Origin of the sequence: Singulisphaera chitinilytica (assembly GCF_049331405.1) — a bacterium.
Classification (GTDB): domain Bacteria; phylum Planctomycetota; class Planctomycetia; order Isosphaerales; family Isosphaeraceae; genus PoT.
Map to the genome: position 1 here is coordinate 5,399,087 of NZ_CP186274.1, position 230,686 is coordinate 5,629,772.

Consider the following 230,686-nt stretch of genomic DNA (forward strand, 5'->3'; position numbering starts at 1 on the left):
TCGTCGCCGTGGGGGCCGATGCGTCCGCCGGGTTCGCTACGTCGGGCGCAGTCTCCGGGGCCGGCCGGCGCAGGCCTGACCAGGCCAGGATCCCCATCAGGACGACCGTCAGGGCTCCCGCCGCGAGCCGCTTCCTCCTCGCGATGTCTCCGCCGGGGGTCGTCGATTTCAAGGGCGACCTCCCTGGGTCGACTCCACTTTATTGGAATCTGCCGATGTCTCGGTGTTTTCATCGGAGAGGAGGCCCACGTCAACCTCCTGCCCGGGGGCGACGACGACTTTCCTCGAGAACCGGGGCAGCAGCACGGCGAGGGCCTCGAGATAGAGCCTGCGCCGGGTCGCTGCGAGGTCCCTGCGCGACTCCTTGAGGACCTTCGAGAACCGATCGGCCTCACCTTTCGCGAGTTGCACCGAGCGCTCGTGCCGCGCGGCCGCTCTGTCGGCGATCTCGCGCGATTGGCCCCGGGAGTCTGCCGCGGCCTGCTCGGCGTATTCCTCGGCCTTCGTCACGACCTGGCGGAGGTCGCTCCGGGCCCTCGACGCATCGGCGAACGCCGGGGCCACGGGCACGGGCGGGGCCACGCGGCCCAGCCGGACCGCCCGGATCGAGACGCCGAGGCCGAGCAGGTCGGCACGGGCCTGGAGGGCGTGGAGCATCCCGTCGGCGACCTCCGCTCGACCCGTCGTCAGCACGTCGTCGATCGTCCGCCCGGACAGGCCCCGCGTCAGGGCCAACTCGGCAGCGGCCACCAGGGCCTTATCCACGTCCTGAGACGCGAACAGATATTTGACCGAGTCCGACACCCGGTATTGCACGATCACCTGCGCCGAGACGAGGTTGAGGTCCCCGGTGAGGAAGTCGTCCCCCTCGGGATTCGGGGCGTTCGACAGAGGTGCCGCCTGGGCGTCGCGTGCCCCGACGGTCAAGGTGCGCGTCTGCCCCGCCTTGACCCGGTCGAGCCGGTCGAGGCCCCAGGGGAGCCCCCAGTGCAGGCCGGGCTCCCAGGGCTCGGCCTGCACCGCGCCGAAGCGGCGGACCACCCCCACCTCATCCTGCTGGATCACGGCCAGGCCCGTCGCGAGGTAGGCTGACAGGCCAAGCATCAGGGTGATGACGACCCAACGCCTCATGGCTTGTTCGCCTCCTTCGACCCGGGCGTCCTGGCCGTGCGTTCTTCGCGTGCGGCGTGCTCGGCGGGGGCTGCGGGCGCGGGGGTCTCGGCGCTCCCCTGGGTCAGGAGCCGCAGGAACGGGCTATCGGCCGAGAGCACCAGCGTCGTCTTGCCGTCTAGGGCCGAGCGATAGGTCTCGAGCGTCTTGAGGAACTGGTAGAAGGCCGGGTCGGCGGAGTGGGCCGCGTTGGCGATCCGAGTCGCCTCGGCCTCCCCTTCGCCGACCACGCGAGCCGCCTCGGCCTCGGCCTCGGCGACGGTCGTGGCGCGTTCGAGGTCGGCCGTGCTCCGGATCACGCGGGCCTTGCTCTCCCCCTCCGCCCTCGTCTTGGCGGCGACCTTCCTCCGCTCGCTCCGGATCTGCTCGAAGACCGCCGCGCGGACCTCCTCGGGATAATTCAGGCGACGCAATCTGACGTCGACGACCTTGAGGCCGTATTCCCGCGAGGCCTGCTCGGCGACCCGCGCCGTCACGTCCGTCATCAGGGCGTCGAGGGCCGAGCCTTCGCCGACCCGCACGAGCGAGGCGAGTTCGTGCCCGCCAAGCCTCGCCGCCAGGACCGAGGCCGCCATGTCCTCGAGCCGGGCCGAGGCATCCGGCATCGTCCGCACCGAGCGCAGGAACTTCTCGATGTCGACGATCCGCCAGTTCACGTACCAGGCCACCTCGAGGTTCTTCTTGTCTTGCGTCAGCATCTCGCGAGGCGGCGGCGCATCGAGTTGGAGCCGCTTATCGAAGCCTCGACGGCTCTGGTGCGGCCATTTCCAGTGCAGCCCCGGCGCGTCGATCAGCCGCACCGATCGGCCGAACTCGGTGACGTACACCGCCTCCGCCTGATCCACGATCACCACGGATCGGGCCAACGCCACGGCCGCCGCGACGGCGAAAACGATCGCGATCAAGGTCGACCGACGCACGAGCGGCCCTTGCCTGTTCGATTCATGATGATGGTGCATTCGGGACGCCCTCGGAGCCGGCCTGTAGCAAAAACTCTTCGCAGAATAAGGAATTGCACTATTTCACGGAAAACATCTCAGCATTCAATCCAACGTCATATCTCAATCCTCGGGGACGGAGATGATCCGCTGGGGCGGCGGCGTCGAGAGGGCCCGGCCCAATCCGAGGCGTTCCGGATCGGCGAGCCAGACCTGGCGACGGCCGCGGACCCTAGGATCGAGGACCAGCTTGGAGCGGCCGGCGAATGCCGAGGCCAGAGTCTCCCAGAGGAGGCGGAACTCGGTCAGTTGCGGCTGCGAGGCGTGGGCCGACTGCCGGGCAACGAAGGCCCGTCGCTCCCCCTCGGCGCGCCCCTTGAGCTGAGCGGCCCGGATCGCGGCCGAATCCTTGAGGGCCTTCGCCTCGCCCAGCGCAATCCAGTGCTGCTCGGCCGCATAGCCCTCGGCATCGTTACGGAACCGGTCGACGTCGGAAGCCGCCGTCGCGGTGTCGCGATAGGCCGGCACGACCTCCCGAGGCGGATGAGCATCGACGACCCGCACGCGGTCGATCGTGACCTTCGGCCCGGAGGACGCCAGGCGTTCGCGCAGGCGACGGGCGATCTCCCCCTCGAAATCGAGGCGGTTCGCCACCAGGATCTCCTCCAACTTCGTATGCCCGGCGGCCTCCCGGAAAGCCCCCTCCGACGCCGCCGCCACGCTCGGCTCGATCTCGGCGACGTTGAAGACGAGGGCGGCCACCGACTCGCGGGTGTAGCGATATTCGACCACACCGGCCAGTTCGACGAGGTTCTCATCCCCCGTGAGGAAGAGCGCCGAATCATCACGCCGCGTCCCGTGCGAGGCATTCCAGGCCAGCGAGTTCGCCCCCCTCGACGAGGCAGGAGCCACCGAGCCGATCCGCGCCACTCGCACGGTCTCAGGCTCGACCTTCTGCACCGACTCGAACGGAGCCGGCCATCGCACGTGCAGGCCCGGCTCCAACAGCGGTTCCCGATACCGGCCCCATCGCTTCAGGACGCCCGCCTGCTCGGGCCCGACCGTCGTGATCCCCGAGCCCAGGTACGCCAGCAATCCCGCCACGATCCCCGCCCGCGCCAGGAACCGTCGATGATCCCAGACCAGCCCCGCCAGGGCCGAAGGGCGGCAAGCCCTGCACGCCAGGACAACTCGATCCGCGACCCGGTCGATCCCCCTGCCCCGCGTCCAGCCGAAGCCGAGCAGCCTGAGCGCGTTCAGCAGGACGAGTAGCGACCCGATCTGGTGGAAGATCGCCGCGCCGACCGGGCCCAGGAGCCGAAGGCCGGCCAGGACGACCGCCACGGCATTGACGCCGAATGCGAAGATGAGGATGTTTTGACGGACGATCCGCATGGCTCGGCGGGCGACGTCGAAGGTTTCGGCCAGCGGCGAGAGCGGGTCGCCCATAAGGATGACGGAGCCGGCCTCGGCCGCGATGTCGCCGCCGATACCGCCGAGCGCGAGCCCGGCGTCGGCCATCGCGAGCGCCGGGGCGTCGTTGATGCCGTCGCCGATCATCGCCACGACGCGGCCTTCCTGCTGCCGGCGGCGGATCCAGTCGGCCTTCGCCAGCGGGGTCAGTTCGGCCTCGACCGATGAGACGCGGACGGCCCTCGCCACCGCGAGCGCGGGGGCCCGGCGATCCCCCGTCAGGATCGTGAGGTCGCCGAGCCCGACCTGCTCCAGGTCGGCGATCGCGTCGAGCCGCCTCGGGCCGCACGCGGTCGCGTGCCCCGATCGTGCCGGCGACCTGGCCGTCGACCGCGACGAGCAAGGCCGTCTGACCGGCCTGGTCGAGGCTCCGGAGCGCGGCCTCAACTTGCTCCGACAGGACGATCCCCCGCTCGCGGAAGAGGCGGACGTTGCCGACCAGGACATTCCAGTGCTTCCGCTCGTCCCGGATCCGCGCCGAAACCCCGGCGCCGGGATGAGCCTCGAAGTCCTCAACGCTCGGGACATCCAGCCCGCGTCGATTCGCCTCGGCGACGACCAGGCGAGCCAAAGGATGCTCACTCGGCCCCTCGACCGCGGCGGCGATCCGGAGCAAATCTTCCTCGTCCCAGGGATCCCAGGCGACGAGGCTGCCGACCTCGGGCCGCCCCTCGGTGAGCGTCCCCGTCTTGTCGAACGCCAGCGCATCAACCTTCGCGAGCCTCTCGAGTGCCTCGCCCCCCTTCACCAGGACGCCGCGACGGGCCAGGCGTGCCGTCGCCGCCAGCACCGTCGCCGGGGTCGCCAGCACGAGGGCGCAGGGGCAGGCGACGACCAGGACGGCCAGAGCGGGCATCAGGTCCAGCTTCGGGGATACCCCCTCGCGAGCCCAGCGCCCGAAGGGCCCGAGGTTGGTGCCGAGGAAGACGAGCGTCGCCGCGAGGAGGACGGCCGGCAGGAAGCGCCGGGCATAACGGTCGGCCGTCCGCTCCAGCGGCGAGCGCCTGGTCTGGGCATCATCAAGGAGGCGGATCACCTGCCCGAGCGTCGTCTCGGCCCCCACCTTCTCGGCGCGGACCTCGAGCCGCCCGAACTGGTTGAAAGTGCCGGTGAAGACGGGGTCCCCTTCCCCCTTGTCGACGGGGAGCCCTTCCCCCGTGAGCACGGCCTGATCCACGGCCGAGCGTCCCGCCATGACCGTCCCATCGACCGCGATCCGCTCGCCGGGGCGCACCACGACGACGTCGCCAACCGCCAGGGCCTCGGCCAGGATCTCGACCTCCCGGCCATCGCGCAAAACGCGAGCCTGGCGAGGCCGATATTCCAGCAGCGTCTCGATCGCCCGCCGCGCCCGTTCGAATGTGAACGCCTCGAGGCATTCTCCGAAGAGCGCGATGAAGACGACCTCGGCCGCGACGAAGTATTCGCCAAGCACCCCGGCCGCCACGCAAGCGATCGCCAACGCGATGTCAGCGCCGATTTTCCCATCGAACAGTGACGCCAGGGCGAGATAGACCACTCGTCCGCCGCCGATCAGCGCGGCGATGAGCGAGAGTGAGACGCCGAGAGGCCGCCGCCAATCGCTGCCCCAGGCCCCCAGGAGCAGGTCGAGCCCCAGCAGCAGGCCCACGAGCGCCGTCGTGCCCACCAGCCGGCGGAGCTCCGCCTCGTGGTCGTGGTGGTCGTGAGCATGGTCGTGGTCGTGACGGTGTTCCGCCTGCCCGATCGACATCCTGGACGGTTGGAACTCGCGATGCACGTTCGATCCTAACTTCGCTACGAGACCTTGATGCCACCTTCGGAGGAGACCCGCCCGACATCGACCCCGATTGTTATCCGCCGGCCGCCCGGTGTCCACTCCGTCGATGTATCGGGGCCGAACTTAGAAGTGCCTGCTTCAAGGGTTAATTCCGCGTACATCTTTTCTACACAAAAAGCGGCATGCTTCTGCCTGTTACGCATTAGCGATCAGGCCATACACAGGCAAATGCCTACGCACCGATCAACACCTGCAAATCCCGATGAATTCACTCGCGATCGTTGCGGCGAGCACAAATTATTCAATTCGATCAAGCTAGTCAAGTATCAAGTTGACGATGAATCCGGGTTTTAGCCAATGCAAAAATGTCACCGACGAAGTGTGAACGCGACATTCCAAGGACGGAGATGAATCGAACACCACCCACTCTCATGCAATACATGATAATTTTCACAAGTGACTTTTTCTTAAATCTAAAATAGAAGCCGGACGCGGAAACGAACACGTTTACATGCGTTCGTTTCCGCGTCCGGCTCTTTTGGCAGGGTCAATTCAGAGGAGACGGATTGGTAAGTCGGGATAATCCCACCCGCCTGGAGCGTCCGTCAGCGCGTGGGCGCGGCGACGGGCGGTGCGCTGCCGGAACCAACGGCTCGAGCCGGTTTTCCGCTGCGGAATCGGTTGCAGCCGGAATTGCCCGAGACGCGGAGGTTGAAGGGTTGCAGCTTCTCCTCAATGCAGAGGCCCAAGGAGAGGTTCTCCACCGAGTCCTCGGGTTCGAGTTGCCACCACTTACAATCCTTGCAAAGGCCCCATTCGCCGCTCGACATGATCGGTTCTCCCTATTCGGATTCGACCGAAGCGAATCCTCGACGGGTTCGTGAGCCGGGCGACCTGCGAGAGGCCGCCTTACATGTTTCTTGATGGGATATCCATAGTGCAATTGCCGCGCCAGATGTGCCCTCTGGCTGAGAATGCCCCCTCAAGGCCAGCGGTACAACCGGATGATTCCGTGGGAAGGTTCAGACGCCCCGGCCCGAAAATCTCGGGGCATGGCATTAGCGGCTGCGGGTCATGACTCCGGTCGATCGCCAGGGTGAACGAAGGAGAGGTGATGGGCGCAATGGAGGCAATGGAAACGGGTCCATTCCTCTTTATTCAATGATCCGAGGACTGGGTGGGCGGCGAGCGGGCCGGTCGTCGCGAGGAAGCGTTCGAGGTGCGTGCGGAGCGCCGCGGCCTCGGCCGGGGCATCGGCGCCGGCGGGGGGAACATGCTCGGGAGCGGAGGGGTCGCATTCTCGGGGAAGCGCTGCGAGCGGAAGAAGCGGCGACGGAGGACCGACTCGGATCGCGTGGGCTCGGCGGATCCGGGCGGCCCGTCGAGGCTCAGGCGCACGGCCATCGCCAGGTGATGCAGTATCTGGCCCAGGGTCCAGTTCCCGACGGTCGCGTGCCCCGCCAGGAGGGGATCCACGTCGGGCATGATCTCATCAAGGCTCGCAAATTGGAGCATCCGTCGCTCGCCCAAGGGTCGCCTCCGCTCGTCACGATCGCAAACGGTCATTCCACACTCAGTACGCGTCGTTCGAGATCACCTCGCCGAGATCCTTGGTGATGAGCGATCTCAGCGTGTTGACGTTGATCGTCTCCTTCACGAAGCGGACCGATCCGTCGAGGAGGAGCATGTTGAAACCGCCGGGGAAGTGGCCACCGAGCTGGCTCACGGGCCTGGACGCGATGAAGTTGTTCACATTCTCGGCATCGACTTCCAGTTCGGCGTCGGGCTTGGTCCAGGGCACGGCATCGCGGGCCTCGACGACGGCGACGGTGCCGCTGGTCCCGTCGGTCACCTGCGCGATCGTCGTGCCGGTCCCGGACGAGGGGTCGAAGACGCTGTGCGAGCCGGCGAACGTGCGATAGAAGGTCATGCCGGCCTGGGCCCTGGCCCCGGGCAGTTCATACGTCTTGGGCATCCTCTGCAGGAGCGGCTTGTTGTGGGGGCTATCCCAGGGCTCGTCGAGGTGGAACTGGTTGTAGAGCTCCGCCTGCTCGAGATAGGGGAGGATCGCCACGCGCCAGCTCAGGAGGGGCTTGCCGTCCTTGTCCCGGGTGGCGGACGCCGGGAAGGCCTCTGTGGCGGCGTGGAAGTTGTGGAAGGCCAGGCCGATGCGTTTCAGATTCGTGACCGACTGGGTCCGATAGGTCTCCGCCCTCGAAGCATGCCGGGCCGGCAAGACCACGGCCAGGGCGATCGGCCAGACGGTCGCCGGGTTGAACGCGGGGAAGGCCTCGCGCGAGAGGAACTCAACCCCCTTGTCGTCCACGCTCAGGGCATACCAGGACGGGAAGAGGAAGGGCCGCAGGTCGTCGGGCGAGGGGATCAACCTGGGGTCGACCGAGACGTTCGTCGACCGATCGGGGGTCAACGGCCGGCGCCTGACGGCCACACGTCCTCCCATCATCATCTGAAAAGGTGCGTTGGGTGCGAAGGCCCCGGTGAATCGTCGGAGGTCGACCCATTGCGAGGCCACCGGCAGGTTCGCGACCATTTCCGCCAGGCTCGACGTGCGATCGTCGCGGACCCCGAGCATCGTCAGCGACTTGAGCCGGGCCCCGAAGTCGCGGGCCAGCGGGCTCTCCGCCGGCAATCCAGCAGGCTGCTCCTCGAACTTCAAGGCGGCCTTCGCCACCTCGGGGCTGGCGGCGATCACCAGCGAATTCTTGCCGAACGCGAGGGTCGGCCGCACGCCCGCCGGGAGAGGCACGAGCGACGCGGCCACCGAGGCCACATATCCCTTCACGTCCCCCGCGAGCGGCTCGATCCGGACCTTCGGCCAGTCGCCTTCGGGCGCGTCGGCGGGGAGGCGGAAGGCCTCATTCACGCCCTTGACGACATCCTCAAGGATCCTGGCATACGCCGATGGATCCTTCAGCTCGATCAGCAAGGTCGCCCTGGGGACGCTCGTCACCCCCATCAACAACCCCGAGAACGCATTCGTCGGCGCACCGACTTTCGAGGGCAACACGCCGAACACGAACTTCGGCCCCAAGGGCGCCAGGATCTCTTCCTTGAGCTTGTGGCCAGTGATCTTCCGGACGGCTTCCGAGATCGAGACGATCGGGTTCGCTGCGTTGGGATTGGCGTTGAGGGATTCGACCTGCTCCCCGAGGATGTCCAGCATCTTCGCGGGCGACAGCGAGGCGACCGCGAAGCCGTCGAGGCCTCGAACCAAGGGGGGGAGCCCCTTGAGGTCGAAGCCCGGCTGATCGAAGAGGGCCAGCGCCCCGACCCTGGGCGCGGGGGCGACGATCCTGAACCGGGACATCAGGGCCTCTCCGTCGAACCCCCAGGACGATTCCACGCGCCGGATCGTATCGAGGCCGAGCGACGTCGCCTTGGGCGACCACGTCGGGACGGACGTGACGTCGAAGAAGGACCAGCCGATCGGCACGAACCGGGCCTGGTCGGCTGCCAGGGCCGTCCGCACCGGATGGTCGACGGCGCTCGGCCGCTTGCCGATGAGCGCGTCGATCATGTCGTCAGCCCCCTGGGGGCTGAGGATGCTGAAGACCATGTCCTCGCCCTCGATCCACCAGGCGTGCCCCATGCCGTCCCGGTCGCTGACCTGCATGACCTGGCGCGGTCCCGGCTTCTCGACCTTCTGCGGGACGACGGCATAGGCTCCGTTCGCCGAGTCGATCATGCGTTCCAGGATCGGACGGACCGCGGCCCTGGCGCCATTCCTCGCGACGAAGCCGACGCAGGCGGGCCGCGACGAACCCGCCCTGCCACTGAAGCCGAACGCGAAGCCGTTGCGGAAGGCATGCTCGACGAACGCGAGGACTTCCGCCCCGTTGAGCGACTTGCTCCGCGATGGCCCCGCCAGCCGGTCGATGCTCCGGACGGCCAGGCTCCGCAGCATCGGCCCCGTCGTCGTCTCGTTCAGGATCTTGTAGACCGAGGTCTTCCGCCAGGCGTCCGCATGGGCGTCGAGCCCTTCGAACTCGAGGTAGGCGACGAGGTCGGCCTTGGGGAAATACCGGGCGAGCGAGGCCGAGCCGGGCGCCTTCTTCGGGATGTCATCGCCGAGCGCCGGCAACGCCCCTGCCCAGGTCAGGAGCCAATAAAACGCGACGGCCGAGGCCACTCGAGAACCCGAGGTCGAGACGACTCGTCGCATGGCGCAGACCTTTCGTCGAGTGAGTTCGAAAAACCGCCGCTCCGGGGACGAAGTCCTGGCATCGCCCCGAGTTGGGCATGGGAGGGGCACTGACCCTACCTCTCGAAGCAGGCCTCACCCCGACGACGACACCAGGGCCCGCGACGAAGCGACGGCCATCCCCTCAGCCCTCGGACCCGCCCTGCCAGACCTCAGAACGATGTGGATCCGAATGAGATCGTAGGCGAGTCGTCGAGGGGGTCGCAAGAGAAAAGGCCCCCTCGAATTCCGGGCGGAGGGTCAAGGCGTCGCAGGGGCCTTCCAGCCGGGGAGCGGGTGCGGGGTCGGGTCGCCTTCTTGCAGGAGGTGGCCGGTGTCGGCCGCGAGGTTCTCGTAGAGATCGACGCGACCGGAGGGCCATTTGACCTCGACCTTGTCGACCTTCGTGCTATCCCCCAGGCCGAAGTGGAGGCGAGGATCGCTGGCCGACTGGTAGCTGCCGCCGCCGATCCGCTGGATCAATCGCGGGCGGCCGGCCGAGGTCAGGGTCACGCGGGCGCCGACGGCATCCTTGTTCGACTCGCGGCCGAGGAGGCGGAGGGTGACGTGGTGCCCGGACGTCTGCCCAGGCTGGGGTCGGTTGTGAAAATACGCGACCGGCTCGTTCTGCGAGAGGACGAGGGCATCGACCCGGCCGTCGTTGTCGAGGTCCCCCACGGCGAGGCCCCTGCCCAGCCTCAGGACCTTGAAGGGATCCCCGGCCGCCTGGGTTACGTCCGTCAGGCGCCCCTGCGCGTTCCCGAGCAGGAGCTGGGCGGGCATCGTGTAGGGGAACTGCGGACGACCGTCGTGCACGTGGCCATTGACGGTCATGAGGTCGAGGAAGCCGTCCGCGTTGGCATCGAGAAAGGAGACGCCGAAGCCGAGCAGGAACCGGCTCGGGGCCGCGAGCCCCACGGCCGCGGTGGCGTCGGAGAAGAACCCGCCGCCGAGGTTGCGGAAGAAGGTCGTCGACTCGTTGTAGAAGTTGGTGACGGCGAGGTCCGGCAGCCCATCGCCGTTGAGGTCGCCGGAGGCCACACCCATCCCGGCCTGGAAGCCCCCCCCGGCGTTGGCCGCGACTCCCGAGGCGAGCCCGACCTCCTCGAACCGGAACCCGCCGAGGTTGCGGAAGAGGTAATTCGCCGAGGTGTCATTCGCTACAAACAGTTCAACCCTGCCGTCGTCGTCGAGGTCGGCTGCGAGCACGCCAAGGCCCCGTCCGTCGGGGTCGACGAAGCCCGCCTCCGACGTCACGTCAACGAACTTGCCGCCGTCGTTGCGGAAGACGTGATCGGGGAGCGCGGGGAAGTCGCGAGGGTTGCAGTGGTAGACGGCCGGCGACTTGGGATCGATGCAGGCTCGCGTGTCATTCTCATCCCAGCGCAGGTAGTGGCAGACGTAGAGGTCGAGGTCGCCGTCGTTGTCGAGGTCGGCGAAGGCCGAGGACGTCGGCCAGTCGCGATCCCCGCCGAAGCCGACGGATTCCGTCACATCCTCGAACGTGCCGTCCCCCCGGTTGCGGTAGAGCGAATACGTCCGCCAGCGCGTGACGAAGAGGTCGGGGCGGCCGTCGTTGTCGTAGTCGCCCACGCTGACGCCGTGGCCATAACCCCGGTCTCCCCCGAGTTTGGCCGCGTCGGTGACATCCTCGAAGCTGCCGTCCCCCCGGTTCCGATAGAGGCGATCCCCCACGCCGGCCGGGTCGGGCCGCGGCGGGTAAGTCCCCCCCTGGACGCAGTAGACATCGAGCCAGCCGTCGCCGTCGTAGTCGAGCAGGCCGACGCCCCCCGAGAACGTGACGGGGGGGATCATCAGGCCGCCGGGATCGCCATTGCTGTGGACGAACTTCAGGCCCTTGGCTTCGGCGTCGTCGACGAAGGTGACAGAGGCCGAAGTTGGAGGTGCCGCGGGCGTCGCCTTGGTCGCGGCGACGGCGCTCAAAATCGGCAGCAGATCCGCGAGCACTCCCGGTTCTGGCTTGGGCGGCCTCGGGTGCGAAGAGGGCTGCCCAGAAGCAACGGCCTTCCAGCAGTCGGCTTCGAACTTCCAGCCGAGGGCCGCCGAGATGCGGGCGAGGTCGCCTGCTTTGGATGCCGCCTCGCTGGACGCGAGGATATTCTCATATTTGTATAAATTTCGATCCCGCTCATCCTTGCGGGTGCGGTATCTGACCGCATCCTCGGGATGCCCGGCGAGGACGGATAACTCGGCGAGCCTCGTCAGCGCGGTGGGGAGGCTCGGGTCGAGTTGGATCAACTCTTCGAGCGCCTTGCGTTCGTCATCGAGGTCGCGACGATGGGCGGCGAACCAGGCGCGGAGTTCCAGGGCTCGGGCGCGATCGGCCGGCACATGGGGGAGGCAGGCGAGGGCCACATCGGGGCGGCCGGCGGCCTTGGCCCATTCGAGCCGGGCACTCCAGACGGCCGGATCGTCGGGCCTCCGCTTCAGGCATGCCTCGATCCAGCGCGAGGCCTCATCGAGCCGACCGAGCCGGGTCTCCAGGTGGGCCCGGCCGAGCCAGACCCGATCATCCTCGGGAGCCTGTCTCGCGGCCTTATCCAGATACAGGCGGATCCCCTCGGAGGCGAAGGGCTCGACGTCAAGCCGATGCAACCTACGGAGGAAGGAGACGAGTTCGGGGGCCTCATCCATCCCGTCGAGGTAATGGCGTCGCGCCTCGGCGAAGCGCCCTTCGGAGCGGAGGAGGCGGACGAGGGCGTCGCGTGCGTCGATGAGGCCGACGTTGGTCGCCCCGAGTGCTTGTAGAAGTAATGTTTCGGCGACTTCGAATCGGCCGCGGAGGATCTCGACCTGCGCCTGGCAGGTGGCGGCGGAGGGGAAGTCGGGCGAGGAGGCAGGGATCTGCTCCCAGGCGTACATGGCCGCGGCTAGTCGGCCGCGGTCGGCCTCGGCTAGCCCCAGTTCGAGGAGGACGTCGCTCCGGCCAGAGCGCTCGGCCTCGATGGGGGCCAGCAAGCGAGCGGCGGCAGTCGCGCGGCCGGCCTTCCTGTCGGCACGAGCCTTCTCGATCGCGGCCCGAATCCGCTGGTCCTCGGCCCGGCGTTTCTGCCAGACCACGGCGATCGTCGCGCCGAGGGCCAAGAGCACCGCGACGGTCACCAGCAGGAGTCGCATCCGGCGCGCCCTGGAAACGCGTCGGCCATCTGATGAAATACCCTCGGCCGCCGGGGTCGGCGGCCGAGGGTTCGGGTCGGGCATCGTCATATTAAGACAATCCGCTCAAATCCAACTCAGTACTGGTCGGAGCTGATGACTTCGCCACCGTTGCGGGTGGAGAGGGACTGATAGACGCCCTGCTGGGGGACGTTGTTGTAGGGGGTCGTGCGGCCCGTGTACTGGATCACGAGCGGATTCCACGAGTTGATCGAGTTCTTGATGAACCGGACCGAGCCGTCGCAGAACAGGAAGTTGCAACCGCCGGCGTGGAGGCTGCTGAAGGTGTCGGTGTAGTTGTTGCCATCCGGGAAGTACGCCGGGAGCGCCTGAGCGGCGTTATAGCTCTTGAAGAAGTTCGGCGGGAACAGGGTCGAGGCCGTCGTGTCGCCGATCAGGCCCGAGGTCCACCAGTTGGGACCGAACGGATTCGTCGACTTGGCCACTTCGCCGTAAGCATGGTCGCCGGCGAGGAACGTGTTGCTCGTGCCGTCCGTGATGCCGGCGAGATTCACCGGGGCGATGCTCGTCCCGAGGGGGTGACCAACGTGGTAGACAACGCCCTTGTTCTGGCCAAGCAAGGGGAAGTTCATGTCGCCCTTCGGGTAGTAGAAGAGCGGGCCGAGGTTGGTCGCGTAACTGCTGAACGTCATCGGGATCGGAGCGTTATCCCATCCGTCGCCGCTGGCACCGGGATACCGCAGGCCGACGACGCTGCCGTCGCTGGGGCACCAGAGGATGCTCATGCCGATGCCGTTAACCGTGGCGTTCGGCCCCTGGTAGATCATGACGCTCGTGTTGAGCGCATTGAAGATCGTGCCAGCTTCGTAATACTGGGTGATCGCCATCCAGGGGCCGAAGTTCTGGCGAATCAGGCTGGACGGGTTGGTGACGTCGCGGCCGAAGAAGTCGCCCATCGGCAGGCAGTTGTTGCTGTCCATGTAGTTGTGCATGGCGAGGCCGAGTTGCTTGAGGTTGTTCACGCACTGGGCGCGACGGGCGGCCTCGCGGGCGGCCTGCACGGCCGGCAGCAGCAGGGCGATCAAGACAGCGATGATCGCGATCACCACCAGCAGTTCGATCAACGTGAAGCCACGTCGCAGACGTTGAAGAACGCTCACAGATTTCATCACTCGACGCTCCAAGATAGGGATGGGAAAAGACAGAGCCGATCGATCGATCGAGATTCCGATTGTATGACTCGCATGACCTCGATCTTCACCTCGTCGATCAACCAAAAAAATATTCACGCGTACACTACAACCGCGATCACACGTCGCGATATCAGTTGTCTTTGCTCATGAGACGCTTCTGACGAGGGCTCGGGCCCTCGGCCACGTCCTTCTTCGACACCTTCGGCGGCGGGGCCGGCGTGCTCGGTTTCTCGAAGTTCTGGCGGAAGTCCGCGTTCCCTTCCGTGTCGCCGCTCCCGCAACCGACCGTCAACCCGGCGATCACAAGCAAGCCCGCTCCGAGCATCCAACGCCAGTATGACGGCCCGCTTCGCCTACTCATGGGTGACTCCCTGACGGAATTGTCGGGTTATCAAGAGATCAGATGGTGGTGCGTCAGGCCGATACGGACCATCTCCGTCGAATCCGGACATGTGAAGATTGCCTTCAGATGCGAATTCGTTTACAGAGTGCGATCCGAAGCCCGGACTGAACAAACATCAACGACGGCTGACGATCGGCGGGCGCGCACCCTTCACGACAGCTGACGCACACAACAAGCGTCACATCAAGAAGATGTGAAGAAGCTATTGCCGGTCAACCGCGAGACTGGGTATCGCTCCGCCGGGAACATGGGAGACATCAACTTCGCTGTCACCCGAGGAAACCAGCCAGCAGCGCTGATCCCCTTGCTTCAATCAAAATTTGTTGATGATTACCGCAAAGAACACGGAACGAGTTCGTGAAGCCCTCGTTCCCAAATGTCGAGTGGTTAAGCGATGCCGGGATACAGAGAAACCGGAAGAGCATCGCGCCAACGTGACATTTTGAGATCTGTAAGACTACCGGCGTCGCCGGCCCATTGCAAGGATTTTCTGGATGCGAATTAAATATCCAACAAATCAATCGGCATCCCGAAATCCTGGAACATCCGACGGCGACATTGGCTCCGCAGGGCCACCGACATCGGCCTCCCTCGGAACTCGCGAATCGAGCACCCTCTCTGATGGCTTCGCGCAACACCGCGCTTCTACCACATTAGTTTACCCGATGGCCTCTTAACAGTGTAATTATCCGGTCAAGTGTCAAAAAAACGACATCCCCATATTCGCCCCTTTCAACGCCGCTTCTATGAGGCCGGAGGCGGTTCGGATGGCCCTTGCAAACGCCCGTCCGTGTCATTAGCCTTGCGGATCTCGAGATATCCTTGGCACGACGGTTGTTCACGTTACGGAAAACAACCCTTGCGGCCTGTCAAGGATTCTGGGGATGGGAGACGACCTATCGACCCATTCCATCTTTCCGTTAACTTCACATACGAACCTCTTGAACCATGGCAATCGGGATGGGGTAGGCCGGGCCTTCCGCTCGTCCTGCTCGCGCGGGGGTCATCGAAGTCGATGCACCTTGCGCTTCCAGTTCCGGGAGATCATCCAATCATGTGCCCTCAGTGTCGTGAGTGTTATCGCTCGGCCTTCCGCAACACACCGGCAGGAATTGCCGACGCCATGTCCTAGGGAGATCGGCCGATGGGGCTCCGAGATCAATAGGAGTGGGCGGTTCGAGCCCCTTTCCTTACTTATGGGAGACGCGCCGGACCTGCTCCCACCCAGGCTCTTACGCAAATGAGCCGTAGCAAGTGACACTCGCTCGTCGGACGATCGGCGTGTTGCGATCTCCTGTTGCCGGCGACCGATGACCCCGAAGATATTAGTCCGGATCGCCGGCGACCGCGCCGGGATCTCGAAGCGTCGGACGACAAGCGTGCGCCTTGTCGACGCCGCGTCGATGAAGCGAGTTTATGATGGTTGGCTTCACGCCCGGCCGACACAGCGTCGGCCACTCGGCCACGATGTCTTCGGCGTCGACGGGACGAACTTGGGCAGATTCCGCCGCCGGCCGCCGGATTCGCCCCCGCCCTCGGATCGAACCACGAACCACGAAAGAGCCAGGGTCCCGGAATTAGGGACGACACATAACCTTGGAGTTGGGATCCACCCCGCCCACCCGCTCCGACCGACGAACGCTCGGAAACTTTCGATGGCAAGGGGACGGAGAGAAAGAACCCGATGAGCACAGGCGACGCCCTCGCAACGACCCCGGCTCCGGCGCCCGGCCGGATCGCGTCGATGGACCAGTTCCGCGGCTACACGGTCATGGGCATGATCGTGGTGAACTTCGTCGGCGGGCTCGCCGCCGTCCACGATGTGCTGAAGCATCACAACGTCTATTTCAGCTATGCCGACACGATCATGCCCAGCTTCCTGATGGCGGCCGGGTTCTCCTACCGGCTGACCCTGATGCGCAGGCTGGAGCAGGTCGGGCCGTGGAAGGCTTACGGCCGGGTCGCCTGGCGAGGCTTGGCCCTGGTCCTGATCTCGCTCATGATGTACGGCTTCGGCGACAAGTTCTCGACCTGGAAGGACGTTAACCCCGACTCCGTCCGCAAATTCATCATCGGCCTCATCAAGGCCGACCTCTGGGAAGTCCTCGCCATCATCGGGGTGACGCAGATCCTGCTCATGCCCTTCATCGCCCTCGGCACGCGAGGGCGGGCGATCACGCTGCTCGCCTTCCTGGCCGTGCACCTCGGGATCTCGGACTGGTTCAACTTCAACTTCGTGCATGGGAAGCCGAACTTCCTCGACGAGTTCCTGGGCACCAACGGGAAGACGAGCTGGGACGGGGGGACCTTCGGCCTGATCGCCTGGGGGGCCATCATGCTGGGGGGCACCCTCGTCTACGACCTCGTCTCGAGCCGGCCGGCGGCGCAGTCGGGGGGCAAGCTCCTGGGCTGGGGGACCGGCCTGATGATCCTGGCCTACGCCCTCTCCTGCCTGACGACCCTCTATGACGTCGAGCCGACCCCCGAAGCCGAGGCCGGTTCCAAGAAGAAGGTCGAGGCCGTGGCCGCCTCGCCGATCCGGCCTCCGCTCGCCAAGATCTTCAAACGCTCCTGGAAGACCCTCCTGGCCGAACCGCCGTTCGTCCCCCCCCCTCCCCCGACGCTCCGCCAGCACAATTACTGGATGATGAACAAGCGGGTGGTCTCGATGCCGTTCACCCTCTTCGCCCTCGGATTCTCCACGGCGCTCTACTCACTGTTCATCTTCGCCTGCGACGTGGGGTCGGTCCGCGTGGGCGCCTTCCGCACGTTCGGCCAGAACCCCTTGGCGACGTACATCGTCCACCATTCTGTCGAGGTCTCGCTCCTGAGCCTCGTGCCCAAGGACTCGCCCCTCTGGTGGTGCTGCGTGGGGATCGCCACCTTCATGGCGATCAACTACCTCTTCATCCGATCGCTCGAGAAGAACAAGATCTTCCTGAGGCTCTGACCTCATCGCGCGATCGCTCGCTCGCGTGAACTTCTCGCGAGGGCCCCGCACCTTGTATGATCTCTGGCATCACGATCATGGGTAGCGGGGCTGTTGTCATGGCGATCGGCTCGTATTTCTCCGGGTTCCTGCTCATCTGCGCCAGCAATCTGGTGTCGATCCTGGGCCTGCTTGTGGTGCGTCGGGCCCTGCGGGAGAAGGACTTGATCTCCAGCCACGACGTCGGCGGCTACTTGCTGTCGGTGGTCGGGACCATGTACGCGGTGACGGTGGGCCTGGTCGTCGTCGACTCGATGAACCAGTTCGAGGAGGCCCGGCTGATGACCGAGCAGGAGTCGAACTGCCTGGCCGACATGATCCTGCTCTCATACCAGCTGCCGGTGCAGGACCGCCAGAAGATCCAGGACCTCACCCTGAAGTACATCGACGAAGTCATCAAGGATGAGTGGCCGGCCATGAATGCCGGGCGGCATTCGCTCAAGGCGCGTCGGGCGGCGATCTCACTGATCGGGGAGGTGAGCGGATTCGCCCCCAAGTCCGAGAAGGACATCGTCATCTACGACGCGCTTGTCGACCTGACCTGCCGCTTCTGGGATAGCCGGAGGACCCGCACCCTCGCCGCGATGCAGGGGGTCCCGACCCTCGAGTGGTTCGTCCTCATCTCCGGCGGGATCATCACGGTGGTCTTCACCTACTTCTTCAAGCTCAAGCATCTCCGGGTCCAGGCCTTCATGACCGCGCTGGTGTCCACGACCATCGCCATCAATCTCTACCTGGTCCTGATGTTCGGCTATCCCTACTCGGGACAGAACAGGATCGACTACACAAGCTTCGAGGTCATCAAGACGATCATCGAGCACCACACCGAGACGATGGACGCCTTGAGATGAGATGAGACCCGGCGACCTCGCGACGACCCCTCCATCCCGCTCCGAAAGGGCGATCCTCCATGTGCCGAATCGTACGCCGGAGCCCGGCCGTCTGGGCGTGGATCCTGCTCGCCGCGGCGGCCTCCTGCAAGGAACCGACCCCCGGCCAGATCCCCGGGAACGGGCCGAGGTCCGGTGTCTCCGAGGCCGAGCCGCTCGACCCCGCGAAGATCGCCGCGGGGCAGACCCTGTACGTGCCGGCCTACTCCCACGTCCTCACGGCCAACGACGCCCGCCCCTTCAACCTCGCCCTGACGCTGAGCATCCGGAACACCGACCGGACCCACCCGATCCTGCTCACGGGCATCAACTATTTCGACCGCGACGGCAAGCAAGTCCGCCAGTACCTCAAGAAGCCCCAGCGCCTGGCGCCCATGGCGTCGGCCGAGATCTTCGTCAAGGAGAAGGACACCAGCGCCGGCTCCTCCGCCTCGTTCCTGGTCGACTGGGTCGCCGAGCGGAAGGTGAGCGACCCGATCTCGGAAGTCGTCATGATCGGCACGGCCAGCACCCAGGGCATCTCGTTCACCTGCACCGGCCGCGTCATCGCCGACCGCTCCCGCCCCTGACGACAGCCCCGGCCTCGGCGCCTTCATGCCATCCCGCATGGGACGCCGAGGAGACATGCGCACATTTCTGTACTCACTAACATGCTTGTCGGCTGATTGCCCGCATCGCCCGATATATCGCCGATTCCCCGAGAAAACGGGCGAAACGCACCGGCCGCCCCGGCCCGCCTGGGCCTCCTCGCGAGGTTTCACTGCAAAAACATCCAAGTCACACAAGGGCCACATCGAAACCCTCTCTACTGATCCGCGCCCGGCAACGAGTCGGTTGACTCGCAGCGTCGCTCGACTCTTAAAGATTTCATTCTATAGGGCGAGCGGGATATCAAGGACGGATGCACCGGCCCGTCGGATCGGATGTCGTGCCATGGGCCCGATATCGATCGCGATTCTTTGAAGTCGGCGGCACGACTCATCCGAAAATGGCCTGCCGAGGTCGGTCGCTTGGAGGAGATTCCCCCTCGGGCCGATGCGAGGCGCCGCCGCTTTTCAAGGCAGGCCGGGGTCAACAACCCGATCTTGCCCCCGGTTTTCCGGAGAGAACTCGGGCATAGCCGCCGGGTTTCGGCCAAAATAAAGATCTCGACGAATTGCCCCGATCACCTGTTTAAATGCACCTACCGAACATAGGAGCGATTGATCCAAGAAATTCATTGAAATAGGCTTGCACTGGCTCCTTACCTTGATGCATGCTCATTGTCGTCCTGATTCCATCCAAGTTAAATCTTGATGAAGGCGATCCATGCCCCCTGGGTCCGTGGGCATGCTCGTATCTTGATCGACGCACAACCCGCAGACCGTTCCTTCCCGATTTCGTGGACTAGAGAAAGGCCGAGATCATGTCGCAGCGACGTCGCGCGTTTACATTGATCGAACTTCTTGTCGTGATCGCGATCATCGCGGTCCTGATCGCGTTGTTGTTGCCCGCCGTGCAGGCCGCGCGCGAGGCTGCGCGCCGGATTCAGTGCGTCAACAACATGAAGCAGCTCGGGTTGGCCCTCCACAACTACGTGAGCGCGAACAACACCCTGCCGCCGGGCCGCATCTGGGCCCCGTTCCCGGGCAAGACGTTCCCGTCGGTCTTCGCCGGCGCCCAGAACACGCCCTGGTTCTGCCTGATGCTCCCGCTCATCGAGCAGGGCAACCTCGCGAACTCGTTCAACTTCAGCCTCGGTTCCGAGGGCTTCCCGGGCGGCCTCAACGTCGCGGCGGGATACTTCGCCAACTCGACGGTCGCGGCCACCAAGATCAGCAGCTTCCAGTGCCCGAGCGATCGTCAGAACACGTTCCAGGTCAACTCCAGCTATAAAGGTGGAGTGCTGAGCGGCCCGATCATGACGAAGGGCAACTACGCCGCCAGCTGGGGCAACACGAGCTGGGGCCAGGACAAGGCCAGCTCGCTCGCACCGCAGTACCTCAAGTCGGCCTTCGGGCATGACGGCAACATCTCGCTGGCCTCGATCACCGACGGTACGAGCAACACCGTCTTCATCGGCGAGGTGCTTCAGGGTAGCATCAACGACATCCGTGGCGCGATGTGGTCCACCGTCCCGGGCGGCGGCTCGTTCATGACCCGCTACACACCGAACGGGACCAAGGATTACCTGAACCTGCAGACCGGCGGCGACTACCTCAACAACGATCCCGGCCTCTTCTGCACCAGCGAGCCCGTCCAGCAGCTCCCCTGCATTCCAAACGCCGGCGACAACGACGCCTTCGCGGGCTCCAGGAGCCGCCACGCGGGCGGTGTGAATGTCGGCTTCGGCGACGGCTCGGTCCGCTTCGTCAAGAACTCGATCAATCCGGTCACCTGGATCGGCCTGGCCACGATCTCGAGCGGCGAGGTCATCAGCTCCGACTCTTACTGAGCCGAGCCAGCTTGACCCGGCAACACGGCCGGGTCCAATGCCGACTCCAACACGACGTCCCAGCCGGCCTCCACCGGCTGGGACGTTTGCATTTGGAGGGTGAACTCAACCGTCGACACGTCTCTCAAATAACGGGCGACACTGGGCGAATTCATGGATGTCCGCGAGCTTTCTCCTCGCTCAACCCCCAGGGAGATCACCGACCATGCCCGGAGTGACCGAGATCGAGGTGCACGATGACGCGCTCTTCTCCTACGACAGGGCGTCGAGGGGCAAAGGCGATAGGCCATCGGGGATCACAGCGGGATTCAACGTGTCGCTGTTCGCGGTGATCTCGGTAATGGGGATCCTGGACTTCGCGGCCTCGAATCGCGCCCATGGGATCTCCATCCTGGGCCTGATCGTGACCAGCGCGATCGACGCCGTGCGATACCTGGCCGTAGTCCTGATCACGGCGGCGTTCGTCGCGTCGTTCTGGAGGCGGTTCGTCAGCACCTTGTACTCGGTCCGGCCGATCACCTTCCAGGAGGCGATGGCCATCGTCCTCATGGCCGGGCTCGTCCTCGGCCGCTGATGCGGAAGCGGTCGCATCGCCGAGGGCCGGCTGACATTGCGACGATCCTCTGGAGACAATCGACTCCTGGGATCGACGAATTGATCACGTCCTATGTCTGGCACCGTCGTTTCTTTTTCTTGGAAAACACCACTTCCGCACCATAGGGGAGTCTTGTACAGTTAGCGGTCAAGGCTCTCCGAACCCACCAAGATTCGGCACGAACCGCACCGAAGGTTCGCTGCGGGAGTGATTCATGTCGACCGCGACTTCCCCCGATGCGCTGATGGCGAGGGTGACCTGCCCCCACTGCTGGGAGGTCTTCTCGCCCGAGGAGGTCGTCTGGGTCTCGGAGCATTCCGACCTGCTGGGGGATCCGCTGCTCGGGCCGGAGCAGGCGCAGAGGTTCCTCCCCAGCCGGTTCACCATCAAGGGGGAGGCGATCGACGCCAAGGGGATGACCTGCCGGGTCCTGGCCTGCCCGAAGTGCCACCTGAGCCTTCCCCGATGCGCGCTGGAGATGCCGACGCTCTTCCTGTCGATCCTGGGGTCGCCGGCCAGCGGCAAGTCGTACTTCCTGGCGACGATGATTCACGAGCTCCGCAAGGTCCTGCCGGCCAACTTCGCGATCAACATCGCCGACGTCGACCCGATGGCGAACCGCCTGCTCAACGAGGCGGAGGAGAACCTCTTCTTCAATACCGGGCCGGATGACTACGTGCCGCTCGGCAACCTGATCCGCAAGACGGAGCTCGAAGGGGAGTTGTACGAGACCGTCGCGTACGGGAACCAGACGATCGCCTACCCCAAACCCTTCCTCTTCGACCTCCGCCCCGGCCCGGGGAACAACCGCGTGGCCGAGGCCGTGGGGATGGGGCAGCTCCTCTGCCTCTACGACAACGCGGGGGAGCACTTCCTGCCCGGCAGGGACACCACGGCCACGCCCGTCACCCGGCACCTGGCCCACTCGCGGGCCCTCATGTTCGTGCTCGACCCGATGCAGGATCAGCGGGTGCTCGCAGCGCTGAACGCCCGAAAGGGCTCCTCCGAACCGGTCTCACGCGGGCGGACGAGCCGGCAGGAGACGATCCTGCTCGAGGCCGCGGCCAGGATCCGGCGGCACTCCGGGCTCCTGCAATCGGAGAAGCACCCCCGGCCCCTGGTCATCGTCCTCACGAAACTCGACCAGTGGGAATCGCTGCTCGACAACCCGGAGGGGGACGACCATTCCGAGCCCTGGCGTTCGGTCCCCAGCCTGAACCAGAATGCGATCGACATCGAGCGGATCGAGCGGCGCTCGGCCCGGCTCCGGAAGCTGCTCCAGGCCCTCTGCCCCGAGATCGTCTCATCGGCCGAGGGGTTCGCGCAGGAGGTCTTCTACGTCGCCACGAGCGCGCTGGGGGATAAGATCGGGATCGACCCCAAGACCGGGTATGCCGGGATCCGCCCGCGCGACATCCAGCCGAGGTGGGTGACCGTCCCCCTGCTCTACATCATGGCGAAGACGCTGAGCGGGTTCGTCCCGAGGTTCCGCCGCAAGACCCAGAGCCCCCGGACCAACGACCCGACGTGATGCGCCGAGGATCGCCGCACACGTCGGGATAAGTCGTTTTGCCTCCTCATATATTAAGACGAGTCGAGTCGAAGGCTATCGCCGTCGCCGGCGAAGAGATCGAGGGAGAGCGTTCGCATGGCAACCGAGGTCCACTACACATCGGCCCCTCGAGGCGTCTTCCCAGGCACCCAGGGTTATAGCACGGTGGCCTGCTCGGCCCAGATGCCCCGCGCGCTCGTGGAGCGGATGGAGGGCCTGAGCGCCTACCGGAACGTCTTCCCGCCGCACGATCCCAAGGCGAAGCTCAACCCCGTCGCCTTCAACCACCTGCGCGTGCCGACGGCCGCCGGGCCTCGCCACGTCCTCTCCCGGATCGGCGACGCCGGGCTCGACTATAGCGACCGCACCAACAAGTACGCCCACCACGTCATCCTCGACGACTCGGAACTCGCCCGGGGCGGGCCCGCCTGGCTCATGGGCCGGCCCGGCGTGCTGAACGCCGACTGGGACGGCCATATCGGGTTCCTGCCCGAGTCGCGATCGGTGCCGCAGGGGGACCGCCCCGCGCGGGCCTGCGACCGCTGGGCCAGGGCGACCGGCGACGCCGGCTGGGCCGGGGTTTTGGCCGAGGCCTTCCTCGCCGACCCCAGGCGGGTGACGATCCTCGTGTTCGACCCGGGCACGGATCTGTTGCCCCTCTTCGAGGAGGCCCTGGCGCTGCTGCCGGCCAACCGCCGCTGGGACGTCAGCTTCAGCACTTATTTCACCGGCTTGCAGCAGGGCGTGGCCTGCTCGTGGCGCGGGGTCGTGCGTGGCTCGCCCGAGGCCGCCCAGGCCCTCGGCATGAAGAACGCCCTGGTCCTCGACCTCGGCCAACCTCTCGGCCGCGCCGAGGGGGGCTCGCTCGTCGCCCTCGCCCGCACCGGCACGGCCGCCGCGCCCCCGCCCCTCACCACCTTCGAACCGGCCGAGCCTGACTTCGCCCCCTTCCCCGACTATCCCCCCGAGCCGAGTCAGGGCTGGCGTCCTCCGGGCCCGACCGACGGCACCTACGGCATGGTCGGGGGCTCCCACGCGCCCACCGGCCCCGTGCCGCCGCCGCTCATCATGGAAGATAATGAGGAGGAGGAAGAGCCCAAGCGCCGGCGACGATTGTTGCCTATCCTCGGAGTTACGTCACTGGTGCTTGTGGTAGTGGCCTGTGCCGCGATTGTCTTTATGCAGCAAAAATCTGAGCCACGACGTAGCAAAGTACTGTCAACGAAGATCCCTGACGAACAAAACCAGCCACCACAGCAAAAGACAGAAGGAAACCATAGTGCAAAGCCAGCACAAGAGCAGGCCCAATTATCAGATAAAGGCAATCCTACCACCTTGATAAGCCCGCCAGAGACTGAGGGCATTCAATCTAACCAGGGCTTGGCTCACGACACGGATCCTCTACATAAAGATAAGCTGAAAGGCAAAAGGCCGCCCGACACATCATTGCGTGAGGAAGAGAGGAAACCAACGATCAATAGCGATAGTGGCAAGAAAGATTCGGACGCCCACAAGAAACCTGAGCTAGCAGCAAAGAGGGTCGTGCGCCAATCTGTCGATCTACTTGACTTGAACAGCACCACTTCAGATTTACAAATTCTTAAATCCGAAACAAACGAGGATTTCCTCGACTACGATTTTAATCTATTGGGAGTCAAACAAGTTGGTTTTGACGCAATAGGCCTCGAGGTGGCGGTACTTCCTAAGCCCAAGATAGGTATCGCGATTGTCGCGAAGGCTGACGAAAAAACAAAATACGCTTCCTTCGAAGTCGAAGGAAATCGCATACTGTACATAAGGACCGACACACCTATAACACTGGATATCTTAAGAGCAATTAATACGTGCATACTCGAAATCAAACACCGCAACGAATCGAACAAGACAGCTCCTCACTACAAGATTGCCCTACGCAATTCGATCGCGATGGAACCTTCCAAGTCCGCGATTTCGACCAAGACTCTCGACACGAAGCATGACATCTCAGCGGGGGAGTGGAAAAATGGCCCTCCCATGAACCGCCCGATACTCATTAGTGAATGCGTTACGAACGGGGAAGCAACTGAGCAAGTCGATCAAAGAACACCTCAGGCCAGGTTTTACAAAATCAAAAATTTCGAACACATCGCATTAAAGATCGAATCAAAAGGAATTTACCAGGCTGGACCGAATCTCGGATCCGCAAACATCCAAATTTCATCAAATATTTCATTCAAAACCGCACTAGAGCAATGCATCCAGGCCAGCGACGAATTTCTGGCCGCTCGTGGCGATTTCAGGACCAACGAGCCTTACCTCTTAGTAGCGGAAAGCGACCGCGCAAAAGCGTTGTCCACCCTCACTAGCCTCAGAGAATCTATAGACAAATGCACCGAACTAGCAAAAACCACAGAATTACAACACGGCATTGCTTTTAACAAAACATACAATACATCAAAAAATAAGTGCATTGATTTCACCAAAAAAACAAATAATATCAAAAATTCACTGGTTAATGCCATCAGACCACAAGAAGTCGAACAGCAACAGTCCGAGTCAAAGAACCAAGCTGATATAGCCAAATCGTCCGCCGTACTGGCTGCGGCGGAGAAGTTGCGAAGCATGATCGAAGCCATGGATGAAACTGTTAAACTCAAACGTGGAGATAATTTGTCTGAATTGTCTTTCCAAGTAACTCTCGCTATCAACGTTGATGGTGAGATTGTTGAGGTCGCTAAAGTCGGCCGTCCGGATACTAACGCCAAACGCCAAGGTAAGAAGTCCGCCGAGGATAAGAACCGATGATCGACTTTCACCGCACAGTCGGCGAAATCCGCTCGTTCCTCCAGTCGGCGGATCGGACCGAGGACCCGCGCCTGGCGGGGTTGGCGAAGGATTATGCGGCGGCTTGCTCCGAGGCGAACGAGCGGCTCAATCGGTGCGCCTTCTTCCTCAGGCAGGGGTTGCGGTCGGAGGCACTCCACCTCGCGAAGGCAGAGCCCGACCTACTCGACATGGCGACGGTGCTCGACTTCCCCGAGCGGCCGGAGTGGGATGACCTTGCCCTGCGGTATGGCTGGACCAAAGCCCCGGCGCTCGCCATCGACCATGCCCACGCCCTCAATGAAGCGTATGGCGAGGAAGACCCGCTGCAGGACCTGCTGAGGAAGCATCGCCGATACGCGCTCGCGCGGGCCCCGCTGCTGAAGCGTGTGGAGGTCATGCGGAAGATCGCCCAGCTCGACACGAACAACCCGATCTGGCTCGAGGACATCCGGCGGTTCGAGGTCGCCCGGCAGGATGAGATGGAGCTGGAGGTCCGCAACGCGCGGGCCGCGGTGGACGTGACCGCGCTCGAGGCGATCGTCCGGGAGTTGGAGACCGTCGCCTGGACCGCCCCGCTGGCCGAGGCCCGCGTGAACTCGGCGCGTTCGGCTCTCGCCTCCGCCCGGAAGCAACAGGCCCGCAACCAACTCGGCAAGCTCGCGGAGGACCTGCAACGAGCCCACGCCGGCGAGGACACGGCCAGGGGCCGACAGATCCGCTCCCGATGGCTCGCGCTGGCCGAGATGGCGGCGCTCAGCCCGGGCGACCCGCTCGAGGGAGAGGCGCAGGCCGGGCTCGACTGGCTCCGCCGCCAGGACCGTCGCGAGGAGGAGGAGCGGGCCTATCAGGAGGCGATGCTCGACCTCCAGGACGTGCTCGAGCACGGCGGCGACCGTCGCACCCTCAACGAGGCCGAGGAGGGGGTCATCCGCTTCGGCCGAGGCCTGCCCAAGGACATCCAGGCGGCCGTCAAGGAGCGGTATCGCGAGCTCGGCAAGTCGGAGCGGCGCAAATTCCGCACGATCGTCACCGGCATCGCCGCCGCGCTGCTCGTCTTCGCCGGCCTCATCGCCTGGTCGAGCGCCGCGGGCAACCGGCTCAGGACGATCGAGCAGACCGCCTCGAAGATCGAGGAGATGCTGGAGGCGGGGCAACTCAAGGAGGCCCGGCAAGCCCTCGAGCAGCTCGAGAAGACGTATCCGGGTGCCTCCGAGACCAAGGCCTGCGAGGCCGTCACCAACCGGCTCGCGGGGGCGGAGAAGGACGAGGACGGCCGCGTCGACCGGTTCAACAAGGCGCTCAAGGCCGCGCAGGACGCCCCGCTCGACGAGGAGGCCCCCCCCGCCCTGGCCACGGCCCGGATGGCCGCGAGGCTGCCGGGCGAGAAGGCCGCGCTCGAACGCGTCGAGGGTGATAGGAAGGCCCTCGGGGCCAAGATGCGTGGCGAGGCCGACGAGGCCTTGCAGTCCAGGCTCCGCGAGCTGAGCGAGAAGCTCGAGGCCGCCGAACGCCTCGTCGCACAGCTCCCCAAGTCCAACGAGACGCGCGAGGCCCTGGGCGGGCTCAGGATCCACGTGACGACCCTGCGCAACGAGGCCGAGAAGGCCAGCCCCGAGCCCAAGGCCCAGGCATTGGCCTGGATCGCCAGGCTCGAGAAGGCGGAGAGCGCGCTCGCCGGGAATTCGGACCGCGAGCGCATGGTCGAGCTCGTGCGGGAGAAGGCGACCGCGATGATCACCTCGGGAGACGCCGCGCCGTTCGCCGAGGCCTGCGAGGCCTACGTCGTGAAGTTCCCCGGCGACCCCCGCTCGGCGGCCTTCCGCGACATGCTGGCAGAGCGCTCGGCCTGGGAGACCCTCATCGCCTGGGCCCTCATCGCCAAGGGCTGGAAGCCGCCGTACACGAAGCTCACCCCCGCCGATGCCACCGAGCGATCGCAGCAGCTCACCGAGTTCCGGATCAAGCATCCTCGCTGGCCCGACGCCACCATGGGCGACTACCACCGCTACGTCATGGCCATGTCCCGCCGCGAGCCGAAGGGGGAGGACGACGCGACGGCCCCGCTGAGGCGCGTGCTCTCGAACCCGCTCTTCCAGAACATCTGGAAGGTCCAGGCCACGAACGGGAAGACGTACTACACGGTGTCGAAGCCGGACGTCACCGAGAACGGCTGCCTGTTCGAAGCCCTCGTCACGCTCGCCGGCCGCACCGATCGGGTCTACCTCACCAAGGAGAACGTCGAGAGCATCGCCGTCGCCCCCCAGGCCAAGATGGCCGGGCGGCTGAAGCCGATGGTCACGCAAGCCGTCAACAGCCCCGCCAACTGGGACGAGGTGATGGGGCAAATCTTCGCCGCCATCCAGTCCGAGCCGGAGGTCGACTCCATCCCCAGGATGATCGCGCTCCGGGCCGCGATGCGGACGGCGACCCTCGGCAGCGAGCTCATCAGCGAGGCCCTCAAGGAGCAGAGCCGGGCCGTACAGGACCCCGCCCTCAACCTCGACGTCGACTGGATGGCCCCGGAGCGACCCGAAGTCGAGCGGCTCCGGGATTCGTGCGAGCGGATCCTGAAGGGCCTCCCCCCGATCACCTTGATCTCAACGCTCGTGGAGAAGGCGAGGGTGAAGCTCGAGGCATCGATGGCCCAGACCTACCTGCCGGTCGACGTCCTCCTGCGGACCAGCAAGGGGGCCTGGCAGTGCGACGAGGCGGCGAAGTGCCGGCCTGGCACGAGCCTCTTCGTCAACCTCTCCGACGGCTCCTGGGAGACGATCGGCAAGGTCCTCGGCCCCGACAAGGGGGTCCTGATCGACGGCGCCGCCGCGAAGCTGCTCGAAGGCCGGCTCGTCTTCGCGCGTCGCACGAGCGAGTGATCGAGGCCTCGTCCGCCGCCCCGATTCCTCCTCCCTCCTCCAACCGAACACGACTCGCGCCAGAAGGGCTCAAGGGTACGAGGCCATGTCGCAAGAAACCTGGTATGTCCGCGACCGCAACAAGGTGACCGGACCCTTCAACGCCGAGCAGCTCTATGGCCTGCGCCGGCGCGGGCAGCTCGCGCAGTTCCACGAGGTCTCGCGGGACCGGGTCACGTGGTCGCGTGCGTCGACCCTGGACTTCCTCTTCTCGCCGCAGAGCGTCCCCCGGCAGGAGGTCTTCCCCGTCGCCGACGCGACGCCGGAGCAGCCGTCTTACGACTGGTACTACTCGTCGGGCCAGACGCCGATGGGGCCGGTCGAGACGGCGAACCTCCTCGAGATGCTGCGCCGGGGTACGATCACAGGGGAGACGCTCGTCTGGCGCGAAGGGCTCCCGAACTGGGTCCCGCTCCGCACCCTCCAGCTCGAACAGCCGCAGGCAGCTCCCGTCGCTGCGGCCCCGGCGGGCCACGGCGGTCCGCAAGGCTACGCCCCGACCCCTCAGCATACGGCGCCGGCGGCGGCTCACGCCGCAGCACCGGCACCGGCCCACGCCAGGCCGAGCGAGGCCCAGAGCCGCAACCGCCGCATCGGCCTGATCGTGGCGGTGGTCGCGATCGTCATCATGATGGGGATCGCAGCCGTCTTGCTCGCCCCGAAGGAGCGTCGCGAGGCCCTGGTCTCGGGGCTCAAGGGGGATGGGTCGGCCACGATCAACTCGGTGAACGACGCCCCCGACCTGGCCGCGGCCGTGGGACTCGTCCTCTGCGGCTGGGTCCAGACGGAGTTCGACGGCACGAGGACGGAGGTCTGCCTGTCGAGCGGGACCTGCTTCGTCGCCTCGGGCTCGGGCTATTTGATTACGAACCGGCACGTCGTCGAGTCGACCTCCAAGCTCCAGAACGCGGAGCTGATGCGGACCGAGCTGGAGGAGAAGACGAAGACCAAGATCGAGCCCAAGATCTGGGTCTTCTTCAAGCACAAGAAGTACGAGGCCACGATCGTCCACGAGAGCGACCCGTTCGACATGGCCATCCTCAAAATCAAGCCCGACGCCCCCCTGCCCCACTTCCGCCTGGCCGAGGAGGACACGACCGCGAGAGGCACGCCGGTCTACGCCCTGGGCTTCCCGGAGGCCTCGCGGACCCCGCTCTCGGGTGAGGAGGCGATTCAGCGCCTGATCCAGGAGCAGAAGAAGGGGGTGCGGGTCGAGTCCCACTTCCAGCCGTCGAACTTCGAATACGTGATCACCGACGGGATCATCAGCCTCCTCAGGCGCAACGGGGGCTCGGTGAAGATCGAGCACACGGCCAAGATCAGCCCCGGCAACTCCGGCGGCCCGCTCGTCCGCGATGACGGGACCGTCGTCGGCATCAACACGCTGATCGTCAAGGGCGAAGAAGGGGCCTCGCCCACCTTCGTCGCCCAGGGGATCGGCTCGATGCGCGACGAGCTGATGCGGCAGGCCCCGGAGATCTTCCAGCCCTGAGACGCCCCGGCCGAAAAAACAAACCCGCTCGGGAGGTGTTGGCCTCTCGAGCGGGTCCTGCTCGGCCTGGCGATCATCGAGGCGGCGACGCTCAATCGTCGTCGTCATCCTTGTCCTTGACGCCGGGGACCTCGCCTGCTCGGGCCGGGTAAGGACGCGAATCCTTGAAGAGGCTGTACCAGGTGATCCGGTTCATCCAGTAAGGATCCGGCGCGTCGACGTGGCTCCAGTCGAGCTCCATCGTGCGGGCGAGCCAGTACTTGTCGCTGTCGTTCATGGCCTTGCCCGACGGGTTACGCTCGTCGAGCGGCACGTTGTTGGGGACGGCCTTGTACGGCGTCAGGTCGGGCTCGTCGCCGAAGCAAGCGACCAACGGGTCGGAGAGGGCGTCGAACTTGTTCATCGGGTCGAGGCCGAGCATCATCTCTATCGACCGGATCATGTTCGTCGTCGTGTAGAAGGTCGAGTCCAGGAACCCCCGCCGCGTGTAGGGGCTGATCGCCATGAAGGCCGTGCGGTGGCCGTCGACGTGGTCTGGGCCCGACTGGGCGTCGTCCTCGATCACGAAGATGCACGTCTCCTTCCACTGCGGGCTCTTGGAGAGGGCCTCGACCACCCGCCCGAGCGCCAGGTCGTTGTCCGCCATCATGGCCCTGGGGGTGGGATAGCTCGGGTTGACCCCCTCGGTATGGTCGCAGGGGAGGCTCATGATCATCAGGTCGGGGACGGCGTCCTTCTTGCTGAACTCCTCGTACTCGCGGAGGAAGACGTCGACGCGATGCTGGTCGCTCTGGATCAGAGGCCAGTAATGCACTTCCTTGTTGATATAAGGCTTGAGGCTGGGGACGGTCGTCTCCGCCGTCATCTTGAACTTGTTCGTGCCGTTCTTGCGATCCTCCCAGAGCTCGAACCAGTCCTTGGGGGCGGGCTGGAAGCCGGCCTTGGTCTCGTCGCAGAACTCGCCCCAGACCCGAAGGGTCTTGTTCTTGCGGATCGCGGCGTCCCAGATCGCGCCGCCGCTCGAGATGGCCATTGGGTCTTCCCCCTCGCAGGGATAAGTCCTCGAGTAGCCGACGTAGAAGTGCTCGAGGTAGTCGTTGGCGATCGACTGGGTCGACCAGGCGTGGCCGTCGGCGCTATTCGTCCCGCTGACGTAGCCGTTGTCGAAGAGGGTGAACTCATTGGCGATCTTGCGGTGGTTGGGCATCACGCGCTCGCCCAGGCTGCAGAGCTTGGGGTCGCCGTTGCCCTTGGGCAGGTCGCCGAAGATCTCGTCGTACGTCCGGTTCTCCTTGATGATGTACAGGACGTGCTTGATCGCGCCGTTGTAGACCTTGAGGGGGGGCTTGACGAGGTTCGCATCCCAGCGATTGTTGCGCGCGACGACGCTCGTAGCCTTGGCGAGGTCGGCGTCCAGGTCGACGACGGTGACGGTCCCCTGGAAGTCGTGCGCATTGCCCGGCTTGCCGGCGAGGGTCCGGTTCACCGAGCCGTTCCCCTTGGTGTTGAGCAGCAGGGCGGACTTGCCGTCGGGGGTCAGGGCGAGGGCCGTCGGGAAGTAGCCGGCGGGTCGGAAGCCGAGGACCTTGCCCGAGGCGATGTCGACCTCGCAGAGGGCGTTGTCGCCGCCGTTGGCGATGTACAGCGTCTTGCCCCGGATCTCGAGCGCATTGGGCATGCTCCCCAGCACGCGGAGCTTCTCGCCCCAGAGGATCGGGATCGTGCGGGTCAGCTTGCCCGAGGCGATGTCGACCTCGGAGATGGAGTCGCTCATCGCGTTGGCGACGTACGCCCGCCCGCCCGAGACGGCGATGGCCGTCGGGTGGATGCCGACCTCGAGGTGCCGGGTCTTCCCCGACTCGCGGTCGATCAGGCTGACGGTCCCCGAGCCGGGCGTGCCCCGGTCGTCGGTGACGACGTCGAGATCCTGGCTCTTCGCCGTGATGTCCCCGGCTCGGGGTCTTCGGCCCCCCCAGTTGCTCACGACCAGGGTCTTCTCATCCTCGGAGAGCCTCGGCTCGAACGGCAGGTTCTCGACGGGGAACTCGCGGATCCACTCCCCATCCCCACGGGTGAGGTCGACCTCGGCGATTGCGTTGCGGTTGGCCGCCGCCACGAACAGCCGCGAGCCATCCTTGGTGATCGTCATCCCGCCCGGCACGGGGTTGTCCTTCGCGTCCTTCGGCCTGACGGCGATCTGCCCGGCCTTGACGAGCTTGTCCCCTTCATATTTGAAACTCTGGACATACCCTTGCTCGGTGCTGGCGAAGAGTCGCTTGCCGTCCGGCGACCAGACGAGCCCGCGGAACCCCGCGCTCGAGCCGAGCGGGACCTTCGTCTCCTCGCGGATCGCCTTCGTCGTCCCGAGGAAGACGCTGTTCTGGTGCAGCACGGCGAAGAAGGCCCCGCTCGGGTGGAGGGCCAGTTCGATGGGCCGACCCTGGAATGCGAGCGAGCCCCCCTCCACCCTCTGTCCGGACGAGACCATGAAGCCCCCGTCCGGCTGCTTCCCCATCCAGATCACACCCCGTTGCGCCATGCCGGCCAGGATCAAAACTAGCGCGGGCGCTCCGATCCCCAGTCCCAGAGCCCAGGCTCTTCTTCGAGTCATGATGCCTTCGTTCCGGAGGAACCCTCAGTCACAGCGATGCCAGGAAACACGAGCCGCCGATTCTACGACCTCGCCCCCTCGAAAGCATCAGCCCGACCCAGGGGATTGCAACCGGCCCCGTAGCCCTCAACATGCCGCCGGCTTCCCCAGGCGCTCTCGCTTGTCGAAGATGAATATGGACACTTCTCGCTGATCCCGACAGTCCTTGGCCCTCGCGTCACGCCACTCGCCCCCTGGGCACCGCCTTTGGTGAGCATCCATCATCTCCGCTCGGCCCCGGATCGCCATGCCACCGACTTCGTATCGCCCTCTCGCGCTTGTAGCGACGGTCCATGAGCAGGACCAGGAACCGCACGATCGTCCGACGCTCCCGCCACTTGTACCGCGCTTTCTCCTCATGCCGGAGCTGCCGGTTGACGCGCTCGACATGATTGTTCGTCCGCACCCGGCGGCACGCCGGGTCCTTCAGGAACGCGATCATCTTGGCGAACTTCTCGTCGGGGAGCATCCCCATCGCCGACGACAGCTCGGGGACCTTCTGGAAGCGGGGATTCCCCAGGAGCGCCGCATGCCGGCCCCGGGCCAGCTCCTCCGTCTGCCCCTCCTCGAATAGCATCGTGAGACGGTCCACGAAGTCCCGCAACGTCTTCAGCTCCGGCAGATAGCTCAGCATCGTCTCCAGGTCCGCCCGCTCCCCGGCGCTCATCCCCTCGCGGCGGCTTCACGATCAGCCAGCGATGCTTGAAGACGAAGGCCGATTTCTCCTTGTTCGTCGAGCGCCGCCGCGACCGGCGCCGGGGCCGGCCCGGCTTCCGCTTGCGGCCTCGGTTGCCGCGGCGGGAGAGCCCCCGCCGCATCCGACGCACCGCGTCCAGGACGCGCTGATGCAGGTCCTTCAGGACGTGGAAGACGCACAACTGATGGCGGGCCGCCGGCCAGAGTTCCGCCAGCAGGGTCGGATAGAGGTTTGAGCCGTCGGTCACCACCACCTGCGGCAACAGCCCCCACCACTTGAGGTCCTTGAGGAACCGCCGCATGTGGTCGCGATCGTCGCCGGCGACGACGGCGAAGGCCACGGGCAGGTCCTGGAGCGGGTCGGTGGCCAGCAGGAGCGTCGATCGGCCCAGGTGGAGCTCGTCGACGCAGAGCGTACCGCTGAACCGGGTCAGGATCCAGCGGCGATGCTCGGCCATGTCGAGGCCGCGGACCCTGCGGTCGAGGCAGTCGTAGACAAAGCCGTCGGAGAGGTCCAGGAGGAAGTCGCGGCGCATCGAGGCGATGACGCGCTCGACGCTCATGCCGTCGTCGAGGATCCGGTCGAGGACCGCCTCTCGGACCTTGTGGTCGTAGGCGGCCTTAGGTTCGACGCCCGGGGGGCAGGTGCGGAAGGTGCTGCAGCAGCCGCAGCGGGCGCGATACTCGCCGTAAGTGATGTCGAGGAAGACGACCTGCTTGTAGGCGAGGGTCCGGACGAGGCGCCGGAGGACCTGCTTGCGGCGCCCCGCTTGCCGCACGTGGGGCATGGAGCCTGGCTCGGGGCGCAACTCAGGGGTATGGTACGGACGTGGGGCCTTCGGGTCGCCATGACCTGCGTGCTCCTGTGGGACGGGTAATCACCCACAAGCACGCAGGCCCTATCTCCTCTTGTCAAGAGCCTCTTACGGCGACCGGACTCCTGTCGGGATCAGCGAGAAGTCTCTGAATTTGAGGTGATATTCGAGGTGTTCGATATAATCCTCGACCATGTCCCCGAGGGCGACCACGCCGCGTTTGTTGTGCGTCCCGTAACGTGCAAAAGCCTCGTCGGGCAGGTTGCGGAGAACCCGGCCGAACTGCCGCCGGCCGACCTCGAAGAGGGTCAGGGCGTCCTCGATCGACTGCTCATGGGTGGCGAGGCGTTCGACGTAGGCAGTCTCGTCGGCATAGAGCAAGGGCGGGTTGTCCTCGATCACCATGCGCTTCATGCGGTCGATGGAAATGCTGTCGCTATCCGTGAGGTGGATCACGACCTCCTGGATGGACCAAAGCCCCGGCCCCGGCCTGGCGATCAGGTCTTCCCGGCTCAGGCCCTCGACGGAATCACGCAGTTGCTGCCCACCGGCCACGTAGCGTTCGATGATCTGACGATCCATTGAGATCCCCCTCGAATTCTTCGGTGTGGATAGATAAAAACGTCAACCCAGCAACTCGCCTCTAACGACCGTGACCGCCTGCCCGCCGAGCTTGACCCGATCCCCTTCGACCCGGACCCGCACGAGGCCCCCGCGTTTCGAGGCCTGGTACGCCAGGAACTCCGCCTTCCCGAGCCGCTCGGCCCAGAACGGCCCCAGGGCACAGTGGGCGGAGCCGGTTACGGGGTCCTCGGCGATCCCGACGCCAGGAGCGAAGAACCGAGAGACGAAGTCGTACCCGGCTCCCCCCGCCCCGGCGAGGCTCGTCGCGATCACCCCCCGCGTCCTGATCGAGCGCAGGCGGGCGAAGTCGGGGGCGAGGCCCCTCAGCACCTCCTCGCTCTCGACCTCGCAAAGATAGTCCATCCCGTACGAGCCGACGAAGCGCAAGGGCACGCCGAGGCTCTCGGCCAGACCCGCCGGGGCTTCTGTGACAGGCTTCGTCTTCAAGGCCGGGAAGTCGAGTTCGATCCAGTCACCCTGCCGCTCGGCGATGAGCAGGCCGCTCCTCGTCTGGAAGCGGATGGTCCGATCTTTGGGCTCCTCCCCCGACCCCCAGAGGGCGTGGGCCGAGGCCAGGGTGGCATGGCCGCAGAGGTCGACCTCGACCTCGGGCGTGAACCAGCGGAGGCTGTATCCATCGTCCTGCCGGATCAGGAAGGCCGTCTCCGACAGGTTCATCTCGCCCGCGACGCGCTGAAGCCACTCATCAGGCCTGGGCTCGCCGAGGATGCAGACCGCGGCCGGATTCCCGCCGAAGGGACGCGACGAAAACGCATCGACGATGAATAGGGGTAAATTCATAATTTCTCCCGGGGGGTTGGCCCGTGCCTGGTCGTATGCGAGCGCAGCACGAACCGAATCGACCTTGCGATGTGCAGCAATGGACACGCCGAGGCCCCGCGACGTTCGCGCGGCCTCGGCGTGTCCCGTTCTCATTGGATGTGTGAAGCGATGAAAGCCAATTCGCTCAGGGGGCCACGCGGATCAGCCAGACCTCGGCGACCTGGTTGCCTCGCCCGCTGCCGCCGCGGCCGGGCTCCTGCAACCAGCGGAGGGTCAGGCTGCCATCGGCGGTGAGGTCGGCCGGGATGTCGAACTCGAGGGCTCGCACCGGGTCCGGCTTCGCCATCGGCCCGTGGATCTGGCGGCCGTCGGCCTGCAGCGTGAGGCGGATCGGGGTCGGGAAGCTGTCTGCCGGATGGATCACGCGGAGCCGATACCTGGCGTGAGGATCGAGCCGATCGTAGTGCATCTCGAGCGGCGCGTCGTAGAGGCTCTGGGCATAGCGGCACCAGGCGAGGGGCCAGTCGGGGCGGCTGCCGAACGTGATCCGCGGCGAGCGCCGGAAGTCGGGGTCCTTCACGAAGCCGTCGCCCAGCACGAGGTGAGGGCGTCGCGAGGGATCGCCAGGCGCGTCGTAGAACCCGCCCGGCCCCGGGTCCTCATGCCCGAGGAGTTCGGCGATCCCCTTCTGCCGATCCTGCTCGCGCCCGAGCTTCCCGATCGCGGCGAACTGCGACAGGAGCCAGTTTCGATTATTCAAGGGCGTGTCGATCGCGTCGAGGTTCGCCCCGCGCCTGACGGCCGTCGCCTTGTAGCGGACCACGCTCAACTGCATCCGCACGCTTTGATACAGGGCCTCGGCCAGTTCATGGACCCGAGCCCTGCGGTCGGCCGAGACCGGGTGCGTCACGGCCTTCGCCAGCGCCGCCTGGGCCTCGGCCATCGCGGCGAGCGAGCCGATCGTACCCGAGCGACGGAGGGCGTCATACGCCTGGTTCTCCAGGGCCGTCTCATGGATCAGGCGGTCGCGTATGTGGGCGTCGTAATAGGCGCGATAGAGGGCCTGCTGGAACCGCCAGTTGAGCAGCACTTGGGGCTCGACGCTGCGCTCGAGATCCTGGAATTGCCGCAGGGTCGTCTCGACCCCGGAGTTCGCCAGCAAGGGCCCTTGCCAGTTCCTCTCGAGGGCGAAGAGCCCCTGGGCGAATCCTTCGGCGTGGGCGTCGCCGATGAAGTACCGACTGTATTGCCTCACAAGGTCGACGACGGCCGCGTCCGGATCCCACCCCAGGCCGCTCCAGACGAACTTGTTCACATCATCATTGCATCCTTCAGAATACGTGATGAACCCGATCGCCTGGTTCTGGTCGGCGTGAAAGATCGTGGCCTGCCCCAAGGGCCGGGGATTGATCGGCTCGCGTCCCTCGGTCAGGCCGAAGGCGATGTCCCAGTCGGGCACGGGATACTGGCAGTCGAAGTTGTGTGTGATGTCGGGATAGAGACGGATCGGGTAGCGGGCGGGGACCGACTCGCGAAGCTCCTTGGCGGAGAGCCGCACCTGCGGCCCGTGGACGATGCCCGTGAGCCACTTCGGCTCGTCGCGCAGGATCTTCAAGAACTCGTCGACGCGATCCTGGCCGAACCCCTGGGGCGAGACCCACATCTGGGCCTTCGGATGCCGCTTGCGGAGCGACTCGGCCTGCTTCTCAAGCAGCTTCATCAAGGGCCCCGGCGCCGAGTTCCCCGGGTCGCCCCCAGGCACGAACACGGCGTCGATCCGGGGCAAGGCCTCGAAGATTTCGCCCCACTCGCGCAAGGCCGTCGCGAGGATCTTCGGGTCGCCATAATCGAGGTCGTCCTCGGTCGGGTACCAGACCCAGACGTCGAGCCCGTACTCGTCCGCCAGGCGCGACATCCCCACCATCATCTCGAGCTGCGGCCGTGGAAAATGCGGGCTATCCGGGTCGTCATCGGTCTTGGGTGGTAGCAGTTCGATCGCGTTCGTGCCGAAGACAGCGAGGTCGCGGATGTACTGCTCCCACTGCAGAAGATCCCACCCATCATACGAGTTCGTCTTGGGCCGATATCCGAGTTGATGCCCCCGGAGCGGGAACCTCGGCGCCGTGGCGACCTGAAATTCCTTGGCAATCTCCGCCCGATCTCGTCCCAGCCTCAGTTCGCGGAGCAACCTCCCCACACCGAACAACACACCTCTGGCATCATTCCCCGCGACCACGATGAGGCTAGTTTTAGCGTCGACGCCAACCCGATAGCCCTCGGCCCCCTTCGCGGGCTTACTGGCATCGAGCCAGGAAACGACGCGAGGGAACTTCGCCCGCAGCCCGGCCTCCTGCCCCACGACGATCAGCGGTCCCGCCGCATCCTCGGGCCACTGCGAGAGCTTCGGCCAGTGGAGCCGGCTCCGCTTGTGAACCTCGTCGATGAGCATGCCGACGGCCTTCGCCTCGACCTTTCCCGCATCGTCGGCGACCAATACCCTGGCCTTGCTCAGGTCAAGCCCTTCCGCCCGAGTCTTTGTGACTATCCCCAACGCGAGCACCACCACCGAGGCCCACATCCAACCGCTTCTTGATTCTCGCCCCACACCCATCTCCTCTGAGGGTTCCATCCGAGGGGATGCGCAGGGCCCCTGCCTCGGCGTCAAAACCTTGGCCGGGCGATGGCCGCCGCGATCGTCATCGAGACAACGCGGCACAGCCAGCCCGACCAAACTGACGCCAGACTATCGACCTAGATGCTCTGCCGCAATTCGCTCAAGGCCGAGCCAGCCCGATCCAACGCAACGACTTCAACGCTCGTTAGCATCCTCAACTTTGACGCCCTTGAGGGTGATGTCTCCAAGCGAGAGTGTCTCACCCGAAGCGACGGTGAAGTCTTTCAGCACGACGGAGTCGATATCGGGGCTTCCTTTCTCGGCCGTGATGAGGCGATATGTGGCGTTGGGAATCAGGTTGTTGAGCTTGACCTGTCCTTTCGGGCCGCTGCGAAAGGCTTCGACGACGTCTCTGCGATCGAGGTATGGAGTTGATGCGTCGGCGGCGAGGGTTTCGTCGTAGCGGTTGCCGTCGAACTCCACCTGATAGCGGCCCTTGGTGAGGAGGATTTGAAGGCCGGGGGTGTAGCCGGAAATTGGTTTGCCGGCCTCGTCGACGAGTCGCAAGGTGGCCGAACCGCAGGGGGCGAGTCGGATGGTCAGAGGGCCCGCGTCGGCTCGGTTCGCGGGGCGTTCGATGGCGGCTCCCCAGCGATGCTCGGCGTCGAGGACCACAAGGGGATAGGCGCGAGCCGGGTCGAGGCCGTGGAGGATCGCCTTGCCGTCGCGGATAGGCGTGAGTTCGCCTCCCCAGCGGAAGGCCTGGCCCGCGACGTTGAAGTTTGTCGCCAGCGTGCCCCTGGCGAGCGGTTGGCCCTCGGGATCGAGCACGCGACACTCAAGCGTGGTTCCCTTGCGGAGTTGGATCGGCACGGCGAGGGGTTCAAGGTTGCGGTCGACCTCGATCGGGATCAACGCCTGGGCATATTTGCGGAGACCTCCGGGGCTGCCGTGCTGGATGACCTGCGAGCCGTACTCCGAGAGGATGTACTCGGGGCTCGGGCCGAAGGCGAGGAGGTGCCCCTTGCCAGGGAAGACGGCCAGCGCGAACGACCCGTCGCGATTCGAAAAGGCGGGCGTCCAGACTCCCGTGACGACGTACTCTCTGGGTTCGAAGGGGACGTTCGGCAAGGGCTCGTACTGGACCTGGACCCCTTGCAATGGCTTGCCCGATTCCGCATCCTTGACGGATCCTTGCAAGAGGACGCCCCGAGGCAAAGCGAAGTCGAGCGTTAGTTGTGATGCACCGGCCGGCCAGGCAATATCCTTGGAGAGTGATAGGTAAGGCTCACCCTCGCGGGCATGGGCGAACACCGTGAAGATCTTCTCCCCGGTGTCCGTCCGGTACGCGTTGTCGGCGAACGGATTGAGCCGGAAACGGCCCTCGGCGTCGGCCTCACCGCTCATGTAGCGCCCGCCCTGGACGACGAGGCGTGCATGCCCGGCGGGCTTGCCGCTATCGGCGTAGGTGACCCGCCCCTCGATGATATGGGCGGGGATGAGCACGAACGTCCCGCGATCGCCGGACCGCGAAGGCCGCCGGGAGGCGAGGTTCCCCGCCTGGGTGCGAGTCGAGGCCTCATCCGCGAGGACCAGGTCCTGTCGCGCGAAGCGATCGTCGCGGATCTGGATCTCGACAGATCCTCCCGGCCCGGCGGCGGTCAACTGGAACCGCCCCTGGTCGTCGGATCGGATCCGCCGAGGCCAGAGAGAACCCTCGGGAACCTCGCCGTGGAAGGCGATGGAATCCACTCCCGCTCCTTCCTTCGCCTGGACGGCCGTCACCACGGCCTCGACCCCGGCTGCCGGTTGCCCTTGCAGGTCGATGAATCGACCCGAGAGCATGCGTTGCCGAGGCAGGCGGATATCGACCGCTCGTTCTCCGGAGTCGACTTCCAGGGTCTGCGAGCCGAGGCCAAACCCCTCAGCATTCGCCACGACGGAAGCGTATCGATGCGTCACCGACGTCACTCGAGGCGCCGAGAACCGGAACCGACCCTCGCGATCCGTGACGCCATCGGCCGGGATCAGGCGGGCATCCTTATCCACGCCGGCCCGAGAGGGACCTCGCGGGAAGAGGTAGAGCCCGACCCTGGCACCGGCCACGGGTTTCCCATCGGGATCGATGACTCGGCCGGCGACCGTCATCGACTTTTCTTGCGCGGGAGCTTGACTCTCGCCCGGCGCGGAGGCAACCCCGGCGGCCTTCGGAGCCGGAGGGGCGGGAGCCGTCGGAGCGGGTTCGTCCCGCTGCATCAGGAAGCAGATGCCTCCCAGGAATAAGGCGACGGCCATCGAGCCGGCCTGAACCCGGAACCAACCCCCAATCACCGCGTCGGCCAGGGTCGAGGCGGATCCGGTCGCGACACCTTGTCCCAGGGCCGAGGCGACGAGCCGCGTCGTCCGCTCGGCGAGGATCACAGGCACGGCGGCGCGAACCTCGCGGGTGAACGCCCCCGAGGCCAGCAGGAGGGCAGGCATGGCGAATCCCCGGCGCGTGAGGCGTCCCCGCAAGAGCTCTCGGGCCTTGGCCATCCGGCTCCGGATCGTGCCGACCGGGCACTGGACTCGCCTGGCGGCCTCTTCATGCGTCAGGCCCTCGATGTAGCAGAGGACGATCGGCAGGCGGAGGTTGCCCGGCAGACGGCCGATCTCCTCGTGGAGGGCCTCGGCGTCCCCGCGTTCGAGCGTCCCGACCTCTTCGGAACCCGGGCGTTCGGCCATGTTCGCCTCCGCCGATTCGCGGACGAGCCGGCGCGCACGCCTGGCCCTGGCCTTGCGGGCGGTCTGCTGCGCCACGGTGTAAAGCCAGGGGCCGAGCAGGTCCGGGTTGCGGATCGTCCGGGCCTTCCTCGCGAGGACGAGGAAGGTGGCCTGGAAGGCGTCGTCGGCGTCGTGGGGGTCCCCGAGGCCCGCGCGACAGACGCCCAAAACCATCGGCCCGTGCCGGGTCACGAGGGCCGAGAAGGCGGCCTCCCGGGCCTCGTCGCCCCCGGCCAAGAAGCGGCCCAGCAACTGGCCATCGCCCAGGCTCGCCGACGCGCCGAGGCCGAACAGGGCACGGAATGAAGGAAGCATGACGTCCAACTGCCCGCTTGCCATGGTGATCTCCCCTTCGCTTATCGAAGCCTCCTCCGAGAGAGTTCCCCGAACGTGCGGGACCGATCGCGCTTTCTTCAGAAATAACGCCGCGAGCGTGTTGATGGCCCGTCTCATCATGCCCGATGGCTCGAAGCGCAGCCACGAGTCTTACGCGGCCCCCCGATCTCGGTCAACTGTCGTAGCAAGGGGATGCGGGAGCGGAACCGACTTCGTATGCTCGAAGCTGCAATGCGTCGATGTCGGGCCCGATTCCGAATCTCCGATCTCCGAGATGCGAGGCGAGGACCGCTATGGCAGAACGCTGGGGGCTGGGTCCGGTCTTCATCTACGAGTCGATCCTGAACGCCAGGCGGCGGCAGACCTATGCCGCACGCTCGGCCTTCGTGGCGGCGTTGCTGATCGGGATCATAGGCGTCTGGCTCTCACTGGAGAGCGAGGCCAGGAACCAAACCGGTGGCGTGCAGACATTCCGGCAGATGTCCCAGGTCGGCGAGTACTTCTTCTACGCCCTGGCGGGGATCCAGATCACCCTGGTCCTCCTGGCGGCCCCTGCAGCGACGGCCGGCTCGATCTGCATGGACCGGGCGAGAGGGACGCTCCTGCATATGATGGTGACGGACCTTTCCGACGTCGAGATCGTGCTCGGCAAGCTTGCCGCCAGGCTCGGCCCGACCTTCGCCCTGATCGCCTGCGCGGTGCCGGTCACGGCCCTGTCCGCGCTCCTTGGGGGCATCGACTTCGGGGCCTTGGTGGGCCTCTTCGGCGTCTCGCTGGCGATGGCGGCCTTCGGCTGCGCGCTGGCCCTGACGATCTCAGTCTGGGCGAAGAAGACGCATGAAGTGCTGATGGCTGTCTACGTCCTGGAAGGCATCTGGCTCCTCGCGCTGCCGATCTGGTGGGGGTTCACGCGCAGCCTGGGCCTCCCCGCGCCGACGAAATGGTTCCAGTTGGCCAACCCGTTCGTCCTGGCCTTCGCGCCCTACACGGATCCCAAGCTCGTCGATGCCGTCGATTACGTGGTCTTCATCGCCATCATGCTCGCGCTCGCGACGGCCCTCACGGCGCTCTCGATCTTGAAGCTTCGGGGCGCGGCCGTCGCCCACGAAAGCCGGGTGGCGAAACGGGAGAAACGGGACTGGCCCAGGATCCGGCGATACTTCCCTGCCCTCCCCGGCCCTTCGCTCGATGGCAATCCCGTGCTATGGCGGGAATGGCATCGGAACCGCCCCTCGCGACTGAACCGGCTGGTCTGGGGACTACTCTTCCTCGGGACCTGGGGCCTGGCCATCATGGGTGGCTACGAGATCCACCGAATCGGGTTCCCGTTGGGCCCCGGCACGCTCCCGCTCGCCATGATGATTCAGGTCGCCTTCGGCTTCCTGATCCTCAGCTCCATCGCCCCGACGGCGCTCGCCGAGGAGCGGGTGCGCGGCAGCCTGGACGTCCTGCTGGCCACCCCGCTCTCGACGCGGACCATCGTCATGGCGAAGTGGTGGGGCGTGTATCGCCTGGTGCTCCTGCTCCTGCCCTTGCCGCTGCTCACCCACCTCCTGTACGCAACCACGCTGCCACCACTGCCGGCCTGGGCCACGCCGGGGACGGCCCACCCGCTTTCGCTCTGGGATCGCTGGATCGGGGCCATGCTAGGCCCCGCCGATCTCCTCGCCTCGGGGGCGCTGCTCACAAGCCTGGGGATCGCGATCGCGCTCTATGTCCGGCAGGTCGGCCGGGCCGTGCTGTCGAGCGTCCTCGTCTTCATCACGATCTCGATCGTCTGGATCGTGGTCTGGGGCTTCCTGTTCAGCACGATCCGCCGCACCATGATCAACTTTCAGGGAAACCAGCGCTGGCTCCTCACCACCATGATGTCGTTGAGCCCCATCGCCGGTCCCATCAACTCAATCGACACACTCGCATTCAACCCTTACGAAGAGCGGTCCCCGGTCTGGGTGGGCATGATCATCGTCGTCTTCCTCAAGGGTCTGGCGGGTTACCTGTTGCTCAATCTGGTTATCGCCAACTTCGACAGGCGCATGGAACGGATGCCCGAGGGCCGCTCGGGCGGGACGTATCGCGAGGTCTCCGGAACGCTCCAGAAGGCGGGCTCTTTATCGAAGGCGGAAGCCTGAGTCCCGGTTCGACCCGGAGCCGATCGTACCCCCGGCCTGTCGATCGTCGATCAACCCTCGGATTGATGGCCCACGACCGGATTGGGCCTCGGATACTCACGCATCTTCTCGGCTTCGAGCCCAATGATCGGCTGATGCTCGAGAAATTCGCGCCAGTACTCGGCGCCTTTCCTCCGCAAGCCCTCATCGGAGACCTGAGGAGCATGCCAACGAGCCGTGCCAAATCCCGCCCTGGCGAGACCCTCCTCATATGTATGCCGAGAATAGAGATAATTCTCGATCTCGAAGGCGTCCGGCCCCGACAGCAGGCAGAGTCGATAAGGTTTGCCCTCCTCGCTCGGGACGGGGCTCGCGAGGCTCCAGCCATACTTCGCGATGTCGATCGCGCTGCCCGGGGCGAAGTTGCTGATGACGGCGATGAGCCGGCCACCCGGCTTGAGGTTGGCGGCGATTTCCACGAGCATGGCGTCGAGCGCGGTTCGCGAGGTCGCGTAGTGGAGCAGGTAGACCGCCGTCACGACGTCGAACTGGCCGATGACGCCGAGGTCCTCGACCGCCCCTTGCCGGTACTCGATGCCCAGAGGCTCATTCGCATCGGCCTCCCTCGCCAGCGAGATCATCGCCTCGGACAGGTCGACCCCGACGACCTTCGCGGCCCCCTTGCGGCGGAGCTGTCGGGCGTAATGCCCCTCGCCGCAGGCCAGGTCGAGCACCGAGAGTCCCGCGGGGTCGCCGAGCATCTCGAAGACCGTGAATTCTTCCACATCGGTGCGGAAGGGCAGCTCGCGCGACTTCTTGAACTGGCGGGCGATCTTGTCGTACTCGGCTTCCATCGTCCCTTCTCCCAATCGTCGACGACCGGAATGGAAACCCACGAGGATTCTCAACTTTGGAAAACGGATGTTGCAGGATCCAGCGGATTCCCAACACCTCTTCCCGGATGATTTGTAAGCTTGAAGCCAGACCCGTTACGCGGGAAGGCTGACGATTCTCCCAAACTCCGACATAAGGCTCGACCAAGATCCTCGAAAGAGAGGTTGAACGCCACCTCGGGAGCAAGCGGACAAGGCCCGCCATGTTGCAAAAGAACCTCGCAGGCTTCCTCACAATCTTCACAGCGGGTAGGATCTCTCGAACATATAGACCTTTACCGTTGATTCGGGCGGCCACTCGAAGACGAGCGGTGACGCCAGCATGGTGTCCCTCGGGAATCGATGTCGTCCACGGGTCGGCGGGCCCGACCACCAAGGCAGACCATAGGGTTTTCGTAACGACCTTCGGCCCGAAATTTGATCCGACGAAATGGATACTCTGAATACCAGGGTCCTCGTCATCGAAGACGAAAATCAGGGCCCTGACTGCATCCAAGAGCGCCTGTGCATTCGGGATCGCGAGGGCGCCCGATGCGAACAAGCGGGCTCAACCTCAGGCGACGCCCCCCACGGCAATCCCCGCCTTGAGACGAAGGCCTCCGTCCTCCTCTCGGAGTTCGTGGTCACCCACGCTCGCACGCAGGAGGAAGCTCTGGAACGGCTCAAGGCGAAGTCCCAGGCGGGTCGCCCGTTCGCCCTGATTTGCATCCGCGGCCTTCACACAAACGAATTCTTAAATTCCGTGATTCAGATCGATTCGACTGCCGAAATCTTGATGGTCGAATCGAGGGAGACTCGGGGCGAGCCCTCGTCCATCGACCTCCCGGCGATGCCGAAGCGAGTCGATCTCGCCAATGTCCGCGAGGAAGCTTCCAGGTGCGTGCTCGGCTGGAACGAGCGGCGTCGACTTGAGGGGGCCATCGGCGCGATCGGGAGGCTCAAGGCGGATCGCGCGACGCTCACAACCTTGCTCGGCAACGTAATCGATCAGCTCGCTCACGCCCTGGAGAGCCCGTCCCTGCTGCTCGCGAAGGTCGGCCCTGCCCCCCAGGACTACACGCCCTGGCTCGCTTCGGGAGGATGGAGGGAACCTCGCCTGGCGGAAGCGATGCTCGGCTCATTCAAGGGGCGATCCTTCCCCGAGAAGCCGGTCGAGGTCGACGGCATCCCGGTCCGCGGATATCGCGCGGGGGAACTCGCCGCGTTCTGGGTCCAGCCGAGCCAGACATCTTCGCGACATGCTCGGCTCATCCCCGGACTGCTGGAAGTCGCCTCGCTTGCCCTTGATGGCGTGGAGTCCGCAAGCGCGGATCGCTCGGAAGAAACGTTCGCCGCGATCAGCCAGGCGATCGGCACGATCGTGCATGACCTGCGGTCGCCGATCGGGGCCATCCAGTCGGCGCTCGATGTCGCCATGATGTCGACGAACGAGCCCGCCGACCTCTGGGAGATGCTCGAGATCATCGGGCGCTCGGCCGACGACGCGATGGCCATCGTGGGAGACATCGTCGACTTCACGCGGAACTCGGCGATCGATCTACAGCCGTTCGAAATCGAGGAACTCTTCGACATCGTCCGCGAGAAGACGCACGACGTCATCGTCGAGAACTCGCTCAGGCTCTCGACGAAGGGCGCCGCGGGTCTCTGGGCCCGAGGGGATCGTCGCAAGCTCGAGCGTGCCCTCATCAACCTCGTGAACGCCTCGGCCAAGTTCCTCTCGCGAGGTGCCGCGAACGCGATGGACGTGCGCCTCACGGCGAGCCCGCACGAAGGGGATTTGCAGATCGCGGTGGCGGTCGACGGCCCCGAGATCCCCGCGAAGGCCCGGGCGAACCTCTTCGCCCCCTTCGCGACCCCGGGCAAGGAGCAGGCCGGCCGCCTGGCGGTGGCGATCGCCAAGCAGATCATCGAGTCGCACGGCGGCGCGATCGAATTGACCTCGGCCGGCGGCTGGACGACGTTCCTGCTGACGATCCCGGGGCCTGTGGGCTCTCAGCCTCCTCCTTCTCGTCGCGTCAGGATTTGAGGGAGGGGCTCAGCAGGCATTTGCCCTCCACGGCTAATCACAGTTAGAAGATGCCCAGCGTGGCGAAGAGATCGCTGATGCGGCTGGCATTCCTTCGCATCGCCCCGGCGATGTTGGTGCTCCCCGTCGATCGTATCAAGCCGAGGGCCAGGTTCCGTAACGCCGCAAAGACCTCGGGGCCGAAGCCTTTGCGAATCCGGCTGGCATCTTCTCCCAGGCTCACGTCTCGCACATGGTGCGAGCGGTTCTCGATGGTCCAATGGCCGCGCGACCAGCGCAGGAGTTCCTCGGCACCGGCCATCGAACGCGGCACGCTGGTGATGAAGTGGCGGGTCTCCGTGGTGCGCTTGCCGTCGCGCAGCACGACCGAGTCGATTCGGCCGACCTGGCCCACTCCGGGCCAGTCCAGATAGCCGTTCAGGACCGTCGTGGCCGTCGACGTGCGACGCTCGGTGCGGCCATGTCCTTTCTCCAAGGTGGTCGCTGTGTCGATGGCCTCAAGCCAGAGCGCCGCTGCCGGGGGAAAGAGCCTCTACGGCTCCCGGGGCGAAGGCCGCTCGGATGTCGGCCGGGAGTGCGGGCTGATTGTCCTTGACCACCCAGAGGTAATGGCCGCCGCTGTCGACGATCTGACGGCTCAGGTCGCGTTGACAGAAGATGGCATCGCCGGTGATGAGACGGCCCTCGAGGACCAACCCCGAGAGGAGCTGGAGGGCGGCCTTATGTTCATTCGTCTTGTCCTTGGCGCCGTCGGGCACCTTGGCCTGGGCCACGGTCAGCCCGGATCGGTGGGCGACCAGCGAGAGCAGATGAACGGCTTTGTTCAGGCCATCGAAGCTGCCGCGAACCGACTTACCGTCCAGGGCGAAGGGGGCAAGGAGGCCTTCGTCCTCCGCGGGGATTTGGCCGAGCAGGGCCTCGGCCCAGCGGGTCAAGGCCGCCTCCAGTGCGGCCGGCGAGAGGGCCATGAGGACCTTGCGAATGCCGCCGGACTTGGGAGGACGCCTAGTGAATCCGAGGCGATGCATGAACGCGATGTCCTGGTCGTGGGCCCATTGGCCGATGGCGGCATAACTGCGGGAGCCACACATGATGGCGCAGCAGGCCAAGGCGAGGACGGCCGATAGGGGATGCTGGCGGCCGTGTCGACTGCGAGGGTCGAGGACCTCATCGAGGAAATGGAGCAAGCCGAGATTTGAGGGTGCGTCCATGCCAAGGATCTCGAAAGGGGTCGTTCTAAGCCGAAGACGCTTCTCTAACCTCCCCACAATGAATCCGTCAATAGCCCTGATTTGCCCTCCAGGGATCTTGATGTTTGATCACACAACGCTTCGCCCCGGGGACGTCTCGAGCGCGGCCGCCATCCTCGCGAAGGCGTGCGGCCAGTGGCCGGGCTCGGCCTGGCGGAAGATCCGCATCGAGGGATACCAGGGGCTGTCTTCACGGTCGAGGAGCCATCGGCATTCGGGCACGGCGTGGAGCGCGAGCCAAACGGGGACGCCCAATCCCCCGGCGAGATGCGCGATGGCCGAGTCGGGCGTGACGACCAGGTCCAGGCTCATCATGACCTGGGCCGTCTCCAGGAAGTCGCCCCGCAGGTCCGGCCGGAACCGCTCGAGTTCGAGGACCGGGAACCGCCCGCCGAGCGCCTCGATCTGCTCGGTGCCGAAGCCTTTCTGCAGGCTGATGAGGTGGACCCCCTCGACCTTCGCCAATGGCTCGAGCTGGGCCAGCGGGAACGAGCGCTCGCGGTCGAGTCGGTGGTCGGGGTTCCCCTGCCAGGCGATGCCGACCTTCAAGCCGGTCAAACCCCGGAAGGCCTCGCGCCAGTCATCGATCCCGGGCTCCGCGTCGGCGAAGAGGTACGGGACCTCCGCCGGGATTGTCTCCAGCGTCGTCTTGAAGATCGCCGGGAGGCTCATCAAGGGGGCGTGGACGTCGAACTCGGGGAGTTGCGACCCCGCCGTGAGCAGGTCGTCGACGCCGTCGCATCGGGAGAAGAGCCGGATCAAGGGTGCGGGGCCGATGAAGAGGACCTTCGCCCCCTTCTGCTTCACGAGCGACGCATAGCGGATGAATTGCAGGCTATCGCCGAACCCTTGCTCGGCGTGGAGCAGGATCGTCTTGCCCGCGAGGTCTTCCCCCTGCCAGAGCGGTTGGCTGAACGGCGGCATCTCGCCCCCCCGGCACTTCCAGCGCCATTCGTGCTCGGGCCAGCCGCGTTCGAGATCGCCGCGGACGAGCCAGGCCATCGCGCGGTTGCGGCGAGCCTCGGGGAAGTCGGGGTGGACCCGCAGGGCCTCCTCGTAGCAGGCGAGGGCCTCGTCGAGCAGCCCTTGGCGTGCGAGCGTCATCCCCCGCACGTTGTGTGCGGCCGGGGAATTGGGGCGGAGGCGGATCGAGGCCTCGATGTGCTCGAGGGCCTCGGCGAATTCACCGCGCCCCGTCATGACGATCCCGAGGTTGAGGTGGCTCTCGGGCGAGTCCGGGCGCAAGGCCAGGGCCTGCCGGTAGGCGGCCTCGGACTCGGCGGCTCGCTTGAGTTCCCAGAGGGCGTTGCCCAGGTTGTTGAGCAGGTCCGGGTCGTCGGGGCGGAACGCGATAGCCCGACGGTAGCAGGCCTCGGCCTCGGCCAGGCGTTTCCGCTTCCAGAGGGCCGTGCCCAGGTTGTTCAGGGCCTCGGGCTCGTCGGGCTCGATCTGGAGCGCCCGACGCAGGCAGTTCTCGGCGTCCTCGGCCTGATCCAGGCGCAGGAGCGTCGCCCCGAGGGTCGAGTAAAGCGAGAACGACGGCGGGCGATTCTGGAGCATCCTCCGGACGTACGCGACGGCCTCGGCCTGTTGTCCCTGCACGGCCAGGGTCTCGGCGAGACTCGCGTGAACCTCGATGGCGTCGGGCCGAAACGAGAGCGCCTGCAAGAAATGGGTGAGGGCCTCGGCCGGCCTGCCCAGCGAGCGCAGGACGTTGCCGAGGCCGGCATGGGACTCGGCCGAGCCCGGGCGGAGCCGCAAAGCCTCCTGGAAGTGGCCGACCGCCTCTTCCCATCTCCCCAGCGCGGACAATGCCGAGCCCAGGTGGTGATGCCCGCCGGCCTCGCCGGGTCGGAGGTCCAGGGCCTTGCGGAAGGCGTCGGCGGCCCTCGCCCAACGCTTCGAGGCGGACAGGGTCAGGCCCAGGTTCAGATAGGCCTCGACGCAGTCGGCGCGGAGTTCCACGGCCCTCTCGAAGCAGGTATTCGCGTCGTCGAGCAAACCCTGGATCCGAAGCACATTCCCCAGGTCGTTCCAGGCCTCGGCCAGATCCGGTCGCAAGGCGGTGACCCGTCGGAAGGTCGATTCGGCCTCGCCCCAACGCCCCTGGCCGGCGAACGCAATGCCCAGCGTGGTCAAGATTTCGGCTCGTTCCGGCGCGAGGACGGCGGCGAACTGCAACCAGGTGAGCGCCTCGCCCGGCCTCCCCTGGCTCATGTGGGCCATCCCCTGCGCGAAGGCCGCCTCGGCGTCGATCTGAGACACGGAGACGCGCGGACGCCCATCCGTCGTCTCGGGACGAGGCTCCTTCGCCTTCGAATCCCCATATCCTTTCGACGAAACGCCTTGCATCGTGGTCATGGCGGGTCCTCCGCATCGACCCTGGCGCGACCCCGGCCGGCTCTAAGCTCCTCGGGTGAGGACACGAAACCGGCTCGAGGAGGACTTCGCCAGGCCCCCTCCGTTTGCCTTCAAGCCCACAGTAAAGCCGCAATCCGAAATTGCTCCTAGCCCAACCCGGCCGAAACCCCACGAATCGCGCACAAGCCGACTGCTTCAAATCTCCGCCTGACTCGCTCAACGAGCTCCGATCCAAACCAATGAGAGTCATCTCGCATGTGCCGGGACTCGATGACTTTCGTCTTTTGAAATTTGCAGGCTTTCAACTTCACACGACTCGACCGTGAGCACGACCGCGTTGGTGAACGGAAACATTTTCTCTTCCGAGATCGAAGAAGCTCGCGACGGAGAACGTCCTTGAGTTATTCAGTTCGTCCACGTCCACCTGCGGCGAGGAGAGCACCTCATGATCCGGCAAGGTTTCGCGGACAGGCCCCGGGCTCGGGCCTGTGTCGCCTGGAGTATCGCCATCCTCTCGGCCGGCCAGGTCTTCTTCACGGGGCGTCTCGAGGCCGGGCAGCCTCGGCGGCCCGACTCCCCGGTCGCGCGGGGACGTGCGCTCTTCCTCCGCGTCTGGACGCCCGACGACCCGAGGGCACGCGGGGGCGACGGACTCGGCCCGGTCTTCAACGAACGCTCATGCGTCGCCTGCCACAACCTCGGCGGCGTCGGGGGCGCGGGGTCGCGAAGCAAAAATGTTGATATCCTCACAATCACGAAGAATGCCCCGACGGCGCAAGGTCGTGACGTCGATAAAGCCAGGTCGGAGTCCGCGTCGGCCCTACCACCCGCCGACGATATCGAGGCGATGGCGATGATCCACTCCGGATTCGCCGCGAGCCAAAGCCTGGTGCTCCACCGCTTCGGGACGGCCCCCAATTACGAGGCCTGGCGACAGAACGTCATGGTCAGCGACCCGCCCGACCGCAACAGCCATGCCGCATCGCGCGACGACGCGAGCGAGGGAAACAGGGAGTTGCCCGAGTCGGCGAAGCGTGGGGCCTTCTCCCTGAAGCGATCCCAGCGCAACTCGACCTCCCTCTTCGGCGCGGGCCTGATCGACTCGATCCCGGACGAGGCAATCGACGTCCCGCCGCGATCGCCCGGCATCAAGGGACGACCCAACCGGCTCAAGGATGGTCGGATCGGCAAATTTGGCTGGAAGGCACAGATGGCAAGCCTGGATGAGTTCGTCACGACGGCCTGCTCCGTCGAGCTCGGCCTGGAAGTGCCTGGGCGCCATCAGGCGGGCGATCCTCTCGGCTGCGAGCGTGAGGCGAAGCAGTTCGACATGACCCGGCAGGACTGCGACGACATGGTCGCCTTCGTCCGCAGCCTCCCCACGCCGATCGTCCGGACTCCGGCGAACGCCCTGGGCCGCAAGCTCTTCGAGACGATCGGCTGCGCCGCCTGCCACGTGCCGAAGCTTGGCGAGGTCGAGGGCATCTACAGCGACCTCATGCTCCACGACCTGGGAGAGCGGCTCCAGGACACCGGCGGCTACGGGACCTTCACCCCATCGAGACCGAGCCGGGAAGACCCCCTGGGCAGCTCACTCGTCCGCGACGAGCCGAAAACCGAGGGGGCCGCCCGGACTCAACCTCGCACCTCTGCCGGCGAGCTCGAGTGGCGGACGCCGCCCCTCTGGGGCGTGCGCGACTCGGCCCCCTACATGCACGACGGCCGGGCCGCCACGCTCGAAGCCGCCATCGACCTGCACGGCGCCGAAGGCCATGAGGCCGCCGAGCGGTTCCGCCTGCTCTCGAACACCCAGCAGGGCCAGCTCATCCGGTTCCTGCAATCGCTCGCCGCCCCCCGGAAAGCGACGAGCCTGGCCTCGTCGCGTTGATGGACATCCGGGAGAGTCTTTGGAAACTCGCGAACGAAAGCCCGGCGACAGGCTTCAACGGGTTTTCTCTTCGCTCAACCAGATCTCGGCCTCCATGCGCCGATACTGGACGTCATAGATGGGGACTTGAGTTCCCCGGGCGCTCTCTTTCCTCGCCACGGCGATGGCCTCCTGCTCTTCCAGATCCTTGAGATATTTCTCGATCGCCGCAACCATCTCCGCCTTCCCGGCTCCGGTCTTGCGCAGGGCTTCCAACCTCCGCAGCTCCCAGACGGCGACCGACGGGTCGTTGACCTCCAACCTCCCATTTCGGGCCAGGCGTTGCACCGTGTCGAGGGCCTGTTCCGCGAGGACGAGTTGCTTCTTGGCGATCTCCCGGCTCGCCGCATTGTCCGGCGCGGCCTTGGCCTTCTCTTCCCCTGCGTCTGGCGCCTGGCGACCCTGGACAGAGGCGCCAATGGTCGCGAGCATCAAGACCGCGGCGACGGCAGCGAGCGACTTCATCCTGGCAATCGACAGCATCGTGATCACTCCTTCGGTGCGTTGAGGGGCTGGGGAGAACTCTCACGCCCAAAAGGGGGGAACCCGTCGACGAGTGTCACCGGGCCTTCTCTTCGTTCAACCACATCTGGGCTTCGATGCGCCGGAATTTGACGTCATTCAAGGCAGTTTTAGTGCTTCGGGCATTCTCAAACAAATCCTTGGCAAGGATTTCGTCTTCCTTAAGAGTGTCAACATATTTCTCCAAGGACGCAACGATCTCGGCCTTCCCGGCACCTGCTTTTCGAAGCATTTCCAGCTTACGGCGTCCCCAAAGCTCAAAATGCGCGTCGGCGATATTAAGTCTTTTACTCCGGACCATCCTATGGAGCATGTCCCAGGTTTCGTCGATCAGGGCGAGTTGCTCCCTGGCCAGGGCACGGTTGGCCTCCGTGACTGGCCCGACGCCTGCTTCAGCAGTCGAAGGAGTAGGAGCAGCAGCCGCCTTGGCCTGTTCTCCCGCTCCGCCGGCCGCCTGGCGACCCTGGACAGCAACACTGCCTGCCACGACGATCAGGGCCGCAGCGATAGCAGCGAGCGGCTTCAGTCTGGCGAACCATATCATCTGGATCACTCCTTCGGCGAGAGAGGTAACCGCCGTCGACAGGACGCCGGCCGCGGGAGAACCCGGCACGAACCGAGCCGAACTCTCGAGCAAGGCCGCGGGGATCGAGGCCGAGGATTCGCGGGCCACCTCGACCCAGAGGCCCACGGCGGTCGGGGCAAACCCGCGTCGCAGGAGACGATCGCGCAGGCGTTGTCTTCCGCGTGAAAGACGGCTCTCGACCGTCCCGACGGGGCAGCCGAGACGACGTGCCGCCTCCTCGTGGGGAAGGCTCTCCAGGTCGCAGAGGACGACCACCGCGCGGCAGCGTTCGGGGAGCCGACCGATCTCCTCATCGAGGATCGCGAGTCGCTCGGAGAGGCCCGAATCGGGAGCCTCGCCGGCCAACGCCTCGACCCCGCCGGTTTCCCTGGCACCCCGACGCTGGGATGTGGCCCTCGCCCTCGCTGCCACCCGGCGGCTGACGCCGTAGAGCCAGGGCGAGAGCGAGTCATCGACCCGGACCGCCGAGGCCTTGCGAGCCAGCACGAGGAACGTCGCCTGATAGGCGTCGGCCGCGTCCGAACGGTCGGGCAACATCCGGCGGCAAACACCCCAGACCATCGGTCCATGCCGCCAGAGGAGGACGTTGAACGCCTCCTCGCCCGAGCCGTCGTCGCGCAGGGCGAACCGCTCCAGCAATTGCCGGTCGGTCAGCTCGCCGAGCATGCCGACGTTGAACAGCGCCCCGATGTCGCGGAACGCACCCGAAGGATCTCCCCCGTTCATGCACCTACCTCCCGACGCCATCATGCACGGCTCTGGAGATTCCTTCCAACTTTCTCCCGGAATCCGGAAATGCCTTGATTCCCTGCGGATTGAGGCCACGAAATCATCGCGTTCCGTGGCGAATGGTCCCGGATCTCGGCTGGATGAAAATCGCCGGTGGTGGTAGGAAAAGGCACCTACGCGCCCGCAACAGGATCGACACCCGCCACGCCCGTTTCCGACGGGCTTCCCCCGGAACGACTTACGCAGCCGCTCCCGAGACGAGGTGGCATCCATGACACCGTTGCGCCCGCGGTTTCTCCAGCCAATTTCGATCATCATCCTGCTCGCCGCCCTGATCCCAACCCGGGCGGAGGCGGCGGCGGAAATCAAGTTCGACCGCGACTTCCTCTCCGGGGTCGTGGCCAAAATCCCGACGACCCCCTTCCAGGAGGAAGGGAAGATCCGGGGCGAGATCGAGGCCTTCCGGCTCGCGGGGATCGACCCCAAGACCCGGCAATTCCTGATCGCCTTCCAGGTCGTCGGCGAGTTCCGCGCGCCGGTGGTCAAGATCAGCCGCAGCAGCGACCCCGAGGCCGGCTGGAAGAACTTCCGGTTCGAGGTCAAGGCGGGCCTGAACATCGAGGCGGGCCGCGACGGGGCCCCTCGGTTCAAGGTCGAGGTCGAGGAGGTCAAGCGCAAGGAGATGGAAGGGTTCGCCGGGGCCCTGGCGAAGGTCCTGGGGAGGTCGTTCGACGCCATGGTGACGCAGATCGCCGACGGCAAGGCTTCGAAGCTGAACGAGAAACTCAACGCCGAGATCCGCAAGCGGATCGACACGTTCAAGGAATACGGCATCTTCCGCGACATCAAGTACGCGCCCGACGGCGTCGTCCTCTCGTTCGACGTCTCCCGGTTCAAGGCCGAGGGGATCGCCGGCCACGTCTTCAGCGAGGAGAAGCCTGGGACCGTGCCCTTCTATCGCTGGGTCAGGCGCGGGAGTTTCGATCACGCCTATTCGCTGGCGTCGCTCAAGAACGACCCGAGGATCTACTACAGCGAAGGGGTCTCCTGCTACGTCTTCGACCAGCCCCAGCCGGGGACCGTGGCGCTCTACGGCTGGCGGAGCCGCACCGATCACTTCCTCACCACGGCCGCCGACGGCGAGCGCGTCGCCAGGCTCGGCTTCCGCCCGCAGGGGGTCGCCTGCTACGTCTACCCCGACCCGCAGCCGGGGACCGTCCCGCTTTATCGGTTCGTGGAGCCCCGCACCGGCCAGCACTTCTACACGACCCACGAGCACGCCGAATTCGCGAAGTGAACCAGGGCGCGAGGAAAAGGCCGAGTCCCGATCGCCGGGCCCGGCCTTTGAAGTCTTCACAAACTGAATCAGTGCACACGTTCAGAAGTCGAATTGATCGATATTTTCCTTCGTGAACGTGAACGGCTTGCCGAGCATGATATTGTCCCCCTCGACGGCGATGGTGCCGAGGCGGCCGGCCTTCAGCTCCTTGTCGCCGAGGTGGAGCTGGTCGTTCCGCAGGGCGTGCGAGGCGTAGACGGTCAGGTAGCCCAGGTCCATCGTGTTCCAGAGGATCAGGCAGTCGGTGATCCCCTCGTGGATGTACCGCTTGTTGTCGTTGGGGAGCCCCAGGCCGATCACCTTGACGTCGGTGCGCCCCGCCTGCTTCACGGCCTCCGCCGCACCAGGGACGGCCGGGGTGCAGATGCCCATGATGAGCTTGACCTCGGGGTCGGCGTTAAGGATCGCGGTGGTCTCGTCGAACGCCTTCTTCTGGAGGTCGTCGCAGGGGCGGAGTGCGGCCATCTGGATGTCCGGGTACTTCTCCTTGCGGCGTGCCTCGATGGTCTTCTGCCACTCGATCATGTTCGCGGCCGTGAGCGAGGCCGTGATGATGGCGAACTTGCCCTTGCCCTTGAGCACGCGGGCGGCGTTGTCCATCAGGGCCTCGCCGATCCCCTGCGGCGTCGCCTGATTGACGAGGAAGTCGCGGGCCTCGACGCGGGCGTCGGCATCCCAGGTGATGACCTTGATGCCCCGGTCCCTCGCCTTGCGAAGGACCGACGAGATCCCTTCCCGGTTCTCGACGGCGACGGCGATCACGTCGACGCCCCGGGTGATCCAGGTGTCGACGACCTCGTTCTGCTTGGCGGGATCGGGGTCGGTGGGACCGTCCCAGATCACGGTGTCGCCCAGTTCCTTGGCGGCCTCCTCGGCCCCCTTGCGGCAGGCGATGAAGTAGGCGTTCCCCTTGCTCTTGGGCATCATGGCCACGGTGATGGGCTTGCCCTTCGCGGGGGCGTTCGACGGCGAGGCCGCGGTCGAGCCCGAAGCGGCCGTACCCCGGGTCGAGAGGTCCTCGCGGATGGTGCGGACGAGGTACACGTTGCTCGCCGCGACGATCAGGGCCGCCGCGAGGATCACGCCGCAGATGACGGCCACTTGCGCATTCTTCACGTTCATCACCTCAAGGGAAGGATCCGTTGTTGCGACGGCCGGTCCCCGCGCCGGCTTCCGATCGAGCCCGATCGCCAGGAGGAGCAGGACCCCGGTTAAGACCCCCGACAATTCGGCGGGCAGGTCCGCCAGCCTCAGCCCGTTCTGGAGCACGCAGATGGCCATGAGGCCGAGCAACGTCCCGAGCACGCTCCCCCGCCCGCCGAAGATCGAGGTCCCGCCCAGCACGACCGCCGTGATCGACAGCAGCTCATATCCGGTGCCTGCATCGGCCTTGGCCTGCCCGAGGTGCGCCACGTAAATCACCGCCGCCAGGCTCGAGACCAGGCCGGAGAGCAAGTAAACGAGCCAGACAAGCCGGCCGACCGGCAGCCCGGCGTGCCTCGCCCCTTCGGGGGCGAACCCGACGGCCACCAGCCCTCGTCCGATCGTGGAGCGATGGAGCAGGACCCAGAAGGCGATCGCGACCAGGGCGAAGATCGGCAACTGCGCCGGGATCACGCCGAAGGCATAGCCTTGCCCAAGGAAGAGGAAGCTCGCCGGGAACCTCGTGTAGTTGTCGACCCCGCCCGTCAGGCCTTCGGCCAGGCCCCGGAAGAGGGAGAACGAGCCGAGCGTCACGATCAAGGGCGGGATCCGCAGGCGAGTGATTAGGAGCCCGTTGAGGCTACCGGCCATGGCCCCCACGCAGAGCGTGAGCACGGCCGCCACGCCGATCGGCAGACCGACATCGCGCCAGAGCTCGCCGAAGAGGACGGCCGAGAGGCCCATCAGCGAGCCGACCGAGAGGTCGATGCCCCCGCTGATGATCACCGGGGTCAACGCCACGGCCAGGAGGCCGACCTCGACGCTCAGGCGCAGGACCTCCAGGCCGTTGTCGATCGACAGGAAGTTAGTGCCGATGACGGAGAAGATCGCGATCTCGGCGGCGAGGAGTAGGAGTAAGATCCGCTGCGCGGGCTCGAGCCATCGGGTACGGCCGGAGCCTGAGTCGGGAGCGGTTGCGGCCACGGTCGACATCGTCATTTCCCCTCGCGGCCGAGTGCGTCGGAGGCCACGGCCAGCAGGATGATCGTCCCCTGGATGGCCTTCTCCCACTGGGGCTGAGTACCCAGGAACACCAGCGCCGGCCCGATCGAGCCGAGCAAGGCGACGCCGACCAGGGTGCCGAAGAGTGTCCCACGACCGCCCGAGATCGCGGTCCCTCCGACCACGACGGCGGCGATCACCTGCATCTCGAGCCCCGCCCCCGAATTCGGGTCGACGTCGGCGAACCGGACGGCATTCAGAAGGGCCCCCAGGCCCGCGAGGGCTCCCATCGACACGAAGGTCAGGAAGACCACCCGCCTGGGCCGGATCCCGACCAACCGCGCGGCCTCGGGATCGGACCCGGTGGCGTAGACCGACCGCCCGGCCGCGAGGTTGCGGAGGCTCCAGAGGAAGACCAGGAAGACGACCGCCGCGACGGCGACCACGATCCACTGCCCCTCCCCCTGCCCGGCCCCGAACCACTGGAAGTTCGCCGGGATGTCGCGCACGAACGAGCCCTCGCGGACGTAGCGGAGCGACTCGCGCAAAATCACGAGCGTCGCCAATGTCACCACAATTGAGGGTAAGCCGAGCCCGGCGACAAGGGCGCCGTTGATGGCTCCCAGGCCACCTCCGACTAGGAGAGTGCCGACGCCGACGAGCGGGATCGGCATGCCGGTCTTGGCCAGCAGGCCGGCGACGACCCCGCAGATGCTGAACTGGGAGCCGACCGAAAGGTCGATCTGGCGGCAGAGGATGATCAGGGTCATGCCGATCGCCGCGACCAGCACCGACGAGTTGCCGACGACGAACGAGCGGAGCTGCTCGGGCTTGTAGAACCTCGGGGCGGCCATCGCCAGGATCAGGAGGAAGATGGCGTAGGCCAGGGCGACGGAGAGCTCTCGGCGATACTTGGCGACCGCGTTCATGCCGGCACCCCGCTCGCGGCTCGATGCCCCAGGGCGAGCTCGAGGATCGCCTCCTGCGTGGCCCCTTCGCGGTCGAGCGTGCCGGCCACGGTGCCGGCGTGCATCACGACGATGCGGTCGCTCATGCCGAGGATCTCGGGGAGTTCCGAGGATATCATGATAATCGCCAGACCTCGGGCGGCGAGGTCCCCCATGAGTCGATGGATCTCGGCCTTGGCCCCGACGTCGACCCCCTGGGTCGGCTCGTCGAGGATCAATACGATCGGGTTCGCGGCCAGCCAGCGCGCCAGGGCGACCTTCTGCTGGTTCCCCCCCGAGAGGTTGCCGACCGGCGTCTCGATCGAGGCCGTCTTAACCCCGAGCCGTCGCACGAACTCGGCGGCCACCTTGCGCTCGCCGCGGAAGTCGAGCAGCCCCGCTTTGGAGACCGCCGCCAGCGTCGCCAGGGTCGTGTTTTGCGCGACCGACATGTCGAGGATGACGCCGTGGTGCCGGCGATCCTCGGGGACGTACGCGATGCCCAGCTCGACAGCCTTCGCGGGGGAGTCGATCGTCACGGCCTCCCCCTTGAGCCGGATCTCGCCGGCATCGGCCGGGGTGAGGCCGAAGAGGACCCGCGAGACCTCGGTGCGCCCCGCGCCGACGAGCCCGGCCAGGCCCAGGATCTCGCCGGCCCTGACCTCCAGGTCGACCCCACCGACTCCCGAAACCCGGCAGCCGAGCCCCCGCACCTCGAGCACCACATCCCCGCGCTCGACCTCGACCTTGGGGAAGACGGCCGAGAGCTCGCGACCGACCATCATCCGGATCAGGTCGCCTCGGCTCACCTCGTTCATCGCCCTCGTGCCGACGAGGGCCCCGTCGCGGAGCGCCGTGACGCGATCGGCCACGCGGGGGAGTTCCTCGAGCCGGTGCGAGATGTAGATGATCCCCACCCCCTGCGCCTTGAGCTCTCGGATGACCCGGAAGAGGTTGTCGACCTCCTGGTCGCCGAGCGAGGCCGTGGGCTCGTCCATGATCAGGATCCTGGCGTCGCCCCCGAGCGACCTGGCGATCTCGACGAGCTGCTGCTCGGGCATCGTCAGGCGGCGGACCTCGGTCTCGGGGTCGATCCTGGCCCCGATCCTGGCCAGCAGGCGTTCGGCCATCGCCCTGCGCCAGCCCCAGCGGACCCGCCGCCAGGGGCCTGCCGGTTCCAACCCCAATGCGATGTTCTCTGCGACCGTGAGGTCAGGGAAAAGGGCCGGCTGCTGATAGATGGCGGCGACGCCGAGGGCCCGCGAGCGGACCGGGTCGTTGTCGAAGACGGGATCGCCCAGGATCTCGATCGTCCCCTGGTCGGGGGCATGTGCCCCGGTGATGACCTTGATGAGGGTCGACTTGCCCGCCCCGTTCTCACCGACCAGGGCGTGGACCTCCCCTTCCTCGAGTTCGAACGAGACCCCGCGGAGCGCCTGCACCCCGGCAAACGCCTTGGTGATCCCGTCCAGCCTGAGAAGCGTCGGCACCGGCGATCCTCCTCGAAACGAGGCCCGCCTGCATGCGGGCCTGCCCACCTCATCGCATCTGCAATTCAATCTTATATCAAAAAGAAACGGCGACGAACGGGGTACCCGCGTCGCGATGTTCCGCCCCTTGCGTATCGGGATCAGCCCCGGCCCGAGAGCACGTCGCGTTCGTAGGCCCGCACATCCTCGAGCCAGTCGCGGCCGACGGGGACGCCTTGCTTCAGGCAGTGGTAATCCCAGACGGCGGCGAAGGGCATGCCCTTCAGCTCCTCGAGCAGCGCAAGCCTGCCGGTGAAGTCGCCGGCGTTCTCCAGGTCGCGGAGGAGCGAGGTCGGCTCCAGCAGGGCGATGAGGAAGGCCCGCAGGGCGTTCCTGCTGCCGATGGCCCAGGCGGCGACCCGGTTGATGCTGGCGTCGAAGAAGTCGAGCCCGACGTGGACCCGGTTCAGATACCCGCCGCGGACGACCTCCTGCGCGATCGCCACGAGTTCCTCGCCCAGCGTGACGACGTGGTCGCTATCCCAGCGCACCCCTCGGCTGACGTGCAGCAGGATCTCATCGACCCAGTTCAAGACGGACGAGATCTTGTCGGAGACGACCTCGGTCGGGTGGAAGTGCCCCGAGTCGAGGCAGAGCACGGTCTTCCTCGCCATCGCGTAGCCGAGGTAGAACTCGTGCGAGCCGACGACGTACGACTCGGATCCGAGCCCGAAGAGCTTGCACTCGACCGCGTCGAGGCCGAACCTCGGGTCGATCGGCTCGGCGAAGATCGTATCGAGCGAGCGCGTCAGGCGCTCGCGAGGCCCCTTGCGGTCGATCGGCGTATCCTTGGAACCGTCGGGGATCCAGACATTGGTGATGCAGGGAGTGTCAAGGGCCTCGCCGATGGCCGCGCCAATCTTGCGACAGGCGATGCCATGTTCGATCCAGTAAGTCCGGATGGCATCGTCGGGAGACGAGAGCGTCAGGCCGTCGGCCGCCTTGGGGTGGGCGAAGAAGGTGGGGTTGAAGTCGATCCCCATCTTCTTGCGGGCCGCCCAGTCGATCCAGCCCTGGAAGTGCTTCGGCTCCAGCTCGTTGCGCTCGACGCGGGAGCCGCCTGTCTCGGCGTAGCTCGCGTGGAGGTTGAGACGATGCGTCCCGGGGATCAGGGAGAAGGCCTTGTCGAGGTCCGCCCGCAGCTCGTCGGGGGTCCTCGCCTTGCCCGGGTAGTTGCCCGTGACGGCGAGCCCGCCGCCGAGTTCGGCCCCCAGGCTCTCGAACCCGGTGACGTCGTCCCCCTGCCAGCAGTGCAGCGAGATCGCGACCTCCGAGAGCCGAGAGAGCGCCTGGTCGACTTCCACCCCCCACTCCGCGTAGCGCTCCTTCGCCAGCGCATACGCCTGCTCAACCCGCCGGTCCTCGATTGCCATGTGCCTTTGCTCTTCGCCTCGGGCTATCGTGTGGGAGCTTCGCCGACCCTTCCCGCCGAAAACGCATCATCCCCATCGTGCGCCGACCATGTGACGCAGCACTTCCCCATTGCAGAGGGAAGCGTGCGGTCGCTGACGGCGAGACCGATTCAATGCGTTTCCGTGGAACCCAGGACCCCACTTTAAAACATCAAACGCGCCGAGACGAGACCTTAGTCCAGCCTTGTTCAATAATTAGAGAATCTGCATTGGACCTAAATGAAGCTCCGCTTTACCTCCCACGATCCGCCCCGCGGCTCCCGAACGAGCCGGACCCGGGCCCGCCCCTGCTTCCTTTGAGCGAGGGCCGACCCGGGTCCTTTCGACGAATCGTTTCGTGTCGAAGAAGAGGGAGCTTACTTCGCCGGGTGCTCGGCCTTATCCGGGGGCTGGCTGGAGAGTTGCACCAGGGCCTCGATGACACGGGGGGCCTGCTCGGGCCGGAGGACGAGGTAGCGATCGCGCCCTTTGGCCGCGGGCGTGAACTTGCTGTAGCCGTCGGCCTCGACGAGGACGTTGCCGGGCTCGGAGAGGTCGAAATAGCCGCGGTCGGGATAGACGGCGTAAAGCACGCTGGTCAGGTCCCAGGTCGGCCGGTTGTGGGGCGGCGGGATGTAGAGGATGTACGCCTCGGAGAGCGGGTGGTGGGCGACGTAGGCGTAATCACGCTCGATGCTCACCGCCGGATAAGGCAGGGCGATCCCGATCTCGAAGCCGCTCCAGACCATCGGGGTCGGCCAACGCTCGGAGAGCTTGCGGCCGCTCGGGATGTCCTTGAAGACGTTGTACTCGATGTAGTGCGGGTTCCCGTCGATGGCCCGGAAGGCGCCGGCCATCAGGGAGAGTTTATTCACCTTGCGCTTGACGAGTTCCAAGCCGCCGAGCGGGGAGATGTCATCCGGGGGCGAATCGAGCAGGTTCACCAGGTTCGTCGAGAACCCGACCTGGGCGATCACCACCGAGCCATCGGCCTCGGCCGCGAGCGCCTTGCGGAGCACGGCCACGGCGCCCAGCGCGTCCTTGCCCGACTTCAGCTTGCGGGGATAGCGGAGCTGCCCGCCGTCCTTCGCGTCGACCAGGCTGAGGTACTTCCCCTCCTCCTTCACGCCCCCCTGCCCCACGACGCCGATCGGGACATTCCCACGGCCATAGAACGTGTTCACGAGGTCGACGAACGGCGCCACCTTCTCGTTGTCGACGGTCACGGTGACGGCCAGGAGCCGGCAGGCCCCGCGCGACTCCATCGAGTGGATCATCCCCAGCGCGAGCACGTCATCGCAATCTCCACAGATATCCGTGTCGAAGATCAATGGTACGGGCGCCGCCGCGAAGGCCGCCCCGCCGGTCGGGCCGATCAGCGCGATGGCCGACGCAATCGTCAGTATTGGGATCAGGGAGCGCAAAGGGGCACCTCATGGTCGTGCGTCGTTCATATCGATGCGGATACCCATGACGCCTCGTCGACGTATCCTTCGTCGAGGACTCGGGAGTGCCACGTCAGGGCCGTTCGGAGGCGGGGCGGGATTCAGGATGCGCGGAATCCTCGCGACTTGCAAGACGCTCGATCCGGGCATGAGCCCCTTACGGAAAACGCAGCCAATATCAACATTACATGTTGATAAACGTAATATTGATTCTCGAGGAGCTCATTAGCGCTCGAGCCTGGCCAGAGCTTCGCGGGCGAGGTCGAGGGCCACGGGGCTGCCGCTGCCATGCTCGACGACCTGGCGCAAGGCGGCGATCGAGGTGGATTTGTCGTTGGAGTCGATGCGGTCGAGAGTGAGGAAGGCGCGGGCCTCGGAGTCCTGCCCGGGGTTCAGCTTGGCTTCGAGCAGGCGTTCGAGGGGCGTGGCGTTGCGGAGGGCGTGGAGGATGGGGACAGGCCAGGCGGTCGAGGGGGTGTTGGCGATCCCCTCATCGAGGAAGGCCAACGCGGCCTGGTCGCGGTGGGCCCGGCGAGATGCCAGGGCTCCGAGGATCGCCATGTAGGGGGCGGACTTGTCGTGGCCTCGGCGGAGGTCAAGGTAGGCGCGGGCATCCTCGTCACCGCCATCGCGATCGGCGATCAGGCGGGTCCATCCTCGCAAGGCGTGTGCGTCGGCATCCCGAGGCTGCAATTCGAGTGATTTGTCGAGGTCGGCGAGGGCCCCTGACCAATCGCGTCGCATGCGACGGGAGTTGCCCATATCGCGATAGAGGGTAGCGGACTCGTTGGGACCGACGAGCGGCAAGGCTTTGCTATAGGCCTCAATCGCCGGTTCGTGTCGGCCAAGGGCGTCGAGCGCATGCCCGAGGCCGATCAGGGGTGAAGGAGCTTTGGGAGCAAGTTGCGCGGCCGTCTCGTAATCGGGAACGGCGTCGCCCGGGCGGCCATGCCTCGCAAGAGCCTCAGCCCGGCCGACTCGCGGGATTGCATTTTCGGGATTAAGGCGGATAGCCTCTCCGAAGTCCCGGATGGCGTCGTCGAGCTGGCCGAGGTCGGCCCGCGCGAGGCCCCGATCGGTCCAGGCTCCGACATGGCCGGGATCGAGGCGGATCGCCTCGTCGAAGGAGAGGATGGCCAGGTCGTTGGCCCCGAGCAGTCGCTGGGCAACACCCTGGTTCACGTAGGCCGAGGCCCTCGAGGGATCGAGCCGGATCGACTCGGCCAGGAACTCGAGGGCCGGTCCGGGCTTGCCCATGCGGACGAGGACGCCCCCCTTGTCCTTCAGGGTGCCGGCGTCCTTCGGGTCGACTCGCAAGATCGCGTCGAGGTCTTCGAGGGCCCGAGCGCCCTGGCCGTTCGCCGAGAGCAAGGACGCCCGCAGGCGTCGGGCTCGGGTGGAGCCGGGGTCGAGGGCAATGGCGAGGTCGAAGTCGGAGAGCGCCCGGTCTGTCTCCCCGATCCGGGAGAAGGCTTCGCCCCGGCTTGCGAAGGCCCGCGAATGGTTCGGGGCGAGCTGGATCGCCTGGTTGAAGCAGGCGAGGGCCTCGTCGACCTGCCCGAGTGAGAGAAGTGCATCCCCGCGCCCGGCAAGGGTGTTGGTGTCATTGGGGTTCAGGCGCAGGGATGCGTTGTATTGTTCGACCGCTTCGGCATCGCGCCTTGAGCGATGATAGACCTGGCCGAGCCCCGAGTAGGCGAGGGCTCGCTGGGTCCCCTTCGGATCCCAGTTGAGCGGCTCGGTGATCGTCGGCACGTTCCAGGAGCTGTCGTAGTAGGCCGACGAGGCCGGGTCGAACGTGTAGCTCGGCGAGTTGTAAAGCTGGAGTGCGTAGTTGAAGTCATTGGCGGCCGCGTCGAGCTGCCCCAGCATGATGCACGCGATCCCGCGGTCGATGTAGGCGGGAGCGAAGAACCGGTTGAACCGGATCACGCTGTTGTAGTCGGCCAGGGCGAGGTCGGCCCGATTCAGCTTGAGGTAGCTATTCCCTCGCTTGATGTGCCCCTCGATGTCGCGATGTTTCCGCTCCAGCGAGACGTTGAAATAAGAGATCGCCTCCTGATATCGCCCGGCCTCGTAGAGGCGAACCCCCTCGGCATGATAGTCGTTGGGCCGCTGGGCGAGCGCGGGGGTCGCGGCGACGCCGATCGTCACGACCGCACTCACGCAACGGGCGAACGGGCGTGTCTCCATAAATTCGAGCTCTCAGGGCGGGAGCGGTGCTTGAATCGTCTGGCCATCTCACCTCGGCAAGAGAGGTTTTCGGACGGCACGAGGCCCCGAGTCGACCGAATGCGGCGCCCCTTCGAGGCGGACTTGAGGGATCGCCGGCGCCGTCTCGTTCGCGGGTTCGACGCGGTCGTGCCTCGGGTTAGGGTCGCGAGCGAGGCGCGGATTGTCTCGGCCCCAGACACGCATCCAACAACTTAGGAATTGGACTCCGATAGGAATTCTCCGTGCAAGCCTCGAGGGGCCCGATCTAGAATGGTTTGGAGGCGTCGCTTGCCTGCCTTGCGCGGCTGGATGCGCAGGACCGGCCCTTTGCGAAGGGGATGCCGTTGCCGACAGAACCTCCCGAACGAACATCACCGGCGCACTTCCCGACCACGCGCTGGAGTCGGGTGGTCGCGGCGGGCGACATGGCCGGCTCCCGGGCCGACGAGGCGGTGGCCGGAATTTGCACGGCCTATTGGTATCCCCTCTATGCCTACATCAGGCGGAAGGGGCACGGGCCCGAGCAGGCGAAGGATCTGACGCAGGACTTCTTCGCCTACATCCTGGAGCGCGACCTCTTCGCCAAGGCCGACCGCAACCGCGGCCGGTTCCGATCCTTTTTGAGGGGGGTCTGCGGGCACTACCTCGCCGACCATCGCGATCGGGAGCAGGCGCAGAAGCGTGGTGGAGGCCGGCCCCCGCTCTCCATCGACGCCGGCGACGCCGAGGGGCGATACGCCCACGACCTCGCCCATGAACTGACCCCCGAACGGATCTTCGACCGGAGCTGGGCCCTGACCCTGTTGAGCCGCGTCCTCGACCAACTGCACCGCGAATACGACGACGCCGGGCGCTCGGCGACGTTCGAGGAGCTCCGGGTGGTCCTGACCCGAGGCCCGCAGTCGGTCCCCTACGAGACGATCGCCGCGAGGCTCGGTTCCAGCGAGGGGGCCGTCCGCGTGGCCGTGCATCGGCTCCGCAGGCGCTACGGGATGCTCCTCCGGCAGGAGATCGCCGCGACGGTTGACCACCCCGATGAGGTCGACGACGAGATCCGGGCCCTCTTCGCAGCACTCGAGGCCTGAGCGATTCGAAGGTCGCGGGTGTAACCTCCCGGCTGGTATTCCCAACCTCAGTAATAATGATGCTGTGTGTTGCGCAAGGGCTGAAACGAGGACGCCACGGCGTCCTCCAGCCCTCGAGTGAAGCAAGGCCGGTTCGACGGGGTGAGCGATGACGGTGCACGACGACACCTGTCCCGACTGCGGCGCCAAGCTCGTGGCCAATGCGCCGGCGGGCCTCTGCCCGCAGTGCCTGCTCCAACTCGGCCTGGGCGCCGACCTTTCCTATACGCACATCCGCCAGGGCCAGGGGGGCCTCTCGGCGACCCAGCCTCGCCCCAGGGATTCGGCGATCATGCACACGCTCTCCGACGTGCATGGCCCGGCCGCCCCGTCCCGGGTCCTGAACAACCTGGATGAGAGCCTCGGCCCTGCCCCTCGGGTCCTGCTCCGCGACGGCCCGGCCGACGACCCCCGGCCCGTCCGACCCGGCTCGGAGGAGATGCCCGAGTTCACCGGCGAGTCGAGCCGGTACCAGTTGCTCGGCGAGATCGCCCGCGGCGGCATCGGCGTGATCCTCAAGGGGCGCGACGTCGACCTCGGGCGCGACCTGGCGATCAAGGTCCTGCTGGAGAAGCATCGCGACCACCCGGATATGGTGCGCCGATTCATCGAGGAAGCCCAGATCGGCGGTCAGCTCCAGCACCCCGGGATCGTGCCGGTCCACGAGTTGGGGCGTTTCCCCGACGGCCGGTTCTACATCGCGATGAAGATGGTGGTGGGGCGCACGCTGGCCGCGCAACTCGAGTCTCGCAAGGATCCGGGGGAGGACCGCCCCCGCTTCGTGGCGATCTTCGAGCAGATCTGCCAGACGTTGGCCTATGCCCACTCGCGAGGCGTCATCCACCGCGACCTGAAGCCCTCCAACGTGATGGTGGGGAACTTCGGCGAGGTCCAGGTCATGGACTGGGGACTCGCCAAGGTGCTCGACCAGGGGGGCGTGGCCGACGAGGAGCGATCGCTCCGGAGCCAGGACGAGTCGCTGGCAATTCGCACGGTGCGTAGCGGTTCCGACGTCGGCGAGTCTCACGCGGGCTCGGTGCTCGGCACTCCGGCCTACATGGCGCCCGAGCAGGCCCGGGGGGCCCTCGACGTCATCGACGAGCGGGCCGACGTCTTCGGCCTGGGCTCGATCCTCTGCGAGATCCTCACCGGCCAGCCCGCCTTCACGGGGAAGACGGTCTCCGAACTCTACCGCAAGGCAGAGCGGGCCGACCTCGACGACGCCTTCGCCCGCCTCGCCTCGTGCGGGGCCGAGGCCGAGCTCGTCGACCTGGCCCGATCCTGCCTGGCGGCGGCCCCCAAAAACCGGCTCCGCGACGCGGGCGTCGTGCTGGCCGATCTCACGGCCTACATCACGGGCGTCGACGAGCGGCTCCGCGCGGCCGAGCTTGCCCAGGCGAAGGCCGAGGCGAAAGCCCACGGCGAGCGCAAGCGGCGCGTCCTGAGCGTCGCCCTGGCCGCCTCCACGCTCGCCACGGCACTGCTCGGGGGAGGTGCCTGGGCCTGGGTTGTCGGAGACCGGAACCGGAGGGTCGCCAAGACCAACGAGGTCGTGAGCCGTGCGTACGATGAGGCCCTCTCTCTCGGCGCCAAGGCGAGGCAGGACGTCGGGGGCGACCTGTCCGAATGGGAACTCGCCATCGAGGCCGCCAAGCGGGCCGAGGCCCTGCTCGTCGAGGGGGAGAGCAACCCCGAGATGCGCGGGCGGGTCGAGAACCTCCTGACGACCCTGGGCCACCAGCGCGACGAGGCGACCCTGATCGTCCGCGACCGGCACATCGTCGAGCGCTTCGCCACGATCCACAACGACCTCGGCGTCCACCTCGACCCGGAGCGGGCCAACGAGGAGTATGCCACGGCCTTCCGCGACTACGGCGTTGACGTCGAGAAGCTCGACCCGCAGGAGGCGGGGAGTCGGCTCGCCTCTAGCCCGGTCGCGACCCAGATCGCCGGCGCCCTCGACCAGTGGACCTTCCTCCGGCGCGTCAAGTTGCAGGAGCACACCGAAGCTCGCCGGCTCATCGCCATCGCCAAGTTGGCGGATCCCGACCCCTGGCGGAACCGGCTTCGCGAGGCGCTCGACTCCAAGAGCCGCCACCAGAACAACGAGGAAGTGCTGGAGACCCTGGACCGCCTCGCCGAGACCGCCGACACGGATCGGCTCCCCGAAGCCAGCGTATCCACCCTGGCATTCGCCCTCTCGGCGTTTGGGCAGAACAAGACTGCGCTGGATTTGCTCCGCAGGACGCAGCGGGTCCATCCCGACGGATTCTGGATCAACTGCCAGATCGGCCGAGAATTGATCCATTCCGGGAATTTCGCCGAGGCCGTGCGTTTCTTCTCGAACGCCGTGGCCGTGCGGCCCAGGAGCGGCTTCGCGCTTCATAACCTGGGCCTGGTGCTCCACGGCAACGGGCAGGTGGAGGAAGCCGCCGCCATCCTGCAGCGTACGATCGAGATGCAGCCCGATAACGTCTCCGCGCGGGTCAGCCTCGGCGCCGCCTGGATCGAACTGGGCCAGCCGATCAAGGCCAAGGAGATCTTCCGCGAGGCCAAGGAACTCCGGCCGCAAGAGTGCGTGGTCGCCTCGCAGATCGGCCAGGTCCTGATGTTACGCGGCGAGTGCGAGATGGCCGTCTCCGAGTTCCAGGAGGCCATCCGGATCAAACCGAAGAACCCCAAGAACCACGAGTTGCTCGGCAAGGCCCTGCTCGAGACGGGACGGACGGCCGAGGCGGCTGCCTCCTTCCGCGAGGCAATCCGGCTCGATCCGAAGCTCGGCGATGCCTACCTGAGCCTCGGGAAGGCCCTGCTCGTGGAGGGGAAGCTCGACGCCGCCCTCGACAAATTCCAGGAAATCCCCTATCGCAGCATGAGCAAGTACGCCAAGCACTTGCCCGACGTCCAGGTCCGCGAGGCCAAGCGATTCGTGGCCCTGGATGGCAAGCTGCCCGACTTCCTCTGCGGCAAGGAGAAGCCCACCAGCGCCGAGGAGTCGGCCGAACTGGCCAGGCTCTGCCGAAGCAAGAAGCTGGACGAGGCCTCGGCCAAGCTCTGGAGCGAGGCCTTCGCGTGGGAGCCCAAGCTCGCGGAAGACTGCAAGTCGGAATGTCGCTACAACGCCGCCTGCGCCGCAGCCCTCGCCGGCTGCAGCAAAGGAAAGGATGCAAACCCGGACGACAAGGGAGGTTGCAAGGAGTGGCGCCGCAAGGCCCGCGAGTGGCTCAAGGCGGAACTCGCCTCGTATGACAAGTGGCTCGACGGAGCTCCCCAGGACGACCAGGCCCTGGTCCCCAAGCGCCTGGGCCGTTGGCAGGTCGTCCCCGACCTCGCCGGCATCCGCGACGAGTCGGCCCTTGCCGCGCTCCCCGAGGCCGAACGCGAAGAATGCCGACAACTCTGGTCGCAAGTCGATGAATTGAAGAAGCGGGCCAGGAACCGCGCCCACCTGACCCTGCCCCCCTCGCGGTTCTGAACCCGTGGCGGGTCGCGTTGGAAAGCCAAGTCACGTCAACGAATTACGACTCAACGAACCTCATTGAAGAATTGTTGGAAAAATATCCACCAGAGGGTATCCTCTCCCCAACGATGCAAGGGGATCCGGGCGGGTCGGCCTTCCTGAAAACCTGGGAAGGCGGTACCGGTCGATCCCCAGCCAGGGCGAACATCCTGCGCCTCGTGGCGGGAGGTGACCGTGGGACAGCGACCGGATCGATTGCCGCATGTCGAGAGCCATCTGCGGGGGGCTTCGAGCTGGCAGCCGCCGGCTTTCGACCTCATCCGGGCGGGCTCGACCTCGCGAAGGTGGTTCCTCAGGGCAGGACTCTCGGGGATCGCCGGGCTCTCCGCCGCGCAGTTGCTCGGGCTCCAGGCCCAGGCTCGGGCCCAGACGGCATCCCCTGCCCGGCCGCCCAAGTCGGTGATCCTCTTCTGGTTATCCGGCGGGCCGAGCCACATCGATATGTGGGATCCCAAGCCGGATGCGCCTTCGGAGATCCGAGGGCCCTTCGGCACGATCGCGACGAAGGTGCCGGGAGTCCGGTTCTGCGAGCACCTGCCCAGGCAGGCCGCGATCATGGACAAGCTGACGGTCATCCGCTCGATGGACTGCTCGGCCAGCAACCATACGCCCATCACGCTCCAGGCAGGGAATCCGCTCGCCAGGCGCACGGACGACGGCCGAGACGGCGGCGGGTATCCGTCGATGGGCTCGATCGCCGCCAAATTCCGGGGGCCGAACGACCCGGGGATGCCCCCTTATGTCGGCCTGGCGGAGACGTGGGTCTCCGACGTCTGGGGTGCGGGGCACATGGGATCGGCGTTCGAACCGGTCAAGGGGAGCGAGCTCGCCGGCCGGTTTACGATGCCCAAAGGGGTGACCCTCGACCGGCTCTCGAGCCGCGACTCCCTCCGCCAGCAGTTCGACCGGCTCCGATCCGACATCGACGCCGGCGCCAACATGCAGCTCGTCGACCGCTACACCCAACAGGCGCTCGACATGGTCCGCTCGGGCAAGGCCCAGAAGGCGTTCGAGCTGGACAAGGAAGACCCCCGCCTCCGCGACGCCTACGGTCGCGACAGCCTGGGGACCAAGGCCCTGCTCGCCAGGCGATTGGTCGAGGCGGGCGTGACGTACGTCCTCGTCAGCGGCGCCTGGGGGTACTTCGACCACCACGGCGACAACGTCATCTGGAAGGGGATCGAGAAAGGGCTGAAACCCCTCCTGCCTCAGGTGGATCAGGCCCTCAGCACGTTGGTCCTCGACCTCGAGGCCCGCGGCCTCCTCGACCAGACCCTGATCATCATGATGGGAGAGTTCGGGCGCTCCCCGACGATCAACCCCGAAGCCGGCCGCGAGCACTGGGCCAACGTCATGTCGATGGTCCTCGCCGGGGGTGGCCTCCGGCATGGGCAGGTCATCGGCGCGACCGACCGCAAGGGGGACTCGGTCCTCGAGCGCAAGGTGACTCCGCAAGACCTCGCCGCGACCGTCTTCACCCACCTCGGCATCGACCCCGAAGCCCAGTGGGTCAGCGCCCAGGGACGCCCCACCCCCATCGTCGTCGAGGGCGGACGCGCCATCTCCGAACTCTTCTGATCCGCCGCGACGCAAGCGAGATCCCCCTGCGATCGCAGGCGTATGTTGGCTCGGGCCGAAGGCATGGGACGACTCCCCACGCCAGCCCGAGCCTCGTCATTTCGAATGCAAAAAGCCTCGGCGATCACCTCGACCGCTATAACCGGTCGGTCGAATATTTGAGCCCGTGGAACGAATCATATTTGTCCGACCCGCACTCCTTGCAATTTAGTTGAGCCGCGACTATTCTGACATTTGTCGAAACCCAGTCGAGCCACTCTGCGACGTTCAGTCGACTCGGAAGGAATCGCATAGGGTCACTGCGGAAAGTCGTTCGGCCGATATCCGATGATCCGCCAAGGCGTCGCCTACGTTGTGTCTGATGTCGTCGGTACGCCGACGTCCGCCTGCTTTCAGCGAAACGGGGCTTCATCGGGACGATCCTGAGAGAGACCACATCATGAAACGGTTATGTGGGACGCTATGCTGGGTGGGGCTGCTGGCAGTGATAGTACCCGTCGGATATCGGGCAACCGGCTGGTTGTTGCGGTATGAGGGGCGACCGAAAACCGATGCCCAGGCGTCGCAAGCTGGACGCGACCTCTTCCTCCACGAGTGGACGCCCGGCGATCCGCTGGCCGCCCGCGGCGACGGTCTGGGGCCTGTCTTCAATGCCTCCTCTTGCGTCGCCTGCCATAAGCAGGGGGGAGTCGGAGGGAGCGGTGGGCTGGAGCATAACGTCACAGTCTTCACCAAAGCACCGAAGGCCGGCGTGGGTGCCAGCCGCGGGGTGATCCATCACTTCGCGATCGACGCGGCCTCACAGGAAACGCTGCAGAACATCTCGCCGAAGTTCCCGAACAAGAGCCGGCCGACGCTGGCTGACATCCAGGAGCTTCTACCCAAGCCCACCAATCCGACGACCGGCGTCCAGATCGTACAGACCGCCGCCATCCCTGACACCGACATCGGCCAGCGCAACACACCGGCCCTCTTCGGTGCGAGCGTCATCGACGCGATCCCTGACGCGGCGATTCTGGCCAACGAGCGCAATCAGCGCCTTCAGGTTGGCCTGTTGGCTATCAATGGCGGAGGGAATCCCGCCGGGCGTGCCGCGAAGTTGTCCCGCAATCGCGTCGGGAAATTCGGATGGAAGGGGAACGTCGGCAGCCTATCCGAGTTCGTGAAGGTCGCATGCGCCAACGAGTTGGGACTCGGCAATCCCCTGCAGGCCCAGCCGGCATCTCTGTCGCAACCCGGGTATCGTCCGCCAGGGCTCGACCTCACCGACCTGCAATGCGAACAGATCGCGGCCTATATTGCGTCGCTGCCGCTGCCTCGAGAAGTGACCCCCTCCTCCCCGGCCGAGGCCGACCGCGCCGCCGCGGGCAAGAAACACTTCAAGCAAATCGGCTGCAACAACTGCCACACTCAGGATCTGGCCGAGGCCCAAGGGATCTACAGCGATCTACTTCTGCACGAGATGGGCGAGGGACTCGGCGGCGGCGGATTCTATGGGGAAGAGCCGTCCACGCCGGAGGAATTCGACGGTAGCTCGATGACGTCCGCCAGCGAATGGCGCACGCCGCCGCTCTGGGGCGTCGCGGATTCGGCACCCTATCTTCACGACGGCCGGGCCGCCACCCTTGCCGAGGCCATCAAGCTGCACGCCGGCCAGGCGGCGCATTCTGCGACTCGCTTCGCGGGCCTCTCCGAAGTTCAGCAGGAGGAACTGGTTGCGTTCCTCAACACGCTTCGAGCCCCGCAAGTCGGCGAGAAGGGCGAAATGATGACGCGCCGGATGCCGAACAGTTCGGCCCCTCGCGTTGCCCTGGGGAGCTCGGCCGGGCTCAACATCACGAGCATCGCCGCCAGTCTGTTCCCCATCACTCCGATTGCGAGTGACTCGGGTCGCTAATTCGGAGAGCCAGGAGGAAGATCCTCGGCCTATCGGCTGGGCGGTAGTCGCCGCGATCCTGATGGATCGGACGCTGGCGACTACCGGTCCGGTGCCGAGAGAGCTCCGTCTCTACGATGTCACGCACGTCGGGACTCTGACGGGTCAGCATTCTGATGATCTCGTGCCGGTGGATTTTGGGATTCAATCAATCGCCGGGCATGGTATCGCCGCGGCCAGGAGAACGGCTGATGGGCCAATCGAGTGGGCGAATCTCGCTCCTTGGTGAGTGGGGAGTTTCTTCTTCTGCCTTTCGTCGGCCCTGCGCATCGTTCTTATGGGCATTTGTCGTTCTTGCCTTCATGCAGGCCACGCCTCCCTCGGCTTTCGCCTCCGGCGAGGAGCGAACGACCGCCGGCGAGGATCTCTTGATTCGAACTGACTCACGCTGGGCGGGAGGCGTTGTCGGCGGATACCTTCCTGTGCGGGTGGAGGTCTCGAATCAGGCGGGCGCGCGATCGTTGTTATTCGAGGTGACTTCATCCGACCAGACGCGCGGGGCGACGGTCAGGCGTGTTGTCGCTGTGGGTGATGGCGAGACGGTCCGTTTCACGCTTTCCATCCCGCTCGCGGCGTTCCGGCAGGGAGTCCTTCGCGTCTACGATCGACGAGGCGAACTGTCATCGCACGTGCGCGTGGTCGGCGGCGCGGCGTCGTTTGGCGTGGACACGTCACCTGCCATGCTCGTGGTCTCATCCCGGCCAGAGGATTGCACGGATTACATCACAGCGGTCGGCGGCGGCCCGCGCAAATCGAATGGCTTCAGCATTCAGAATACGTCGGATGCGTCCGTCATCACTGAAGTCGTCCCGCCGGAGAGCCTGCCCGAGTCCTGGATTGATTTTAGCGGGCTCGATTTCGTCGCCATCTCGCGCGACGACCTCGCGGGCCTCAAGCCGCCGGTGCGATCGGCTCTCCTGAAATGGGTCCATAGCGGCGGAAACCTGATCGTCCACCACGCAGGCGCATCCCCCGGGGACCTCGAGACCCTCGAGCGCTTGCTCGGATTGAACAGCAAGAAGGCGGGAGGTCCGGGCTGGGCGAAAACGGGGGGGCGAGATTCGTCAGCACTCTTCGCCTCGCATGAACTCATGCTTGGATTGGTTTGCGCGTTTCCCGGTCAATGGCCCGACTCGTCCGATAGCTGGTCCCTGTTTTTGGGGAGCGTCGCCCCACCTCGCTCTTCATGGTTACAACGGTATGGCGTTGCGCCCGACGTGGGAACCGAAGAATTTTACAACTTCATGAATCCCAACATCCACGGGGTTCCCGTCTACGGCTTCATGGTCCTGATCACCGCCTTCGCGGCCCTGATCGGGCCCGTGAATTATTTCTACCTCAGGCGCAAGCGGTTGTTGTGGATGCTCCTCGTGACGGTGCCGGCCACGGCACTCGTGACGAGCGTGCTTCTCGTGAGTTATTCGGTCGCCGCGCATGGGTTCAGCATCCGGTCGCGGATCCGAAGCCTGACGGTGCTCGACCAGGAGAGCCGTTCGGCGGTCACGTTCGCGCGTCTGTCCCTCTTCGCAGGGTTGGCCCCCGCACGCGGCATGCAGTTTTCCAGGGACACGGCCGTCTATCCCGTCTTCCCACCTACGACCGCGCCGGGCATCTTCGCGGTCGACTGGACCGAGAACCAGGCCCTGACCTCGGGCTGGCTGATGTCACGGACGCGGACGCAGTTCTTGACCGTGAGCCATGCGGAGCAGAAAGCACGCGTCGACATCAAGCCGGGACCGGACGGCGGCCTCGCCATCGTCAACGGACTGCCCTGGGAGCTCGAGGCCGTGCTCGTGGCCGACGCCTCGGGCCGGCTCCTGTCGGCGCAGAATGTCCAACCCAAAGCAACCGGGCCGCTGTCCGACCTCTCTGTCAAGGATCGGTCGGCCTTCGTCCGGCTCCTGGGCCGGAACCATCCCGAGCTTCCCGACGATTTCACCCCGCCCACCTTCACCCCGCTGCTCAATCGTCGCCAGCGATTCTTCGCGGGGATGGCGGGCCTTCCCAATCCGCATTTCGATTCGAATCTGATGGAGCGGCAGATTCGAACGTGGTCCCAGGACCTTTCCGCCCAGAAGACGTGCCTCCCGCCGCGTTCCTTCCTGGCGGTCCTCCGCCAGAACCCCGGGGTCGACACGGGAGTCGGGCCGACTATCGAACAGGCGGGATATCACCTCCTGCTCGGCTCCTATTAATATAAACGACACATAGACGATCATGACGACATCAAACGGCGATGGCGGCACGCCAGCGATTGAGCTACGCAACCTGCACCGGCACTTCGGCCGGCTCCGGGCCGTCGATGGCGTCTCGCTCAAGGTCTATCCGGGCCAGGTCATGGGGTTCATCGGCCCCAACGGCGCGGGCAAGACGACCGCGATGCGGATCCTGGCCACGCTCGACATCCCGACGGAGGGAGAGGTCTTCATCCATGGCTATTCGGTCATCGACGACCCGGACAAGGTCCGCCGCATCGTCGGCTTCATGCCGGATAGCATCGGCAAGTACGCGAACATGGATGTCGTGGAATATGTTGATTTTTTCGCGAGAGCCTACGGGCTCTCGGGGGACGCCCGGCGCGACGCCGTCGAGCGCGTCCTGGTCTTCACCGAGCTGCGGAAGCTCGCGGACAAGTCGATCAAGACCCTCTCCAAAGGGATGTCGCAACGACTGGCCCTGGGGCGGACGTTGATCCATGACCCCGCGGTGCTGATACTCGACGAGCCGGCCGCCGGGCTCGACCCCCGGGCCCGCATCGAGCTGCGGGGGCTCATCCACGTCCTGGCGGTCGAGCAGCACAAGACGGTGCTCATCAGCTCGCACATCCTCACCGAGCTAGGCGAGATCTGCGACTCGGCCGCGATCATCGAGGCGGGGCGCCTCCTGGCCAGCGGCACGATGACGGAGATCATGCAGGCGCAGCATTCCTCGGAGGGGCGGGCCGACAAACCGGCAATCTCGGTCCGCGTGCTGCGCGACGCCGACAAGCTGGGGCACCTCCTGCGCCAGGAGCCTTACGTGCGGAACGTCGAGCTCGAGGATCGGGTCGCCACGTTCGAGTTCAACGGCGATGAAACCGAGCTGGCGGCGATCCTCAGGCGGCTCATCAAGGCCGATCTCGAGGTGGTCGATTTCCGGGGCCGGGTCGATAGCCTGGAGGATGCGTTCATGGCCATCACCAGGGGGATCACGCAATGAGCGCGTCCTCAACGATCATCACCCGGCTCGAGCACCTGGGCGACCGGTTCAATCCGATCGTCGTGAAGGAGGTGCGCCAGGCGCTCAAGAGCCGCCAGTTCGCCCTCACGTTCCTGATCCTGCTCCTGGCGGCGTGGTCCGCCTCGATTTTCGGCGTGTCGTTCCTGGGCGATTCGATCGACTACGGGTCTTCGGCCGTCTTGTTCTATGCGGGATTCCTGTTCGCCCTCTGCGTGGCGACGCTGGTCATCGTCCCCTTCTCGACCTTCCGCAGCATCGTCGAGGAGCGCACCGAGACGACGCTCGAACTGCTGCAAATCACGGCACTTTCGCCCGCGCAGATCGTCCGCGGCAAGACCCTGAGCGCGATAGTGCAGGTGCTGGTTTATTACTGCGCGATCGCCCCCTTCATCGCATTCACGGCGCTCCTGCCGGGCTTCGATATCGTCCACGTGACCTTCTCGCTGGTCATGCTCCTGATCACCGCGCTCTGCTTCTCCCTGATCGCCCTGGCGATCGGCACCCAGGCCCGCAATGTGACCTTCCAGACCCTCTCGTCGCTCTTCGTGATCGCGATGGCCGCCGGGGGGATGATGACCTTTTTCGGCTTCATGACCGCGGCCGGGGTCGGCAACGGCCTCCGATTCGACGAGGCGGATACGTGGTGGGGGCTCGTCCTGGTCGTCTTCCTCGGCCTTTCGACCGGATATATCTGCGAGCAGGCGGCCATCGCGCAGCTCACCTTCGATTCCGATAATCGCAGCACGGGCATCCGGTTGGCCACGGGCGCGCAGTGGCTCTTTACCTGGATCGGCTTGATCACATTCCTCGTCGTGCGCCAGCGGCCGCCCATGATTTCCAGCACGTTGACCGCCATCTTGACGACGACAGCGATGCAGATCACGGCCGTGGGGCTATTGTTCGTCGGCTCGCCCGACTCCCTCTCGCGGCGAGTGAGCCGCGGCCTGCCGCGCTCGCGCCTGCTGAGGGTGCTGTGGGCGCCCTTCCTGCCGGGTGCGGCGCGTGGGCTGCTTTATGCCCTCACATCGCTGGTACTACTCGCCATTTTTATGACGGCCCTGCTCCCCTGGTTTACGATGAGCGACCTATTGGACGATCCGCTAGCCACACGGTATGCGATCGCCCTGGCGGCCTATTCGGTGATCTATCTCGGAGCGGGCACGCTTCTCGGACGACTGCTGCGGCGCATGTCCCAGCAAACCTATTCTTATCAGGTACTTGCGCTCCTGGCCCTGGCCAATCTGCTTTTGATCGTCGTGGCCGAAGTGATCCACTTCCTGTCCCGAATGGACACCCCACAACTCTTCGATGTGGTCAATCCGGTGATGACGCTACGTTCGATCGCCGATGCCGATCTCGGCTCCGTCGATGCCGTTTCCTGCGTCGTGGTCATCGCGGTCGTCGCGATCGGGGCGAACATGGGTGCGCTCTGGCGAGGGATTCGTGACATCGTGCAGGACCCGGTCCGCGCCCAGATCGAAAGCCGGTCGAATCTTGCCGGGATCATCGATTCACCGGCGTGAACCCTCCAGTGGCTGCCACCTTTACGCCCGGGCCTCCTTGCGGTGGAGGCCATAAGGCGACTCCCCACGACTGCTCCCGATCCTCGACACTTCGAACGAAAAAAGCCTCGGCGACCACCTCTCCCAAGGTGGGCGCCGAGGCCAGAGAGCTAGGCCCGCTCCAGGAGGAGGCGAGCGAAGGAATGGTAGGCATTCCCCTGGAAATGGTCAACCGCGAAACCGGTTTCAATCGACCCCGAACCTCTCGCAGAAGCCGTCGGCCAGTTCGATGAGCTCCGCATAATCCCGGAGCCCGTCCTTCAGGTGATCCTGGAAGAATCCGAGGCCGTGCAACGCCCCGAGCATCCCGCCGACGACGCTCGCGTTGGAATCGGTGTCGCCGCCGGCGCCAACCACGCGGTAGAGGGTCTCGATCGAATAAGGATCGATGAGGAAGTGCGCGTACGCGAACGGCAAGTTGTAGTAGACGAGGAAGCCATTGCCGTCGTGGAACCTTCGGGCGACAGCTTCGCCATCCATCCCGTCGTCGAGGACGAGCCGCAGGTCCCGCAAGGGCATGGAGATATCTTTGTCGCCGATATCAAGGTGGTCGATGGCATACGCCTCTGACGAATTGCCCGCGAGTTGATCGAGTCGACTCAGCCGTGACGCCAGGTCGACGAGATCTCGCATGGGCGAGTACGCATCAGCCGATCCCAACAGATCGAAGGGCGTTCGGGAGAGGCATTCGCGCAATACCGAGGCGTGGACGACGCTCGCCCGGGCGGAGATCCGGGAATAGTGCGTCATCGCCGAGAACTCGACGATCGCCCGGTTGCTGATTCTCGATGGGTCTACGGCCATGAGGGCCGCGATCGGCGCCATCTTCATCACGACGCCATTGCCGGCCCCGCGGTTCTCCAACCCCACCTTGCCACTCTCACGCCAGGAGATCCCGACCGCGAGGCGGTCGAGCGCCTCTTTGGTGTTCCTGCCCATCCCGCCGGGCATGCCGCGGGCGGCGACGTGATATGCGGCCTGGCTGTCAATGTCGAGGCCGCCGGCCTCGATCAGTGAGCGCATCACGACCTTGGTGAAGGCCGTGTCGTCGGTCGTCGTCCCTCGAGGGGTGCCGTGCCAGAGCTTGTGCCCGTCGCCGCTCAGGTAGGTGCGTATGCCCTCGGGATGGTCCCGCCTGATCCGCTGGGCCGAGTATCCCTCGACCGGCATCCCCAGGGCGTCGCCGATGCCGACGCCCACCATCATGCCTCGCACCTTGTCTCGCGATGGGCCGATCCTGCGAGGTGCGTCCATGTGGGTCCTCCGAGCGAAGGCTAACGAGCCGAAGAGGCTGCGGTGACGTCATCCATCAGGACTACGCCACCGCGACTTCGGGTTCGCCCGCTCAGGGGCCGGCAGGGGTCACCGGGGTGGCACGACGGGCGACCTCGGCGGCGACGGCGGCGGTGAAGCTGTCGGTCGACTCCTGGCCGCCGAGATCCTTGGTCCGCGTGCCTTCGCGGAGGAGGTCCAGCGTCGCGGTCCTGACGATCCGGCCGAGGTCGGTCTCGCCGATCTGGTAGAGCAGGAGCGAGAGGGCCAGGAAGATCGCCGAGGGGTTCGCCAGGTTTTTTCCCGCGATGTCGGGCGCAGTGCCGTGCGCGGCGTCGAAGAGGGCGACCTTCACCACGGCGGCCGGGTCGAACGCGAGGTTCGCGCTCGCGCCGATGCCGAGCGACCCGGCCAGGCCGCAGGCCATGTCCGATAAGAAGTCGCCGTACTCATTGAGCACGAGCACGATCTGGAACCGCTCGGGGGCCATGATGACCTTGCCGAGGAGCGCGTCGAAGAGTTCGACGTTGTGCGGGACCTCGGGGAACTGCCCGGCGACTTCCTTGACGACCTTCTCGAAGAGGCCGTCGGTCGCCCGCTGGATCGTGTATTTCGAGGCACTCGTGACCCGCTTGTTCCCCGTCCGTCGGGCGAGGCTGAACGCATAGCGGGCGGCCTCGAGCACGGGACGCCGCTCGACGATCCGGAGGCTCACCGCGCCATCCTCGCCGATCGGACGGCCGGGGTCGTCGTACGTGCCGCCGGTGGCGATCCGGACGATGTCCAGGTCCAGCTCACGGCGGAAGTTGGTGGGGACGCCGGGAATAGTATAGACCGGGCGGTGGATCACGGAGAGGTCGAGGCGTCGCCTGAGGATGGCGTTCGGGCTCTCCTCGGCGGTGATGGTCGGGTGCTTGAGGGCCACGCGGGTCGCGGTGATGGCCTCGACGGTCTCGTCGTAGATCTTCATCCCGCGGGCGCGGCGGTTCTCGAGGGTCAGATCGACCGGGAGGAAATCGAGGTGGATCGGAAGCGCCTCGCAGAGCCTGTGCACGGCGCGCGAGAGTTCGGGGCCGATTCCATCACCCAGCAACTCGGTGACCTGATACGTCGGACGCATGGGCGAGAAAGTCCTTACGGGTTTGATCCGCCTCGGGCCCAAATCAGCTAGGCCTTCGGGATCAGACGGGGCGGGCACTTCGATTGTAGGAAGCCGGTCCAAACATCGTCAAACGCGGCACAATTCCCAGGATCGCCAAAATTCCCCAAACGACCTTGATCCATGCGCTTGGCGACTTAAGAGAACGCAGGTTATATTGAGATATCCTGCGCCGGTGCGCTGAGGGTAAAGCCCTTTCCCAACCGCGACACCAACTCGCCGACGCAGCTCGAAACGATTTAACGAATTTCCCGCATGCAGGCAGGAGAGGTTCGATGTCTACCGCCGGGAAAGTCCTCATCGTCTTGTTCCTCTTGGTCCTGCCCGTCTGGATCATCCTGGTCTCGGCCGTCGCCAACCTGAATACCGAATGGACTCAGGCCGTGGCGAAGCTCGAGAAGCAGTTCAATGACCTCGGGCCCCAGGTCGTGGCCAATCAGGCGAAGATCCAGGAACTCCAGGATCAGATCGCCCTGACCCAGATGTCGGCCCTCGACGACCAGACCTTGCTCCGATCCAAGATCGCCGAGGTCGAGCGAGGCAAGGCCGAGATGATCCAGATCCAGACCGCCGTCGCCAACCAGGTGGAGATGCTCCACTCGGCCGTCGAGGCGGCGAATAACGCCCGAGACAATCGCAAGGCCCAGAAGGACGCCGAGAGCGCCGCGAAAGATGCGGCGGTGGCCTCGGTCAAGAAACTCGACGAGGAGAACACCAAGCTCCTCAACGACCTACAGAACCTGCGCAAGGAGTTCAAACAGCTCCTCCAGCAGAACCGCGAGCTCGTCGGCGGCCCGGCCTCGGGCACCAGGCGCGTACGCCCCACGGCCCTCGCCCACTGAGATCGCCAGGGATTTGCCCCCGCCTCGCCGATAACGTGAACCTCGAGCCCTCGTCCATCGGGGGCTTTTTCTTGCGCGAAGCCCCGCGAACCACGATCCGCCAACTCCAACAATCTCAAAGATGCGCATACGCCTCTGGGTCCTCGGTCTGGCATTCCTCGGCTTCGGGGCCTGCGCTCATTTCGCCATCATGTTCGACCCCCTTCCCGGGCGGATCGAAGAGGGTGGATTCGCAATCTTCGAGATGATGGTTTATGCGGTCGGTCTCGGCCTGATCTTCATGTCGCTCCTCCACGCGACCATCGTTGGAAAGGCGAGAGTTGACGCCTGGGTCACGTGGTTAATTGCCGTGATCCTTTCCATGCTCTCCGTGCTCTTCCAACTGCCTACATAAATCCTCCTCGGTCCCTCAAATTAACAATCCGAGCGAAGCGGTCGCAGCCGGCGCCCCCGGATTGACCGTCACGCAGTCAGATGCTAGCATGCAGGTTGCTATTCACCGCACGGAGGTGGTACGACATCCCCGAGAGCAGGAGAGCGCCACGAGATGACCGAAGGCTACTGGCAAGGCTCGGGCGCGATCCCGGAAGAGAAAATCGTCTCTCACACGACCAGCACCTCGGGGAGTGGTAGCCGGACCGATCCTCAGGGCCAATGGGTGGGGATCGCGGCGAATGCCGGGTCGGGGCGAGGCAGCAGCCGCAAGCGGGTCGAGCGGCTCGTCGGAGAGCTCCAGCAACGCGGCCTGGCCTCCAAGGTGGCCTGGACCCTGGAAGAGCGCGCGACTCTCGTGGCCCAGTCGAGGCTCGGATCGAATTGCCGCTGCCTGGTCGCCGCCGGCGGCGACGGGACCGTCGCCGCGCTCGTCAACGAGCGGCCGTCCGTGCCGATCACCGTCCTGCCCTCGGGGACCGAGAATCTCTTCGCCCGGCACTTCGGACTGAGCCGAGACCCCGCGCAGCTCGCCGCCACCATCGCCGCGGGGCGTGTTTCGCGGATGGACCTCGGCGATGCCGACTCGCGACGGTTCACGCTCATGGCCGGGATCGGATTCGACGCCGACGTCGTCACGCGGCACCACCAGGGACGAGTCGGCCGGACCGGCATCCCCCGCCCGACGAACCGGAGTGCCTACGTCGAGCCGGTGCTCCGCTCGAGCTTCCAGTACCGCTTCCCGACCCTGACCCTCAACATCGCCGACCCCGGCGCCGAGGAGACCCTGGTCGGGGCCACCGCCTTCCTGTTCAACCTCCCCCGCTACGCCCTGGGGCTCCCCTTCGCCCCGACGGCGAAGGGGGACGACGGCTGGCTCGACCTCGTCGTCTTCCGAGACGCGGGGCCGCTCCGTTCCTTACGCTATCTTTGGTTGGTCGCCCGGGGGATCCACCTCCACCGCCCCGGCATCTACCATCGCAAGGTCCGCCGCGTCACGATCTCCTCGGCCGAGTCCGTCCCCGTCCAGCTCGACGGCGACCCTGGCGGCTACATCGCCTCGGACGCCACGGCCGAGGGGGACTGGACCGTCGAGGTCCTGCCGGACGCCATCGACGTCCTCGTCCCCTGCGCCTGACGGCTCGAACCTCGCGGCTTCAGGCCGGACGGAATCTTTCCCCGACCGCGAACCCCGGCACGACCTCCGTCGAGTTTGCCAAGGCGGCAGGGTCGCGGCCCGAAATGCGGCGAACCTGATTCGCCCGCCGCACGTATCGTAGAAAAATGGCCGGAGTTTTCGGCAATGGCCTCGCCGCGCCCCGCGCTTCTCCGCAAAATGGGGGAGTTGGAAACTCCGGCGACGGAATCATCCTTACCTGCATCCGTATCTCGATCACGAAATCGAATTCGCGACCCAACCGTCGGACTCGTCCAGGGTCGTGATCCAACGTCGATCCGTCCGGTCGACGTGCTCGGACCCGATTCTCCCGACGGATCTTCAGGAGTGCACCTTTGAAACGGCGCGTCCTTCCCTGGTCCATCCTCCTCGGCCTGGGCCTCGGCTCTCTCCCGATGCTGGCCGGCTGCGACTACTCATCGACCGCACCGCCGCCTCTGACGATCAACGACTCCCCTTCGGAGGCCGCGACGAACACGGAGGCCGGGAAGGATCAAGCCGCCTCCACGACGCCGCTCGCGATCGACAACGGCGACCCGGATATGAAGCCGGTGATCCTCGAGAGCGTCATCAACCTGATCCAGACCGCCGCCATCAAGCCCGGCGGCGCCAACTTCGAGCAGGCGACGACCAAGCTCAATAACTACTTCGAGGGGACGAAGCCGGACGAGTACCTGCTCAGCAAGGTCGCCCGCGAATTCGTCCTCACGCAGTTCCCGGCCGAGTCGATCAAGGTCCTCGAGCGCCCGACGTTCGAGCTGCCCGACGCCCGGCACCTCGAAGACTGCATGCTCTACCACGGGATCGCCACCAGGATCGGCGGCACGGGGGACGACCTGACCCGCGTCCGTCGGCTCTTCGACTGGATGATCCGCCAGGTGGTCCTGGTCCCGCCGCAGTCGCTGGCCGTCCCCGGGATCGGCCAGGCCCAGGCGAGGCCCTATGACGTCCTGCTCCGCGGCATGGCCACCGAGGGGGGAGGCTCCTGGTCCGAGCGAGGCTGGCTCTTCATGTCGCTCTGCCGCCAGCTCGGCATCGACGTCGGCATCCTCACCTACACGCCCGCGGAGAGCAAGGACGAGACCCCCTGGGTCAGTGCGGTTCTGATCGACCACAAGCTCTACCTGTTCGATCACCGGATCGGCCTGGCGATCCCCGGCCCCGACGGCAATGGCGTCGCCACCCTCGAAGACGCCCTCAACGACCCAAAGATCCTCGACCGCCTCGACCTCCCTGGCGAATCCCCCTACCCCGTCAATCGCAAGGTGCTGCTCGAGAGCCCCAGCAAGATCGGCGTACTACTCGACTCGAGCCCCGGCTACCTCTCACCCCGGATGCTCCTCTTGCAGAAGAGCCTGGTGGGCAAGAACCGCACCGTGCTCTTCCGCGACCCGGCCGACCAGCGCGACCAGTTCGCCAGCGCCCTCGGCACCCACGCGGGCAAGGTCTCACTCTGGAACCTGCCGGTGATGGTCGTGAATCGCCTCTTCACCGACCCCAAGTTCGTCCAGGCGACCCAGCAGGCGCTGCTCCTCTTCGACTCGAGGTTCCCGCTGCTCTACGCACGGATCAAGCAGTTGCGCGGCGACGTCCCGGATGCGATCCAGAGCTATATGACCATGCGTTATGCCGAAGGCGCCACGGTCGTCGGTGGCAAGGATCCGATCCACCCCGAAATCCAGTCGGCGATCGACCACTACTCGGCCTACTTCCTCGCCCTCGCCCACCTCGAGCGCCAGGACACGATGAACGCCGAGCGGTTCTTCACCGCGACCCTGCGGAACCTCCCGGCCCCGGGGGCCAACCAGCCGTACTTCTTCATGTTCCGATGGGGGGCGCAGACGAATCTCGCCTACCTCCTCGAGGCGAAGAAGCTGAACTCGACGGCGATCGCTTACTATACGGAGAGCAACCCCACGACGCAGTATCACGGGAACCTACTCCTGGCTCGCGAGCTGGTCTGGCGCAACCCGACCGCGGCCCCGCCGATGCCCCTGCCCCCGGCACCCAGGCCGGAGCAGGAGGCCCAGCAGGCCCCCAGCGGCTTCGCCCCGATCGACCTGAACCGCCCCTGATCGGGCCGATGTCACCTCGAACCCAACGAAACAGGCCGCCCATCCATCGGGGCGGCCTGTTCGTTTGCGTGGGGTTGGTCCAAAGCCGGTCGATCACTTGGCGGCGGCCTTCTCTTCGCCGAGCTTGTGCTCGGAGAGGGTCACGCTCTTGATCGACAGCCCGGCCTCCGTCGCCGAGGTGGTCACGTGCAGCGTGGGCAGGTCCCACGAGTCGAGGCGATGCCAGCGCTCCTGGGTCGTCTCGACGCGCTCGACCTTGCCCGAGGCCGCGTCCCAGTAATGCACGACGTAGCTCCTCGGCAGATACTGGCCGTCGCGATTCCGCTCGTTGTCCAGCACGGTGATCGTCATCTTGCGCTTACCCATCTCGCGGTTGACGACCATGATCTGCTGGTCCTTGACGCGATAGCTCGAGCTGGACTCGCCGCCATCGAAGGTCAGGAGCCGGCCCAGCGGATGCTCCTCATCGTCGTCGCCGAATCGGAGGACCGTCTGGGTGTCGGAGTCGTCGACGCTCCTGTGCATGGCGATCGAGCCGAGCTGGCTCTCGAGCCAGGGGCGGGCCACCGGGTCATCGACCTGCACCGAGACCGAGCCGTCTCCCCTGACGACGGCCTTGCCATCGAACGGTCGACCGTCGATCTCCCCCTTGACGTGAGCCGAGAACCCCGGGAAGTCCTTCCAGACGGCCCTCGCGGTGAGGGCGTCATTGAAGAGCTTGATCGCCTCGGCATCTCCCTTGGGATCCACGAGCGGCCAGGCGAAGGCGATGGTGGCGAACTCGCGGATCTCGTCATACGCCTTGCCCTCGTGCTGCCCTGGGGTCTTGCGCACGACGCCCGTGTATACCGAGTATCGCCCCGGCGCCGAGGGGATCCAGGTCGCGGTCCCGTCGGCTCCCGTCTTGATCTCGACGCCGGCGAGGTCGGAGTCGACCGTCGTCAGGGTGGCGTCCGGCAGCGGCTTGCCGTCCTGCAGGGCGAGGAAGCGGAGGTGATCCCCCTCGATCGTCGCCTGGATCTCGAGCGGGATCTCGGCCCGAGGCTTGAGGGCGGCGAGTTCCTCGGGACGCCCCGCGATCGCCTTCGGATAGTGCCGTAGCAAGAATGGGGTCTGATTGGGCCGGGCCAGGACGCCGTAGACGCACTCGCCGATCACGGACAGCGACCCCGAGGACGGGATCGAGGCCCGCAGCCGATCGACCCCCTTGCGGACCATCAGGGGCTCGAAGACGCCGGGCTTGGACTGGAGCCAGAGCTTCGTCCCCGCGATCTTGTCGACGAACTTCGGGTCGCCGGCCTCCGCCTGCTCGCTGAAGAAGACGTCGGCCGTGCGACCGGCCTCGGCCATCGGACTGATCCGAATGAACAGGAAGTGCGCACGTGTTTCATGCCCCCATCCCAGGAGCAAAAGGCCGAGCAGGATTCCAAGGCGACGATTCATCGATGCGTCCTCAAGGGGGGATCGGGATTTCCAGGGGCCCGACGAGCGGTCCATCCCTCGGTTTTATCAGCGCGAGGGCGAGAAGGCGAAGGACAACCCGGCGACCGGCCCTCCGAAGGACATGAACCGGGATCTCGGCCGCTGGCCCAACAACAAAAGAACACCAGTGGACAAATCACCAGACTCACCAAATTATGATCTACATCAGGCGAGATTTTGTACGGACTCGGATGGGTGGACTGATGTTATCGTCGATCCGAATGTGGTAGGCTGGTGGGGTAATTCGCCTTGGAATCGTCGAGCCGAGGGCGTCGCGCGGGGCCTGGCGACATCGAGCGATTTCGAGATGTTGACGCGGACGGACGATCGATCCCCGTAGGGAATGGAAGAAAACCATGCTGGATGGAGACCACGGGTCGGCTCGCGGGTCGGGCTACGACTCGGCCGTCGCCGACCGCGGGCGCCAACCCCTCAATGGGGGGTCCGATCCCGACGCGGCGGGGTGGGTGATCGAGACGGTGGTCAGCCCGTTCCACTGCCTCTACCAGGACGCGCTCCACTTCCACTCGCAGAGCCAGCTCAGGCTCCAGCGCTCCGAGAGCGAGGCCAGCCGCCTCGCCCGCGGCGCCCTGCTCCTCTACATCTCGAGCGCCGAGGCCCTCGTGCATCAGGCCGCCGTGGAGCTCGGCCGACCCGAGTTGACGGCCCTGATCGCCGACCCGACGCGGCCCCTGCCCCTCGCCGAGACCTGGCGGCTCCTCCCGGCCGCGATCGCCGACGGCACCGTCGGCTCGATCGACCCCGACACGCCCCCCTGGCCCCAGTTCGCCGAGTTGCTCTCGCTCCGGAACTCGTGGACCTACCCCGGCCCCGCCGCATCCCGACGCGCCTACTATCGCTCGCCGCGTCGCGACGGGGTCTATGAACCCCTGGAATCACGCCAGGTTCCCCCCGGCCTCTCGATCCCGCCCGAGAGCCTGCGCTACCCCAGGACCGGCCTCCCCCGCGACCCGTACGCCCTCCGGCCCCAGCACCTCGACACGGCCCGGGGCATCCTCGACGCCGCCATCGAGGCCCTCGACCGCCGCCTCGGGGGCATCTTGACCCGAGGCCAGCGCCATCGCAAGGAGCCCGTCCGCGTCATCCACCCGCCGAACCAGCGCGCCTGAATCAAGAATCAGGGGCGCGTCTTTCCCATCGACACCGCGGCGCCCCTGGTCTGATGCGGTCAGCCAATCCTCCCCGGAGTGCCGCCCGATGAGCTTTCATGAGCGCCTCCGGCCCGGATTCTCGCTACTCCTGACGCTCTTACTCGCTCTCCCCGCCTGCTCGGGCCCCGAGGAGAGTGGCCTTGCCGACGCCGCTCATGACATCGCGGCGGGAACCCTTCGATTGAAGTCCTACGGCCTGCCGGCCGCCTGGCATCCCGAATACGCACGCCTCATGAAGCAGCGTTTCGGGGTGACGGTCCAGGGCGTCGCCGGCTGCGATGTCAACGAAGGCCTCCGCAGGTCCGTCGACGCCTACAACGACCGTATGGAGCGCGAGATCATCCGGCGATTCGGCCTCCCCGCCTATCGAGCCATCGAAGCCGAGGCCCAGCAGGCTCCGGGCGGGCGATAATCCGCCTTCCGCATCTCTCCAATTCGCACATTCTTATTATTCATATTTTCGACAATATATACGACAACCTCTCTGAATGACTCAGAGCTCGGCCGACCGGCATCCGGGTCACCATGCCATGACCACGCGCCTCGCATGAGGAGCCAGGGATAACTTCATCGAAGCCTGAGACCCAGCAGGCACCACGTTCGATCTCAACCAAGTTTTCGTTCTTACATTTGCATATTAGCTAATCGCAATCGGGTTGGACGTCTAAAGAAGCTCGCCCCTTCATCTGGCCATGGTCTTCCGCTCATTGAGGGCGACCGGCGGATCACTTTACTTTCTCGCCATGGAGCGGATCTGCAAGAGTCACCGCTGTGGCCACGTCTTTTTCTTCGTCGTATTCAACACCATGAACATAGCGAGGAAACCCAAGGCAGTTCTCTCATTCCGCCAGCAACTTGCCAATAACATTAAAAGTGTTTTTGTTTATGAATTTTTATCAGTTTACCTCTTCTCGTTATTCCCCTTTTCGAATCAATCTTCCAGCGGTTTCGTCGGAACCGAACTGAAAACGAGTCAGAGAATCCCCTTGCCGAACTTCGACGAATCCCTCCCATAAATCAGCCCCACCACACATCCAATTTTCTTCATTTCTTCTGCGACCTTGTGACCAAACGACCTTCATCGTGCGAGATCTTGCCCGCGCCGATGTCTCCCCAGGCGCATCAAGTCCCACTCGTCCGCGATTATGGCGGCTCGCAGGCCAGACATTGGCGTGTGATTTGCTAAAGATGGTCGACGGCCGCGAGATCCCACGGCGCTCGCGATCGAGTACCATCCTCGCGCATCGCCGGCGGCGACCTCAACCTTATTTTCAAGCCGGTTGCCGGGTCGGATCGGATTGGGAGCGACATCGAAATTCATTCGATCGCTCATAATCTTGCGGCTTTGCATGAAGCCATGAACGACGGGACGCCCTGCCCTCGCCGCGGACGTCAGTCGACACGGTCTCGCCTTGGAGCGAGCCACTCGGGACCTTACGCAGGATCCGCGTGACTCACCGAACGTTTGGTGCCAGGCCCTGTGCCGAACTCGCATCGATTCCATAAATGAAAGCCTGGCGACAGCCTTCCGCCACGACCTGGATGGCTGACACGCGACGGCTTATCGTGGAGAATCCACAGATGAGTGGAGTGTTGGAGCAGGAACCAAAGTCAAGAAAAGAAGCAACTTACCCCGGCAAGGATAATCCATTGCCCGAAAACGCGAACCGCCCTTCCTTATCACTGGGTGCCGCCGTATTACCCGAAGGCGGGGTTCGGTTTCGAGTGTGGGCGCCTAAGTGCCAGGCTGTGGACGTCCTCATCTACGGCGGGCCGGGATCGGGCGAGCAGGGAGACGGAAACCCCGTCGCATTCCCCCTGTCCGCCGCCGAGGGAGGCTACTTCGCGGGCGAAATCGGCTCGGCGGGCCCCGGAACCCTCTACCGCTACCGACTCGACGGCCGCGACGCCTTCCCCGACCCGGTCTCGCGCTTCCAGCCCGAGGGCCCCCACGGCCCCTCCCAGGTCGTCGACCCGACGACGTTCGCCTGGACCGACGCCGAGTGGACCGGCCTCCAGCTCAAGGGGCAGGTCATTTATGAATTACACATCGGCACGTTCACGCAGGAAGGCAACTGGGACGCCGCCGCGCGTCAGCTCGCCGAGTTGAAGGAGTTCGGGATCACCTGCATCGAGGTCATGCCCGTCGCCGAGTTCGTCGGCCAGTTCGGTTGGGGCTATGACGGCGTCGACCTCTACGCCCCCTATCATGTTTATGGCTCCCCCGACGCCTTCCGCCGCTTCGTCGACGAGGCGCATCGGCTGGGCCTTGGAGTGATCCTCGACGTCGTCTACAACCACCTCGGCCCCGACGGCGCGTACCACCGCCAGTTCTCCGACAACTACTATCACCAGGTCCGCGACAAGACGGAGTGGGGCGACGCCCTCAACTTCGACGGCCCGCACTGCGAGCCCGTGCGCGAGTTCTTCGTCGCCAACGCCGGCTACTGGATCGAGGAATTCCACCTCGACGGGCTCCGCCTCGACGCCGTCCATGCCATCCACGACCACTCGGACGAGCATATCGTCGCCGCGATCTCGCGACGGACGAGGGAGTTGGCCCGGGGCCGCTCGATCCTCCTGATCGCCGAGGATGATGCCCGCGACGTGATCCGGACCAGGGAACTCGAGCGCGGCGGCCAGGGGCTCGACGCCCAGTGGAACGACGACTTCCACCATAGCGCGGTGGTGGCCCTCACCGGCCGCGCCGAGGCTTATTACTCCGACTTCCAGGGGACCCCGCAGGAGCTGATCTCCTCGATCAAGTGGGGGTTCCTCTTCCAGGGGCAGTACTCGCGATACCTCAAGCAGCCCCGGGGAACGTCGACCTTCGGCCTGCCCGCCGCCAACTTCGTCACATTCCTCGAGAACCACGACCAGGTCTCGAACTCGGCGCGCGGCGACCGCCTCCACACCCTGACCGGCCCCGCCGAGTTCAAGGCGATGACCGCGGCCTGGCTGCTCGCTCCCGGCACTCCCATGTTCTTCCAGGGGCAGGAATTCGGGGCGTCGAACCCGTTCCTCTATTTCGCCGATCACGTCGAGGAGCTGGCCGAACTGGTCCGCAAGGGCCGCCACGAGTTCCTGGCCCAGTTCCGGAGCATCACGCACCCGGACCTCGAAGCATACCTGCCCGACCCGAGAGATCCGAAGACGTTCACGTCATCCAAGTTGGATCTGTCGGAGCGTAGCTCGCACGACGGGCTCTACACGCTGCATCGCGACCTGCTCAGGCTGAGGCGTGAGGACCCGATCTTCCAGGCCCAGAACAGCGAGCGAATCCACGGCGCGGTGATCGGCCCCGAGGCCTTCGCCCTCCGCTACTTCGGGGAAGGTGACGACTGCCGGCTCGTGGTGATCAACCTCGGCCGCGACCTCTACCCGAACCCGACGCTCGAGCCGCTCCTGGCCGCCCCCCTCGGCAAGCGCTGGGAGATCCTCTGGTACTCCGAGCATCCGAGTTACGGCGGCTGCGGCGCCCCGCCGGTCGAGACCAACGACGAATGGCGGCTCCCCGGCCGCACTGCCCTCGTGCTCGCCCCTGCTCCGCTACCCGAGTGATCCGCAGCGGATACGGCTCCAGCGCAGGAGACCAGATCGCCCGGCCTACCCCCGGATCGTCCTCGCGACCTCGGGTTCGCCGGGCGATGGGCGTTAATCTTTCGGATCGTCAGGCCGCCTTCGAATCCTTCGAGGACGACGACTGGACGCTCGCCAAAAGGATGGCGATGGCCATCAGCACGGTCAGATAGAAGACAAAAAGCCCGGCCGGATCGTCGGCCTGCTCGGCGCCGGGAGAGGCGGCCGGTACGGATCCCGGAAACGGGAACGCCTGAACCGAATCGCTCGAAGGATCGACGTCGAGGACGATGGGGGCCGATGAATTCCCGAGCAGATCGTCGAGGAGGCTCGCGAGCGGGACGTCTCTTCCCGTATAAGGGCCGCGGCAGACTTCTCCCTTGAACAGGAGACGCTCAACCCGAACGGGCGGAAACGTCGCCCGCAAGCGGTCGACGGCGTGCTTGACCCGCGAATGGCCGAGTGCCTGCCCGCAGGTGGGGAAGGATGCGAACCAGTGGTCGGGGCGCTTGGCGATGAGTTGCTTGCGACAGCGCTCGGCGATGACCGCGTCCTCGGGGCCGCTCTCGGCCACGGCCAGCGTCATGAGGGCGTCACGCACCGTTCGACGGCCATCGCGTTCGGCCAACCAGGCGAGCCGCAAGAATTGCTCGGCCGACATACTCGATCTCCTCCCTGCATCCATCGACCCAACCCGATACGCCCGAGCCCCATGCCCTCGGTTCAAGCAAACCCATCAAGCCACGCCTCAACCCTTTCGGACTGAACTCGGCCAGTCACGCAACGTCACGGCTCGCACCATCGCGATCGGCGAGGGTCCTGAACTTTCCACACACGACTCGTCGTCAGGCAGGGCCGATCTCGAAAGACAACGGCGTGGAACCTCCTGCTTACCGGGAGTAGCAGCTTGATCCAGCTCTCTCATTGTCTCCCATCGGCGTTTGATGCCACGATCTTTCCTCAATCTCCCAACCCCCCAAAACCACCTGGATTCCGAGTGTTAGAAATGGGGTTTCCGATCGCCGGGAGGGACCACTATGCTTTGAGCGGCACCTTGAACCCCCGCGGAGTTTCGGTCTGATGCGAATCCTGCTGGTGACCTCGTTCCCGATCCCCGGAACCTACGACGGCACGGCGATGCTGCCGATCAAGATCATGCGGGCGTTGAAGTCCCGCGGGATCGATGTCGTGATCGCCTACCTGAAGCTCCGCCCGCCCTTCGGGGGGATCAAGCGCGAGGAGTTCGAGGGGACCCCGCTCTACACGCTGGCCCCCGGCTCGTGGGGCCGAGGCCTGCGTCAGATCGCCAAGCAGTTCCCCTTCGACCTCGTCCACGCCCAGCACTACGGCGGGGCCACGCGGAGCTTCTTCGCCTGCCACCGCAACCGCTGGCCGATGGTCTACGAGATCCACTCGCTCCTCGGCGACGAGGTGGAGCGAAGCCGACTCGGCCGCGGCCCGGTCTTCCGGATCTATATGAAGCTCGAGCGTGCCGTCTGCCGCCACGCCGCCGCGGTCATCACGCTGGGCGAGCCGGTCAAAAAGGTCGTGATCGAGGAGAAGAAGGTCCCGAGCGAGCGCGTCTCGGTGATCTACCCGGGGATTGACCTCGGCGAATTCGAGCGGCCGAGCGACCCGGTGACGATCCCCGGCGTCGGCCCCGAGCATAAAGTCATCATGTACGTCGGGAGCATCGTGCATCCCAACCAGGGAGTCCCGATCCTGATCTCGGCCCTCCCCCAGATCTTCGCCGAGTGCCCCGACGCCCGCTGCGTCCTGGTCGGTGGTCCCGCCGAGGCCGGCGGGACCTATCGCGAGGAACTCGGCATCTACGGCGACCGCCTCGTCGTGCTGACCGACCAAACCCCCGCGCAGGTCGTTGCCCTCTCCCGACGCGCCGACGTCCTGGTCCACCCCCGCCTCGCCTGCCGCGAGAATTACTCCGTCCAGAGCAAGATCGCCGTCTACCTCGCCGCCGGCCGCCCGATCGTCGCAACGGATTTCGGCGACTATACCAAGATCCTCGGCGAGACCGGCGCCGGCTACCTGACCGAGGTAGCCCCCGCCCCGCTCGCCCAGGGCATCCTGAAGGTCCTCGGCGACCCCGACCTCTCCTCCCGCCTCTCCGCCGCGACGATCCCCGTCGCCCACGAGTACTTCGGCATGGAGCGTAACATCGACCGCTACCTCGACGTCTACCACCAGGCCCTCGCCGACGGCCCCCGCTAAGCCCCACAATCCGCAACCTCGATTTTGCAGTATACCTTGACACTCCGCGGTCTCATACCTATTATAAGGCCTCTTCGCCATCGTAGCTCAATCGGCAGAGCACCGCTTTCGTAAAGCGGGGGTTGGTGGTTCAACTCCACTCGATGGCTCTTTCATCGGCTCCACGATCTTGGGATTGTCGAGTCCACATACAAACACTCCATTGACGTATACTACGGTATACGATAAAATGGGGCGACTTTGACGGAGCATGCCTTTCGCGGGGCCCCCGAGTGCAACTTTCTCAGGGTGTGAACTCGGGGGCCCTTTTGCCCGCCAGACGGTCCCACCAAATACATTCGCTCCCCAGAAATACACAGGGGGGGCGCTGACAAAACTCAAAAACGGACTTAACCCGTTGCGAGTTCTGGTGTTCCGCCAAAAACATAGCGCTGACAAAACTCAAAAAAACGCTGACAAAACTCCCCGACGAAGGGTTTTTCGGGGGCGTCTGACGCATGTCAAACGGCCCCGAAATGGAGTTTTGTCAACGTTTTTTTGAGTTTTGTCAGCGCTCGTTTTTCGAGCTAAACCTTAGCCTAATCGAGACTTAAGCTCGTTTTTTAGTTTTGTCAGCGCCCTTCCGGTAAGTCTTCTCATTCGAGGGCTTCATCAGCAGCACGCGAGGATTCACGTCGAAGGCCTCCCCCGCAGGCCTCCCCGTCGCGTTGCGCGGCGGTTCATACTCCCGAATCGCGTGCCTCGCCTCGAGCCAGGCCAGACCCCGGGAGAGCCCATTGGGATCTACGTCAAATCGCCGGTCGAGGTCCCGTTTCAGCTCGCGGAGCGTGAAACGCGGGCGACGCTTCCGGAGGATCCATTCGAGGATCGCGCGGCCATCGGCCCCCCCTTCGATGCCTCCCACCATCGCGGCGAGCACCTTGCGGAAGTGCGCCTTGAAGTATTCGCAAACCTTGATGGCACGCTGGACCGTGGCGGCGTCGATCGTCTCAACGTCGGCCTCTTTCTTCCCGCAGGCCCAATGCAGTTCGTGAAGGATGAGGATGAGCTTGGGCAGGTGCCCGCAGAACTTCGACCAGGCCGGCCGGAGTCGGGGGTTGAAGTCGCTGCGCTCGGTCTCGCCCATGTGCTCGACGATCCATTTCTCATAAGGCTTCCGGGCGGCAGCCGAGAGCTTGCGGACGTGAGGCCTTTCGAAGCCATGCTGATCAATCGCGAGGCCCCGATTCCAGAGCCGCTTGAGGGCGGTCCTCCACGTCTTCACGTTCGCGTCTTCCAGGCCACGCCAATGGAACTCGAATTTCACGGGCTCCGGGAAGGCGTACAGGAACCGATCGACGAAGCCGTCTACGACTTCCTTCCCCTGGAATTGGTCGGCCATCAGTGAGAGCTTGCCGGGCACGACGTTACCGGCGATCGCCATGAACGGATTGGGGGCGTAGCAGCGATCCTGCCCCTTGCGATCGCTGTCGAAGGGCGTCCCGTTGTAGAGGGATAGCCAATTATCTCGGTCGTTCCCGCTCCCTCCCTTATACTGGTTCATGCCGGCGATGAGGCCGGAGAGCTCATCTTGGACGTTGATGAGGCCCCGGGGGTTGTCTTGCAGGATCGGGCCGAGGGACTCGAAGGTCACGTTGCGAACCGAGATCCGCCTCGCCGGCGGTGCCTCGCCCATTTTGATGGGTTTGCCCGCAGCCGTCTTTTTATCTCCCGCCTTGACCGAAGACTTCCCGAGACGCTTCAACGTATCCGCATTGGCCTTCTCCATCTCGGCCTTCATTTTCTCCTCTAAATGCTCGATGTAGAGCTCCTTATTGATGACGGTGATCGGGTCGAGCGCCGCCTCGAGCGCGTGAGATTTCGCGGTCCCCGAGTCGGCGACGACGGCAACCCAGAGATTCGCGGGTTGAAGCCACGAGCTCTTGACCTGGAGTAGCACCGATCGCCCGATCGCGGCCCCCACGGCGACCAGTGCGGGGGCGGCGATGAAATCGGGAGGGCATGGATACGTCTTCGCGCCGTCTTTGATAAGGGCGACGAGCGAGGCCGGCAGGACGTCGAGCGGGAAAGGTACGGTCGGCTCGGCCCCCTCCAGCTCCGGCTCCTGCCAGGTCGAGTCATCGTCCAGCCCCACGAGCGAGGCGATTCGCGACTCGATCCGGCTCGACAGCTCGCGATCGGACAGCCCACGGCTCACATCCGAGACGAGGGCGCTCGCCTCGCGCTGGACATGCCGGAGCCGCGAGTTGCGGCGCAGGCCCTCGGCGACCATCCGGAACTTGACCGTGTCGACGACGCTGGCGAAGACGCTCACGATCGCGGCGAGGATCTCGGCCCGGTCCTCGGCCGACCTCCCCCGGCCCGCGTGCTCGGCCAGCTTCGAGGCCTCGACCGGATCGCCCTGCCTGCCAAGGTCGACGATCGCGGCGAACAGCTCGGGATGCCACTCTTGGCCCAGGTCGCTCCCGTCCAGGATCGAGAGGACTTCGGGAATGACCTCCGGCTTGCTCGCCATCGTGGCGAGCAATTCCCGCTCGGCCCCGACGTCGTGGGGCATGAGCGCCGGCGGCGGGAACGGGACGGATGACTTGCCCCGGGCCCGGCCGGATGGCTTGCCCATCGGAGGCAGGCCGGGCGCGTACGCCGCGATCGTGACAACGTCGGCCGGGCTCCCGGTCGAGGCCCCGAGCTCGAGCAACCCGTTCTCGCTCGCCCAGATGGTCGCCTTGGCCCGGTCGGCCCCTCGCGCCTCGGGATCGCGGAGGATCGCCGAATAGGTCTCGAAGTCGGCCCGGTCGACCCCTTCCTTCATCGCGAGCTCGATGGGCTCGAACCTCACCGCCTTTGCCTTGGCCTTCCTCATGCGCGGCCCCCTTCCTTCGCGAAGAGGGGACCGGCCGGGGGAAGCTCGGCCTCGGCCGAGATGACGACGGAATCGGTCCACGCCGGCCAGCGATTGGCGTCGACGGGCGCGGCGAACGCGACACGGCGAGTCCACGCCGGCCAGGCGTGATGGGACTCGGCCTTCAACGCGGCCTGGAATGAGAGATCCGGGAAGGCCTTGCGGACGGCATGGCGCAGCGGCGCCGGCGAGGACATTGAGTCCCCGCGAACGATCTTCGACATCTGACACTGACCTTTCGCTTTGGCGGCGAAACCGGGCGCAAACTTTCTCAGGGTGTGAGCCCGAACATCGACGCGGAACCAAGAAAGAACCGAGGGAGCAAAGAGAACCTTCGCCGGAGCGCGCTACCCATTAGCCGCCGGCGAAGGCCCATCGGCGATGCCACGCATCGCCGAAGACACTGTCGCGAGACCGATCTAAGTCGATCGAGGGTTGGATAGCACTCGGCCCATTCAAGCTATCCCGATCTCGCGTTGCCTTCAATGGCACTGATTGCTTGATGGAGGTCGATCCAGTAGACTCGCCCCCTTCGGCGTGAGCATCACCACGCGACAAACCGAACCGGGGGTAACTCCCCGATTCCCTGCGCCCTCGTCGGAGTGTGATGCCTCCGCCGAGGGCGTTTGCATTTGGACTTCGATGCCAGGCGACGTCATCCGTTCCAAGATCGCGGGAGTGACCTTCACCAACGGCGACGGGACCCGAAGGCAGGATCTGATCAGGGCCTATTGCCGGCCCGGCCTCAGGCTCGGTGTGGTGATCGAATGGGACAACCCCCATGCCACGGAGAGCGCGGCGATAGCCCTCTGTCTCGAGGACGGGAGGCAGTTGGGATACGTCCGGAACAATGACCGGCTCGTCGCCAGGCTCCTCGCGCACCTGGTGGGCGGCGGCTCCTTGGAGGTGCGCGTTCTGCAAGTCACCGGCGGCGAGGGAGACAAGGAGAACCTCGGGGTCAACATCGAGATCAGGCTGTTGTCCTCGAGCGAGAAGCCCCGTCCGGCGGGCCACGAATCCGACGACTCTTGGGAGAGGGCCTTGAGCGCGGAGACCCAGCCTGCGGGCTACGACTTCAACGCCTCGCGTAAGGCGCCGGATGGATGTCTCGCGGGCTGCCTGCCCTCGCTCTTGATCGTCCTTTCCTTGCCGATCACTCTCCCCTTCGCCGCGATCCGGCGAGCCCCGGCGGCGTACCGACGGCTCCCCGAGTGGGCACGCCCGATCGTGTGGGGACTCGGCGCGGGCCTGGCGTTCCTGCTCCTTGTGATCCTCCTTCGCTCCGGGAGGAAGTGATTTCACGCCGGGCGAAAGCTCCTTGAACCCTGGTCCCGTTGAGCCGATGATGGATTCGTCCGAACCGCTATGCACGTCACGCCGCTCGAGGAGCGTCCTCGAGCGGTTTATCATTTCGAACGCCAGGCCTTGAGCTCGACCGGCTTCCGAGCGACCACGTAGCCGAAGGCGATGAGTCGTTCGACGACCACATCCCAAGGCCCCTCGAGCTCCGTCCGCAAGCCGTTCGCGTCGAGACAGACCACCCGCATCCGTTTCGCCGGTTGAAACACCAGCTCGACGAACGGAGTGCGCCGGAAGTCGAAGCCGTATTCTTGCGGCTCGAGCGATATCGTGAGCATAGGCTTTTCCATGATGCGGCTCCATCAAAGGCCGACCTCCGTCCTGTGATCCTCGATCCAAGCGTTTGCTTTGGCGAGCTTGCTCTCGCTCGCCTTGAGGCATGCTCGGGCGTCGGCGATCTCGCGGCCGAGGACCGCGAGCCAGGCGTCGGCGGCTTCGTCATAGGTCGGATGGTAAGAGCCGAATTGGTTTCGGCGATTGACGCGTTGAGTCGTCTTGCCTTCCTTCAACTCGGCGTAGCACTTCGAGCTCGAGACGACCGTCACTCGCTCGATGCGATGCGAGAGCAGGTTGCAATAGAACCAGGTCTGTTCAGCTCCCATTCTCGGCCTTCCATTTCATGAGGACCTGATAGAGCGAGCCGGCCATGAGATGATCTCGAATCGCATCGTCCCGAAGCGGACACCAGTCGGGCGTATCCCATCGGGTATCGCCGACGCGTTTCTTGCCGCCGCATTGGGGATGCGTGCAATAGACGTCGCTCCCCGAGTCGCCTTGGACTCGGTAGCTCTCGGAAGTCTCATGCTTGCAGTTGAAGCATGAGAGGACGATGCGAACCGAAGGCCCGTTCGTCTGGCTCAACCTTCACCCCCCTCGACGCCGACCAGGTCGACGCGCATTTGAATTGAGATCCTCTCCCGGATGCACGTCTTGACCAGGTACTTCCAGCCGGGCGAGCCGTGCGACACGGAGACGGGTACGTTGCCGAGGCCGATCGCCTCGAGCAGCTTGGCATCGACCTTCCGGCGAGGCACGTACCTCGGCGGAAGGCCCCGGCGGATGGGCGGTACCAGGGCGAGCGAGAGTTGCCGGCGAGGCTCGTCGGAGAGGTCATGAGTCACACGGTCGACCTTATGACGTTTGGCCATCGCTCTCGACCTCCACCTTGAACGGCTCGACGTTGGCGAGGACATACACGATTTTGTTTTCGGGCCCGGCGTAGCGGGTCTGACGCCATGCGTCCTCGAAGTCGAAGACGCCGGCCAGGTCCTCGCTCCTCGCGTACCCCTTGCCTTCGGGCGCCCACCACAACTCATGACGTCCCGACCAGATTCGGACCTGCCTACCCTCCAAGTGACGTCGCATCGAAGGCACGAGATTGATTGAGTTGAGAGCGATCCTCACGATGAGCTCTCCTCATCGCTCGTGACTTCGCCACCGAACAACGTCGGCTGGTCGATGAGCTCGTCACACGCGTTGTCGAATTCGCGCTCGAGGCGCCTCGACAGCTCGAGGACGGCCGGCGACCTATCGCGGTAATACTTGCTCTGCGCCGCCCGCATCTTCCGGCCGAGCTTGGCCAGTTGCCTTGCACTCATCATGTTCCTGCCCCCAATCACGGATAGCTGAGTCGAAGGCCTCTTCCATACCGGGCAGGACCCTTTGTCCTGGCAGGTCTCGGGGGAGGCTCTTGCGATGTCGTTTGTTGATGGGTTTGTGGATGCCTCGCACATACAGGGCGAACGTTTGCAGCCAGACTTTGTAGTGGTAATACCGCCGCTCGCCGAACGGGTATCCCGTCGAGACGAACCTTTCGAGCTCCCGGCCCTCGAGCCCCTCGGCCTTGCCTCGCGCGAGCGATCCGATGATTTGCTGACGAGCCGGCTCGCGACTATCGCTCTCGCGCCAGTGCCTTCGACGACGCATCACCGCATCAGCTCCCGAAGGGCGGACAATCCTTCCGGCTCGCAATCGAGCTCGAGCATGGTGAGCAGGCTCGAGGCGGATCGGTCGTGGATCCGCCGGCGACGGCAGAACGTGAGGGCGATGAGGCCGATGGCCAAGGCGACCTCGCCGGCTTCATAGGTCGCTTGGATGAGGCAGTCGAACGAACGGTCGAGCGACTCCTCGCGGTTCGCGACCTCTTCCGAGGCGAGGTAGCGCTCGACGAACTCGGCCTGCTTGGGCGCGTTCAGCACATGCCGAGTCGTCGGTATTGGCTTGTCCGACATGGCTCAGTTCCTTTCCGGCTTGTGGAGCATGAGCTTCGAGGCCTGGCCGAATGAGAGGCCCGACGCTCGGAGCTTCCAAATCGCTCGGGACGTCCCCCGAACCGAGAGCTTGAGGCATCGGGTATGGACGTAGCCCGACGCCTTGAAGGGCTGGACTTTGCCTTTCTTGCCGATGAGGTCCCCGAGCTGGATCTCACGTCCGCAGAAACAGCATCTCTCGCCTTGGAAATCGATCGACATTAGCGACCCCTATTTGGAGATGAGTTGGGATTAAGTCAGGACCATTTCAGGACCGGACTTGCCCCAACTTATCCCACACGCTATAACGAGTCAAGCGGTATTGGTCCCAAGTTGGTCCTTCATGAGGTACTCTTTAGGGGGTTCTATGTCCCAAGTAGCCTTGAGGCCGAAGACGATGGCGAAGAAACGAGCGACGGGCGACGACGTCGCGAAGGGCGAAGGCGAGGATTTGACCCAGGTCAAAATCTTCCTCAACGCCGCGCAGCTCGATGAAGTGAAGGCGGCGGCGGACAAGCGAGGCTTGCCCGTCGCGTCGTTCGTCCGCATGGCGGCGGTGAAGGAAGCCGAGCGCGTCAAGCAGGGGAGGGATTGACCGATGGCCACGCGGAAGGAAATCCGGGCGGCGGCTGCGGCCGAGGGCGGCGCCCGAGAGTGGACGGCCGAGATCCTCAAGGATGGGATGACGCTCTATGCGTGGATGGCCTACAACCGGGCATACGACACGTACGCGACCGACCGTCTCGAGCATGCTCGGCTGTTCCGCTCCGAGGCCGAGGTCGACGCGTGGGCGGTGCGCCTCGGCGTGCCCAATGCCAGGCCTATCCGGGTTCGGGGCGAGGAGCCCGCGAAGCCGGCACTCTCGAGAGCGAGGACCAAATGACCCATCTCACGCACCCGACGAAGGCGAGCCTCGAGCTCGCGGCGGAACGTGCTTTGGCCTCGGCCGAAGAGGTCCTCGGCGCAGGCCTTCGCGACGACCCGGCCGAGGCGGTCGGGGCGCTCTTGCTCGGCTTGCGTTTCTATTGCCTCAAGAGGGCGGGCGGTTCCGCCTCGCTCATCGCCGAGGCTATGGGGGAGTTCACGCGGCTCGAGGACCTGGTCGAGGACCTCGACGAGCTCGAGGCCTCGAAGCCATGAAGGCTTTAAAGCAGTCGAGGCATGACGACGCGATCGCCGCTCTTAGGAAACACGGCCCGATGAGAGTGACCGACTTCGGTTGGCTCTTGTGGGGGGACACTACCGAAGTACCCGACAGGGGCGAGGGTAGCCACCGGCAGAACAAGTTTGCCCGGTCGGCCGGGAAGCTACTCCGGCAGCTCGAGCGCGACGGCCGGGTATCTAAGAGGGTTCACGGGAGCTGCCATCTGTGGAGCGTCATCGAGAAGCCGGAATGACTTCCACGTCGGCGAAATGACTTCCAACCAGGGACCGAGGCGAAGGCCTCCGGTCCCTTTTTCATGCGCGTCGGTTGCGCTCGGCGGCGAGGTCCTCGAGCTCGACCAGGTCGAGCGCTAGGCGGAAGTCGCTGCGAGCGAAATGGCGAAGGTACCGACGTACCAGCTCGCGGATGAATGCCGCGTCTTTGAGATTCCAGATGGGATCGCCGAAACGCCAATGCCACCGGCCGACGAACTCATGAGCTTTGGACAGCGCATCCCATTCGACGGTAAGGCGTCGGTCGACCTCGACGGGTAGCGTGAACCCTGCCCCTCCCGAGAGTACGCGGAGCGTCGCGCGTTGCTTCCCCGGCGGTAGAGGTTCCTCGAGAGGCCTCATCGCGAAGCCGAAGCAAACGTTGCCGATGGTAGCTTCACCGTGAATCCTGCCGTCGATGACGTCGTAATACTTGGATACGATGGCTCCAAGCGACATCGACGGGTATTCGCGCGCCCGATCGGCCCCGCAAAGCAAGAGGGTACCCAGAGGGATCGGGCACTCAACCCCTTGAATCGCGAGCTCGATGGCGTCCCCATCTCCGGCGGCGTATTCCCGCGTCATAGGTCCCTAGGCCCTCGCCACCATCGGCCGACCTGGTCGAGCAACGCGGCGAGTTTGCCAGGTTCGGCGTAGTTCGTCGGCACGCGATCGGGCCAGTGAAAGGTTCGGTAATCCCGATAGTAGCGCACCCACCGGCGATTAATCTGGTCTACCCGGTACCGCCTCGCGAGCTCCCAGGCGAACCGCAGGCCCTCGCATTGCCAGATCGGATCGACGCTCCGACCGTTGAAATCACGCTCCTCTCGATCGAGCATGAGGGTCGAGCGTTTGGCCAAGGCCTTCCAGTCGACGAAGCGACGTGCCTTGACCAGGACGTCATGGAAGGTACTCGCCTTGACGTTGCGGGCCCCGAGATAGCCCGGCAGGCGCGAGGACGGCCGGTGCTCTCGAATGACAAAGATCCTCGCGCGGATCCACCCTCGCGGCGTAGGCAGCTCTCGCGGCGTGAGGCGGTAGTGGACCGACTCATTCCCGATCTGCAACGTACCGTCATATCGAGTCCTCTCGATGATGCGGAACGGCTCATCGGAACCGAACGGAGTCGGTTCGGCATAGACGAAGGTCCGCTCGATCGCCTTGAGTTGGTCGACGGCAATGCGAGCCTTGACCCCTCTGATTTCGAGCCATGCGCTCGAGTGTCCCTCAAACATCGTTACCCCTCGAGTTGGCGGCGGCTTGATTGAAACAGAGTCGATCGACCTCATTGCAGACGCGAGAGCCGGGCTCGAGCCTCGCCTCGAATTCCCTCGCCAGGGCGATCGCGGCCCCGGCCGACAGGGTTCCGTCCTCGACCCTCAAGGCATGCTCGACGTTGCCGAGGCGGTCGAGGAGACGCACGCCGAGGACCTTGACCGAGAGCTCGGTAACGGTCCCCCCCTCGGCCGGATAGCAGCTCTCCGGCGGTCCCGATCGCCGGCCGGGATCGTACGGTTCGACCTCGCACTCGACCTCGAGCGCGAGCCATCGCCGGGCGACCGGATCCCAATGCTGGGCATTGAAAGTAATCACCGCGCCGATCGCCTCCGCGCGGCGGTGAGAGGTGCGACCCCGAGCGCCTCGGCGAGGCGGTCGGCGGTGTCGAGTTTCAGGTCACGAGTGCCGTTCATGAAACGGCGGATGACTTCCTCGGCGACCTTGCTCGGTTGGGAGAGCGAGTAGGCGGTATGTCCGCTCTCGCGGATGATCTCGCGGAGCTGGTCTCCCAGCGTCACGCGCTCCTGAGAGGCCCGGTTAGGCCCTCGCGTTGCTTTCATGGTTCATGCGACCTTCCAATTCAGGATCTTCCGGATTGCCTCGGCGCTCCATTTGGTGAGCCCCTCTTTGGTTTTAATGCCGTTCTTCTCGAGGACCTCGGCGATCATCCGGAGCGAGGCCCCGTCTTCTCTTAGCGCCTTCATCGTGGCGATCGCGGCTTGCTCCTCGACGTTCTCGACCAGGCGAGCGGCCCCGCCACGTTTGTTGACCGGCCCACCGATCTCGAGGTCATAGCCGTACCGGACGTTCCCGCAACGCTCATTGGCCCTGCGCTTGATCTTGAGTCCGTCCCTGGTGCGCTCCGAGATGGTCTCTCGCTCCCATTGAGCGATCGTGAAAATGATGTTCAACATCATCCGGCCGGTTGCGGTCGACGTGTCGACGTGGTCTTGGACCGAGTGGAGCTTGCATCCCCCCTTCTCGGAGAAGTAATCGTCGATGAGGCTCGACCAGTCTTTGAGCCGGCGTGTGAGCCGGTCGAGCTTGGCGATGAGCAGGCCCTCGGCCTGGCGGTTCCGCAGGACCTCGAGCGCCTTGGCGATCCCCGGCCGCTTGAGCGTCTTCGCCGAGGCCCCCTCGTCGGCGATGATGTCGATGAGGTTGAGCTCGTGCAGATCGGCGTATTTGCGGACCTTGGACTCCTGGTCGAGCAGGGAGAACCCCCCTCGCGCCTGTTCTTCGGTCGATACGCGGATGTAGCCGATCGCTCGAGGCATCCCGACAAGTGTCATCGTCATCGTCTCATCCCTATGGGGACCTTGCGAAACGAATAATTACCCGCCGATCGGTGGGCCACCGAAGGGTGGGTAAACCCCTCCGGACGGTGGGCACTTGAACACCTCGAGAACGATCTTGTCAACCGGCGTTCGTCGGTTGACGGATTTAAGGGGGTCCGAAGGCCTTAAGAGAGGCTCAACCGGCCCGCCTCCGACGCCGCTTCGTCCGGGCAAGGCGTGAGTCGATCTTTATGGGAAACTTGCCGAACAGCAGTATCCTCTCCCCGGTCGACTCGTCGCAGAGGTACCCCTCGGGATCGGCCGGCGCGATCAGGGCATCGGGGTTGGAGATGGAGAGCGAGCGCCAGGACGCCGGCACCCGCAGGGGTCGGAGCTGTTTCCCGATCGGCTCCCATCGGCATGTGAAACCTTTCTCGCTCGCGGGTTCGACATGCTCGACCAGCTCGACGCCGATGACCTTGGCGGCGAACGGCGTGAGCGTCCAGACATTGCCGTTGGCGGTCTTCCAACGGCAAAGTATCCCCATGTTCTCGAGGGTTCCGAGAGTCTCTAGATTGACTCCGGAGTGGAGCAAGGCGGATTTACGGGCGCATGGCTGACGTCCCTCCAATACGAGGTTGATCGCGATCCAGTGCTCTGAAGAGAGCGCGAGCATGAGCGTTCTCCCCAAGGTAAGGAGACTGTTTATGCGTGGCGTAACGGGATCGCGGCTTCGCGGTAGGAACGGCTTCGTTCGAGACTTCTAAGATAGTGAATCCGAGAGAGACGATGCAATATCGTATCGGAGCACGTTGAATTGATTGGACAATCGGGCCCGCTCGGGCCATTGAATTTGCATCAATAGCAAGTCTGAATGTAGACTAGCTTTAGGGAGCGTCGGCCGAGGTAGGGAAGCCCGAAAAGGCTCGATTTTTCCGGACACTTGGGCCCCTCCTAGTAGAGGCACTCAACGGCGAGTGGCTCGCATCCGGGAAGTACCGGGCAGAGGGTTAGGGATGATTGCGACGCAGGCAGTTGAGACGCTGGCGCCTCGATCGACGAAGCGCGGCCGACCCCGATCGGCTTCTATCCGGGCCCACCGCAAGAATCACATCAAGCTCGCCGGCCTCATGCTCCTGACCGATTTCTCGGTCAATAGGATCGCGGCCCTGTTCGGGATCTCCCGCTCGACGGCCTATGTATGGTTCGACCTTGGCATCAGCTATGACGACCCCGAGTCCGTCGAGCTCCGGCGGATCTTCGACAACTCCAACTGATTCCTTGATGCCTCTCCGAATGCACGTCCTCGACGCGATCCGGCTCACGGGCCCGATCGTCGTCGTCGTCTCGCTCGCCTTGGGCGCCTACTGGCTCACCCTCGTCCCATGAATTCCCCCTTGTCGGTCCTCTCGAGGCTCGTCCAGGCGACGGGGCTCGAGGCCTTTCTACTCTGGCTCCTCCGGGCCGTCTTCCGCCCGCCCGTACCCGACACTCCGACGCTACCCTACGGCATGCGCCACGTACCGGGCGTCGAGTCGGCTCTCGCGGCGGCGGCGGTCGCGCTCGTCGAGTTCGGATTCTGGTCGGGCGTCTTCCAAGGGTTCCTCGCCGGAGTGTTATGCACGCTGCTCGTGCGTCACTTCATCGTTCACCGATCCGGCCAGCAATCCAACACATGAAGTTTCTCCGATTCAGCATCGCGCTCGCGGTGCTACTCCAACCTACCCTCGCACTCGCGCAGGGTTCCCCAGACAATCGCGGCGAGATCGCGTTGCCGTCGCCGACCTATCGCGGCGAGACGGCTAGCGCCCCGATCCCCAAAGAGTTCCACGTCCACAACGAAGGCGGTAGCGACGGAGCCGGCTTATGCGTCATCTCCTCGATCCTCTGCAACGGGAGGTATCAGGGAGTCCCGAATCTGGGGGTCATCGACCCGAGTATCCCCATCGGCCAGGGTGGCAAAGATTCGCCCCTCTGGCGGTCGGCCAAGGCAGCCCCGGGCGGCTACAGCCCAGACAAGCTCGAGCGTCTGCTCGATCGAGTCTTGCCCGATGAGAAATGGGCGTCCTACGTCGGGACAGATACCGACGTGCTCGACCGACTGAGTCGGGCCGGGTACGCGATCGGCGCCACCATGAACACGGGCGCCTTGTATCAGTATCAGCCGATCCATCACATGATCTCGCTCGTCCACTACCGCAAGGGCGGCATGGCGTGCGTCGTCGATAACAACGACCCGGGCAAGTATCACTGGATGCCGGCCTCGGAGTTCGATCGGCGATGGATCGACGGCGGCATCGGATGGGCGTTCATCTGGACCCGCAAGCCGGAGCCGAACCCGCTCGCCATCCCCCCGCAGGTGATCGCGTTGACGGTCCTCCTGGGCCTCGGCCTTCGTCGGGCGAGGCTCGAATTCTTCAGCTTTGATTCTGATTACCACCCAGAGGAATGGCGATGAGAATCGAACCCATCCCCGGAGGTCCAACCATGAAGATCGACGTCGTCCCAGCGCTCGCGTTCATCGCCCTCATCGTGGCCACGTTCGCACTCCGAACCGCCATGTTCATCGCGCCCCGGCCGGAGGCCCTACCGCCTACCGTCACGGGGCGCAACATCACCGTTTCCTGTCCCTATTGCAGCAATCGTTTCGTCGTCTCGACGGTCGAGACGGGGGCGGTTGGAAAGGTCCAGAAATGACATATGCGTTGCTGGTCGCGCTTGCGACCCTCGGCCAAGTCGGCGGCCAGCCCCGCTATGAACCTGGCCGTCTCTATCAGGCCCCCAACGGCGTGTACCTCCTGGCGGACGCCGGCGGGACCGTCTACAGCTCCCCGGACCAGGTTTGGCTAAGGCAGTACGTCGCCCAGATGAACGCCAATCGACGGCCCCAAGCCCCGGCGGATAAGACCCCAAACTACGGCATCGACATGGGCAGCCTGAAGGCGACGGCCCCGGAGTCGATGAGGACGAACGACCAGGACTTCGGGGATTCGTTCTACGGTTCGAAGCAACATGGGGAGCAGGTCCCGCTACCGGAGAAGGGTCCGCCCGCAGCCAAGAGGGATTGGATCCAATACGGCCTACTCGCGGTGATCGTGGCATTGATTGTGTTCTATCAGCATCCGCGAAAGGCTTCGGATCAATGATCCCCGACGAGTACCTCTATCCGGCGATCGTCCTCGCCATCGCCTGGCTCGCATTCCCGCAATTCAGGGCCTGGGTCGGCCGACTCTTCACCGGCCCGGCCCCGAAGGTAAACAGCTCGTCGGCAACCGCATCGCCGACGCTCGCAAGCGTCGATGACAAGACCCTCGCGATCGCGTATGCCGTCCGGCAACGCGAGATCGCCGAACAGGTCCATCTCGCGACGGTTGCCGACGAGCTCCAAGTTCACGCGCAGGCCCGATTGACCCCGATCCCGGCGGCGATCGCCACGGCGCCCACACCGCATCCGGCGGCGGTCCTCAAGCCGGCGGAATCGCCGGCCCCAAAACCGTGAAGCGGACCTCGTCACTGGGTCCGCGCTTCATTTACTGGCCCGGTCATCACTCTTAGGATTCTTGATGCGTTATAAGTTGAGTGCCGCTACGTTTGCCTTCACCCTCGCCGCAGCCGATGCGGCCCTCGCCAAGCTCGATGCGGCCCCGGCCGAGAAGCTCGATATCGACGTCGAGGCGGTAGGTATCAGCGGCTCCGTCCTCTCGGTCCACATCCCCCCGTACGACCTCGAGGGCTATCACAAGCTCGCCGAGCTCCGGGCGTACCTGTACCCCGAGACGGACGCGCCCCCGACCGATGCCGATGGCTTCATCAACTCCGAGCTCCCGGTGAGCGCGGTCGACGTCTCGGCCATCCAGTGCGGCGGAACCGTCCCGATCGTCCTCCCCACGGTCGACGGGAACCGGCCTTACAACGGCCAGATCATCCTCGGCTTCGAGGACTCGGAACCCACCGAGCCGACCGGCTCGGAACCCACCGAAACACCCGAGGCGACCGCCCCGGGACCCCTCGAGCCGACCGTCTAAGCTAGGCTCCGCAGCACGTCCCACGGGCTACCCGGCTTGACGGCCGGGTAGCCTCACATCCTTGTTTTCGACCCCACACCAAGGCCTTTGGAATCGCGTTTTGGATCGCTTGAAGAGTTGGTTTGCCAAGGCTCGCTCGCACTACCAGGCGAACGCCTCCCGTTACCTCGACCTCGCGTCTGAGATCGTCACGTTTGCCATCGGCCTCGCTCTCATCCACTACCACCATCAGACCGCAGGCCTGATCTTCTGCGCCCTCGCGATGTTCTCGCTACTGAGACACGAGGTCTATCTCACGTTCCACGTAAGCGGCCAGATCGGGGAGAACCCTTACCCCTCGGCCGACGACGATGCCCACCAGGCCTAAGACCTATCGGCCCCCAGGCGCCTCCCTCGCGGCGAGTTCGGCCCCGACGAAACATTCGACGTACAACCGGACTCGCCGCGATACCACCTTGCTCAAGCTCTACGGTACTGAGCGATGGAAGAAATTCCGCGCGATGATCCGTACGGCACGAGTGTTGTGCGAGCGGTGCAATCTCCTCGGCCTGGTCGTGCCAGGGCGCGACGTTCACCACAAGATCGACCCTCGAGATGACATCGATAAGGCCTTCGATCCCTCGAATGTCGAGCTCCTGTGCAAGTCTTGTCACTCGAAAGAAACGGCCTCAAAACACAAGTAGTGGAGCTCCGAGAGGCCTTCCAAGGCCTCGTAGAAGGGCTCCGAAAAGGCCCCCATGACGGGGGGGGATGCGAGGGCAAAAGGCCCTCGCATCCCCAACGACCGTTCAGCTTCGCGCGTTTTCTGACGAAATTCCGAAACGAAAATTGCAGGGTAAACATACGTAAATGGCAGCCAGAGGACGCAAGGCCCAGCCTGACGCGAAGAAGGCGGCGGACGGCGTGCGGCTCGACCGGATCAACACGGAGGCCCCCGACGAAGCCCCAGGCGAGCCTGTGCGGCCCCCGTACCTCGACGACATGGGTAAAGCCGCTTGGGAGGACATGCTCGAGGAGCTCCGCGCCCTCGGCAGCCTCCGCAAGAGCGACGGCCCGATCATCGGCCTTTACGCCTCGACCTTCAGTCGATTCATCGAAGCCGAGGACGACATTCGCGCGAACGGCCTCACGACGTTCACCGACAAGGGTACCGCCAAGGCTAACCCTTCGGTGGCCATCGCTCGCCAGAGCGTTGCCCAACTCGCCACCCTACTGGCCGAGCTCGGCCTCACACCCTCGAGCCGTTCCCGCCTCAAGCTCGGCACTCAGAAGAAGAGCCGACTCGCCAAGTTCCTCGAGCCCCCGAAAGCCAAACCTCAGTGAGCCACTGGTGCACTTTAGGATTCCGGTCGAGAGGCATTGCCTCTCGCTCCGGTCGCGACCGTTTTAAGGCCGCTGTCGTGTTCCGGCCGAAGTGGCGACTCCGCGAGCGGATCGCGGCGACTCTCATCGTCTTCGCGTCGTGGATCCTCGACGAACAGGTCGTGCTCGAGCCAATCGACCCGCTCGAGGCCGGCGAGGTCCCCGGCCCGGCCGAGGGGCACGACCAGGAAGGCCCCCATTGGGCCCCCGGGCTCGTCCTGCGCGTCGTCAGTGCAAACGGCCGCACCCGCGTCATGGACGCGTCTACGGGCCGCAGGCTTCGTGCGACGGCCGCTTACTTCGAGCACACCGAACCCGGTGAGCGCCCCAAGTTCACTTTCACCACCTTCGACGCCGAGCTCGAGGCCGAGGTACGGCCGGAGCTCCCCGACGAACCCGCCGAGGACCTCCCCAGCGAATGAGCCTCTTGAACCGCGCATGGAGCGCGTTCCGATCGGCCTTCCACCCGCGCCGGCGGACCTTCGCCGAGCAGCTCGCGAAGCTCGAGTGGGAGAACCGACAGTTACTCGACCAGGTCGCCGCGCTCGAGGCGAAACTCGCCGAGGCGATCCGTTGTCCTCGCATGCTCGTCACCTCGAGCCGGCCCGTACCGCCGGCGGTGCAACGGAAGCGAGAAGCGGCCTTCGCCAAGGCGCTCGAATCGGGCGAGATGAGCACGATTCTGTTTAGCGAAGGTCTCGACGTCTGGCAGCTCGTCGACGGCGAATGGCGACCCCTCAAGATCGAGCGCAGCAACCCCCAACCTCCCCCGGCCGACCTCCCCCCGGCTTACGCCGAATACGCCGAAGCGGATCACAAGTCCCTCACCGCCGACCAGCTCGAGGCCTTCAGGGCCGAATTCCGGAAGACACTCACACGCAATGGCAGTCGATTCCAAGTGGATCCGCGGACCCGTCGACCAGCTCGCGATTGAGCAGGGCTGTTACTTCGACCAGGAGGCAGCCGACAAGGCCTGTAACTTCATCGAGACGTTTTGCCGTCTCTCGAAGGGACCGGGCGCCGGCGACGACCCCTTAACGCTCGTACCCTGGCAACGCGACTTCGTCTCTCGCCTGTTCGGCTGGAAGCGGAAGGACGGGCGGCGGCGGTACCGAACCGCCTATGTCGAGATCGCCAAGAAGAACGGGAAGAGCGCCCTCGTCTCGGCACTCGTGATTTACCTGATGGTCGCGGACGGGGAGCGAGGCCCGGAAGTCTACCTCAACGCCTACGACAAGGAACAAGCCCTGGTCGTATTCCGCGAGGCGGCGGCGATGATCCGCGCCGATGAGGACCTCTCCGAGCTGTTCGACATCCTCGAGACGGATAAGAAGATCCTCTATCGGGAGATCAACGGCCTACTCCGCGCCAACTCGGCCGACGTCCCCTCGAAGGACGGCGTCGACGCCTCGGCGGTCATCTTCGACGAGCTCCACCGCCAGCGCGATCGCAAGCTCTGGGACATCTACAAATACGCCGGCGCCTCGCGCCTCCAGCCTCTACGCATTTGCATCACCACCGCCGGCGAGGACGAGTCGGGCGTCTGGTACGAGCAGCGCGAATACAGCGAGGACATCAACGCGGGCAAGGTCCCCGACACGAGCCATCTCGGCATCGTGTACCGGGCGCTCGACACCGACGACATCGACGACCCGGCGACGTGGCGGAAGGCGAATCCGTCGATGGGCGTCACGCTCTTCGAAGACGTCTTCGCGGCCGAGCTCATCGCGGCCAAGCGGAACCCGCTCGACCTCGCCGAGTTCAAGCGGCTCCGGCTCAACATCATCACGCGGGCGGCGGCGAAGTTCGTCGACCCCGAGCATTGGAAGGCTTGCGGCGGGCTCATCATCGTCGCCAGGTCGGCCAAGGATCCATTCTGGCTCGGCCTCGACCTCTCGACCGTCAATGACCTGACGTGCGCCGTCAGCCTCTACGGCGACCCCGACGAAGGCTTCGACGTCCAGCTCGATTGCTGGCTCCCCGAAGACAACATCGCCGAGCTCGAGCAGCAGCACGGGTTCAGCTATCGGGTATGGGCACAGGAAGGATTCATCGAGCTCACACCCGGCAACGTGATCGATTACGGGTTCATCCGCAAACGCATCAACCAACGGGCGAAAGAGGGGAATCTTCAGAAGATCCTCGTCGACCCCTACTCCGCAACGAAGCTCTCGGTCGAGCTCCTGGACCATGACGGCTTGCCCGTCGAGTACATCCGCCAGGGCTTCTACTCCCTCTCATCCCCGACCAAAGAGCTCGACCGGCTCATCCGCTCCGGACGCTTCCGCCACGGCGACAACCCGCTATTCGCGTGGATGGCGTCGAACGCGATCGCGGTCAAGGATGCGGCCGGCAACGTGAAGCTCAGCAAGGAAAAGAGCCGCAAGAAAATCGACGCGATGGCGGCGGCGGTCAACGCGATCGCCGGCGCGACGGCGGGCGCGGCCGAGGGCAGTGGACCGACAGTCTATGAAGAACGTGGAATCCTGATCCTGTGAATTTCGAAGCTCTCCGGAGCAATGGGACGACGACGACGATCGGCACCCAGCTCGCGAAGACGGGCGAGGCCCAACCGTTGAGCTTCGAAGCTCTCCGGAGCGACGGGACGACGACGACGGTGGGCATGCAGCTCGCGACGACGGCCGAGGCCCAACCGCCGGCCCCGGCCGAGGAACGCGCCATCGCCGGCGAGGAGACGTGGTATCTCCCCGGCCGGGCCGGCGGGTTCCTCGTCACGGAGGAAACCGCCCTCAAGCTGACGGCCCTACTCGCCGCGTTCAACGTCCTCGCCACCGACGTCGCCATGTTCCCGCTCGACGTGTTCCAACGGCTCCCCGATGGGACGCGCGAGGAGCGTCGGGAGCACACCGTCGATATGTTCTTCTCGCGCTCCCCCGACCTCGTACGGACCCCGCTCAACTGGCGGCGGACGTGGGTCTATCACGCGCTCCGGCACGGCAACGGGTATGCCGAGATCCAGCGCAAGGGCAATGGCTCCCCCTACGCCCTCCATCTCCTCGACCCCCGCACGACGAAGCCGGAGCGGACCGCGCTCGGCGACGGGTACCGCCTCGGCAATGGGGAATGGCTCCCGGCCGGGAACGTCCTCCACATCTCGGGACTCGGCTTCGACGGATTGCAGGGATATAACTACATCCGAATGTTGGATGAGGCCATCGCGGTCGGCCTCGGAGCCCAGTCGTTCGGCCTCGAATACTTCGTCAACGGCGCGGAGCCGAGCGGCGTCATCGAGACCCCCCAGAAGCTCGGCCCGGAGGCTATCAAGAATCTCCGGATGGGATGGCACCGCGACCACGGCGCCGGCCGGCGACACGGTACGGCGGTCCTCGAGCAGGGCGCGAAGTACAATCAGATAAGCACCGATCCCGAGAAGACCCAGCTCCTAGAGACCCGCAAGTTCGAGGTCCTCGACGTCATCCGGCCCTGGCGGGTACCGCCCCACAAGGTCGGCGACTTCTCCCAGGCCCACCTCAGCAATATCGAGGCATCGAACCTCGACTATCTGATGACGGCCCTGATGGGATGGCTCGTCTCGATCGAGCAGGAATGCAACCTCAAGCTGTTCAGCCTCGCCGAGTACAAGGCCGGCTTCTACGTCGAGCACAACGTTGCCTCGCTCCTGCGCGGCGACCTCGCGACCCGTTACGAGGCCTATGCCACCGCCCTCGATCGCGGATGGATGAACCGCGATGAGGTCCGCGCGAAGGAGAACATGAACCCCATCGGCGCGAAGATGGGCGGTCAGAAGTACCTCGTCCAGATGCAGAATATCCCGCTCGACAAGGCGGGCTCGCTCGCGACCTTGAAGCCGGCCGGCGGCGGTTCACCGCCCCCCAAGGCCGACCCCCCGAAGGCCGACGACTCGAAGCCGGCCGACCCCAAGCCGGCCGACCCCATCGAGCCGGCCGGCTCGCCGGCGGACACACCGCCGGGAACCGATCCCATCTTCGACCTCAAGCGGCTCCTCAACGACGCCGCGACGGGCCAACTCCCAATCGCCACGGTCAAGGCGGTCATCCTCGCAACCTATCCCTTCGAGGCCGACCAGGTCGACGCGATGGTTGACCCCCTCGCGACTTTCAAACCCGCTCAATGAGTCAGATCAAGAAAGCTCCCCAGGGCTCGAATGAGCTCCGGATCATAACGACCAGCCTCAAGGTTGAGCGTCGTTCCGACAGCAACGCACCCCCGAAGATCGTCGGCCACGCGTCGGTATTCGACCAGTGGACCACGCTCTATTCGGGCCAGTATTGGGTATGGCGTGAGATCGTCCGGCCGGGCGCGTTCCGCAACGCGCTCGCCGAGAATCAAGACGTCGTCGCCTTATTCAATCACGATTACAACCTCATCCTCGGCCGGTCCTCGGCCGGGACTCTTCTCCTGAAGGAAGACTCGGTCGGCCTCTATTGCGAGATCGACCCGCCCGATACCCAGCTCGGCCGGGACCTCGCGGTTTCGATCGAGCGCGGCGACATCCCCGGCATGTCGTTCGGCTTCCGTGTGAGGCCGAACGGCGATGCCACCACCATCCGGATCCAGGGCAACCAGGAGATCGAGGAGCGCGAGCTACTCGACCTCGACTTGTTCGACGTCTCCCCGGTCGTGAGCCCCGCCTATCCGACAACCGACGTTTCCATGCGATCGCGGATCGACCTCCGCGATCGTCCCCATTTCGACCAACGGCGAGCCCGTGCGCACGTCCGATTGCGCCTCGCCGAAGCGGCCGACTGACGTCCAGTCGCGCCGCGCAGACAGAGAACCCTAGGAGGCCCATTGGCCACCAAAGCAGTTGAATTGCGTGAAGAACGGGCCACCGAGATCGCCCAAGCCCGTGCGAAGTGGACCGAAGCCGAGAAGCGAGAGGGCGGCCCGACCGAAGAGGACAAGGCCTCTTTCGACGCCGCGATGGACGGGGCCGATAAGCTCCTCGAGCGAGCCAAGCGGCTCGAGCGGCTCGAGGAAGCCGAGGGCGATGCCGAGGCCCCCGAGCCTCGCAAGAGCACTCCCATCGACCCCGAGGAGCGTTCGGGCGGCAACAGCTCGGCCGAGGCCTCCAAGAGCCGCAAGGATTATCGGCACTTCCTCAAGACCGGCGAGGTTCGCCAGAACCTCCGCGCAGACCAGGCCCGCTTGAGCGAGTACCGGGATACGATCATCTCGACCGATGGCAAGGGCGGGTATCTGATCGCCCCGGTCCAGGTCTCCCAGGACATCGTGAAGGCGATCAACGACCAGGTCTTCATTCGCCCTCTCGCGACCGTCTTGCAGGTCACAGAGGCCAAGAAGCTCGGCATCCGCAAGATGACGACTCGCATGGCCGACGCCGATTGGACCACGGAAGTCGCCGGCGTGACCGAAGACACGACCATGGCGCTCGACCGGCGCGACCTCGAGCCCCAGCTCGTCTCCAAGCTCTCGAAGGCCTCGATTCGCACGCTCATGCTCTCGGCCGATGCCGAGAAGCTCATCAACGACGAGCTCGCCTACAAGTTCGGCATCACCGAGGAGAAGGCCTTCCTCACCGGCAACGGCACGGGCAAGCCCCTCGGCGTGTTCACCGCCAGCGCGAGCGGCATCTCGACCGGGCGCGACGTGGCGGCAGCCGGCTCGACGGCAGTCACGGCGGATGACCTCATCAACGCGAAGTTCTCGGTCAAGCAGGGTTACTTGCAAGACCCCAGCGCCGGTTGGATCATGCACCGCGACACGGTGAAGATGATCCGCAAGCTGAAGAACAGCGGCGACGGCCAGTACGTCTGGCAGGCCGGCTTGACCTCCGGCGCGCCCGACCGAATCCTGGACGTCCCGTACTACATGAGCGAGTACGCCCCCAACACGTTCACGACCGGCCTGTATGTTGCCGTCATCGGCAACTTCAAATACTACCGAATCGCCGAGGTCATCGACCTCGTGATTCAGCGCCTGGTCGAGCGCTACGCCGACACCAACGAAGTCGGCTTCATCGGCCGGCGCTGGGTCGACGGCGCGCCCGTCCTCGAAGAGGCCTTCGCCCGGCTCAAGCTCGCCTAATCCTAGCTCGCCGAAGCGGAACCTACTGACCAGCTCCGGAGGGGGGATCCACCCGGACCCCTCTCCGGCCGATCGACCGAGGACAGACACCCTTGAAAGTGAAGATGCTCACCACGCTCGCCGGCCCCGAGTTCACATGCCAGGCCGGGGAGACGTGCGACGTCCCCGAAGCGATGGCGGATGATCTCCTCGAAGGCGGATACGCCGAAGAGGTCGAAGAGACGGCCGGGGAGCCCGACCAGGCCGACGCCGAGCAACCCGCCCCGACCAGCTCGCCGGCGACCACGCCGACGGCGTCCCCCGGCAACCCCCGGCCCCGGCCCCGGCCCCGACCGTGAAGCCGGTACCCCCGGCCTCGAAGCCGATCGCCAAGTAACATGCTCAAGCTCATCACCCAGCCGAGCGAGGAGCCTGTAACCCTCGAGCGCGCGAAGCTCCATCTCAAAGACGACGTCGGCGCCGAGGATGAGCTCATTCAGGCCTGGATAAAGACGGCCCGCCGGCGGCTCGAGAACGCGGCCGCAATGTCGTTCGTCTCGACCGGATGGCGGTTCTCGCTCGAAGGCTTCCCCTTCCAGGGATGCCGACACGAGACGGTTCGCGACCTCGAGCGCGGCAACGGCTCCGGCCTCATCGCGGCGATCCCGCTCCCCCGGGCCCCCCTCGTCGAAGTCACCCGGATTCGCTACGTCGACGCCGGCGGCACCCTACAGACCCTCGACCCCTCGGCCTATCAGGTCGGCGAAGGCCCCCCCGGCGTTGTCGCCCCCGCCTATGGCCTCTCGTGGCCATCGGCCCGGATCCAGTTCAACGCGGTCCAGATCGAATTCACCGCCGGATACGGCACCGCCGACGACGTCCCCGACACCCTCAAGTCGGCGATCCTCCTATTCGTCTCGCACCTCGCCGAGAACCGGGGCGATAACCCGGACGACATCCCCATACCCAGCACGGTATGGGATCTCCTCGCGAGCGAGAGTTGGGGCGCGTCCGCATGATGAAGTCGACCCGAATCTCGACCCTCGACAAGCGCGTGAGGATCGAGCGTCCCCTCATCTCTCGCGGGCGGATGGGCCAGGAGAACGAGCCGCGAGCCTTCGAGCTCGTGCGAGCCGTGTGGGCGGGCATCAGGACCCCCACCGGCCGAGAGGTCGAGAACGCGAACCAGCTCCAAGCCCAAATCTCCCTCGTCGTCTCGATGCGGCATCAGCCCGAGCTCGAGCCGACCATGCGGCTCGTCTACGGGAGCCGCATCCTGAAAATCGTGTGGATCAACAACGTCGACGAGGCGAACCGCCAACTCGACGTGTATTGCATCGAATCGAAAGATCAGACTTGATTACCGTCACTCAGAACATTCAGGCGTCGGCGGTCGGTGCCAGGGGCTTCGGCGGGAACGTGACCGAAGTCGGCTCGTACAAGGTCGAGCTCGACAACATCTTCCAGGGTGCCAGCGTCAACGCCCCCCAGGCCGGCTCATTCATCGCGGCCGACGTCCAAAGCATCATGCTCGTCTCGAGTCAGAACTTGACCCTCAAGACGAACGACGCGACGACCCCCGGCGACACGATCGAGCTCAAGGCCAACATCCCCCTGTTCTGGTCGAAGTCGGCCGGTTACTTCGACAACCCCTTCACCTCCGACGTCACCGGCTTTTTCGTCACCTGCGCGGCGGCGGCTCGCCTCCAGATGCTCATCCTCTCATGACGATCCGGTTCACCGTCGAAGGCGTCGACGAGCTGAAGCGGAAGCTCGCGGCGCTCCCTACGGCGCTGGTCGATCGGGAGATCCCCGACGCGCTCAATGAGGCCTTGAAGCCCGTGCGCGACGAGGCCAAGTCGATCGCCGGCCGGGGCTCTCGCGCGTCGGGCCATACCGCCTCGCTCATCGAGATCCGGCCGGTCGAGGACCACAAGACGAACGTCGTCACGGCCGAGGTCGCGCTACCCAAGGCGACCCCCAAAGAGCTCTCGGTTGCGATCGCCCTCGAGCAGGGCACCCGCCACCGGCCGGCGAAACCCTTCATGCGGCCGGCGCTCGATTCCAAGCAAGCCGAGGCGGTACGCATCTTCGGCCGGCGCGTGCGCGCCGCGGTCGAACGCCTCATGAACAAATAACTCCGAGTCAGAGCCCGAATGGGAACCCCCAGCCTCCCCCAGACTTTCTACCTCACGTCCACCCAGCGCAAGGCCTGGCGCGTCCCGAAGAACGTCATCGTCATCGAGAGCGGGACCGAGCTCCCATATCGCGGCGACGGCGTCACGTACGGCGGCAAGGCTTACGGCCTTACGCAACAGCGTATCTTGATGGACAAGGTCCGCCGGGTCGCGTCGATCGCGAGGTTCAACAACGTCATCGACAACCCCGCGATGACGTCCCCCCCGTCGATCACCTCGGCGGCGACCAACTCCCAGACGAACGCCTATTACCTCGCCAACTCCGGCTCGCTCACGAATCAGGACAAGGTCCGCGTGGTCGGCGGCGTCCCGTTCGTCAACCTCTCGAGCTACCTCGCCGTCAAGTCGGTCTCCTCGACGACCGGCTCGAACATCGGCCCGGCCGGTACCTACCAAAACGGCTGGTACATCGAGTTCATGACGGCCGCGCCGACCGTCTCGATCGGCTATTACCGGACGGCCGAGACGGGCGTCATGGTCGCCGTTTCCGAGAACGGCGGGCCCATGCAATACGCGTCGTTCACCCCGACGACGATCTACGGATCGGCGTGCGGGACGAACAACGGCTCGGTGACCGTTACCTTCGGCTCCTCGAAGATCCGCCGCGTCCGCTTCGAGTTCGGCAACCAGCAAGTCGACGAAGTTTGCGGAGCCGGCGGCGTGCTCTCGGTGCGCGGGATCTTCGTCGACCCGAGCTATTCCATCTGGAAGCCGAGGGACGTCGACACGATCCATGCCGCGATCATCGGCGACAGCTACACCGCCGGGGCTCCCCGAGACTCGGGCATGCAGTCCGTGAATTGGTCGCGAGTCCTCGCGGCCAAGATGGGTTGGCATGCGGTCCAGATGGCGCTCGGCGGTACCGGATACTCGAAGGCGAACGGCGCCCTGCCGGCGGCGGCGGACCCGTTGCGGCTCGCCGACCTGGTCGCCCAGCCCTACGACGTGTTCGTGTTCGCACTCGGCACGAATGACGTCACGGGCAACGATGGGACGGCGGTCGTACTCCCCGACCTCGCGGCCAAGGCCTTGACCTGCTTCCAGGCGGCTCGGGCGGCCAACCCCATCGCCCCCATCTTCATCCTCGGCCCGTGGGTCCGGCCGACGTTCCCGCCCCAAACGCAGCTCGACCAGGCGAACGCGGTGCTCGCCGCGTTCAACAGCTTCAACGACTCCAACTCCTATCACGTCCCGATCTACATCGACAGCTCGGGCAACTGGCTCCCCGGCACGTCCTACCAGGGCAACATCAAGAATTCGGCCGACGTCTCCCAGCACTATTTCTGGACCGACGCAATCCACCCCCTCTACGTCGGCCATTACCTGCTAGGCGACCGCTCGGCCTCCGAGTTCCGCGAGAAGATCAAGCTCGCCCAATAGGCCACCCGCAACGACATGGCAGCATCTCCCCGTTACTTCACCTACTCGCCGGGCCCGGCCTATGGCGGCCTGGCGAACGTCCTCAAATTCAAAGTCGTCCTGGTCGACGGCTCGACCCCTTTCGGCCCCGTCTCCGGCGCCCAGTCGGGTATCACCGAGTCGGCCGACGTCGACGCGGGAATCACCGCCAGCGGCGATTACGTGATCCGGGTCGACACCCTGGACGAGTCGGCGAGCGGCAAGCAGGTCTGGACCGATCCGCAGAACGGTTCCATCTTCTCCGAAGCATTCGGCCCCGACGTCTCCGGCGACGTCGCGAGCCTCAAGGCGGACCTCGCCACGGCAACGGCCGACCTCGCGACGGCAAAGGCCGACCTCGCCGTGACGAAGGCGAAGGTCGAGGAGCTCTCCGCGATGAGCGACAACCTCTTCGCCGATGGCACCGTGAGCGACCCGGATCCCGGCGCGGACGGCTTCAAGATCGCGGCGCCGGCCGGGCAGACGCTACCGGCCGACGACCGATACCGAGGCCTCTCCCTCATGTTCACCGGCGCCTCGAAGCTCGCGCCGGCTAAGAAGGTCATCGAGTCCTACCGCCGGATCACCTCGACGACCGCCGAGCTCACCTTCCTCGAGCCTTTCAGCGACATCCCCGACGACGGGGATGAGTACCAAATCGGCTGACGCATGCCGCTACCACCGATCGCCGTAATCATCCGCCGGGGGCAACCGCCGGCGCCGATCCCGCACGTACCCGGCCCCCTGCCGGCCTTCTTGCTGGCGTTGCGGCGGCGGATCGCGGCCAACATCCCGACCATCTATCCGACGTTCCTCGACGCGTTGGTTGCCACGCTCGAGCGCGATCCGGAGCTCTCGGCGATCGTCGGCCGGCGGATCTTCCCGGACTTCGTCCCCCAGGGTCAGCCATACCCGGCGCTCGTCTATCAAATCATCTCCGACGTCCCCGGCTCGAACCTCGACGGCCGGGATAAGACGTTCCGGAGTCGCGTCCAGTTCAAATCCTACGCACGTTCCCGGTCGGCTTGCACCGAGCTTTTCCTCGCCCTCGAGCGGCGATTCAACGGCTTCCAAGGCCGTCTCGGTGGCATCGGCGGAATCGAAGTCACCGAGGCCATCATCCCCGATGCCTCGAGCGACTACACGCCGCAAGTCGACGGGTCGGATCAGGGAACTTTCATGGTTCCCGCCGACATCTTTTTCAGCTACAGGAGTCGCTTCTAAGTGGCCAAGAATCCCGGTCTCGGGACCAAGCTAAAGCACGGCGTCGCGGGTACCCCGCCCGTCTACAGCGAAATCGCGCAGGTCTCCAAAATCTCCGGCCCCGGCGGCGAGGTCGGCACCCGCGAGACGACCGACCTCGACTCGACGGCGAAGGAATACGAGCCGACCCTCTACGACGGCGGCGAGATTTCCTTCACGGTCTATTACGATCCCGTCATGCACGCCTTGCTATTCACCCTCTGGACCACGCCGAGCAAGGAGCTCTGGCAGCTCGTGTTCAACGACTCGGTCCACACGACGTTCAGCTTCAAGGCGATCCTGACGAAGTTCAGCCCGACCGGCATGGAAGTCGAGGGCAACCTCGAAGCCGAAATCACGATCAAGATCAGCGGCCCGGTCACTTCCGCCGCCGGCTCGTAATCCCGCCCCCCCGCGCCCGAGGTCCTCGGGCGCGATCACCCAAGCCCCGCGCGCCCGAGGTCCTCGGGCGCGATCACTCCCCCGAACGAAAGCATCAGCGAATCCCTATGTTTCTCAAGCGAGATCAGATCCTCTCGGCCCCCGACCTGGCTCACGAAATCGTCGAAGTCCCCGAGTGGGGCGGTAAGGTCATGGTCCGTTGCATGACGGGCGCCGAGCGGGAGAAGTTCGAGGCCTCTTACCTCGAGCTCGGCATGAAGGAATTCCGCGCCCGGCTGGCGGCGGCGACCATCTGCGATGAGAACCTCAATCGCATCTTCACTTACGAGGATATCGAGCTCCTACAGACCAAGTCGGCCCTGGCCCTCGAGCGCGTCATGAACGTCTCGCTCCGGCTCTCGAAGCTCCGCAAGCAGGACATGGAGCAGGCCGAGGGAAACTCCGGCGCCAGCCCTTCCGCCGATTCCTCTTCAAGCTCGCCGACCGTTGGGGATGCTCCGTCCGCGAGCTCCTCGAGCGAGTCCCTTCCGACGAGCTGACGGATTGGCTGGCATACAACCGGCTCGGCCTGCTCCCGGATTCCCAGCTCGAGACGGGGATTATCACATCCGCGATCGTCAATGGGTCGATCAACGCACCCAAGCGAACCGTCCACCCCACCGACTTCATGCCCTCGCTCGATGAGACATTCCCCCGGCGGGTACCGGCCCGCGATCAGTCCGCCGATGAAGGCCTCGCGATGATGAATGCCTTCATGGCTCGGCACAACAAAGCAATCGGCATTGATCCATGAGTAACCAGATCGACGTCGGGATGAGCGCCGACGCCAAGGGCTTCGTCCGCGACATCAATGAGGCCATCCGCGCGCTCGACGAATTCAAGGCCGCGGCGGAAGGCACCCAGGCAGCCGTCAGCAATATCGACTTCTCCGGCAAGGGCGGCGGCGGCGGCTCCGGCGGCGGCGGCTCCCCGATGGAGTCGATGGTTGCCGACTCCGCGCAGCTCGCGCTCCAAATCCAGACGAGCTTGCGAGCGGCCTTCGCCCCCATCAACGATTTCGCGTCCATGTTCGCCGGCCAATTCAACCTGGTCGGCGGCACCATCGTCGAGCTCGCCCGCCGCATCGACAGCGCGATGAAGATGCCCCAGGTCGACGCCTCGCTCGAGAAGATGCAGCAGAAGATCCGGTCGACGATGGAAGCCGGCGCCGAGGACACCGAGAAGGCATCCACCAAGATGCAAGCGGCTATCCGGAAGATCGGGCCGGTCGCCGACAAGGCCATCGGGGCATTCCGGAAATTCCTCTCCGTCAAGGATTGGATGGGCTCCATCGGCGACGTCGCCAAGCCCCTCCAGCGAATCAGCTCGATCAGCTTCGGTTCCGCCAGCTCGAGCATTGGCGCGATGAACGGCGGGCTCGGGAAGACGAACGCGATCGTCCAGACGGCGACCACGTCCTTCCGGCGGATGGGCGCCGAGATCGCCCTCGCGCTCGGCGCCTTCGGCATGGTTTACAAGGCGGTCGGCTTCATCAAGTCGGGAGTCACCGAGGCCTCGAACCTCAATGAGACGGTCTCGAAGACGGATGCGATCCTCGGCGAGGCCTCGCCGGCGGTGAAGGCCTACGCCGACACCATGGCCAGCCAGTTCGGCATGGTGAAGCGCGAGACGCTCGACGCGGCCTCGGCCTTCGGCGGTCTCGGCAAGGGCCTCGCCGGATTGAGCGGCGACACCCTCTCGCAATTCAGCATCCAATTCACCCAGCTCGCGGCCGACCTCTCCTCGTTCGCGAACATGGATATGTCGACGGCGACGAAGGCCCTTCAGACCGGCCTCGCCGGCAATCAATCCGACGTCCTCAAGAATCTCGGCGTCGTGCTCCTCGACGACACCGTGAAGGCCTATGCCTACGCCCACGGCATGGCCAAGGCCGGCGAGGAGCTCGACGAGTCCCAGAAGGTGACGGCCCGAGCGGGCCTCATCATGGAGCAGCTCGCCGACGCGCAAGGCGACCTCGCGCGGACGGCGGACAGCCCCGCGAACGCGATGCGTCGCGCGACCGGCTCTCTCACGAACATCGGCGCCGAGATCGGCCAGACCCTCTTGCCGATCCTCCAGAAAGGCCTCGGCCTGGTCGGCGAGTTCGGCGGCTTCCTCACTGGGATGTTTCAGAGCAGCAAGGGCTCGATGGAAGGGTTCGTCGAAGGCGTCGTCGGCGGAATCGACACCGTCGCGAGCTACTTCCGCAACTTCTCCGAGACGTGGGAAATCGTGAAGCTCACGTTCCGCCAGGGCGTCAATTACGTCATCGAGACTCTCGCGGTACTCCCCGAGAATTTCGGATTGGTCCTCGAGTGGATGCTCAAGAATGCGCCGCTCGTCTTCCACGACGTTTTCTTCGGCGCGGCCAACCTCATCAAGAATCTCGGCGAGAACGTCTGGCGCCTTGGCGAGGCGATCCGCGATGCGCTCTCCGGGAAGGGTTTCCATTTCGAGTTCAAAGACCTGTTGGAAGGCTTTGAACCGATGATGGAGAAGCTCCCCGAGATGGTGCAACCGCACCTGGTCAGCCTCCAAGGCGAGATCGACAAGCACGTTGCAAACATCGCCGAGCAGGAGGCGGCGAGGAAGGCGGCCATCAAGCCGGCGGTCGCCGGGCCGAAGGTCGCCATCGAGAAGCTCGCGGCCCCGACCGATGCCGAGATCAAGGCGCAAAAGAAGCTCGCCGAGAAGGCGAAGGAAGTCTTCAAAGATACGCGGAAGCCGATGGAAGCGTATCAGATCAAGCTCGCCGAGCTCGACAAGATGTTCAAGGGAGGCCTGATCGATCAGGACACCCTGACGCGAGGCCAGAAGCAGGCCAAGGCCGAATTCGAGAAGAAATCCAACCCCGACAACCGCTATGCGGCGGCGATGGAGATGGGATCGGCCGAGGCCCGGACCACACTCCTGAATTACCGGGGCGTCGACTCCCAGAGCGACCCGCAAAAGGACGTCGCCAAGACGAACCGCGAGCAAGTCGTGCTCCAATCCAAGATGCTCGAGGCCCTCAACAAACTGCTCCAGCAAGGCGCGTCCGCAGTCACCGGCGCGGTCGCCGATTCCGCCCTCGCCGTCTTCGACTTCCAGTAACCCCCACGATGATCGTCACGAAAATACGAGAGATCCGCACCGGGCGCGAGAGCGTCCAGGGCAAGGATTGGAAACGCACATACAAGCGAACGTTCAAGGTCGAGACCGACGATCCTTACGTCGGCGGCAAGACCGTGCGCGAGTCGCTCCCCCTCGCGATCGGCATGCCCTACCAGTTCGGCGCCGAGGTCGACATGGGCGCATGGGTCACGAACATCAGCGCCACATGCGACATGGACGACGGCAAGCAATGGACGTGCGTCGTCGATTACGGCCCGTACGACGCGAACCAGCAGCCCCAGGACCCGACGCAGTGGGTTCCCAACATCTCCTGGGGCAACGCCGCGTTTCAGAAGATCATCGAGAAGGATAAGGACGACAACGAGGTCAAGAATTCGGCCGGGGTGCCGTTCAACCCCGCACTCCAGGCCGACGACTCGCGTTCCGTCCTCTCGATCACCTGGAACATGAAGCACTTCGAGGATACGTGGTCGGACACGTATAAAGACAAGATCAACCAATCGACCTTCTGGGGCCGGGCCCCGAAGACGGTCAAATGCACCCCCATCAACGGGGTCCGCAAATACAACCCGGATTACGGCTGGTATTGGGAGGTGAGCTTCGAGTTCCACGTCAAGGAAGAGACGTGGGTATTCAAGCCCCTCGACGCCGGCATGTACAAGATCAAGGATGACGGCACCGACATCGAGGCCATCACCAAGAATGGAGTCCCCATCACCGAACCCGTCCCCCTCGACGGCAGCGGCAAGCCGATGCCGAAGGACGGCACACCGACCTATCTCGAGATCGAGTATTACAAGGAAATCGACTTCGGCGTGTTCGGCCTCGACGGGTTCTACCAGGCGTTGCAGAGCTACGTACCGCCGATCCCCGGAGGCGGTACCTAATGGCGGATCAACAATCGGTCGGCTTCACCTACGAAGCGGCCAAGCGGATCGGGCGGGTCGTGCAGCAGGTCGAGCGCTCGCCGCGCTTCCCGGTCGACACCGACAGGGGTTACAAGCGCGGATGGAGCGGGACCAAGATCGCGAAGACGAAGGTCGGCGGCATCGCCAAGATGACGGGTACCACACCCGGTACCGCCGACGTCGTCCTCTACACCTTCGATCCCGAGAGCGGCCAGCTCGTCGCCGGCGAGACGGTCAAGGCCTTCAACTGTTGGCGAACCGTCGTCGCGGCCACCACATGGATTCTCGTCGACCTGATCGACAATCAATGGTTCGTCTCGGCCGAGGATTGCTAAATGCCGAAGCGAACCCGTTGCCGTTGCTGTTGCGAGTGGATCCTGACGGTCAAGGATTGCTTCGGCAATCCGCTCGACGGCTTCACGGTCACGATCTCCCAGGGCGGCGACGTCATCGACACCGCCGTCAGCTCGGACGGTAGCGACGGCCTCAACCCCGGACAGGTCAGGTTCAAACCCGAGTCGGGTACCTACACCGTCACCACCACACCGCCGGACGGCTCGCCGCATCTCCCCGTGACGCAAACGGTCCTTTATACATGCTGACCAACATCACTTCGGGCATCTTCCCTTGCGGTTGCTACCCGAGGCCCGAGAGCCTCTCCTGGACGACGGGTCTCACCTACGGTTGCGGCCTGCCGTCCCTGGTCTCGGTGAGCCACGTCGACACGTTGCCGTTCCCGTTCGGGGGACCGCTCGCCGTATTCACCGGCTCCCAATTCCTCCCCTTCACGATGCCGGGGTCGACCTATTGGTATGTGTCCGAGGCCTATCCCGTCGTCGGCGCCGGCTGCGACACCCGCACCAGCCGGATATGGGCGGTCGGCCAGAGCGGCTCTTGCGGATGCACCGTGACGGCCGTGCTGGCGACGTTCATGAATGACGGCTCCGATTGGAACGGCTTCGGGTTCTTCCCGAAGATCAAGGGCCTCATCGGCGAGGCGCCCATTTCCTACATCCGCCCCGACTATCCCGCCAACTCGTGCGACCCCTTCACGGTGACCCAGGGATGGTATCGCGGCACGAACCCTTGTCCAGCTTGCTCCCTCACCGGTTAATTCAACGTGTGCCAGAATTTCCCCCGCCTCGCCGAGCTCAACCTGCTCCCGTACCTGGTCGACACCTATTGCGAGTGGGCGGCGGACGAGAGCAACCGAGCGTTCCTCGAGCGAGTCCTCGACGAGAACGAACCCTTCCCCGACTTCCTCCGCACGAACCGGGTCGACCAGCTCGGCGACGACCAGGCCGGCGCCGAGGCCCTCGAGCTCGCGGCGCCCTCAACCCTCGACGTCGACGCCAGCCAACGCGCGAAGTCCTGCCCGTTCCGCTCGTGCTCATGCCGAGAGGCGACGTGCGGCGACGGCGGCAAGCGGCCCGGCGACACGGTCAGTCTCGCCGATTGCGCGGCGTGCATCCGATCGCAGGATGAGGCCTCGGCGGCGGACGTCCCGAGCCTCGGCCGGAAGGCCTTGAACTTCGGCCGGGCGGTCGTCGCGCACATCGCGAGCGGGATGCAATCCGTCGACGATGAGGCGTACGAGGCGAGGCTCGCCATCTGCCGGGCGTGCGACAGGTACCAGGCCGATGGCTCGTGCGGGGCGTGCGGTTGCGTGCTGAGCGTCAAGGCCCGTTGGGCGGATCAAGGGTGCCCGCTCTCGAAGTGGCCGGCGACTTAAAGAGCAGGTCAGTAACCGACGAGTCTGCTCATTTCAGACGTCCAAGCAAAGGTTCCCTTAATCCCTACACGACTTCCGATAAACCTGACAACGCTTTCCGAATCATCCCAATAGGCTTCCCTGCCTCTCGTCGTTAAATTCGACACTTCGTGACAGCGGCAATGATGCCACCTCGGGCGTTGAATCTCACCTTAATAAGCCCATCCTGACGCACTATTCGGAGGTGCATGTTTTACGGGTATGCAGCCGATGTCTGTCTGACGCCCGCAAGCTCATCAGCCAAGGGAGGTCAGTCTAATGACGGAGAAGAGGCGGCGAGGATTCGCATGCATGGATCCGGAGAGACTCCGAGCAATTTCCCGCATGGGAGGGCGGTCAGCCCACGCTAGCGGTAAAGCTCATCAGTTCAACTCACAAGAAGCCTCGGAGGCGGGGAAACGCGGAGGACGATCCGTAAGCCAGGATCGCCAACACATGGCGACGATTGGGCGCAAGGGAGGCCTGTCCAAAGGTTCTGGCCGAGAGGTAACGGGATCGAGCGATCGACACCGAGACTTGCTAGTGATGGTTGGTCGAGAGGAGCCGATCACTCTTCGCTGCGCCGATGGCGATCTACCCGAGGCCTTACCTAACGCATCAACACCCGCTCGAGTCGATACCCTCGATTGCTCCCGAATCTCACGCCCACCATCTCGCCGTGCTCCCATCGCCGCAGAGGGACTTTCCTCAAGTGCGATAACCCCAAGGCGCCTCTTGCTGGAGAATGGCCCGTTCGGAGGATGCACGCTCCGGGTCTTCGAGACGGATCGAGTGCCGAGCACGCTATGGTTTGATCGGCGAGGTAATGTGACTGACGCGATGACCGATCTCGGCGACCAGTTGAAGTGGTCCGGCCGGATGGTCGAGCCCGTCCCAGTCCTTGACCTGATTGGAGAATTGAAGGGATACAGCGAGTTCGGCTATGAGCGGACCACGGAGTCGGAGGACGGATTCGAGGGAGTTTTTAGATTCGTCGACTCGCTATCACCAGTGCCTGGCGTCGTGCCTTCGAGTGATGGGGAATCCGAGTAGAGGGTGAGGATCAAGCGGCTTGGTCGGCGGCGAGGTCGACGAGGTCCACAACGGTCTCTGACTCCTCCCCTTCCCCGATGGGATCGCCGAACGCTACGCGGCCCAGCCCGTAGCGTTTCAGCCATTTGGAGAGGATCTCCTCGACGATCGCGGTCTGATCGACCCCGGCCAGGGCGGAATGGACCCCGAGCCGTTTGACCGTCTCCTCGGGCAGCGTGACTTGCAGGCGGACCGACTTGCCCCTCGGCCGCTTGCTCGGCTTCGAGGCCTTGAGCGTCCTCGCGTTGGCTGCATTGCCGTTGGATCGGCTCGCACCACCGCCGACCGGCCGACTCGATGACATGGCGACTGACCTCCGATGCGGCGATGCGGCATGTCGGCCGGCCGGCGTAACGACTCGCCGACCGGCCGACTCGCACCGACGTCTACAGCATCGGCCTTGCGGCCGGCCGGCTTGACCTTATAGGTGGGCGCATTTCCACCATTCGTAGAACGCCCTATAAGCCCCGCAGAGAGGACGAGGGCGTTCGCCGCACATTTGGACGTCTCGGCCATCGTGGCGAGCCCACGGGAGGCCTGAGACGTCCTGTTGCGTCCGGAGCTCGAGGCCTATGCCCGCGGCTGAGTGCCGAAGTGCGGAGAGGGCGGGGGCAGATGGCGACCCGTCCAAGGCAGGTCGACCCGGTAGGAACGGCTCCCGTCCAGGTAGCTCAGATCCTTCACGGCGTTCGCGAGGTTGACCAGCTCGGCATGGCGGTAGTGCCGTCGGCTCGTCTCCTCGGTCGTGTGCCGCAACACGCGTTGGATCAGCGGCCCGGACAATCCCCAGGCGCTTTCGGCGTGGGTCGCCCAACTGTGCCGAAGCGACTGGAAGGTGAAGCCCTTCACCCCGACTTCCTCGGCAGCGGCCTTGATCCGATGGAGCGGCTTCCCCCCGGGCCCGCCGCTATTCCACGGGCCCACCCCATGCGTACCGGGGAATAGCCAGGTCCCCCCCGCATTCGGGATCCATTCCCGCAGCGTCTCCACCAGCTCAGTGCAGAGGGGCACCGGGGCGGCTGCTGCGACCGTCTTGAGTCGCCGGCGGCCCATGACGCGGAGGATCTTCGTATCCAGGTTCACGTCCCTCAACTGGACGTAGAGGGCCTCGTCACGCCGAAGACCCGTGTAGGCGACCAGCATCGTCAACGCATACAGGCGATGGCCTTGCCAGTCCCTCGCGTTCCTCCGCATGTGCAGGAGCACTCGCGCGATGTCTTCCCGCGAATGAAACTGGCAATCCTTCGGCGGCTCCGGCCGGATCCACCCGGTCGGGGATGATCGCCTCCTCCCACGGAATGGCGACCGTTCCAAGTAGCCTTCCTCTTCCGCCCACCCGCACATGGCTTTGACATAGCCCAGCTCGCCGATGATCGTGTTCGCACACACGGTAGCCGATCGCGTCACCACGTATTTCGAGATGGTCTCGGGCGTTAGGTCCGCACTCGTCTTCACTCCCTCGAGCCTGGCCAGATGCATCAAGACCCGTGCCATCGTGTCGTACGTGGATTGCGACCGTTGGGGGGGAGTGTAGAGGGCGAGCAGTTTGCGCGCAAGCACGTTGATGGGAAGCATTTCCATCGCTATGACCCGTCCGTTGCTTTCGTGAACTTATGATGTAAAACCCTCGCAGCAGAACATAGCCGCTGAAAAGGCTCCGTGCGCGAAAAAGTCACCGTCTCCCCTCAACCCCCAGCCAAAACACAGGGCGAACGCAGCCGTAACATTTTGTGTCATCGGTAATGTCACACATAAAATCCGTCCCATTCGTAAAGCGGGGGTTGGCGGTTCAACTCCACTCGATGGCTCTCGCGCAAGTCGTTATGCCGAAAGCCTTTGCTTACCTGCCCTCTTCGGCAGTGCGGCCCGGAAGTCTGAAAAACGGTAGTACCTGGTACTACCTAATTTCTTAGGACCGGTGCCCGCAAGATGTCGAAAGCTCATTCGCCCGCCAGAAAACCTCGCGAACCAAAGTATCGCCATTACAAACCGAAGGGGCTCGCTGTCGTGCGCATCGATGGGCACGACCTCTATCTCGGCAAGTACGACTCCCCCGAGAGCTGGGAGAATTACTACCGGCTCCTGACGGATTGGCGGCTCAACGCATCTCCTCCGGCAACCTTTGAATTGGCTCAGTCTCCCTCCTCCGACCTCTCGGTCAACGAACTCCTGCTCGCCTTCCTGGACCACGCCGAGCGATACTACAAACGCCCCGACGGCACCCCGGCACCCGAGCTCGAGAACCTCAAGCAGGCCATGCGCCCCGTCCGTCAGCTCTTCGGCTCCACCCTCGCAACCGCCTTCGGGCCGAAGGCGCTGAAGTCGGTCCGCCAGCGGATGATCGACTCGGGACTCTGCCGCCGGACGATCAACCAGCGGATCGCGCGGATCGTGAGGATCTTCAAGTTCGCCGCCGAAAACGAATTCACCCCGCCCTCGGTCCACCAGGCGCTCACCGCCGTCCCCGGGCTCGCCGCCGACCGATCCGCCGCGAAGGAAGGTCGTAAGGTCGGGCCCGTCCCCGACGCCCACGTCGACGCGGTACGCCCCCATCTCTCCCGGCAGCTCTGGGCTGTGGTCGAACTCCAGCGGCTCACCGGGATGAGCTCGGGCGAGGACGGAGAGTAGAGGAGATGTACTCGGCGTCGAAGGGAGGGGTCCTGGGCAGACATGGACCGTACGACAATTTTCAACATTCAAATAACTAAAATACATTTAAATTATGATTGTAAAAATATAAAATCAAGAAAACAAAGGCTTTGAGCCGTTGGACTGATGGTTTCGCCGGGTCTTTCGCAGGCGATCGACATACCCCGTGATTCAAAAAGGGGCAATCGATGCAGGATCCTTTCGGCGGCCGATCTCAACATGGTACGATGGCACCGCGGATCATTTGAAGATGCAATTCCTCCCCCTCGACCGAGGCGGCATTCGGGCAATCCCGATCGAGATACCAACGCTCTCGGACCCGCCCTCGCTTCGATCGACGACCGAGCATTGAAAAGGCCGAGGCATGACAGAAATCGCTTCGGGCGACGCGCGTCATTTCTTCATCGTGGGACCGTTGCGCACGGGGTCGTCGCTCCTCACGCGGTGCATCGACGACCACCCGGATGCAATCTGCCTCTGCGAGTCGGAGATCAACCGGGCGCTCTATCCCGAGTACGTGCTGCAATATCACACATGGCGGATGATGGCGCATGGGGTCAAGCAGTCCGATGCCATCGCCCTGCTCGACGGGAAGAAGCAGGACGACGTCGGGAGCCTCATGCGTTGGTATCGAGACGTGTTGCCGAAGTTGTGCCACCTCTACGGCAAGGAGGGGGTCAGCGTCCTCGGCGACAAGAGTCCCGACCTCTTCCGCAACTCGCCGCTTATTCGCCATTTCTCCGCGAATTATCCGCTGATTTACACGGTCCGCGACCCTCGCGCCATCCTGTCCAGTATCCTCGCGCAGGACGATGCGACGCCCGAAGACAAGCAGGAGCGATGGGAGAATCTCGCCCTGAACTACCTGGCGTGGAAGCCCTACCTGTCCGAATCGAACATGCTCATCGTGCGTTACGAAGACCTCATCGTCGATCCGATAGAGACGATGCAGGGCGTCTACAAACACCTCGGATTGCGGCCTTCACGCCGATTCATGATGCCCTTCCAGCGATCCTATCCCGAACGCTTCCTCTGGATCACGGCGATCGATTGGGAAACCGGCGTCATGAGGGATTTCGATGCCACCAAGATGACCTCCTGGAGAAATAAGCTCTCTCAGGAGCACCTCGACCAGGTCCATACGAGTGAGGTCGTTCGTGAGTTCATGGATCGATTCCACTACCGAATCCAACCCTGAATCATTGAACTCAATGGATTCCTCCAGGTTCGCTCGGCTCATCGACTTGCGAGCTTTCCCTTCACATCTTGCGTTCGCGGGGGAATCGGCTCGCGAGATCATCCCCGACGCCCGAGCGGGACATCGAGACGGCGGCGAACGCTTCCCTGGCCTCGACGAACAGCCACGTCCCGGCGGGCAGGAATAAGAAATCCCCAGGATTGAGTACGGCGTTCAGGATCTGTGGCTGATCCAGGGCCGGGGACAGCCCGGATTCCGGAGCCATGCGTCCATCGAGCTCGGAGGCCTGGTCGTGGGTATTCTTCATCAGGGGCGAATCCCACGAAGGGACGATCCTGACCCGGATATGGCCGATCACCTGGGCAAGGTACTGATCTTTCACGAGATCGCGAAATGGCGAGATGCTACCCCTTTCGCCAAGCAGTAGTGTTTGCTCTAAGACCGGCGAATCTGCGACGAACTCGGGGATCGAGCCCAGTCGATGACTGAACTCCTCTAGGATGGGATGGTTGTGGGGGCCGTCGAGCAATTTCAGGACGTAGTTCTGACCGGGCGCGGCCCCTCGCATCCTCTCGACGTGGCCTAGCAATGTCATGCCAACCGGATGCCCGTCCTCACCCTGGGTCGAATCTACTTCGAGGGCGACCATACAGCCCCCGTGTCGACGCAGCAACTCCTCGAAGGTCCAGCGGGATGATGCGTCTCCTACCTCGAACATGCCAGACATGATAACCGGCCGCCCCGTCGATTCATGGGCCTTGAGGAATTCCTCTCGCGAGAGTCGGCTCCTGCGCTCGAGGCGGTTCGATCCGGGGCGGAGGCGTTGTAGTTTGCGATAAGTGGCGAGTTGCCAGTCTCGCTTCTTGAGGCGGTTGCAAAGCCGTTGTGCCCCCCAGAAATAGGGGCTCTGCAAGGCGTCGCGGATCTCCGCCGCCGCCTGCTCGTGGGGGATTCCGCGGGCGGCCATCGTCGCTTCCATCGTGTTCGGCGAGGCGCCGAGCATCAGATTCTCGGCGATCCAGCTCCTCCACCCATTGTCGACGCCCCGGACCGGCGGGGCCTCGAGCTTGCCGACGGCGGCATAGCGGTCGGGTATCTCTTCGGCTCGCGCGGGACCGGCTTCGGCTTCGGCCTCGTCGACGGCGAGCAGGGTGACGTCGAAATGATAGTGGGCTAGGCCCCTGCCCGATCGCTGCTGGCTTGTTGCAGAAAGAGCCAAGGGCTGAGATGCGGGCGAGGTCGGCTCCCCGAAGAGATATCGGCGCAGGACTTCCATGGCCTCGGATCCGCGAATCAAGGCTTCCCAGAGATTTCCAGGGTGATCGAAGAACGGGCAGAGCGTCATGCGCTCGTGACGGGCCAGCCAGTAAGCGTGGAGCACCCCCAGAGGCACGGCCTCCTCATGCTCGTTCCGGTGCTGCGTGCCGTAGAGGATGAAGGCCGAGCCCTGGAATCCCGACTCGGCGGCCAGGCTCGCCACGTCATAGCGTCGTGCCAGCATGGGATCGGGCAGCTCGCGGAGTTGAGCCTGCCAGCGGCGGTCGTTGAGGAGTGCCAACTCCTCGGCGATCAGGTGGGCGACGGGCTCGACGGCCACGATCCGAGCCGCCCGCAGGAGGATCCCATAAACCAAGGCCGCGTGAGCGCCAAGCCCTGTGCCAAACGTGATCAGATGAGAAGGATTAATCTCGGCGATCAGGCCTCGAAGTGCGTCGGCCGCCTCCTCGATCGAATCGCCGAGGCCGGGAATACCCCGGTAGTAGCCGAGTCCCTCGCCGTCTCGAACGAGGATCCGGTGGAAGCCTTGACCGGACTGGCCGGCCATTTGGCTGAGGATGTTTTCATGTTCGAATGTAGACAGGGTCTCGCCTTCATTGCAGAAGCCGATGACAAGGGGACGGTCGGCACCGACCTTTTGCACCTGGAAATCCGCAAGGGTTTGCCCGCAATCCCGTCTCAGCCCTGAACTCACGATTGGGCCAGCGGCCATGCGGGAGCCTCCCACGAATTCCAGGCGTTCGTCGGAGACTCGAGCGGTACCGAATCGCCGATATCCGAAGTGTCGAGCTTCAGCAGCCGAGACATCGTCTCGTCGATGTGGCCGTGATCGATGAGCCACTTCACGAGGGTGTGCCCGGAAGCCGGCCAGGGGTGGAGGAACGTCTTCTTGTAACTCGCGATCCGGAACGCGTGGAGTGCATCGAGATTGCTCGAGACCCCGTCGTCATGCCCCGGATGGGTGCCATAGAGGACGTGCAGGTCCCCGCGGAATGAGGGATCTTTGAGCATCCGAGGCAGATCGTCGTAGAGCGACTTGGGCGGGTTGGCCCGCAGGTCGTGCATCACCCGCAGGAAGCGTCGATCTCCCTGGCGGATCGCCTCGTCGGGGTCGAGATGCGACAGGGGGACGAATGACAAGATACGCTCCGCCCCGAGCAAGACGCCGAACATGATGGCCGCGTATCCCCCCATGGACTGACCGATCGTGATGACCCGGGTCACCCCCATGGACCGGATCAGGCCGCGGAGCGTCCCGGCGGCCTCATCGACGTGCCGGCCCAGGCCTGGAATCCCCCTGTGGTACCAGGAATTGTGGATATCCCTGATGAAGAGATGATTGAAAACCTGGCCCGATTGCAGCTCCTGCTTCTTGATGCGACCGAAGAAGTCGAAATTGGGGGTCTCTTTCCAGTTCACGAAGCCGAAGCTGATGATCAAGGGCCGGCCGGGGTACACCCGATCGATGAGGCAGCCCACGTGTGGGTTCTTTCTCGCCGACTTCAGGGCCGCCATGCTCAGCACGGGCAGGTTATCGAGCGCCTCCGCTCCCAGCGAAATGCGTGACATCAGCAGTGTCCTCTCGGGCCCTTCCTCGACCGTCGGCGTCGGCGACGCGGAACGCAGGAGCCATGCCGGCGAGGTCGCACGCCCGATCTTCTTGGAAGCCCATCATGCCGATCTTCGTGGAACACAATTTCCGGCTCCGGCGATCAGACCTCGTGATAGGTCGAGTAGAAGCTCGAGAAGCTGTTGTCGAAGATGAAGTTGGTGAACGAGACGGTCACCGAGATGTCGAGTCCCTCTACGAAATGCAGGCAGCCGATCGGCAGGAAGAGGATCTCGCCGGGGCCGATGACGCACTCCAGGATCTGCGGCTCGTCGAGGGAGACATCCCGCGTCGGCGGGGTCTTGCGGCCGTCGATGTCTGAAAACACGTGGAAGTGGTTCTGCATCAGCGGCAGGTCCCACGATGGGGCGATCTTCACCCGCTTGTGGCCGATCACCTGCGCCATGAAGTTGTTTGTGAGGTCGTGGTGGAACGGCGTAATCGTCCCCGCGGGGCCGATCCAGAGGAACCCGCCCATCGGGTCCTGCCCGTTGAGATATTCGGGGATCTGCACGATATCATTCCACAACTCGGGAAACGCCTTCTTGTTCTTCGAGTTATTGTTCGCCGTGAGGTAGAAGTCGTTGCTGACGCCGGAGTCGCGGACCAGGCCGATGAACTCGTCGAATCGCATCGTGCGGAGGTACTTCTCTCGCTCGATCTCGTAGTTCTCACCTTGGGTGCGGCCGAACTGGACCTCGACCTCGCGGTCGCCGTACTGGCCCGCGAAATAGTCGAGGTTCCATCTCTGCCGGGCCGGCCAGTCTTCCATCATGCCCGTGATGATGACCGGTCGGTTCGTGCTGTAGTAATCCCTGAGGAACTCCTCGCGCGACAGCTTGTGTCGTCTAACGACCTCGCGTGAGTCGGGGTGGAGGCGGTTAATCTTTCGGTATGACGACAGGAGCCATTCCCGCTTCTTGAGCCGGTTGCGGAGCCTGTCGGCCCCCTTGAGGTAGGGGCTCTGGGCGGCCAACCCGACCTCGTAGCTGGCCTCATGTTCGCTGATGCCACGACTCTTCATCGCGGCTTGAATGCTCTCGGCCGACTTCCCCAGGAGCAAGTTCTCGGCGATCCAACGCCTCCACTCGTCGTCGACACGCGGGGGGGCTTCGGCTTCCGGCGTCGCGGCCGCGTCTCGTCGGAGATTCGCCTGGGAAATGGTCACCACGTTAGTCTCTCCATGATCGCCCTGGGCAATTGCGTTGTCGGGAAGTTGTGGCGGGGGAGCTTGCTTGGTTTGCGACGATGTGGGTTCGAGCACCGGACGAGTGCTCGTTGTAAGCGGGCCCTGCTTCTTCGCGGCGGGGAGGCCGATGATGGCCGGGGCCTTCACCTTGGTCATATGGTCGGAGGCAGCCTTCCGGCCCTGGATGTCTCGCCCGTGGAAGTAGTCCTTCTGCCAGCCGTCGGGTTGGACGTCGCCCAGGACCTTCTGCTCGTGGAACTGCCGCCTCGACTCGCTCCACTCGCGATAGGCGCGGGCCACCTCGGGATCGTCGTCGAGCTTCTGATAGGTGACGACGGCCTTCTCCAGGCTCGCCCCGAGATTGACGGAGATGGGGATGGCCTGAAATAGGGGGTCGCCGAACTCGAAGCGCGTCGGCCTGCCCTCCTCCATGAGCTTCCAGTTCATCGTGAACGACATGCGCATCCAGTCGCTCTCGATGACCGCGGTGAGCGGGTGTGCATTCTCCTTGAAGTAATTGGCGGGGCCGGTCACGAGTAGGCGCGACCCTTTCGGTTTCGTTCGGAAGAGGAAGGGTGTGTTCCAGGTGATGATCCCCTGGCCGAACTGGCTGTTGATGAACGGCCCCCAGACGTCTTCTGCGACGTCGAACCGGAATTCGATACTCCCCGGATCGCCCCGGCCGTCCCAGGTCGCCGTGAATCCCACGGGGTTCTTGATCCACCACCCCATCTGGTTGGCGATCGTCAGAGGCAGGCACCGGTAGGCGAACCGATGCGGGGTCGAGTCCATCCACTCCCGCTGATAGTCGGCCCAGCACCAATCCCAGCCTGTCCCATCCGCCCGGTTGGCGTGGAGGATCGAATCATCCACGAGTTGGTAGATATCCACCTCGAGCCTCGCTGGCTCCGCATCGCCGTTGCTCTCGGCCACGGTCTGGCTGGCTTGAGACATCGAAGATGATTCTCCGATTGATGCCGATCGGCCCTGGCTGGAAAGCCAGGGCCGACCGGCGAATGACTAAGGTCAAAACTCGACAGGATTGGACCTATTAGACTCCAGCTACTAGCCGCTAGCCTAGTATCAACCAGGCGTCGGAGTAGGTGTCGGAGTCGGCGTCGGCGTTGGTGTCGGAGTAGGCGTTGGTGTCGGCGTCGGAGTAGGCGTCGGTGTCGGAGTAGGTGTCGGTGTCGGAGTAGGTGTCGGCGTAGGCGTTGGCGTCGGAGTCGGAGTCGGCGTTGGTGTCGGCGTCGGTGTCGGAGTAGGTGTCGGCGTAGGCGTTGGCGTTGGAGTCGGAGTAGGCGTTGGTGTCGGCGTCGGAGTAGGCGTCGGTGTCGGTGTCGGAGTAGGTGTCGGCGTAGGCGTTGGAGTCGGAGTAGGCGTTGGCGTTGGCGTTGGCGTTGGTGTCGGAGTAGGCGTTGGTGTCGGAGTAGGCGTTGGCGTCGGAGTAGGCGTAGGCGTCGGTGTCGGAGTAGGCGTCGGTGTCGGAGTAGGCGTTGGAGTCGGAGTAGGTGTCGGAGTAGGCGTTGGCGTCGGAGTAGGCGTCGGTGTCGGAGTAGGTGTCGGCGTAGGCGTCGGAGTCGGAGTCGGCGTTGGTGTCGGCGTAGGCGTCGGTGTCGGAGTAGGCGTTGGTGTCGGCGTCGGAGTAGGCGTCGGTGTCGGAGTAGGTGTCGGCGTTGGCGTCGGTGTCGGAGTAGGCGTTGGCGTCGGTGTCGGCGTTGGTGTCGGAGTAGGCGTTGGCGTCGGTGTCGGCGTCGGAGTAGGCGTCGGAGTAGGCGTCGGTGTCGGCGTTGGTGTCGGAGTCGGAGTAGGTGTTGGCGTCGGAGTAGGCGTCGGAGTAGGCGTTGGTGTCGGAGTCGGAGTAGGCGTCGGTGTCGGCGTCGGAGTAGGCGTCGGTGTCGGCGTTGGTGTCGGAGTCGGAGTAGGCGTTGGTGTCGGAGTAGGCGTAGGCGTTGGCGTCGGCGTCGGCGTTGGTGTCGGAGTAGGCGTTGGTGTCGGCGTCGGAGTAGGCGTCGGAGTCGGTTGATTCTGATCTGCGGCGGCGAAGAAGTTACGAGCTACTTCCTGACGACTCACGCCAGCGCGAAGGAGGCGAGTCCAGTAGACTTCACCCTGGGCGTCGGGCTGGCGCTTGAGCACGCTGGTATAGAGCGAGTCGACGTATTGCCGATTGTTACCGCGCACATCGACGCCGAGATCAGTGAGCTCGCGGTTCCAGGCGATCACAAACTGCTGACGGACCGCGCTCGGGGAAAGCCCGCCCTCGATTTGGCTCACCCAGTAATTAACCTCGCTGGGCTGAGGCTGGCGGATGAGGATGTTGTTATAAAGGCCCACCACGAAGTTCGTGAGCCGAGGGTTATTGGCCTGCGCCTGGATTTCGGGCTGCGATTGTGCCGCGAGATTCGAAACGGCGGGTTGCGGCGGGGTTGCCTGCACCTCCGGCAGCCCCTGGCCCGATAACAGCGTCCTATCCTCGAGCCAGAAGCTCGGGGTCGGCATGCGCCGTTTCGGCCGAAACAGGCTTCCAAATCGCGTCACGCGTAACGCCCGTTTTAATTTTCGGAACATAAGCCAACCTCCTCCAAAGGAGCTCGGATGGGTGTAGGGTCGAAGGTGTACAAGGGGGAGTGGGTGCAATACCAGGGGATGGAGAGGTTAAGCAAACTTCGCGCCTTCAATCAATTCGCAAGGCGATTCTGTGATAGGTTGATTAGATTTTTCAACACATCAAGAAAATAATTAAGGATCACACCTCGAGCAAACAGGCTCGACAGATAAGGTGACGGCATAATCCTGCTCAAAATCGCGAAAGGCTTCACGCATAAATTGCAAAATATCCAAGAGACCGCCAATGTTCGATCCCGCATTCGATAGCTGCTCGAGTTTCGATTTGAACTCGCTTAGCAGCAACCCTGGAATTGCAGCTCTAAAACCCCAGTTATTCATAAACCAATTTTCGAACATAGGCCTTTAGGATTGCCTTTACTCAAGTAAAACTTGGCCTCTCATAGAGATAGAGGTGGACGCAAAAATACTTCATTTTCAATGGGTGAAGCAGGGCCGGCGCACACTTCATTGTTGATGAGTTGGAAGTTACGACAAAGGCTCTGAATCGCCTGAATAATGGCCTCTTACACACGCCCATCGCATCCGACGAGCCTGCAGGCTCGGGACCTGATACCCCGTCGGGCATGATCCGAGCAGCCTGAACGGACCTTGAAAGGCAGCCCTTTCGGGGGCCGGTTCGCACAACTCCTTGCTTATCAACAGTTAAGTGCACGCCGACCCTAGCGGGTGAAGTGTAACCCAATGTGTGTTACAGCTTTAGTCGGGCATGTTCCAGAACGTTTCAAGCAACGCGGTTTTCAGGCAAGGACATGATTTGCCTGCAAGCTCAATGTCCTGTTGGGGCACACCTGAGGCCATACCTGGGATTTCCGGTTCGGCGAAGAGAGTCGGTCGCAGCCTTCTTCGGATTCACATCAAGTTGACACCGGATTGCAAGTAAATCGACGTGATTCCATCATGTGGATGGAGGACGCTCCAAGGCTGAGCCCGGTTCCTGAGCCCATCGAACATACGGGAGCCCATCGACCACACTGCAGAGCCAGTGCCCCTAGGACGAGGCCGTTCAACGCTGACCCCACGGTTCGACGTCCCTTCTGAGATTTCAGGAATGTGACCTGTTCGTCCCGCGCGGCGGTATCCTCGACATAGATCGGGTGCGGGGCATTCGTCCGGCGGTCGGAATTGAAGAGAAACTCGATGCCCGTTACGAAGCCATCGCGAAGGAACGCCCACTTTCGCGCGAAATCCAGGAGGAGCGGAGGCGTGAACCCCAGGGGCTTGCCGTCCCCGCCCGCATCGACCACCACAGTATGATCATCATGGCCGCCCAGCGAGTTCTGGAGCGTCGTGGGCGTCAGCCGTCGCGAGCATCATGGTCGAGCTAAAGCCAGGCCGATGGGACTTCAGATCCACCACCGCCGGCGGCCGACTGCAACTGGTGGCACTGGAACGGGATGCATCTCGGGGAAGAAAGCTGTACTCGGTGCCGAAGCCGCAGGGGCGCCGAGCTACTCTTCATCCGCGTGCCCACGCGGATGCTCCGATCGTAAACGACAGGATAGCGAACCAAGCGAAAATTCAATACATATCCAAGCATTTTGATTTTCAATAAATTACTATTTTCCTGGCGCAGGTTTTGCCTTTGGGACATCCATCGAGGTTGAGGGTCTCCAAGTCGTTTTGGAGATTCCACCTTGGGCGGCAAATGGAATTCCACACACCGAGCCATCCGAGATCGCCCCTTGATGGACAATCCAGGAACTGCAACCGCGATGGTAAACGAAGTCCTGAAATCACCCTCACGCGACTCGATCGCCCGGTCGACCAGCATCGAAGAGACGGCCCCCGCCGCGATTCGTCGCGTCTCATGGGGTGCCGTGCTGGCCGGTGTCACGGTCACTCTGGTGACCCAACTCCTCTTCGGCGTCCTCGGCATCGCCATCGGCGCCAGCACCATCGACCCACTCCATGAAGCGAGCCCGACCTCGGGCCTCGGCATGGGCGCAGGCATCTGGTTCATCGTCACCGGCGTCATCTCGCTGTTCGCAGGCGGCTGGACTGCTGGTCGGCTGGCCGGGATTCCGCGAGCCATCGACAGCTCGCTCCACGGCGTACTCACCTGGGGCATCGCCACGCTGGCGATGTTTTATCTACTGACCACCACCGTGGGAGCAGTGATCGGCGGGACGGCCAGGGCATTGAGCCAGGGGGCCTCCATCGTCGGTCAGGGGGTTGCCTCGGCGTCCCCACAGGCCATGGAAGCGGTCAAGGGCGAGATGAAGGATCGCGGAATCGACCTGAGTTCCATCAAGGAAGACGCCCGGACGATGCTCCGCCAGACGGGCAAGCCTGCGCTTCAGCCCGAGGCCATCGAGGGCAAGGCGAAGGAAGCCAGGGACGATGCGAGGGCGACGGCCGGTACGGCGGCGACCGACCCGCAGGCGGCCGACCAGGAGTTGAATGGGCTCCTCGATAGGCTCTATAACCGGTCCACGGAGGTGGCGAACGCGGCCGATCGCGAGGCGGCCGTCAACGTCATCGTGGCCCGGACTGGAAAGAGCAAGGAAGAGGCCGGTCAGGTCGTGGACCGCTGGGAGAAGACCTATCAGCAGGCCAAGGAGCAGTTGGCAAAGACGAAGGAACGGGCCGCCCAGAAGGCACGCGAAGCGGGAGATGTCGCCGCCCGCAAGGTGGGGCACGCCGCCGGATGGAGCTTCGTTGCCATGCTGCTGGGGCTCGGTGCGGCCGCTTACGGCGGCTTCATGAGCCTGCCAACCGACCTGCGGACCCGGGTCGGCCACACCGTCACCACGCACGGGACGCGTTGAAAGGCGGGCGAAATGGTAGACGCGGTCATCTTCGACATCGACGGGACGCTGATCGACTCCGTCGATCTCCACGCCGAGGCCTGGCAGGTCGCCTTGCGGCACTTCGGCCACGACCTTCCTTTCGAGCGGGTTCGCCACGAGATCGGCAAGGGCGGGGATCATCTGATGCCCGCCCTCCTGCCGCAGGATCTCGTGGACAGCCGAGGCGAGGAGATTGAGAAATTCCGCTCGGAGTTGTTCAAGCGAGAATACCTCTCCCGGGTGCGCCCCTTCCCCGGGGTACGCGAGCTCTTCGAGCGTATCAAGGCGGACGGCAAGAGGATCGCCCTGGCCTCCTCGGCGAAGGGCGACGAGGTCGAGATCTACAAGGGGATAGCCGACATCGCCGGCCTCAGCGAAGCCGAGACCTCGTCGGATGATGCGGAGAGCTCCAAGCCTAACCCCGACATCTTCGAGGCCGCGATGGAACAACTGGGGGACGTGGACAGCGCTGAGGTCGTCGTGATCGGAGACACTCCCTACGACGCCGAGGCGGCATCCAAGGCGGGGTTACGCACCATCGGCATGCTCTGCGGCGGCTTTCCCGAGACGGAACTGCGTGCGGCGGGCTGCTTCGCGATCTATCGCGATCCGGCCGACTTGCTGGCGCGTTATGACGAATCGCCACTCGGTCGCCTGCAAACCTCAACGGCCCCTTGATGGACCTGAGTGGGAGGGGCGGCGCTTCGGTGACGCCCCTCCACGATGCCTCGCGAGTTTCGTTCCTCGTCCGACGTGAGCCTGCACATTCCAATCGAAGTCCTCGAAGATGTTGGAACCCCTTGCTTGGGGCAACCTCATGGGTCGAGAGCCTTTATCGCTGGGGAGTAACCATGTTGGGGATGATGATTGACGCCAGGGCGATCCGCCGGGCGACGGGGTGGCTCGCGGTCATGATCCTGGTCTCGGGTACGGCCTTCGGTCAGACGGGCCGACGCTCGAAGAAGAAGGCGGGTTCCAAACCGGTACAGCGGGCCAAGACATCGCCCGCCGATACAACGGCTGCCGATCGGATCAAATTTAAAGGTGGAGATGAGCTTCTCGGCCAGGTCGAGGATTCTTCCCCGACAGGATCGCTGCTCGTCCTCGCCAGGCGGGAATGGGTGCGGGCGAACCTGCCTGGCCGCGCACGAGAGTGGGAGGCCGCCAACGAATCCATCACCGCCGAGGCCGCATTACAGCGTCGCGAACGCCTGATGGTCTGGCGTCACCAACGCCCTACCCAACCGATGCAGGGTGATCGGATCACGGCCTGGCTCGATCGGGAACTCGTCGCGCCGTCGAAGGCATCGTACTCCACCCCTTTGATCGCCGTACTGATCGCCCCGAACTCGGTTTCGTCCGTTCAGCGGCGCGGAGAACAGGCTGCCAGGACATTGCGTGCCGCCTGGCTTCTCGGCATCCCCGACGCCGAGACCACTCCCCTGGCAACCCTGGTCGATACCATCGCCGGTCGTGGGATGGCCCTTCAAGGGGATGAGCCGATCGCACTCGATCGGGTGGCGCCGCCGGGACCGGAGACAGACGACCATTGGCTGCTACGGCGAGCCGCAACCGAAGCCCTGCACGATGAGGGGCTGCGATTCATCCGCTTCGGTTCGACGATCCTTCCTGAGCCCATCGCCGGTCAGCAACCTGATCCGGCCGCAGGAACGGCGATTGCTGGCGGAGTCATCCGGGACGTGCTCGGCGTGGGCAGCCCCGATCCCCTGGCCGAGCGGCTCCGCGACATCGCCGATCGTGGCCGCATCGGTGCCCTCATCACCCGGATCGAGGTCGCTCCCGATCTGAGCGCGGTCTCGGCCGAATCGGCACTCTACTATCATGGAGCGAAGGGTTGGGCTCGCGGGCCTTGGAGGACTGGCAGCCTCCAGGTCGGTGCGGTCCCGCCGGCAGTCGTGGCAGCGGTCGCCCGCGATCCACAAGTCAGGGGGGTGATGGAGCTCGTCGAATCCATCGGAGGTGGGCTGGTATCGCCCGAGATGAAGGACCGGGGCCTGGTCATGGGCACGACAGCCGGTGGCGCGGTTCTCCTCGCCCGGACGGCGCTAATCAGCTCGCTTACTGGCCTTGCATTGGACCTGACCGAGGAAGCGTCCGCCCGAAGGACCGGGACTAAGCGATAGCATTCGAACCACATTTACAAAATAACAGTATAACCATCTGTATTAGACACCGATAAATCTTACGACACATTACCGCATCCTCCGTGCAGCCCAATATTTACGGATTGCGGCGGCACGTCACGGCGAATCTCATCTCGAGGAGGACGATTCCTCGAAGATGTCCTCCCAAAGTTTCCGCTTGCGCATCACATATCCAAGAATTTCCTCGTGATCGTCCTTCGGCGTGATGACGAGCTTCCGATCGCGTCGAAATGAGCCGAGTATGAGCGCCGTCATTTCCGCGTCGAGTTGCAAAGACCTGCAGGCGTCGCGGATCAGCTCGACGTCCTCACGTGCCGAGATCCTGTTGAACTTCATGATGTTCATCCTTGGAGCTGGCCTCTTCAGAAGCTCCGGTATGTGTCGCGAGTTGAATCGAGGGGAACGACCAGGTCACGGGAATCGAGGGACGTCGGCGGCCGTCCCACCAGTAGAAAAATGAGCCCATCATGCTGAGCAGGAACGTGCCGGCGCGGATGAGGTGACGACGGCGACCGACGGGGACGTAATACGACATGGACGAATCCCTCGGGTGTGCGAAGTGGTGATCTCGGAAAGCAGCAGGCAAGGCTCGGAGCCCGCCAGCACCGGCGGTTGATCGCACCCGTCGCAGATGCTGCTCCGGCCGGCGAAGCGATCGGCGATCCGATCCGTCATGGCCAGGCCGAGCACCGGGATGATGGTCTCCGTGGCGCCGCACTGATTGGCGAAGAGCACTGGTACGCCGAGGTCACGCGCGACCTTCGCGGGGATCTCCGCGGCCATCGGGCCGAGATGGCCCAGCAGCCAGTGCTTCCGGCCATCCTGGCGCGAGGCGAAATCGGGCCAGGCGGCCGAGATCACCGCCAGGTCGATCCGCTCTCGGTAGGCGTCCCAGACGCCCTGGTAGAGCATATCCGCGCAGATCGCCAGGCCGAGTCGCCCCCAGGGGGTCGCGACGACCAGGGCCGACCGGCCGGGACGGCAACGGAACCGCTCCCAGAAGACGAGGTGCCGCTTGCGATAGACGTTGACCGAGCCGTCGGGCAGGCAGAGCGCCAGGGAATTGTGGAGGTGCCGCCCATCACGCTCGAGGAAGCCGGCGGCTATGCCCATCTTCCAGAGCCGGCTCCGGTCGCGCAGGTGGCGTATCGTCGGCCCGTCGCTCGCTTCGGCATACGCCCCAAAAGGGGACAGGAGGCCATATCCGGTATTGAACATCTCAGGCAGGACCGCCAGGGCCACGCCTGCGAGTTTCGCCTCGCGCAGCCAGTCATCCGCCCGGACGACGTTGGCCGAGACCTCCGACAGTCCGGAAGGCATCTGCACGGAAGCCACAACAATTTTCATGTAGATAATACGCTTTCTTGACAGGTCGCGGGCAGCCTGCCTACGTTCAGATCCGGGGAACCCTCGGCCTTATCGGGGGAAGACATTGCCGCACTCTTCTCTCGGGCCGGCACCCGGAGAGGCTCGGCGGGCGGCATCCTCCCCTCCGTCAAGAGGAAGGGTGCCAGACCGCTGTGAACCTCCTGATCCGTCCGGGCGAAGCCGGCGCGCCGGAACAACTCGCGAACCCGGCTTGCGGAGGCGTGGTGGACTTCCCCTTCGATCCCAGCGACGCAGACGTCGTAGATGAACCGGCCCCAGTAGCCATCGCGATGGCCGTCGAGCAGCATCAACCGCCCGCCCGGCTTGAGGACGCGACTCATCTCGGCGACGGCCCGATCCTGGTGCGGATAATGGTGGAAACTATTGGAACAGGTCACCATGTCGAAGGAACCGGCCGCGAACGGCAATCGCTCGCTGTCCCCCTGCACCGCGGCGAAGGGCTGACCACCGGGCTGGGGGCGGAGTCGACCCGCCTGGATCATCGCGGCGACGAGGTCCACGCCCCAGACCTTCGCGAGGGGGAAGGCGTCACGGACCCTCGCGGCGAAGACTCCGGTGCCGCACCCAACGTCGAGAAGCGACCAGGGACGATCGCCGAAACGGTCCCGCAGTCGCGCGATCAGTGCCTCATGCGATGGCGTGAACAGCAGCCATTGCAGGATGCTCCGATCATAGCTCTTGCTCCAGACGGCGAACTCGCGTGCCGCTTCTTCCTTCCGGTAAGGCATCCCAATCCCCTTCGGCCACACGGTGGCGGAGGCAGGTTCAACTTAAATTTTTTGACATGGCATAAAAAATAGCAAAATCTATTCCAAATATCGAAAATCCTTGCTTTTTGGATTTATGGAGGATGCTCGAGGCGGCCTGGCGATCGGCGCGTACGATCGACAGGGTTACCTCGGCGAGATCGATAGACGCCGCCCATTCCAGTCGCGGTCAAGGGCGTCTGATTTCTGATGGCTGGATCGAATTGTAGAGGCCCTGCTCCACATACTTGCGGGCATCGGGGAAGGTGTTGGTGCTCAATTCCGGGAGAATCACGAGGTCCAGCTCGACGAGATGTGGTCATTCGTGGTCACGCCCAGGAGATGACCGAAATCGAAGCGTCGTCAAATTGCACTGCACTGAAATAAAAATGTCGTAACCTGTCGAATGAGCCGGAACGAGATTTGCCTTTGATCCGTCCGGAGCCCCGGCAATCTCGTCGCGTGCCCCCTCATGAATTAGAAGAGATTGAACCATGGAACTCGAAACTCTCCGCGACCTGCTGGTTGAGCAGCTCCAGGATCTCTACGATGCCGAGCACCGCATCATCAAGGCCCTGCCCAAGATGTCCAAGGTGGCGACCTCGCCGGAACTCAAGGCTGCCTTCGACAAGCACTTGAAGGAGACCGAAGGGCAGGTCACTCGCCTGGAGAAGGCCTTCGAACACCTCGGCGAGAAGGCGAAGAAGAAGGCCTGCAAGGCCATGCAGGGGCTGATCGCCGAGGGCGAGGAGACCATCGAAGAGGACGCCGAGCCCGAGGTCAAGGACGCCGCCCTCATCGCAGCCGCCCAGCGGGTCGAACATTATGAGATGGCCGGCTACGGCACTGTCCGTGCCTATGCGAAGCTGCTCAAGGAATCGGCCGTCGTCAAACTGCTCGAGCAGACGCTTGCTGAAGAGAAGGCAACCGACGAGTCGCTGAGCGAGCTCGCCGAATCTACGATCAATCTCAAGGCCTCCGGGGCCGACCGACCGCGTCGTCAACATTCGTGATGCCCGGGCCAGGGAGGTGGAAACCGCCCTGGCCGTCACGCCTTCGTCGGGCGGGATATACCCGAGTCTTTCAGCTCCGTTCACTGCGAAGCGAGGATACCTCGCAGCAATACCAACAAATGCCGACCTACATCTAATGCTATTGAATCATTCACCTCGCTGAAGGCGGACTTTTGGTCCTGCCCGCCTCCATGCTGCCCCATGGCCTGCCCTCGGTCCTGACCCGGAGGGCGGGTTTGACTTGCTCGTGCCAGCTACGACTTTCGGGATCTCAGTCTCGCCCCACTGCGGCCGCAGGCCGGGCCAATCCACTCGCAAAGGTTCTCTGATGCCATTCATGCCTTTCAGTATCCTGGGGATCTGGTTCCGCGGGCTGGTCGCCATCGCGATCATCGCCGGAGGGATCACCCTGCTGAAATACTGGTATGACGACTCACACGTGGTCGTGGCCGAGCGGGTTCCGGCGAGGGTCGAAACGCCGCCCTTGGATGCCGGCGCCCCACGTCGCGAGGTGGTCGTCGCCGTGCCCGCGAGCCGCGTCTTCCGCTTCCGTCCAGGTATAAACCGCGAGACGGGCTACCTCGCGGGGGGCGTGGGATTGCTCTTGTGGGCGAGCCTCGGGGCGATCATCCGCCGGGCCGTCTCGACGATGCTCGGCGGGAGCAAGCCCGTGCAGCCCGGGGCGGCGGACGAACCGCGAGCCGAGCGCACCGGGGAGGTGCACTGGATCAACAGGCCGGACGGCAGCCAGTTGCGGGTCGAATGCTACGGCCCCGCCGATGCCCCTCCCGTCGTCATGACACACGGCTGGGGTTGCAACAGCACCGAGTGGTTCTACCCCAAGAAAGACCTCGCCGGCCAGTTCAGGCTGATCCTCTGGGATGAACCGGGCCTCGGGCTGTCCAGCAAGCCGGACAACAATGACTACCGCCTGGAGAATCTCGCCGAAGACCTCAAGGCGGTCCTGGACTTCGCTGGAGCTCGGCCGGCGGTCCTGGTCGGGCACAGTATCGGCGGCATGATCACCCTGACGCTTTGCAAGACCTCCCCCGAATTGCTGCGCAGCCGCATCGCCGGGCTCGTGCTCGCGCACACCACCTACAAGAACCCCGTCCGGACCACGAAGATGGCGGGGTTCTACACCGCGATCGAAAAGCCGGTCATCATCCCCATGCTCTACGTGACGATCGCGCTCTGGCCGCTCGTCTGGGCCATGAACTGGCTCAACTATCTCAACGGGTCGGCGCACCGATCGACGCACAAGGATTCGTTCGCGGGGACCGAGACGCGGGGGCAGCTCGATTTCTTCGCCCGCTTCGTGCCGCATGGCCGCCCCGACGTGCTGGCGCGTGGGATGCTGGGGATGATCGGCTATGACGCCACGCAGGCGCTCCCGGGGATCTCGGTCCCGACCCTCGTCGTCGTCGGCGATAAAGACACGACCACGCTCTCGGAGGCGGGCCATTACATCAGGGACAAGGTCCCCGGTGCCCGTCTGGTGACCCTCTCACCCGGCAAGCATCTCGGCCTGATCGAGCATCATGGCCGATTCGACGCGGCGGTCGCCGAGTTCGCGGGCTCGTGCCAGGTGTCCGGGGCCACCTTCTGAAGAGTCGAAATGGCGTGATCCACGGTGCCGAGGCCGTCATCCATCGCGCCGGTCACAACGCTGGATCAATCTCCGGAGGGATGCTTTCACCGAACCTTCCCAATCCCAGACCAAATGGCCTAGTCTGCACCCGCAATAGGAGTTAGAGGCTATCCGGTAATTTTCTGAGGCTGGGAAGTAAGTTACGTCACATCAGAATTCGCCGACCTGATAGGCAATGGCGTAGTTTCTGCGGAGATTCTCGCAAGGCAATCGCAGGCAGTTGGGCGTAACTCCTTGACAGATAACATATTTATTACCGGATAGCCTCTTACGCCGTTGAGGGCTTTGGCAATTCATATTTGGGATCTTGCAGGTAACTCTGGACGGAACTGCTCGCCATCGCCAGGCCATCATGGCTCGGCCTCGAGGAGCCATGGCGGCGATTCGGTCGGGGCAAACTGCCCAATGCACGGCGACCGCTTGCGGTGACTTGACGCGAGGGCGCCGGTCACATTCCCACCAGCCTGCCGGCCGAGGGTTCGACTCCTTTTCCCGAGAGTGAGAGCGAAGGAGCACCCAGGAACGCTTCAGCGCAGGCGGGGTAATGCTTCGGAGCACTCAGTCCCGCCGGCGCCGATTTCCGTGGGCTTGAGTAGCAGAGCCGTGATTTCGGCCTGGACTCGGGTTCCTACATGAAAGGGGATTTTCCGACACCTCGAGAACGGCGGTGCCGACGCTCAAAGCCCCCTCTGCCGCACGCAGGAGTCGCATGGTGGAGGTCCAATCGAAATCGCGCCCGGACGCAAGCCGTCATCGTCTTCCGAATCTACCTAAAGTGCAATCTATCCCTGAAATGGCCCCCTAGCTTTCCACCGTAAGCACGTCCTGATTTCTGTAAAAGACCGGTCGTCGCGAAGGACATCCAGCCTCAATGAAGGCGGTCGCGGAGGATCTCTTTTGGGCGATCAGAATGCCCGGGAGAGGCCCCGTTTCACTCTCTTTTTTCAATTGCTTACATATCTTCACATTAACACCGATATAGGCCCGCGAAATCAGCATGGGTCGAGCTAAGGAACACGCGAAAGCGATCAGGCCGAGGGTTCCCTTGATCGTCGGCTCCGTGTTCGACCCATTTAGCTCGTGCCACGCTTCCAGCCCGGCGATCATTTCGGGGCTTGAGTGTCGCCGGGGAACTGGAAACTCGCCTTGCCTGTGATGTCCGAGCTGGTAAATGTCGGGCACCAGAATCTTTCGACATGGCCGACCATCAAAGCCGTGCCGGCGAAATGGCTGACTCCCGGCGGCCGGTCGGGGTTGTACATCGTGTCGGTCATGTCACGCATGAGCGCGACGCTCTTGCCCAGGGCTGTCATCTGGCGAATGGCAAAGGGACGGCCCAGGACGCACATATTCAGATGAACGCCGCATAGTATGACGTTGTCGATCCCGCGGCTTGCGAGGAGGTTCCACACCTCCTGGCCGTCGTCCGTGATCGCGTCAGCCTCGGCGATATCGATCGCCGAGGTCTGCCTCGTCCATGGGGTGGTGATCTCGCACTTGTCCTTGCAGTCGCACCCCATGTCGGAGTCGTCGATCGGTAAGACTCCCTCGCGCTTAGCGTCCGTCCAGTACCAGGCCGTACCCCAGCGTGGGGTCGTCACCAGCGGGACGGGGGTCGGTGAGTACGGGGCCTTCTGGGCCCTCAGTCGCTGCGGCGTGCCCTCGTAGAAGCCTGTCGTGGTGCTCGGCGCGTGGATGATGAACGCACCGCGGGACCTCGCCTCTTTGAGCATCTCGTTCATGGGCCCGGCCATCTCGCCCACGCGCCTGGCGGCCGACTTGCACCAATGTTTGTCCCACATATCGCAGACGATGATCGCCGTCTTGTTGGGCGACCAGGTGACGCGAGACTCGGAGACCTTGCCGTCGGCCTGCGATCGGAATGTCAGCTTGAACGGGCTTTCGTCGGCAAGCGTGGGAATGGGCATGATGACGAGTAGGAGGGCCGAGAGGGAGCTTGCGTGTTGACGGTTCATCGAGTGATCCTCGTCTCGGGATGGCCATGGCCGCAGGGGCGTTCGAGCCATGATCGCGGGAAAGTCTCCCGAAAAACAGGGGCGATTCCCGCGGCCCTGGAAACCAGCGCGAAGGTCGCTACGACCTCAGAAACGTAGCCGCCGATGCGATGGAGACACGGCGAACCATGACGCCGAATTCCAGGCCTTCCATGGCTCACCTCCCGCTCGCCCACCAGATGACGAGGATCGCGGCGACCGTCAGTGGTGCCATGATGAGGGCGGTATTCCGAGCCCGGCGCGAGCGGAAAACGGCATAGGCGGCTTCGTCGAGATAATAACCATCCCCGGCCTCACGGACCGCCCCGGCCTTGATTAAGCGTTGCAAGGCCCTCCTGCCCATCCAGTTCTGATCGGGGATGGGGATGGCGGAGGAGGCGTCCAACGCTTCCCGGAGGTGCTCGACCAACCGGCGTTCCGCCCGCCTGGAGGCGGCCCCTGCGATGGCTCCCGTACTCATCAATGGGCTCCCTTGGATGACCTCGATGACACGGAGAGGATTCGTGCGGGGAGGCGAAAGATTGTCGCAGCCCGCGGGTGGATTGTATCGGCTCACTCGTGGGACGGCACCCACCAAGGCTTGCTCCCTACTCCAAGTTTACCGATGGCGGTCCACTCCAGGACTCGCTGTTGTTCCGGACGTGGATCCCGGAGTCCACGGATCGGATAAGATGGGGTCATCCGCGACGAGCCATCGAAACCAGCGTGAGAAACCCAGCCAATGCCCCGCAAACCCGGCCGCCCCAGACCTCCAGGAAGAAAGGCGAAGCGCGTCCGGCCCCGCGCGCGACGGGCGAGGCTCCTCGAGGAGCCGGCGGTCACGCGGGCCAGGCTCGCGGCGGCCGGGGAAGCGCTGAAGATCCTGTCGGGGCCGCCGACGGCCCCCGGGACCATCGAGCTGGCCCGGGGTATCCACGAGCTGACCGACCGCTCGATCAGGCAGGTCCACTCGGCCTGCCACGACGGGCATCGGGTCGCGTGCCGGAGAGGCTGTACGTATTGCTGCATGTTCCCGGTCGCGGCCTCGGCACCGGAGGTCCTGGCCGTCGCCGCCTATGTACGCGAGCGGTTCGACGAGGGAAGGCGCGAGGAGCTCGATCGTCGGATCGAGGCCAACATCGCGGCAACGGAAGGCATGAGCATGAGTCGAAGGGATCGGGTCAGGATGGATTGCCCCTTCCTCGAAGGGGGCGCATGCTCGGTTTATGAGGTCAGGCCGATCGCTTGCCGGGGATATTCGTCGTACAGCGTCGACGACTGCCGGGAGGACTTCGAGCATCCGGGAACCGGCGTCGACGTGCATACCAACGGCCTCCGCGAGCTCGTCTTCGGGGCCATTCGCGAAGGATTGGCCGTCGCGTGCAAGTCGGCCTCGGCCGAGCATCGGCTCCTCGAACTGGTCCGGGCCTACAGGATCGCCTCGAACGATCCGACGCTGACGGAGGCCTGGCGCAGCCGTCCCGAGGCCTTCGACGCCGCGACCGGCGCGAGGGTCTTCCCAGGCCCGTGGTCGGACGAGCTCGACCAGGAGTTCGAGGCGGTTTACCGGGAGACCGTCGCGGAGTTCGAGGGCAGGGAGTAGGCTACGCCCCGGGTTCCCGGTCACTCGTGGGCCGGCGTCTCGACGGGGATGAAGGCCCTCGCAGGGGCTGGAATTCGGGCGAGCCGTTGCCAGGCCGCCCCGCTCCGAGGCGGGTCTCGCGATTTTTGGGGACCGATACCGATGCGGAAATGGATGGCCCTGGGCGTCGTCGTTTGCCTGGCGGTGGGGATCGGCTTCGCCTCGCTCGCGCCGGGCGGGAAGGAAGCGGAGGTGGCGCGAGGAACAACACTCGTACCTCAGGACCGCCCTCCCCGAGGATCTGCTGCAATTCGCTCACCTCGACGACTCGTCGCTCGAGGCCCTCGCCATCAAGGGGGCCGGGGAGGGATGAGGGCCGAGGTCAGCGTGGACTTCCCTTACGCCAAGGGGGACGCGCTCCGCTACGCCTGAAGCCTCATGATCCCCGAGGCTTCCTGGACGAGGAGCCGACGCCTCGGATCACGGCCAGGGGGCCGACCATGAACAGCGGCTATCAGCATTACTGGAAGCTCGGGCAGTACCGGCATCCCGACATCGCCACCAACAACTGGATCTACGTCGACGCCCTCTCGGCCGCCCACATCATTCCGCCGCCGAATCAGGCGGAGTGAGGAGGCTAGAGCAATCAACGGCGCATATCAACGTTGCTAACGCAATCGCTCCTCATCATCATTTCATTGCAATATATTTTTTCACTTCTGAAAGATCGGACTTCGCAGTGTGGCCAACAGGCAAGAATTCGCGGCCCTTCAGCCCGGACATCGCAAAAACAAAATCTGCTTCGCATTCTTTATAGGTCAAAACATATATAACGCGTTATATATAAAATTCAGACTATTCTATAATATCAATAACAAAATTATAGCATTCGAACAAAAACGTGATTCTTCAGCGAGAGTAATCTCCTTGCCGATTCGGGCTCCCGGATTTTCGGCCGTTTGGCACGAGAATCGTATTACATCGTCCAGCAAGTGCGAATGCCTGTGAATCTCACGACCTGAGCGGGCAATCGCGGGGGTATGGAATGGACGCTCCGGATTGGACCGGTGACAGGGAGTCTACCGATGAGCAGGAGGCTCGAAGCCGTGGATCGTCGTGTGATGGAACGCTCCAGCCGGGTGCTCGCTTGCGTATTGCTGGGGCTGGGGGCTATGACCCCGGGTTGTGCCGGGCTCTCACCCAATCGCCCGGTGGAGTGCAGCCGGCTGGTGAACTCCGAGGAACTCACCGAGGCCGAACTCCACATCAACGGCGGGTTAGGTCTCCAGCGCGATCGAACCCTCGTGGCCGATCGCGATGCCCTCTCGCGAGTCGGTTCCTTCTTCATCGAGCCGCCAGTCTGGGCGGTCGACCAAAGCACGAGGGCCGGGCGAGACGAAGCCTTTCGCGTGATGCTGAGCGCCGTGATGGAGTCGGCGCTCCGGGAGCGTCTCAGCACCATACTACCCGTGGTCGCGAAGCCCGGGCCCACGACGGCGATCGTACGCACCTACATCACGGACGCGCAATTGACCTGGCCTTACATCAGACATATCGGTGTTTCTTACCCTTACATCGCCATGGGAACCGCCGGGGCTGAAGGGGAACGTGACGGGAAATCCTCGCCTGTTGCCGAGAAGCCGACCCTCCGCGGAGGTGCCTGCGTCGAGGCGGAGGTCGTGACCCCCGAAGGCCTTCGCGTCGCGGCGATTTCATGCGATTCAACCGCCGGGCCGCTCGATGTCGCCGGCTTCCTCTTCAGCGACGGGCATGCGAAGAAGGCCATGCAGCGGGCGGCGAAGGAACTCCAGGAAGCACTCCACCCGGCGCCTGGGCGACCCCAGGGATGAGACGATCACCCGCCGTTCTGCCACTCGAGTGCCCTGCCCGGCTCGAGTTCGCAACCTCTCGGCATCGGAAAGACGAAAGGACCGCACCGCGAACGGCGTCGGCATAGCCTGATCCGTGGAACCATTCGAACATCTATGGTATCGTCGATCCGGGTTCATGGACTGGGCGGGGATGATTGAGGGCCGGACGATGCGCGCTATCGGTTTGGTTGGTGTCCTGGCACTGGTCGGCCTGGCCGGTGCGGACGAGGCGGCAAAGCCGGCGGCCGACTTCCGGCTCCAGGACCACCGGGGGGCCTGGCACTCGCTCGACGAGGCCCGCGAGAAGGAGGTCGTCGTCCTGGCCTTCCTCGGGGTCGAGTGCCCGCTGGCCCAGGCGTATGCCCCGAGGCTCGCCCAGGTCGCCCGCGACTTCGAAAAGCGTGGAGTCGTCGTCTTCGGGGTCGACTCCAATCAGCAGGACGGGCCGGTCGCGATCGGCCACTTCGCCGACAAGCATGCCCTCCCCTTCCCGATCCTCAAGGATGTCGGCAACGACCTGGCCGACCGCATCGGGGCCGAGCGCACGCCCGAGGTCTTCGTCCTGGATAAGTCGAGGTCTGTCGTCTACCGGGGCCGGATCGACGACCAGTTCGCCATCGGGGTCCATCGCCCCTCGCCGACGAAGCACGACCTGGCCGATGCCCTCGAGGCGGTCCTCGCGAAACGACCGGTCGCGACGCCGAAGACGGAGGCGGTCGGCTGCAAGATCGGTAAGGCGACGAAGTCGGCCAAGGCCGGCTCGGTGACGTACGCGAAGGAGGTCTCCCGGATCCTCCAGGCCCACTGCGTGACCTGCCACCGGCCCGGCGAGATCGCCCCGTTCTCCCTGACCGACTACCGCCAGGCCTCCGGCTGGTCGAGCATGATCTCCGAGGTCGTCGACGACGGCCGGATGCCCCCCTGGCACGCCTCGCCCGAGCACGGCAAGTTCGCCAACGACGCCAGGCTCTCGGCCGAGGAGAAGAAGGCCCTCCGCGACTGGGCCGAGGCCGGCGCGCCCGAGGGGGATCCGGCCGACCTGCCCCCGCCCGCCAAGTTCGTCGAGGGTTGGCAGATCCCCAAGCCTGACGTCGTCCTCGAAATGCCCCGCGAGATCGAGATCCCGGCCGAAGGCTCGATGCCCTACGAGCTCGTCGAGATCGACCCCAAGATCACGAAGGACGTCTGGATCCGCGCCTCGCAGGTCCGGCCCGGGAACCCGGCGGTCGTCCACCACGTCGTCGTCTTCGTCCTGCCGCCCGGCGTGGAGAAGATCGACGAATCCGGCGGCGACTTCCTCGCAGCCTACGCCCCGGGGATGCCGGCCCGCGTCATGCCCGAAGGGGTGGCCAAGCGAATCCCGGCGGGCTCGAGGATCATGCTCCAGCTCCACTACACCCCCCGGGGGACGAAGCAGGTGGATCGGAGCCGGATCGGCCTCGTCTTCGCCGACCCGTCGGCGGTCCACAAGGAGTTGGAGTCGGGCATGGCGTTCAACTACCGGCTCCAGATCCCGCCAGGGGCGAGCGACTACATCTCCAGGGCCGACTTCCGGTTCTCGCAGCCGTCGCTGCTCCTCTCGCTCCTGCCGCACATGCACCTGCGGGGCAAGTCGATGAAGTTCGTCGCCGAGTACCCCGACGGCCGCCGCGAGGTCATCCTCGACGTCCCCCGGTACGAGTTCGACTGGCAGAACCTCTACGTCCTCGACAAGCCCAAGCCGATGCCCGAGGGGACCATCCTCCACACCGAGGCCCGCTTCGACAACTCGGAGGACAACCCCAACAATCCCGATCCGAGACGTGCCGTCACCTTCGGCGAGCAGACGCGGGACGAGATGCACGTCGGCTACCTCAACTTCGCGCTGGCCGACCAGGACCTCGCCCTCGGCGTGCCCGCTTCGAAGAAGCTGCCGAGCGGCCAGTACGAGGTCACCTTCAGCCATCGCCCCGAGGGCCCGGCGAAGTCGGTCGCCCTCGTCGGCTCGTTCACCGGCTGGAAGGACAAGCCGGTCGCCATGACCGGCCCGGATGCCAAGGGGGATTACACGACGACGGTCGCGCTCGCCCCCGGGGCGTACGAGTACAAGTTCCTGATCGACGGCAAGACCTACCGCCACGACCCGGGCAATCCCGAGTCGGCCGGCTTCTTCCACAACAGCCTGATCCGGCTCCCTTGAGCCGGCCCGAGTGCGTGACGATCAATCGTTCCGGAGCGCCGAGACCGGGTCGACCTTCGCGGCGAGCCTGGCCGGGTAGAGCGCCCCGATGATCGTCACGCCGACGGTGAAGAGCATCACCGTCACGATGATCCAGCTCGGCAGGGCGAAGATCGACCCCGAAAGGTCGAGCTTCATGTCGCGGCGGACCATCGACCGGACCCAGGTGTCGCCCGGGAACGAGACCGCCCAGGCCAGTGTCAGGCCGAGCGAGCCGCCGACCAGGCCGATCAAGCCCCCTTCGATGACGAAGAGGGTCTGGAGCTGCCAGTTCGTCGCACCCACGGCCTTCATGATGCCGATCTCCCGGCGTCGTTCGAGGACGCTCATCAGCATCGTATTCGCGATCCCGATCGCCGAGACGAGCAAGGCCACCCCGGCCACGCACGTCATCCCGCCGAAGACGAGCAGGTAAGTCAATCGCTCTCGCTCGATGAACTCGATGATGGAACGGCTCTTCAGGCCGAGGCCATCGACCTTGTCGACGACCTCCTTGACGTTCTTCATCTCGTCGACCATCAGGACCGCCTGGTCGACCCCCTTCGCGAGGCGTCCGGGGTCGCGGAAGATCAGGTCGACCGCCGTCTTCCGGGGCAGGACGAGGTCCGTGTTGGCCGGGAACTGGGTCCAGGCAGTCTTCTTCTCGTCGTCGGTCAGCTCGCGGAAGATCCCGACGATCCGGAAGTCGTCGGCGACGACGACCGGGTCGACCTTCGCCGGCTCCGGCTTGATCGCCTTCTTCAGCGCGGCGAGTTCCTCGTCGGCCAGGCTGAATTTGTCGAGGACACCCGGGATCTGCCAGGCCAGTTGCCGCAGGGCCGACTGCTCGTCGCGTCCGCCGTCCCCCTTCGAATGGCCGGCGAGCCCGACGTTGAAGTTCGGCCCGTCCTCCTGCCCCCGGATCTCGATGCGGAGGGGCCTGCCGATGACCTGCTCCAGATCCGCGTCGTCGACCAGGCCGATCCGGTGTGCGAGCATCTCGGAGAGCAGGACCGAGCGTTCGTCCTCCGACTCGAACGCGCGGCCGGCGACAACGCGCTTGCGGAACTCGGGATCCTCGCCGGCTCCGGACGAGACCCCCGCCTCGTGGGGTCGGTTGCCCAGGATCGCGACGACCGGCCCGCCGATGATCGGGATCACCCGCCGGACGTGGGGGAGCTTTGCGAGGTTCTCGAGCCGTTCCGTGGTCAGGTCGACCGGCTCCTGGCCGGAGTTGCGCTGGCGGGCCCGCTCGTCGAGGGCCTTGCGGATCCGCTCGCGACGCTCGGCCGACATCTGCCCGTCGACTTTCGAGCCCTCGGATGCCGTGGTCCCCGTCGCCCGACGACCGGGAGAGACCGTCACCTTGCGCGAGGCGTCCCCCTTGCTCGCCTCGCGCTCGATCGTCTGCTGGACCCCCTCGTTGATCGAAAGGCTCGCGGCGAGCACGAACGCGCCGAAGACAACCCCCAGGGTCGTCAGGCAGGTCCGCACCCTCTGCTGACCGAGCATGGCGAGGGGCAACTGCAGCAGGTCGATCCAGCGCACGAGGCGATCCTCCATCCACTCTCGATCAGATGTCCCCGGCCATGATCCGGCCGTCGCTCAGCCGGATGACCCGGTCGGTGCAATCGGCCGCCAGGTCCTCGTCGTGGGTGACGATGACGAGCGTGGCGGAGGTCTCGCGGACGTGGTCGAGGATCAGGGCCATGACCTCCCGCGCCGTCTTGCTGTCGAGGTTGCCCGTCGGCTCGTCGGCCAGGATCACCCTCGGACGGTTGACCAGCGCCCTCGCGATGGCGACCCGCTGGCTCTCGCCGCCGCTCATCTGGTTCGGCCGGTGCTTCAAACGGGCCCCGAGCCCCACGGCCGCAAGCGCCTCCTTCGCGGCGGCCCGACGCTCGCGAGGGGGCCGGCCTGCGAAGATCATCGGCAGCTCGACATTCTCGACGGCCGACCTCGAGGCGATCAGGTTGAACGACTGGAAGACGACGCCGACGGTCGTCGACCGATACCGGGCCATCTCTCGCGAGGAGAGCCGGTGGAGGTCGGAGCCTCCGACTCGCAGCTCGCCCGAGCTCGGCCGGTCGAGGCCCCCCAGCAGGTTCAGCAGGGTCGACTTGCCCGAGCCCGACTTGCCCAGCAGGGCCACGCGCTCGCCGACCTCGACCTCGATCGAGACCCCCCGCAGCGCCTCGACCCGAGCGTCCTTCGACCCGTATGCCTTCCGCAGATCGACCGCCCGGATCGCTACACCGTCCTCGACCGCCTGATCGGATTCCATCGACGTCTCACCCCGACCCGGGCCGCCCGATACCCTTCAACGACTGATTATCCTATCAGATCATCCCGACACCGCCAGGGCCGAGCCCTCTCAACCGAGGCCCGAATCTTTCCGCCCCCGATCACGACCCTGGCAGAGCCCGCTTCTCACGTATTGCGTGATCTCTCGGATCACGTCTGGCAGATGGCGGACCATCTCTGACGCGACATCCGGCTCGTCGGCCAGCCCCGGACGCCGCAGGCGGGCGAGGCGGACGCGGTAGAAGGCGACCGGAAGTAGCAGATCGATCACCTCGTCGGCGATCAGGACGCCGCCGAGCACCGGCGCGGCCATCGGGCGGATGACCTCGGCGCCGAAGCCGTCGGCCCAGAGCATCGGCGCGAGGCCGATGATGATGGTCCCTTCGGTCAGGAGCTTGGGCCGGAGCCGGCTCACGGCCCCTTCGAGCACCGCGCGGCGAAGTCCCTCGGCGTCGAGTGAGGCGATCCCCCCGGCCTTCGCGACGGCCTCACGAAGGTAGACGAGCATGATGATACCGGTCGAGGTCGCCATGCCGAAGCAGGCGATATAGCCCACCCAGACCGTGACCGAGAACTTGAAGCCGAAGAGCCACTGGAAGAAGACCCCGCCGGCGATCGCCCCAGGGATCGCCAGCATCATCAAGGCGGCGTCGGACAGGTCGTGATACGTCCAGTAGAGGATCAGGAAGATCAGGGCGAGCACGATCGGTACGATCAGACGCAAGGTGCCCTGGGCGCGGGCCTCGTGCTCTTCGCAAGGTCGGGTTGAAGATCGGCCCACCTGGTCGACGCGGATCGCGTTGCTGTCGGAGGCCCTGTCCGCAGCCGCGGCCTCCACAGGGCAGGCCTCGGGCACGGCGGCGATCAGCCCGGGATAGCTCGGCGCGTCGCCCGCCTGCCCCGGCGTCAGCGCGACGGCCTGCGCCGCCCGCGGGTTCGGGCGATGGGCCGGGAATCGCGGCGAGGATTTCGGCCACCTTCAGCCACGAGCCATGCTTCAGCGTGTATATCGGATCTCGAACCGCTCGGCGATCCGGATCTCCCGCTCAAGATGCCATTGCATCCGCATGCTTGAATCACGGTGAGGAGTCCGGGTAGGGTCGCGATATGAGGCAAACGCATCGTCATATACCGTTACCATACTGCTCCCGGGACTCAATCCCGGAGAATCCGCAGCGCGTGGCTGGCGCTCATGTTGTACCAGGAGGTCTTGCGGAACGGCCGCAGGTGGACGCCGCAGGGGATGACGTGGCCGTCGGAATCGCGCGTGTCGGCCCCATGGCTGTCCAGCACCAAGGGTACGCCGTCGGGGGCGCGGCCGATCGGGCCGACCCAGATCACGACATGGCTGATCTTGCCGCCGCGTTCGCGGATGAACAGCAGGTCGCCGGTGCGAAGTGCCTCAATCCTCTCCTCGTAGCCCTGCGGCAGCTCGACGAGGTTGAGCCGAGTCGTCCGCTCGCCGGGGCCGCGGGCCACCCGCTCCTGGGACTGCGCGTGGACGTCGGTGTTGAGCCGCAGGCCGAAGCCGAGGTTGTAGACGAAGCCGGTCAGGTTGCTGCAGTCGACTCCCTTGCCATTCGAGCGGGCGCACGACTCGCTCCAGGGCCAATGCCGGGGCGGATTCCAGTCGGGGATGTGATGGTGCTGGTAGGCGTAACCCTGAAACCGCATCGCCAGGGCGACGACCCGCTCGCGCTGCCGCTCGACCGGCCATTTCTCGATGCCCGGCACGGGCGGATAGTAGGCCGCCGGCGGTCCCCAGGACCTCCACCGCTCGAGCGTCCTTCGCGAGTACCATTCGTGGAAGGGGATCTCGGCCTCGAGGCGGTGGTCGCCCCGCCGGCCTTCCATGTCGCCGAGCAGCTCTTCCCGCGGATAGCTGAACTCGACGCGGTAAGGCGACCGGTACGGCTCCTCCTGGGAGTACGCGAGAGGCGCGGCACTCAACAAAACGAAAAGAACGATCGGCGACGAGGGACGGCTTGTCATAGGAGAAACCCCTTATCCGAGACGCGAGAAACGGGACTGCCCGCATTAAGTCTAGGACACGATCGCCGAGCTGGGGCGTGGTTTGCAGGCTACTGCGACGCGGGCGGGCGATGATCGAGCCAACGTTCGGTGTCCGTCGCGCCTCGCCTAAGCCGTGGACGCCGCACGTGCTCTATATCTGGGCGTGGGCTCCTTCGGACCTATTGACGACGCCTCTCGTCTTCTCGACGTAGCCCTCCCTATCCTTCTTCGCGATGGTCCTTGCCTTCTTCGCGGCCGCCTTCTCCGGGCTGTCGAACGCCTTGGTCGTCGACCATCCCTTGCATCCAAAGGCTGAGGTCGCCTTGAGCATTGATCCAAATCATGAAATGAAAACGATTTGTTTTGACGCAAGGCACCAACACCCGCATTTGCAGCCGCTCACAGGCTCATGAGTTCGGCCCAAGGAACGCGTGGTAATCGCCATCCTTCGTGTAAACGGCTTCATCACTCGCATTCCTGCGGCCCAGTTTTCGATAAAATCATATTGACGTCAGATTTACGTTCAGTGCGTGGCATCTGCCCCGCTATCCCCTCGCCTTTTCCCGAAGGCGAGAAGTCGACTGGCAACGCCAGAAAACGATGGGAAGGGATCATGTTCGGGCCAATTGCGATCGACGAAGAATCCGAAATCGAGAACGCGTCGATATGGGGAATGATCCGGGCGAGAGAGCATCTCAATGAATCTTGACGATTCCGACGATTGCTCCCAAAAGTCGTCTCCCCAGAGAACCCGGGGTTGTGATATTTTCTGTCGACGGCGAGAAACCTGGCCGGGTCATCCGGAAGCGACCTGCCTTGAACCGCCGCCCCCCCCATTCCCCCTCTCTCTCGAGTGCCCCGGCCATACCGGGTCACGGCGTCGTTTCCGCGGTACGAGCCTGCAGACCTTGACGCGTGGGAGGGTCGGAAACCTTCACGAGTTCACGGGTGCCTGTCGGTGCGGCCGCACGTGTCGTGCGTAGACGACGTGCCGCGTTGCGCGGCTCGCCCGCCCCGAATGGCTCTCTCCGGAGGGTTCCGGCCCCGGTCGGCGCGGGGTGTCTTCAGCAACCCAGGGCAATGGAAATGCCTCAATATCGATTCGACCATGAAGGTCGGGATTCGCGCGATGTGGGCTCGTTCGCCGCGGAGATGGGGCTGCGGCGCGGCCGGTTCCCGCATGAGTACCTGGCGCACTCCTTCGATCGGCTCCACCTCTATTTCGAGCATACGGCCGACGCACGGCCTTCCGCGCCGGCGCTGGCCTGCGAGGGGATCACCCTGAGTTACGCCGGGCTCGAGGCGCGGGCGAACCGGCTCGCGCACTTCCTCGAGGTCCAGGGCGTGCGGCCCGGCGACCGCGTCGGCCTGCTGATCGAGCGGTCGGCCCATGCATATGCCGGGCTGCTGGCCATCCTCAAGTCCGGCGCGGTGCTCGTGCCGCTGGACATCTCCTCCCCGGCCGACCGCGTCGCCTTCATCGCCGAGGACGCCGGGCTCACGCTGATCATATCGGCGGGCGGCCCCGCCTCCTCCTGCGCCGGCCTGCCGTGCCGAGTGCTCGACCTCGACGCCTCGGCGGCCGAGATCGCGCGGGAGCCCGAAGTCCGGCTCGAACCTCGGGGCCGCGACGGCGACGCCGCCTGCTATATCATGTACACGTCGGGCACGACGGGACGGCCCAAAGGGGTCGTCGTCAACCACTTAAGTATTTGTAACTTTCTCGATGTCTGCCGACCGATCTACGGTGTCTCGCCCGGCGACCGGGTCTACCAGGGGATGACGCTGGCCTTCGACTTCTCGATCGAGGAGGTCTGGCCGGCCTTCGCGGCCGGGGCGACGGTCGTCGCCGGGCCGACCGACCACCGACGGGTCGGTTCGGGCCTGGCCGCGTTCCTGGTCGAGAATCAGGTCACGGTCCTCTGCTGCGTGCCGACGCTGCTGGCGACGATCGATCGCGACGTGCCCACGCTCCAGACTCTGATCGTCGGCGGCGAGGCTTGCACCGAGGACCTCGTCCGGCGCTGGAGCCGCCCTGGGCTCCGGATGCTCAACACGTACGGCCCGACCGAGTCGACCGTCACCGCGACCTGGGGGGAGCTGCGCCCCGACCGGCCGGTCACGATCGGCAGGCCCTTGCCGACGTATACCGTCCACGTCCTCGACGACGACCTAACGCCCATGCCGACCGGTGAGGCGGGCGAGATCTGCATCGGCGGGCCGGGGGTCGCCGCCGGCTACCTCAACCGGCCGGACCTCACGCGAGAGCGGTTCATCCCCGACCCGTTCGCAGAGGCCGGGGACGCCCGGCTCTATCGGACCGGCGACCTTGGGCGGGTCACGGACGGGGGCGAGATCGAGTATCTCGGCCGGATCGACGGCCAGGTCAAGCTCCGCGGCTATCGGGTCGAGTTGGGAGAGATCGAGGCGGTCCTGAAGGAAGACGAGGCGGTGTCGAACGCCCTGGTGGTCCTGGCCCCGGGCGCGGGCGAGTCGGGCGAGTTGGTGGCGTACGTCACCCTGCGGCGAGCCGAAGGCGCGGGGGGGCCCCGTAGGAGGCTTTATGAAGCCCTGCGAGGCCGGCTGCCGGCGTACATGATTCCGGCCTATCTCGAGATCCTCGACGCCCTGCCCATGCTCGCGAGTGGCAAGGCCGATCGTGCGCGGCTGCCGGCCCCCGGTTCGCCGAGGCTGACGGAGGCCGGCGCGTCCCATACCGCCCCGGCGACGCCCCTGGAGGCGACGCTGGCCGGGGCCTGGGGTCGCCTCTTCGGCCAGGCCGAGGTCTCGGTCGAGGCCGACTTTTTCCTCGACCTGGGCGGCCACTCCCTGTCCGCCGCCAGGCTGGTCTCGGACCTGCGACGGGAGCCCGAGTTCCGGCACCTCAGCGTGGCCGACCTGTACGACCATCCGACCGTCCGCCGCCTGGCCCTTCGCGTCGAGGCCGCTCCCGTCGGGGACGCCCTGACGCCCCCGGATCGGGGCGAGCGGCTCCGGCACGGTGACCGCCGGGTTTGGGCCTGCGGGGCGATGCAGTTCGCGCTCGTGTACTTGACCCTGCTCGTGGTCGGAAGCCCGGCTTTGCTGCTCGCCCGCGAGCACCGGCTGGGCGCGCCGGCCCTCGAGGTCGCGCTGGTGGCCGTCCTTTCGTTCGCGGTCTCGTCCTTGCTCGGGGCGGCGCTGCCGGTCGCGGCGAAGTGGGCCCTGGTCGGCCGCTTCCGCCCGGGCCGCTACCCGGTCTGGGGGTGGTACTATTGCCGATGGTGGCTGGTCCGCAAGTTGATCGACCTCTCGCCGCTCGGCCTGCTCGCGGGCTCGCCGCTCTTCGGCCCCTACGCCAGGCTGCTCGGCGCGAAGGTCGGCAAGGGATGCCACGTCGCGACGTCGCACCTCCTCCTCCCCGACCTGATCGAGATCGGCGATGACGCCAGCCTCGGCTATGGCGTCGAGCTCGAGCCCTGCCTGGTCGAGGACGGCTGGCTCGAGCTGGGGTCGATCCGGATCGGTGCCGGGGTGTTCGTCGGCGCGAACTCGGTCGTGATGCTCGGGAGCGAGGTCGGCGAAGGGGCCAGGTTGGCCGAGCAGTCGCTCGTGGCGCGGGGCCAGGCGATCCCCGCGGGGGAATCGTGGGCCGGGTCGCCCTCGAGCCTCTGCGAGACCGACCCCGGGCTCGACTCGATAGAGGCCCTCCCGCCAGCCCCGCCGTGGACTCCGGCCCTCCTGGCCGGGTTCCTGGCCGGCTGCCTGCTGTTCGAGATGCTGCCGGGCCTATTGCTCGCGCCCGGGCTGGCCATCCTCTACCATGACCTCGGGGACGGGGGGCACTGGCAGGGAGGCCTGGCGGCCTCCCCGATCGCGGGCCTGGTGTACGTCCTGACCACGTGCCTGGCGGTCGCGGCCGGCAAGCGGCTCGCGATGCCCAGGGCACGCGCGGGGACCTTCCCGTCGCGGTCTCAGTTCGGCCTGCGCAAGTGGCTCTCGGACAAGTTCATGGAGCTGAGCCTGGAGTCGACGAACGCCCTGTACGCGACGCTCTTGACCTCGGCCTGGCTCCGCCTCCTGGGGGCCAGGGTCGGGCCGAGGGCCGAGATCTCCACCGTGTCGAACATCGACCCCGACCTACTCGTCGTCGGGGCGGAGAGCTTCGTCGCGGATCTCGCGGTGGTCGGCGCGGCGCGCTATCATCGGGGGCGCGTCATCCTGGGGACGACGGAGTTGGGGACCCGGAGCTTCGTCGGGAATGCGGCGCTCGTGCCGGGCGCCGCGAGCCTGCCGGACGACAGCCTCATCGGCGTGCAGTCGGTGCCGCCGCAAGGCCCGATGGAGCCGGGGAGTTCCTGGCTGGGCTCGCCCGCCCTCTTCCTCCCCAGGCGCCAGGAAAGCGGCCCCTTCGAAGAGGGGGTCACGTTCCGCCCTCCGTCTCGCCTGGTCGCATGCCGGCTGGCGATCGAGGTGTTGCGGATCCTCCTGCCGCCGACCTTCATGTACGTCGGCATCCTGGCCGTCGGTAAGGCCATCGTGGCGATGGAGGATCTGCCGGCCTGGCAGCAGATCGCGGCGCTGCCGGGGGTCTACCTAGCCTCGGCCCTGGGGCTGGCCCTGCTGTCGGCCGCCCTGAAGTGGGCCGTCGTCGGCCGCTACCGGCCCCGCGTCGAGCCGATGTGGTCGCACTTCGTCTGGCGTACCGAGTTGATCACATCGCTCTATGAAAACGTGCCGGTCCCGATGCTCCTGCACTGGTTCACCGGGACACCCTTGATGCGGCCGCTCTTGCGCCTCTTCGGTGCCAGGATCGGCCGCCGCGTCTACATGGAGACGACCTATCTGACCGAATTCGACCTGGTACGCGTCGAGGACGATGCGCTCGTCTCCGGGAGGGTGTCGCTCCAGACGCACCTGTTCGAAGACCGCGTGATGAAGATGTCGACGGTGACCGTCGGCCCTGGCTGCACCGTCGGCCCGCGGTCGGTCGTGCTCTACGATGCGGAGATGGCGGCGGGGTCGAAGTTGGACGCGCTCTCGCTGGTGATGAAGGGGGAGCAGTTGCCGGCCGAGGGCCGCTGGCGCGGGATCCCGGCACGCCCCGTCGGCTGATCCCCGGTCGCCGCGGGGCGCGGGGCGGAGATGTGATCGGATCGGAGGTGGGTTGTCGGCCGTTTGGGGATCGCGATCATCGTCGTCTCGTCGCTCGCGGGGGCGGGCTGCCAGTGCGCCGGGACGGGGCGGGCCAAGCCGTCGGCGCCGGCCTCAACGGCGCCGAGGGTCCCCGGCGCCGTCGCTCGCACTGACCCCGCGGTCGCCCGGGTCTCCACGGCCCCGGACGATGAGGACGACGAGGACGACGAGGACGAGGACGAAGTACGCGGACCCGAGGCCGTGGCCGCTCTCGGGGCGGAACGCGCATCCCTGTCCCCGGCCCGGAACCGCGAGGGGCCGTTCGGGGACCGGCCAGCCGAGGGCCCCGAGTCCGGGCCGGTCCTCGGCGGACCTGTTGCAATGCCGGGGGAGGCGACCGCCGAGGTCGGCGACGACGGTTACGCCCCGCCCGACCTCTTGATGAAGGCGTTCGGGCTCGAAGACCCCTCGACCCGAATCTACGGCTGGTTGGAGGGGGGGATCCTCTTCAATCCCGCCCGCCCGAGGGACCACCAGAACCTGCCCGAGACCTCGTCGGACCTCGCCAACCGCTGGCAGGTCCAGCAGATGTACATCGTGGTCGAGCGGCCGCTCAGGTCGGACGACGACTGGGACTACGGCTACCGGGTCGACAACCTCTTCGGCACCGACTGGTCGCTCTACGGCGACGAGGGCTTGTTCCCCAACGCCTCCCTCCCCCACGGGTACGGGTACACGCCGACCCAGTTCTACGCCGACGTCCACGTCCCCTACCTGACGTCCAGGGGCCTCGACGTGCGAGTCGGCCGGTTCATCTCGCTGGCCGGTTATGAGTCGGCCTTCGCGCCGGGACGGCCACTGCGGTCGACCGGGTTCCTGTTCAATTACAGCCACCCCTTCACGCACCTCGGGGTGCTGACCACGCTGAACCTGACCGACCGGATCCAGATCTTCAACGCGGCGGTCAACGGCTGGGATCGCTGGTTCGGACGCCGAGACCAGTGGGGCTACATGGGAGGCATCAACTGGGACTCGCGCGACGAGCGGACGAACCTGACCCTGGCCTATTACGGGGGCCCGAACCAGATCTCGCAACAGCCCCCGGCGGCTCCCTCGGCCTTGGCGGGACCGACGACGACGCAACCGAGCGTTTCCCCTCCAGGTCGGACGGCCCGGGGCGGCAACGAGACGGGCCTCGTCTCGGCCGTCGTGACCCGCGAGTGGGATCGGCGGTGGACCACCATCTTCGAGGCCGACTACGGCGCGGACCGCAGTCTCGCGACGTCGTCGAGCAACCCGAGACGCCTCGGGAATTCCACCTGGTACGGGGCCGGGATCTGGGTGCTCTATACCTTCACGGATCGCTGGACCGGCGTCTTCCGCACCGACATCTTCCGCGACGTCGGCGGCGTGCGGACGGGGTTCGACGACACCTATAGCGAGACGACCCTCGGGCTGGTCTACAAGCCGGCTTCCTGGCTCTGGATCCGCCCCGAGATCGACTACTACCGAGCCTCAGGCGCCCCGCCATTCGAAACCCACAACGGCCGGGCCAACGACGAGATTTCCTTCGGGTTCGACGTGCTGCTGTTGTATTGAGCCCCCCGACCGCCTCAGGAACGGGAGGCCGGGCCGCACGGGCAGGCGTCCCCCCTGCAGGCGGGTCGATTAGCCCGGATATTCCGCCCGCGGCCCATCGGACAACGCACAAGCGGATCTTGCTGTGAATACGGCGACTTCCGGGCCGCGGTGGGACGGCTGACGTGCACCATCCGCCTTGGCCCTCGCGCGGAGGCCGATCGCTCGCCGTGCTCTCGACCCGGTCAGGAGCCGGCGACGGCCGCCGCTGTCGGCGACCATGGCCCTGCGGCCGAGGCCGGCGAAGTGTAGCGAAGGGGCGGGAAATTACAGCCTTTCGCGACGGCCTTGCCGGTCGGTGGATGGGATCGAGTGTTCTCCCAAACCCTGCAGCGAGCAAGGCCGTCTCGCCATCTCAAAGCACCACCGCGGGCAAAATATCCGGGTCAGGCGGTCTACATCCGTTACGATGTGGACTCCGGAAGGGACCTCCTCCGGAGTTCCGTCGTGTACCAACCGCCCGAGGGGCCGCGAGTCATGAACCCTATCGTATACGCCATGAGGCGGCCTCTCACCGTCATGGTGGCCGTGGTCGCGGTCGCCCTGGGGAGCGGGCTCGCACTCTATCGCATGCCCGTCGACATCTTCCCGAATCTGAACCTGCCCGTCGTCTACGTCTGCCAGCCCTACGGCGGGATGGATCCCGCGCAGATGGAAGGGTTACTCACGAATTATTATGAGTATCACTTCCTCTACATCGGCGGCATCCACCACGTTGAGTCGAAGAACATCCAGGGCATGGCCCTGATGAAACTCTTCTTCCACCCGGGCACGAACATGGCCCAGGCGATGGCGGAGACGATCGGCTACGTCACGCGCTCGCGGGCCTTCATGCCTCCAGGGACCGTCTCGCCCTTCATCACCCGCTTCGACGCCGGGAGCGTACCGGTCGGCTACTTGACGCTCTCGAGCGAGACGAAGAGCATCGGCGAGATCCAGGACCAGGCTCTCTTCAAGGTTCGGCCGATGTTCGCGAGCCTGCCGGGGGTCTCGGCACCGCCGCCCTTCGGCGGCAGCCAGCGGACCGTCGTCGTCCGCATCGACCCCGACCGACTCCGCTCCTACAAGATGTCGCCTGACGAGGTCACCAGGGCCCTCGTCGCGGGGAACGCCATCAGCCCTTCGGGCAACATACGCATCGGCGATGAGATGCCGATCGTCCCCGTGAACTCGCTGGTCAAGCAGGCCGACGAGCTCAAGTCGATCCCCATCCGCCCCGGAGCAAATCCGACGGTTTACCTACGCGACGTCGCCACCGTCCAGGACGCCTCTGACACGACCACCGGCTACGCCCTGGTCAACGGCCGTCGCGCGGTCTACATCCTCGTCACGAAGCGGGCCGACGCCTCGACCCTCTCGGTCGTCCAGAACGTGAAGGCCGCGATCCCCTCCATGCAGGCCGTGCTCCCCGACGACATCAAGGTCGGCTTCGAGTTCGACCAGTCCCCCACCGTGACTAACGCGATGCGGAGCCTCGTCATCGAGGGAGCACTTGGAGCTGTCCTCACCGGGCTCATGGTCCTCGTCTTCCTCCGCGACTGGCGGAGCGTCATCGTCGTCGTCCTGAATATCCCGTTCGCGCTCTGCGGGGCGGTGGTCGCGCTCTGGCTCACCGGCCAGACCATCAACCTCATGACGCTCGGCGGGCTCGCCCTCGCCATCGGCATCCTCGTCGACGAGGCGACGGTCGAGGTGGAGAACATCCACACCAAGATGGAGACGGCCGAGAGCGTCCCTCGGGCCGTCCGCCAGGGCAATCTCGATACGGCCGTGCCAAGGCTGCTCGCGATGCTCTGCATCCTTGCCGTCTTCATCCCGTCATTCTTCATGCAGGGGGCGGCCCAGGCCCTCTTCGTCCCGCTCTCGCTCGCGGTCGGCTTCGCGATGGTCTCGTCCTACTTGCTGTCGAGCACCTTCGTCCCGGTCCTCTCGGCCTGGCTCCTGAAGCCCCAGCATCGGGCGGATCATGGCACGTCTCGGCGTTCGCTTCTCGGCCGAGCGAGCGATGCCTATCGTTCGACCCTCGGCGGGGTGGTCCTCCGATGGCTCGTCGTGCCCGCCTACCTCGCCCTCGCCTGGTTCGTCGTTGTGGGGGTCGGGCAGCAGCTCGGGATGGAGATCTTCCCCCGGGTCGACGCCGGGCGATTCCAGCTCCGCATCAAGGCCCCGGCCGGCACGCGGATCGAGAAGTCCGAGGGCATCGCGAAGGCCGCCCTGGCCGCCTTGACGGACGAGGTCGGCGAGGCCGGGGTCGAGATCTCCGTCGGCTACGTCGGCCTCATCCCCTCGAGCTATCCGATCAATGCGATCTACCAGTGGACGGCGGGCCCGGAGGAAGTATTGCTCCGCGTCGCCCTCCGCGAGTCCGCGAAGGTCGACGTCGAAGCCCTCAAACGAAAGCTGCGGGACAAGCTGACCCACGCGATGCCCGAGGTCCAATTCTCGTTCGAGCCGGCCGACATCGTGAGCGACGTCATGAGCTTCGGCTCGCCGACGCCGGTGGAGGTCGCCGTGAGCGGGCCGAACTACGCCGACGTCCGGGCCCACGCCGAGAAGGTCAGGGGCGAGCTCGCCAAGGTTGCCTCGCTCCGAGACCTCCAGTACGCCCAGGCCCTCGACTATCCGACGGTGGTCGTGGACATCGACCGTGAGCGGGCCGGCCTGAGCGGGGTCACGGCCGAGGAGATCGCCCGATCGCTCGTCACGGCCACCTCGTCGAGCCGATTCGTCGTGCCCAACTACTGGCCCGACCCGAAGACCGGGATCGGCTATCAGGTGCAGGTCGAGGTCCCGATCGCTGTCATGGACTCGGTCAAGCAGGTCGAGACCCTCCCGGTCCAGCGGCCCGGCGGGCCGACGCTCCTGCTCCGCGACGTCGCGAACGTCCGGCGCGACACGATGCCCGGCGAATTCGATCGCTACAACATGAAGCGATCCATCAGCCTGACCGCCAACGTGGTCGGTGAGGATCTGGGGGCGGCTTCGCGACGGATCTCGGCCGCCCTGGCGAAGACCGGGGAACCTCCCAAGGGGGTGGTCGTCGACGTCCGGGGCCAGATCGTACCGATGCGAGAGATGCTCTCGGGGCTCGCGTTCGGGCTCGCGGCGTCCATCGTCGTCGTCCTGCTCCTGCTCACCGCGAACTTCCAGTCAGTCCGCCTCGCCCTGGTCGCCGTTTCCACGGCCCCGGCGGTCGTCTGCGGCGTGATCGCCGCATTGTGGGCGACGAACACCACGATCAATATTCAGTCGTTCATGGGGGCGATCATGGCGGTCGGCGTCGCCGTCGCCAACGCGATCCTCCTCGTCACCTTCGCCGAACGTCGGCGTCGCGACGAATCCGCGGAGGCGGGCGAGGCCGCGATCCACGGCGCGGTCGATCGCCTGAGGCCCATCCTCATGACGAGCTGCGCGATGACGGCCGGCATGGTTCCGATGGCTCTCGGGTGGGGTGAAGGGGGCCAGCAGTCGGCTCCCCTCGGCCGTGCGGTCATCGGCGGGCTCGTCGCGGCGACGGCCGCGACGCTGTTCGTCCTCCCCGCCGTCTTCGCCCTGGTCCAGGGTCGAGTCGGCAGGACTTCCGCATCGGTCGACCCCGACGATCCGGAGAGCCGCTATTACGTCCGCCAGCCGATGGACCCGAACTTCTCGCTCAACGGGCACGGACACGACACGGTGTCGGTCGCCGGAGAAACGGATGGAGGGAGCCACTCATGAAATGCCTCTCCCACATGAGGAGCACAGTTCGAATGCGATCGATATCCGTCTCGCCCGGGACCTGGGCCGCCTTACTCGCCCTCCTCGGAACGACCGCAGCGGGTTGCGGTAAAGTGGCCGGCGAGTCCTCCGCACGGGCCGAGACTCAGAAGGCCGCCCCGGCCACCCGCGTCGTGACCGTACTTCCCGAGCGAGCGACCGTCAGGCGCGTCGCGGAACAGCCGGGGCAGATCGACCCGGCCGAGGTCACCCCGATCCATGCGAAACTCGCCGGCTATGTCCAATCAGTCTCCGTCGACATCGGGGACCGCGTCAAGGCCGGGCAACTCATGGCCGAACTCCGAGTCCCCGAGGTCATGGCCGAGCTCAAGCAGAAACGGGCGACGGTCGGGCAGTCCGAGGCGGAGCGACGTCAGGCCGAGGCGGCCGTGGCGGTGGCCCAGGCCGAGCTCGAGAGCGTCCAGGCGAAGGTCGCCGAGATCCGAGCGGGCGTCCGCGCGGCAGACGCGGACGTCGAGCGATGGCGGGCCGAGTTCGCCAGGGTGCAACAACTCGCCCAGGACAGGGCCCTCGTCGGGAGCCTCGTCGACGAGACCCGGAGCAAGCTCGGGGCCGCCGAGGCGAGCCGCGACGAGGTAGGGGCTCAGATCAAATCGGCGGAAGCGGCGATCGCCCAGGCGAAGGCCCTGCTCGACAAGGCTCGCTCCGATGTCCAGGCCGCCGCATCGCGCGTGGAGGTGGCCCGCTTCGATTCCGAGAAGGCCGAGGCCATGGTCGGATACATGAGGATCGAGGCCCCCTACGACGGCGTCGTGATCCGCAGGAAGGTCGACCGCGGCCAACTCACGACCCCCGGGGCATCGGCCGATCCGCTCTTCGTCGTCGCCCGCAGCGACGTCGTGACAATCTCCGTGGGCGTGCCCGAGTCGGACGCCACCACCGTCGAACCCGGCGACTCGGCCCAGGTCCGACTCATGGCGATGGGAGGTAAGACTGTCGAGGGTAAGGTGACCAGGACGGCATGGGCCCTCGACGCGTCGACCCGCACGCTCCTGGTCGAGATCGACCTGCCGAATCCCGGAGAGGTCTTGAGGCCTGGCCTCTATGCCTATGCAACGGTCGTCGTCGATGAGCATCCGGACGTGCTGACGGTGCCGTCGAAGGCGGTCGTGAAGGCGGCGGGAAAGGCTTACTGCGTCCTCATCGAATCGGGCCGAGCCAAGCGTCGAGAAGTGCAACTCGGCTACTCCGACAGCAAGAGGACCGAGGTGATATCCGGCCTGAGCGAGGGGGACGCCGTCATCGAGTCGAACGCGGCGACCCTGACCGACGGTCAGCCGGTCGAAGCGGGCAAGCCCTAGCCGAAAACTCGGCCCATAGCGCACAACCCGACCCTCGGGACGCCTCCTGGATCCCGTTTGGATTCAGCGGTCCTATCGCGATGAACGATTTTTAGCCTAAGTCCGGAAGTGCGTGGCCAGGGAGGGCCTCATGCCATTCAAGATCCCCCCGACCGGATTTTTGCTCGTCGGGATCGCGACCGCATTCGCTTCTCCGGGGAGCGCCGGCGAATCGGTGCCCCTTCTTCGCGAAATTGCGGCCCCGGCCCCTCGTCGGGTCATGGTGCGCGAACCTGCGGCTCCGGCCACTCACGAAGCCGTTCGGGAGATGGCCCAGGGTGCCACCAAACGGCCTGCCGAAGCGACGGCCTTGGCCACGAATCCCGATGACGCGATCGGAACTCCGCTCGTCCCGGGCCAGATCATCCGGCCCATCGACCTTCCCGATGCCCTCCGCCTCGCCGGGGCCAACGACCTGGACGTGGCCATCGCGAGAGAGCGGGTCTGCCAGGCGGTCGCCGACCTCCAGCAGGCCCGGGTCCAATGGCTCCCGAGCCTCTACCTCGGGCCCAACTGGATCCGCCACGACGGCCAGGCCCAGGTCGTCGAGGGGCAGGTCAGGACGATCAGCAAGAGCTCGCTCTTCCTCGGCGGCACGGCGGCGGCCGGCTCGAGCGTGAGCGGCCCCGTCCCGGCCGGCGGTCCCGCCCAGGTCTCCGGCCTGACCACGATCCTCCGCTTCTCGGACGCCATCTTCGACCCGCTCGCGGCGAGCCAGGTCGTCGAAGCCCGAAATGCCGGCATCCAGACCGCCACGAACGACGCGATGCTCGGGGTCGCCGAGGCCTACATGGACTTGCAGCAGGCGTCCGGGAACCTCGCCATCGCCCGGGAGGCCGCGGCGAATGCGGATCAGCTCGCCGCCCTGACGGCCTCCTATGCCCGGAGAGGGGCCGGCCTCGAGGCGGACCATCGTCGTGCAGCCACCGAACGAGAACGGCAGCGGAAGAACGTCGAGGCCGCCGTGGGCGAACTCGAGATCGCGTCAGCCGAGCTCGTGAGACGCACGAGGCTCGACCCGATGATCGTCGTCGCCCCCGTCGAGCCCCCGGAAACGATTCTCCGCGTCGTCCCCGAGAATTGCCCCATAGATACGCTCATCACCACCGGCCTCAGGAGCCGACCCGAGCTGGCCGAAGCTCAGGCCTTCGTCGAGGTCACCCTGACGCGGCTCAAGCAAGCCAAACTCCGGCCGTTCATCCCGAGCCTGGCGTTCCGCTACTCCGGCGGCGGCTTCGGGGGTGGGACGAACGACTTCTTCGGCAACTTCGCGGGCCGCAGTGATGCCGACGTGAATCTGTATTGGGAAATGCAGAATCTTGGATTCGCCGATCGCGCGATCGCGAAGCAGCGTGCCGCCCAGCAGCGGACCGCCGGCCTCGAGCTCATGAAGGTCCAGGACAAGGTCGCGGCCGAGGTGGTCCAGTCCGCGAAGGGGAGGATCGCGGCATCGCGTCGCTTGCAGGAGGCCGGTAGGGCCCTCCCCGAAGCGCAGGCATCGCTCTCCCTGAACCTGACGAGCATTCGACGCGGGGCGGGACTCCCCGGGGCGACCCGCCCCATCGAAGTCCTTCAACCGATCCAGGCCCTCGCCCAGGCCAGGGCCGACTATCTCGCGGCCGTCCTGGCCTACAACCGGGCGGAGTTCCGACTCCATCGTGCCATCGGTTCCCCTTCTCCTCAACAGCAGCCCATCGAGATCGTCCCTGTTGCAGACGTCGCCGGGAATCGGAGGCTCCCCCCCGAACCATCGATCGCGCGCCCCTCACAAGCCCAGTAGGCTCCCAATTCAGGATAGGCTCAAGATGGATTCCAGGGTGGTGCGAGTAATTGAGCGATGAGGGCGCCCAGGAGGGCCCGCTCACGAGCCCTGGCGTTGTGGACGACCTGGAAGAATCCCAGGTAGAGCGATGGCGATTCCTGCGGGAGCCCGCGGTGCGGGCGGAGCCAACTCCGCAGCGGCGAACAGAAGCCTTCCATAGTGTTGACGTGGACCACATGGGAGCCATCGCTCCTCGTCGCGGGCGTATTCGCCCCTCCCGCGACACACCGCCTTATGCCGATATCCCCACCCCTCCAGACGGCTGTCGATGTCGTACTCGTCGGTGTGGACCGGCGTCCTCGGCGCGAAGGTCGCCTGCTTCACGTCCTCCAGCATTCGGATCACGACCCGCCCGCCGCGCTTCAGCATCCCGAAGAGGCGATCAACAGCAACGGCGTGATGCCGGCCGTAGCCTCGGATCAGGCCCTGTCCTGCTCGCAGCCTGTAAGGCGAATACCCCAAGCAAGGCTCGGTCTTCGGCTACGTGTCTGGCTACGTCTGGATCATCGGCTTCCCCTGGTTCCCCCGGCATCAACCGCTACTTGCACCTCGGCCCCCCCAACACGATGGCCTGCAGTCCCGGCAACCCCATCTTCACGGCGGTCCTCGGCGACGCGGCCGGCAGCATCCCCCCGCGACGAGCAACCACCCCGGCGGGGTCGACGTCTGCATGGCCGATGGCTCGGTCAAGTTCATCAAGGACTCGGTGAACCTCGCGACCTGGTGTGCCCTCGGCACCCGCGTCAACGCCTTCTGACATCGGCTCGACGAGGAAAAGGATGCCCGGCGGTCGCCGCTGGCGACGACCGCCGGGCGTCCGGATGTCGCGTGCGGAACCCTCCGCCAGACCTCTCCTCGCGAGCCTTTTTCGCCCATGGGCGAAACATGTCCAGGTCGACCGGCCAATGCCTTGGGCTTGTCAAACTCGCCCGGAACTGGAATAACGAATATGAGACACCCGAGAATCCCGCTCGTGTACCCTCGGCCTGGCGATGACCCTGGCCTTCTCCGGCTGCGGACGGGGGGGCATCGAGATGGGAATGCCCAGCGACCTAACCCCGCCTCCGACGCCCCACGATATCATGAAGGGGGGATACCCCAAGATGCCCTACCTCAAGGGCATGAAGAAGCCGATCGCCGCCAAGAAGTGACCCGAGTTTCTCGATCGACCCCGGCTCGCCCACCTGCTATCCTCGACCTCGTCTCCTCCCACCGCGCCCACTGCCAACCAGAGGGCCAGAGGTACCCAAACCATGACGGCTCCGACGCATACGTTCGGAAAACCCTGGATCGGCCGGAAGGCGCGAGCCGCCCTGCTCTTCGCCTTGGCGCTCCTCTCCGCGGATTCCCAGGGGATGAGCGTTGCCCTCGGCGCCGAGGACCCGGAATCGGCGCGGATCGACTTCTTTGAGTCCAAGGTCCGGCCGATCCTGGTGGATCGCTGCTTCGGCTGCCACTCGACGCAATCGGGGAAGTTCAAGGGGAACCTGGCGCTCGACTCGCTCGAGGGGTTGCTCAAGGGGGGGGACCTCGGACCGGCCGTCGAGCCGGGGAAGCCCGACGATAGCCTGCTCGTCCAGGCGGTCGGATATGAGGATGCCTCGCTCAAGATGCCCCCCAAGTCCAAGATGCCGGATGGGGAGATCGCCACCCTACGCCAGTGGGTCGCCGGGGGCGCGACCTTCCCCAAGGCCAACGCCGTCGCCGCGAAGGCGTCGAAGTCGCGCGAGATCAACTTCGAGGAGGCCCGCAAGCACTGGTCGTATCAGCCGGTGACCCGCAAGGAGCCGCCGAAGGTCGCGGATCGGGCGTGGCCCTCGTCCCCCATCGACCCCTTCATCCTGGCGAAGCTGGAGTCTGCCGGGCTTTCCCCCTCGCCGAAGGCCGACCGCAGGACCTTGCTCCGGCGGGTCTCGTACGACCTCACCGGCCTGCCTCCGACCCTGGAGGAGATCGCCGCGTTCGAGGCCGATACCTCGGATGATGCCTATTCCAGGGTGGTCGACAGGCTCCTGGCCTCGCCACGCTACGGCGAGCGCTGGGGCCGGCACTGGCTCGACGTCGCCAGGTATGCCGATTCCAAGGACGGCGTCCTCATGTTCGGCGACGACCGCGTGCGGCCCTTCGCCTACACCTACCGCGACTACGTCGTCCGCTCCTTCAACGAGGATGCCCCCTACGACCGCATGATCCGCGAGCAGCTCGCCGCCGACGTCGTCGCCCCCAAGGATCAGCCCTGGCGCCTGGCGGCGATGGGCTTCCTGACGCTCGGCCGGATGTTCGACAACAACATCCACGACCAGATCGATGACAAGATCGACACGGTCGGCCGGGGCCTGCTCGGGCTGACGATCTCCTGCGCCCGCTGCCACGACCACAAGTACGACCCGATCCCCACGGCCGACTACTACGCCCTCTACGGCGTCTTCGCCGGCGCCGAGGCCCCGCTCGAACTCCCGCTCATCGACGACCCGGCAAAGACCCCCGCACGCAAGGCCTTCGAGCAGGAGGCCGGCGTGAAGCGTGCCAATATCCGCAAGTTCCTCGACGACAAGTATGCGTATCTGTCGGAAGAGGCCCGCACCCGCACGGGCGAGTACCTGACCCAGGCCGCGACCACGCCCCCCGACCCGCTCGAGACGGCCCTCTTCTTCATGTCGCTCGACCCCGGCCAGCTCCGGCCCCCGATCATCGCCCGCTGGCGCCGCTTCCTCAAGCAGCGGGCCGTCGCGAGCGACCCGGTCTTCGGCCCCTGGTCGGAGCTGCAGAAGTGCGACGAGGCGAAGTTCGCCGACGAGGCCCGCGCGGTCCTCGCCCGCTGGTCCGCGCGGCCCGACGGCACCGGGCCCGGCGGCCTCAACCCGCTGGTCAGGTCCGCCCTCGCGACGTCCTCGCTCGGCTCCTGGCCCGACGTGGTCAAGGCGTATGCCGACATGATCGGGCGGGTCTACTCCGAATCCAAGGCCACGCCCCCCGACCCCGGCGACGAGGCCCGCGCTCAGGTCCTCCGCCTGGTCAAGGGGACCGAGAGCCCCTCGTACTTCCCGCGCAGCCAGACGGTGGCCTACCTGCCCCGGGTCGACATCGACGCTTTCGGCCCGCTCCCGGTGGAGCTGGACCGGATGACCGTCAAGGCGGCCGATGCCGCGCCGAGGGCGATGATCCTGGTCGACTCCGACGAGCCGTATGCCCCGCGAATCTTCGTCCGCGGCAACCCCTCGCAGCCGGGCGAATCGGTGCCGAGGCGGTTCCTCCGCGTCCTGGCCGGCGACGCCCAGCCCCCCTTCCCCAACGGCGGCGGGCGGCTGGATCTGGCCAACGCCATCGCCGACCCCAAGAACCCGCTCACCGGCCGCGTGGCGGTCAACCGCGTCTGGATGCACCACTTCGGCGAGCCGCTGGTCTCCACCCCCGCCGACTTCGGCGAGCGGAGCACCCCTCCCACCCACCCCGAGCTGCTCGACGACCTCACCGCCCGCTTCATCGAGGGGGGCTGGTCCTTCAAGAATCTGCATCGGCTCATCGTTCTATCGAGCACCTATCAGCAGGCGAGCGTCGATCGGCCGGAGGCCCGCAAGCTGGATCCGGAGAACAAGCTGCTCTGGCGGGCGAACCGCCGGCGTCTCGACTTCGAGGCCATGCGCGACACGCTCCTGTTCGTCTCCAGGCGGCTCGACCTGACGATGTACGGCAAGTCGGTCGACGTGGCCAACGACCCGCAGAACGCCCGGCGCACGGTCTACGGCATGGTCGACCGCCAGGGGCTCCCGGCCGTCTTCCGCGCCTTCGACTTCGCCAGCCCCGACGCCTCGGCCGAGCGCCGGCCGATGACGACGGTCCCGCAGCAGGCCCTCTTCAGCATGAACTCGCCGCTGGTCGTCGAGCAGGCCAAGGCGCTGGCGTCTCGCCCCGACGTGGAGGCCTCGGCTCCCCAGGATTCGATCCGGGCCCTCTACCGGCTCGTCCTGGCCAGGCCCCCCGCCCCCGACGAGCTGGAGTCGGCCGAGCGGTTCCTCAAGGCCCCGGCCGACAGCGAGTTCGACCCCCGCGCGCAGCTCGCGCAGGTCCTGCTGATGACCAATGAATTAATGTTTGTGGATTGATATCGACATTTCGGCCCTCCCCACCAATCCAGACGAGGCGGACACGATGGACGTCGACCTACGACGCCGGATCACGCGACGCGAGGCGATCCAGAGGGCCGGGACTGGCTTCGGCATGTTCGGCCTGGCGGAACTTTTGGGCGAGGCCGGCGTGCTCGGCCCCCGGGCGGCGAAGGCCAACACCCCCGCCGCGGCGTCGTCTCTCACCCCGATGTCGCCCAAGCTGCCCCACTTCGCCCCCAAGGTGAAGCGGGTCATCCACATCTACTTGAATGGCGGGCCGAGCCAGGTCGACACGTTCGACCCCAAGCCGATGCTCACCAAGTATGACGGCAAGCCCTTGCCGCAGGGGAATTTCACCACCGAGCGACGCACCGGCGCCGCGCTCGGCTCCCCCTTCAAGTTCCGCAACCACGGCGAGAGCGGCATCCCCATCAGCGAGATCTTCGAGCGTACCGCCGCGCACGCCGACGACCTCTGCATCATCCGCTCGATGCACGCCAACACGCCGAATCATGAGCAGTCGATGCGGCTCATGAACTGCGGCGACGAGCGTCTCTCGCGCCCGAGCATGGGCGCCTGGCTGACCTACGGCCTCGGCTCGGAGAACGAGAACCTGCCGGGATATGTCTCCATGTGCCCCGGCTTCCCCGTCGCCGACGTCTCCAACTGGCGCTCGGCCTTCCTGCCGGGCGTCTACCAGGGCACATATATCGACACTCGCAAGGAGAAAGCGGACGAGCTGATCGAGAACATCCGCAACTCTTATGTCTCATCGCGCGAGCAGCGGCGCCAGCTCGACCTCCTGAGCGAGATGAACCGGCGTCACCTCCAGGGCCGCGCCGAGGACGACGCGCTCGACGCCCGGATCGCCAGCTTCGAGTTAGCCTATCGCATGCAGATGGAAGCGAGCGACGCCTTCGACGTCTCTCGCGAGCCCCAGCACATCCGCGACATGTACGGTCCCGGCATCCAGGCCCGCCAACTCTTGATCGCCCGACGCCTCGTCGAGCGCGGGGTCCGCTTCGTGCAGCTCTTCCACGGCGACGTCCAGCCCTGGGATAGCCACGCCAACCTCCCCACCGAGCACCGTAACCTCGCCCAGCAGTGCGACCAGGGCATCGCGGCGCTCCTGACCGACCTGAAGCAACGCGGGCTGTTCGAGGACACCTTGATCCTCTGCGGCGGCGAGTTCGGCCGCACGCCGTCGGTGGAGTTGGTCAACGGCAAGCCCGGCCTCGGCCGCGACCACAACCACTGGGGTTTCAGCGTCTGGCTGGCCGGCGGCGGGATCAAGGGGGGCCACATCCACGGCGCGACCGACGAGTTCGGCTACAAGGCGGTCGAGTCCCCCGTCCACGTCCACGACCTGCACGCCACGATCCTGCACCTCCTGGGCTTCGATCACACCAAGCTGACCTACCGCCACGCCGGCCGAGACTTCCGCTTGACCGACGTTCACGGGAATGTCGTGACCGAAATCCTCACCTAAGTCTAGCGTGAGGTGCCCAGCGCAATCGCATGCTCTCGTCGATGACATTAGGCCATGCGCATACCCTTGAAGCGACTACAGAGTTCCTGTTTCGAATTGGTCGAGAGGCAAGGCACGTAGGGCTGACGGAGGATTGTGCTCACTGGTCGAATCTGAAGGGTGGCTGGTAGACTGGCGACGCTGGTTGTGAGAATCAATCCAAGGCACGCCTGCAGCCTTCCGACCGATGAGACCCACCGCAAAGCCGATCGATCCGGCGTCGTCATTCGAACGTCGTTATCAGACCGTCCTGATCGTCGTCGCGACGCTCGTGCTGCTCAACCAGTTGCTGGTGCAGCCGGCACTGTTGCGGATCATGACCGATGCGCCGGTGATCAACGTCGCGGGCCGGCAACGGATGCTGAGCCAACGACTGGCCAAGGCCGCCCTCGCCATCGAAGTGGCGCGGGACGATGCCGAGCGCTCCGCGCGTCGGAATGAGGTGGAGGGTGTGCTCAGGCGATGGACTCTCGCCCATGAGTCCTTGCGTCTCGGCGATTCGGCAGGAGCCTCGGTGCGAGGTTCGAGTCGGTCGGTCCAACTCCGACTCGATCAACTCGAGCCTTCCTACCGCGAGATCCGCAACGCCGCCTCGGAACTCTCGCGAGATCCGGGGGCTTGCCATGATTGCGTCGCCAGGATCCTGGGGGCCGAGGCGACTTATCTCGAGCAGATGGATGGCGTGGTCGCACTCCTGGAACAGGAGGCGAACGAGCGGGTGGACCGGGTTCGACGCACGGGGTGGATCGTCACGGGGCTCATCCTGTGCGGCCTCGCCCTCGTCGGCAGGCTCAGCCTCAGGCCCGCGGTCGGGCTGATCCGACGCCAGATCCTGGAACTGGACGGGGCCCGCCGGGAACTCGAGGAGAAGGTCCGAGAGCGGACCCGGGACCTCGAGCATGAGTCCCGCGAACGCCTCCGGGCCGAGGAGCATCAGCGCAGGCTCGTCGAGCAATTCAGCCTCGTCGCCAGGACGACCACCGTCGGCGAGATGGCGACGGGACTGGCCCACGAACTCAACCAACCCCTCGGCGCGATCGCGAATTACGCCGAGGGATGCCTGATCCTCACCGAGCGACCCAGCCCTGATCTCGGGGAGATCAAGGGGGCGCTTCACAAGGTTTTGTATGCCGCGCTCCGGGCGGGTCAGATCGTGAGCCGGATCCGCAAGTTCGTGACTCGCCACGAAATCACCCGGGAATGGGTCGAGCCGAATCGCCTCGTCGCCGAGGTCCGCGAGTTTTTCCAGGAGGAGGCCGAGAGGCGTAACGTCCTCCTCCAAATCGAAGTGGCACCCCAGTTGCCCTTACTCTGGTGTGACCCGGTTCAGATCCAGCAGGTGCTCGTGAACCTCATCCGCAACGCCCTCGAGTCGCTGGCGAACCCGCAACCCACGGCAGCAGAAGTGGTTATACAAGTTCGCAAGGGCGAACCCGAGGGGCTCGAGTTCCTCGTCAAGGACAATGGAGAGGGCATCCCGGCCGATCGAATCGCCCAGGTTTTCGAATCCTTTTTCAGCACGCGTGATGAAGGGATGGGCATGGGCCTGGCGATCAGCCGTACGATCGTCGAGGCACATCAGGGTCGAATCGAGGTCGAATCGACGCCTGGAGAACAGACGACCTTCCGATTCGTGATCCCTCCTGACGGTGGCAGTGATGCTCGAGCCAGTGGTCTACATCGTTGACGACGATCCCGACATGCGGGACTCGCTGCGTTGGCTGATGACGACCGTCGGGCTCCGGGCCAGCGTCTACCCCTCGGCCGCCGAATTCCTCGACGACTTCCGCCCCAATCATCCGGGCTGCCTCGTATTCGACGTCCGGATGCCAGGGACGAGCGGCCTCGACCTCTATGAAAGGCTCGTGGCCCGGGGCCAGGGGATGCCCGTCATCTTCATCACGGCCTTCGCCGACGTCCCGATGGCCGTCCGGGCGATGAAGTCCGGGGCCATCGAGTTCGTCGAGAAGCCGTTCAATCGCCAGGAGCTCCTCGACCGCGTGCAGCGAGCGATCCGCGAAGACGCCGACCGCCGACGCGCCCAGGCCGATCGCGATTCGATCCGGAACCGATTCCGGAGCCTGACGGACAAGGAGCGCGAGGTCCTGGAATTCGTGAAGAGCGGCCTGCCCAACAAGGCCATCTCCGCGGAGCTAGACATCACCTCACGGGCCGTCGAGATGCGACGCTCGAGCCTGATGAAGAAGCTGGGCGTGACGTCCCTGGCCGAACTCCTCAGGCTCTCCATCCTCAGCGAATCCCTCGACAATTCATGAGCCTGAACGCCCTCGTGCCCGATTCCCTGGCTCGGCCTCGGGCCCCCGAATGGTCGCAGCGAATCGTTCCCACCCAGATCGCGACCACTTCCCTACAAAGGCTTGGCTGAATCCGCCTCGCGCGGGTCGGCCAAGGTTTGGGGCAGGATTTCGCGACAAAATCCTAGCGATCATCCCCGGCCTTGATCTCGACGGTGACGAGGTTGCCTCCCATGTCGGTGAGGAGGCCCTGGACGCGGACTTGGCCATCGGCGGAGGACTTGAGCTTGAGCGATTGTTCAAATGATTTGCTGCGGCCGGAGAGGGCGCGGCCTTCCACGACGAGGTCCTGCTCGGGGTCGAAGAAGGCGATGGCGCGCAGGGCCCTGTCGTCAGAAGCCGTGACCTGGACGCGGACGGCCGAGGCGCCAGGGCCAGGATTGCCGACCCACTTCAGTTCGAGGTTCGGCGGCGATTGGTCGGAGAAGTCGCAGTCGGGGGCGAGGTAGCGTGAGGAGTAGAGGATCCGGGCGTTGAGGTCGGAGAAGCGGGCGCGGCGATTGGGGTCGGGCTTGGCGGCGAAGTTCCAGCGGAGGTTGCGGAAGCCGTTGCCCATGATATCGACCTCGTCGCGGCGGCGGTCGTGGGGCAGGCCGAGCGCATGGCCGAGCTCGTGGGCGACGGCGCCGAAGCCATCCTCGATGAACTCGAAGCGGGGGGAGTCGGGGCCGCCGTGGCCGAGCGCGGTCCGGCCCTTGATCGGGGTCGCGTCGAAGAACATCGGCCGCTGCTTGGCGACCGTCAGGGCGCAGAACTCGGGGCGGAGGATCCAGGCGGAGAAGAGGCCGACGCCCCCATCCGACGAGATCCGCTGGCCGAGAGCGACGCCGCCGGGCCACTCATATTTGGCCTCGCCCGAGTCATAAGTCTCCGCCAGGATGAGGATCAGGTTCCGCCCCGGCTGGCCGACCGTCTTGGGGATCTCCGGCAGGACCGTCTTCCACTGGTGGTTCGCGTCGTAGTCGGGCGCGTGGTTGTAATAAGCCGCGGGGTGATTGCCCCGCACGAGGTGGACCGCCGGCTGCGCCCCATCCATCTCGAACGCCAGGCCCTTGCTGCGGATGCCCCGAGACTCGAAGTCCTGGCGATAGACCTCGGCGACATAATGCATCAACACCCGGATCTTGGCCGCGTAACTGGGCGTGGGCTCGCGGTCGGTGGGGACGAAGTAGCAGAGCCTGATCTTGTAGTCGGTGGGCGCCAGCCTGGGCAGGAGCCTCGGCTCCACCCAGCGTCCCTTGGTCAGCAGCGACCAGGCCACCGCGTCCCCTTGCCGCCACTCGGCCTAGTCGTCGTGGAGCCGCAGCCAGAGCATCCTGCCCCGGTCGAACAGCTCGACATAAGCCGCGTGCCGCCCCTTCTCCTCGAACTCGACTTCGACCCCCTCGAGGTTCGTCTCGAGCCAGAACTTCCCGCCGACCTTCCTGAAGGAGCCCTCCTTTCCGGCCGAGCTATACCGCCACCCTTCCCTGACGCGATCTTCCTTCGCCTCAGAAATGCCGGGGTTCATGCCCCAGGCATAGGACAAGACCAGGACGGCGAGCCAGAGCATTGGCCGAAGTCGAATTATTTTCATGTCTTGATTTAACTTGCATCGAGACACCCGCTTTCCATCGCGCCGTGAGTCCTGGAGACATGTCGACCCGCTCAAGTTGGTAGACCCTCGCCGAGGAGGCCGGGCGCTCGGCCGTTTACTTTTATTAACGCCTTCACGCGAAACAGCAATTGGCCCGGCCTTCGCTCTATCCTATCAGATTGAGCGAAGGGAAGCACGCGAGCGATCGCGTCGCCTCCACGGGTGTGATCACTCGGAGTAGAGCTTGCCTTTTACGATCAACACTATTGCGAATACCAATTCGTCTCGCTGCACGAAGGACGCACTCATGACCGTGCCCGACTGCGATTCGTCGGCGTAGTGGGATGTATCTCGCCACATGTGGCCGTATTTCTGACGGAGGGCCTGGCGGTCGAGGCCATGGATCTCGAGGGGGGTGGGTTGATGGCTTGGGTCATAGGATAGGGTCCGGGCGATCTTGCCGACGAAGATCATGCCGGGTTCGATTTGGGAGCCGACACGGGGGAGGCCCGATCCTTCGAGGTGCAACGTCGTCGAGGCATCCACCAGGGGGAATAGATCCCATGTGAATTCCTCGAGGGAACCCGTCTCACCCACATCCTGACGGATCTCGATTTTCATGAACATGTGCTCCCGCCTGGCCGCGCAATCAGGCCACATATGGCCGTCAGAAGTTCATTTCCAGCGGCACCTTACATTTACATGCTAGCAAAAAAGCGGATCGCATCCCGAAGTATGGCTCGGGATGCGATCCTTGATATCAACGTCGATGAGGCAAAAACCTCAGAGTTAGCCCTGGGAGATGCCTCCGTTGAAGAGCTGGGCGGGGCGGGCGGCGGCACGGGGGCGGAAGGCGTCCCAGGCGCGGGTCCTGTTGCCGCGGAAACGCGGGGTGGTGAAGTTCCTCTGGCGAGCCGAGGATGACAGGCGGAAGGGCTGGACCAGGGAATTCTTCGGCAGGGCGATGCTCGAGGGGAGGCCCTCGCCGATGAACGTAGCCGTGGGGCGGCCGATGCCGGAGATCAAGTCGGGGCCGGTGGCGATCGCGGCGGTCGAGACGGTGAAGACGTTCAGGCCGGCGGAGGGGTACGGGGGCTCGTCCGGGATGGGGACCGGATCCTGGAGGGCGCCGTAGTGGTGCTTGACGTTGGTGCCGCCGTCGAGGACGAGGACGTCGGAGGCCCCGTTCGGCCCCTCGCCGCGGTTGAAGTGGTTGAAGCCGATGTCGTTGCCCGAGCCGGCAAGCACCGTCTCGCGGTAGACGTCGTCGCCGGCGTCGAGGACGTTGTTGCCGTTGCCGCCGTCGAGGACGTCGAAGCCGTCGCCGCCCAGGAGGACGTCATTGCCGTCGGCCTCATTCGCGGGGTCGGGCTGGTGGACCTCGCGGAAGACGCCGTTGCCGCCGTGGAGCCGGTCGTTGCCCACGCCGCCGACGAGGAGGTCGTCGCCGAAGCCCCCTTCGAGGAGATCGTCACCCGCCTGGCCGAAGAGCCAGTCGTTGCCGTCGCGACCCCGGAGGATGTCGTTGCCGTCACCGCCGAAGAGGAAGTCGACGCCCGGGCCGCCGTCGATCGTGTCGGCCCCGACTCCGCCGAAGGCCACGTCGCTCCCCGCACCCCCGTAGATCAGGTCATTTCCGGGGCCGCCGGTGATCAGGTCGTCGCCGTCGCCGGCGTCGATCTTGTCGTTCCCCTGCTCGCCGATGATCTTGTCGTTGCCGGTGCCGCCGAGGATCGTGTCGTCGTCGTCGCCGCCGAAGATCAGGTCATCGCCGGCGCCCCCTTCGATGCCATCGGCCCCCGTCCCGCCCAGGATCGAGTCGTTGCCGTCGTCGCCGAAGAGATGGTCGGCCCCGCTGCCGCCGTCGATCGCGTCGTTGCCGGTCCCGCCCCGGATCGTGTCGACGCCGTTACCGCCGTCGAGGAAGTCGTTGTCGGCCCCGCCGTCGATCGAGTCGTCCCCCTCGCCGCCCCTGGCGACGTCGATCCCGGCGCCGCCGAGGATCGTGTCATTGCCGTCCTCGCCATAGAGGGCGTCGTTGCCGTCTCCCCCTTCGAGCCGGTCGTTGCCCTGCTCGCCGTTGAGGACGTCGTTGCCGCCGTTGCCGAGGATCGTGTCTTCGCCCAGGCCGCCGTAGGCCACGTCATTGCCGGCCCCGCCTTCGATGCGGTCGTTGCCGGCCCCGCCGAGGATCGCGTCGTTGCCGTCCTCGCCGAAGATCTGGTCGGCGTCGTCACCGCCGTCGATCGTGTCGTCGCCGTGGCCGCCGAGGATCGTGTCGGCCCCCTGCTCGCCGAAGATGTTGTCGTTGCCCGATCCCCCTTCGAGGTGGTCGTCGCCGACGCCGCCGTGGATCTCATCCGCGCCGTCGCCGCCGCTGACCCTGTCGTTGCCGTCGTCGCCGAAGAGGAGGTCGTTGCCGGAGTCGCCGTCGATCTCGTCGTTGCCGAGGCCGCCGTGGACCTCGTCATTGCCGCCGCCGGCGTGGACCTTGTCATTGCCGTCGCCGGAGTTGATGAGGTCGTTGCCGTCGGTGGCGTCTTCCTCGACCCCGTCGCCGTAGATGAGGTCATTGCCGGGCTCGCTGAAGAGGCCGACGCCCGGCACGTTGACGATGCCGATCGTGTCGTTGCCCGCACCCCCCTTGAGGGTGTCGCCGCCGGCACCGCCGTTGATGGTGTCGTCCCCCTCGCCGCCGTGGATGTCGTCGGCTGCGCCTCCGGCCGGGTCGGGGTTGAGGATCTGGAAGATGGGGGTCAGCAGCGGGCTCGAGCCGACGCCCGTGCCCACGGCGTCGCCGAGGAGGAGGTCGGAGCCGCCGAGCCCGAGGATCGTGTCGGCCCCCTGCCCGCCGAGGATCGTGTCGGCGAACTCGGTGCCGGTCAGGGTGTCGTTGCCCACGCCGCCCAGGATCCGGGTCGCCCCGCTGAGGATGTCATTGCCCGAGCCGCCGTCGAGCTGGACCGAGATCAACGGGAGGACGTCGGGGTCGACCTCGATCTCGTCGGATCCTCCATTACCCCGCACGTTGAGCCAGTCCTGGTCGCTGGTGTTGAAGAGCCGCACGAGCGCGGAGAGCCCGGCGACCTCCACGTCGGCCGTGTTCGAGGGGGCGACACCGACCTTGTCGGCCGCGCTCGAGCCGTTGACGATCACGATGTCCTGCGTGCCGCCGACGCCGAGGTCGACATCAACCAGGGTGACATCCGTCGTGGTGAGCGAGTCGATGGTGAAGAGGTCGCCCGCCGAGCCGCCGATGAGGCTGATCTGCTCGACGTCGGCGGTGTCGGCCGAGCCGGCGCCCAGGACCGCCACGGCCCTGTTGCCATCCGAGAGGAGGAAGAACGAGTTGGACGCCGCCGGCAGGCCGCTGAACGTCAAGGAGTCGAGGCCGGTGCCCCCCTCGACCACGTCCTCGCCGTCGCCGGCGCCCCTGATGAAGGCGTCGGAGTCGGCCCCGCCGAAGAGGTCGTCGTCGCCGCCGTTGCCGGTGATGGTGTCGTCGCCGTCGCCCCCTTCGATGCGGTCGGCCAGGCCGCCGCCGATGAGGGTGTCGTCGCCGAGGCCGCCCAGGATCAGGAGGGAGACGACGGTCGTCGCCGAGCCGTCGACGGAGTCATCGCCGTCGCCGGCATCCACGCGGGCCTCGATCGCTAGGGCGGTCAGCGTGATCGTGTCGTCGCCGTCGAGCCCCTCGACGAGGATCCTCGTGATGTTCGCGACCTGGCTCACGCTCTGCGCCCCGTCCACCGCGATCGTGACGATGTTGAGGGCCTGCGTGACCGCGATGGTGTTGGCACCGTCGTGCCCCCTGACGACGATCTGGTTGAACCCGGGGCCGCCATCGACCGAGTTCTGGTCGACGCCGGCCCCGATGAAGAAGAGGTCGTCGCCGGCGCCGCCGATCAGGTTGCCGCGGGCCTCCTCGAACACGTCGTCGCCATCGCCGCCGTCGAGCCGGTCGGCCTCGCCCCTCAGGGTGTCCTCGCCGTCGTCGCCGAAGAGGCGGACGGCCAGCAACCCGGCCACGCCGGTCGCCAGCAGGACGTCGTCGCCGCCGAGGGCCGAGACGCCGAAGATGTCGTCGGTGTCGAACCCGGAGACCTCTACGGTGTAAGAGAGGCCGGTCAGCCTGGCGAGGTCGGGCGTGATCGCCGAGACGGCCAGGTCGTCGGCCACGTCGCGGGCGAGGACGTTGACCTCGTCGAGGTCGATCAGGTCGTCGCCGAGGCCGATGCCGACGTGCGTCACGGCCGTCGAGCTGAGGTCCTCGATCGTCACCACGTCGGCGCCCGTGTCGAGCAGGAGTTCGACCCCCTCGACATCGGTGACGTCGAGCGTGGCCAGCACGCCACCGAGGATGGTGACCTCGAGCCCGACCCCGTTCGACGCGAGCGTGATGTCGTCGGCGAAGAGGCTCCCGGAGACGATCAGGCGATCCTGCCCGGTGCCGCCGTCGATGACGTCGTCGCCGCTGTTGCTGAAGATCGTGTCGGCGCCGGCGCCGCCGTTGATGGTGTCGGAGTTGGAGCCGCCGTCGATGGTGTCGGAGCCGTCCCCGCCGTCGATCGTGTCCACCCCCGCGCCGCCGTTGATGAAGTCGCCGAAGCGGCTGCCGACGATGGTGTCATCGTCGTCGCCGCCGTCGATCGTCAGCGGGACCGAGGAATTGGCCCCCTGGATCGAGTCGTCGCCGGCGCCGCCGTTGATGACGATCCCGGTCAGGCCGAAGGGGGTGGCGAAGTTGTCGAGCAGGAAGGAGTCGCCGCCGCCGAGGCCGTTGAGGGTCAGGGTCGTCTTGTTCTTGAAGTCGATCCGCTCGAAGTCGTCGACCTGGACCCGGCCGTGGCCGATGAGATTCGAGGCCAGGTAGTGGATCTCGTTCTCGGCCGCCGTTCCGGCGACCGTGAGGTTCGCGGCGACGACGTCGTCGATGATCGGCTCGAGGCCCGAGAAGAAGATGGAGACCTGCGAGCCGCCGTCGGAGTAGAGGACGCTGCCGGCGTCGCTCGCGGGCCCGACGTTGTACGTCCCCTCGAGGCCGTCGCCCCCCTGGAGGTGGAGGCTGTCGAAGTCGGCGCCGCCGTTGTAGAAGATCTCGGTGCCGTCGAGGTCGGCGTCGTAGAGGACGTTGAGGGTGTCATTCCCCTCGTCGCCGTCGACCGCGATCGGGATCCCGAGGAACTGGTCGATGTGGATGGTGTCGTTGCCGGCCAACCCCCTGATGACGAGGCCCGAGGACGTGGCCAGGTCGAAGAGGGTCTCGGTGCCGTTGACCCTGACCGAGATCTTCGTGTCGTCGTCGGCGAGCTTGACGATGATCGTGTCGTTGCCCCCCGTAGCGACGACGACGCGGGTCTGGGCGTCCTCGACGAAGTTGTGCTGCATCGTCCTGATCGTCGAAGGCGCGTTGATCGTGTAGCCGAAGGCGAGCTGGAGGATCGTCGCGTCGATGTCGGAGATCAGCTTGCGCAGGACGGCGTCGCTGCCGACTGGCGGGTCGTTGGTGGCACGCCCGGCATTCATCAGGTCATAAGGGAGGATCGGCAGGTCGGCGACCCGGGGGCCTTCATACGTGTGCGAGCCTCCCACGTCGGTGAAGGCCGCCCTGACGAAGCGCTGGTCGAAGAGGCGAAGCACCCCCGGGTCGTCGAGCGAGGCGACCGGGTCGCTGAAGCCGGTGTCGGTCGTCTGGTCGAAGAGGATCGAGCCCGCGATCCCCATCGCGTGGCCGAGCTCGTGGAGCGTCGTGCGGAGGAAGTCGTTCGCGCTCGTGCCGTCGAAATACCCGGCGAACGGCGTGAGGAGGTTGTCGAACTCGTCATCCGTGTCGGGATTGGCGTCGAAGTACCAGTTCGAGATGTCGGAGTTGAGCTCGATCTTGGCCGCGTAAGGCTTGCCAAAGATATCGGCCTGTAGGTCGAACGTGCGGCCGTTGAGGTTCTGGGGCGGGTCGAGGGTGCTGAAATCGAACGCGCTGATCTCGATCTCATACGTGTTGTCGGCGACCGGCTCGTTGATGCCCCCCGAGTTCGCGTAGTTGAAGTTGTCGATCACCTGCTCCCAGAGGTCGATCGCCGTGTCGACGATCTGCCTCGCCGTGTCTTCGTTCGCCCCATAGAGGTCGAAGTTGTCGCTGACACCCCGGTTGGTCCAGTCGATGGTCGAGAGCACGACCCGACTCTCCAGCAACTCGATCAGGCCTATCTTGCGGCCGCGCTTGGCGGCATGACTGCGTGAAGTGGACGTGGGGAGGCGATAAGCGGACTTGCGCCTGGGAAGCTTCATTGGTGTCTCTTCATCAAGTTGAATGATGAGGATGCGACGCACCCCAGCCACGTGTCCGATCCGGCCGCCTCGCCGCCTGCGATTCGAGGCATTCGCCGCACGTTTCGACCCGAAACGTGCTACCGACTCACGTGACCTGCACGGCGATCGCACGCCCCATTGGGGGGAACCTGCCCCTGCCCGAGGGCCCGGAGAGGTTGCATTCAATAGATTCAGAAATACTATAATCCTTGAAATCCGCACGTCAACGGAACGATCTCGCATTTTTCCCAATTTAACATACGCCACTCAACGATATGCCTTTTCGAACTCGCTCAGGCCTCCTCCGATTGTGTTTCTGCTTCATCATGCATTTACGCTTAGGCTCTACAGAATTACACAAACACTTCCTAATTACACAAAGCCTAGTCCGACTTACAAGAAGTGATTTCTTGCTTCACCATCGGTGTATCGACGAGGAAGAGGCCAGCCGAATCTACCTCGAGATGACGAAGCCTGGAGCTTGCTAGCAAGAGCTGCCGGGGACGTTTCGCGTTCGCCCTGAGCCCGTGGGCCAGGCCGGTGCCGTTTACCCCATGCCGCGACACGGCCGACGACCGCTCCGAGCTCCGCATCAAGACGACGCGGTGCTGGAGCAAGCCGACGGACCTGCGGGCCATCCCGTACCTCTTCGGGCTCTACTCAGTCGCGACGATACTCTACGCCGCAATACATGCGGTCGCCTGGCCGGGCGAGGCGGTCCGCATCTCCCCGGACGCCCTATCGGCCATCCGACACCGTGCCTGGGCCGAAGGGGTTTTCGTACACGTCACAGGCGGCCCGTCCATCAGGAAACTCCCGTCCGCCATCCGCGGGATCATCTACGCCGCACCCGCTCCGCCTGCGCAGGGGGTGTAGAGGCTGCGCAAGTCGAGCGAAATTGCCGCCTCCCTCATCAGGACACCACGATCACCCGAGGCTGCTTGCGTGATGCCCTGGCGTCCGTCCGGAAGCAACGGCTTTTGTACATTCATATCAAAAGAGCCCATGATTGCTTTGAATTCACCCGCTCACTTGCCACAGACTGCATTCGCAGTCCGCTCGATTTCAAGGCAGCGACGCTCGCGCTTTCATCACGAACCCCTTTCATCACATCAATGCTCGCCGCGCTAACCCTTCGGTTTACCGAAGGGCCGCGGGGGTGCAGCCGAAGTTGGCATTCCCAGCACCGCAGTAGATCCGGAATTCCGACTCCTGCCCGAGGAAGATGGCACCCTCGGTGCTTTAGACCAGGCCCGAAGTCGCGAAAGGCCGAATCGATCGCGACGGGAATGTGATTCCTCCGGAACGGGCGGGAGCGATGAATCCATCCACCGAGGCAACTTCGTTGATCAAAGATTTGCTCGAGGATCAGAGAGATCTCTCGGCGGTCGAGCGGTTCGCCCAGTTCCACGAAGCTGAGCAGGAACCGATCCAGAGCCGCTACTATTCGGCGCTGCTGCCGACCTCAAACCCTGGCCCCGGACAGCAACTCGCATTCGAGGTCGACCTCGATCGATGCTCGGGCTGCAAGGCTTGCGTGGTGGCCTGCCACGCGCTGAATGGGCTCGACGAGGATGAGTGCTGGCGAGAAGTCGGCCTGATCGTGGGAGGGACGACGGCCCTGCCCGTCCTCCAGCATGTCACATCGTCATGCCACCATTGCCTCGAACCGGCCTGCATGAAGGCCTGCCCGGTCGACGCGTATGAGAAGGACCCGATCACGGGGATCGTCAGGCACCTCGACGACCAGTGCTTCGGGTGCCAGTACTGCACCCTGGCCTGCCCCTACGACGCCCCCAAGTTCCAGCCCGCGAAGGGCATCGTCCGCAAGTGCGACATGTGCTCCGACCGCCTCCGCGAGGGCGAGGCTCCCGCCTGCGTCCAGGCGTGCCCACATGAGGCGATCTCGATTCGATTGGTGGATCGGGCCGAGATCGCGGCCCAGGCCGAGGCGGGCGAGTTCCTGACATCGGCGCCCGACCCGGCATACACGAGGCCGACGACTCGCTACATAAGCGAGCGGCCGATGTCGGACGCGATGAGGGCCGCGGATCACCACCGACTCGCCCCCGAGCACGCCCACTGGCCGCTTGTCCTGATGCTGGTGCTGACGCAGCTTTCCGTCGGAGGCTTCGCCGTCGATGCGTGCCTGGGCCTGGCGGGATACGAAGTCTCTTATGTACGCGTCGGCATCAGCCTCGCCTTCGGCCTGATGGGGCTCGCGGCCAGCACTTATCACCTCGGTCGTCCGCTGCTCGCCTACCGGGCGATCATCGGGCTGAGGCATTCCTGGCTCAGTCGCGAGGTGTTGACGTTCGGGCTCTTCGCCGGGGCCGCCAAGACGATCGCTGCCGTCTCTTTCATGTTCACGTCGTGGCTTCAATCGCATCAACCAATTCGCCTGGGGTTGTCGTTGGGATGCGTGGCGGCGGGGGCGAGCGGGGTCGCGTGCTCGGTCATGCTCTACCACGTCGTGCGACGCCCCTACTGGCGGGCCTCATTCGGGGCCGTGAAGTTTGCGGTCACGACGCTGGTCCTGGGGCTTGCTGTGACGCTGCTTGCCTCGACCCTGGAGGCCAAGAACGCCTCGATCGGCCGGGAACTGGCTTGGGGAATCAGCCTGGCCGTGGCGATCAAGGTGGCCTTCGAGGGGTCCCTCCTCCGGCACCTCAAGGACGAGGAGCTGACCCCGCTCAAACGGTCAGCCATGTTGACGGTCGGGCCGCTGGGCAAGGTCTGGAGGTTCCGGCTCCTGATGGCGACGTTCGGCGGGTTCCTGCTCCCGCTCGGACTGTTCGCGGCCTGGCCGCTGTTGCCGGGTGCCGTTAGCCCGATCCTGGCAGGTGGCGTGCTGACTTTGCTCCTGCTCGGCGAGATCGCGGAACGGTATCTCTTCTTCGCGGCGGTCGTGAGACACAAGATGCCGGGGGGCCTCATGCCATGAGCCTGGATATCATCAATCCTACATTCTTCGACCGCCTCAAGTCGCTCGTGCGGGCCCGCGACGGCCGGCTCACGCGAGAACTCCTCAGGGCGCCCGGTCGATTCGGCCTCGGGCAAGTGCCGGTGGGCAAGAAGCCCGACGCGACCACGAGCATGGTCTGCGGCTACTGCTCGACTGGTTGCAGCCTGAATATCCACATGCGAGAGGGAGAGGCGATCAACCTGACGCCCGCCACCGAGTATCCCGTCAACCTCGGCATGGCATGCCCGAAGGGTTGGGAAGCCCTGACGGTCCTCGGCGCGGAGGACCGGGCAACGACCCCCCTGCTCCGCGACCCGGACGGGCGGAGGCGGGCCGTCGACTGGCACGAGGCCATGACGACGATGACCTCACGGATCCGCGACGTCCAGGCACGACACGGAGCCGAGTCGATGGCCTTCCTCAGCACCGGGCAGATCCCGACCGAGGAAATGGCCCTCCTCGGCTCCCTCGCCAAGTTCGGCATGGGCATGGTCCATGGCGACGGGAACACGAGGCAGTGCATGGCGACGGCCGTCGTCGCCTACAAGCAGGCCTTCGGCTTCGACGCCCCCCCCTTCACGTATCAGGACCTGGAGGAGTCGGACTGCATCGTCCTCATCGGCTCGAACCTCTGCATTGCACATCCCATCATGTGGGAGCGTGTGATGCGGAACCGGCACAAGCCCGAGATTATCGTCGTGGATCCGCGCAGGACGGAGACGGCCATGAGCGCCACGCTCTACCTGCCGATCCGCCCCAAGTCGGATCTGGTCTTCCTCTATGGGCTCGCGAACATCCTGATCAGTCGCGGCTGGATCAATCGTTCTTATATCGATACTCACACCAAAGGCTTCGACGAATTCGCCGCGTTTGTCCGAAGATTTCCCCCGGGGGGCGTCGGGTACGAGACGGGGTTGGGCGCCGAGGCCCTTGAGGATGTCGCCGAGCGGATCCATCGCGGGCGCCGGGTCTCCTTCTGGTGGACGATGGGGGTCAACCAGAGCCACGAAGGGGTCCGGACGGCCCAGGCTATTATCAACATCGCCCTGATGACCGGGAACATGGGCAGGCCGGGGACCGGGGCCAATTCGGTCACGGGCCAGTGCAACGCCATGGGTTCCCGGCTCTTCTCGAATACGTCGAGCCTCCTGGGCGGACGGGAATTCGGCAACGCCGAACACCGGGCGGAGGTCGCCCGCATCCTCGACATCGAGCCGGAGCGGATCCCATCGCGAGGGAGTTGGGCCTACGACGAGATCATCGACGGCATCGAGTCCGGCAAGGTCCGCGGCCTCTGGGTGATCGCGACCAACCCGGCGCATTCCTGGATCAACCAGGGACGACTCCGGGAACTCCTTGGCCGACTCGACTTCCTCGTGGTGCAAGACATCTATCACTCCACGGAAACGGCCCAGGCAGCCGATCTGCTCCTCCCCGCGGCAGCCTGGGGCGAGAAGGAAGGGACGTTCATCAACTCCGAGCGGCGGATCGGGCTCATCAAGAAGGTGAAACGCTCGCCGGGCCTGGCGCTCAGCGACTTTCATATCTTCAAGCTCGTGGCACACTACTTCGGCTGCGACGCGATGTTCGAGGCGTGGAGTTCGCCCGAGGCCGTCTTCCAGATCCTCAAGCGGCTCTCCGCAGGTCGACCGTGCGACATCACCGGGGTCGCCGATTATCGGAAGCTTGACGAAGCGGGGGGTATCCAGTGGCCCTTCCCCTCCCACAAGCCGGACACGTCACCGCAACGTCGACTTTTCGAGGATGGGAGATTCTTCCACGAGGACGGCCGGGCGAGATTCCATTTCGAGAACCCCAGGCCGTTGCCCGAGCCCGTCAACGATGACTATCCCTTACAACTCCTGACCGGACGCGGCAGCGCCTCCCAGTGGCACACCCAGACGAGGACAGCCAAGTCGGACGTCCTCCGCAAGCTCTATCCTCGTGAGGCCTATCTCGAGATCTCCCCGGCCGACGCCAGGCGCTATGGCATCGCGGCCGACAGTATGGTGTTGGTGGAGTCGCGACGAGGATGGGTGCAGGCTCGCGCGTTCGTCGTCCCGACGCTCTCGCCCGGGTGCGTCTTCCTGCCGATGCACGACGATGCCACGAATCAACTCACATTCCCCGCATTCGATCCCTACTCGCGGCAGCCTTCTTACAAGGCGTGCGCCGTCCGAGTGCGTCGTGCGGGGAAAGATGAGGACATTCGAAGGACACCCACCGATCAGCATGGCCACACGGGAAAACCCCCGTCGCAATCTCCCAACATCGAACCACGTGTCAATGGATATCGCGTAAGCCACTCTCAATCCTTAACTTTCAAATACCGAGGCGAGACGTCATGAATCAGGAAAGCGGCAAGGCCACGCGGATTCAGGTCTTCAGCTTCAACACGCCCTCGATGCGTGCCTTCCACATGGCCTGGGCATCGTTCTTCCTCTGCTTCTTCGCGTGGTTCGGGATCGCCCCGCTGATGAAGGTCGTCCGGGATGAGATGGGGCTGAGCAAGGAACAACTCGGCTGGTGCATGATCGGCTCGGTGGCGAGCACGATCGTGGCCCGGGTTGTTATGGGGCGCGTCTGCGATCGGATCGGCCCGCGCCGGGCGTTCTCGATGCTCCTGATCCTCGGATCTTTGCCCGTGATGGGGATCGGGCTAGCCCATGACTTCGCGACCTTCTTACTCTTTCGCATCATGATCGGGATGATCGGCGCGGCATTCGTCGTCACCCAGTATCACACCTCGATGATGTTCGCCTCGAACTGCATCGGGACGGCGAACGCGACCACCGCCGGCTGGGGAAACATGGGCGGAGGTATCACCCAGATGGCCATGCCGGCCCTCTATGCGTTGCTCGCCGGCACGCTGGGATTCGGCTCGTACTGGGGATGGCGGCTGGCCATGGCCTGCGTGGGGCTCGTCTGCCTGCTGGCGGGCGTGGCGTATTTCTTCCTCACCCAGGATACGCCCGAGGGGAATTTCGCCGACCTCGAGGACGCCGGGAGGAAACGCGAGAGGAAGAGGTCGGGGGGGATTTTCGAGGCCGCCAGGGATCGCAGGGTCTGGGTGCTCTTCGTCCTGTATGGAGCCTGCTTCGGGGTCGAGCTGACGATCGACAACGTGGCGGCCCTCTATTACAGCGACCACTTCGGCCTGAGCCTGACGGGAGCGGGGCTCGCGGCGGGGTCGTTCGGCCTGATGCACCTCTTCGCCAGGACGCTCGGTGGATTTGCTAGCGATCGCTTCGGCATGCGATGGGGCCTGAGTGGGCGGATCACCCTCCTGTTCATGACCCTGATGGCCGAAGGCGTCGGGCTGATTCTCTTCTCGCGAATGACCTCGGTCGCCGCCGCGATACCGGCGATGTTGGCCTTCGGCCTCTTCATGAAGATGGCCGAGGGGGCGACCTATGCCGTCGTACCGTTCGTGAATCGACGTGCGTTCGGTGCGGTCGCCGGCATCGTCGGTGCGGGAGGCAACGCGGGCGCCGTGGCGGCCGGGTTCCTGTTCAATGGCACGCTCGATTGGCCCACGGCCCTGATGGTGCTCGGCGTCGTGGTCACGCTCTCGTCATTCCTCACGCTCTCCATCCGGTTCTCGACCGTGAATGACGCCGAGAGGGACGTCGCCGTCGAACGGCACCGGGAACGGCCCGAGTTTGCGGTCGCGACCACCTGAACTCGTTATCGCCGAAAGCCGCTCTCCTCGAATACACATCGATTCATATCATCCGGAACTCGGGGAACCTTCAGGCGGAGGTGCAGCTCATGTCGGATCTGCAAGGACTCAGCGACGAGCAGAAGCAATATCTCCAGGGCTTCGCCATGGGCAGCGACGTCGCCCGAGCCGTCCGGAGCCTGCCGATCCTGGCCGGCAGTTCCTCCCCTTGCGGGACGATCATCACACCCGGATCGACCTCGTCCAAAGGCTCGGCGAAGGACGACTCGTCGCTCCAACGATCCGCACAGGATCGCTTCCTCGCCCGGGGGAAGGCACTGACCAAGGAGGAGCAGGCGAAGCGGGATAAGGATCCCCTCGCCATCTGGGACGAGATCGGCGCGAACGCCCGCGCCGGCGTCTTCCCCAAGAATACCGATGTGTTCCTGTACAAGTACTCCGGCCTCTTCCACGTGGCGCCCGCGCAGAACTCATTCATGTGCCGCCTGCGCATGCCGGGGGGAGTCATGACCTCCTGGCAATTCCAGGGGGTGGCCGACCTGGCTCGCCGATACGGCAATAGCCATGTCGACGTGACCACTCGTGCCAATCTCCAGATCCGGGAGATCGGCCCCGAGCATGCCCCCGCGATCCTGACGGGGCTCGCCGATCTCGGCATCATGAACCGAGGCGCGGGGGCGGACAACATCCGGAACATCACGTCGAGCCCGACGAGCGGGATCGATACCCAGGAGTTGATCGAGACCCTGCCGCTCGCGAAGGAACTGCACCACTACATCCTCAATCACAAGGAGATGTACGGGCTCCCGCGCAAGTTCAACATCGCATTCGAGGGGGGCGGCCGCGTTGCGAGCCTCGACGACACCAACGACGTCGGCTTCCGCGCTGTGAAGACAGGTACAGGGGCAGAGGTCGCCGAGGGGGTCTACTTCCACCTCACCCTGGGAGGGATCACCGGGCACAAGGACTTCGCCCGCGAGACGGGCGTCCTGCTGAAGCCCGAGGAATGCGTCCCCGTCGCCGCGGCGATCGTTCGCGTGTTCATCCGAGAGGGCGATCGCACGGATAGGAAGCGAGCCAGGCTCAAGTATCTCCTCGACGATTGGGGATTCAACAAATTCCTGGAAGTGGTCGAGCAAGAGCATGGTTCGGCACTCCGCCGCGTGCCGCTCGACCATTGCAAGCCCGCCCTCCCCGACGATCGCTGGGCGCACGTCGGTTTCCACCCCCAGAAGCAGCAAGGTCGTGTGTATGTCGGCGTGGTCCTGCCCGTCGGCCGCATGAGCGTCGAGCAGGTTGACGGCCTCGCCGAGATCTCCAGGCGATTCGGCAGCGGGACGATCCGCCTGACGGTCTGGCAGAACCTGCTGATCTCCGACATCGCCGAGGAGAACGTCGCGCAGACCAAGCTCGCGATCGAGGCCCTCGGGCTGGAGTGGGACGCGTCGAGTTTCCGCAGCGGACTCGTGGCCTGCACGGGCAACGCCGGATGCAAGTTCGCGGCCTCGAACACCAAGAGCCAGGCCTTGATCCTGGCCAACTATCTGGAGGATCGACTCGCCCTCGACCAACCGATCAACATCCATTTGACCGGCTGTCATCATTCATGTGCCCAGCATTACATCGGCGACATCGGGCTCGAGGCGACGAAGGTCGAGGTCGGCGAAGAACTCGTCGAGGGCTATCACGTCTGCGTGGGGGGCGGCTGGGGGCAGGAACAAGGCATCGCCCAGCGTTTATTCGATGCCGTTCCGTTCGACGAGATCCCTCCGCTCGCGGGGCGCCTGATCCGCTCCTATCTGGAGCTTCGCGAGTCGCCCGACGAATCCTTCGCCCGGTTCATACGTCGCCATGACTTGCCGACCTTGCGTGCCCTGGCATCGGCCCCTCAACCGGCTCAAGACGTCGAGACTTCGGTCCATCACACCCTCCAACCCGCGTGACCGAACATGGAATACTCGCTCATCCCCGACTCGGCTCCGTTCAACCCCGAACAGCGCGCCTGGCTCAACGGGTTCCTCGCCGGATGGCTCGGCCTGCAAGGGGCGACGAACCAACCCCAGGCACCGGTTGTCGGTGCTGCCCTCGCCGAGACCGCCCCTAGAGTCGAATCCCCCGCCGTCGAATCCGAGCCCTGGCATGACCCGGCATTGGGCATCGAAGAACGGCTCAACCTCGCGGCCGGCCGCCCTCTGGAAGGGCGATTGATGGCCGCGATGGCGCAGCTCGATTGCGGCACCTGCGGCTATCTCTGCCGGACCTATGCCAGGGCGATCGTCGATGGATCCGAGACGTGCCTCACGCTCTGCTCACCGGGGGGCGGCGAAACGGCCAAGGCACTCAAGCGGCTCGCCAGGGAAAACGCGTCTGGCTCTCCGCCGTCAAAGAATGGCCAGGGTCTTGAAAAGGCGACGGTTGCATCTGGAGAATACTCGCGCAAGAATCCGTTCACGGCCAGGCTACTTCGCAGCGATTCCCTGAGCGGCGTCGGTTCTGAGAAGGAAGTGCGGCACGTCGAGATCGACCTTGCCGCCGGGCCGAAGTATGAAGTCGGCGATTCGTTGGGCATCTTCCCGGAAAACTGCGAGGATCTCGTCGACGAGATCCTCAAGGCGGCGAAGATGGAACCGGAGTGTTTGACTTCTTCGGATGGGTCAGGCCTACTCCCGATTCGCGAGATGCTGAGGCGTCACCGCGACCTGGCCGAGATTACGGACGAACTCATCGAGGCCTCCGCCGCTTCGGCTTCCTCGGAGAGCGAATCGAGGGCCCTCCGCCTCCTGCTCGAGGACAGCTCTCCTATCGAGGGGATGGACCTCCTGGACTTCCTCCGCGCCTACCCGGGCATTCGGCTGGATGCGGAGGATCTGGTACGTGCGTTGTCACCTTTGAAACCACGCCTGTACTCGATCTCGAGCTCGCCGAGCCGCCATACGGATCAGGTGCATCTGACCGTTCGGCGTGTGAGCTATGAGGTGGAGGCCAGGACGAGGAAAGGCGTGGCCTCGACGATGCTCGCCGATCGGGTCTCTCCCGGTTCGGAGGTTCGGGTCTACGTCCAGAAGTCTCACGGCTTCGCCCTGCCCGCCGATCCCAAATCCGACATCATCATGGTCGGGCCAGGTACGGGGATCGCCCCTTTCCGGGCGTTCTTGCACGAGCGAGAGGCTTCGCAGGCCGAGGGGAGGAACTGGCTCTTCTTCGGCGACCAGCGGAGCGAGTGCGACTTCCTCTACCGAGAGGAGTTGACGGGATTCCTCGACCGAAAAGTCCTGAATCGACTCGATACCGCTTTCAGCCGGGATCAGGGCCAGAAGATTTACGTCCAGGACCGGATTCTCGAGCAAGGTGCCCAGGTCTATCAATGGCTGAAGGCCGGATCATACTTCTACGTGTGCGGCGATGCCAAACGCATGGCCGCCGATGTGGATCGGGCCCTGCGTTCGATCCTCCGGGAGCACGGCCGGATGTCCGAAGACGAAGCCGTGGCTTACCTCCGCGACCTGGCGGCAAAAGGTCGCTACTGCCGCGATGTCTATTGAAATGAACCACCCGGGCTCTCGCTTGAGGATCGAATCCCACTGGCCGACCATCACGTCCAAACTTGGTGATTCCTTGTGACGCCAAGGAAGGGCCGGAGGAATTCCCTCTGGCCCTTCCCATTGCATTCAGCCGTATTGCAGTACACCTCGCATCCCCCTCATCCCGCTCTCCGCGCTCGCGACAGTTCGACCCTCGAACGCGGCCCAACACCGCCAGCTACCGACATGTCCCCGGTGAAGGCTCCTTAATTACATACAGCCTCGATCCACGCTACCGCGAGAGCCCACGGATGGCGGGCCCGATCTATCTTTGCCGCTTCCGTCCTACTGACGTCAAAGATGGCGGAGCGGGGTTGGTGTCTTAAAGTGCTCGGCGTCTTGGGGTAATCAGGCCGAGCCGCTGCGCCAGGTTCGTTGCTCGCATCAAGGTCGAGGTCGTACTCCTCAATCTCGTCGCCGACTCATGTCGCGGTAGAGATAGCCGTCGTACGCTCGCGTCCTCCTTTTACACCCTGAATCTGGCAAACGAGACATTTTTGTACCTTCCTTATCGATTTACACCTTTTTTACTGTAAGATGTAAAGCTTACAGCGAGGTTAAGTCCTCCGCGATTCAAGAAGATACAGTGCGAGGTCTGCACCATTCCGTCGCGATGTAGCTCCCGGTGCGCGGAACGAGTGCAGTGTCCAGTGGTATTAGGTACGACAGGCTGCCCCGGCCAGCATGGTCGTGCGCACCGAGGTTGTGGCCTGGCAGCCGCCGTACCGACAGTTGCCTAATGCGGGTTCACCACGCTCCAACGTTTCCCGCCTCGGAAGCCATCTGCGTAACCGCAAGATACACAACCTCCCACGGCTCCGAATTTTGTCGGAACTCCCGGATCCGCAGCGATTGAAGCACCTACCTGGGCACGCCCGCCGATGTAGGTGCAGGCACCTTCTTCGTGGAGATTCTCAATGGGCCGTCCCTCCCACAAGGCTCGGAAATCGCTCCAGGTACGAAAACCGCTGCCTCGCCTGAACCGCGGCCTGCTCCATCTCGAATCCCTCGAAGATCGGCTCCTCCTCGCCGGCGGGTTGACCGCCAGCATCATTGATACGCCGACCGAGAAGTATGCCCTGATCAACCCCGCCTCCACCGAACCCATCAAGATCTTCGCCCAGAACGACGCCGCCAGCCTGCAGCTCTTCGACTTCTTCCGCGCCCCCGACGGCCAGGCCGTCTCCACCACGATCGAAGGCCGGATCGAGTCCGATGACCAGGAGATCACCGGGACATTCACGTTCGAGGAACTCAGCGGCCAGACGGGCGTCGGCGTGACCGTGTCGGATGCGGCCCTCACGTTCGGGAATGCAGTCGGCATCCAGTTCACCGGCGCCGGCGGCGCGATGGCCCTCGTCCCGAGCGGCCTGGCCGCCCGGATCACCACCGACAACGTCAGCGACGGCACCGGCCTGGAAGTCGTCGGGCTGCCCGGCCTGGGCCTCGCCTCGTCGAACTTCTCTTATGAGATCAATACGACGGGCGCGGACGTCGACATCGCGGTGCCGACCCCTCTGGGCACCGAGAATCTGACGCTCGACGACGGTACCGACCAGTTGGAGGGGGATGCGACCTTCACCGTCGGGGGCCCTGCCCCGGCCTTCACCGTCGGCGGCGAGTTCACCATCACCCGCGGCGACAACGTCCTGCTGATCGGCGGCGTCGGTGTCGCTCTCACCCTCTACGCCGGGCCGGTGAAGGCCATCACGCTGTCGAGCGAGACCGCCGACTTCACGCTCGGCCAGGATGAGGACGACAAGCCGACGTTCGCCCTGGTCGATGACAGCTTCACGGTCAGCGGCTTTACCTTGCTGCCGGGACAGGGCTTGCCGGGCATTTCCAGCGGCGGCGATCAACTAACCTTCTCCGCCTCGCTCGGTCCGATCGCGCTGGAGGAGGTTGGCCTCGTCATCCCGGCCCTGAGCTTCGGGACGGAGGGGCTGAGCGTCGATGTCGGGCTGTCGGCGGCTTCGGCCTCGCTCTCGTTCGCCAAGGAGGGAACCGAGGGGGAGTCGTCGGGCCTGATGAGCGCCGTCGCCGAGGACCTGACCGGCTCGTTCACCCTCGCGGGAGACGTCGATCCGGACACCGGGGAGATCACCAGCGTCGGCTCGACCGGGGCGTTCGTCTTCACCGCCGCCACGTTCGTCCTGGACGTCCCGGGTGTGCTGACCGCCACGGCCAACGGCGTCGCCATCACCTACGATCCGGAGGCCGGCGAGTCCCAGGAGATCCTCAGGGCCGATGACCTCACGCTCGCGGTGCCGAAGCTCAAGCTGCTGGGCGAATTGACGGGGTCGGACGACCTGCCGGGGCTGGTCGTGCGGACCGACGGCTTCGCGTTCGGCGCCGCGCGGCTCACGGTCGAGGAGACGGTGACTCTCGGTGCACTGGAGATCACGAACCCGTTCGTCGAGCTGGGCAACTTCCGCTTCAGCAACAGCGAGGGCGTGTCGCTCGACCGCTTCAAGATCGGCGCCGGTGGCATCGTCGTCGCGGCCGGCGGGTTCACGCTCACCGGCGAGGACGTGGCGGCCGAACTCGGCTTCGACGAGGCCGGCGCGGTCCAGAGCTTCACCTTCAGCGTCGGCACGCTCAACGGCCAGCTCGGCAGCCTGGTGACGCTCGACGCCACCGATGTCGAGCTGAACCCGACGGCGACCGGCTCCGCTACCTTGTTGTCGATCGGCACCGCCACCGCGACGGTCTTCATCGCCGCCGCCGACCTGACCTTGGCTGGCGGGGTAGGCGGCGTCGTCATCGCCGGCGACGGCACGGTCGCCGGCCCGGAGACGCTCTCCATCTCCGCCGACTTCGGGGCCGACGCCGGCACCAAGCTCAAGCTGCCGTCCTTCCTGCCGTTCAAGGTCGACACGCTGAGCCTCGACTGGGGCGACTTCGACGACCACCCCGACGAGTTCACGATCGCGCTGACCGCCAGCGTCAGCGGCACGATCGGCCCGCTGACGTTCAGCGGCGGCGTGGACAACATCGTGATCGACCCGTTCCGCCTGGCGAAGGGCGAGTTCCCGATCGTGGCGCTCGACGGCTTCTCCGTCGGGGTCTCGGGCGACCTCTTCGCCGGCCACGTCGAAGGGTCGGTCATCGGCGGCATCGTCAAGCTCGACGACGAGGGCAACGTCCTCGACGACGGCGAGACGAACTTCGCCAGCACCGTCTTCTACGCGGGCATCAACGGCGGGTTCCAGTTCGGCGACATGGGGGTCGAGATCCTGATCGGTTTCAGCGAGCGCGGCTTCCTCCAGGGATACCTGCGGGCCGACGTGCCGGTCACCCTGGAGCCGATCGCCGGCCTGACGCTCAGCGGCTTCCGCGGCGGCATCAGCTTCAACGCCACCCCCTTGCCGGTGCCGCAATCGCCCGATGAGTTGCTCGACCCGATCTTCCAGCCGAGCACCTCGCTGACCGCCGACCAGTGGCAGGAGCAGCTCAAGCAGCAGGTCGTCAACCAGGTCAGCGGCGGGAGCCGGATCTTCATCGTCGAGGACGACGTCAGCGCCATCGTCGACGAGCTGGACTCGGGCGAGATCGCCGCCGGCAGCACGCTCGCGGCGGCCTTCGACGACGCCGGGTATGCGGTCGCCGACGCCAAGGTGAGCGGCGAGGTGACGGAGCTCGAGGCCGGCTCCCTCTGGCAGGTCAAGTATCTGGGGGATACCTACCTGATCGAGCTGCGGGACGGCAAGCTCGACGTGACCAGTGCCCGCTTCATCACCGAGGACGACGCGCTGACCGACTCGCTCGGCGAGGGCGGCGCCGTCACCCAGCCGGTCCTCGATGCGTTCGCGGACCACGAGCTGGTGCTCAACGCCGGCGCCGTGGTGGAGGTGATCGCGCGGACGGGCACGACCCCGTCCAAGTGGAAGATCACCGACGGCGAGACGGTCTATTACGCGACGATCCGAGGCGACCGCCTCGCCATCACCGGCGGGGACACGGCCGCGGCCGACGCGGACGCCGTGGTGAGGATCGAGGCCGGGGCGACGCTCTACAGCACCTACGTCTCCCAGCACACGTTCCGGGCCGATGTTGATATCATCATCACGACCGACGGCAAGTTCGTGATCCTCGGCAAGGCGACGCTGGCGGACAACGTCTCGGTCGACCTGCGGTTGTTCGCCGACCTCAGCCAGGTGGACAAGGCCGATCCGACCGACCCGCTCAAGATGGTCTTCCTCGGCTCCTTCCCGGCGACCGACGGCGGCCCTTCGCTCGTGACCGTCAAGGGGCAGGCGACGATCGAATTCCTCGACGCGGCCGGCAATCTCGTCAACCCGGCTGTGACCGGGGTGGCCCCGGCCGCGTTCCGGTTCAACATCCTGGGGCGCGGCGAGGTCGGCATCTCCAGCTTCGCCACCGCCGTATTCGGCGGCGACGGCGGGCCTGACGGCGGCTTCGCCGAGCTCGACCTTCAGATCGCGAATACCCCCGACGCCACCTCCGTCGAGCTGAACGTCTCCGGCAGCCTGTCGATCGAGGGGCTCATCCCCGCCAGCAACCTCGTGAGCGCGGCCGGGCGGGTGATCATCTCGAAAGAAGCTAACGGGCCGGTCGAGATCATCGGGGCGGTGAAGCTGGATTTCACCACCGCGAACCCGGACCTCGCGTTCCTCCAGGACGCCGGCATCAGCGTCGACGCCTCCCTGCTGCTGGGGTTCAACACGTCCACCGGGACGCGAGACCTCGACTTGACGCTGCCGGGACGCGAGACGGAGACGCTCACGCTCGACGCCGCCTCGCTGATCCTCGAGGGCGAAGGGTCGTTGAGCCTCGGGCAGTCGGCGTTCGGGGTCGGTGCTCAGATCAGCTTCGACGGCGCGTTCAGCGCCCGCATCGTCGTGGACGCCCCGCTCCTCGTCCTCGAAGGCTCGGCCGCGCAGGAGCTGGATGGCGGGACCATCCCCCAGGCGATCGTCGACGGACTGGGCCTGAGCGACGTGGCCACGGTCAGCGCCCTGGTCGTGCCCGGGGCCGGTCCGCGCTGGAGGATCGACGACGGCACAAAGTCGTATTACGTGGTCACCCGCGGCGACCAGTTGGCCGTCGTCGACAATAGCCGCGCGGCGACCGACCTCACGGTGCGCGGCGACAACGGCGTGGACCTCGATCTGTTCGTGGCCGGCCGCCTGGACGTGAGCGTGACGGCGGGCGAGGAGATGAACCTCCTGAGCCTGGACGCGGTCGGCGTGCTGGCCCTGCGCGACCTCGTCGGGGTCGTGGACGGTACCCCGATTGCTCCGCAAGTCGTGGGCCGGGTGGACCTGCTCGTCTCGGCCGGACTGCAGGGCGTCGCCGAGGTCGAGGGATCGGCCCAGTTGCTGATCAACACGCTCGGGCAGGCGTTTACTTACGCGATCCCGGACCGGCTCCAGGACCGCCTCCAGAAGATCCAGGATCGGCGCGAGAATGCGGGAGGCCTGACCCTGCCGCTGCTCCCGGTGGCCAACGGCCAGTTGTCGGTCGTGGTGCCGGGCCACGCAACCCTGCTCGACGGCACGCCGCTGGCGGACGGGCCCTATTTCGTGCTCCAGTTCGGCGACCCGGACGAGACGACCCCGCCGGGCGGTAGCACCGACCCCGACGGCGACGGCCTGGTGGACGTTAGCATGACGATCGCCGACGCGTTCCGGCTCGAGGGGGATTTCCGGATCCTCGTCGCCGCCTCCGCGTTCGAGCTGGACGTCTCCGCGAATGCCTCGCTCTCGGTGCCGGGGGCAGAAAGCCTGCTCAACGGCGAGGTCACCGGCCGGCTCCGGATCAATTCCGACGGGCTGATCGGCTATATCGCCCTGCAAGGCAGCCTGGACATCCCGCAGGTCGACCTGGGTGCCGGGGTCGAGATCTACCTCGGCGTGAATACGACCTCGACGGCGTCCACCATCCAGTTCCAGAACCCGAACCTCGACGACCAGGCACTCCCGGCCCACTCGGGCATCCTGTACGTCGGCGGCAACGTCGATATCGCCGGCTTCGGCCTGGACGGCTCCTTCAGCCTGCTCGTCGGGGCGGATTCGCTGGAGATGGAGATCCATGCCGGACTCCAGTTCTTCGACGCGACCGCCTTGCGCGTCGACGGGACCGCCGGCATCTACTACGGGGCGAACCCGGGCCTCGTGCTCAACACTGCCCTGACGCTCGGCGGGACCACCTCGAGCGGGGCTCCCATCCCGTTCGGCGTCGCCGGCATCTTCCAGGCGAGCGCCCAGTTGTCGCTCTCGATCGACACCCGCGTCGGGTTCGGCGAGATCGCGATCAAGAACCTGGATTTGCGGCTGCTCAGCGTGATCACCCTCACCGGCGATGCCAGCATCAGCGCCGGCTTCGATCCCATCACCGGCGAGCAGTTCTTCCGCGTCGGGGGGAGTTTCTCCGCCGACCTGTTCGGCCTGGCGACTGTCAGCGCCAGCGGATTCTTCGACTCCCGCGGACTGTTCGACGTCGACATCAACGGCCGGATCCTGCTGGGGACCGACGACTGGGGCATCCGCGCGAGCGTCGCCTTGCATGCCAGCTACCTGCCAAACGCATCCGGGGTCAAGACGCTGAACTTCGGCGGCAGCGCCTCCGGCGAGGTGCGGGCGGCCGGCATCACGCTGGTGGGAGCCGGGATCGGCATCGACTACAACGGCTCGAGCGGCAAGGCCACCGCGATGGCCGATGTCACCATCCTGGGGATCACCTACGACGTCGATTTCACCCTCGGCTACTTCCTGCTCGGTTCCGAGACCGACCCCCGGCTCGGCCAGCTCTCCAACGGCGTCTTGACGCTCAACGTCGGTGCCCTCGGGGTGAACCGCAACGTCGGCAAGAAGGCCAGCGTCGCCGAGGCGGATGAGGCGTACACCCTGCAGTCGCTCGGGGCGAGCACGAGCGGGCCCGGCGAAGACATCATCCTGCGGGCGTTCGGGGCCTCCCAGATCTTCCGCAACGTCACCTCCGTCAACGCCGACTTCGGCGGCGGCAACGACGAGTTCCGCGTCATCGTCAACTCGAGGCAGCCCGTCGACCCGGGCCTGCCGATCGTGATCGACGGCGGTGCCGGCAACGACATGTTCATCAACGAGTCGGCCGCCGCGGTCACATTCCGCGGCGGTGCCGGCAACGATGTTCTCGTCGGAGGCCCCGGCGCCGACCGCCTGGAGGGCGAGGGCGACGACGATTTCCTGTTCGGCGGAGGCGGCTCGGATGTCCTGCTCGGCGGGGCGGGGATGGACCGCATCACCTGGAACGCCGGCGATGGCCAGCCGACCACGATCGACGGCGGCGCGGACGCGGACACGCTCACGGTCAAGGGCACCGACGCGGCCGACACGATCACCGTCAGCCCCGACGGCGTCAACGTGCGGGCGAGGGTCTCCGGCACGACGAACGACGAGGTCGTCGGAGCCGGGTTCGAAACCCTGGCCGTCAATGCCCGTGGCGGGGCCGACCTGATCTTCGTCAACGACCTGACCGGGACGAGCATCACGACGGTGGCGCTGAACCTCGGCGACATCGAGGGCAATCAGAGCAGCACCGGCACCACCACCTCCGTCACCTCCCGCGACGACGGCGCAGTGGACACCGCCGTCGTCAAGGGGACGAGCGGCAACGATACGTTCGGGATCGACGCCAACGGCGGCCTGGTCCGCGTCACCCGAAGCGGCTCGGCGATGGTGACACTCGCGGGCATCACCGCCGGCCTCGATCGGTTGCGTATCGAAGGACTCGCCGGCGCCGACACGATGACCCTCGCCGGGCCTCGCAACGGCACCTCGGCCGGCGAACGGATCAAGATCCAGCTCGACGGCGGGGACGGGGCCGACACCTATCGCACGCCGATCGGCGGGGCCAACTTCGACGGCGACGGAACAGATAAGGCCGTGTTCACCGTCGTCGACGGCGATCCGACCGCGATCACCCTGACCGCGACCCAGATCAGCTCCGGCGGCGTCGCGACGCTCTATGCCGGGCTGGCGGAGGTCGCCATCGAGGCGGCCGTCGCGACGGCGATCACCGTCGAGTCGACGCACGCCGCCGCGACCCGGATCGCCCTCGGGCCCGTCGACAGCCTGGTGACAGTGAAGGCCACATCCGGCCCCTTGAGCGTGAACGCCAGCACCGCCACGCCGGGGCCGAACGGCGACCGGCTCGTGATCGACCAGACGGGCTCGTCGGTCCCCCGGGTCGGGGCGATGACGGCGACGCATTTCAGCGGATTCGTCGACGTCACCTATAGCGGGTTCGAGAGGATCGACGTCAACCTCGGCGGCGGCAGCGACGTCTTCACCATCGATGGCACGCCGGCCGGCCCCGCCCTGACCCAGATCAACAGCGGCGGCGGATCCGACGAGATTCATGTCCGCGCGGTCGGCGGCCTGACGACCGTCAACGACCCGACCGATCCGGGCAACGCGGCCGACAGACTCTACGCCGATTTCCGCAACCCCGGCGCACTGACGGGCTCGCCGTTCGGCGACAATCTCAGGTTCACCGCCGGGAAGGTCGTCGTCACCGACATCTCCAACTCGACGACGCCCGTCGCCTGGGCCTATCGCGATGGCCGCGTCTACGTCGGCACCGTCGAGGTGTTCAACACGATCGACACGCCGACCCTGTTCAACCTGGCCGGATCGCTCGTCGACGCGCTGACGGTGGAGGACACCGTCGACGTGCTGCAGCGGATCAACGTCGACGGGGCGCGAGTGCGGATCACGGAGGGGGCGAACGTCCTCTCGTTCAATAATATTCGCAACTTTAATGGCTTCAACTACGCCGTCCAGGTCGACGGGCTGGCGGGGGTCAGCAGCATCGCGGTCAGCCCGGATGGGAACTACCTCTACGCCGCAAGCCAGCAGGACGGCGCATTGACCGTGTTCAGCCGCGACCCCTGGAGCGGGTCTCTGACGTTCGTGCAGACGTTGAAGGGGAGCCCGGACAGGATGCAGGGGCTCATCGCGGCCGATGCCGTCGTCGTCAGCCCCGACGGCAAGAACGTCTACGTCGGCAGCCTGATGGGAGTAGTCCTCTCGTTCGAGCGCGTGCCGTCGACCGGACGGCTCGTGTACCGCGGCGTCTATCAGGATGTCATGGGCATCACCGCGCTGGCGATCGCGCCTGATGGCAAGAATGTCTATGCCACCACCACCGTCGAGGTGGTCCGGCTCGATCGCAACACCGCGAACGGGGCACTCACGTTCGGGGAGCGTCGGTATTTCGGGACCGTCGGATACAACGCCATCGCCATCAGCGCCGACGGTCGCACCCTCTTCGCCACGGGCAACGCATTGGACGGCATCCACCTGCTCGATGGCGGCAAGCTGACTTCGCCAGGCGACGGCTCGGCCGCCCCGGCGGATCACGTCTCCGGCCAGTATACGGACGTGGCGATCGGGGCCAACAACACGGTGTTCGCCAGCCGAGTTGGCGGGATCGACAGCTTTACGTATAACGATTTTTCGCTATTCTGGACGGGGACCACCGCCCTGCCCAACCCTGCGCAGCCGGCGACCGCCACCGCCGTGGCCGTCAATCCGTTCGGCAATCAGGTGGTCGCCTCATACGACGTCAACAGCGTGCCCGTGCTGCCGCCGGTGAGGTTCCTGCGTCTCGACAACTTCCACGTCATCAACCCGAACGACGATTCCTCGGGCGACGAGCCCTACATCGATGTCAATGGCCAGCGTATCTACACGGGCCCGCAGAACGGAGCCGGCGCAGGCGCGACCGTTGACCTGACGGCCTATTACAATCGAGTCCTCACAACCGATGCCACGGTCGTCGTCCGCGAGGAGGACTCCATCGTCGATGAACCGGTCGGCGCGCCTTTCACGATCGGTGTCAATAGCTCCCCCGGGACGTATGTCGTCACATTGACCACCGTGGATGGCTTCGGCACGGAGTTCATCCGCTATCAACTGACCTACACCATCTACGACGTCCCCATCCCCACGCCGACCATCAGCCCGATCGTCTCGTTCAACACCTCCTTCGGTCAGCTCGTAAACCCGCAGCAGATCAATCTGCCGGGGGTGCGTTCCCTGGCGGACCTGGAATTCGGCCCCGACGGCCAGCAGTATTACGGCGCGAGCTTCGACAACGGTTGGATCACTCAGAACGACCAGGTCGCCGCCTACGAGGGCCAGTGGCAGTTCGCGACGACGACGGCCGCCACGCAGCGTGACGACATCCAGACTACCCTCAGCCCCGACGGCCGACACGCCTACTCCATCAGCACGAAATTCGGCGTCCTCACCGTCGCCGACGTCGACCCGTCGAACGGCGCCCTGGGCGACGCCAAGCAGGTGATCCCGGCCGGCCTGACCGATGGGGCCTCGGTCGCGATCAGCCCGGATGGCAAGAACGTCTACGTCACCAACCCGGCCGAGGACTCGGTCTCCGTCTTCATCCGCGACCCCAACTCCGGCCAGTTGTTCCTCGACCAGGTATTCACCGACGGCATCGACGGCGTCGATGGCCTCGACGGGGCGCGGTCGCTCGCGGTGAGCGCCGACGGCAACCGGGTGTTCGTCGCGGGGTACGACGAGAACGCCATCGCGGTCTTCTCTCGCGATCCCAACACCGGGAGGCTCACCTACTCGTCGAGCTTCACCGACACCGGCCTCGTCGGGCCGTCGAGCCTGACGACCGGCGCGGAGGGCCAGCTCTACGTCGCCAGCGTCGGCACGGGGAAGCTGTTCTGGCTCGCCGATGGTCCCACCCTCTCGGTCCTCGGCGTCTCGAGCAACGGCGTAGGGGGCGTAACGGGGATGTCCAACCCCGTCGCCATCGCCCTGAGCCCGGACGGTACGTCGCTCTACGTGACGAGCAAGCTGGATTCGTCCGTCGTCGCCTTCAAACGCGATCCGGGCACCGGAGCCCTGAGCTTCGTCCAGTCGCTCCGCGACGGCAGCGGCGGCGTCCAGGGGATCGATGGGGCGGTCAAGGTCATCGTCAGCGGCGACGGGAAGTACGTGGTCGTCGCGGGGGGCACCGACACCCTGGCCGTCTTCGGCCGAGATCCGTCGACCGGAGCCTTGACCGTCCTGCAACAGCTCCGCGACGGCTCCGCCGGGATGACGGGGATCGACGGCGTCAGCGACCTGGATTTCAACGGCGGTCGGCTCTATGTCTCGAGCGCCGGCTCGATCTTCGGATCCGGCGGCGTGGCGGTCCTCAACGTCGCCGCCAACACGCCGCCGCCGAGGACCTACGACGTCTCGTTCGACGGCGTGGAGAGCCTGACCGTGCAGTCGGCCGGCGGCGGCGACATCGTGAACGCCGGCGAGGTCGCGGTGCCGTTCACGCTCAACACCCAGGGCGGGGCCGATTTCGTCACCCTGCGCAACACCGGGGCCGGCAAGGCCACCACGGTGAACCTCGGCAACGACGGCGACACGCTCGACCTGCTGAGCACCGGCGACAACTCGACGACGACGGTCAACGGCGGCGACGGCGGCGATACGATCCGCCTCTATGCCAACGGCACCGGGGCCAGCACCACGCTCAATGGCGGCGACGGCGCGGATCAGATCCTGGTCGACGGGGCGAGGCTCCGGTCCCAGGTGACGGTCAACGGCGACGCCCCGAACGCGGGCGATACGCTGACGTTCGACGCCCACGGCCAGACCACCGACCCCGGCGCCCCGCAGCCAAACGCCGGCTCGGTGAAGATCAGCGCGGCCGACTTCGGCGTGACGTATGCCACGATCGAGCAGATCAACATCCTCGGCAGTCCGACGGCCGATGCCGGCGGCTCGTACACCATCGCCGAGGGGGGCTCGCTGAAGCTCGACGGCTCTGCCTCACTCATCCCGGCCGGGCACACGGTCGTCTCTTACGAGTGGACCGTCGGCGACCGCGCGATCACCGGCTCCTCCCCGGAGACGCTCACCTGGGACGACCTCGTCGCGGCCGGCATCGCCGACGACGGCACGTATACCGTGACGTTGAAGGTCACCACCACGCTCGGCGGCCAGACATACTCGAACACGGACGTCGCCACGCTGACGGTGACCAACACCGCCCCGACGCTGAGCCTGTCCGGCGCCGGGACGGTGGAGGTCGGGTCGCTCTTCACCCTCGGCCTGGCGTCCGTCGACCCGGGAACCGATGCCGTCCACACCTGGACGGTCAACTGGGGCGACGGCTCTCCGGCCGAGACGTTCAACGGCACCCCGGCGACCGCCACTCACATCTACACCTCGGCCGCGAGCCGCACCATCAGCGTCGTCGCGATGGACGAGGATGGCTCGTATGGCCCGGTGACGAAGGCTCTGGTCGTCGCCGGAGCCCGCGCCCTGAGCGGGCCGGCCACGGTGAATGAAGGCTCCAACTATACCCTCACGCTCGGCCGGGGCGTCGCCGGCCTGCCGGCCATCGCGAGATGGGCGATCAACTGGGGCGACGGCAGCCCCTTGCAGACGGTCGCCAACGACCCGACGACCGTGAGCCACGTCTACGCGGGCGACGGGAGTTACACGATCTCCGCAGTGGCGCTCGACGTCTCCGGCATCCTGCACCCGGCCGGCAACACGCTGGGCGTGACGGTCCTCGACGTGGCACCGGTCGTCACCCTGAGCCAGTCGTCGCCGGCGCCCGTCGAAGGAAACCCGACGCGACCGCTGATCCTGAACGTACAGGTGACCGACCCGGGCAACGAGACGGTCACAGGCTATGTCGTGAGCTGGGGCGACGGGACCACGTCGATCGTCAAGGGGACCGACCAGCCCCCCCTGCACATCTACGCCGACGCCGCCACCTATCAGGTGACCGTGACCAGCCTCACGAACAGCGACGGGACCTTCGCGAATCCGGCGGCCCCGCTGGGCGTCGTCGTGGCCGATGTCGCTCCTCGGATCATCTCGCTGACGGTGGCCCCCTCGCCCGGCGAAGAAGGCGGGACGGCCCATGTCAGCACGCTGGCCGTCGGCCCGATTCAGGGGAGCGACACGCTCACGTTTGCGTGGGCGGTCACCGGGCCGAACGGCTATTCGCGGACGTTCACCGGCACGGTGAACCCGGACGGGGCAGTCCTGCCCGACGACCCGGCTACGTTGTTCCCCACGCTCCCGGCTGAGTTGCTCGGCCAGGCCCGGGCTTATCCCGGCTCGTTCGACTTCGTCACGCCGGATAACGGCCGCTACGTCGTCACCCTGACGCTCAGCGATGACGACGGCTCCACGGTGAGCCAGTCGGCCGAGTTGATGGTCGCCAACCTGCCGCCGCGCATCACCACGTTCGTCGTCCCGACGACGGGCACCGAGGCGCAGCCGATCACCCTGGCCGCGACCGCGAGCGACCCCGGCGGCTCGGCAGACCCGCTGACGTACCGCTGGAAGGTGACGAATGTGCGTACCGGGATTGTCCTCACGCTCGACGGCCCGACGGTGAGCTTCGTCCCCGACGGCGGGGCCCACAGCGTCGAGCTGACCGTGAGCGACGGCGACGGCGGCCAGGAGATCCGGACGGCGTCGATTGCCGTCGCCTCCCTCGCCCCCGAGATCGTCGCCGGCTCCATCCAGGTCCCGACCACGGCGAACGAAGCGGCAACGGTCTCCTTCGCCGTCGCCGGGCTCGACAACAACGGAAGCGCAAGCGGCCTCCGCTACGCGTGGACGGTCCTCGGCCCCGGCGGCAGCGTCGCCAGGCTCGCCGGGGCGACCGTGCCGTTCACCTTCCCCGACAACGGCATCTACCTCGTCTCGGTGACGATCACCGACGACGAGAACCAGTCGACCACCTCCGACCCGATAAGCGTGACGGTCGCCAATCTGAACCCGACCATCGACAGCGTCGATGCACCGACCAGCGGAACCGAGGGCGTCCCCCTGCACCTCTCCGCGACGGCCAGCGACCCGGCGGGGGCCGTCGACCCGGTCTCGGCAATCTGGACCTTGACATCTCCGGGCGGTGCAAAGACCTATCTTTACGGCAACGCGGCCACCTTCACGCCCGACGATAACGGCACCTATCAGGTCAGCCTGACCGTGCGGGACGACGACGGCGGCTCGACAACACGCGACCTGGCTCCCGTTGTCGTCGCCAACGCCAACCCGACCCTCGGGTCGATCGTGGTGCCGACAGGTCCTCTCTTCGAGGGAGATACGGTCGCCTTGAGCGTCAGCGGCAATGATGTCCCCGGCGACCTGACGTCCCTGATCTACACCTGGACGATCACCACCCCCGCCGGCGACACGATCACCCTGACCGGCCCCGCCGTGAGCTTCCCCACCGACGATAGCGGCACATATGCGGTCCGCGTCGATCTGGCCGACGGCGACGGCGGCACGGCCTCCCGGACGACCAGCGTGACGGTGGCGAACCTCGATCCGACGTTGCGATCCACCACCGTCCCGACCACGGGGTACGTCGGCCACGAGGTCGCCTTGCTGGCCGACGCGACGGATGTCGCCGGCGACCTGGCGGATCTGGTCTACACCTGGACCATCGCGCCGCCGACGGGCCCGGACTTGATCGTCACCGGCTCCTTGGCGAGCTTCACCCCGGCCGCAGCCGGCCGGTATGGCGTCACGCTGATGGTGACCGACGGCGACGGCGGCCAGGTCACTTCGGCCCAATCCGTGGTGGACGTGAAGGCGACGCCGATCACCATCGGTCGGGTGAACGTGCCGACGACCGGCCAGGAAGGTTCGCCGATCAACCTGAGCGCCATCGCCACCGACGCCCTCGGTGGGCCGCTCACCTTCACCTGGACGTTAACCCCGGCCACGGGACCGGCCATCACCCTGGTCGGCCGGGATGTGACTTTCATCCCGACGGACAATGGTTCATATGCGGTATCGTTGCGGGCGAGCAACGACAACGGCGAGGCGACCGCCTCGGCCGGGACGATCGCCGTCGCGAATGTCGATCCCGTGCTGACGAGCCTGAGCTGGCCCGACCGTGCATTAATCGGCTCCGCAGTCAGCCTCCGGGCCCAGGCCTCCGACCCGGCCGGCGCCGCCGACCCGCTCACCTACGCGTGGACGGTGACCCGCCCCGACGGCACGACATTCACCATGTCGGGCCCCTCCGCCGGATTCCTCGCCGACCAACTCGGGTCATACGGCCTGAAGCTTGTCGTCAGAGACGGCGATGGCGGCCAGGTGACGGCCCAGAAGCTCCTGGCAGTCCCCAACGCCCCGCCGGTGGCGAACGCAGGGGGCCCCTACCTGATCAACGAGGGGGGCTCGCTGACCCTCGACGCCACCGCGACGACCGACCCCAACCAGTCGGCGAGCACCCTCAAGTACGAGTGGGACCTCAACGGCGACGGCATCTACACCGACGCCACCGGCTCCAAACCCACGCTGAGCTGGGCACAGCTCCAGGCGCTCGGCCTCGATGACGGCCCGGCCACGTTCAACGCTCGCGTGCGAGTCACCGATGATTATGGTGACTTCCACGTCGCGTCAGCCCTCGGGAAGATCGCCAACGTCGCCCCGGTGCTCACGAGCCTGACCTGGCCCGATCAGCTCGTGCTGTATTCCCTGGTCAACCTCCAGGCCTCGGCAACCGACGCGGCGGGCGATGCCGATCCGCTCACCTATTCTTGGACGGTCACGCGTCCCGATGGCTCCACGTTCTCCCTCTCGGGGCCATCGACCCAATTCATCGCCGATCAGCTTGGAAATTTCGGCCTGAAACTCGTGGTCGCCGATGACGACGGCGGCCAGGTCATCACCCAGAAGCTTCTAAACATCTTCAACCCCGTGCCTGTAGCAAATGCGGGGGGCCCCTACCTGATCCACGAAGGCGACTCACTCAACCTGGACGCGAATGCGACGACGGATGCCAATCAGCCATCGAGCACGCTCAAGTATGAGTGGGACCTGAACGGCGACGGCATCTACACCGATGCGATCGGCTCGAATCCGACGTTGACCTGGGCGCAGCTCCAGGCGCTCGGCATCGACGACGGCCCGGCGGCATTTTCTGCCCGAGTCCGGGTGACCGATGAACACGGCGCCGTCGACATCGCCTCCGCCGCCTTCACCGTGCAGAACACCGCACCGACCGTCGCCTCGCTGATCTCCGACCATGGCAACCCGGGGGCTAACCCATCCCCCGATGGCGTCATCCGGATCTCCGGGACGGTGGCCGATCCCGGTCGGGACACCCACTTTGTCCGGGTCAACTGGGGCGACGGCTCGGCCGTCCAGACGTTCGCCGTTAACCCGGGGACGATGGCCTTCGACGCCGCCCACAACTACGCCACGGGGGGCATCTACAACGTCAACGTGGTCGCGGTGGATAGCGACTCCGCCGCGTCGCAGGCGGTCGCCACCAAGGCGGTCGTGAGCGGGATCGGGGTGGTGGATGGCGTCCTGTACGTCGTCGGCACCGAAGGTCGCGATAACATCAGGGTGACGGCCAGGAATAACGGCCTGCTGGAGGTGGACGCCCGGCTGAACGCCAACACCCGATCGGGCAACCGGAACCTCAGGCAGGCGTTCGGCAAGGCCGGCCTCTCGAGCATCGTCGTCGTCGGCTATGGCGGGAATGATGTCGTCAACGTGCAGACGGTCTCGATGCGCAACGGTCAGAGGTTCGCCGCCCTGGGCGCTTCGGTCCCCGCGATCGTGCTGGGAGGGGACGGCAACGACGACCTGAGGAGCGGGATCGGCAACAGCATCCTCGTTGGCGGAGCCGGCAACGACAGGCTCAACGCCGGGATCGGCCGCAGCGTCCTGATCGGCGGCCTCGGCCGCGACCGGCTGCAAGGCGGATTGGGCCAGGACATCTTGATCGGTGGATTCACGAACCACGACGAGAACCTCGTCGCCCTGGATCAGGTCCTCGCAAAGTGGGCCTCGCCCGGATCCTACGAGACGCGGGTGGGCGACCTCCTCTCGACCTCGCTGATCCCGGGCGTCACCGTCCACGACGACGGCGCGTCGGACGATATGAGGAATCAGCCGGGCCGCGACTGGTTCTTCGGCGACTTCCGCAGCTCGCCGGGAACTCGGGGCAAGGACGCCTTCGACCGGCGGGCCGGCGAGCGGCTCGACCAACTGCCCGTCGCGCCTCGGGAACCGGTTGTGGGAAGCCCCTGGCAATTCGCCGGCGGTGTCCGTTCATCCCGGATCCAGGCCCTGCAGTTCCGCCAAACCGAGCACCACCGCCCGGGGCTTCATCGCCTCGGCGGATGGGCCTCCATTCCGCGACGGCCGATTCAGGGTCTCAGCCATGGCCGGGGCCTCGGGCATTGAGACGTGTTTGGCTGCCATGACGAAGTCGAGATTCCGCCCGGGCCGCCGCGCACCGGGCGGGGTCATCGCGCCTTCTCCCAGAAAGCCCCTTGACCTCGTCGTGATGCGCATATCGAGCGGCTGCGCGGCACGAAAGACGTCGACTCCCGCCTAGTGGGTCATTTGGCTTGCTTATAGCCATAATATCCCTCTGATTGCTACAATCGGTGGCCTCCGTGACCCCTGGGAGGCCGCCATGTCCCGCCGCAAGAGCGATCCGCTCCGCGAGATGAGTTCCGCGGAGCAGCATTACCTCGCCCAACTGAGCCGATCCCAGACCGCCCCGGCCGTCGAGGTCACCCGCGCCAAGATCCTCCTGGCCGTCGCACGCGGCGACGACTACCAGGCCGCAGCCCTCTCCGTCGGCCGTCGCTCCGGCGACGCCGTCTCTCGACTCGTCGCCCGCTTCAATGCCGAGGGCCTGACGGCGCTGACGCCCCGGCACGGCGGCGGCCGGTCACCCGCCTATGATCAGGCGACTACGGGGCGGATCCTCGACGAGCTCGGGCGGACCCCGACCCCCGAAGCCGATGGCACGGACACCTGGTCGCTGAGCACGTCGCAAACGGCGTTGCGCGCCGCCCCCGATGGCCTGCCCACCATCTCGACCTATACCCTCTGGCGGGTGCTCCACGAGGCCGGCTACAGCCATCAACGCACCCGCTCCTGGTGCCCGACCGGCTCCGCCCTGCGCCGCCGCAAGGCGGGGACGGCGGCCGTCACCGATCCCGACGCGGCGCCCAAAAAAAGTTGATCGAGGAGGCCTATCGGCTGGGCGAGTCGATGGGCCTGTCGGTCTGGTGCGCCGACCAGGCCGGGCCGTTCCAGGCGGCCCCCTATCCCGGGCAGTCCTGGTGCCCCGAGGGGGAGCCGGTGCGGCAGCCGCGCGAGTACCTCCGCGATGGCACGGCCAAGGTCCTGACCCTGTTCCATCCGGCCGACGGGCGGGTGCGGATCGAGGGGGCGACGTCATGCCCGAACACGGTCTTGCACCCCTGGCTGAGGCGGGAGTCGGCCGCGATCCTCGCCGCCATGCCCGTCCTCCCGACGACCGACGCGGCCGGCCCCGGAGGGGCGCAGCTGGAGTGGGAGCGATGGCAAGAGGGCCTCATGATCAAGCCGACGTTGCCGGAGGAGCCGCCACCGCTGCGGATGCTCCTGATCCTGGACAACCTGGCCGGGTACAAGACGCCGGTATTCGTGTGCTGGTTGTTCGAGCATGGCATCATGCCGTTATATACGCCCGTGAGCGGGTCGTGGTTGAACATGGCCGAGAGCATGCAGCGGATCCTCAAGCGACGCGCCCTGGCGGGCCGGCACCCGAAGGACGTCGGCCAGATCGTCGCCTGGTTCGAGGCGGTCGCCCGGCACTGGAACGCGGCCCCGACGCCATTCGTGTGGGGCGGGCGGCGAGCCGCTCGGCGGCGGCGCCAGCGAGAGCGTCGCCACCGGGTCGGCGGCTCGGGGGCCTGCACCCGCGTGCCTCTTCGGCGGGCTGCGAGACCCACTTATGGCCACAAGCAAGCCAAATGACCCACTAGAACGGATCCTCGCACCTTTGTGTATTTGATCGGTCTCCTCTCATCAACAGCCAAGGAAGGCAATGCCGCCCGAATTGATGGAGGACCCGACGAGACCTTGAGTCTTGGGATGCGAGCTGCGAGTAGGCGACCTGGGTTAAATGGAGTGATAAACTTCCGGCCGAAGGGCCGCCAGACACCGGGGCGACCGTCGAGATTTTCTTGTCACATCGAGCCCGCTCGCGACAATTAGGGGCATGCACGACGGACGCCGCCGAGGAAATCTGGCCGCGAGCTCGACCCGTGGCCCGAAATTCGAGGCGGATTCTCCGGCGTGGCGAGAAGCCGGATCGACGACCGGCATCGATGCGGTCCTTCGGAGGAGCCATTTGCAACCGAGCCGCGACGCGACGCCTGACGTTGGGCCACGGGCCGGCCTCCTGCCGAGGCCGAGGGGGCCTGCACCGGCCGATGATCGCGTCGCCGCGCTGGAACTGCTGGTCCGGGAGCACGAGGCGGGGGTGAGGGCGTTCCTCCGGGCCCTGGGCGTGAATGCCGCCTGGGTGGATGATCTCGCACAGGAAACGTTCCTCGTCGCTTATCGCAGGCTGGACGACCGCGACGCCGAGCGCGATGCGGGCCCCTGGCTCCGGGGCATCGCCAGGCTCCTGGCGGCCAACGAGTTGCGCAAGGCCGGCCGACGTTCCCGGCTGATCGCCAGGGGGCTTGCCGGCCTCCTGATCGCCAGGGCCGAGCCCGACCGGGAGACGCCCTCGGCGGAGTGGATCGAGGCCATGCGCTCCTGCCTGCGGGACCTGCCCGAGGCCGCCCGCGAGCTGCTCATGCGGCGCTACGCCGACGACGAGTCGGCGGAGGCGATGGCGGCCAGGCTCGAGGTCCGGGCCGACGCCCTGAGGCAGAAGCTCCTGAGGCTCCGGCAGGTGATCAAGCAGTGCGTCGAACGCAAGACGGGGGAATCGTGGCGATGACCGAGGCCCGCTATCACGAACTGCTCGGCCGCCTGCTCGACGGCGAACCGTCCGAGGCCGACGCCGAGGAGCTGCGCAGGGAGCTCGAACGCGACCCGGGCCTCCTCCGCGACCTCGGCGACCAGCTCGCCCTCTCGGAGCTCATCGCCCACGAGCTTGATCCGAAGCGCTCGGCCGACGCCTTCTGGCAGGGGGTCAGGGCCCGCCTCGACGCCGGGACTCCCGCCGGGCAGGCCGGGCCCGCCTCGCGACGCCTCAAGCTGCGGCTGGTCGCGGCGATCGCGGCGTGCGCCCTGGCGGCGATCGGGATCACCGCGATCCGCCCGAGGAGGGGCGAGGGGATCGGCGGGATCCATCGGGTCTCGCTCCGGGGCGAGGTCGTCTGCGCCCACTGCCTGCTCCACCAGGAGAAGGACTGCCGGCCCGTCGTCCGCGTCCGGCAGGAAGACCGGGTCGAGACGATCACGCTGACCGACAACGCCGTCTTCCGAGACTTCTACCGAACCCAGGGATGCGGCCGGAAGCCGGTCCCCGTGATTGCCGAGGGGGTCATGCACGCCGGGGGGGGAAGCCCGCTCCTCGCCGTCACCCGCCTCGAGATCGTCCACTGACGCGCCCGCCGCGTCTCACCGCGCACCCGACTCGTCGTCGGCTGTTTCTGCATCGGATTTCGTCATCGAGACTGGAGAACGCATGCGTTACGCCATCGCCCTGACTGTCGCCCTCTTCGCCGGAGCTGGTGTTGTTCGCGCCGAGGACAAGACCTACCCGAACATCACGCACGAAGAGCTGCTCAAGGCCGTCGACGCCAAGAAGGTCACCCTCCTCGACGCCAACGGGACCGACTCGTACAAGGAAGGGCACATCCCCACCGCGATCGACTTCGAGACGCAGAAGGAAGCCCTCGCCTCCAAGCTGCCGGCCGACAAGTCCTCCCTGATCGTCGCCTACTGCGCCAACGAGCAGTGCACGGCCTACCGCTCGGCCGCCAAGGCCGCCAAGGAGCTCGGCTACACCAACATCAAGCACTACGCCAAGGGCATCATGGGCTGGAAGCGCACGGGCGCGAAGGTCGAGACCGAGTGAGCGAGCCGGCTTCGACGCTTTGATTGACCCGTCAAACGACCGGGCGGCCCAACGCGGCCGCCCGGCTCCATCGAGGCGAGCCCGGAGCGACGCGGGATGGTTCGACCGAGGGATCTGCAGATGAGACGATGGATCGCAGCCGCCCTGGTCGGCCTCTCGGGGCTCGTCGACAACGCCAGGGCCGAGGGGCCCGTCGGGGTCAACGACCCCATCCACGGCTACAACACCCTGCCGACGCGCGACCGCTTCGCCGCGTTCAAGGCCGACCTCGACGCCGGCCGGGTCGACCTCGACGCCAAAGATGAGCGTGCGCTGCTGGTGAGCCTCCTCCGCAGGCTCGATGTCCCGGTCAGCTCGCAGATGATCGTGACCTCGGCCACGAGCTTCCAGAAGACGATCATCTCGCCGAGACGGCCAAGGGCCCTCTACTTCAATGACGACACCTACGTCGGCTTCGTGCCGGGCGGCCAGATCGAGGTCATCTCGATCGACCCCGCGCGGGGGCCGATGTTCTATATCTTCAACCGCCACGTCTCGGGGAAGGTCCCGAGGTCCCGGCGGAGCGAGAACTGCCTGACCTGCCACGGGACCCCCGAGACGGGCGAGGTCCCGCAGCTCGTGATCGAGTCGGTCGTCCCCGGCATCTCCGGCGGCGGCGAGCGGGCCTTCCGGCGCGGCCTCAGCGGCCACGGCGTGCCGCTCGAGGAGCGGTTCGGCGGCTGGCTCGTGACCGACGCCCCCGACTTCACCCGCCATCAGGGGAACATCCTCATCGAGTGGTCGCAAGGCCGGGCCGAGGAACGCCCGATCCGACCCGGCGAGATGTTCGACATCGGCCGCTATCCGCTCCCGACCAGCGGGCTCCTGCCGCAGCTCCTCCACGAGCACCAGGCGGGCTTCATCAACCGGGCCGTCTCGGCCACGTACCGCACGCGGACGCTCCTGCACCAGCACGACGGCGACGAAGCGGCGGTGGCCACGGAGCTCGACGCCCTGGCTCGCGACCTCGTCCGCTACACCCTCTTCGCCGACGAGGTGCCGCTCCCGAAGGGGGGCGTGACCGGCTCCGACGAGTTCCGGGCCGACTTCCTCGCCCATCGCCGGGTCGCCTCCAACGGCGGCTCCCTGCGCGACCTTGACCTCAAGACCCGGCTCCTGACCCATCGCTGCTCGTACATGATTGAGTCGGCGGCCTTCGCGGGCCTGCCCCGGCCGCTCCGCAGGGCCTTCGAACGCGAGCTCGATCGCGCCCTCGACCCCGCCACCCCCGCGGCCGACTACGCCTACCTCCCCGACGCCGAGAAGGCAGCCATACGCCTCATCCTGTCCGAGACGAAGCCGAAGTCAAAGGCCGATTGAACATCCCGCCTCCAAGCCTTGCGATCTACGACGCGAACACCATGGAGACTCGCGAGCTAGTCTTGCGAGAGGGCTTAACTCGCTGAAGAGGCTGCATCTATCCCCATCGGCGGATGGACCTCACGGCTCAATGCGCGAGGCCCCGGCCACGGTTGAGCCCCTGAATCGGCCGCCGCGGAATGGAGGCCCATCCGCCGGCGCGTTGAAGCCCCGGGCAGTGGTGGTCGGTTTGGCGGACTTCGAAGAGAAAAAGGCCTCTCTCTGAGGGGGGGGGAGGAATCTCAGAGAGAGGGATACTTCGGGACGGGATTCAGGCGTCGAGTCGTCTTCCCTTCGCGGGTATTTCTCGGGGTTGCTGCGTGCCGTCCCAGCAACCGCTGGTCATGGTTCGGCTTTCGGGCGAGTCCGCCACCGAAGTGGCAACGTTGCCGTGGCCGGCCTGGCGATGCGCCTTACGGCCTTCGAACGGATGGAAGACGACCTCTCGCAAACCCTCCCTCGTCATCGACCGACTCACACGCCTGGGAGAGCAAGCGCGGAGGGCCCCAAACTCGGCATCTAGCATGGCCACAGCTAGCGCCTGCCTCCGTCACCATCGAGGACCGACCGTCGCGGGTCGGGGCCGGTTGACTCGCCGCCTCCGGAGATGCTAAACCAATTTTGCAAGAACCATGCCGGCGGCAAAAAGCGAAGAGCCGGGCACCGCGAGCTTCTTCATATCTCTTGCTTAAATAATCAGTTACGTCGCCAAGCTCTGAGATGGGTCCCCACCGCTCACACCCTTCGTTCAGGCGACAACGTCATGGCCGCATGGTCGAGCGGCGATCACTCTGGGCGTCACCCGGCCAAGTGGGCTCTCGCAGTCGAAGCCTCGCGATTGAACGTGGTTGCCGGCGGCATCCTCGCCCGCGGACACCCTGGCTGGCCGTTGCGCAACCAGGGTGGTCCGCGAGCGGCCAAAAGGGATAGCCCTCGCGCCTCGTCCGCCCGTCTGGGCATCGTACCCGATGGCCCGCGGCGACGACTCCCAAGTCGAACGTGGCCAAGGCTCTCTCAATGCAGAGAGGCGACGGGAAATCGCCCATTTCTCCAAGTGGCACGAAACTTGTCTATCTCCCCTGGACCTCCATACCTCCCAAGACCGGGACAATGACTGTCCGGCGTGGGGGAGGACGGAATGGAATCTCTCCTCTCGACGGGAGTCAGCATGCGCTTCGGATTTCAACTAATTCATGCGGTGGCATGGATTCCGATAGTCGTCATCGGTGCGTCCGGGGAAGTTTCGGCGGCCGAGAAGGTCCAGCCGATCCCTCTCGGGGGCGACCTGAATTATCAGAGCGGCGACCGCTACTACGGCGTCTACGTGCCGACGCGTCATGGCGGTACGCTCACGATCAAGACGAGCGCGGGCACGATCGAGACGCTGACCGGCCCTGATGGAAAGCCCCGCACCAATGGCCGGGAGGTCGGCGGGCAAGATGCCCACGGCTGGTACACGTTCCGGGTCTCGGGGGCGGGGGCGAACTCCTCCTACCGCGTCGAGACGGAATTCGTGCAGATCGGCCAGTCGGCTCGGATGCCCTGGAACTACTACTACTGGCCGACCAAGGGGGACTCGATCCACGAGCCCTGGAGCGGCGGCAACGGGGTCGTCGACACGCCGGGGCCGGTCGGCGACGACGTGCTGGTCGCCTCCTTCGGCTCGGGGATCGCGCCGGGGCAGGACATCATCCTCCCCGGGGCCAACGGCATCCTCGACACGAGGCCGGCCCCGGGGGATACGTCGACCTGGTTCCCCAACCTCTATGACGACCTGACCTGCGTCAGGGCCAACGGCACGCTCTATCAGAGCCCCGCGCCGCTGCTGAAGTACGACCAGCTCTTCGGCCTCTCGGCCCGCCCGTGGGAGGCGGTGTATAGCCAGACGCAGACCGTCCAGCGCTGGCCAGGGCACTGCCTCGGCGGCGCGGTGGCCTCGATCATGCTGAACGAGCCGACCCCGGCGCCCGGCACGGGCATGACCCGCGACGAGCTGAAGGCCCTCTGGGCCGAGCTGGGGGAGAACCACCTGAATCACCGGATCGGCGACAACGCCAACGGCATCCCGGCCGGACCGCCTCGCCCCGGCTTCGATCAGTGCGACCCCTACGTGCCGAGGTTCCACGCGGTCCTCGAGCGGAACATCCGCGCGCGTCGGATCGCCCTCCTGGCGAACCTGCGGGCCTTCCCGCCGAGGGGCGGCCCCGACGAGGTCTGGAACCACGGCGTCGGCAAATACGTCGCCCGCCTCCGCGCCATGCCGGGCGACGGCGAGCGCCGGGTCCGCGTCGACCTCGAGCTGATCGCGAACACCGGCTCGGACCTGAACGACCAGGATTCGAAGCCGCGGATCAACCGCTATGAGTACGTGGTCGTCTACGGGATCGATGGGGAGGTCGACGAGTCGGCCGGAGGCGCCTGCGACTGGATCTCCGCCGGCGGCGACGCGGTCTTCGCGCCGCTGAACCTCCTGGAGGTGGCCGAGAGCCGCTGGCAGGGGCACAACCCGATGGTCAACGAGGCGAACGTCCGGGCCCTCGACAAGGCCAACGGCGGCGGCCAGAGGTTCACCGGCGCGGCCCCCACGTTCCGCCCGGCGGCAACTCTCGAGGCGGGCCTCTCGTCGTACGCGCCAGGCTCCGGGGTCATGGGCGGCAACGGCGTCCCGCAGATCGCGGGAGGTTCCCCGAACACCCCGCGTCGGGCCTTGTTCCGGTTCTTCGGCCGCGACTGATCGCCCGATTTCCGCGAGGTCCGCGCCTTCGGCTAGCCGTCCGACCTGTCGTCGGGCGGCGAGACCGAACGCTCGATCGTGATGCCGAGGGTGCGGACCTTCGTCCTCAGGCTCCCGCGGGTGATCCCCAGGATCTTCGCCGCCTGGAGCTGATTCCCCCGCGTATGACGCAAAACGCGAGTGACCAGCGAGCGCTCCATCAAGGACAGCGACTCCGCATACAGATCCTGGGAGCCGGCTCGCAGGCGCTCGTCCAGGAACTCCTCCCAGTCGAAGCCCGCCGATCGAGGCCCGGCTTCCGGGAGTGCCTCCCCCCGGACCGCCGGGGGCAAAAAGTCCGCGAGCAGCACCGGCCCTTGCGCCCGGAGCAAAGCCTGGCGGAGCACGCTCTGGAACTCCCGGAGGTTGCCCGGCCAGGGATAGCGACGCAGGAGCTCGAGCACCTCGGGGGCCACCTGCGCGACTTCTCGTCCCATCTCCGGGCTGAACCGCTTGATGAAGTGGTCGACGAGCAGGTGCAGGTCGCCGGCCCGTTCGCGGAGCGGCGGGAGCGTGATCGTCACCACGCCGAGCCGGTAATACAGATCCTCGCGGAACTCCCCCACCGAGGCCATCAAGGCGAGGTCGCGATTGGTCGCGGCGATGATCCGGACCTCGGCCTGGATCGTGTCGCTCCCCCCCACTCGCTCGAACCGGCCGTCCTGGAGGACGCGCAGGAGCTTCGCCTGGGTCAGCGGGGTCATGTCGCCGATCTCGTCGAGGAAGAGCGTCCCCCCCGAGCATTGCTCGAACTTCCCGATCCGACGCCGGTCGGCGCCGGTGAATGACCCCTTCTCGTGGCCGAACAGCTCGCTCTCGAGCAGGGTCTCGGGGATCGCGGCGCAGTTGACCGCGAGAAACGGCCCCGCAGCCCGGCGGCTATGCTGATAGATGGCGCGGGCGACCAGTTCCTTGCCGGTCCCGCTCTCGCCCAGGACCAGCACCGCCAGGTCCTGCGAGGCCACCCGCCCGATCGCCTTGTAGACCTCCTGCATGGCAGGAGATCGGCCCACGAGCACGTCGACCGGCGTTCCCGCCGGCACGGATTCGTCGGGGACCACCGCGGGGACGCGCCCGAGGCGGCTGATCTCCGCGGCCTGCTCGACGAGGTCGCGCACCTGCTCCAGCTCCAGCGGCTTGAGCAGGTAGTCGAAGGCCCCTTGCTTGGTCGCCTCGATGGCCGTCTCGGTGGTCCCGTGCCCGGTGATGAAGATGACCGGGATCCTGGCGTCGATCGCGCGGATCTTCCGGTAGACATCCAGGCCGTTGGCGTCGGGCAGGTTCAGGTCGAGCACGACGACGTCGGGCTTCTTGTCCGAGACGAGGGCGAGCCCTTCCTCGGCGTTGGGGGCCGTCAGGAGCTCGTCATCCGGGTCGCCGAACGCCCGGCGGAAGGCGTGCAGGATGGAGGACTCGTCATCGATCACCAGGATACGGGGCATACCGAACTCCTCAACGCTCAGGCATGGGAACCGCCGAGGGCGGGCATGCGGAGCATGAATCTCGCGCCCCCCTGCGGCCGGTTGGATGCGCAGAGCATCCCGCCGTGGTCGTGGGCGATCCGCTGCGAGACGGGCAGCCCGAGCCCGAGCCCCGTCTCCTTGGTCGTGAAAAACGGCTCGTACAGCCGCGCGAAATGCCGGGCGGGGATGCCCGGGCCGGTGTCGAGGACGATGACCTCGACATGCCCGTCGGCCGTGGGCCTGATCTCGACGTCCAGCTCGCCCCCTCGTGGCATGACGTCGAGCGCGTTCAGCGCCAGGTTCACGAGCAGTTGCCGGAGCTGCTCGCCGTCGGCCTCGACCTCGATGGGGGAAGGCGGGGGCTCGAAGTGCAGCACCACACGCTGCTTCCTCGCCCGACCGCCGACGAGGGCGAGCGTCTGATCCACCACCGTGTTCAGGTCGAGGATCCGGCGCTCCGGCCTCGGGGGCCTGGCGAAGTCGATGAAGACATTCAGGCGATCCTCCATCCGGCGGATCTCCAGCTCGATGACCCGCAGGTCCTGCGACTCGGCGTCCTCGAGGTTCGCCTGGACGAGCATCTTGATCGCCGTGAGGGGGTTCCGCAGCTCGTGGGCGAGTCCGGCGGCGACCTGCCCGACCTCGGCCAGCGACTCGGCCCGGAGGACGTTCCGCCCCAGCCTCCTGGCGACGATGTATCCGAGGATCGCCCCGGCCGCCGCCCCGACCAGCCCGACGCTCGCGAGCCCCCAGGCGGTCCATGTGACCGTCCGCCGCAGGCTCCCCTCGGACCGATCCACCTCGCCGCTATTGAACCGCTCGAGCTCTCGGCAGATGGGGACGAGCTCCGAGACCACGAGGGACGAGCCGTCGCGGTTTCCTGCCTGCCTGGGGTCATCTCGCCGGCTCCGGAGGTGGCGGGCGAAGCTCGCCTCCAGCCGATCCACGAGCCTGGCCTCCTCTGGCCTGTCCGCCAGTTTTCGCGCCCGACCGATCAGATCGCCGATCCGGCGCTCCGAGGCCTCCACGGCGGCCGCATTCGCCCCCGACAGGCCATCGATTGCGAGCAAGAGGTCCGTCGCGATCCGACGGCTCCGGAGGTTCTCGTCGAGCTCCCGGATCGATGTCGACTGCCGATAGTGCAGGTAAACCGACGCCGTGAGGCACGAGCCGAGGAACAGCAGGCTCATGAAGAAGCTCGGCCCTGCGATGCGGAGGAGCAGGCTACGCGTCAGCATGAGCCACTCTGGGCAGAACCCGACCCGGGCATCGCAACATCCTGTCCGATCGGCTCCGGCCCACGCACGCGACTGACTCCATCGAACCCGCCCAGAAATTGCAACGCCGACCCGCCCGCGCTCTCGAGTTCCTCAACTCCAGGGAACCGCCATTTGCGAGCAGGTTCACAACCGAAGTGCCCACAACCCCGCGCGTTAATTCCACGCTATGTTTGCCTCGCAACGCCCAACAGACAAGAGGAACCGAATCCGGACACCTGCGGGATACGACCCGAGCCGTCCTCCAAGAGGTCAGGAACTCGATGGCCTTCACTCCCGCTCTCAGCCAGACGCGCCGGCCTTCCCGCCGCCCGGGTGGAAAAGCATGTAGGTCTTGTAACCGCCGCCGATGTTGCTCGCCCTGAAGCCCGACTGGAGCAGGATTCGCGTCGCCAGATATCCTCTCTGGCCGACCTGACAATAGGCGGCGATCTCCGCGTCGCGGGGGAGATCGCCGAGTCGTTGGCGGAGCTCATCAACGGGGATATTCGTGGCGCCGGGGATGTGACCGGCGTGGAACTCCTCGGGCGTGCGGACGTCGAGCACGAATAACGGATTGTCTTGCCGAGGGCCGACGACGGAGTCGACATCGACCTGAGGGTGCTCGCCCCGGAGCAGGCCGGCCGCCACGAATCCGGCCATGTTGATCGGATCCTTCGCAGACCCGTACTGGGGGGCGTAGGCCAACTCGGACTCCTCCAGATCATAAGCCGTCATGCCCGCCTGGATGGCCATGGCGATGACGTCGATCCGCTTGTCGACGCCAGCTCCGCCCACCGCCTGCGCCCCCAAGATCCTCCCATCCTCCGGCGAGAAGAGGAGCTTGATGGAGATCGGCTCCGCCCCGGGGAAGTATCCGGCGTGATTGCCGGGATGGACGTAGACCTTCCGATAGGGGCGACCGGCCCGTATCAGCGACTTCTCCGATGCCCCGGTCATCGCCGCCGTCTTGCCGAACAAACCGACGATCGCCGTGCCCTGCGAGCCGCGATAGCGGGCGTCCGCTCGGCCGCAGATGTGATCGGCGGCGATCCTCCCCTGGCGGTTGGCAGGCCCGGCCAGGGGGATCTGCGTCGGCCCTCCCAGGACGAAATCCTCGACTTCGATCGCGTCGCCGACCGCGTAGATCTCCGGGTCATCGGTCTGGAGGTGGGCGTTGACTCGGATGCCGCCCCGCGGGCCCACCGTCAGGCCGGCTGCGACAGCGAGCGAGTTTTCCGGCCTCACGCCGACGCCCATCACCACCATCTGCGCCTCGAGCCGACGCCCCGACCTGAGGCGTATCTCCAGGCCATTCCGGCCTTCGGCAAACGCGCCCGCCGAGTCGTTCAGGATCAACTCGACGCCGTGCTCGACGAGTGCAGCCGCCAGAGGGGCGGTCATCTCCTTGTCGAATGTCGTCAGGACCTGGTCGCCGGATTGGACGAGTGTCGTGGTCACGCCCCGGCGCACGAGGTTCTCGACCATCTCCAGTCCGATGAATCCCCCTCCGACGACGACGACCCGCTCGATCCCGTCCTCCACCTTCTTCTTGATCAGGTCCACGTCGCGTAAATCGCGGAGGGTGAAAATGCCGGGGAGGTCGGCCCCAGGGACCTCGGGGCGTATCGGGGCCGCGCCGGGCGCGAGGATCAGCCTGTCATAATCGATCTCGTATTCACGCCCCGAGTTGAGGTCGCGGACCCGGACCCGCTTGGCGGCCCGGTCGATGGACTCGACGGAGGTGCGGACCCGGACGTCGATCCGGAACCGCTCGCGCAGTTGATCGGGGGTCACGATCAGCAACTTGCCCCGCTCGGCGATCTCGCCGCCGACGTAGTAAGGCAGCCCGCAATTGGCGAACGAGACCTCCGAGCCCCGCTCGAACAGGACGATCTCAGCCGACTCCGAGAGGCGTCGGGCCCGCGCGGCCGCCGACGCGCCGCCGGCCACGCCGCCGACGATCACAATTTTCATCTTCGATGGACTCCCTGACGGGGATTACCGTCGTTTCAAGCCCGAATTCGCCCACACTCTTCCCGGGGCACCGCTCGGACAGCACGCGGACATCGACGAGCACAGCCTCGCCATCCGCGATGGCCTTCCTGGCCTCCTGCGGAGTGCCTCAGGTATATTTCCTCTCGCCTGCAAATGTAGAAGCCAGCCCGATGATCGACCCCCGGCAAGATTGCATCCCTCATCGGCCGGCTCCCTCGTCGTCGGGGTCGCTCAACCTCGGTCCGAGGCCCGATTCCAGGGCATCCGTGCGAGGACCATCCCCATGCCGCAGGTGTCGGTGACGCCCGAAAAGACCAGGCCCGCGCCGATGAACCCCGGGAGCCCGAGGAAGGCGGGATGCAGGAAGGCGCCGAGCGCCGTGCCGAGCACGACCAGCGAGCCCGCCGCGATCCGGACCTGCCGCTCGAGGGATACCGCCTTCGCGCCCCGGATCACGGGCAGCCCCGCCCGCTCCCAGGCCAGTGTCCCCCCTTCGACGCTCACCACGTCGTCGAAGCCGGCTTTCCGGAAGGCCTCGGCCGCCTGCCGGCTACGGGCGCCCGACCGGCAGATCAGATACAACGGTCCTTGGCTAGAATCGTCGCGTGCGGCCATGACCGCCCGCGGCTCCAGCGCGTCGAGCGGGATCGACCGGGCCTCCTCCGCGTGCACCTCGCGATATTCGACGGGGGTACGCACGTCGATCAGGTCGATGGGGCGTCCGTCCCCTCGCAATCTCCTGATTTCTTCCGGCGTGATTGTCTTCATATCGAACGTCTCCTCCATTTGACGACCGCCCCGGTGCTCAGGACTCGAAGCAGCCAAAGCCCTCTTCGTGCTGCTTGAGATACGACTTCCATCGCCCCCGACGGCGCGATATCGACGCCCGCCAGGAAACATCCCCCATCGTGATGGGTTCTGACGCATCGCGTTCTCGCAAGGGAAGGCGACGCCCATCTTGCTCAGGGCTCGACGGTGGCCGCGTGCTCGCACCGCGACGTCGCTGCCAGTTCAGTCCTCGCCGCGTGGCAGACGACTCGATCCTGGCCTTCGGCTCTTCCTCGAGTGCTGTTGGCCACGCCCCGCAGGCCAACCCCTTGCATCCCCGTTTCCTCGAGATCGACCCGGGCCACGCCCGAAATCGCGGGGACCTCCCAAGGCAGGCCGGGAATCTGAATCCGGGCCGCATCCAAGGGCTCACGAAGAGCTACAGCAGAACGGGATGATCCGATCACCGAAGCCGCGATGGGGAGCATCCGGGCTCCTTTCCATCGCCGTTCCTCGTGCTACAATATTACTGAAACTCCAATTAACTATATTCTCCACCAGTTGTTTAGTCAACACATGGCCGCCGACATCCCCGACGAATTCCTCGACCTGATCTCCGACAAGTTCCGGATGCTCGCCGATCCCACGCGGTTGGCCATCCTCCGCTGCTTGATGCAGGGGGAGAAGAATGTGTCAGAGGTCGTGGAGGGGACGGGCAGGAGCCAGGCCAACGTCTCGAAGCACCTCAAGATGCTCACCGAGTCCGGCCTGGTGGGTCGGAGGAAAGCCGGCTTGCAGGTCTTCTATCGGATCGACGACCCGCTCGTGGAGCGGCTTTGCGAACTGGTCTGCGAGTCCATCGTCCGCGAAATTCGCGAGGGCCTCGCCAAGGGGAACAAACTGCTAGGCGACCTGCCTCCCGGGGGATGATAGGACGATCCGCGGCCTCCGAGTATTAGCCCATCTCTTCTTACTTCCAAATAGATTTGCATACAACAATTTCAAGCAAGGCGAAACCCCGCGGGGCCTTCGCGCCCGCGTCGTGGCACCGTCCCAAATATCAGCATCCATCAACACTATAATCAGAATGCCGCCCATCTTCTTGATGTCGACCACCGT

The 230,686-nt window shown here is 65.5% G+C and carries 177 protein-coding genes, 1 tRNA gene and 3 pseudogenes (1 of these 181 only partly in view); 106 read left to right on the top strand and 75 right to left on the bottom strand.

Features of this window, described 5'->3' with window-relative positions; genetic code table 11:
• The 11 genes and pseudogenes from ACOYYX_RS21540 to ACOYYX_RS21590 all read right to left on the bottom strand — a co-directional run.
• Positions 1-172 carry the 5' portion of a hypothetical protein gene (locus ACOYYX_RS21540; protein WP_422923567.1) on the bottom strand. Its footprint begins 449 nt before the window's first position, so the window shows 172 of its 621 coding nt (coding positions 1-172); its start codon is at positions 170-172; its stop codon lies beyond the left edge, outside the window.
• Positions 169-1,131: a protease modulator HflK gene (gene hflK, locus ACOYYX_RS21545; protein WP_422923569.1), complete on the bottom strand. Its 963-nt coding sequence runs from the start codon at positions 1,129-1,131 to the stop codon at positions 169-171. Before hflK ends, ACOYYX_RS21540 begins: the two co-directional genes overlap by 4 nt.
• Positions 1,128-2,129 carry a protease modulator HflC gene (hflC, locus tag ACOYYX_RS21550; RefSeq protein ID WP_422923571.1) on the bottom strand — a complete coding sequence of 334 codons (1,002 nt, stop codon included), beginning with the start codon at positions 2,127-2,129 and terminating at the stop codon, positions 1,128-1,130. The genes hflK and hflC overlap by 4 nt, the downstream gene beginning before the upstream one ends.
• Before the next feature lie 102 nt (positions 2,130-2,231).
• The gene (locus tag ACOYYX_RS21555; protein ID WP_422923573.1) at positions 2,232-4,028 is read right to left on the bottom strand and encodes an HAD-IC family P-type ATPase; all 1,797 of its coding nucleotides are present in this window, start codon (positions 4,026-4,028) and stop codon (positions 2,232-2,234) included.
• A pseudogene (locus ACOYYX_RS21560) lies at positions 3,913-5,313 on the bottom strand (heavy metal translocating P-type ATPase); the annotation flags it as partial. The gene ACOYYX_RS21555 and the pseudogene ACOYYX_RS21560, both read right to left, overlap by 116 nt.
• 632 nt (positions 5,314-5,945) lie before the next feature.
• Positions 5,946-6,170 (bottom strand): hypothetical protein, encoded by a 225-nt coding sequence (locus tag ACOYYX_RS21565; RefSeq protein WP_422923575.1) that lies wholly within the window; start codon positions 6,168-6,170, stop codon positions 5,946-5,948.
• Between the two features lie 242 nt (positions 6,171-6,412).
• Positions 6,413-6,906 (bottom strand): annotated as a pseudogene (locus tag ACOYYX_RS21570) (DUF1569 domain-containing protein).
• 7 nt (positions 6,907-6,913) lie between these two features.
• Complete coding sequence (locus ACOYYX_RS21575; RefSeq protein ID WP_422923577.1) at positions 6,914-9,523, bottom strand: DUF1559 domain-containing protein; 2,610 nt, start codon at positions 9,521-9,523, stop codon at positions 6,914-6,916.
• A gap of 279 nt (positions 9,524-9,802) precedes the next feature.
• Positions 9,803-12,679, bottom strand: a complete 2,877-nt coding sequence (locus ACOYYX_RS21580) for an FG-GAP-like repeat-containing protein (RefSeq protein WP_422923579.1) — start codon at positions 12,677-12,679, stop codon at positions 9,803-9,805.
• A 116-nt stretch (positions 12,680-12,795) separates the two neighbouring features.
• Positions 12,796-13,848, bottom strand: a complete 1,053-nt coding sequence (locus tag ACOYYX_RS21585) for a DUF1559 domain-containing protein (protein WP_422923581.1) — start codon at positions 13,846-13,848, stop codon at positions 12,796-12,798.
• A 154-nt stretch (positions 13,849-14,002) separates the two neighbouring features.
• Positions 14,003-14,233, bottom strand: coding sequence for a hypothetical protein (locus ACOYYX_RS21590; RefSeq protein WP_422923583.1), 231 nt, complete (start codon positions 14,231-14,233; stop codon positions 14,003-14,005).
• 1,726 nt (positions 14,234-15,959) lie between these two features.
• Here ACOYYX_RS21590 and ACOYYX_RS21595 point away from each other — a divergent pair.
• From ACOYYX_RS21595 to ACOYYX_RS21635, 9 genes are all read left to right on the top strand, one after another.
• Positions 15,960-17,225: a heparan-alpha-glucosaminide N-acetyltransferase domain-containing protein gene (locus tag ACOYYX_RS21595; RefSeq protein WP_422923584.1), complete on the top strand. Its 1,266-nt coding sequence runs from the start codon at positions 15,960-15,962 to the stop codon at positions 17,223-17,225.
• A gap of 98 nt (positions 17,226-17,323) precedes the next feature.
• Entirely contained in the window at positions 17,324-18,115 is a 792-nt protein-coding gene (locus ACOYYX_RS21600; RefSeq protein ID WP_422923586.1) for a hypothetical protein, read from the top strand.
• 59 nt (positions 18,116-18,174) lie between these two features.
• Complete coding sequence (locus ACOYYX_RS21605; protein WP_422923588.1) at positions 18,175-18,723, top strand: DUF3124 domain-containing protein; 549 nt, start codon at positions 18,175-18,177, stop codon at positions 18,721-18,723.
• A gap of 836 nt (positions 18,724-19,559) precedes the next feature.
• Positions 19,560-20,588, top strand: coding sequence for a DUF1559 domain-containing protein (locus tag ACOYYX_RS21610; protein ID WP_422923590.1), 1,029 nt, complete (start codon positions 19,560-19,562; stop codon positions 20,586-20,588).
• 205 nt (positions 20,589-20,793) lie between these two features.
• Positions 20,794-21,162 carry a hypothetical protein gene (locus tag ACOYYX_RS21615; protein WP_422923591.1) on the top strand — a complete coding sequence of 123 codons (369 nt, stop codon included), beginning with the start codon at positions 20,794-20,796 and terminating at the stop codon, positions 21,160-21,162.
• 235 nt (positions 21,163-21,397) lie between these two features.
• Complete coding sequence (locus ACOYYX_RS21620; RefSeq protein ID WP_422923593.1) at positions 21,398-22,714, top strand: hypothetical protein; 1,317 nt, start codon at positions 21,398-21,400, stop codon at positions 22,712-22,714.
• Positions 22,715-22,831: 117 nt separating this feature from the next.
• Positions 22,832-25,519, top strand: a complete 2,688-nt coding sequence (locus ACOYYX_RS21625) for a hypothetical protein (protein WP_422923595.1) — start codon at positions 22,832-22,834, stop codon at positions 25,517-25,519.
• Complete coding sequence (locus tag ACOYYX_RS21630; RefSeq protein ID WP_422923597.1) at positions 25,516-28,413, top strand: hypothetical protein; 2,898 nt, start codon at positions 25,516-25,518, stop codon at positions 28,411-28,413. The genes ACOYYX_RS21625 and ACOYYX_RS21630 overlap by 4 nt, the downstream gene beginning before the upstream one ends.
• An 85-nt stretch (positions 28,414-28,498) precedes the next feature.
• Positions 28,499-29,944 (top strand): trypsin-like peptidase domain-containing protein, encoded by a 1,446-nt coding sequence (locus tag ACOYYX_RS21635; protein ID WP_422923598.1) that lies wholly within the window; start codon positions 28,499-28,501, stop codon positions 29,942-29,944.
• A gap of 91 nt (positions 29,945-30,035) precedes the next feature.
• Here ACOYYX_RS21635 and ACOYYX_RS21640 read toward each other — a convergent pair whose 3' ends face one another.
• From ACOYYX_RS21640 to ACOYYX_RS21665, 6 genes are all read right to left on the bottom strand, one after another.
• Positions 30,036-32,555: an alkaline phosphatase family protein gene (locus ACOYYX_RS21640; protein ID WP_422923600.1), complete on the bottom strand. Its 2,520-nt coding sequence runs from the start codon at positions 32,553-32,555 to the stop codon at positions 30,036-30,038.
• Between the two features lie 395 nt (positions 32,556-32,950).
• Positions 32,951-34,078 (bottom strand): transposase, encoded by a 1,128-nt coding sequence (locus ACOYYX_RS21645; RefSeq protein WP_422923602.1) that lies wholly within the window; start codon positions 34,076-34,078, stop codon positions 32,951-32,953.
• A 135-nt stretch (positions 34,079-34,213) separates the two neighbouring features.
• A complete protein-coding gene (locus tag ACOYYX_RS21650; protein ID WP_422923604.1) occupies positions 34,214-34,687 on the bottom strand; it encodes a DinB family protein in 474 nt (157 codons plus the stop codon).
• 42 nt (positions 34,688-34,729) lie between these two features.
• The gene (locus ACOYYX_RS21655) at positions 34,730-35,530 is read right to left on the bottom strand and encodes a PhzF family phenazine biosynthesis protein (protein WP_422923605.1); all 801 of its coding nucleotides are present in this window, start codon (positions 35,528-35,530) and stop codon (positions 34,730-34,732) included.
• Between the two features lie 166 nt (positions 35,531-35,696).
• On the bottom strand, positions 35,697-38,090 hold the full coding sequence (locus tag ACOYYX_RS21660; protein WP_422923607.1) for a hypothetical protein: 2,394 nt from the start codon (positions 38,088-38,090) through the stop codon (positions 35,697-35,699).
• Between the two features lie 231 nt (positions 38,091-38,321).
• Positions 38,322-41,228 (bottom strand): sigma-70 family RNA polymerase sigma factor, encoded by a 2,907-nt coding sequence (locus tag ACOYYX_RS21665; protein ID WP_422923609.1) that lies wholly within the window; start codon positions 41,226-41,228, stop codon positions 38,322-38,324.
• 290 nt (positions 41,229-41,518) lie between these two features.
• Between ACOYYX_RS21665 and ACOYYX_RS21670 the strand changes: the two genes are divergently transcribed.
• Positions 41,519-43,357 carry an ABC transporter permease gene (locus ACOYYX_RS21670; RefSeq protein ID WP_422923611.1) on the top strand — a complete coding sequence of 613 codons (1,839 nt, stop codon included), beginning with the start codon at positions 41,519-41,521 and terminating at the stop codon, positions 43,355-43,357.
• 50 nt (positions 43,358-43,407) lie between these two features.
• Here ACOYYX_RS21670 and ACOYYX_RS21675 read toward each other — a convergent pair whose 3' ends face one another.
• The gene (locus tag ACOYYX_RS21675) at positions 43,408-44,190 is read right to left on the bottom strand and encodes a class I SAM-dependent methyltransferase (protein WP_422923613.1); all 783 of its coding nucleotides are present in this window, start codon (positions 44,188-44,190) and stop codon (positions 43,408-43,410) included.
• Positions 44,191-44,782: 592 nt separating this feature from the next.
• Positions 44,783-44,950, bottom strand: a complete 168-nt coding sequence (locus tag ACOYYX_RS21680) for a hypothetical protein (protein ID WP_422923615.1) — start codon at positions 44,948-44,950, stop codon at positions 44,783-44,785.
• A gap of 54 nt (positions 44,951-45,004) precedes the next feature.
• Here ACOYYX_RS21680 and ACOYYX_RS21685 point away from each other — a divergent pair, with 54 nt between their 5' ends.
• On the top strand, positions 45,005-46,255 hold the full coding sequence (locus ACOYYX_RS21685) for a sensor histidine kinase (RefSeq protein ID WP_422923617.1): 1,251 nt from the start codon (positions 45,005-45,007) through the stop codon (positions 46,253-46,255).
• A 43-nt stretch (positions 46,256-46,298) separates the two neighbouring features.
• On the opposite strand, the gene ACOYYX_RS21690 is transcribed toward ACOYYX_RS21685, so the two are convergent.
• The 3 genes from ACOYYX_RS21690 to ACOYYX_RS21700 form a co-directional block, all read right to left on the bottom strand.
• Positions 46,299-46,730: an ISAs1 family transposase gene (locus ACOYYX_RS21690; RefSeq protein WP_422923619.1), complete on the bottom strand. Its 432-nt coding sequence runs from the start codon at positions 46,728-46,730 to the stop codon at positions 46,299-46,301.
• A 22-nt stretch (positions 46,731-46,752) separates the two neighbouring features.
• Positions 46,753-47,466: an ISAs1 family transposase gene (locus ACOYYX_RS21695; protein ID WP_422922867.1), complete on the bottom strand. Its 714-nt coding sequence runs from the start codon at positions 47,464-47,466 to the stop codon at positions 46,753-46,755.
• 108 nt (positions 47,467-47,574) lie between these two features.
• The gene (locus ACOYYX_RS21700) at positions 47,575-49,866 is read right to left on the bottom strand and encodes a tetratricopeptide repeat protein (RefSeq protein WP_422923621.1); all 2,292 of its coding nucleotides are present in this window, start codon (positions 49,864-49,866) and stop codon (positions 47,575-47,577) included.
• A gap of 445 nt (positions 49,867-50,311) precedes the next feature.
• On the opposite strand from ACOYYX_RS21700, the gene ACOYYX_RS21705 reads away from it, so the two are divergent.
• Positions 50,312-51,754: a di-heme oxidoredictase family protein gene (locus ACOYYX_RS21705; RefSeq protein WP_422923623.1), complete on the top strand. Its 1,443-nt coding sequence runs from the start codon at positions 50,312-50,314 to the stop codon at positions 51,752-51,754.
• A 54-nt stretch (positions 51,755-51,808) separates the two neighbouring features.
• Here ACOYYX_RS21705 and ACOYYX_RS21710 read toward each other — a convergent pair whose 3' ends face one another.
• Both ACOYYX_RS21710 and ACOYYX_RS21715 read right to left on the bottom strand, forming a co-directional pair.
• Complete coding sequence (locus ACOYYX_RS21710) at positions 51,809-52,276, bottom strand: hypothetical protein (RefSeq protein ID WP_422923625.1); 468 nt, start codon at positions 52,274-52,276, stop codon at positions 51,809-51,811.
• A gap of 76 nt (positions 52,277-52,352) precedes the next feature.
• On the bottom strand, positions 52,353-53,627 hold the full coding sequence (locus ACOYYX_RS21715; protein ID WP_422923627.1) for an RNA polymerase sigma factor: 1,275 nt from the start codon (positions 53,625-53,627) through the stop codon (positions 52,353-52,355).
• 274 nt (positions 53,628-53,901) lie between these two features.
• Here ACOYYX_RS21715 and ACOYYX_RS21720 point away from each other — a divergent pair, with 274 nt between their 5' ends.
• A complete protein-coding gene (locus tag ACOYYX_RS21720) occupies positions 53,902-54,927 on the top strand; it encodes a hypothetical protein (RefSeq protein ID WP_422923629.1) in 1,026 nt (341 codons plus the stop codon).
• Between the two features lie 81 nt (positions 54,928-55,008).
• Here the strand turns inward: ACOYYX_RS21720 and ACOYYX_RS21725 are convergent, their stop codons facing one another.
• The 6 genes from ACOYYX_RS21725 to ACOYYX_RS21750 form a co-directional block, all read right to left on the bottom strand.
• A complete protein-coding gene (locus ACOYYX_RS21725; RefSeq protein ID WP_422923631.1) occupies positions 55,009-57,105 on the bottom strand; it encodes a substrate-binding domain-containing protein in 2,097 nt (698 codons plus the stop codon).
• Between the two features lie 2 nt (positions 57,106-57,107).
• Positions 57,108-58,043, bottom strand: coding sequence for an ABC transporter permease (locus ACOYYX_RS21730; RefSeq protein ID WP_422923633.1), 936 nt, complete (start codon positions 58,041-58,043; stop codon positions 57,108-57,110).
• On the bottom strand, positions 58,040-59,551 hold the full coding sequence (locus ACOYYX_RS21735; protein WP_422923635.1) for a sugar ABC transporter ATP-binding protein: 1,512 nt from the start codon (positions 59,549-59,551) through the stop codon (positions 58,040-58,042). The genes ACOYYX_RS21730 and ACOYYX_RS21735 overlap by 4 nt, the downstream gene beginning before the upstream one ends.
• Positions 59,552-59,691: 140 nt before the next feature.
• Positions 59,692-60,963 carry an L-rhamnose isomerase gene (locus ACOYYX_RS21740; RefSeq protein WP_422923637.1) on the bottom strand — a complete coding sequence of 424 codons (1,272 nt, stop codon included), beginning with the start codon at positions 60,961-60,963 and terminating at the stop codon, positions 59,692-59,694.
• Positions 60,964-61,358: 395 nt separating this feature from the next.
• A complete protein-coding gene (locus ACOYYX_RS21745; RefSeq protein WP_422931652.1) occupies positions 61,359-62,378 on the bottom strand; it encodes a nucleoside hydrolase in 1,020 nt (339 codons plus the stop codon).
• Positions 62,379-62,651: 273 nt separating this feature from the next.
• A complete protein-coding gene (locus ACOYYX_RS21750; protein WP_422923639.1) occupies positions 62,652-64,619 on the bottom strand; it encodes a tetratricopeptide repeat protein in 1,968 nt (655 codons plus the stop codon).
• A gap of 365 nt (positions 64,620-64,984) precedes the next feature.
• On the opposite strand from ACOYYX_RS21750, the gene ACOYYX_RS21755 reads away from it, so the two are divergent.
• From ACOYYX_RS21755 to ACOYYX_RS21785, 7 genes are all read left to right on the top strand, one after another.
• The gene (locus ACOYYX_RS21755; protein WP_422923641.1) at positions 64,985-65,725 is read left to right on the top strand and encodes an RNA polymerase sigma factor; all 741 of its coding nucleotides are present in this window, start codon (positions 64,985-64,987) and stop codon (positions 65,723-65,725) included.
• 148 nt (positions 65,726-65,873) lie between these two features.
• Positions 65,874-69,239 (top strand): protein kinase domain-containing protein, encoded by a 3,366-nt coding sequence (locus ACOYYX_RS21760; protein WP_422923643.1) that lies wholly within the window; start codon positions 65,874-65,876, stop codon positions 69,237-69,239.
• A 219-nt stretch (positions 69,240-69,458) separates the two neighbouring features.
• On the top strand, positions 69,459-70,862 hold the full coding sequence (locus ACOYYX_RS21765) for a DUF1501 domain-containing protein (RefSeq protein ID WP_422923644.1): 1,404 nt from the start codon (positions 69,459-69,461) through the stop codon (positions 70,860-70,862).
• Positions 70,863-71,223: 361 nt separating this feature from the next.
• Entirely contained in the window at positions 71,224-72,759 is a 1,536-nt protein-coding gene (locus tag ACOYYX_RS21770; protein ID WP_422923646.1) for a di-heme oxidoredictase family protein, read from the top strand.
• Between the two features lie 512 nt (positions 72,760-73,271).
• Positions 73,272-74,993 (top strand): hypothetical protein, encoded by a 1,722-nt coding sequence (locus tag ACOYYX_RS21775; protein ID WP_422923648.1) that lies wholly within the window; start codon positions 73,272-73,274, stop codon positions 74,991-74,993.
• Positions 74,994-75,015: 22 nt separating this feature from the next.
• Entirely contained in the window at positions 75,016-75,996 is a 981-nt protein-coding gene (locus ACOYYX_RS21780; protein WP_422923650.1) for an ABC transporter ATP-binding protein, read from the top strand.
• A gap of 62 nt (positions 75,997-76,058) precedes the next feature.
• The gene (locus ACOYYX_RS21785; protein WP_422923652.1) at positions 76,059-77,540 is read left to right on the top strand and encodes an ABC transporter permease; all 1,482 of its coding nucleotides are present in this window, start codon (positions 76,059-76,061) and stop codon (positions 77,538-77,540) included.
• Between the two features lie 225 nt (positions 77,541-77,765).
• Here ACOYYX_RS21785 and ACOYYX_RS21790 read toward each other — a convergent pair whose 3' ends face one another.
• On the bottom strand, positions 77,766-78,833 hold the full coding sequence (locus ACOYYX_RS21790; RefSeq protein WP_422923654.1) for an ADP-ribosylglycohydrolase family protein: 1,068 nt from the start codon (positions 78,831-78,833) through the stop codon (positions 77,766-77,768).
• A 91-nt stretch (positions 78,834-78,924) separates the two neighbouring features.
• Complete coding sequence (locus ACOYYX_RS21795) at positions 78,925-79,971, bottom strand: isocitrate/isopropylmalate family dehydrogenase (RefSeq protein ID WP_422923656.1); 1,047 nt, start codon at positions 79,969-79,971, stop codon at positions 78,925-78,927.
• 314 nt (positions 79,972-80,285) lie between these two features.
• Between ACOYYX_RS21795 and ACOYYX_RS21800 the strand changes: the two genes are divergently transcribed.
• The 4 genes from ACOYYX_RS21800 to ACOYYX_RS21815 all read left to right on the top strand — a co-directional run bounded on the left by ACOYYX_RS21800 (position 80,286) and on the right by ACOYYX_RS21815 (position 84,536).
• The gene (locus tag ACOYYX_RS21800; protein WP_422923658.1) at positions 80,286-80,852 is read left to right on the top strand and encodes a hypothetical protein; all 567 of its coding nucleotides are present in this window, start codon (positions 80,286-80,288) and stop codon (positions 80,850-80,852) included.
• A 121-nt stretch (positions 80,853-80,973) separates the two neighbouring features.
• Positions 80,974-81,246, top strand: a complete 273-nt coding sequence (locus ACOYYX_RS21805) for a hypothetical protein (RefSeq protein ID WP_422923660.1) — start codon at positions 80,974-80,976, stop codon at positions 81,244-81,246.
• A 153-nt stretch (positions 81,247-81,399) separates the two neighbouring features.
• On the top strand, positions 81,400-82,422 hold the full coding sequence (locus ACOYYX_RS21810) for a diacylglycerol/lipid kinase family protein (protein ID WP_422923662.1): 1,023 nt from the start codon (positions 81,400-81,402) through the stop codon (positions 82,420-82,422).
• 374 nt (positions 82,423-82,796) lie between these two features.
• The gene (locus ACOYYX_RS21815; RefSeq protein ID WP_422923664.1) at positions 82,797-84,536 is read left to right on the top strand and encodes a hypothetical protein; all 1,740 of its coding nucleotides are present in this window, start codon (positions 82,797-82,799) and stop codon (positions 84,534-84,536) included.
• Positions 84,537-84,629: 93 nt separating this feature from the next.
• Here ACOYYX_RS21815 and ACOYYX_RS21820 read toward each other — a convergent pair whose 3' ends face one another.
• On the bottom strand, positions 84,630-85,979 hold the full coding sequence (locus tag ACOYYX_RS21820) for a DUF3386 family protein (RefSeq protein WP_422923666.1): 1,350 nt from the start codon (positions 85,977-85,979) through the stop codon (positions 84,630-84,632).
• Between the two features lie 395 nt (positions 85,980-86,374).
• Here ACOYYX_RS21820 and ACOYYX_RS21825 point away from each other — a divergent pair, with 395 nt between their 5' ends.
• The 3 genes from ACOYYX_RS21825 (at position 86,375) to treZ (ending at position 90,751) form a co-directional block, all read left to right on the top strand.
• Positions 86,375-87,148, top strand: a complete 774-nt coding sequence (locus ACOYYX_RS21825) for a hypothetical protein (protein WP_422923667.1) — start codon at positions 86,375-86,377, stop codon at positions 87,146-87,148.
• A gap of 88 nt (positions 87,149-87,236) precedes the next feature.
• Positions 87,237-87,602 carry a hypothetical protein gene (locus tag ACOYYX_RS21830; RefSeq protein WP_422923669.1) on the top strand — a complete coding sequence of 122 codons (366 nt, stop codon included), beginning with the start codon at positions 87,237-87,239 and terminating at the stop codon, positions 87,600-87,602.
• Positions 87,603-88,771: 1,169 nt separating this feature from the next.
• Positions 88,772-90,751 carry a malto-oligosyltrehalose trehalohydrolase gene (gene treZ, locus ACOYYX_RS21835; RefSeq protein WP_422923670.1) on the top strand — a complete coding sequence of 660 codons (1,980 nt, stop codon included), beginning with the start codon at positions 88,772-88,774 and terminating at the stop codon, positions 90,749-90,751.
• 109 nt (positions 90,752-90,860) lie between these two features.
• Here the strand turns inward: treZ and ACOYYX_RS21840 are convergent, their stop codons facing one another.
• On the bottom strand, positions 90,861-91,430 hold the full coding sequence (locus ACOYYX_RS21840) for a hypothetical protein (protein WP_422923671.1): 570 nt from the start codon (positions 91,428-91,430) through the stop codon (positions 90,861-90,863).
• 419 nt (positions 91,431-91,849) lie between these two features.
• On the opposite strand from ACOYYX_RS21840, the gene ACOYYX_RS21845 reads away from it, so the two are divergent.
• A complete protein-coding gene (locus ACOYYX_RS21845; RefSeq protein WP_422923673.1) occupies positions 91,850-92,998 on the top strand; it encodes a glycosyltransferase family 4 protein in 1,149 nt (382 codons plus the stop codon).
• A 76-nt stretch (positions 92,999-93,074) separates the two neighbouring features.
• Positions 93,075-93,147, top strand: a tRNA-Thr gene (locus tag ACOYYX_RS21850).
• Between the two features lie 440 nt (positions 93,148-93,587).
• On the opposite strand, the gene ACOYYX_RS21855 is transcribed toward ACOYYX_RS21850, so the two are convergent.
• Together ACOYYX_RS21855 and ACOYYX_RS21860 are read right to left on the bottom strand one after the other, a co-directional pair.
• Complete coding sequence (locus ACOYYX_RS21855; RefSeq protein WP_422923674.1) at positions 93,588-95,861, bottom strand: DUF3987 domain-containing protein; 2,274 nt, start codon at positions 95,859-95,861, stop codon at positions 93,588-93,590.
• Positions 95,858-96,124, bottom strand: a complete 267-nt coding sequence (locus ACOYYX_RS21860) for a hypothetical protein (protein WP_422923676.1) — start codon at positions 96,122-96,124, stop codon at positions 95,858-95,860. The genes ACOYYX_RS21855 and ACOYYX_RS21860 overlap by 4 nt, the downstream gene beginning before the upstream one ends.
• 418 nt (positions 96,125-96,542) lie before the next feature.
• Here ACOYYX_RS21860 and ACOYYX_RS21865 point away from each other — a divergent pair, with 418 nt between their 5' ends.
• Positions 96,543-97,196: a hypothetical protein gene (locus ACOYYX_RS21865; RefSeq protein ID WP_422923678.1), complete on the top strand. Its 654-nt coding sequence runs from the start codon at positions 96,543-96,545 to the stop codon at positions 97,194-97,196.
• A 110-nt stretch (positions 97,197-97,306) separates the two neighbouring features.
• Here ACOYYX_RS21865 and ACOYYX_RS21870 read toward each other — a convergent pair whose 3' ends face one another.
• From ACOYYX_RS21870 to ACOYYX_RS21905, 8 genes are all read right to left on the bottom strand, one after another.
• Positions 97,307-97,549, bottom strand: coding sequence for a hypothetical protein (locus tag ACOYYX_RS21870; RefSeq protein WP_422923680.1), 243 nt, complete (start codon positions 97,547-97,549; stop codon positions 97,307-97,309).
• A 12-nt stretch (positions 97,550-97,561) separates the two neighbouring features.
• The gene (locus ACOYYX_RS21875; protein ID WP_422923682.1) at positions 97,562-97,861 is read right to left on the bottom strand and encodes a hypothetical protein; all 300 of its coding nucleotides are present in this window, start codon (positions 97,859-97,861) and stop codon (positions 97,562-97,564) included.
• A complete protein-coding gene (locus ACOYYX_RS21880) occupies positions 97,851-98,120 on the bottom strand; it encodes a hypothetical protein (RefSeq protein WP_422923684.1) in 270 nt (89 codons plus the stop codon). The genes ACOYYX_RS21875 and ACOYYX_RS21880 overlap by 11 nt, the downstream gene beginning before the upstream one ends.
• Positions 98,117-98,407 carry a hypothetical protein gene (locus tag ACOYYX_RS21885; protein ID WP_422923686.1) on the bottom strand — a complete coding sequence of 97 codons (291 nt, stop codon included), beginning with the start codon at positions 98,405-98,407 and terminating at the stop codon, positions 98,117-98,119. Before ACOYYX_RS21885 ends, ACOYYX_RS21880 begins: the two co-directional genes overlap by 4 nt.
• Entirely contained in the window at positions 98,391-98,624 is a 234-nt protein-coding gene (locus ACOYYX_RS21890; RefSeq protein ID WP_422923687.1) for a hypothetical protein, read from the bottom strand. The genes ACOYYX_RS21885 and ACOYYX_RS21890 overlap by 17 nt, the downstream gene beginning before the upstream one ends.
• 35 nt (positions 98,625-98,659) lie before the next feature.
• Positions 98,660-98,860 carry a hypothetical protein gene (locus ACOYYX_RS21895; RefSeq protein WP_422923689.1) on the bottom strand — a complete coding sequence of 67 codons (201 nt, stop codon included), beginning with the start codon at positions 98,858-98,860 and terminating at the stop codon, positions 98,660-98,662.
• Positions 98,861-99,184: 324 nt separating this feature from the next.
• Complete coding sequence (locus ACOYYX_RS21900) at positions 99,185-99,490, bottom strand: hypothetical protein (RefSeq protein ID WP_422923691.1); 306 nt, start codon at positions 99,488-99,490, stop codon at positions 99,185-99,187.
• 3 nt (positions 99,491-99,493) lie between these two features.
• Positions 99,494-99,730: a hypothetical protein gene (locus tag ACOYYX_RS21905; protein WP_422923692.1), complete on the bottom strand. Its 237-nt coding sequence runs from the start codon at positions 99,728-99,730 to the stop codon at positions 99,494-99,496.
• Between the two features lie 175 nt (positions 99,731-99,905).
• Between ACOYYX_RS21905 and ACOYYX_RS21910 the strand changes: the two genes are divergently transcribed.
• The 4 genes from ACOYYX_RS21910 to ACOYYX_RS21925 are packed head-to-tail and all read left to right on the top strand — an operon-like array spanning position 99,906 to position 100,905.
• Positions 99,906-100,103, top strand: a complete 198-nt coding sequence (locus ACOYYX_RS21910; protein WP_422923694.1) for a hypothetical protein — start codon at positions 99,906-99,908, stop codon at positions 100,101-100,103.
• 3 nt (positions 100,104-100,106) lie between these two features.
• On the top strand, positions 100,107-100,391 hold the full coding sequence (locus tag ACOYYX_RS21915) for a hypothetical protein (protein ID WP_422923696.1): 285 nt from the start codon (positions 100,107-100,109) through the stop codon (positions 100,389-100,391).
• Entirely contained in the window at positions 100,388-100,648 is a 261-nt protein-coding gene (locus tag ACOYYX_RS21920; protein ID WP_422923697.1) for a hypothetical protein, read from the top strand. The genes ACOYYX_RS21915 and ACOYYX_RS21920 overlap by 4 nt, the downstream gene beginning before the upstream one ends.
• Complete coding sequence (locus tag ACOYYX_RS21925) at positions 100,645-100,905, top strand: hypothetical protein (RefSeq protein WP_422923699.1); 261 nt, start codon at positions 100,645-100,647, stop codon at positions 100,903-100,905. Before ACOYYX_RS21920 ends, ACOYYX_RS21925 begins: the two co-directional genes overlap by 4 nt.
• 61 nt (positions 100,906-100,966) lie before the next feature.
• On the opposite strand, the gene ACOYYX_RS21930 is transcribed toward ACOYYX_RS21925, so the two are convergent.
• From ACOYYX_RS21930 to ACOYYX_RS21955, 6 genes are all read right to left on the bottom strand, one after another.
• Positions 100,967-101,383, bottom strand: coding sequence for a hypothetical protein (locus ACOYYX_RS21930; RefSeq protein WP_422923701.1), 417 nt, complete (start codon positions 101,381-101,383; stop codon positions 100,967-100,969).
• 122 nt (positions 101,384-101,505) lie between these two features.
• On the bottom strand, positions 101,506-102,159 hold the full coding sequence (locus ACOYYX_RS21935; RefSeq protein ID WP_422923703.1) for a hypothetical protein: 654 nt from the start codon (positions 102,157-102,159) through the stop codon (positions 101,506-101,508).
• On the bottom strand, positions 102,152-102,517 hold the full coding sequence (locus ACOYYX_RS21940; RefSeq protein ID WP_422923705.1) for a hypothetical protein: 366 nt from the start codon (positions 102,515-102,517) through the stop codon (positions 102,152-102,154). The genes ACOYYX_RS21935 and ACOYYX_RS21940 overlap by 8 nt, the downstream gene beginning before the upstream one ends.
• Positions 102,514-102,762, bottom strand: a complete 249-nt coding sequence (locus ACOYYX_RS21945) for a helix-turn-helix domain-containing protein (protein ID WP_422923707.1) — start codon at positions 102,760-102,762, stop codon at positions 102,514-102,516. The genes ACOYYX_RS21940 and ACOYYX_RS21945 overlap by 4 nt, the downstream gene beginning before the upstream one ends.
• 3 nt (positions 102,763-102,765) lie before the next feature.
• Positions 102,766-103,500: a recombinase family protein gene (locus tag ACOYYX_RS21950; RefSeq protein WP_422923708.1), complete on the bottom strand. Its 735-nt coding sequence runs from the start codon at positions 103,498-103,500 to the stop codon at positions 102,766-102,768.
• Between the two features lie 175 nt (positions 103,501-103,675).
• Positions 103,676-104,026, bottom strand: coding sequence for a hypothetical protein (locus tag ACOYYX_RS21955; protein WP_422923709.1), 351 nt, complete (start codon positions 104,024-104,026; stop codon positions 103,676-103,678).
• A gap of 469 nt (positions 104,027-104,495) precedes the next feature.
• Between ACOYYX_RS21955 and ACOYYX_RS21960 the strand changes: the two genes are divergently transcribed.
• From ACOYYX_RS21960 to ACOYYX_RS22125, 34 genes and pseudogenes are all read left to right on the top strand, one after another.
• Positions 104,496-104,756: a hypothetical protein gene (locus tag ACOYYX_RS21960; protein ID WP_422923711.1), complete on the top strand. Its 261-nt coding sequence runs from the start codon at positions 104,496-104,498 to the stop codon at positions 104,754-104,756.
• A gap of 108 nt (positions 104,757-104,864) precedes the next feature.
• Complete coding sequence (locus ACOYYX_RS21965) at positions 104,865-105,158, top strand: hypothetical protein (protein ID WP_422923713.1); 294 nt, start codon at positions 104,865-104,867, stop codon at positions 105,156-105,158.
• Positions 105,155-105,937, top strand: coding sequence for a hypothetical protein (locus ACOYYX_RS21970; protein WP_422923715.1), 783 nt, complete (start codon positions 105,155-105,157; stop codon positions 105,935-105,937). Before ACOYYX_RS21965 ends, ACOYYX_RS21970 begins: the two co-directional genes overlap by 4 nt.
• Positions 105,938-105,966: 29 nt before the next feature.
• Positions 105,967-106,176: a hypothetical protein gene (locus ACOYYX_RS21975; protein WP_422923716.1), complete on the top strand. Its 210-nt coding sequence runs from the start codon at positions 105,967-105,969 to the stop codon at positions 106,174-106,176.
• Complete coding sequence (locus tag ACOYYX_RS21980; RefSeq protein WP_422923717.1) at positions 106,173-106,625, top strand: hypothetical protein; 453 nt, start codon at positions 106,173-106,175, stop codon at positions 106,623-106,625. The genes ACOYYX_RS21975 and ACOYYX_RS21980 overlap by 4 nt, the downstream gene beginning before the upstream one ends.
• Entirely contained in the window at positions 106,622-106,978 is a 357-nt protein-coding gene (locus tag ACOYYX_RS21985) for a hypothetical protein (RefSeq protein WP_422923719.1), read from the top strand. Before ACOYYX_RS21980 ends, ACOYYX_RS21985 begins: the two co-directional genes overlap by 4 nt.
• Before the next feature lie 64 nt (positions 106,979-107,042).
• The gene (locus ACOYYX_RS21990; RefSeq protein WP_422923721.1) at positions 107,043-107,504 is read left to right on the top strand and encodes a hypothetical protein; all 462 of its coding nucleotides are present in this window, start codon (positions 107,043-107,045) and stop codon (positions 107,502-107,504) included.
• A gap of 109 nt (positions 107,505-107,613) precedes the next feature.
• Entirely contained in the window at positions 107,614-107,871 is a 258-nt protein-coding gene (locus ACOYYX_RS21995; protein WP_422923723.1) for a hypothetical protein, read from the top strand.
• 133 nt (positions 107,872-108,004) lie between these two features.
• Complete coding sequence (locus ACOYYX_RS22000; RefSeq protein ID WP_422931653.1) at positions 108,005-108,187, top strand: HNH endonuclease; 183 nt, start codon at positions 108,005-108,007, stop codon at positions 108,185-108,187.
• A gap of 166 nt (positions 108,188-108,353) precedes the next feature.
• Complete coding sequence (locus tag ACOYYX_RS22005) at positions 108,354-108,827, top strand: phage terminase small subunit P27 family (protein ID WP_422923725.1); 474 nt, start codon at positions 108,354-108,356, stop codon at positions 108,825-108,827.
• Positions 108,828-108,904: 77 nt separating this feature from the next.
• A complete protein-coding gene (locus tag ACOYYX_RS22010) occupies positions 108,905-109,288 on the top strand; it encodes a hypothetical protein (protein ID WP_422923727.1) in 384 nt (127 codons plus the stop codon).
• Positions 109,285-109,800 carry a hypothetical protein gene (locus ACOYYX_RS22015; RefSeq protein WP_422923729.1) on the top strand — a complete coding sequence of 172 codons (516 nt, stop codon included), beginning with the start codon at positions 109,285-109,287 and terminating at the stop codon, positions 109,798-109,800. The genes ACOYYX_RS22010 and ACOYYX_RS22015 overlap by 4 nt, the downstream gene beginning before the upstream one ends.
• Positions 109,748-111,364, top strand: coding sequence for a terminase large subunit (locus tag ACOYYX_RS22020; RefSeq protein WP_422923731.1), 1,617 nt, complete (start codon positions 109,748-109,750; stop codon positions 111,362-111,364). The genes ACOYYX_RS22015 and ACOYYX_RS22020 overlap by 53 nt, the downstream gene beginning before the upstream one ends.
• Positions 111,361-112,983 carry a phage portal protein gene (locus ACOYYX_RS22025; RefSeq protein ID WP_422923733.1) on the top strand — a complete coding sequence of 541 codons (1,623 nt, stop codon included), beginning with the start codon at positions 111,361-111,363 and terminating at the stop codon, positions 112,981-112,983. Before ACOYYX_RS22020 ends, ACOYYX_RS22025 begins: the two co-directional genes overlap by 4 nt.
• Complete coding sequence (locus ACOYYX_RS22030; protein WP_422923735.1) at positions 112,980-113,618, top strand: HK97 family phage prohead protease; 639 nt, start codon at positions 112,980-112,982, stop codon at positions 113,616-113,618. The genes ACOYYX_RS22025 and ACOYYX_RS22030 overlap by 4 nt, the downstream gene beginning before the upstream one ends.
• A 42-nt stretch (positions 113,619-113,660) precedes the next feature.
• The gene (locus tag ACOYYX_RS22035; protein WP_422923737.1) at positions 113,661-114,917 is read left to right on the top strand and encodes a phage major capsid protein; all 1,257 of its coding nucleotides are present in this window, start codon (positions 113,661-113,663) and stop codon (positions 114,915-114,917) included.
• A 92-nt stretch (positions 114,918-115,009) separates the two neighbouring features.
• On the top strand, positions 115,010-115,255 hold the full coding sequence (locus ACOYYX_RS22040; RefSeq protein WP_422923739.1) for a hypothetical protein: 246 nt from the start codon (positions 115,010-115,012) through the stop codon (positions 115,253-115,255).
• A 39-nt stretch (positions 115,256-115,294) separates the two neighbouring features.
• Positions 115,295-115,915 carry a head-tail connector protein gene (locus ACOYYX_RS22045; RefSeq protein WP_422923740.1) on the top strand — a complete coding sequence of 207 codons (621 nt, stop codon included), beginning with the start codon at positions 115,295-115,297 and terminating at the stop codon, positions 115,913-115,915.
• Entirely contained in the window at positions 115,912-116,256 is a 345-nt protein-coding gene (locus ACOYYX_RS22050) for a phage head closure protein (RefSeq protein WP_422923741.1), read from the top strand. Before ACOYYX_RS22045 ends, ACOYYX_RS22050 begins: the two co-directional genes overlap by 4 nt.
• Positions 116,253-116,624, top strand: coding sequence for a hypothetical protein (locus ACOYYX_RS22055; RefSeq protein ID WP_422923742.1), 372 nt, complete (start codon positions 116,253-116,255; stop codon positions 116,622-116,624). Before ACOYYX_RS22050 ends, ACOYYX_RS22055 begins: the two co-directional genes overlap by 4 nt.
• A complete protein-coding gene (locus tag ACOYYX_RS22060) occupies positions 116,621-117,034 on the top strand; it encodes an HK97-gp10 family putative phage morphogenesis protein (RefSeq protein ID WP_422923743.1) in 414 nt (137 codons plus the stop codon). The genes ACOYYX_RS22055 and ACOYYX_RS22060 overlap by 4 nt, the downstream gene beginning before the upstream one ends.
• An 18-nt stretch (positions 117,035-117,052) precedes the next feature.
• Positions 117,053-118,474, top strand: coding sequence for an SGNH/GDSL hydrolase family protein (locus ACOYYX_RS22065; RefSeq protein WP_422923745.1), 1,422 nt, complete (start codon positions 117,053-117,055; stop codon positions 118,472-118,474).
• A gap of 15 nt (positions 118,475-118,489) precedes the next feature.
• Positions 118,490-119,158, top strand: a complete 669-nt coding sequence (locus ACOYYX_RS22070; protein WP_422923746.1) for a hypothetical protein — start codon at positions 118,490-118,492, stop codon at positions 119,156-119,158.
• A gap of 3 nt (positions 119,159-119,161) precedes the next feature.
• Positions 119,162-119,716 (top strand): tail completion protein gp17, encoded by a 555-nt coding sequence (gene gp17, locus ACOYYX_RS22075; RefSeq protein ID WP_422923747.1) that lies wholly within the window; start codon positions 119,162-119,164, stop codon positions 119,714-119,716.
• A complete protein-coding gene (locus ACOYYX_RS22080) occupies positions 119,717-120,136 on the top strand; it encodes a hypothetical protein (RefSeq protein WP_422923748.1) in 420 nt (139 codons plus the stop codon). It abuts the gene before it with no gap.
• A gap of 107 nt (positions 120,137-120,243) precedes the next feature.
• Positions 120,244-120,675, top strand: coding sequence for a hypothetical protein (locus tag ACOYYX_RS22085; RefSeq protein ID WP_422923750.1), 432 nt, complete (start codon positions 120,244-120,246; stop codon positions 120,673-120,675).
• 29 nt (positions 120,676-120,704) lie between these two features.
• Entirely contained in the window at positions 120,705-120,929 is a 225-nt protein-coding gene (locus ACOYYX_RS22090) for a hypothetical protein (RefSeq protein WP_422931654.1), read from the top strand.
• The gene (locus ACOYYX_RS22095; RefSeq protein ID WP_422923751.1) at positions 120,926-123,268 is read left to right on the top strand and encodes a hypothetical protein; all 2,343 of its coding nucleotides are present in this window, start codon (positions 120,926-120,928) and stop codon (positions 123,266-123,268) included. Before ACOYYX_RS22090 ends, ACOYYX_RS22095 begins: the two co-directional genes overlap by 4 nt.
• A gap of 8 nt (positions 123,269-123,276) precedes the next feature.
• Complete coding sequence (locus ACOYYX_RS22100; protein WP_422923752.1) at positions 123,277-124,176, top strand: hypothetical protein; 900 nt, start codon at positions 123,277-123,279, stop codon at positions 124,174-124,176.
• Entirely contained in the window at positions 124,176-124,532 is a 357-nt protein-coding gene (locus ACOYYX_RS22105; protein WP_422923754.1) for a hypothetical protein, read from the top strand. Before ACOYYX_RS22100 ends, ACOYYX_RS22105 begins: the two co-directional genes overlap by 1 nt.
• Complete coding sequence (locus tag ACOYYX_RS22110) at positions 124,533-124,799, top strand: hypothetical protein (protein WP_422923755.1); 267 nt, start codon at positions 124,533-124,535, stop codon at positions 124,797-124,799.
• Positions 124,793-125,311: a hypothetical protein gene (locus ACOYYX_RS22115; protein WP_422923756.1), complete on the top strand. Its 519-nt coding sequence runs from the start codon at positions 124,793-124,795 to the stop codon at positions 125,309-125,311. The genes ACOYYX_RS22110 and ACOYYX_RS22115 overlap by 7 nt, the downstream gene beginning before the upstream one ends.
• Positions 125,312-125,317: 6 nt before the next feature.
• Positions 125,318-125,929 carry a DUF6171 family protein gene (locus tag ACOYYX_RS22120; protein WP_422923757.1) on the top strand — a complete coding sequence of 204 codons (612 nt, stop codon included), beginning with the start codon at positions 125,318-125,320 and terminating at the stop codon, positions 125,927-125,929.
• Positions 125,930-126,226: 297 nt separating this feature from the next.
• Positions 126,227-126,439 (top strand): annotated as a pseudogene (locus ACOYYX_RS22125) (KGG domain-containing protein); the annotation flags it as partial.
• 571 nt (positions 126,440-127,010) lie between these two features.
• Here ACOYYX_RS22125 and ACOYYX_RS22130 read toward each other — a convergent pair.
• Together ACOYYX_RS22130 and ACOYYX_RS22135 are read right to left on the bottom strand one after the other, a co-directional pair.
• Positions 127,011-127,343, bottom strand: coding sequence for a ribbon-helix-helix protein, CopG family (locus tag ACOYYX_RS22130; protein WP_422923758.1), 333 nt, complete (start codon positions 127,341-127,343; stop codon positions 127,011-127,013).
• Positions 127,344-127,609: 266 nt separating this feature from the next.
• Positions 127,610-128,620 (bottom strand): tyrosine-type recombinase/integrase, encoded by a 1,011-nt coding sequence (locus tag ACOYYX_RS22135; RefSeq protein ID WP_422923759.1) that lies wholly within the window; start codon positions 128,618-128,620, stop codon positions 127,610-127,612.
• Positions 128,621-129,046: 426 nt separating this feature from the next.
• Between ACOYYX_RS22135 and ACOYYX_RS22140 the strand changes: the two genes are divergently transcribed.
• Entirely contained in the window at positions 129,047-129,667 is a 621-nt protein-coding gene (locus ACOYYX_RS22140; RefSeq protein WP_422923760.1) for a hypothetical protein, read from the top strand.
• 385 nt (positions 129,668-130,052) lie between these two features.
• Entirely contained in the window at positions 130,053-130,886 is an 834-nt protein-coding gene (locus tag ACOYYX_RS22145) for a sulfotransferase family protein (RefSeq protein WP_422923761.1), read from the top strand.
• Positions 130,887-130,947: 61 nt separating this feature from the next.
• Here the strand turns inward: ACOYYX_RS22145 and ACOYYX_RS22150 are convergent, their stop codons facing one another.
• Positions 130,948-132,483 carry a cupin-like domain-containing protein gene (locus ACOYYX_RS22150; RefSeq protein WP_422923762.1) on the bottom strand — a complete coding sequence of 512 codons (1,536 nt, stop codon included), beginning with the start codon at positions 132,481-132,483 and terminating at the stop codon, positions 130,948-130,950.
• On the opposite strand from ACOYYX_RS22150, the gene ACOYYX_RS22155 reads away from it, so the two are divergent.
• Entirely contained in the window at positions 132,460-132,852 is a 393-nt protein-coding gene (locus ACOYYX_RS22155) for a hypothetical protein (protein ID WP_422923763.1), read from the top strand. The two genes, ACOYYX_RS22150 and ACOYYX_RS22155, sit on opposite strands and share 24 nt — an antisense overlap.
• 2 nt (positions 132,853-132,854) lie before the next feature.
• Here the strand turns inward: ACOYYX_RS22155 and ACOYYX_RS22160 are convergent, their stop codons facing one another.
• The 3 genes from ACOYYX_RS22160 to ACOYYX_RS22170 form a co-directional block, all read right to left on the bottom strand.
• The gene (locus ACOYYX_RS22160) at positions 132,855-133,733 is read right to left on the bottom strand and encodes an alpha/beta fold hydrolase (RefSeq protein ID WP_422923764.1); all 879 of its coding nucleotides are present in this window, start codon (positions 133,731-133,733) and stop codon (positions 132,855-132,857) included.
• A gap of 143 nt (positions 133,734-133,876) precedes the next feature.
• The gene (locus tag ACOYYX_RS22165; protein ID WP_422923766.1) at positions 133,877-135,916 is read right to left on the bottom strand and encodes a DUF6065 family protein; all 2,040 of its coding nucleotides are present in this window, start codon (positions 135,914-135,916) and stop codon (positions 133,877-133,879) included.
• Between the two features lie 129 nt (positions 135,917-136,045).
• Positions 136,046-137,533 (bottom strand): DUF4214 domain-containing protein, encoded by a 1,488-nt coding sequence (locus tag ACOYYX_RS22170; protein ID WP_422923768.1) that lies wholly within the window; start codon positions 137,531-137,533, stop codon positions 136,046-136,048.
• A gap of 1,772 nt (positions 137,534-139,305) precedes the next feature.
• On the opposite strand from ACOYYX_RS22170, the gene ACOYYX_RS22175 reads away from it, so the two are divergent.
• The 3 genes from ACOYYX_RS22175 (at position 139,306) to ACOYYX_RS22185 (ending at position 142,526) form a co-directional block, all read left to right on the top strand.
• Entirely contained in the window at positions 139,306-140,361 is a 1,056-nt protein-coding gene (locus tag ACOYYX_RS22175) for a hypothetical protein (protein WP_422923770.1), read from the top strand.
• A gap of 12 nt (positions 140,362-140,373) precedes the next feature.
• Complete coding sequence (locus ACOYYX_RS22180) at positions 140,374-141,060, top strand: HAD family hydrolase (protein WP_422923772.1); 687 nt, start codon at positions 140,374-140,376, stop codon at positions 141,058-141,060.
• A gap of 173 nt (positions 141,061-141,233) precedes the next feature.
• Positions 141,234-142,526, top strand: a complete 1,293-nt coding sequence (locus tag ACOYYX_RS22185) for a hypothetical protein (protein WP_422923773.1) — start codon at positions 141,234-141,236, stop codon at positions 142,524-142,526.
• 129 nt (positions 142,527-142,655) lie between these two features.
• On the opposite strand, the gene ACOYYX_RS22190 is transcribed toward ACOYYX_RS22185, so the two are convergent.
• From ACOYYX_RS22190 to ACOYYX_RS22200, 3 genes are all read right to left on the bottom strand, one after another.
• On the bottom strand, positions 142,656-142,883 hold the full coding sequence (locus tag ACOYYX_RS22190) for a hypothetical protein (RefSeq protein WP_422923775.1): 228 nt from the start codon (positions 142,881-142,883) through the stop codon (positions 142,656-142,658).
• A gap of 129 nt (positions 142,884-143,012) precedes the next feature.
• Positions 143,013-143,867 carry a carbon-nitrogen hydrolase family protein gene (locus ACOYYX_RS22195; RefSeq protein ID WP_422923777.1) on the bottom strand — a complete coding sequence of 285 codons (855 nt, stop codon included), beginning with the start codon at positions 143,865-143,867 and terminating at the stop codon, positions 143,013-143,015.
• A gap of 23 nt (positions 143,868-143,890) precedes the next feature.
• Entirely contained in the window at positions 143,891-144,664 is a 774-nt protein-coding gene (locus tag ACOYYX_RS22200; protein WP_422923778.1) for a class I SAM-dependent methyltransferase, read from the bottom strand.
• Between the two features lie 512 nt (positions 144,665-145,176).
• On the opposite strand from ACOYYX_RS22200, the gene ACOYYX_RS22205 reads away from it, so the two are divergent.
• Positions 145,177-145,695, top strand: a complete 519-nt coding sequence (locus ACOYYX_RS22205) for a ferritin-like domain-containing protein (protein WP_422923780.1) — start codon at positions 145,177-145,179, stop codon at positions 145,693-145,695.
• Between the two features lie 337 nt (positions 145,696-146,032).
• Positions 146,033-147,304, top strand: a complete 1,272-nt coding sequence (locus ACOYYX_RS22210; RefSeq protein ID WP_422923782.1) for an alpha/beta fold hydrolase — start codon at positions 146,033-146,035, stop codon at positions 147,302-147,304.
• A 1,145-nt stretch (positions 147,305-148,449) separates the two neighbouring features.
• On the opposite strand, the gene ACOYYX_RS22215 is transcribed toward ACOYYX_RS22210, so the two are convergent.
• Entirely contained in the window at positions 148,450-149,322 is an 873-nt protein-coding gene (locus ACOYYX_RS22215; protein ID WP_422923784.1) for a protein-signal peptide and transmembrane prediction, read from the bottom strand.
• 196 nt (positions 149,323-149,518) lie between these two features.
• Complete coding sequence (locus tag ACOYYX_RS22220) at positions 149,519-149,821, bottom strand: hypothetical protein (protein ID WP_422923786.1); 303 nt, start codon at positions 149,819-149,821, stop codon at positions 149,519-149,521.
• 261 nt (positions 149,822-150,082) lie between these two features.
• Here ACOYYX_RS22220 and ACOYYX_RS22225 point away from each other — a divergent pair, with 261 nt between their 5' ends.
• From ACOYYX_RS22225 to ACOYYX_RS22245, 5 genes are all read left to right on the top strand, one after another.
• Positions 150,083-150,943 (top strand): YkgJ family cysteine cluster protein, encoded by an 861-nt coding sequence (locus ACOYYX_RS22225; protein ID WP_422923788.1) that lies wholly within the window; start codon positions 150,083-150,085, stop codon positions 150,941-150,943.
• Between the two features lie 141 nt (positions 150,944-151,084).
• Entirely contained in the window at positions 151,085-151,354 is a 270-nt protein-coding gene (locus ACOYYX_RS22230) for a hypothetical protein (RefSeq protein ID WP_422923789.1), read from the top strand.
• 68 nt (positions 151,355-151,422) lie between these two features.
• On the top strand, positions 151,423-151,554 hold the full coding sequence (locus ACOYYX_RS22235; protein ID WP_422923791.1) for a hypothetical protein: 132 nt from the start codon (positions 151,423-151,425) through the stop codon (positions 151,552-151,554).
• Between the two features lie 453 nt (positions 151,555-152,007).
• Entirely contained in the window at positions 152,008-152,772 is a 765-nt protein-coding gene (locus ACOYYX_RS22240; protein ID WP_422923793.1) for a DUF3313 family protein, read from the top strand.
• Positions 152,773-152,962: 190 nt separating this feature from the next.
• Positions 152,963-154,972: a redoxin domain-containing protein gene (locus tag ACOYYX_RS22245; RefSeq protein WP_422923794.1), complete on the top strand. Its 2,010-nt coding sequence runs from the start codon at positions 152,963-152,965 to the stop codon at positions 154,970-154,972.
• Between the two features lie 21 nt (positions 154,973-154,993).
• On the opposite strand, the gene ACOYYX_RS22250 is transcribed toward ACOYYX_RS22245, so the two are convergent.
• From ACOYYX_RS22250 to ACOYYX_RS22270, 5 genes are all read right to left on the bottom strand, one after another.
• Positions 154,994-156,553 carry an ABC transporter permease gene (locus ACOYYX_RS22250; protein ID WP_422923796.1) on the bottom strand — a complete coding sequence of 520 codons (1,560 nt, stop codon included), beginning with the start codon at positions 156,551-156,553 and terminating at the stop codon, positions 154,994-154,996.
• Positions 156,554-156,563: 10 nt separating this feature from the next.
• On the bottom strand, positions 156,564-157,274 hold the full coding sequence (locus tag ACOYYX_RS22255) for an ABC transporter ATP-binding protein (protein WP_422923798.1): 711 nt from the start codon (positions 157,272-157,274) through the stop codon (positions 156,564-156,566).
• 90 nt (positions 157,275-157,364) lie between these two features.
• Positions 157,365-158,150 (bottom strand): efflux RND transporter permease subunit, encoded by a 786-nt coding sequence (locus ACOYYX_RS22260; protein ID WP_422923800.1) that lies wholly within the window; start codon positions 158,148-158,150, stop codon positions 157,365-157,367.
• 299 nt (positions 158,151-158,449) lie between these two features.
• The gene (locus ACOYYX_RS22265) at positions 158,450-159,286 is read right to left on the bottom strand and encodes an NlpC/P60 family protein (RefSeq protein ID WP_422923802.1); all 837 of its coding nucleotides are present in this window, start codon (positions 159,284-159,286) and stop codon (positions 158,450-158,452) included.
• A gap of 172 nt (positions 159,287-159,458) precedes the next feature.
• On the bottom strand, positions 159,459-159,638 hold the full coding sequence (locus tag ACOYYX_RS22270) for a hypothetical protein (protein WP_422923804.1): 180 nt from the start codon (positions 159,636-159,638) through the stop codon (positions 159,459-159,461).
• A gap of 800 nt (positions 159,639-160,438) precedes the next feature.
• Between ACOYYX_RS22270 and ACOYYX_RS22275 the strand changes: the two genes are divergently transcribed.
• The 5 genes from ACOYYX_RS22275 (at position 160,439) to ACOYYX_RS22295 (ending at position 172,957) form a co-directional block, all read left to right on the top strand.
• Positions 160,439-164,401, top strand: coding sequence for a Pls/PosA family non-ribosomal peptide synthetase (locus ACOYYX_RS22275; RefSeq protein WP_422923806.1), 3,963 nt, complete (start codon positions 160,439-160,441; stop codon positions 164,399-164,401).
• 63 nt (positions 164,402-164,464) lie between these two features.
• Positions 164,465-166,021 carry an outer membrane beta-barrel protein gene (locus ACOYYX_RS22280; RefSeq protein ID WP_422923808.1) on the top strand — a complete coding sequence of 519 codons (1,557 nt, stop codon included), beginning with the start codon at positions 164,465-164,467 and terminating at the stop codon, positions 166,019-166,021.
• 516 nt (positions 166,022-166,537) lie between these two features.
• Complete coding sequence (locus tag ACOYYX_RS22285) at positions 166,538-169,777, top strand: efflux RND transporter permease subunit (protein ID WP_422923810.1); 3,240 nt, start codon at positions 166,538-166,540, stop codon at positions 169,775-169,777.
• A 32-nt stretch (positions 169,778-169,809) separates the two neighbouring features.
• Positions 169,810-171,138: an efflux RND transporter periplasmic adaptor subunit gene (locus ACOYYX_RS22290; protein WP_422923812.1), complete on the top strand. Its 1,329-nt coding sequence runs from the start codon at positions 169,810-169,812 to the stop codon at positions 171,136-171,138.
• Positions 171,139-171,268: 130 nt separating this feature from the next.
• A complete protein-coding gene (locus ACOYYX_RS22295; protein WP_422923814.1) occupies positions 171,269-172,957 on the top strand; it encodes a TolC family protein in 1,689 nt (562 codons plus the stop codon).
• A gap of 20 nt (positions 172,958-172,977) precedes the next feature.
• Here ACOYYX_RS22295 and ACOYYX_RS22300 read toward each other — a convergent pair whose 3' ends face one another.
• Positions 172,978-173,175, bottom strand: coding sequence for a hypothetical protein (locus tag ACOYYX_RS22300; RefSeq protein ID WP_422923816.1), 198 nt, complete (start codon positions 173,173-173,175; stop codon positions 172,978-172,980).
• A 308-nt stretch (positions 173,176-173,483) separates the two neighbouring features.
• Between ACOYYX_RS22300 and ACOYYX_RS22305 the strand changes: the two genes are divergently transcribed.
• From ACOYYX_RS22305 to ACOYYX_RS22325, 5 genes are all read left to right on the top strand, one after another.
• On the top strand, positions 173,484-173,756 hold the full coding sequence (locus tag ACOYYX_RS22305) for an H-X9-DG-CTERM domain-containing protein (RefSeq protein WP_422923818.1): 273 nt from the start codon (positions 173,484-173,486) through the stop codon (positions 173,754-173,756).
• A gap of 496 nt (positions 173,757-174,252) precedes the next feature.
• Positions 174,253-177,102 carry a PSD1 and planctomycete cytochrome C domain-containing protein gene (locus tag ACOYYX_RS22310; RefSeq protein WP_422923820.1) on the top strand — a complete coding sequence of 950 codons (2,850 nt, stop codon included), beginning with the start codon at positions 174,253-174,255 and terminating at the stop codon, positions 177,100-177,102.
• Between the two features lie 46 nt (positions 177,103-177,148).
• Positions 177,149-178,594: a DUF1501 domain-containing protein gene (locus ACOYYX_RS22315; RefSeq protein WP_422923822.1), complete on the top strand. Its 1,446-nt coding sequence runs from the start codon at positions 177,149-177,151 to the stop codon at positions 178,592-178,594.
• Between the two features lie 226 nt (positions 178,595-178,820).
• Entirely contained in the window at positions 178,821-180,320 is a 1,500-nt protein-coding gene (locus ACOYYX_RS22320; RefSeq protein ID WP_422923824.1) for an ATP-binding protein, read from the top strand.
• Complete coding sequence (locus tag ACOYYX_RS22325; RefSeq protein WP_422923825.1) at positions 180,292-180,909, top strand: response regulator transcription factor; 618 nt, start codon at positions 180,292-180,294, stop codon at positions 180,907-180,909. Before ACOYYX_RS22320 ends, ACOYYX_RS22325 begins: the two co-directional genes overlap by 29 nt.
• 163 nt (positions 180,910-181,072) lie before the next feature.
• Here ACOYYX_RS22325 and ACOYYX_RS22330 read toward each other — a convergent pair whose 3' ends face one another.
• The 4 genes from ACOYYX_RS22330 to ACOYYX_RS22345 form a co-directional block, all read right to left on the bottom strand.
• Positions 181,073-182,209 carry a hypothetical protein gene (locus ACOYYX_RS22330; protein ID WP_422923827.1) on the bottom strand — a complete coding sequence of 379 codons (1,137 nt, stop codon included), beginning with the start codon at positions 182,207-182,209 and terminating at the stop codon, positions 181,073-181,075.
• A gap of 24 nt (positions 182,210-182,233) precedes the next feature.
• A complete protein-coding gene (locus ACOYYX_RS22335; protein WP_422923829.1) occupies positions 182,234-182,500 on the bottom strand; it encodes a hypothetical protein in 267 nt (88 codons plus the stop codon).
• Positions 182,501-182,752: 252 nt separating this feature from the next.
• A complete protein-coding gene (locus ACOYYX_RS22340) occupies positions 182,753-183,145 on the bottom strand; it encodes a hypothetical protein (protein WP_422923831.1) in 393 nt (130 codons plus the stop codon).
• 168 nt (positions 183,146-183,313) lie between these two features.
• Entirely contained in the window at positions 183,314-188,812 is a 5,499-nt protein-coding gene (locus ACOYYX_RS22345) for a calcium-binding protein (RefSeq protein WP_422923833.1), read from the bottom strand.
• Positions 188,813-189,373: 561 nt separating this feature from the next.
• Between ACOYYX_RS22345 and ACOYYX_RS22350 the strand changes: the two genes are divergently transcribed.
• The 14 genes from ACOYYX_RS22350 (at position 189,374) to ACOYYX_RS22415 (ending at position 224,043) form a co-directional block, all read left to right on the top strand.
• On the top strand, positions 189,374-189,709 hold the full coding sequence (locus tag ACOYYX_RS22350; protein WP_422923835.1) for a hypothetical protein: 336 nt from the start codon (positions 189,374-189,376) through the stop codon (positions 189,707-189,709).
• 469 nt (positions 189,710-190,178) lie between these two features.
• Positions 190,179-191,777, top strand: a complete 1,599-nt coding sequence (locus ACOYYX_RS22355) for a DmsC/YnfH family molybdoenzyme membrane anchor subunit (protein WP_422923837.1) — start codon at positions 190,179-190,181, stop codon at positions 191,775-191,777.
• Entirely contained in the window at positions 191,774-194,146 is a 2,373-nt protein-coding gene (locus ACOYYX_RS22360; protein WP_422923839.1) for a molybdopterin oxidoreductase family protein, read from the top strand. The genes ACOYYX_RS22355 and ACOYYX_RS22360 overlap by 4 nt, the downstream gene beginning before the upstream one ends.
• Positions 194,143-195,480 (top strand): MFS transporter, encoded by a 1,338-nt coding sequence (locus tag ACOYYX_RS22365; RefSeq protein WP_422923841.1) that lies wholly within the window; start codon positions 194,143-194,145, stop codon positions 195,478-195,480. The genes ACOYYX_RS22360 and ACOYYX_RS22365 overlap by 4 nt, the downstream gene beginning before the upstream one ends.
• A gap of 89 nt (positions 195,481-195,569) precedes the next feature.
• Positions 195,570-197,423, top strand: a complete 1,854-nt coding sequence (locus ACOYYX_RS22370) for a NirA family protein (protein ID WP_422923843.1) — start codon at positions 195,570-195,572, stop codon at positions 197,421-197,423.
• Positions 197,424-197,429: 6 nt separating this feature from the next.
• Entirely contained in the window at positions 197,430-199,022 is a 1,593-nt protein-coding gene (locus tag ACOYYX_RS22375; protein ID WP_422923845.1) for a sulfite reductase subunit alpha, read from the top strand.
• Between the two features lie 956 nt (positions 199,023-199,978).
• Positions 199,979-216,277 (top strand): PKD domain-containing protein, encoded by a 16,299-nt coding sequence (locus tag ACOYYX_RS22380; RefSeq protein ID WP_422923846.1) that lies wholly within the window; start codon positions 199,979-199,981, stop codon positions 216,275-216,277.
• Positions 216,278-216,512: 235 nt separating this feature from the next.
• A complete protein-coding gene (locus tag ACOYYX_RS22385; protein ID WP_422923848.1) occupies positions 216,513-217,070 on the top strand; it encodes a helix-turn-helix domain-containing protein in 558 nt (185 codons plus the stop codon).
• Entirely contained in the window at positions 217,067-217,849 is a 783-nt protein-coding gene (locus tag ACOYYX_RS22390) for a transposase (RefSeq protein WP_422923850.1), read from the top strand. The genes ACOYYX_RS22385 and ACOYYX_RS22390 overlap by 4 nt, the downstream gene beginning before the upstream one ends.
• Before the next feature lie 376 nt (positions 217,850-218,225).
• Complete coding sequence (locus ACOYYX_RS22395) at positions 218,226-218,825, top strand: sigma-70 family RNA polymerase sigma factor (RefSeq protein ID WP_422923852.1); 600 nt, start codon at positions 218,226-218,228, stop codon at positions 218,823-218,825.
• Positions 218,822-219,436, top strand: a complete 615-nt coding sequence (locus ACOYYX_RS22400) for a hypothetical protein (RefSeq protein WP_422923853.1) — start codon at positions 218,822-218,824, stop codon at positions 219,434-219,436. Before ACOYYX_RS22395 ends, ACOYYX_RS22400 begins: the two co-directional genes overlap by 4 nt.
• A gap of 82 nt (positions 219,437-219,518) precedes the next feature.
• A complete protein-coding gene (locus ACOYYX_RS22405) occupies positions 219,519-219,911 on the top strand; it encodes a rhodanese-like domain-containing protein (RefSeq protein WP_422923855.1) in 393 nt (130 codons plus the stop codon).
• A gap of 120 nt (positions 219,912-220,031) precedes the next feature.
• Positions 220,032-221,270, top strand: coding sequence for a hypothetical protein (locus tag ACOYYX_RS22410; protein WP_422923857.1), 1,239 nt, complete (start codon positions 220,032-220,034; stop codon positions 221,268-221,270).
• Between the two features lie 1,177 nt (positions 221,271-222,447).
• Positions 222,448-224,043, top strand: a complete 1,596-nt coding sequence (locus ACOYYX_RS22415) for a hypothetical protein (protein ID WP_422923859.1) — start codon at positions 222,448-222,450, stop codon at positions 224,041-224,043.
• A 32-nt stretch (positions 224,044-224,075) separates the two neighbouring features.
• Here ACOYYX_RS22415 and ACOYYX_RS22420 read toward each other — a convergent pair whose 3' ends face one another.
• The 4 genes from ACOYYX_RS22420 to ACOYYX_RS22435 all read right to left on the bottom strand — a co-directional run bounded on the left by ACOYYX_RS22420 (position 224,076) and on the right by ACOYYX_RS22435 (position 229,567).
• A complete protein-coding gene (locus tag ACOYYX_RS22420; protein ID WP_422923861.1) occupies positions 224,076-225,524 on the bottom strand; it encodes a sigma-54-dependent transcriptional regulator in 1,449 nt (482 codons plus the stop codon).
• 17 nt (positions 225,525-225,541) lie between these two features.
• The gene (locus ACOYYX_RS22425) at positions 225,542-226,783 is read right to left on the bottom strand and encodes a sensor histidine kinase (RefSeq protein ID WP_422923863.1); all 1,242 of its coding nucleotides are present in this window, start codon (positions 226,781-226,783) and stop codon (positions 225,542-225,544) included.
• Between the two features lie 321 nt (positions 226,784-227,104).
• Positions 227,105-228,778: an FAD-dependent oxidoreductase gene (locus ACOYYX_RS22430; RefSeq protein WP_422923865.1), complete on the bottom strand. Its 1,674-nt coding sequence runs from the start codon at positions 228,776-228,778 to the stop codon at positions 227,105-227,107.
• 252 nt (positions 228,779-229,030) lie between these two features.
• The gene (locus ACOYYX_RS22435; RefSeq protein WP_422923867.1) at positions 229,031-229,567 is read right to left on the bottom strand and encodes a rhodanese-like domain-containing protein; all 537 of its coding nucleotides are present in this window, start codon (positions 229,565-229,567) and stop codon (positions 229,031-229,033) included.
• A gap of 576 nt (positions 229,568-230,143) precedes the next feature.
• On the opposite strand from ACOYYX_RS22435, the gene ACOYYX_RS22440 reads away from it, so the two are divergent.
• Complete coding sequence (locus ACOYYX_RS22440; RefSeq protein WP_422923869.1) at positions 230,144-230,497, top strand: ArsR/SmtB family transcription factor; 354 nt, start codon at positions 230,144-230,146, stop codon at positions 230,495-230,497.
• Positions 230,498-230,686: the final 189 nt, after the last annotated feature.

What these genes read in the sequence shown, in the direction of transcription:
- ACOYYX_RS22425 (WP_422923863.1), bottom strand. Translation starts at nt 226,783, where the DNA reads ATGCTGACGCGTAGCCTGCTCCTCCGCATCGCAGGGCCGAGCTTCTTC.
- ACOYYX_RS21935 (WP_422923703.1), bottom strand. Translation starts at nt 102,159, where the DNA reads ATGTTTGAGGGACACTCGAGCGCATGGCTCGAAATCAGAGGGGTCAAG.
- ACOYYX_RS22165 (WP_422923766.1), bottom strand. Translation starts at nt 135,916, where the DNA reads ATGTCTCAAGCCAGCCAGACCGTGGCCGAGAGCAACGGCGATGCGGAG.
- ACOYYX_RS21915 (WP_422923696.1), top strand. Translation starts at nt 100,107, where the DNA reads ATGGCCACGCGGAAGGAAATCCGGGCGGCGGCTGCGGCCGAGGGCGGC.
- ACOYYX_RS22365 (WP_422923841.1), top strand. Translation starts at nt 194,143, where the DNA reads ATGAATCAGGAAAGCGGCAAGGCCACGCGGATTCAGGTCTTCAGCTTC.
- ACOYYX_RS22380 (WP_422923846.1), top strand. Translation starts at nt 199,979, where the DNA reads ATGGGCCGTCCCTCCCACAAGGCTCGGAAATCGCTCCAGGTACGAAAA.
- ACOYYX_RS21770 (WP_422923646.1), top strand. Translation starts at nt 71,224, where the DNA reads ATGTCGTCGGTACGCCGACGTCCGCCTGCTTTCAGCGAAACGGGGCTT.
- ACOYYX_RS22295 (WP_422923814.1), top strand. Translation starts at nt 171,269, where the DNA reads ATGCCATTCAAGATCCCCCCGACCGGATTTTTGCTCGTCGGGATCGCG.
- ACOYYX_RS21595 (WP_422923584.1), top strand. Translation starts at nt 15,960, where the DNA reads ATGAGCACAGGCGACGCCCTCGCAACGACCCCGGCTCCGGCGCCCGGC.
- ACOYYX_RS21895 (WP_422923689.1), bottom strand. Translation starts at nt 98,860, where the DNA reads ATGATGAGTGCAAGGCAACTGGCCAAGCTCGGCCGGAAGATGCGGGCG.
- ACOYYX_RS21750 (WP_422923639.1), bottom strand. Translation starts at nt 64,619, where the DNA reads ATGGAGACACGCCCGTTCGCCCGTTGCGTGAGTGCGGTCGTGACGATC.
- ACOYYX_RS22240 (WP_422923793.1), top strand. Translation starts at nt 152,008, where the DNA reads ATGAGCAGGAGGCTCGAAGCCGTGGATCGTCGTGTGATGGAACGCTCC.
- ACOYYX_RS22210 (WP_422923782.1), top strand. Translation starts at nt 146,033, where the DNA reads ATGCCTTTCAGTATCCTGGGGATCTGGTTCCGCGGGCTGGTCGCCATC.
- ACOYYX_RS21925 (WP_422923699.1), top strand. Translation starts at nt 100,645, where the DNA reads ATGAAGGCTTTAAAGCAGTCGAGGCATGACGACGCGATCGCCGCTCTT.
- ACOYYX_RS22265 (WP_422923802.1), bottom strand. Translation starts at nt 159,286, where the DNA reads ATGACAAGCCGTCCCTCGTCGCCGATCGTTCTTTTCGTTTTGTTGAGT.
- ACOYYX_RS21820 (WP_422923666.1), bottom strand. Translation starts at nt 85,979, where the DNA reads ATGAATCGTCGCCTTGGAATCCTGCTCGGCCTTTTGCTCCTGGGATGG.
- ACOYYX_RS21790 (WP_422923654.1), bottom strand. Translation starts at nt 78,833, where the DNA reads ATGGACGCACCTCGCAGGATCGGCCCATCGCGAGACAAGGTGCGAGGC.
- ACOYYX_RS22360 (WP_422923839.1), top strand. Translation starts at nt 191,774, where the DNA reads ATGAGCCTGGATATCATCAATCCTACATTCTTCGACCGCCTCAAGTCG.
- ACOYYX_RS22325 (WP_422923825.1), top strand. Translation starts at nt 180,292, where the DNA reads ATGCTCGAGCCAGTGGTCTACATCGTTGACGACGATCCCGACATGCGG.
- ACOYYX_RS21650 (WP_422923604.1), bottom strand. Translation starts at nt 34,687, where the DNA reads ATGGATCGTCAGATCATCGAACGCTACGTGGCCGGTGGGCAGCAACTG.
- ACOYYX_RS22290 (WP_422923812.1), top strand. Translation starts at nt 169,810, where the DNA reads ATGCGATCGATATCCGTCTCGCCCGGGACCTGGGCCGCCTTACTCGCC.
- ACOYYX_RS21920 (WP_422923697.1), top strand. Translation starts at nt 100,388, where the DNA reads ATGACCCATCTCACGCACCCGACGAAGGCGAGCCTCGAGCTCGCGGCG.
- ACOYYX_RS22245 (WP_422923794.1), top strand. Translation starts at nt 152,963, where the DNA reads ATGCGCGCTATCGGTTTGGTTGGTGTCCTGGCACTGGTCGGCCTGGCC.
- ACOYYX_RS22065 (WP_422923745.1), top strand. Translation starts at nt 117,053, where the DNA reads ATGGGAACCCCCAGCCTCCCCCAGACTTTCTACCTCACGTCCACCCAG.
- ACOYYX_RS22190 (WP_422923775.1), bottom strand. Translation starts at nt 142,883, where the DNA reads ATGAAGTTCAACAGGATCTCGGCACGTGAGGACGTCGAGCTGATCCGC.
- ACOYYX_RS22020 (WP_422923731.1), top strand. Translation starts at nt 109,748, where the DNA reads ATGGCAGTCGATTCCAAGTGGATCCGCGGACCCGTCGACCAGCTCGCG.
- ACOYYX_RS22060 (WP_422923743.1), top strand. Translation starts at nt 116,621, where the DNA reads ATGACGATCCGGTTCACCGTCGAAGGCGTCGACGAGCTGAAGCGGAAG.
- ACOYYX_RS22435 (WP_422923867.1), bottom strand. Translation starts at nt 229,567, where the DNA reads ATGAAGACAATCACGCCGGAAGAAATCAGGAGATTGCGAGGGGACGGA.
- ACOYYX_RS22130 (WP_422923758.1), bottom strand. Translation starts at nt 127,343, where the DNA reads ATGTCATCGAGTCGGCCGGTCGGCGGTGGTGCGAGCCGATCCAACGGC.
- ACOYYX_RS21875 (WP_422923682.1), bottom strand. Translation starts at nt 97,861, where the DNA reads ATGGGAGCTGAACAGACCTGGTTCTATTGCAACCTGCTCTCGCATCGC.
- ACOYYX_RS21630 (WP_422923597.1), top strand. Translation starts at nt 25,516, where the DNA reads ATGATCGACTTTCACCGCACAGTCGGCGAAATCCGCTCGTTCCTCCAG.
- ACOYYX_RS22225 (WP_422923788.1), top strand. Translation starts at nt 150,083, where the DNA reads ATGCCCCGCAAACCCGGCCGCCCCAGACCTCCAGGAAGAAAGGCGAAG.
- ACOYYX_RS21905 (WP_422923692.1), bottom strand. Translation starts at nt 99,730, where the DNA reads ATGTCGATCGATTTCCAAGGCGAGAGATGCTGTTTCTGCGGACGTGAG.
- ACOYYX_RS22115 (WP_422923756.1), top strand. Translation starts at nt 124,793, where the DNA reads ATGCTGACCAACATCACTTCGGGCATCTTCCCTTGCGGTTGCTACCCG.
- ACOYYX_RS21705 (WP_422923623.1), top strand. Translation starts at nt 50,312, where the DNA reads ATGATCCGGCAAGGTTTCGCGGACAGGCCCCGGGCTCGGGCCTGTGTC.
- ACOYYX_RS22340 (WP_422923831.1), bottom strand. Translation starts at nt 183,145, where the DNA reads ATGAAAATCGAGATCCGTCAGGATGTGGGTGAGACGGGTTCCCTCGAG.
- ACOYYX_RS22105 (WP_422923754.1), top strand. Translation starts at nt 124,176, where the DNA reads ATGGCGGATCAACAATCGGTCGGCTTCACCTACGAAGCGGCCAAGCGG.
- ACOYYX_RS22160 (WP_422923764.1), bottom strand. Translation starts at nt 133,733, where the DNA reads ATGTCACGCATTTCGCTGGGAGCGGAGGCGCTCGATAACCTGCCCGTG.
- ACOYYX_RS21740 (WP_422923637.1), bottom strand. Translation starts at nt 60,963, where the DNA reads ATGGCAATCGAGGACCGGCGGGTTGAGCAGGCGTATGCGCTGGCGAAG.
- ACOYYX_RS21660 (WP_422923607.1), bottom strand. Translation starts at nt 38,090, where the DNA reads ATGTGGGCCTCGGTGGTGGTGCTCGCGTTGGGGATAGTCACAAAGACT.
- ACOYYX_RS22005 (WP_422923725.1), top strand. Translation starts at nt 108,354, where the DNA reads ATGGCAGCCAGAGGACGCAAGGCCCAGCCTGACGCGAAGAAGGCGGCG.
- ACOYYX_RS21830 (WP_422923669.1), top strand. Translation starts at nt 87,237, where the DNA reads ATGAGCTTTCATGAGCGCCTCCGGCCCGGATTCTCGCTACTCCTGACG.
- ACOYYX_RS21965 (WP_422923713.1), top strand. Translation starts at nt 104,865, where the DNA reads ATGAATTCCCCCTTGTCGGTCCTCTCGAGGCTCGTCCAGGCGACGGGG.
- hflK (WP_422923569.1), bottom strand. Translation starts at nt 1,131, where the DNA reads ATGAGGCGTTGGGTCGTCATCACCCTGATGCTTGGCCTGTCAGCCTAC.
- ACOYYX_RS22175 (WP_422923770.1), top strand. Translation starts at nt 139,306, where the DNA reads ATGGTAAACGAAGTCCTGAAATCACCCTCACGCGACTCGATCGCCCGG.
- ACOYYX_RS22375 (WP_422923845.1), top strand. Translation starts at nt 197,430, where the DNA reads ATGGAATACTCGCTCATCCCCGACTCGGCTCCGTTCAACCCCGAACAG.
- ACOYYX_RS22315 (WP_422923822.1), top strand. Translation starts at nt 177,149, where the DNA reads ATGGACGTCGACCTACGACGCCGGATCACGCGACGCGAGGCGATCCAG.
- ACOYYX_RS22320 (WP_422923824.1), top strand. Translation starts at nt 178,821, where the DNA reads ATGAGACCCACCGCAAAGCCGATCGATCCGGCGTCGTCATTCGAACGT.
- ACOYYX_RS22215 (WP_422923784.1), bottom strand. Translation starts at nt 149,322, where the DNA reads ATGAACCGTCAACACGCAAGCTCCCTCTCGGCCCTCCTACTCGTCATC.
- ACOYYX_RS22000 (WP_422931653.1), top strand. Translation starts at nt 108,005, where the DNA reads ATGATCCGTACGGCACGAGTGTTGTGCGAGCGGTGCAATCTCCTCGGC.
- ACOYYX_RS22170 (WP_422923768.1), bottom strand. Translation starts at nt 137,533, where the DNA reads ATGTTCCGAAAATTAAAACGGGCGTTACGCGTGACGCGATTTGGAAGC.
- ACOYYX_RS21675 (WP_422923613.1), bottom strand. Translation starts at nt 44,190, where the DNA reads ATGGAAGCCGAGTACGACAAGATCGCCCGCCAGTTCAAGAAGTCGCGC.
- ACOYYX_RS21930 (WP_422923701.1), bottom strand. Translation starts at nt 101,383, where the DNA reads ATGTCGCTTGGAGCCATCGTATCCAAGTATTACGACGTCATCGACGGC.
- ACOYYX_RS21985 (WP_422923719.1), top strand. Translation starts at nt 106,622, where the DNA reads ATGATCCCCGACGAGTACCTCTATCCGGCGATCGTCCTCGCCATCGCC.
- ACOYYX_RS22135 (WP_422923759.1), bottom strand. Translation starts at nt 128,620, where the DNA reads ATGGAAATGCTTCCCATCAACGTGCTTGCGCGCAAACTGCTCGCCCTC.
- ACOYYX_RS22410 (WP_422923857.1), top strand. Translation starts at nt 220,032, where the DNA reads ATGAGACGATGGATCGCAGCCGCCCTGGTCGGCCTCTCGGGGCTCGTC.
- ACOYYX_RS21855 (WP_422923674.1), bottom strand. Translation starts at nt 95,861, where the DNA reads ATGAGGAAGGCCAAGGCAAAGGCGGTGAGGTTCGAGCCCATCGAGCTC.
- ACOYYX_RS21645 (WP_422923602.1), bottom strand. Translation starts at nt 34,078, where the DNA reads ATGCCCCACGTGCGGCAAGCGGGGCGCCGCAAGCAGGTCCTCCGGCGC.
- ACOYYX_RS21605 (WP_422923588.1), top strand. Translation starts at nt 18,175, where the DNA reads ATGTGCCGAATCGTACGCCGGAGCCCGGCCGTCTGGGCGTGGATCCTG.
- ACOYYX_RS21580 (WP_422923579.1), bottom strand. Translation starts at nt 12,679, where the DNA reads ATGCGACTCCTGCTGGTGACCGTCGCGGTGCTCTTGGCCCTCGGCGCG.
- ACOYYX_RS22230 (WP_422923789.1), top strand. Translation starts at nt 151,085, where the DNA reads ATGCGGAAATGGATGGCCCTGGGCGTCGTCGTTTGCCTGGCGGTGGGG.
- ACOYYX_RS22070 (WP_422923746.1), top strand. Translation starts at nt 118,490, where the DNA reads ATGGCAGCATCTCCCCGTTACTTCACCTACTCGCCGGGCCCGGCCTAT.
- ACOYYX_RS22405 (WP_422923855.1), top strand. Translation starts at nt 219,519, where the DNA reads ATGCGTTACGCCATCGCCCTGACTGTCGCCCTCTTCGCCGGAGCTGGT.
- ACOYYX_RS21700 (WP_422923621.1), bottom strand. Translation starts at nt 49,866, where the DNA reads ATGACCACGATGCAAGGCGTTTCGTCGAAAGGATATGGGGATTCGAAG.
- ACOYYX_RS21810 (WP_422923662.1), top strand. Translation starts at nt 81,400, where the DNA reads ATGACCGAAGGCTACTGGCAAGGCTCGGGCGCGATCCCGGAAGAGAAA.
- ACOYYX_RS21910 (WP_422923694.1), top strand. Translation starts at nt 99,906, where the DNA reads ATGGCGAAGAAACGAGCGACGGGCGACGACGTCGCGAAGGGCGAAGGC.
- ACOYYX_RS22250 (WP_422923796.1), bottom strand. Translation starts at nt 156,553, where the DNA reads ATGGAGGATCGCCTCGTGCGCTGGATCGACCTGCTGCAGTTGCCCCTC.
- ACOYYX_RS22185 (WP_422923773.1), top strand. Translation starts at nt 141,234, where the DNA reads ATGTTGGGGATGATGATTGACGCCAGGGCGATCCGCCGGGCGACGGGG.
- ACOYYX_RS21795 (WP_422923656.1), bottom strand. Translation starts at nt 79,971, where the DNA reads ATGCGTCCGACGTATCAGGTCACCGAGTTGCTGGGTGATGGAATCGGC.
- ACOYYX_RS21575 (WP_422923577.1), bottom strand. Translation starts at nt 9,523, where the DNA reads ATGCGACGAGTCGTCTCGACCTCGGGTTCTCGAGTGGCCTCGGCCGTC.
- ACOYYX_RS22385 (WP_422923848.1), top strand. Translation starts at nt 216,513, where the DNA reads ATGTCCCGCCGCAAGAGCGATCCGCTCCGCGAGATGAGTTCCGCGGAG.
- ACOYYX_RS21870 (WP_422923680.1), bottom strand. Translation starts at nt 97,549, where the DNA reads ATGGAAAAGCCTATGCTCACGATATCGCTCGAGCCGCAAGAATACGGC.
- ACOYYX_RS21845 (WP_422923673.1), top strand. Translation starts at nt 91,850, where the DNA reads ATGCGAATCCTGCTGGTGACCTCGTTCCCGATCCCCGGAACCTACGAC.
- ACOYYX_RS22220 (WP_422923786.1), bottom strand. Translation starts at nt 149,821, where the DNA reads ATGAGTACGGGAGCCATCGCAGGGGCCGCCTCCAGGCGGGCGGAACGC.
- ACOYYX_RS22440 (WP_422923869.1), top strand. Translation starts at nt 230,144, where the DNA reads ATGGCCGCCGACATCCCCGACGAATTCCTCGACCTGATCTCCGACAAG.
- ACOYYX_RS21780 (WP_422923650.1), top strand. Translation starts at nt 75,016, where the DNA reads ATGACGACATCAAACGGCGATGGCGGCACGCCAGCGATTGAGCTACGC.
- ACOYYX_RS22195 (WP_422923777.1), bottom strand. Translation starts at nt 143,867, where the DNA reads ATGCCTTCCGGACTGTCGGAGGTCTCGGCCAACGTCGTCCGGGCGGAT.
- ACOYYX_RS21960 (WP_422923711.1), top strand. Translation starts at nt 104,496, where the DNA reads ATGATTGCGACGCAGGCAGTTGAGACGCTGGCGCCTCGATCGACGAAG.
- ACOYYX_RS22370 (WP_422923843.1), top strand. Translation starts at nt 195,570, where the DNA reads ATGTCGGATCTGCAAGGACTCAGCGACGAGCAGAAGCAATATCTCCAG.
- ACOYYX_RS22015 (WP_422923729.1), top strand. Translation starts at nt 109,285, where the DNA reads ATGAGCCTCTTGAACCGCGCATGGAGCGCGTTCCGATCGGCCTTCCAC.
- ACOYYX_RS21555 (WP_422923573.1), bottom strand. Translation starts at nt 4,028, where the DNA reads ATGTCCTGGTCGGCAACGTCCGCCTCTTCCGCGAGCGGGGGATCGTCC.
- ACOYYX_RS21825 (WP_422923667.1), top strand. Translation starts at nt 86,375, where the DNA reads ATGCTGGATGGAGACCACGGGTCGGCTCGCGGGTCGGGCTACGACTCG.
- ACOYYX_RS22420 (WP_422923861.1), bottom strand. Translation starts at nt 225,524, where the DNA reads ATGCCCCGTATCCTGGTGATCGATGACGAGTCCTCCATCCTGCACGCC.
- ACOYYX_RS22345 (WP_422923833.1), bottom strand. Translation starts at nt 188,812, where the DNA reads ATGAAGCTTCCCAGGCGCAAGTCCGCTTATCGCCTCCCCACGTCCACT.
- ACOYYX_RS22310 (WP_422923820.1), top strand. Translation starts at nt 174,253, where the DNA reads ATGACGGCTCCGACGCATACGTTCGGAAAACCCTGGATCGGCCGGAAG.
- ACOYYX_RS21590 (WP_422923583.1), bottom strand. Translation starts at nt 14,233, where the DNA reads ATGAGTAGGCGAAGCGGGCCGTCATACTGGCGTTGGATGCTCGGAGCG.
- ACOYYX_RS21760 (WP_422923643.1), top strand. Translation starts at nt 65,874, where the DNA reads ATGACGGTGCACGACGACACCTGTCCCGACTGCGGCGCCAAGCTCGTG.
- ACOYYX_RS21865 (WP_422923678.1), top strand. Translation starts at nt 96,543, where the DNA reads ATGCCAGGCGACGTCATCCGTTCCAAGATCGCGGGAGTGACCTTCACC.
- ACOYYX_RS21685 (WP_422923617.1), top strand. Translation starts at nt 45,005, where the DNA reads ATGGTCGAATCGAGGGAGACTCGGGGCGAGCCCTCGTCCATCGACCTC.
- ACOYYX_RS21970 (WP_422923715.1), top strand. Translation starts at nt 105,155, where the DNA reads ATGAAGTTTCTCCGATTCAGCATCGCGCTCGCGGTGCTACTCCAACCT.
- ACOYYX_RS21990 (WP_422923721.1), top strand. Translation starts at nt 107,043, where the DNA reads ATGCGTTATAAGTTGAGTGCCGCTACGTTTGCCTTCACCCTCGCCGCA.
- ACOYYX_RS21805 (WP_422923660.1), top strand. Translation starts at nt 80,974, where the DNA reads ATGCGCATACGCCTCTGGGTCCTCGGTCTGGCATTCCTCGGCTTCGGG.
- ACOYYX_RS21720 (WP_422923629.1), top strand. Translation starts at nt 53,902, where the DNA reads ATGACACCGTTGCGCCCGCGGTTTCTCCAGCCAATTTCGATCATCATC.
- ACOYYX_RS21615 (WP_422923591.1), top strand. Translation starts at nt 20,794, where the DNA reads ATGCCCGGAGTGACCGAGATCGAGGTGCACGATGACGCGCTCTTCTCC.
- ACOYYX_RS21625 (WP_422923595.1), top strand. Translation starts at nt 22,832, where the DNA reads ATGGCAACCGAGGTCCACTACACATCGGCCCCTCGAGGCGTCTTCCCA.
- ACOYYX_RS22050 (WP_422923741.1), top strand. Translation starts at nt 115,912, where the DNA reads ATGATGAAGTCGACCCGAATCTCGACCCTCGACAAGCGCGTGAGGATC.
- ACOYYX_RS21635 (WP_422923598.1), top strand. Translation starts at nt 28,499, where the DNA reads ATGTCGCAAGAAACCTGGTATGTCCGCGACCGCAACAAGGTGACCGGA.
- ACOYYX_RS21585 (WP_422923581.1), bottom strand. Translation starts at nt 13,848, where the DNA reads ATGAAATCTGTGAGCGTTCTTCAACGTCTGCGACGTGGCTTCACGTTG.
- ACOYYX_RS21890 (WP_422923687.1), bottom strand. Translation starts at nt 98,624, where the DNA reads ATGCGACGTCACTTGGAGGGTAGGCAGGTCCGAATCTGGTCGGGACGT.
- ACOYYX_RS21710 (WP_422923625.1), bottom strand. Translation starts at nt 52,276, where the DNA reads ATGCTGTCGATTGCCAGGATGAAGTCGCTCGCTGCCGTCGCCGCGGTC.
- ACOYYX_RS22095 (WP_422923751.1), top strand. Translation starts at nt 120,926, where the DNA reads ATGAGTAACCAGATCGACGTCGGGATGAGCGCCGACGCCAAGGGCTTC.
- ACOYYX_RS21980 (WP_422923717.1), top strand. Translation starts at nt 106,173, where the DNA reads ATGACATATGCGTTGCTGGTCGCGCTTGCGACCCTCGGCCAAGTCGGC.
- ACOYYX_RS22045 (WP_422923740.1), top strand. Translation starts at nt 115,295, where the DNA reads ATGCTCAAGCTCATCACCCAGCCGAGCGAGGAGCCTGTAACCCTCGAG.
- ACOYYX_RS22100 (WP_422923752.1), top strand. Translation starts at nt 123,277, where the DNA reads ATGATCGTCACGAAAATACGAGAGATCCGCACCGGGCGCGAGAGCGTC.
- ACOYYX_RS22030 (WP_422923735.1), top strand. Translation starts at nt 112,980, where the DNA reads ATGAGTCAGATCAAGAAAGCTCCCCAGGGCTCGAATGAGCTCCGGATC.
- ACOYYX_RS21860 (WP_422923676.1), bottom strand. Translation starts at nt 96,124, where the DNA reads ATGTCGAAGATCGTTCGCGGGGACTCAATGTCCTCGCCGGCGCCGCTG.
- ACOYYX_RS21670 (WP_422923611.1), top strand. Translation starts at nt 41,519, where the DNA reads ATGGCAGAACGCTGGGGGCTGGGTCCGGTCTTCATCTACGAGTCGATC.
- ACOYYX_RS22400 (WP_422923853.1), top strand. Translation starts at nt 218,822, where the DNA reads ATGACCGAGGCCCGCTATCACGAACTGCTCGGCCGCCTGCTCGACGGC.
- ACOYYX_RS22110 (WP_422923755.1), top strand. Translation starts at nt 124,533, where the DNA reads ATGCCGAAGCGAACCCGTTGCCGTTGCTGTTGCGAGTGGATCCTGACG.
- ACOYYX_RS21695 (WP_422922867.1), bottom strand. Translation starts at nt 47,466, where the DNA reads ATGGACGCACCCTCAAATCTCGGCTTGCTCCATTTCCTCGATGAGGTC.
- ACOYYX_RS21715 (WP_422923627.1), bottom strand. Translation starts at nt 53,627, where the DNA reads ATGAACGGGGGAGATCCTTCGGGTGCGTTCCGCGACATCGGGGCGCTG.
- ACOYYX_RS21955 (WP_422923709.1), bottom strand. Translation starts at nt 104,026, where the DNA reads ATGGGGATACTTTGCCGTTGGAAGACCGCCAACGGCAATGTCTGGACG.
- ACOYYX_RS21565 (WP_422923575.1), bottom strand. Translation starts at nt 6,170, where the DNA reads ATGTCGAGCGGCGAATGGGGCCTTTGCAAGGATTGTAAGTGGTGGCAA.
- gp17 (WP_422923747.1), top strand. Translation starts at nt 119,162, where the DNA reads ATGCCGCTACCACCGATCGCCGTAATCATCCGCCGGGGGCAACCGCCG.
- ACOYYX_RS22085 (WP_422923750.1), top strand. Translation starts at nt 120,244, where the DNA reads ATGTTTCTCAAGCGAGATCAGATCCTCTCGGCCCCCGACCTGGCTCAC.
- ACOYYX_RS22180 (WP_422923772.1), top strand. Translation starts at nt 140,374, where the DNA reads ATGGTAGACGCGGTCATCTTCGACATCGACGGGACGCTGATCGACTCC.
- ACOYYX_RS22145 (WP_422923761.1), top strand. Translation starts at nt 130,053, where the DNA reads ATGACAGAAATCGCTTCGGGCGACGCGCGTCATTTCTTCATCGTGGGA.
- ACOYYX_RS22200 (WP_422923778.1), bottom strand. Translation starts at nt 144,664, where the DNA reads ATGCCTTACCGGAAGGAAGAAGCGGCACGCGAGTTCGCCGTCTGGAGC.
- ACOYYX_RS21655 (WP_422923605.1), bottom strand. Translation starts at nt 35,530, where the DNA reads ATGAATTTACCCCTATTCATCGTCGATGCGTTTTCGTCGCGTCCCTTC.
- ACOYYX_RS22335 (WP_422923829.1), bottom strand. Translation starts at nt 182,500, where the DNA reads ATGCTCTGGCTCGCCGTCCTGGTCTTGTCCTATGCCTGGGGCATGAAC.
- ACOYYX_RS21725 (WP_422923631.1), bottom strand. Translation starts at nt 57,105, where the DNA reads ATGTCGACCGTGGCCGCAACCGCTCCCGACTCAGGCTCCGGCCGTACC.
- ACOYYX_RS21640 (WP_422923600.1), bottom strand. Translation starts at nt 32,555, where the DNA reads ATGACTCGAAGAAGAGCCTGGGCTCTGGGACTGGGGATCGGAGCGCCC.
- ACOYYX_RS21800 (WP_422923658.1), top strand. Translation starts at nt 80,286, where the DNA reads ATGTCTACCGCCGGGAAAGTCCTCATCGTCTTGTTCCTCTTGGTCCTG.
- ACOYYX_RS21945 (WP_422923707.1), bottom strand. Translation starts at nt 102,762, where the DNA reads ATGAAAGCAACGCGAGGGCCTAACCGGGCCTCTCAGGAGCGCGTGACG.
- ACOYYX_RS21950 (WP_422923708.1), bottom strand. Translation starts at nt 103,500, where the DNA reads ATGACGATGACACTTGTCGGGATGCCTCGAGCGATCGGCTACATCCGC.
- ACOYYX_RS21730 (WP_422923633.1), bottom strand. Translation starts at nt 58,043, where the DNA reads ATGAACGCGGTCGCCAAGTATCGCCGAGAGCTCTCCGTCGCCCTGGCC.
- hflC (WP_422923571.1), bottom strand. Translation starts at nt 2,129, where the DNA reads ATGCACCATCATCATGAATCGAACAGGCAAGGGCCGCTCGTGCGTCGG.
- ACOYYX_RS22255 (WP_422923798.1), bottom strand. Translation starts at nt 157,274, where the DNA reads ATGGAATCCGATCAGGCGGTCGAGGACGGTGTAGCGATCCGGGCGGTC.
- ACOYYX_RS21900 (WP_422923691.1), bottom strand. Translation starts at nt 99,490, where the DNA reads ATGTCGGACAAGCCAATACCGACGACTCGGCATGTGCTGAACGCGCCC.
- ACOYYX_RS21975 (WP_422923716.1), top strand. Translation starts at nt 105,967, where the DNA reads ATGAAGATCGACGTCGTCCCAGCGCTCGCGTTCATCGCCCTCATCGTG.
- ACOYYX_RS22270 (WP_422923804.1), bottom strand. Translation starts at nt 159,638, where the DNA reads ATGCTCAAGGCGACCTCAGCCTTTGGATGCAAGGGATGGTCGACGACC.
- ACOYYX_RS22205 (WP_422923780.1), top strand. Translation starts at nt 145,177, where the DNA reads ATGGAACTCGAAACTCTCCGCGACCTGCTGGTTGAGCAGCTCCAGGAT.
- ACOYYX_RS22415 (WP_422923859.1), top strand. Translation starts at nt 222,448, where the DNA reads ATGGAATCTCTCCTCTCGACGGGAGTCAGCATGCGCTTCGGATTTCAA.
- ACOYYX_RS21610 (WP_422923590.1), top strand. Translation starts at nt 19,560, where the DNA reads ATGTCGCAGCGACGTCGCGCGTTTACATTGATCGAACTTCTTGTCGTG.
- ACOYYX_RS21600 (WP_422923586.1), top strand. Translation starts at nt 17,324, where the DNA reads ATGGCGATCGGCTCGTATTTCTCCGGGTTCCTGCTCATCTGCGCCAGC.
- ACOYYX_RS21840 (WP_422923671.1), bottom strand. Translation starts at nt 91,430, where the DNA reads ATGTCGGCCGAGCAATTCTTGCGGCTCGCCTGGTTGGCCGAACGCGAT.
- ACOYYX_RS22430 (WP_422923865.1), bottom strand. Translation starts at nt 228,778, where the DNA reads ATGAAAATTGTGATCGTCGGCGGCGTGGCCGGCGGCGCGTCGGCGGCC.
- ACOYYX_RS21620 (WP_422923593.1), top strand. Translation starts at nt 21,398, where the DNA reads ATGTCGACCGCGACTTCCCCCGATGCGCTGATGGCGAGGGTGACCTGC.
- ACOYYX_RS21665 (WP_422923609.1), bottom strand. Translation starts at nt 41,228, where the DNA reads ATGGCAAGCGGGCAGTTGGACGTCATGCTTCCTTCATTCCGTGCCCTG.
- ACOYYX_RS22285 (WP_422923810.1), top strand. Translation starts at nt 166,538, where the DNA reads ATGAACCCTATCGTATACGCCATGAGGCGGCCTCTCACCGTCATGGTG.
- treZ (WP_422923670.1), top strand. Translation starts at nt 88,772, where the DNA reads ATGAGTGGAGTGTTGGAGCAGGAACCAAAGTCAAGAAAAGAAGCAACT.
- ACOYYX_RS21885 (WP_422923686.1), bottom strand. Translation starts at nt 98,407, where the DNA reads ATGGCCAAACGTCATAAGGTCGACCGTGTGACTCATGACCTCTCCGAC.
- ACOYYX_RS22235 (WP_422923791.1), top strand. Translation starts at nt 151,423, where the DNA reads ATGAACAGCGGCTATCAGCATTACTGGAAGCTCGGGCAGTACCGGCAT.